Annotated in this window: 204 protein-coding genes and 1 pseudogene (2 of these 205 running past the window's edge); 97 read left to right on the forward strand and 108 right to left on the reverse strand. The window is 58.4% G+C overall.

Annotated features, from left to right (window positions below):
• Positions 1-983: the 3' portion of an acylase gene (locus CKW17_RS03710; RefSeq protein ID WP_256586188.1), read on the forward strand. 1,372 nt of this gene lie to the left of the window's left edge; only the last 983 of its 2,355 coding nucleotides appear in the window; its start codon lies beyond the left edge, outside the window; the stop codon is at positions 981-983.
• Between the two features lie 56 nt (positions 984-1,039).
• Here the strand turns inward: CKW17_RS03710 and CKW17_RS03715 are convergent, their stop codons facing one another.
• Positions 1,040-2,041 (reverse strand): FecR family protein, encoded by a 1,002-nt coding sequence (locus CKW17_RS03715; RefSeq protein WP_095118755.1) that lies wholly within the window; start codon positions 2,039-2,041, stop codon positions 1,040-1,042.
• Between the two features lie 152 nt (positions 2,042-2,193).
• On the opposite strand from CKW17_RS03715, the gene CKW17_RS03720 reads away from it, so the two are divergent.
• Complete coding sequence (locus tag CKW17_RS03720) at positions 2,194-2,463, forward strand: PepSY domain-containing protein (protein ID WP_095118756.1); 270 nt, start codon at positions 2,194-2,196, stop codon at positions 2,461-2,463.
• A 55-nt stretch (positions 2,464-2,518) separates the two neighbouring features.
• Here the strand turns inward: CKW17_RS03720 and CKW17_RS03725 are convergent, their stop codons facing one another.
• Positions 2,519-7,390, reverse strand: a complete 4,872-nt coding sequence (locus CKW17_RS03725) for a dermonecrotic toxin domain-containing protein (RefSeq protein ID WP_095118757.1) — start codon at positions 7,388-7,390, stop codon at positions 2,519-2,521.
• Positions 7,391-7,596: 206 nt separating this feature from the next.
• Between CKW17_RS03725 and CKW17_RS03730 the strand changes: the two genes are divergently transcribed.
• The gene (locus tag CKW17_RS03730) at positions 7,597-8,655 is read left to right on the forward strand and encodes an Ldh family oxidoreductase (RefSeq protein ID WP_095118758.1); all 1,059 of its coding nucleotides are present in this window, start codon (positions 7,597-7,599) and stop codon (positions 8,653-8,655) included.
• Between the two features lie 162 nt (positions 8,656-8,817).
• On the opposite strand, the gene CKW17_RS03735 is transcribed toward CKW17_RS03730, so the two are convergent.
• Entirely contained in the window at positions 8,818-9,135 is a 318-nt protein-coding gene (locus CKW17_RS03735) for a YqjD family protein (protein WP_016982860.1), read from the reverse strand.
• A gap of 154 nt (positions 9,136-9,289) precedes the next feature.
• On the opposite strand from CKW17_RS03735, the gene CKW17_RS03740 reads away from it, so the two are divergent.
• Complete coding sequence (locus CKW17_RS03740) at positions 9,290-9,544, forward strand: hypothetical protein (protein ID WP_007917411.1); 255 nt, start codon at positions 9,290-9,292, stop codon at positions 9,542-9,544.
• 4 nt (positions 9,545-9,548) lie between these two features.
• On the opposite strand, the gene CKW17_RS03745 is transcribed toward CKW17_RS03740, so the two are convergent.
• Positions 9,549-10,457 (reverse strand): LysR family transcriptional regulator, encoded by a 909-nt coding sequence (locus CKW17_RS03745; protein ID WP_095118759.1) that lies wholly within the window; start codon positions 10,455-10,457, stop codon positions 9,549-9,551.
• A gap of 84 nt (positions 10,458-10,541) precedes the next feature.
• Between CKW17_RS03745 and CKW17_RS03750 the strand changes: the two genes are divergently transcribed.
• A complete protein-coding gene (locus tag CKW17_RS03750) occupies positions 10,542-11,465 on the forward strand; it encodes a carbon-nitrogen hydrolase family protein (RefSeq protein ID WP_095118760.1) in 924 nt (307 codons plus the stop codon).
• A 136-nt stretch (positions 11,466-11,601) separates the two neighbouring features.
• Here CKW17_RS03750 and CKW17_RS03755 read toward each other — a convergent pair whose 3' ends face one another.
• The 4 genes from CKW17_RS03755 to CKW17_RS03770 all read right to left on the reverse strand — a co-directional run bounded on the left by CKW17_RS03755 (position 11,602) and on the right by CKW17_RS03770 (position 15,234).
• A complete protein-coding gene (locus tag CKW17_RS03755) occupies positions 11,602-12,147 on the reverse strand; it encodes a GNAT family N-acetyltransferase (protein WP_095118761.1) in 546 nt (181 codons plus the stop codon).
• Positions 12,148-12,200: 53 nt separating this feature from the next.
• Positions 12,201-12,674, reverse strand: coding sequence for an LEA type 2 family protein (locus CKW17_RS03760; RefSeq protein ID WP_095118762.1), 474 nt, complete (start codon positions 12,672-12,674; stop codon positions 12,201-12,203).
• 67 nt (positions 12,675-12,741) lie between these two features.
• A complete protein-coding gene (locus tag CKW17_RS03765) occupies positions 12,742-14,208 on the reverse strand; it encodes a nucleobase:cation symporter-2 family protein (RefSeq protein WP_095118763.1) in 1,467 nt (488 codons plus the stop codon).
• A 132-nt stretch (positions 14,209-14,340) separates the two neighbouring features.
• Positions 14,341-15,234, reverse strand: a complete 894-nt coding sequence (locus tag CKW17_RS03770) for a LysR family transcriptional regulator (protein ID WP_095118764.1) — start codon at positions 15,232-15,234, stop codon at positions 14,341-14,343.
• 99 nt (positions 15,235-15,333) lie between these two features.
• Between CKW17_RS03770 and CKW17_RS03775 the strand changes: the two genes are divergently transcribed.
• Together CKW17_RS03775 and speB are read left to right on the forward strand one after the other, a co-directional pair.
• On the forward strand, positions 15,334-16,425 hold the full coding sequence (locus CKW17_RS03775; protein WP_095119028.1) for a polyamine ABC transporter substrate-binding protein: 1,092 nt from the start codon (positions 15,334-15,336) through the stop codon (positions 16,423-16,425).
• A gap of 16 nt (positions 16,426-16,441) precedes the next feature.
• The gene (speB, locus tag CKW17_RS03780; protein ID WP_095118765.1) at positions 16,442-17,401 is read left to right on the forward strand and encodes an agmatinase; all 960 of its coding nucleotides are present in this window, start codon (positions 16,442-16,444) and stop codon (positions 17,399-17,401) included.
• Between the two features lie 110 nt (positions 17,402-17,511).
• Here the strand turns inward: speB and CKW17_RS03785 are convergent, their stop codons facing one another.
• On the reverse strand, positions 17,512-18,564 hold the full coding sequence (locus tag CKW17_RS03785) for an aldo/keto reductase (RefSeq protein ID WP_095118766.1): 1,053 nt from the start codon (positions 18,562-18,564) through the stop codon (positions 17,512-17,514).
• A 201-nt stretch (positions 18,565-18,765) separates the two neighbouring features.
• On the opposite strand from CKW17_RS03785, the gene CKW17_RS03790 reads away from it, so the two are divergent.
• The 5 genes from CKW17_RS03790 to CKW17_RS03810 all read left to right on the forward strand — a co-directional run bounded on the left by CKW17_RS03790 (position 18,766) and on the right by CKW17_RS03810 (position 22,228).
• On the forward strand, positions 18,766-19,482 hold the full coding sequence (locus CKW17_RS03790; RefSeq protein ID WP_095118767.1) for a YafY family protein: 717 nt from the start codon (positions 18,766-18,768) through the stop codon (positions 19,480-19,482).
• A gap of 52 nt (positions 19,483-19,534) precedes the next feature.
• Positions 19,535-19,876 carry a nuclear transport factor 2 family protein gene (locus tag CKW17_RS03795; RefSeq protein WP_016982850.1) on the forward strand — a complete coding sequence of 114 codons (342 nt, stop codon included), beginning with the start codon at positions 19,535-19,537 and terminating at the stop codon, positions 19,874-19,876.
• Between the two features lie 22 nt (positions 19,877-19,898).
• Positions 19,899-21,014, forward strand: a complete 1,116-nt coding sequence (gene zapE / locus CKW17_RS03800) for a cell division protein ZapE (RefSeq protein WP_095118768.1) — start codon at positions 19,899-19,901, stop codon at positions 21,012-21,014.
• Positions 21,015-21,031: 17 nt separating this feature from the next.
• Complete coding sequence (locus CKW17_RS03805; protein ID WP_095119029.1) at positions 21,032-21,613, forward strand: DinB family protein; 582 nt, start codon at positions 21,032-21,034, stop codon at positions 21,611-21,613.
• Positions 21,614-21,730: 117 nt separating this feature from the next.
• Positions 21,731-22,228: a GNAT family N-acetyltransferase gene (locus CKW17_RS03810; protein ID WP_095118769.1), complete on the forward strand. Its 498-nt coding sequence runs from the start codon at positions 21,731-21,733 to the stop codon at positions 22,226-22,228.
• 523 nt (positions 22,229-22,751) lie between these two features.
• On the opposite strand, the gene CKW17_RS03815 is transcribed toward CKW17_RS03810, so the two are convergent.
• The 9 genes from CKW17_RS03815 to CKW17_RS03855 all read right to left on the reverse strand — a co-directional run bounded on the left by CKW17_RS03815 (position 22,752) and on the right by CKW17_RS03855 (position 32,941).
• Positions 22,752-22,961 (reverse strand): hypothetical protein, encoded by a 210-nt coding sequence (locus CKW17_RS03815; RefSeq protein ID WP_016983771.1) that lies wholly within the window; start codon positions 22,959-22,961, stop codon positions 22,752-22,754.
• A 186-nt stretch (positions 22,962-23,147) separates the two neighbouring features.
• Positions 23,148-25,376 (reverse strand): TonB-dependent siderophore receptor, encoded by a 2,229-nt coding sequence (locus CKW17_RS03820; RefSeq protein WP_095118770.1) that lies wholly within the window; start codon positions 25,374-25,376, stop codon positions 23,148-23,150.
• A 223-nt stretch (positions 25,377-25,599) separates the two neighbouring features.
• Complete coding sequence (locus tag CKW17_RS03825) at positions 25,600-25,890, reverse strand: type II toxin-antitoxin system RelE/ParE family toxin (protein ID WP_095118771.1); 291 nt, start codon at positions 25,888-25,890, stop codon at positions 25,600-25,602.
• Positions 25,883-26,128 (reverse strand): type II toxin-antitoxin system ParD family antitoxin, encoded by a 246-nt coding sequence (locus CKW17_RS03830; RefSeq protein WP_095118772.1) that lies wholly within the window; start codon positions 26,126-26,128, stop codon positions 25,883-25,885. The genes CKW17_RS03825 and CKW17_RS03830 overlap by 8 nt, the downstream gene beginning before the upstream one ends.
• Positions 26,129-26,320: 192 nt before the next feature.
• On the reverse strand, positions 26,321-26,587 hold the full coding sequence (locus CKW17_RS03835; protein ID WP_095118773.1) for a short-chain dehydrogenase: 267 nt from the start codon (positions 26,585-26,587) through the stop codon (positions 26,321-26,323).
• Positions 26,584-26,868 (reverse strand): DUF3077 domain-containing protein, encoded by a 285-nt coding sequence (locus CKW17_RS03840; RefSeq protein ID WP_095118774.1) that lies wholly within the window; start codon positions 26,866-26,868, stop codon positions 26,584-26,586. The genes CKW17_RS03835 and CKW17_RS03840 overlap by 4 nt, the downstream gene beginning before the upstream one ends.
• A 540-nt stretch (positions 26,869-27,408) precedes the next feature.
• Positions 27,409-30,546 carry a hypothetical protein gene (locus CKW17_RS03845; protein ID WP_095118775.1) on the reverse strand — a complete coding sequence of 1,046 codons (3,138 nt, stop codon included), beginning with the start codon at positions 30,544-30,546 and terminating at the stop codon, positions 27,409-27,411.
• Between the two features lie 254 nt (positions 30,547-30,800).
• Positions 30,801-32,549 carry a phosphoethanolamine transferase CptA gene (locus CKW17_RS03850; RefSeq protein ID WP_095118776.1) on the reverse strand — a complete coding sequence of 583 codons (1,749 nt, stop codon included), beginning with the start codon at positions 32,547-32,549 and terminating at the stop codon, positions 30,801-30,803.
• Positions 32,550-32,758: 209 nt separating this feature from the next.
• Complete coding sequence (locus tag CKW17_RS03855) at positions 32,759-32,941, reverse strand: DUF6026 family protein (RefSeq protein ID WP_016983768.1); 183 nt, start codon at positions 32,939-32,941, stop codon at positions 32,759-32,761.
• A gap of 272 nt (positions 32,942-33,213) precedes the next feature.
• Between CKW17_RS03855 and gnd the strand changes: the two genes are divergently transcribed.
• The 3 genes from gnd to CKW17_RS03870 are packed head-to-tail and all read left to right on the forward strand — an operon-like array spanning position 33,214 to position 36,532.
• Entirely contained in the window at positions 33,214-34,194 is a 981-nt protein-coding gene (gene gnd, locus CKW17_RS03860; protein ID WP_095118777.1) for a phosphogluconate dehydrogenase (NAD(+)-dependent, decarboxylating), read from the forward strand.
• Positions 34,191-35,714 (forward strand): glucose-6-phosphate dehydrogenase, encoded by a 1,524-nt coding sequence (zwf, locus tag CKW17_RS03865; protein ID WP_095118778.1) that lies wholly within the window; start codon positions 34,191-34,193, stop codon positions 35,712-35,714. The genes gnd and zwf overlap by 4 nt, the downstream gene beginning before the upstream one ends.
• Positions 35,711-36,532 carry an HAD family hydrolase gene (locus CKW17_RS03870; RefSeq protein WP_095118779.1) on the forward strand — a complete coding sequence of 274 codons (822 nt, stop codon included), beginning with the start codon at positions 35,711-35,713 and terminating at the stop codon, positions 36,530-36,532. The genes zwf and CKW17_RS03870 overlap by 4 nt, the downstream gene beginning before the upstream one ends.
• A 124-nt stretch (positions 36,533-36,656) precedes the next feature.
• On the opposite strand, the gene nhaB is transcribed toward CKW17_RS03870, so the two are convergent.
• From nhaB to CKW17_RS03890, 4 genes are all read right to left on the reverse strand, one after another.
• Positions 36,657-38,159, reverse strand: a complete 1,503-nt coding sequence (nhaB, locus tag CKW17_RS03875) for a sodium/proton antiporter NhaB (RefSeq protein WP_095118780.1) — start codon at positions 38,157-38,159, stop codon at positions 36,657-36,659.
• Positions 38,160-38,338: 179 nt separating this feature from the next.
• Positions 38,339-39,274 carry a hypothetical protein gene (locus tag CKW17_RS03880; protein WP_095118781.1) on the reverse strand — a complete coding sequence of 312 codons (936 nt, stop codon included), beginning with the start codon at positions 39,272-39,274 and terminating at the stop codon, positions 38,339-38,341.
• A 143-nt stretch (positions 39,275-39,417) separates the two neighbouring features.
• The gene (locus CKW17_RS03885) at positions 39,418-40,719 is read right to left on the reverse strand and encodes a hypothetical protein (protein ID WP_095118782.1); all 1,302 of its coding nucleotides are present in this window, start codon (positions 40,717-40,719) and stop codon (positions 39,418-39,420) included.
• 278 nt (positions 40,720-40,997) lie between these two features.
• Positions 40,998-41,264, reverse strand: a complete 267-nt coding sequence (locus tag CKW17_RS03890; protein ID WP_095118783.1) for a hypothetical protein — start codon at positions 41,262-41,264, stop codon at positions 40,998-41,000.
• A 354-nt stretch (positions 41,265-41,618) separates the two neighbouring features.
• On the opposite strand from CKW17_RS03890, the gene CKW17_RS03895 reads away from it, so the two are divergent.
• Positions 41,619-42,944 (forward strand): sigma-54 dependent transcriptional regulator, encoded by a 1,326-nt coding sequence (locus CKW17_RS03895; protein WP_016983762.1) that lies wholly within the window; start codon positions 41,619-41,621, stop codon positions 42,942-42,944.
• Positions 42,945-43,043: 99 nt separating this feature from the next.
• Here CKW17_RS03895 and CKW17_RS03900 read toward each other — a convergent pair whose 3' ends face one another.
• The 9 genes from CKW17_RS03900 to CKW17_RS03940 all read right to left on the reverse strand — a co-directional run bounded on the left by CKW17_RS03900 (position 43,044) and on the right by CKW17_RS03940 (position 51,372).
• Entirely contained in the window at positions 43,044-44,348 is a 1,305-nt protein-coding gene (locus CKW17_RS03900) for a transporter (RefSeq protein ID WP_095118784.1), read from the reverse strand.
• A gap of 45 nt (positions 44,349-44,393) precedes the next feature.
• The gene (locus CKW17_RS03905) at positions 44,394-45,143 is read right to left on the reverse strand and encodes a hypothetical protein (RefSeq protein ID WP_095118785.1); all 750 of its coding nucleotides are present in this window, start codon (positions 45,141-45,143) and stop codon (positions 44,394-44,396) included.
• A gap of 44 nt (positions 45,144-45,187) precedes the next feature.
• The gene (locus CKW17_RS03910; RefSeq protein WP_095118786.1) at positions 45,188-45,868 is read right to left on the reverse strand and encodes a C39 family peptidase; all 681 of its coding nucleotides are present in this window, start codon (positions 45,866-45,868) and stop codon (positions 45,188-45,190) included.
• 63 nt (positions 45,869-45,931) lie between these two features.
• Entirely contained in the window at positions 45,932-46,936 is a 1,005-nt protein-coding gene (locus tag CKW17_RS03915; protein WP_095118787.1) for a heme utilization protein, read from the reverse strand.
• Between the two features lie 73 nt (positions 46,937-47,009).
• A complete protein-coding gene (locus CKW17_RS03920) occupies positions 47,010-47,585 on the reverse strand; it encodes an adhesin (protein ID WP_095118788.1) in 576 nt (191 codons plus the stop codon).
• Between the two features lies 1 nt (position 47,586).
• Positions 47,587-48,039 carry a hypothetical protein gene (locus tag CKW17_RS03925; protein WP_095118789.1) on the reverse strand — a complete coding sequence of 151 codons (453 nt, stop codon included), beginning with the start codon at positions 48,037-48,039 and terminating at the stop codon, positions 47,587-47,589.
• 357 nt (positions 48,040-48,396) lie between these two features.
• Entirely contained in the window at positions 48,397-48,921 is a 525-nt protein-coding gene (locus CKW17_RS03930) for an AAA family ATPase (protein WP_095118790.1), read from the reverse strand.
• Positions 48,918-49,481 (reverse strand): nicotinamide riboside transporter PnuC, encoded by a 564-nt coding sequence (gene pnuC / locus CKW17_RS03935; protein ID WP_095118791.1) that lies wholly within the window; start codon positions 49,479-49,481, stop codon positions 48,918-48,920. Before pnuC ends, CKW17_RS03930 begins: the two co-directional genes overlap by 4 nt.
• Positions 49,482-49,737: 256 nt before the next feature.
• Positions 49,738-51,372, reverse strand: coding sequence for a methyl-accepting chemotaxis protein (locus tag CKW17_RS03940; RefSeq protein ID WP_095118792.1), 1,635 nt, complete (start codon positions 51,370-51,372; stop codon positions 49,738-49,740).
• 304 nt (positions 51,373-51,676) lie between these two features.
• Between CKW17_RS03940 and CKW17_RS03945 the strand changes: the two genes are divergently transcribed.
• Together CKW17_RS03945 and CKW17_RS03950 are read left to right on the forward strand one after the other, a co-directional pair.
• Positions 51,677-52,507, forward strand: coding sequence for an undecaprenyl-diphosphate phosphatase (locus CKW17_RS03945; protein ID WP_095118793.1), 831 nt, complete (start codon positions 51,677-51,679; stop codon positions 52,505-52,507).
• Positions 52,504-52,935 (forward strand): DUF1294 domain-containing protein, encoded by a 432-nt coding sequence (locus CKW17_RS03950; protein ID WP_095118794.1) that lies wholly within the window; start codon positions 52,504-52,506, stop codon positions 52,933-52,935. The genes CKW17_RS03945 and CKW17_RS03950 overlap by 4 nt, the downstream gene beginning before the upstream one ends.
• A gap of 118 nt (positions 52,936-53,053) precedes the next feature.
• Here CKW17_RS03950 and CKW17_RS03955 read toward each other — a convergent pair whose 3' ends face one another.
• Complete coding sequence (locus CKW17_RS03955; protein WP_095118795.1) at positions 53,054-53,413, reverse strand: MmcQ/YjbR family DNA-binding protein; 360 nt, start codon at positions 53,411-53,413, stop codon at positions 53,054-53,056.
• Positions 53,410-54,318 carry a LysR substrate-binding domain-containing protein gene (locus CKW17_RS03960; RefSeq protein WP_095118796.1) on the reverse strand — a complete coding sequence of 303 codons (909 nt, stop codon included), beginning with the start codon at positions 54,316-54,318 and terminating at the stop codon, positions 53,410-53,412. The genes CKW17_RS03955 and CKW17_RS03960 overlap by 4 nt, the downstream gene beginning before the upstream one ends.
• Positions 54,319-54,445: 127 nt before the next feature.
• Here CKW17_RS03960 and CKW17_RS03965 point away from each other — a divergent pair, with 127 nt between their 5' ends.
• Together CKW17_RS03965 and CKW17_RS03970 are read left to right on the forward strand one after the other, a co-directional pair.
• Positions 54,446-55,057 (forward strand): FMN-dependent NADH-azoreductase, encoded by a 612-nt coding sequence (locus CKW17_RS03965; protein ID WP_095118797.1) that lies wholly within the window; start codon positions 54,446-54,448, stop codon positions 55,055-55,057.
• 236 nt (positions 55,058-55,293) lie between these two features.
• Complete coding sequence (locus CKW17_RS03970; protein ID WP_095118798.1) at positions 55,294-56,331, forward strand: dienelactone hydrolase; 1,038 nt, start codon at positions 55,294-55,296, stop codon at positions 56,329-56,331.
• A gap of 120 nt (positions 56,332-56,451) precedes the next feature.
• On the opposite strand, the gene CKW17_RS03975 is transcribed toward CKW17_RS03970, so the two are convergent.
• Both CKW17_RS03975 and CKW17_RS03980 read right to left on the reverse strand, forming a co-directional pair.
• On the reverse strand, positions 56,452-57,639 hold the full coding sequence (locus tag CKW17_RS03975; protein ID WP_095118799.1) for an MFS transporter: 1,188 nt from the start codon (positions 57,637-57,639) through the stop codon (positions 56,452-56,454).
• Positions 57,640-57,915: 276 nt separating this feature from the next.
• The gene (locus CKW17_RS03980) at positions 57,916-59,502 is read right to left on the reverse strand and encodes an ABC-F family ATPase (protein WP_077572769.1); all 1,587 of its coding nucleotides are present in this window, start codon (positions 59,500-59,502) and stop codon (positions 57,916-57,918) included.
• Between the two features lie 380 nt (positions 59,503-59,882).
• On the opposite strand from CKW17_RS03980, the gene lpxO reads away from it, so the two are divergent.
• Entirely contained in the window at positions 59,883-60,782 is a 900-nt protein-coding gene (lpxO, locus tag CKW17_RS03985) for a lipid A hydroxylase LpxO (protein ID WP_095118800.1), read from the forward strand.
• Positions 60,783-60,899: 117 nt separating this feature from the next.
• Here lpxO and CKW17_RS03990 read toward each other — a convergent pair whose 3' ends face one another.
• Positions 60,900-61,766, reverse strand: a complete 867-nt coding sequence (locus tag CKW17_RS03990) for a Ku protein (protein ID WP_095118801.1) — start codon at positions 61,764-61,766, stop codon at positions 60,900-60,902.
• 190 nt (positions 61,767-61,956) lie between these two features.
• Here CKW17_RS03990 and CKW17_RS03995 point away from each other — a divergent pair, with 190 nt between their 5' ends.
• Together CKW17_RS03995 and CKW17_RS04000 are read left to right on the forward strand one after the other, a co-directional pair.
• Positions 61,957-62,277: a hypothetical protein gene (locus CKW17_RS03995; RefSeq protein ID WP_095118802.1), complete on the forward strand. Its 321-nt coding sequence runs from the start codon at positions 61,957-61,959 to the stop codon at positions 62,275-62,277.
• A 52-nt stretch (positions 62,278-62,329) separates the two neighbouring features.
• Positions 62,330-63,484 carry a PQQ-dependent sugar dehydrogenase gene (locus tag CKW17_RS04000; protein WP_095118803.1) on the forward strand — a complete coding sequence of 385 codons (1,155 nt, stop codon included), beginning with the start codon at positions 62,330-62,332 and terminating at the stop codon, positions 63,482-63,484.
• 114 nt (positions 63,485-63,598) lie between these two features.
• Here the strand turns inward: CKW17_RS04000 and CKW17_RS04005 are convergent, their stop codons facing one another.
• A complete protein-coding gene (locus CKW17_RS04005) occupies positions 63,599-64,699 on the reverse strand; it encodes a peptidase C39 family protein (protein ID WP_095118804.1) in 1,101 nt (366 codons plus the stop codon).
• Positions 64,700-64,791: 92 nt separating this feature from the next.
• Here CKW17_RS04005 and CKW17_RS04010 point away from each other — a divergent pair, with 92 nt between their 5' ends.
• From CKW17_RS04010 to nudC, 4 genes are all read left to right on the forward strand, one after another.
• Entirely contained in the window at positions 64,792-66,366 is a 1,575-nt protein-coding gene (locus tag CKW17_RS04010; RefSeq protein ID WP_095118805.1) for a RimK family protein, read from the forward strand.
• A 7-nt stretch (positions 66,367-66,373) separates the two neighbouring features.
• The gene (locus CKW17_RS04015) at positions 66,374-67,297 is read left to right on the forward strand and encodes a magnesium transporter CorA family protein (protein WP_095118806.1); all 924 of its coding nucleotides are present in this window, start codon (positions 66,374-66,376) and stop codon (positions 67,295-67,297) included.
• A gap of 206 nt (positions 67,298-67,503) precedes the next feature.
• The gene (locus tag CKW17_RS04020; RefSeq protein WP_053120295.1) at positions 67,504-68,316 is read left to right on the forward strand and encodes a crotonase/enoyl-CoA hydratase family protein; all 813 of its coding nucleotides are present in this window, start codon (positions 67,504-67,506) and stop codon (positions 68,314-68,316) included.
• Between the two features lie 6 nt (positions 68,317-68,322).
• A complete protein-coding gene (nudC, locus tag CKW17_RS04025) occupies positions 68,323-69,153 on the forward strand; it encodes an NAD(+) diphosphatase (protein ID WP_095118807.1) in 831 nt (276 codons plus the stop codon).
• Here the strand turns inward: nudC and CKW17_RS04030 are convergent.
• Positions 69,121-69,900 carry a TSUP family transporter gene (locus tag CKW17_RS04030; protein WP_095118808.1) on the reverse strand — a complete coding sequence of 260 codons (780 nt, stop codon included), beginning with the start codon at positions 69,898-69,900 and terminating at the stop codon, positions 69,121-69,123. The genes nudC and CKW17_RS04030 overlap by 33 nt on opposite strands.
• Before the next feature lie 335 nt (positions 69,901-70,235).
• On the opposite strand from CKW17_RS04030, the gene sfnG reads away from it, so the two are divergent.
• A complete protein-coding gene (gene sfnG, locus CKW17_RS04035; protein WP_095118809.1) occupies positions 70,236-71,318 on the forward strand; it encodes a dimethylsulfone monooxygenase SfnG in 1,083 nt (360 codons plus the stop codon).
• Between the two features lie 122 nt (positions 71,319-71,440).
• On the opposite strand, the gene CKW17_RS04040 is transcribed toward sfnG, so the two are convergent.
• Together CKW17_RS04040 and CKW17_RS04045 are read right to left on the reverse strand one after the other, a co-directional pair.
• Positions 71,441-71,920 (reverse strand): nuclear transport factor 2 family protein, encoded by a 480-nt coding sequence (locus CKW17_RS04040; protein WP_038361256.1) that lies wholly within the window; start codon positions 71,918-71,920, stop codon positions 71,441-71,443.
• Positions 71,921-71,975: 55 nt separating this feature from the next.
• Positions 71,976-72,539, reverse strand: a complete 564-nt coding sequence (locus tag CKW17_RS04045) for a TetR/AcrR family transcriptional regulator (protein WP_007914737.1) — start codon at positions 72,537-72,539, stop codon at positions 71,976-71,978.
• A 204-nt stretch (positions 72,540-72,743) separates the two neighbouring features.
• On the opposite strand from CKW17_RS04045, the gene pssA reads away from it, so the two are divergent.
• Positions 72,744-74,087 (forward strand): CDP-diacylglycerol--serine O-phosphatidyltransferase, encoded by a 1,344-nt coding sequence (pssA, locus tag CKW17_RS04050; protein WP_095118810.1) that lies wholly within the window; start codon positions 72,744-72,746, stop codon positions 74,085-74,087.
• Positions 74,088-74,208: 121 nt separating this feature from the next.
• Here pssA and efeO (CKW17_RS04055) read toward each other — a convergent pair whose 3' ends face one another.
• From efeO (CKW17_RS04055) to efeU, 4 genes are read right to left on the reverse strand one after another with little or no spacing between them, the layout of a single operon-like run.
• On the reverse strand, positions 74,209-75,033 hold the full coding sequence (gene efeO, locus CKW17_RS04055; protein WP_095118811.1) for an iron uptake system protein EfeO: 825 nt from the start codon (positions 75,031-75,033) through the stop codon (positions 74,209-74,211).
• A 27-nt stretch (positions 75,034-75,060) separates the two neighbouring features.
• A complete protein-coding gene (gene efeB / locus CKW17_RS04060; RefSeq protein WP_095118812.1) occupies positions 75,061-76,359 on the reverse strand; it encodes an iron uptake transporter deferrochelatase/peroxidase subunit in 1,299 nt (432 codons plus the stop codon).
• Positions 76,360-76,377: 18 nt separating this feature from the next.
• Positions 76,378-77,577, reverse strand: coding sequence for an iron uptake system protein EfeO (gene efeO, locus CKW17_RS04065; RefSeq protein WP_095118813.1), 1,200 nt, complete (start codon positions 77,575-77,577; stop codon positions 76,378-76,380).
• Between the two features lie 8 nt (positions 77,578-77,585).
• On the reverse strand, positions 77,586-78,425 hold the full coding sequence (gene efeU / locus CKW17_RS04070; RefSeq protein ID WP_095118814.1) for an iron uptake transporter permease EfeU: 840 nt from the start codon (positions 78,423-78,425) through the stop codon (positions 77,586-77,588).
• A gap of 285 nt (positions 78,426-78,710) precedes the next feature.
• Between efeU and CKW17_RS04075 the strand changes: the two genes are divergently transcribed.
• The 6 genes from CKW17_RS04075 to CKW17_RS04100 all read left to right on the forward strand — a co-directional run bounded on the left by CKW17_RS04075 (position 78,711) and on the right by CKW17_RS04100 (position 85,665).
• The gene (locus CKW17_RS04075; RefSeq protein WP_095118815.1) at positions 78,711-79,727 is read left to right on the forward strand and encodes an AraC family transcriptional regulator; all 1,017 of its coding nucleotides are present in this window, start codon (positions 78,711-78,713) and stop codon (positions 79,725-79,727) included.
• 227 nt (positions 79,728-79,954) lie between these two features.
• Positions 79,955-81,619: an AMP-binding protein gene (locus CKW17_RS04080; RefSeq protein WP_095118816.1), complete on the forward strand. Its 1,665-nt coding sequence runs from the start codon at positions 79,955-79,957 to the stop codon at positions 81,617-81,619.
• Positions 81,620-81,637: 18 nt separating this feature from the next.
• Positions 81,638-82,399, forward strand: a complete 762-nt coding sequence (locus tag CKW17_RS04085) for an SDR family NAD(P)-dependent oxidoreductase (RefSeq protein ID WP_095118817.1) — start codon at positions 81,638-81,640, stop codon at positions 82,397-82,399.
• A gap of 12 nt (positions 82,400-82,411) precedes the next feature.
• On the forward strand, positions 82,412-83,605 hold the full coding sequence (locus tag CKW17_RS04090; protein WP_095118818.1) for an acetyl-CoA C-acyltransferase: 1,194 nt from the start codon (positions 82,412-82,414) through the stop codon (positions 83,603-83,605).
• A 142-nt stretch (positions 83,606-83,747) separates the two neighbouring features.
• Positions 83,748-84,875 carry an acyl-CoA dehydrogenase gene (locus CKW17_RS04095; RefSeq protein WP_095118819.1) on the forward strand — a complete coding sequence of 376 codons (1,128 nt, stop codon included), beginning with the start codon at positions 83,748-83,750 and terminating at the stop codon, positions 84,873-84,875.
• A gap of 16 nt (positions 84,876-84,891) precedes the next feature.
• Positions 84,892-85,665: an enoyl-CoA hydratase gene (locus tag CKW17_RS04100; protein ID WP_095118820.1), complete on the forward strand. Its 774-nt coding sequence runs from the start codon at positions 84,892-84,894 to the stop codon at positions 85,663-85,665.
• 211 nt (positions 85,666-85,876) lie between these two features.
• On the opposite strand, the gene CKW17_RS04105 is transcribed toward CKW17_RS04100, so the two are convergent.
• From CKW17_RS04105 to arnB, 13 genes and pseudogenes are all read right to left on the reverse strand, one after another.
• A complete protein-coding gene (locus CKW17_RS04105) occupies positions 85,877-87,028 on the reverse strand; it encodes an acyl-CoA dehydrogenase family protein (RefSeq protein WP_095118821.1) in 1,152 nt (383 codons plus the stop codon).
• Positions 87,029-87,031: 3 nt separating this feature from the next.
• Entirely contained in the window at positions 87,032-88,138 is a 1,107-nt protein-coding gene (locus CKW17_RS04110; RefSeq protein ID WP_095118822.1) for an enoyl-CoA hydratase/isomerase family protein, read from the reverse strand.
• A gap of 234 nt (positions 88,139-88,372) precedes the next feature.
• On the reverse strand, positions 88,373-89,059 hold the full coding sequence (locus CKW17_RS04115; RefSeq protein WP_095118823.1) for an HPP family protein: 687 nt from the start codon (positions 89,057-89,059) through the stop codon (positions 88,373-88,375).
• Positions 89,060-89,216: 157 nt separating this feature from the next.
• The gene (locus CKW17_RS04120) at positions 89,217-90,395 is read right to left on the reverse strand and encodes an MFS transporter (protein WP_095118824.1); all 1,179 of its coding nucleotides are present in this window, start codon (positions 90,393-90,395) and stop codon (positions 89,217-89,219) included.
• Positions 90,396-90,595: 200 nt separating this feature from the next.
• Positions 90,596-91,108, reverse strand: coding sequence for a GNAT family N-acetyltransferase (locus tag CKW17_RS04125; protein WP_095118825.1), 513 nt, complete (start codon positions 91,106-91,108; stop codon positions 90,596-90,598).
• Positions 91,109-91,187: 79 nt separating this feature from the next.
• Positions 91,188-92,602, reverse strand: a pseudogene (locus CKW17_RS04130) (UDP-glucose/GDP-mannose dehydrogenase family protein).
• Positions 92,599-93,003, reverse strand: coding sequence for a 4-amino-4-deoxy-L-arabinose-phosphoundecaprenol flippase subunit ArnF (arnF, locus tag CKW17_RS04135; RefSeq protein ID WP_095118827.1), 405 nt, complete (start codon positions 93,001-93,003; stop codon positions 92,599-92,601). Before arnF ends, CKW17_RS04130 begins: the two are co-directional and overlap by 4 nt.
• Entirely contained in the window at positions 93,000-93,344 is a 345-nt protein-coding gene (gene arnE, locus CKW17_RS04140) for a 4-amino-4-deoxy-L-arabinose-phosphoundecaprenol flippase subunit ArnE (RefSeq protein WP_095118828.1), read from the reverse strand. The genes arnF and arnE overlap by 4 nt, the downstream gene beginning before the upstream one ends.
• On the reverse strand, positions 93,341-94,993 hold the full coding sequence (gene arnT / locus CKW17_RS04145; RefSeq protein ID WP_095118829.1) for a lipid IV(A) 4-amino-4-deoxy-L-arabinosyltransferase: 1,653 nt from the start codon (positions 94,991-94,993) through the stop codon (positions 93,341-93,343). Before arnT ends, arnE begins: the two co-directional genes overlap by 4 nt.
• Positions 94,990-95,874 carry a 4-deoxy-4-formamido-L-arabinose-phosphoundecaprenol deformylase gene (arnD, locus tag CKW17_RS04150; protein WP_095118830.1) on the reverse strand — a complete coding sequence of 295 codons (885 nt, stop codon included), beginning with the start codon at positions 95,872-95,874 and terminating at the stop codon, positions 94,990-94,992. The genes arnT and arnD overlap by 4 nt, the downstream gene beginning before the upstream one ends.
• Positions 95,874-97,865 carry a bifunctional UDP-4-amino-4-deoxy-L-arabinose formyltransferase/UDP-glucuronic acid oxidase ArnA gene (gene arnA, locus CKW17_RS04155; RefSeq protein WP_095118831.1) on the reverse strand — a complete coding sequence of 664 codons (1,992 nt, stop codon included), beginning with the start codon at positions 97,863-97,865 and terminating at the stop codon, positions 95,874-95,876. The genes arnD and arnA overlap by 1 nt, the downstream gene beginning before the upstream one ends.
• Positions 97,862-98,878: an undecaprenyl-phosphate 4-deoxy-4-formamido-L-arabinose transferase gene (gene arnC / locus CKW17_RS04160; RefSeq protein WP_095118832.1), complete on the reverse strand. Its 1,017-nt coding sequence runs from the start codon at positions 98,876-98,878 to the stop codon at positions 97,862-97,864. Before arnC ends, arnA begins: the two co-directional genes overlap by 4 nt.
• Positions 98,875-100,023, reverse strand: coding sequence for a UDP-4-amino-4-deoxy-L-arabinose aminotransferase (gene arnB / locus CKW17_RS04165; RefSeq protein ID WP_095118833.1), 1,149 nt, complete (start codon positions 100,021-100,023; stop codon positions 98,875-98,877). The genes arnC and arnB overlap by 4 nt, the downstream gene beginning before the upstream one ends.
• 447 nt (positions 100,024-100,470) lie before the next feature.
• Between arnB and xerC the strand changes: the two genes are divergently transcribed.
• The gene (gene xerC, locus CKW17_RS04170) at positions 100,471-101,316 is read left to right on the forward strand and encodes a tyrosine recombinase XerC (protein WP_224793216.1); all 846 of its coding nucleotides are present in this window, start codon (positions 100,471-100,473) and stop codon (positions 101,314-101,316) included.
• A 6-nt stretch (positions 101,317-101,322) separates the two neighbouring features.
• Here xerC and CKW17_RS04175 read toward each other — a convergent pair whose 3' ends face one another.
• From CKW17_RS04175 to CKW17_RS04200, 5 genes are all read right to left on the reverse strand, one after another.
• A complete protein-coding gene (locus CKW17_RS04175; RefSeq protein WP_095118834.1) occupies positions 101,323-101,877 on the reverse strand; it encodes a membrane integrity-associated transporter subunit PqiC in 555 nt (184 codons plus the stop codon).
• Between the two features lie 16 nt (positions 101,878-101,893).
• The gene (locus CKW17_RS04180; protein WP_095118835.1) at positions 101,894-103,549 is read right to left on the reverse strand and encodes an intermembrane transport protein PqiB; all 1,656 of its coding nucleotides are present in this window, start codon (positions 103,547-103,549) and stop codon (positions 101,894-101,896) included.
• Positions 103,550-103,807: 258 nt separating this feature from the next.
• Positions 103,808-105,109, reverse strand: a complete 1,302-nt coding sequence (locus CKW17_RS04185) for an FAD-binding oxidoreductase (RefSeq protein WP_095118836.1) — start codon at positions 105,107-105,109, stop codon at positions 103,808-103,810.
• Positions 105,106-106,194 carry a polyamine ABC transporter substrate-binding protein gene (locus tag CKW17_RS04190; RefSeq protein WP_095118837.1) on the reverse strand — a complete coding sequence of 363 codons (1,089 nt, stop codon included), beginning with the start codon at positions 106,192-106,194 and terminating at the stop codon, positions 105,106-105,108. Before CKW17_RS04190 ends, CKW17_RS04185 begins: the two co-directional genes overlap by 4 nt.
• Positions 106,195-106,471: 277 nt before the next feature.
• Positions 106,472-107,830 (reverse strand): glutamine synthetase family protein, encoded by a 1,359-nt coding sequence (locus CKW17_RS04200; protein ID WP_095118839.1) that lies wholly within the window; start codon positions 107,828-107,830, stop codon positions 106,472-106,474.
• A gap of 162 nt (positions 107,831-107,992) precedes the next feature.
• Here CKW17_RS04200 and CKW17_RS04205 point away from each other — a divergent pair, with 162 nt between their 5' ends.
• From CKW17_RS04205 to CKW17_RS04220, 4 genes are all read left to right on the forward strand, one after another.
• Entirely contained in the window at positions 107,993-108,892 is a 900-nt protein-coding gene (locus CKW17_RS04205) for a helix-turn-helix domain-containing protein (protein ID WP_095118840.1), read from the forward strand.
• Positions 108,893-108,982: 90 nt separating this feature from the next.
• Positions 108,983-109,492, forward strand: a complete 510-nt coding sequence (locus tag CKW17_RS04210) for a sigma-70 family RNA polymerase sigma factor (RefSeq protein ID WP_095118841.1) — start codon at positions 108,983-108,985, stop codon at positions 109,490-109,492.
• Positions 109,489-110,439, forward strand: a complete 951-nt coding sequence (locus tag CKW17_RS04215) for a FecR domain-containing protein (RefSeq protein ID WP_176470028.1) — start codon at positions 109,489-109,491, stop codon at positions 110,437-110,439. The genes CKW17_RS04210 and CKW17_RS04215 overlap by 4 nt, the downstream gene beginning before the upstream one ends.
• Before the next feature lie 67 nt (positions 110,440-110,506).
• Positions 110,507-112,906 (forward strand): TonB-dependent siderophore receptor, encoded by a 2,400-nt coding sequence (locus CKW17_RS04220; RefSeq protein WP_095118843.1) that lies wholly within the window; start codon positions 110,507-110,509, stop codon positions 112,904-112,906.
• A gap of 55 nt (positions 112,907-112,961) precedes the next feature.
• Here CKW17_RS04220 and CKW17_RS04225 read toward each other — a convergent pair whose 3' ends face one another.
• The 6 genes from CKW17_RS04225 to CKW17_RS04250 form a co-directional block, all read right to left on the reverse strand.
• Positions 112,962-113,954: a LacI family DNA-binding transcriptional regulator gene (locus CKW17_RS04225; RefSeq protein WP_095118844.1), complete on the reverse strand. Its 993-nt coding sequence runs from the start codon at positions 113,952-113,954 to the stop codon at positions 112,962-112,964.
• 75 nt (positions 113,955-114,029) lie between these two features.
• Positions 114,030-115,499 carry a glycoside hydrolase family 32 protein gene (locus CKW17_RS04230; RefSeq protein WP_371850947.1) on the reverse strand — a complete coding sequence of 490 codons (1,470 nt, stop codon included), beginning with the start codon at positions 115,497-115,499 and terminating at the stop codon, positions 114,030-114,032.
• Between the two features lie 26 nt (positions 115,500-115,525).
• Positions 115,526-116,671 (reverse strand): ABC transporter ATP-binding protein, encoded by a 1,146-nt coding sequence (locus tag CKW17_RS04235; RefSeq protein ID WP_095118846.1) that lies wholly within the window; start codon positions 116,669-116,671, stop codon positions 115,526-115,528.
• A gap of 27 nt (positions 116,672-116,698) precedes the next feature.
• Positions 116,699-117,541 (reverse strand): carbohydrate ABC transporter permease, encoded by an 843-nt coding sequence (locus CKW17_RS04240; protein WP_095118847.1) that lies wholly within the window; start codon positions 117,539-117,541, stop codon positions 116,699-116,701.
• A complete protein-coding gene (locus CKW17_RS04245) occupies positions 117,538-118,500 on the reverse strand; it encodes a carbohydrate ABC transporter permease (RefSeq protein WP_077572821.1) in 963 nt (320 codons plus the stop codon). The genes CKW17_RS04240 and CKW17_RS04245 overlap by 4 nt, the downstream gene beginning before the upstream one ends.
• Positions 118,501-118,521: 21 nt before the next feature.
• Positions 118,522-119,796 (reverse strand): ABC transporter substrate-binding protein, encoded by a 1,275-nt coding sequence (locus CKW17_RS04250; RefSeq protein ID WP_095118848.1) that lies wholly within the window; start codon positions 119,794-119,796, stop codon positions 118,522-118,524.
• A gap of 165 nt (positions 119,797-119,961) precedes the next feature.
• Here CKW17_RS04250 and CKW17_RS04255 point away from each other — a divergent pair, with 165 nt between their 5' ends.
• The 6 genes from CKW17_RS04255 (at position 119,962) to CKW17_RS04280 (ending at position 126,074) form a co-directional block, all read left to right on the forward strand.
• Positions 119,962-121,527 carry a carbohydrate porin gene (locus tag CKW17_RS04255; protein ID WP_095118849.1) on the forward strand — a complete coding sequence of 522 codons (1,566 nt, stop codon included), beginning with the start codon at positions 119,962-119,964 and terminating at the stop codon, positions 121,525-121,527.
• A 93-nt stretch (positions 121,528-121,620) separates the two neighbouring features.
• On the forward strand, positions 121,621-122,370 hold the full coding sequence (locus CKW17_RS04260) for a hydroxypyruvate isomerase family protein (protein ID WP_095119031.1): 750 nt from the start codon (positions 121,621-121,623) through the stop codon (positions 122,368-122,370).
• Between the two features lie 128 nt (positions 122,371-122,498).
• Complete coding sequence (locus CKW17_RS04265) at positions 122,499-122,903, forward strand: thioesterase family protein (RefSeq protein ID WP_095119032.1); 405 nt, start codon at positions 122,499-122,501, stop codon at positions 122,901-122,903.
• Positions 122,904-123,208: 305 nt separating this feature from the next.
• Positions 123,209-123,817, forward strand: a complete 609-nt coding sequence (locus CKW17_RS04270; protein WP_095118850.1) for a ParA family protein — start codon at positions 123,209-123,211, stop codon at positions 123,815-123,817.
• On the forward strand, positions 123,814-124,209 hold the full coding sequence (locus tag CKW17_RS04275; protein WP_095118851.1) for a hypothetical protein: 396 nt from the start codon (positions 123,814-123,816) through the stop codon (positions 124,207-124,209). Before CKW17_RS04270 ends, CKW17_RS04275 begins: the two co-directional genes overlap by 4 nt.
• A 551-nt stretch (positions 124,210-124,760) precedes the next feature.
• Positions 124,761-126,074: a PD-(D/E)XK nuclease family protein gene (locus tag CKW17_RS04280; RefSeq protein WP_095119033.1), complete on the forward strand. Its 1,314-nt coding sequence runs from the start codon at positions 124,761-124,763 to the stop codon at positions 126,072-126,074.
• 723 nt (positions 126,075-126,797) lie between these two features.
• Here the strand turns inward: CKW17_RS04280 and CKW17_RS04285 are convergent.
• A complete protein-coding gene (locus CKW17_RS04285) occupies positions 126,798-127,226 on the reverse strand; it encodes a hypothetical protein (protein ID WP_095118852.1) in 429 nt (142 codons plus the stop codon).
• A 351-nt stretch (positions 127,227-127,577) separates the two neighbouring features.
• Between CKW17_RS04285 and CKW17_RS04290 the strand changes: the two genes are divergently transcribed.
• Positions 127,578-128,513 (forward strand): LysR family transcriptional regulator, encoded by a 936-nt coding sequence (locus tag CKW17_RS04290; protein WP_095118853.1) that lies wholly within the window; start codon positions 127,578-127,580, stop codon positions 128,511-128,513.
• Here CKW17_RS04290 and CKW17_RS04295 read toward each other — a convergent pair.
• From CKW17_RS04295 to CKW17_RS04310, 4 genes are all read right to left on the reverse strand, one after another.
• On the reverse strand, positions 128,498-128,944 hold the full coding sequence (locus tag CKW17_RS04295; protein WP_095118854.1) for a heme-binding protein: 447 nt from the start codon (positions 128,942-128,944) through the stop codon (positions 128,498-128,500). The two genes, CKW17_RS04290 and CKW17_RS04295, sit on opposite strands and share 16 nt — an antisense overlap.
• Positions 128,945-128,955: 11 nt before the next feature.
• Positions 128,956-130,305, reverse strand: a complete 1,350-nt coding sequence (locus tag CKW17_RS04300) for an amidohydrolase family protein (protein ID WP_095118855.1) — start codon at positions 130,303-130,305, stop codon at positions 128,956-128,958.
• A gap of 188 nt (positions 130,306-130,493) precedes the next feature.
• Positions 130,494-131,651: a S9 family peptidase gene (locus CKW17_RS04305; protein ID WP_095118856.1), complete on the reverse strand. Its 1,158-nt coding sequence runs from the start codon at positions 131,649-131,651 to the stop codon at positions 130,494-130,496.
• Between the two features lie 59 nt (positions 131,652-131,710).
• On the reverse strand, positions 131,711-132,673 hold the full coding sequence (locus tag CKW17_RS04310) for a LysR family transcriptional regulator (protein ID WP_007910238.1): 963 nt from the start codon (positions 132,671-132,673) through the stop codon (positions 131,711-131,713).
• Positions 132,674-132,930: 257 nt separating this feature from the next.
• On the opposite strand from CKW17_RS04310, the gene CKW17_RS04315 reads away from it, so the two are divergent.
• The 12 genes from CKW17_RS04315 (at position 132,931) to CKW17_RS04370 (ending at position 146,913) form a co-directional block, all read left to right on the forward strand.
• On the forward strand, positions 132,931-133,872 hold the full coding sequence (locus CKW17_RS04315) for a VOC family protein (protein ID WP_095118857.1): 942 nt from the start codon (positions 132,931-132,933) through the stop codon (positions 133,870-133,872).
• 14 nt (positions 133,873-133,886) lie between these two features.
• On the forward strand, positions 133,887-134,249 hold the full coding sequence (locus CKW17_RS04320; protein WP_095119034.1) for a Rieske (2Fe-2S) protein: 363 nt from the start codon (positions 133,887-133,889) through the stop codon (positions 134,247-134,249).
• Positions 134,250-134,383: 134 nt separating this feature from the next.
• Positions 134,384-135,520, forward strand: a complete 1,137-nt coding sequence (locus tag CKW17_RS04325) for an FAD-dependent oxidoreductase (protein WP_095118858.1) — start codon at positions 134,384-134,386, stop codon at positions 135,518-135,520.
• A 56-nt stretch (positions 135,521-135,576) separates the two neighbouring features.
• Positions 135,577-137,274: a DUF1302 domain-containing protein gene (locus CKW17_RS04330; protein WP_095118859.1), complete on the forward strand. Its 1,698-nt coding sequence runs from the start codon at positions 135,577-135,579 to the stop codon at positions 137,272-137,274.
• A 12-nt stretch (positions 137,275-137,286) separates the two neighbouring features.
• Positions 137,287-138,675, forward strand: a complete 1,389-nt coding sequence (locus tag CKW17_RS04335; RefSeq protein ID WP_095118860.1) for a DUF1329 domain-containing protein — start codon at positions 137,287-137,289, stop codon at positions 138,673-138,675.
• 60 nt (positions 138,676-138,735) lie between these two features.
• The gene (locus CKW17_RS04340; protein WP_095118861.1) at positions 138,736-139,839 is read left to right on the forward strand and encodes a YCF48-related protein; all 1,104 of its coding nucleotides are present in this window, start codon (positions 138,736-138,738) and stop codon (positions 139,837-139,839) included.
• A gap of 4 nt (positions 139,840-139,843) precedes the next feature.
• Entirely contained in the window at positions 139,844-142,318 is a 2,475-nt protein-coding gene (locus CKW17_RS04345; RefSeq protein WP_095118862.1) for an RND family transporter, read from the forward strand.
• Entirely contained in the window at positions 142,308-143,555 is a 1,248-nt protein-coding gene (locus tag CKW17_RS04350; protein WP_095118863.1) for an MFS transporter, read from the forward strand. Before CKW17_RS04345 ends, CKW17_RS04350 begins: the two co-directional genes overlap by 11 nt.
• Before the next feature lie 13 nt (positions 143,556-143,568).
• A complete protein-coding gene (locus CKW17_RS04355; RefSeq protein ID WP_095118864.1) occupies positions 143,569-144,150 on the forward strand; it encodes a cupin domain-containing protein in 582 nt (193 codons plus the stop codon).
• The gene (locus tag CKW17_RS04360; protein ID WP_095118865.1) at positions 144,147-145,130 is read left to right on the forward strand and encodes a fumarylacetoacetate hydrolase family protein; all 984 of its coding nucleotides are present in this window, start codon (positions 144,147-144,149) and stop codon (positions 145,128-145,130) included. The genes CKW17_RS04355 and CKW17_RS04360 overlap by 4 nt, the downstream gene beginning before the upstream one ends.
• Positions 145,131-145,139: 9 nt before the next feature.
• The gene (locus CKW17_RS04365) at positions 145,140-146,141 is read left to right on the forward strand and encodes an NAD-dependent epimerase/dehydratase family protein (RefSeq protein ID WP_095118866.1); all 1,002 of its coding nucleotides are present in this window, start codon (positions 145,140-145,142) and stop codon (positions 146,139-146,141) included.
• Positions 146,119-146,913, forward strand: coding sequence for a cyclase family protein (locus CKW17_RS04370; protein ID WP_095118867.1), 795 nt, complete (start codon positions 146,119-146,121; stop codon positions 146,911-146,913). The genes CKW17_RS04365 and CKW17_RS04370 overlap by 23 nt, the downstream gene beginning before the upstream one ends.
• A gap of 95 nt (positions 146,914-147,008) precedes the next feature.
• On the opposite strand, the gene CKW17_RS04375 is transcribed toward CKW17_RS04370, so the two are convergent.
• Positions 147,009-148,082 carry an aromatic ring-hydroxylating dioxygenase subunit alpha gene (locus tag CKW17_RS04375; protein ID WP_095118868.1) on the reverse strand — a complete coding sequence of 358 codons (1,074 nt, stop codon included), beginning with the start codon at positions 148,080-148,082 and terminating at the stop codon, positions 147,009-147,011.
• A gap of 36 nt (positions 148,083-148,118) precedes the next feature.
• Positions 148,119-149,072, reverse strand: coding sequence for a PDR/VanB family oxidoreductase (locus CKW17_RS04380; RefSeq protein WP_095118869.1), 954 nt, complete (start codon positions 149,070-149,072; stop codon positions 148,119-148,121).
• 292 nt (positions 149,073-149,364) lie between these two features.
• On the opposite strand from CKW17_RS04380, the gene CKW17_RS04385 reads away from it, so the two are divergent.
• Together CKW17_RS04385 and CKW17_RS04390 are read left to right on the forward strand one after the other, a co-directional pair.
• Entirely contained in the window at positions 149,365-149,835 is a 471-nt protein-coding gene (locus CKW17_RS04385) for a MarR family winged helix-turn-helix transcriptional regulator (protein ID WP_007910265.1), read from the forward strand.
• Between the two features lie 152 nt (positions 149,836-149,987).
• Complete coding sequence (locus tag CKW17_RS04390; RefSeq protein ID WP_095118870.1) at positions 149,988-150,728, forward strand: NAD(P)-dependent oxidoreductase; 741 nt, start codon at positions 149,988-149,990, stop codon at positions 150,726-150,728.
• Between the two features lie 53 nt (positions 150,729-150,781).
• On the opposite strand, the gene CKW17_RS04395 is transcribed toward CKW17_RS04390, so the two are convergent.
• Positions 150,782-151,174 (reverse strand): MerR family transcriptional regulator, encoded by a 393-nt coding sequence (locus CKW17_RS04395; RefSeq protein ID WP_095118871.1) that lies wholly within the window; start codon positions 151,172-151,174, stop codon positions 150,782-150,784.
• 74 nt (positions 151,175-151,248) lie between these two features.
• Between CKW17_RS04395 and CKW17_RS04400 the strand changes: the two genes are divergently transcribed.
• The 7 genes from CKW17_RS04400 (at position 151,249) to CKW17_RS04435 (ending at position 157,715) form a co-directional block, all read left to right on the forward strand.
• Entirely contained in the window at positions 151,249-152,328 is a 1,080-nt protein-coding gene (locus CKW17_RS04400; RefSeq protein ID WP_095118872.1) for an SDR family oxidoreductase, read from the forward strand.
• 128 nt (positions 152,329-152,456) lie between these two features.
• The gene (locus tag CKW17_RS04405) at positions 152,457-153,356 is read left to right on the forward strand and encodes a DMT family transporter (protein ID WP_095118873.1); all 900 of its coding nucleotides are present in this window, start codon (positions 152,457-152,459) and stop codon (positions 153,354-153,356) included.
• Positions 153,357-153,535: 179 nt separating this feature from the next.
• The gene (locus CKW17_RS04410) at positions 153,536-154,021 is read left to right on the forward strand and encodes an ATP-binding protein (RefSeq protein ID WP_095048959.1); all 486 of its coding nucleotides are present in this window, start codon (positions 153,536-153,538) and stop codon (positions 154,019-154,021) included.
• 81 nt (positions 154,022-154,102) lie between these two features.
• The gene (locus tag CKW17_RS04415) at positions 154,103-154,819 is read left to right on the forward strand and encodes an SDR family oxidoreductase (protein ID WP_095119035.1); all 717 of its coding nucleotides are present in this window, start codon (positions 154,103-154,105) and stop codon (positions 154,817-154,819) included.
• Between the two features lie 224 nt (positions 154,820-155,043).
• Positions 155,044-155,433, forward strand: coding sequence for a putative quinol monooxygenase (locus CKW17_RS04420; RefSeq protein ID WP_095118874.1), 390 nt, complete (start codon positions 155,044-155,046; stop codon positions 155,431-155,433).
• 133 nt (positions 155,434-155,566) lie between these two features.
• The gene (locus tag CKW17_RS04425; RefSeq protein ID WP_176470029.1) at positions 155,567-156,076 is read left to right on the forward strand and encodes a cupin domain-containing protein; all 510 of its coding nucleotides are present in this window, start codon (positions 155,567-155,569) and stop codon (positions 156,074-156,076) included.
• Positions 156,077-156,659: 583 nt separating this feature from the next.
• Positions 156,660-157,715, forward strand: coding sequence for a hypothetical protein (locus CKW17_RS04435; protein ID WP_095119036.1), 1,056 nt, complete (start codon positions 156,660-156,662; stop codon positions 157,713-157,715).
• Between the two features lie 382 nt (positions 157,716-158,097).
• Here the strand turns inward: CKW17_RS04435 and CKW17_RS04440 are convergent, their stop codons facing one another.
• Entirely contained in the window at positions 158,098-158,835 is a 738-nt protein-coding gene (locus CKW17_RS04440; RefSeq protein ID WP_095118877.1) for a hypothetical protein, read from the reverse strand.
• Between the two features lie 166 nt (positions 158,836-159,001).
• On the opposite strand from CKW17_RS04440, the gene CKW17_RS04445 reads away from it, so the two are divergent.
• A complete protein-coding gene (locus CKW17_RS04445) occupies positions 159,002-159,982 on the forward strand; it encodes a trypsin-like serine protease (protein WP_095118878.1) in 981 nt (326 codons plus the stop codon).
• The gene (locus tag CKW17_RS04450) at positions 159,970-161,979 is read left to right on the forward strand and encodes a S8 family serine peptidase (protein ID WP_095118879.1); all 2,010 of its coding nucleotides are present in this window, start codon (positions 159,970-159,972) and stop codon (positions 161,977-161,979) included. The genes CKW17_RS04445 and CKW17_RS04450 overlap by 13 nt, the downstream gene beginning before the upstream one ends.
• 103 nt (positions 161,980-162,082) lie before the next feature.
• Here the strand turns inward: CKW17_RS04450 and CKW17_RS04455 are convergent, their stop codons facing one another.
• Together CKW17_RS04455 and CKW17_RS04460 are read right to left on the reverse strand one after the other, a co-directional pair.
• On the reverse strand, positions 162,083-162,697 hold the full coding sequence (locus tag CKW17_RS04455) for a DUF5677 domain-containing protein (RefSeq protein WP_095118880.1): 615 nt from the start codon (positions 162,695-162,697) through the stop codon (positions 162,083-162,085).
• A gap of 313 nt (positions 162,698-163,010) precedes the next feature.
• Complete coding sequence (locus tag CKW17_RS04460) at positions 163,011-164,192, reverse strand: XylR family transcriptional regulator (RefSeq protein WP_095118881.1); 1,182 nt, start codon at positions 164,190-164,192, stop codon at positions 163,011-163,013.
• A gap of 176 nt (positions 164,193-164,368) precedes the next feature.
• Between CKW17_RS04460 and xylA the strand changes: the two genes are divergently transcribed.
• From xylA to CKW17_RS04480, 4 genes are all read left to right on the forward strand, one after another.
• Complete coding sequence (gene xylA, locus CKW17_RS04465) at positions 164,369-165,685, forward strand: xylose isomerase (protein ID WP_095118882.1); 1,317 nt, start codon at positions 164,369-164,371, stop codon at positions 165,683-165,685.
• Positions 165,686-165,834: 149 nt separating this feature from the next.
• Positions 165,835-166,836: a D-xylose ABC transporter substrate-binding protein gene (gene xylF, locus CKW17_RS04470; protein ID WP_095118883.1), complete on the forward strand. Its 1,002-nt coding sequence runs from the start codon at positions 165,835-165,837 to the stop codon at positions 166,834-166,836.
• Between the two features lie 154 nt (positions 166,837-166,990).
• The gene (gene xylG, locus CKW17_RS04475; RefSeq protein ID WP_095118884.1) at positions 166,991-168,547 is read left to right on the forward strand and encodes a D-xylose ABC transporter ATP-binding protein; all 1,557 of its coding nucleotides are present in this window, start codon (positions 166,991-166,993) and stop codon (positions 168,545-168,547) included.
• Complete coding sequence (locus CKW17_RS04480) at positions 168,548-169,684, forward strand: sugar ABC transporter permease (protein WP_095118885.1); 1,137 nt, start codon at positions 168,548-168,550, stop codon at positions 169,682-169,684.
• Between the two features lie 10 nt (positions 169,685-169,694).
• Here CKW17_RS04480 and CKW17_RS04485 read toward each other — a convergent pair whose 3' ends face one another.
• Together CKW17_RS04485 and CKW17_RS04490 are read right to left on the reverse strand one after the other, a co-directional pair.
• Positions 169,695-170,618: a LysR family transcriptional regulator gene (locus CKW17_RS04485; protein ID WP_095118886.1), complete on the reverse strand. Its 924-nt coding sequence runs from the start codon at positions 170,616-170,618 to the stop codon at positions 169,695-169,697.
• Between the two features lie 94 nt (positions 170,619-170,712).
• A complete protein-coding gene (locus CKW17_RS04490) occupies positions 170,713-171,912 on the reverse strand; it encodes an MFS transporter (protein ID WP_095118887.1) in 1,200 nt (399 codons plus the stop codon).
• A gap of 295 nt (positions 171,913-172,207) precedes the next feature.
• Here CKW17_RS04490 and CKW17_RS04495 point away from each other — a divergent pair, with 295 nt between their 5' ends.
• The 5 genes from CKW17_RS04495 (at position 172,208) to CKW17_RS04515 (ending at position 178,659) form a co-directional block, all read left to right on the forward strand.
• Positions 172,208-173,488 carry a c-type cytochrome gene (locus CKW17_RS04495; RefSeq protein ID WP_095118888.1) on the forward strand — a complete coding sequence of 427 codons (1,281 nt, stop codon included), beginning with the start codon at positions 172,208-172,210 and terminating at the stop codon, positions 173,486-173,488.
• Positions 173,485-173,958, forward strand: a complete 474-nt coding sequence (locus tag CKW17_RS04500; protein WP_095118889.1) for a (2Fe-2S)-binding protein — start codon at positions 173,485-173,487, stop codon at positions 173,956-173,958. The genes CKW17_RS04495 and CKW17_RS04500 overlap by 4 nt, the downstream gene beginning before the upstream one ends.
• Entirely contained in the window at positions 173,955-176,189 is a 2,235-nt protein-coding gene (locus CKW17_RS04505) for a molybdopterin cofactor-binding domain-containing protein (RefSeq protein WP_095118890.1), read from the forward strand. The genes CKW17_RS04500 and CKW17_RS04505 overlap by 4 nt, the downstream gene beginning before the upstream one ends.
• Positions 176,190-176,359: 170 nt before the next feature.
• Positions 176,360-177,472, forward strand: a complete 1,113-nt coding sequence (locus tag CKW17_RS04510; RefSeq protein WP_095118891.1) for an alkene reductase — start codon at positions 176,360-176,362, stop codon at positions 177,470-177,472.
• Between the two features lie 227 nt (positions 177,473-177,699).
• Positions 177,700-178,659: a DMT family transporter gene (locus tag CKW17_RS04515; RefSeq protein ID WP_095118892.1), complete on the forward strand. Its 960-nt coding sequence runs from the start codon at positions 177,700-177,702 to the stop codon at positions 178,657-178,659.
• 29 nt (positions 178,660-178,688) lie between these two features.
• Here the strand turns inward: CKW17_RS04515 and CKW17_RS04520 are convergent, their stop codons facing one another.
• The 9 genes from CKW17_RS04520 to CKW17_RS04560 form a co-directional block, all read right to left on the reverse strand.
• Entirely contained in the window at positions 178,689-179,618 is a 930-nt protein-coding gene (locus CKW17_RS04520; RefSeq protein ID WP_095118893.1) for a ZIP family metal transporter, read from the reverse strand.
• A gap of 63 nt (positions 179,619-179,681) precedes the next feature.
• Positions 179,682-179,930 carry a hypothetical protein gene (locus tag CKW17_RS04525; protein WP_176470030.1) on the reverse strand — a complete coding sequence of 83 codons (249 nt, stop codon included), beginning with the start codon at positions 179,928-179,930 and terminating at the stop codon, positions 179,682-179,684.
• 204 nt (positions 179,931-180,134) lie between these two features.
• Entirely contained in the window at positions 180,135-181,625 is a 1,491-nt protein-coding gene (locus tag CKW17_RS04530) for an aldehyde dehydrogenase (RefSeq protein WP_095118895.1), read from the reverse strand.
• 1 nt (position 181,626) lies between these two features.
• Positions 181,627-182,529, reverse strand: a complete 903-nt coding sequence (locus CKW17_RS04535) for a dihydrodipicolinate synthase family protein (protein ID WP_095118896.1) — start codon at positions 182,527-182,529, stop codon at positions 181,627-181,629.
• A gap of 132 nt (positions 182,530-182,661) precedes the next feature.
• Entirely contained in the window at positions 182,662-183,978 is a 1,317-nt protein-coding gene (locus CKW17_RS04540; RefSeq protein WP_095118897.1) for an FAD-binding oxidoreductase, read from the reverse strand.
• Between the two features lie 125 nt (positions 183,979-184,103).
• Positions 184,104-185,162 (reverse strand): GlxA family transcriptional regulator, encoded by a 1,059-nt coding sequence (locus CKW17_RS04545; protein ID WP_095118898.1) that lies wholly within the window; start codon positions 185,160-185,162, stop codon positions 184,104-184,106.
• 88 nt (positions 185,163-185,250) lie between these two features.
• The gene (proX, locus tag CKW17_RS04550) at positions 185,251-186,273 is read right to left on the reverse strand and encodes a glycine betaine/L-proline ABC transporter substrate-binding protein ProX (RefSeq protein ID WP_176470031.1); all 1,023 of its coding nucleotides are present in this window, start codon (positions 186,271-186,273) and stop codon (positions 185,251-185,253) included.
• 43 nt (positions 186,274-186,316) lie between these two features.
• Positions 186,317-187,270 (reverse strand): glycine betaine/L-proline ABC transporter permease ProW, encoded by a 954-nt coding sequence (gene proW, locus CKW17_RS04555; RefSeq protein ID WP_077572874.1) that lies wholly within the window; start codon positions 187,268-187,270, stop codon positions 186,317-186,319.
• A gap of 50 nt (positions 187,271-187,320) precedes the next feature.
• Complete coding sequence (locus CKW17_RS04560) at positions 187,321-188,355, reverse strand: glycine betaine/L-proline ABC transporter ATP-binding protein (RefSeq protein ID WP_095118899.1); 1,035 nt, start codon at positions 188,353-188,355, stop codon at positions 187,321-187,323.
• Between the two features lie 367 nt (positions 188,356-188,722).
• On the opposite strand from CKW17_RS04560, the gene CKW17_RS04565 reads away from it, so the two are divergent.
• The 4 genes from CKW17_RS04565 to CKW17_RS04580 all read left to right on the forward strand — a co-directional run bounded on the left by CKW17_RS04565 (position 188,723) and on the right by CKW17_RS04580 (position 193,794).
• Positions 188,723-189,682, forward strand: a complete 960-nt coding sequence (locus CKW17_RS04565) for a LysR family transcriptional regulator (protein WP_034154055.1) — start codon at positions 188,723-188,725, stop codon at positions 189,680-189,682.
• A gap of 141 nt (positions 189,683-189,823) precedes the next feature.
• Positions 189,824-191,170, forward strand: a complete 1,347-nt coding sequence (locus CKW17_RS04570; protein WP_095118900.1) for an MmgE/PrpD family protein — start codon at positions 189,824-189,826, stop codon at positions 191,168-191,170.
• 109 nt (positions 191,171-191,279) lie between these two features.
• On the forward strand, positions 191,280-192,515 hold the full coding sequence (locus CKW17_RS04575) for an aromatic ring-hydroxylating dioxygenase subunit alpha (protein ID WP_095118901.1): 1,236 nt from the start codon (positions 191,280-191,282) through the stop codon (positions 192,513-192,515).
• Between the two features lie 127 nt (positions 192,516-192,642).
• The gene (locus tag CKW17_RS04580) at positions 192,643-193,794 is read left to right on the forward strand and encodes an MFS transporter (protein ID WP_095118902.1); all 1,152 of its coding nucleotides are present in this window, start codon (positions 192,643-192,645) and stop codon (positions 193,792-193,794) included.
• Between the two features lie 8 nt (positions 193,795-193,802).
• Here the strand turns inward: CKW17_RS04580 and CKW17_RS04585 are convergent, their stop codons facing one another.
• From CKW17_RS04585 to yddG, 3 genes are all read right to left on the reverse strand, one after another.
• Entirely contained in the window at positions 193,803-194,366 is a 564-nt protein-coding gene (locus CKW17_RS04585) for a hypothetical protein (protein WP_095118903.1), read from the reverse strand.
• Between the two features lie 18 nt (positions 194,367-194,384).
• Positions 194,385-195,317 carry a hypothetical protein gene (locus tag CKW17_RS04590; protein WP_095118904.1) on the reverse strand — a complete coding sequence of 311 codons (933 nt, stop codon included), beginning with the start codon at positions 195,315-195,317 and terminating at the stop codon, positions 194,385-194,387.
• Positions 195,318-195,408: 91 nt separating this feature from the next.
• The gene (yddG, locus tag CKW17_RS04595) at positions 195,409-196,347 is read right to left on the reverse strand and encodes an aromatic amino acid DMT transporter YddG (RefSeq protein WP_095118905.1); all 939 of its coding nucleotides are present in this window, start codon (positions 196,345-196,347) and stop codon (positions 195,409-195,411) included.
• A gap of 282 nt (positions 196,348-196,629) precedes the next feature.
• On the opposite strand from yddG, the gene CKW17_RS04600 reads away from it, so the two are divergent.
• Complete coding sequence (locus CKW17_RS04600) at positions 196,630-197,973, forward strand: MFS transporter (protein WP_141234551.1); 1,344 nt, start codon at positions 196,630-196,632, stop codon at positions 197,971-197,973.
• A gap of 42 nt (positions 197,974-198,015) precedes the next feature.
• On the opposite strand, the gene CKW17_RS04605 is transcribed toward CKW17_RS04600, so the two are convergent.
• A complete protein-coding gene (locus tag CKW17_RS04605; RefSeq protein WP_095118907.1) occupies positions 198,016-199,131 on the reverse strand; it encodes an aromatic ring-hydroxylating dioxygenase subunit alpha in 1,116 nt (371 codons plus the stop codon).
• Positions 199,132-199,215: 84 nt separating this feature from the next.
• Entirely contained in the window at positions 199,216-199,827 is a 612-nt protein-coding gene (locus CKW17_RS04610) for a dTMP kinase (RefSeq protein ID WP_095118908.1), read from the reverse strand.
• 127 nt (positions 199,828-199,954) lie between these two features.
• On the opposite strand from CKW17_RS04610, the gene CKW17_RS04615 reads away from it, so the two are divergent.
• The gene (locus CKW17_RS04615; RefSeq protein WP_095118909.1) at positions 199,955-201,088 is read left to right on the forward strand and encodes an aminotransferase class V-fold PLP-dependent enzyme; all 1,134 of its coding nucleotides are present in this window, start codon (positions 199,955-199,957) and stop codon (positions 201,086-201,088) included.
• 101 nt (positions 201,089-201,189) lie between these two features.
• Here the strand turns inward: CKW17_RS04615 and CKW17_RS04620 are convergent, their stop codons facing one another.
• Positions 201,190-201,885 (reverse strand): B3/4 domain-containing protein, encoded by a 696-nt coding sequence (locus CKW17_RS04620; RefSeq protein ID WP_095118910.1) that lies wholly within the window; start codon positions 201,883-201,885, stop codon positions 201,190-201,192.
• A 158-nt stretch (positions 201,886-202,043) separates the two neighbouring features.
• On the opposite strand from CKW17_RS04620, the gene CKW17_RS04625 reads away from it, so the two are divergent.
• Entirely contained in the window at positions 202,044-202,646 is a 603-nt protein-coding gene (locus tag CKW17_RS04625) for an XRE family transcriptional regulator (RefSeq protein ID WP_095118911.1), read from the forward strand.
• Positions 202,647-202,684: 38 nt separating this feature from the next.
• Here CKW17_RS04625 and CKW17_RS04630 read toward each other — a convergent pair whose 3' ends face one another.
• Entirely contained in the window at positions 202,685-203,599 is a 915-nt protein-coding gene (locus CKW17_RS04630) for a LysR substrate-binding domain-containing protein (protein ID WP_016984524.1), read from the reverse strand.
• Positions 203,600-203,797: 198 nt separating this feature from the next.
• Between CKW17_RS04630 and CKW17_RS04635 the strand changes: the two genes are divergently transcribed.
• The 5 genes from CKW17_RS04635 to CKW17_RS04655 all read left to right on the forward strand — a co-directional run bounded on the left by CKW17_RS04635 (position 203,798) and on the right by CKW17_RS04655 (position 209,082).
• Entirely contained in the window at positions 203,798-204,547 is a 750-nt protein-coding gene (locus CKW17_RS04635; RefSeq protein WP_095118912.1) for an SDR family NAD(P)-dependent oxidoreductase, read from the forward strand.
• A gap of 100 nt (positions 204,548-204,647) precedes the next feature.
• The gene (locus tag CKW17_RS04640) at positions 204,648-205,946 is read left to right on the forward strand and encodes an MFS transporter (protein ID WP_095118913.1); all 1,299 of its coding nucleotides are present in this window, start codon (positions 204,648-204,650) and stop codon (positions 205,944-205,946) included.
• 17 nt (positions 205,947-205,963) lie between these two features.
• Complete coding sequence (locus CKW17_RS04645) at positions 205,964-206,812, forward strand: transketolase (protein ID WP_095118914.1); 849 nt, start codon at positions 205,964-205,966, stop codon at positions 206,810-206,812.
• Positions 206,809-207,837: a transketolase family protein gene (locus tag CKW17_RS04650; protein WP_095118915.1), complete on the forward strand. Its 1,029-nt coding sequence runs from the start codon at positions 206,809-206,811 to the stop codon at positions 207,835-207,837. Before CKW17_RS04645 ends, CKW17_RS04650 begins: the two co-directional genes overlap by 4 nt.
• 123 nt (positions 207,838-207,960) lie before the next feature.
• Positions 207,961-209,082, forward strand: a complete 1,122-nt coding sequence (locus CKW17_RS04655; protein ID WP_095118916.1) for an SMP-30/gluconolactonase/LRE family protein — start codon at positions 207,961-207,963, stop codon at positions 209,080-209,082.
• Between the two features lie 286 nt (positions 209,083-209,368).
• Here CKW17_RS04655 and CKW17_RS04660 read toward each other — a convergent pair whose 3' ends face one another.
• Positions 209,369-210,352 (reverse strand): fimbrial protein, encoded by a 984-nt coding sequence (locus CKW17_RS04660; RefSeq protein ID WP_371850948.1) that lies wholly within the window; start codon positions 210,350-210,352, stop codon positions 209,369-209,371.
• 291 nt (positions 210,353-210,643) lie between these two features.
• On the opposite strand from CKW17_RS04660, the gene CKW17_RS04665 reads away from it, so the two are divergent.
• Positions 210,644-211,225: a hypothetical protein gene (locus tag CKW17_RS04665; RefSeq protein WP_095118917.1), complete on the forward strand. Its 582-nt coding sequence runs from the start codon at positions 210,644-210,646 to the stop codon at positions 211,223-211,225.
• Positions 211,226-211,263: 38 nt separating this feature from the next.
• Here CKW17_RS04665 and CKW17_RS04670 read toward each other — a convergent pair whose 3' ends face one another.
• From CKW17_RS04670 to CKW17_RS04695, 6 genes are all read right to left on the reverse strand, one after another.
• Positions 211,264-212,892, reverse strand: a complete 1,629-nt coding sequence (locus CKW17_RS04670; protein ID WP_077572900.1) for a methyl-accepting chemotaxis protein — start codon at positions 212,890-212,892, stop codon at positions 211,264-211,266.
• Between the two features lie 114 nt (positions 212,893-213,006).
• Positions 213,007-213,468: a hypothetical protein gene (locus CKW17_RS04675; protein WP_095118918.1), complete on the reverse strand. Its 462-nt coding sequence runs from the start codon at positions 213,466-213,468 to the stop codon at positions 213,007-213,009.
• A gap of 309 nt (positions 213,469-213,777) precedes the next feature.
• Complete coding sequence (locus tag CKW17_RS04680; RefSeq protein WP_095118919.1) at positions 213,778-214,161, reverse strand: hypothetical protein; 384 nt, start codon at positions 214,159-214,161, stop codon at positions 213,778-213,780.
• Between the two features lie 104 nt (positions 214,162-214,265).
• Positions 214,266-217,898 carry a transporter substrate-binding domain-containing protein gene (locus CKW17_RS04685; protein ID WP_095118920.1) on the reverse strand — a complete coding sequence of 1,211 codons (3,633 nt, stop codon included), beginning with the start codon at positions 217,896-217,898 and terminating at the stop codon, positions 214,266-214,268.
• Between the two features lie 7 nt (positions 217,899-217,905).
• Entirely contained in the window at positions 217,906-218,613 is a 708-nt protein-coding gene (locus CKW17_RS04690) for a response regulator transcription factor (RefSeq protein WP_034154080.1), read from the reverse strand.
• Between the two features lie 174 nt (positions 218,614-218,787).
• Positions 218,788-220,008 carry an EAL domain-containing protein gene (locus CKW17_RS04695; RefSeq protein WP_034154081.1) on the reverse strand — a complete coding sequence of 407 codons (1,221 nt, stop codon included), beginning with the start codon at positions 220,006-220,008 and terminating at the stop codon, positions 218,788-218,790.
• Between the two features lie 319 nt (positions 220,009-220,327).
• On the opposite strand from CKW17_RS04695, the gene CKW17_RS04700 reads away from it, so the two are divergent.
• The 4 genes from CKW17_RS04700 (at position 220,328) to CKW17_RS04715 (ending at position 225,028) form a co-directional block, all read left to right on the forward strand.
• Positions 220,328-220,933, forward strand: coding sequence for a fimbrial protein (locus CKW17_RS04700; RefSeq protein ID WP_034154082.1), 606 nt, complete (start codon positions 220,328-220,330; stop codon positions 220,931-220,933).
• A gap of 68 nt (positions 220,934-221,001) precedes the next feature.
• On the forward strand, positions 221,002-221,751 hold the full coding sequence (locus CKW17_RS04705; RefSeq protein WP_095118921.1) for a molecular chaperone: 750 nt from the start codon (positions 221,002-221,004) through the stop codon (positions 221,749-221,751).
• 197 nt (positions 221,752-221,948) lie between these two features.
• Positions 221,949-224,417 carry a fimbria/pilus outer membrane usher protein gene (locus CKW17_RS04710; RefSeq protein ID WP_371850950.1) on the forward strand — a complete coding sequence of 823 codons (2,469 nt, stop codon included), beginning with the start codon at positions 221,949-221,951 and terminating at the stop codon, positions 224,415-224,417.
• 215 nt (positions 224,418-224,632) lie between these two features.
• Positions 224,633-225,028, forward strand: coding sequence for a hypothetical protein (locus tag CKW17_RS04715; protein ID WP_095118922.1), 396 nt, complete (start codon positions 224,633-224,635; stop codon positions 225,026-225,028).
• A gap of 97 nt (positions 225,029-225,125) precedes the next feature.
• On the opposite strand, the gene CKW17_RS30520 is transcribed toward CKW17_RS04715, so the two are convergent.
• The 3 genes from CKW17_RS30520 to CKW17_RS04730 all read right to left on the reverse strand — a co-directional run bounded on the left by CKW17_RS30520 (position 225,126) and on the right by CKW17_RS04730 (position 227,277).
• Complete coding sequence (locus CKW17_RS30520; protein ID WP_086936038.1) at positions 225,126-225,257, reverse strand: hypothetical protein; 132 nt, start codon at positions 225,255-225,257, stop codon at positions 225,126-225,128.
• A gap of 147 nt (positions 225,258-225,404) precedes the next feature.
• The gene (locus CKW17_RS04725; protein WP_095118923.1) at positions 225,405-225,914 is read right to left on the reverse strand and encodes a nucleoside deaminase; all 510 of its coding nucleotides are present in this window, start codon (positions 225,912-225,914) and stop codon (positions 225,405-225,407) included.
• Between the two features lie 31 nt (positions 225,915-225,945).
• Entirely contained in the window at positions 225,946-227,277 is a 1,332-nt protein-coding gene (locus CKW17_RS04730) for a nucleobase:cation symporter-2 family protein (protein ID WP_095118924.1), read from the reverse strand.
• A gap of 215 nt (positions 227,278-227,492) precedes the next feature.
• Here CKW17_RS04730 and CKW17_RS04735 point away from each other — a divergent pair, with 215 nt between their 5' ends.
• Complete coding sequence (locus tag CKW17_RS04735) at positions 227,493-228,407, forward strand: LysR family transcriptional regulator (RefSeq protein WP_095118925.1); 915 nt, start codon at positions 227,493-227,495, stop codon at positions 228,405-228,407.
• Between the two features lie 51 nt (positions 228,408-228,458).
• Here CKW17_RS04735 and CKW17_RS04740 read toward each other — a convergent pair whose 3' ends face one another.
• Positions 228,459-230,686, reverse strand: partial view of an efflux RND transporter permease subunit gene (locus CKW17_RS04740; RefSeq protein WP_095118926.1) — the 3' portion only. Its footprint extends 862 nt past the window's final position; 2,228 of the gene's 3,090 nt are visible here — the last part of the coding sequence; its start codon lies beyond the right edge, outside the window; it ends in the stop codon at positions 228,459-228,461.

Raw genomic sequence — 230,686 nt, forward strand, 5'->3', positions numbered from 1 at the left:
CCTGGGACGTCGACCCGCAAGCTGCACAGAAGGGCATTTATGCGTCCAGCCAACTGCCGCAACTGTTGCGCAAGGATTTTATCCAGCACTCCAACGATTCCGCGTGGCTGGTCAACCCGGCACAGCCGCTCACCGGCTTCTCGCCACTGATCAGTCAGGACGGTCAACCGTTGGGCATGCGTTCGCGGTTTGCGCTGGATCGCCTGGGCAACCTGAGTAAAAAAGGTCCGCTGGGAGTGAAGGACCTGCAGCAGATGGTCATGGACGATAAGGTGTATCTGGCGGCCCAGGTCGTACCGGATCTGCTGAAGTTCTGCGCCGCTGACCTTGGCGCCGATGCCAGGACTCTGAAACCGGTCTGCACCAGCCTCAAGGAATGGGACGGTCGCGCCAATCTGGACTCGGGCCTGGGTCTGGTGCATTTCCAGAACATCATGCAGGCAATGCAAAATTCAGCGGATATCTGGCGCGTCGCTTTCGATCCGAAAGACGCGCAACACACCCCGCGCGGTCTCGCGGTCGAGCAGCCGGCCGTGGCACAGTCGCTGCGAGAGGCGATGCTGGCTTCGGTCGCAGCGACGAACAAGATGGGCCTCAAACCGCAAACCCGCTGGGGCGATATCCAGGTGGTCAGCAGTGGCGGGCAACAGACACCGATTCATGGCGGGCCGGGTCAGCTGGGGATCTACAACGCCATCCAGAGCGTGCCCCGCGAGGACGGCAAGCTTGAGGTGGTCAGCGGTACCAGCTACCTGCAAGTGGTGACGTTCGATGAAAAAGGGCCGCACGCGCAGGGCCTGCTGGCGTTTTCGCTGTCGAGCGATCCGGCATCGAAGTATTCGCGGGATCAGACCGAGGCCTTTTCGAAGAAACAATGGAGTGTGTTGCCCTTCACCGAGCAGCAGATCAAGGCCGATCCGCAGTATCAGGTGCAGACCATTCGCGAGACGCTGGACAAGGCGGGGAAAGTAGCCGCGCAGTGAACTGCTGTGTGACCTGAGAACAAACTGAAGGCCGCATCCCGCAAGGGGCGCGGCCTTCAGCTTTTTGGCGGTTTTTGTGGCATCGGGTTGATCACTGGGTTGCCTTCCTTGTTGCGCGTCAGGTAGACGGGCAAGACTTTGGGCAGGGAGTTGGCCAGGTTGTTCAACTCTTTGATGTTGTAGATGCCGCCCACTCTGATCGAGCCTGTGCTGTTGTCGGCGAGCATCAACGGTCTGTCGAGGTAGCGGTTGATCAGGGGCAGGGCTTCATTGAGCGCCAGATTGTCCAGCACCAGTTTGCCGTTGCGCCAGGCCAGCGAGGTATCGTTGGGATAGGTCTGGCTGATCTGCGGCATGTAGTCGCCCGGTTTGTAACGCGCCTGCATGGACGGCCCCAGACGCAGGCCATCGCCTGGCAATGCGCGATTACTCGTCACCAGCACCGAACCTTCGATCAGGTTGACACGTACCTGGTCTTCATACAGCCATACGTTGAAGCGCGTACCGGTCACGCGAATGTTGCCTTCGCCCGCACGCACGACAAACGGGTGCGAGGCGTCGTGACTGACGTTGAAGAACACCTCGCCTTTTTTCAACGTGACTCGTCGTTCATCCTTGTAATTGCTGAAGGTCAAATCAGTGTTCAGATTCAACTCGATCTGACTGCCATCGCTCAGCGTGACCTGACGCACATTGTCGGTGGCACGCAAGTGCTCATAACTGTCGGGTACCCAGCCCAGATTCCATCCGGTGTAGGCCGCCAGCGGTAACGCGAGCGCGCAGACACCGGCCGCTATTGCGTACTGGCGCAACGAACGGGACGGCTGCTGAAGCGGCACGAGCGGTGCGGATTCCGGGCGTGGCAGATGTTCGGCGACGTCCCAGATTTCCAGCATGGCTTCATACTCGAACGCATGCAGCGGATGAGCATCGTGCCATTGTGTGAATGCGCGACGTTCTTCTTCCGTGCAATCCGCGGCGTGCAGACGCATGCACCAGTGCGCAGCGGCATCGGTGATCGCATCGTATTCGGCTTCCGAGAGAGTGTCTTGGGTCATTGAGTCGTCCTGATTTCGCACATTCTAACCTTTGCGGGAAGTTGCCGAGAACAACAGTCATGGCATTTACCCATCAAAGTGGAACTTATTTTTCGCTCAAGCACCCAAAAAGCAGGACGCCAATGACTACTATCCATAAATGGAGTGAAAAAATGATCAAAAACACTTTTGCTGCACTGATTGCCACTGCCAGTTTGCTGAGCGCCGGTGCTGCATTGGCTGACAGGCCCGGAGCTGGCTGGGTCACCATCGAGAAAGCCATCGATATCGTGAAAACCAAGGCCGGGTACGTCGAAGTCTACGAAATACAAGCCGACAACGACGGTTACTGGAAAGGTGAAGGGCGCAAGGCCGACGGCGTGGTTTACGAATTCCGCATCGACGGTGCATCGGGCAATGTACTGCGCGATCAGAAAGACTGATTCCCAGGGCCGCAGAAAAGGCGCAGGTCACGACCTGCGCCTTTTTTTGCGTTTGTCAGGGCGTAACTGCCGGATCGAGTTGCCGGCCCATCTCGCAGATCAGACGCGCGATCGAGTCGGCATTGTGCAGAATAACGTCGATACGTGCATTGGGCGAAAGCCGATCAAAAAACGCATTGCGTGCGTCATCAATGGTCGGGCTGCCGGTGAGTGCGAGCAATTTTTTGCTCATGTTCTCAGCCGCAGGAAATTTGTCCAGATCGACGTACGAGCCGCGTTTCTTGCTCCAGCGCGCGAACAACTGATCTTTGGGAGTACTGAGCGACAGCGCCTTGTTCTGAAAATCTTCCAGTACATCCCTCATATCCCGGCCATAGGCGGTGAGCGTGTTGATCAGATCAGAAAACGGCCGGCGCGCTTCCACAAAGGCGAAATCCTCGGTGGCGGAGAATTGATGGGACAACTCGTGGATCAGTGTTGCCGCCTGAGCGTGGCCATCGACATCGAAGGGTATCGTCAGGTTGTCCTTGTAAAAACCGAGTTTCTGATCGAAGAAGTGCTCGGTGAAGTGCACCATTTTGCGCCGGTCATTGACCAGCACGAACGCGATGGCGGAGGACATGGCGGTATTGGACCCCACCACAAAGCGTTCGGTATCCATCAGGTCGTCGCCGGGGTCGACCAGGGCGTTACAGATCGGCACGATGGCCTTGTGAAGCTTGGCCAGTAACGCTTTGTCGATGTGATAAACGCCGAAAAACAACCTGAGAAAACCGTCCAGACGCGTGCCCGGAACATTGGCTTTCAGCTGGGCCAGATTGTGCAGGCTGTTGAAGGCATAGAAACGGGCCATGTCGACCGCTTGCTGGATTTGCAAGGCTTTATCGGGATGGCGGCGGCGAATTTCGTTCATGCCAATGGCTTCGATTTCAAGCAAGGCTCGGCGGATGGGCTCCACGGCGTATCGCTGGTGCAGTTTCGATATCGCTTTGCCGTAGTGAACCGCGTAGCGGTCTGGCGCGAGCAAGAGCCGCGAGCCACTCAATCGTAATGACGGCCCGGGCTTCTCATCGCCGAAGATCTGCCAGACGGCACCCGGTTGGTCGACCTGATGAACCTTGCCGGCAATGGCCGTGTAAAGGCGTTTATTGATCGGATTTTCGTAGGTGCCGTTCTTCGCGTCACGCTTGAGGTCTTCAAGCGCCACGGCCGACGTTTCAAAAGGCTGCAACTCGGTGCGCGAGGGTGAGGTCATCCTGATCTGTGACCAGCTTGGCGCGACCAGCGCGGGCGAGCTTTCGACCGCGCTGGCGTCTTCGTCAGTGACTCGAGTGACTGGCGGTGTTTCAGTCGCGGTTTGTGCCGTTCTCGGGGGCGTGGCTTGCGTCGCGGCCGATGCCTCTGCCGTCAGGCGCCCCAGGCTTATCATTTGCACCGCACCGGCGATAAATGACTGCAGTGCTTGCGTCCAATGATGATCCTGCAGATTTTCTGCCGAATCCTTGAAGTCCTTGTAGGCCTGCCACAGAAATGTCACGTACGAAAGTTTACCGGGCAGCAGCCCCGAGATCAGACTGGAGCCTTTGCCGAACAGGTTTTTGGCTGCTTCCCAGTCGCTTTGAGCGCTGGCTGACGACTGGCCCTTCAGCAATTGCGGCAACAACTTGAGGTTGTCGCTGAAAAGCCTTTGCAACAGGTTGCCGGTGATGGTGTTACCCGCAAGTGTCATTTCGCTGACTTCGCCAGCGCTTGACTGCAACAGCCCTCGAAATACCGATTGCTGTGCCGGCGGCAATCGACGAATCAGCAAGTCCTGAAAACTGCCTGGCGTATTGATGGTCGCGATCACACTCGCTTCGTCGACAAACTCGCGAAACACGTCTTCTGCGTACGGGGCATATAGCACCAGCGGCCCCGGATGCCCGCTGCCCGGGCCGATCATATACAGGCCCAGTGCTTCGACCGCAGTCGAGCCCGCGGTTTTGATCAGCGACAACGGATACACGATGGCGTGGGCGCCTTCGACCGTCTTGCGTGCGATGCCATCCGGGATGTCCAGCACTTGGCATACGTAGTCGAATGCGCTGGCAGACAATTGTTGTTGCAGTTTCAAACCATGAGCGTGCTGCAGCAATTGCCAGGGCAGCTGTCGCAAGAAGCGCTGCTTGCGCTGCGTGGCCTCGGCATCGTCCGCAGAGAGGGCAGCGGTGATTTTTTGTGCAAATGTCGTCGGGATCTCCAGTGACAACAGCAGTTGTCTGACCGTCGCCGGATCCAGATTGGCCGGTAGCGGGGTAGTGGTCCTGGAGGCGACTTTGAAACCGGTGCCCTGAGCGATATTGATATGGTTGAGCGCAAACTCGGGCAGCGCGTGGGCAGGACCGGCCAGGGCGAGGTCAGGAATGATCTGGATGTCATTCGGATCGACCCGGCTGCCTGCAAATCGAGTGTCAAGCAGCGCCTTCAACCTCTGATGTACGTAGTCGGCCAGCGTAGGCAAACCGCTGAGATAGTCCTTATGGTCGACAACACTGCGACGCCATTGCTCAAGCAGTTCGAGGTGCAACTGTTGCTCCTCCACCGGTGCCATGCCCAGCCAGGCAGGAAGTGACTGTTGTTGGTCGATAGCGTTGGCCAGATGAATAGTGCGCAGCAGATTGGTATCGAAGGCCGTTTTTGTCAGGTAAGCAAGCGCCGAGGTCAATCCGGCCCGGCCTTTGAATCGCGCACGAACTTCTTCACAGCGTGCGATGAAGTGTTCAATGCCGGACTGCACGCGGTTCTCCAGAACACTGTCTTCAATCAAGCGCAAGGTGCCCAGCGTGTATTGCCGATGGTACTGGCGCTCCTGAGGCAAAAGATTTTCCAGCAATGACAGGCGTCCAATCCGGTCTTCGAGCCGCTGACCCAGTGCCAACCGGGCAGCGCGAATGCTCTCGAAGGCTTCCAGGCCCAGTGCCGGAGTCCAGACCATCACTCTGCCCGAGTGCAAGTCGTCGAGGCCGCCGCGTTCGGTCAGCAAGAAGCAGTGGGCCAGCGACAAAGGCGCTTTCGCCTCAGGGGTTTTCAGCGTGAGTGACCAGGCATCGGGTCGAAAGCCGTTGAGTGAGCGCCGATTGTCGCGTCTGGTGTGATCTGGATTGATCACGGTGTCGACGATCATCTGCTCGGCAGATTTCAACGAGCCACTGAGCACTCGCAATGCCGCTTCTGCGGTCACGCCGAGAAAGAGTGAGTGGGCCAACCGTGATTTCATGTTTTCCAGATAGTGGCGTTGCTCTTCGACGTGAGTAACAGGCTGAACTTTGAAGGAACTGGCGATCAAGGGCTCGATGTCCTGGCAGGTTTTCGCCACGGCGGCGGCTTTCTGCGCGCGAACCTGCGATGGCTGTTGAACACCGGTCAGCACCGGCCGCGTAGACCAGCGTGCCGCGGTTTCCATTTCCAGCAACCGCTGATGAAGCATGGCGCGGATATCCAGGGCTTTGTCGAACAGGGCATGGATATCCACGCTGCCATCGCTGTGACGGGACACCTGCAAAGCGTATTCGATGTTCTGCCGCTGCTTGGTGATAATGGCCTCGAACAACACGTTGAAGATCTCGCCGCCGACGCTTTCTCCAGTGACATGAGGCCGGTCAAAGCCGATAAAACGTTGGCGTTCTTCAAGGTTCAACAACCCGTACAGTTCGTCCTCGTGCCCGGCCGCATGGAACTTGCTCAATACGGTGTCCTTCAGATCCTGGTAATCCTTGAGTACCTGCAGACCCATGGTCGGGGTGTACAGGAAGGCGTTGGCGTGACTGATCATCAACGAACCTGCAAGCTCGACATAGTTGGGTTCGTACTCCCACAGACGCACGTTTTCGATGGTCGGGCGCCGGGTCGGATAGGCTGCCGGACGAATCATCTGATGCAGGGTGGCAAACTGGCTGGCGTCGATGATGTTGGTTTCGCGCTTGATCATCAGTTCGGCACGGGCCTGTTCCTCAAGCGCCTCAGCAAAGAATTTGCGCCTTGGCGCCCCCGCAGCAGAAGGCGCGTCCCAATAGCGCTCCATTTCGCGAAACAGCAGGACCCGCAATTTGTTTGCGGCCTGTTTGACGGCATCTTCCCAAACGCCCTGATCGTTATCGAACGGAGCACGCTGGGAATTGGCAAATTCATGCAACTGGCCCGCTGGCCAACCCTGGTTGCGGTAATACATCAGCACCGCTTCACTCAGGCTTACTGAATCGTGCCAGTGCCTGGCCGAGCTGGCCGCCGCCACGGGGGCGCTGCCGTCAACGGGCGCATGGGTGTAGAAGTTGACGCGGGTCAGCGCCTGATTGATGTTGGGTAAACGGACGCGCAACAGATCATCGAGGATTTTTTCCACCAGGGGTGTGAGCGCCGGCAGCCGCTTCAACTCATCAAGCATGGCCACGGCGTTTACTTGCTGGGCCGCGAGAATGTGGTTTTTCTGGCTTTCGAAGATGTCGTCTCTGATCGTTTCATACGTCAGCGTGCGGTGCGTCTGCTCGCTGACTTTGCGGCGTTGAGCGAGCGAAAGAAACGCCAGCAGCGGGTCCTCTTCCTCGGCCACCTGCAGGCGTTTCTCAAGCAGTGTCTTCAGGATCGCAAGGCTTTCGTATTTTTTGATGCCGTCGTACGGCGTGTACAGGATCGCACCTTTGTCGTCTGGGGTTTCGCTGAGGATAAAACTGCCGGCCAGCGGTATGGGCTTTGCCGCGCCGACTTCGATGTAAATGCTTTGCGCGAGCATCGGTGGGGATTGTTGATTACGTAGCGCGTGAGTGCTCAGCTTTACATGAGCCAGCCAGTCGAAGTCCTTGCTGTTGAGGCTGTGGGTTTTGCCCAGTTCTTTCCAGAGACCGGGGAAGTTCAGGGTTTCGGGGAACAGGAGCGGGGCAGCGGGCTCAGGCATTTTCGAGTCTCGGTAATAGCGCGATGGGCGCCAGAAATGAGGCTCAAGGCTAGGCGCAAGGGACGGCGCTCCGGTGGTAGATAGTTATCGCTCGCAGTTTTTTGCAGTCGGCCAAGGGTTGACAGAGAGCAGGGGGGACGTGGTTAATCGCTGGGCAATTTGTTCGTACGCTGGTGTTCCCTCCAATAATTACTCTGGAGCTTCAGATGTCTGCGCCACACGATCATGTCTCTGCCGCCGCTTCGTCGGTGTTATCACTTGAAGCATTGACGCAACTGCTTGAAACGATTTTTTTGCGCCACGGCACCTCTGTCGAGGTCGCTCGGGTGTTGGCCGCCAACTGCGCCGGAGCTGAGCGAGATGGCGCGCACAGTCACGGAGTGTTCCGTATCCCCGGTTATGTCTCGACTCTGAAAAGTGGTTGGGTCAACGGCCATGCCGTGCCGCAAGTCGAAGATGTCGCCAGTGGATTTGTGCGGGTGGACGCCGGCAACGGGTTTGCTCAGCCTGCACTGGCGGCTGCACGGTCGTTGCTGGTGGAAAAGGCCCGTGACGCCGGGATCGCCGTATTGGCGATTCGCAACTCCCATCATTTCGCCGCGCTGTGGCCGGATGTCGAGCCGTTTGCCGATGAGGGGCTGGTGGCGCTCAGCGTGGTCAACAGCATGACCTGCGTGGTGCCGCACGGCGCCGACCGGCCATTGTTCGGCACCAATCCGATTGCCTTTGCTGCGCCGCGGGCCGGGGCCGCGCCGATTGTCTTCGATTTGGCCACCAGCGCCATTGCCCATGGCGATGTGCAGATCGCCGCGCGCAAGGGCGAACGGCTAGCGGCCGGAATGGGTGTAGACAGCCTTGGGCAGCCGACCCAGGATCCGCAAGCGATTCTCGAAGGCGGTGCGTTGTTGCCGTTCGGTGGCCATAAAGGTTCGGCGTTGTCGATGATGGTCGAGTTGTTGGCGGCAGCGCTGACGGGGGGCAATTTTTCATTCGAGTTCGACTGGTCCAATCATCCCGGGGCGAAAACGCCATGGACCGGACAGTTGTTGATCGTCATCGACCCGAGCAAGGCTGCCGGGCAGAGTTTTGCCGAACGCAGTGGCGAACTGGTGCGGCAGATGCACGGCGTCGGGCTCAAGCGGTTGCCGGGCGATCGTCGGCATTGGCAGCGCAGCAAATCGTTGGCTGAGGGTATTGTGCTGGATGCGCAGACGTTGGCGCAGTTGCGTGAGTTGGCGGGGGAGATCGAAAGGCCCTCACCCTAGCCCTCTCCCAGAGGGAGAGGGGACTGACCGAGGTGAATGGGAGATGTGCGCCGACGTGAGAGATCGAGTCGAACTCAGGTTTTGAAAGCCCAAGGCCGTTAAAACCTTGCAGGCATAAAAAAGGCGAACCCCGCGGGTTCGCCTTTTTTGTGTGCGTTTGACTCAGCGACGGCCGAGCAGCAAACCGACCACCAGACCGAAACCGGCGGAGATCGCCACGGTCTGCCACGGATGGCCGCCGATATAGCTTTCGGTAGCATCGACTGCCGGTTTGGTGCGATCACGCACGCTCGACACCGAATCCAGCGCCTGCTGCAATTTCAGGGCGATTTGTCCGCGCAGCGTTTCTGCTTCTTCGCCGACCAGTGAGGCGCTGCTCTTGAGCAGTTTGTCCGACTCTTCGATCAGAGCCTGAAGTTCGCTGAAGGCCTGATCCTTGATTTGATCTTCGGCGGCTTGCACGGCGGATTTGCGGGCCATTGGGTGACTCCTTGCAGTTGAATGGACAGTGATCAATGGAGTGTGGCGCTTGCTGAAAAGTTGCACTGAATTTAGGTAAGAAACAAAAACCTGCGCGGGAGATTTCCGTCGAGCGTGTAAGATGTCGCCATTTTACGCAGCAGGATAATTCCCCATGAGTTTCAATCTGGCCGACAAATCCCTCGCAGAGCGCGCTGCGCTGGAAGACGAGAAATCCCGTCTGTTCGAACTCTGGCAAAACAATCTGGGCAAAGCCAAAGGCGAAGCCGCGCGTCTGTTCGGCGAGCGCGGCAAGCGCAAGGGCAAGTGGGCCGAGTGGGTCCGTGCCGAACTGGACGGCATGTCGCCGCCGGAGTTCGCCAACATGGTGCGCAGTGAAGTCAATCGCCTGATGGCCGCCAACAAGTAACACCTCAGGTGAACGTCGCGGCGATCGCCTCGCGCACTTTGACCACCACCGGATCGATCTGCGTGCTGGTGCGCCAGCCCAGTTCGATCGGGTAACGCGGCAGCTGCAGTGGGCAGGGCAATAGTGCCAGGCCACTGAGCGCGGCGATACTTTCGGCAGCATGCGTCGGAATTGTCGCCACCGCGCGACTGCCCTTGAGCAGGTACGGCAGCGCGGCGAAATGCGTGGTCGACGCGCACACCCGGCGACTCAGGCCCAACGCCGCCAAGCCCTCATCGGTGATTCCGATAAAACCGCCGGACGACACCAGAATGTGCTCGCGGGCGACGAACTCGTCGAGGTCGATCTGCTGCTGAGCGGGCGCAAGGCTCGCCGGATCGACCAGACACGCATAGCCACCTTCGCCCAACACCTGACGACTGAGCAAACGCTCGGCAAAGCCACCGGCAGTGATTGCCAGGTCGATGCTGCGCTCCATCAGCGCGCGGGCGACGATCTGGCTGTGGGTCTGACGAAAAATCAGCCGCAGCTTGGGTGCACTGCGGGCAATTTCCTCGATCAGGCGACGACCGTAGGCAATCTCGAAGTCGTCCGAGAGCCCCACGGTGACCGAACGGCCATCGTATTGATTGGCCGTCGGGTCGACCATTGCCAGGCTTTGCCGACACTTGTTCAGCGCTTCACTGACCACCGGTTTCAATTGATTGGCCTTGAGTGTCGGTGCCAACCCGCGCCCGGTACGCACGAACAATTGATCGTCATAGACATCGCGCAACCGACGCAGCGCCGCACTGACCGCCGATTGCGTGACGCCCAGACGCAGCGCTGCACGGCTGGCGCTGGATTCTTCATGCAGGGCTTCGAAGACTTTCAGCAGGTTGAGGTCGATGGTGGCGATATTCATTTGGCTCATATCATTCAGCAGTGAACGGGGCTTTATTCATGATCGCGTGGCGCCGCAGAATCAGCAACATCTGAACATGATGGAATTACCGCAATGGCCAAATCTATTGTTGCTGCGCTGCAAATCGGCGCTTTGCCCGAAGGCAAAGACGCCACCCTTGAACAGATTCTGAGTTGGGAAGGCGCGATCATTGAATCCGGCGCGGCATTGGTGGTGATGCCCGAAGCACTGCTGGGCGGCTATCCGAAAGGTGAGGGTTTCGGCACGCAATTGGGTTATCGCCTGCCTGAGGGGCGTGAAGCGTACGCCCGTTACTTCGCCAACGCGATCGATGTGCCGGGCGCCGAAACGGAAGCGCTGACGGCAATGTCGGCGCGAACCGGGGCAAACCTGGTAATCGGTGTGATCGAACGCGGTGGCAGCACGTTGTATTGCACCGCGCTGTATTTCGACCCGCAGGGCGGGCTTGTCGGCAAACACCGCAAACTGATGCCGACCGGCACCGAACGGCTGATCTGGGGCAAGGGTGATGGCTCGACGTTGCCGGTGTTTGACACCCAGGTCGGCAAGCTCGGCGCGGTGGTGTGCTGGGAAAACATGATGCCGCTGCTGCGCACGGCGATGTACGCCAAAGGCATTGAAGTCTGGTGCGCGCCGACTGTCGATGAGCGCGAGATGTGGCAGGTCAGCATGCGTCACATCGCTCATGAGGGCCGTTGCTTTGTGGTCAGTGCCTGTCAGGTGCAGGCTTCGCCTCAGGCGTTGGGCGTTGAAATCGCCAATTGGCCGGTGGAGCGTCCGTTGATTGCTGGCGGCAGCGTGATTGTCGGGCCGATGGGTGACGTGCTCGCGGGGCCGTTGCGCGGCGAGGCGGGGTTGCTCACCGCTGAAATCGACACCGATGAACTGGTGCGGGCGCGGTATGACTACGATGTGGTTGGCCACTATGCGCGGCCGGATGTGTTTGAGTTGAGTGTGGATGAGCGGGCAAAACCGGGCGTGCGCTTCAACACATAGGGTACTGCCTGAAACCGAACCCTGTAGGAGTGAGCCTGCTCGCGATAGCGGTCTGCCAGACACCATAATCGTTAACTGACAGATTGCTATCGCGAGCAGGCTCACTCCTACAATGGATCGGTGGTATGTCTGGGAGTCAGTGGCGCTGCTGCCATTCTTCCCGGGTGATTTCCCACAGCTCCCGCGGGAAACGCCCACCGACGAAATCGCCTTCATCGGTACGAATCAAGCGCATCCCCGCACGCTCCGAGAGTTTGCGCGAGCCTAGATTCGGCGCCGCTTTCGGCACGCGCATCACTGGGCGTTGCAGAACGTTGAACCAGTAATCGGTCACCACCGCACAGGCTTCGGTCATCAAACCCTGACCTTGCCACGCCGGCGCCAGCCAGAAACCCCGATGGTTGTCCGCCTGATCCATCAGGCTGATCTTGCCGATCAACAGTTCCGGTGCCGATTTCAGGCGAATCGTCCAAGGCCATTCCTTACCCGCCGCAACCGCCGGCAAGACAATATCGCGCAGGTAGGCGAAGGCACCGTCCTCCGGATACGGCCATGGCACTGCCGCGTTCAGATAACGCACCACGTCCCAATGCGGAAACTCGCGCTGCACCGCTTCGGCATCGGCCAGTTGCAATGGGCGCAGGATCAGTCGTTCGGTGTACAGCGTCGGTATGTCTTCCATAAACCTGCAGCCTCCCTGAATGTCTTTAATGAACGAAGCAGGCTAACGCATTTTTACCAGGTTGCGGCACTGGCCTTGGGCAAACTGAGCTTGCCGCTGTCGACAAAGCGCATGGTGCCGAACAGACCGCCGGCAAGCTTGCCGCGCAGCACATAGGGCAGGTTATCGAGGGTTTGCGTCTGACTCAGGCCCAGTGTCTGGCGCAGGACCGAGAACGCCGAGATGCTCACAGGGACCGTGACGATGCTTTCGGAAAAGCGTGGGATCGAGCCGCTCTGATCGCTGACACCGGAGGCCAGTGAATGGCCGTTGACTTCGAGATCCAGCGCAATGCCGTTGTAGTCGATGGCCGTCTCATTGGGGTTTTGCACGCGAATCTTGATGGCGAAGCGCACTTCCAGATCCTGGCTCGGCAATGGTTCGAGGCCGACCACGTTGATGTTCACCGGATCACGGTTGGGGAATAGCGCACAGGCGCTGAGGGACAGCAGCAGTAACGACAGAATGACGGCTTGGACGCGGCGCATAAACGGTCTCTCAACAAAAAAGGGCTGAACCGTTGCCGGCTCAACCCTTTCTGTTAAAGGTCAGACGTCAGCGGTTCAACTGTGCGACAGCCGCCGCTGGGGCAGGTTCACCTTTGGCCGGCATGTCCGGGTTTTCCATGACCTGAAGAATAGAAGCTTCCGGGTCGAAATCGTCTTCTTCCAGCTCGATGAATTCTTCGGGCAGGAAGACGTTCAGCACGATAGCGCACAACGCGCCGACGGTGATCGGCGATTCGAAGATGTTGCGCAGCGCTTGCGGCAGCTCGCGCAGGACTTCCGGCACCGCCGCGATGCCCAGGCCCATGCCCAGCGAAATCGCCACGATCAGCATGTTGCGCCGATGTAGACCGGCTTCGGCGAGGATCTTGATCCCGGCCACCGCCACAGTGCCGAACATCACCAGTTCGGCGCCGCCGAGGACCGGTTTCGGCATCAGTTGCAGCACCGCACCAATCATCGGAAACAGCCCCAGCAGCACCAGCAAACCGGCAATGAAGAAAGCCACGTAACGGCTGGCCACACCGGTCAGCTGAATCACGCCGTTGTTCTGCGCGAAGGTCACCATCGGCATGCTGTTGAACACAGCGGCCATGGCCGAATTGAGGCCGTCGGCGAGCAGGCCGGATTTGATCCGGCGGATGTACAGCGGGCCTTTGACCGGTTGCCGGGAAATCATCGAGTTGGCCGTCAAGTCACCCGCAGCCTCCAGCGGCGACACGAGGAAAATCACTGCGACCGGCACGAAAGCCACCCAGTCGAAGTTGAAGCCGTACTTGAACGGCACCGGCACGCTGACCAGCGGCACCTCCGGCATCGAAGCGAAATCCACGGTGCCCATCAGCCACGCGACCACGTAACCGAGGGTCAGACCGATGACGATTGCGCCCAGGCGCAGGAACGGTACGTCGACGCGATTCAGCACAACGATGGTGCCGATCACCAACGCTGCGAGGAAGATGTGGCTAGCCGCGCCCAGATCAGGCGCGCCGAAACCGCCGGCGATGTCGGTCATTGCCACTTTGATCAGTGACAGGCCCATCAACGTGATGATGGTGCCGGTGACCACGGGAGTGATCAGCATGCGCAGCTTGCCGATGAACTGGCTCAGCACCACTTCGATAAAGGCGGCGAAAAAGCACACGCCAAAGATCGTCGAGAGGATTTCATCGGTGCCGCCACCGCGCGCCTTGACCATGAACCCGGCGCTGAGAATCACGCTGATAAAGGAAAAACTGGTGCCTTGCAGGCACAACAAACCCGAACCGACCGGGCCGAAGCGCTTGGCCTGGACGAAAGTACCGAGGCCGGAGACGAACAGCGCCATGCTGATCAGGTAAGGGATTTCGCTGTGCAGGCCGAGGGCGCCGCCCATGATCAGGGTGGGAGTGATGATGCCGACGAAGCTCGCCAGCACGTGTTGCAGCGCAGCGAATACGGTTGCAGTCAGGTGTGGGCGGTCGTTGAGGCCGTAAATCAGGTCGTTGTTGCGCGGGGCTTTTTCAGAGGCGGTCATGGTGTTTTGCGCGCCGCAAGGCGGGGCCGGGTCAGAAAATGGAGGCGCAGGATGCCGGAAGAGGGCGGCGAGGGCAACGAGCAATAACTGCCTGAAAGGTCAGGTTTTTCGGGTGTTGCCCGCTAAATCGATTCATGCAAATGCGCTGAGCAGATCTTCTTCAAACGCCTTTTGCGCATCCCCCGGCACCTGCGCCCGATGCCGGGCCAGATGAAACGCCACCTCGAAACTCAACTCGCCCTCACGGATCGGCTTCAGTAGGCCCTTCGATTGCCAGCTCCGCGCATAGTGATCCGGCAGATAGCCGACATGTTTGCCGGACAGAATAAACGTCAGCGTACCCTCAACCTGCTCCGACCGCGCCGAGCAGACCTTGCCCTGAAAAGGCTCGTCACTGCGGAAAAAACGATAGGGGTGATCGACCCGGTCGCAGGCCTGCAAGGCGGCATCGCTGGGCTTCTCATCGGTAAACAAGGGATGGCCGGCAGCGCAGTACAAATGCTGGGTTTCGCTGAACAACTGCTGATAGTCGAAGGCGCTTTGCACTTGCGAGAAATAACCGATGGCCAGATCCAGCCGCTGTTGCAACAGCAGCCGTTCCATTTCGCCGGGCATGGCGCTGATCAGCTCGATGCGCACCGACTCATCGCGCTCGCGAAAACGCCGGATCGCCTCAGCCACCCGTTGCAATACCGATTGATCGACTGACTCGGAAATCCCCAGACGCACTTCACCGATCAAACGCCCGGCGACGCCGTTGGATTGATGGCGGAAGGTTTCGATCGATTCAAACAATGTACGCACCGCGATCAACAACTGTTCACCCTTGGGCGTAACGCTGAAGCCAGCCTTGCCACGGCTGCACAAACGGTAACCGAGGCGGGTTTCCAGTTTGGCCATTTGCTGGCTGATGCTCGACTGGCTCAGGCCCAGATCACCTTGGGCAGCGCTGAAGCCGCCACACTCAACCACGCGCACAAACAGGCGCAACAGTTGCAAATCGACATCGTGCAGCTGACCCAACATCACATTACTCCGGGATAAAGTCAGGATAATTATTCGGCTATTTTTCTAATGTATCTGACGGCGCATCCTGCAACCACTTTCCTCGGTCAGGTGTTCGTCATGGCTCCCGTGTTCAAGCTGTGTTTCTCCGCGCTGCTGTTGTCCGTGGCTGTTCAGGCTCAGGCCGAGGACAAAACCCTCAACCTCTACAGCTGGGCCGACTACGTGCCGCCGCAAACCTTGCAACGGTTCGAACAGGAAACCGGCATACATGTGCGTTACGACACTTTTGATACCTCCGAGGTGCTGGAGACCAAGTTGCTCACCGGCGGCAGCGGTTACGACGTGGTGGTGCCGTCGTCCAGCGTTCTGGCCCGTGGACTCGCGGCCGGCGCGTTGAAGGAAATCCCTCACAAGGGCCTCAAGGGCTACGCCAATCTTGATCCGGATTTGCTGGAGAAAATGGCTGCCGTCGACCCCGGCAATCGCTACGGTGTGCCGTACACCTGGGGCACACTGGGTTTGGGCATGAACGTCGAGGCAGTGAAGAAACGGTTGCCCGATGTGCCGCTGAACAGCCTGGATCTGCTGTTCAAACCCGAGAACGCCAGCAAGCTCAAGGACTGCGGCATCGCGATCCTCGATTCGCCGCAGGAGGTCATTGGTCTGGCCCTGCATTACCTGGGCAAGGATCCCTACAGCACCGACAAAAACGACCTGGCCGCCGCCGAGGCGTTGTTGAAGAAACTCCAGCCGTCGGTGCTGTACGTCGCCAGCGGTCGGCAGATCAATGATCTGGCCAGTGGCAACGTGTGCCTCGCGCTGACCTACAACGGCGACGCGAGCATGGCCGCTGATCAGGCACACAAGGCCAATAAACCGTACGAAGTGGCCTACCGCATTCCCAAGGAAGGCACGCTGGTGTGGCAGGACAATCTGGCCATCCCCAAAGACGCGCCGCACCCCGAAGCCGCGCGGGCGTTCATCGAATTCATGCTGCGCCCGGACTCGGTGGCCGAACTGACCAACACGTTGTTTTTTGCCACCGCCAACCAGGCTGCCACGCCATTGGTGGATGAAGCCGTGCGCAACGATCCCGACATCTACCCACCCAGCGAGGTGCGCGCGCGGCTCTATGCCGACCGCAGCATGAGCCTCAAGGACATGCGTCAGCGCACGCGTCTGTGGACCACTTTCCGTAGCCATCAATAACCACAGGAACACCACGATGGATGTGCCCATGCAAAACGATCAGGCCCTGACCCGCGACAGCCTCTACGGCACCGCTGCCGAAAGCACCTACGCCGGCATCACCAGTTTCATGCGCCGCCGCTACAGCCGTGATCTGCGCGGCGTTGATGTCGCGGTCAGTGGCGTGCCATTCGACACTGCCACCAGCAACCGCCCCGGCGCACGTTTCGGGCCTCGGGGGATTCGCGCGGCTTCCACCGGGATCGCCTGGGAGCGCCACTGGCCGTGGACGTTTGACCCGTTCGATCATCTGGCGGTCATCGATTATGGCGACTGCGACTTTGATTTCGGCGCGCCGCACAGCGTCCCGGAAAGCATCGAAGCTCACGCCGAGCGCATTCTCGACGCTGGCAGCGCGATGCTGACGTTTGGCGGCGACCACTTCATCAGCTACCCGCTGCTCAAGGCCCACGCGCGCAAACATGGCAGGCTGTCGCTGATTCACTTCGATGCGCACAGCGACACCTGGCCGGATGAAGAGGGCAAACGGATCGATCACGGCACCATGTTCTGGCACGCCGCTCGGGAAGGCTTGGTCGATCCGGCGCGTTCGGTGCAGATCGGTTTGCGCACCACCAATGACGATCACATGGGCTTTCAGGTACTCGATGCCCGACAGGTGCATCGGCGTGGCTGCGAAGCCATTGTCGAAGCGATCCGCGCTCGCGTTGGCGATAACCCGGTGTACCTGACGTTCGACATCGACTGCCTTGATCCGGCGTTTGCACCGGGTACCGGCACCCCGGTCTGCGGCGGCCTGAGCACCGTGCAAGCGCTGGAGATTCTTGGCGGGTTACGCGGCATCAATCTGGTCGGCATGGACGTGGTGGAAGTCGCTCCGGCCTACGACCACGCCGAGGTCACTTCATTGGCCGCCGCCACACTGGCCATGGAAATGCTCTGCCTCTACGCCGCCCGCCACAAAGTCGATATTTGACGCAACACTGCCTACCCCTGTGGGAGCGAGCCTGCTCGCGAAGGCGTCAGCTCAGCCAACCTCTTTGTCGACTGATCCGCCGCTTTCGCAAGCTAGCTCCCACAGCCGGGTCAGGCCACCGGGATGATCGGCAGGTCCAACGTCTGCGGGCCGGTAAAGCGAGGTGTGGCACTGGCAATCGTCTCGTGCGGAACACCGGCCGGCACGCTGCTGCTGTCTTCCAGCCGAGCCACTTGCTGTTCGCTCAGTTGCACCTCGAGCGCGCCGAGGGTGGCATCCAGTTGTTCGCGGGTGCGCGAGCCGAGGATCGGAATCAACGCGGTCGTCGAGCGCCGGGCTTTCTCGCGTAACCAGGCGATGGCGACGTGGGTCGGGCTGGCGCCGATTTCTGCAGCTACGGCCAGCAACGTATCGAGCAGGGCGGTTTCGCGGGCGCTTTTTTCCGCGTGCACCAGCATGCCGAGTTTGCTCGCACGGTTGTTGTCATCGCCGCCGCGATACTTGCCAGTGAGGAAACCGCCGGCCAGTGGCGACCACAGCGTCGCCGCCAGTCCCAGCGCTTCGGCCATCGGCAGCAATTCGCGCTCGGCAGTGCGCTCGGCGAGGCTGTACTCGACCTGAATCGCTGCAATTGGCGCGAAGCCGCGCAGTTCCGCCAGTACGTCGGCGCGGGAAATGCGCCATGCCGGGAAGTTGGATAGGCCGGCATAGTGAATCTTGCCGGCGCGCACCAGGTCATCGAAACCGCGGAGGATTTCTTCCATGGGCGTCACGCCATCGGTCACGTGCGCCCAGAACAGATCAATGTGATCGGTGTTCAGGCGTTTGAGACTTTCCTCAACCGCGCGAACCATGTTTTTCCGACCGTTGCCGGTTTGGGAAATACCGTCGGCCGGGGTTGTGCCCATGCTGTACTTGGTGGCGATTACCAGCCGATCACGTTCTGGCGCAATGAATTCGCTGAGCATCGACTCCGATTGCCCGCCCTGATAACCATTGGCGGTATCAATGAAATTGCCGCCAGCATCGAGAAAACCATCAAAGATACGCTTGGCTTCGTCACGTTCGGCGCCGTGACCCCAACCGGTGCCGAAATTGCCGGCGCCCAATGCCAGTTCAGAAACACGCAGACCAGTCTTGCGGCCAAAAACCTTGTAATGCATGGCAACGCCCTCGATGGAAATTCGCTTGATATAAAAAATTACGATCGAAATATTGCGCCAATATGATGTCGGTAATATTGGCTGTCAAGACGCTTGCCGCTCAACGGTCAGGACTGTCATTACCGTCGTTCGGCTCCTGCCATTTTCTGACACTAGCCTCTGCTAAGCTCCGTCATCTTTTTCGTCCAGAGTCTGCCGATCGTGTCACGTACCACTCGTCTTTTGACTTTGCTGCAAGTGCTGCGCGGCAAGAAGCGCCCGGTCACGGCGGCGACTCTGGCTGCCGAGCTGGAAGTGTCCGAGCGCACGCTCTATCGCGATATCGCTGAGCTGACCGCGCTCGGCGCGCCGATCCATGGCGAGGCGGGGATCGGTTATGTGCTGCGCAGCGGCCTGTTTCTGCCGCCACTGATGCTCAATGCCGACGAGACCGAAGCCATTGTTCTCGGTTTGCGCTACGTCGATCAGCGCGGTGACGAAGTCCTCGGCAAAGCGGCGGCGGATGCGCTGGCGAAAATTGCCGCTGTGCTCGATCCGCAGGCCCAGGAAGCGCTGCGCAATCCCACGGTGATGCCGGGCCCGCCGGGCTATGGTTTTCCGCAAAACGCCGTGCCGTTGAACGTGTTCCGCCATGCCATCCGCGACCAGGCCAAACTGCACATCGCGTACGCCGACGCGCAACAGGTGTCCAGTCAGCGACTGATCTGGCCCTTGGCGCTGGGCTTTCTCAATGAGGTGCGGATCATCGTCGCGTGGTGCGAATTGCGCGGCGCCTACCGCACGTTTCGCACCGACCGGATCAGCGCTGCCAGCCGCCAGGGCGAGGGTTATCCGGGACGGCGCAGCGACCTTTTGCGCACTTGGCGCGAGCAGATGCAACTGGATGAAAGCGGGCGGTTCACTCCTGACAAAAACTGACGCAACACTGTTTTAGGATGCTCGCAGAACCAAACAAAAAGGAGCTGCAACCATGTCCCATCCCGTCTCTGCGCTGGCCCCGGCGATCGCTGCGTATATCGATGCGGCCAACGCACGCGATACCTCCCGGGTCGCCAGTTTTTTTGCCGAGGATGCCAACGTGTTCGACGAGGGCCAGCATCAAGTCGGCCCGCGAGCCATTGCGCAATGGATGCACGACACCGGGCAACGTTATCAACCACGGGTCGAAGTGCTGGACGTGCAGCAGCGCACCGGCAAGGTGCTGGTGCACGGGCTGATTTCCGGAACCTTTCCCGGCAGCCCGGCGCAACTGCGCTACACGTTTCGGTTGAACGAGCAGGGGAAAATCGCCCGACTGGATATTTCCCTGTAATCGGCGTGGCATACTGCCGCGCATGAATTTCGACTCCCCCCTCAGCGCCTGGCAACACGCCGTGCAACACAAGGGTTTCATCCAGGATGAAGCCCAGGAACACGCGGTCTGGGCACTGCAAAAATGCCATGAAGCCCTGCACGCCGGTGCCCGTTCGGTCACCGGCGTTTATCTGTGGGGGCCGGTCGGACGCGGCAAGACCTGGCTGATGGATCAGTTCTACCAGAGCCTGCGGGTGCCGGCGCGACGTCAACACTTTCATCACTTCATGGGCTGGGTGCACCAGCGTTCGTTCCAGTTGACCGGAATTGCCGATCCATTGCGCGCGTTGGCCAGGGAGCTGGCGGCCGAGGTGCGGGTGCTGTGCTTCGATGAATTGTTCGTGAACGACATCGGTGACGCGATCATTCTCGGTCGGCTGTTTCAGGTGATGTTCGACGAAGGCGTGGTGATCGTGTGCACGTCCAATCTACCGCCGGACGATCTGTACGCCGATGGCTTCAACCGCGATCGCTTTGTCCCGGCGATTGCCGCGATCAAGGCGCATATGCAGGTGGTGGCGGTGAATGGCGCCGAGGATCATCGCTTGCATCCGGGGGCGGGCCTGCAACGTTATTTTGTGGCCACGTCTGCGGGCAGTGCACTGGATGAGGTCTTTCCGGCATTGACCGCCGGGCAAGCGGCCAGCAGCGAACCGGTGTCGGTCGGGCATCGCCAGTTGAACGTGGTGCAGGCCAGTGAAACGGTGGTGTGGTGCCGCTACGCGGATCTGTGCGAGCAACCTTTCGCCGCCATGGATTTCATTGCGCTGTGCGACCGCTACACGGCTATTCTGTTGAGCGAGGTGCCGAATCTGAGCGCTCAGAAACGTGAGGGGCGCATCGCGCGCGGCACTGAAGATGGCGCGCAACGGGTTGTGGCCGGTGACCGTGAGTTGCCGCAATTGTCGGTTCACGATGACGGTGTGCGGCGATTCATCGCGCTGGTCGACGAGTGCTACGACCGCAAGGTGCCGCTGTACATCGAGGCGCAAGTGCCGATGGACGCGCTGTACACCGAGGGTTATCTGGAATTCCCGTTCCGCCGCACGCTCAGTCGCTTGCAGGAGATGCAGCTGCAGCGTTTTGCCGAAGCTTGAGTGAAGAGGGCGCCGACATGAGCCAAGCGTTATCCCATCATCTGCTGACCATGGCTTATCAGAATGCCTGGGCCAATCATCGGCTGGCCAAGGCCTGGTCGCAGCTTAGTGCGACGGATCTGGCGGCGCCTCGGGTGAGCTTTTTTCCGAGCATTCGCCTGACTCTCAATCACATCCTCACCTGCGACTGGTTCTACGTCGATGCGCTGGAGCGCGAGCTGCGCGGGGCCGAGCCGCATCCTGACTGTTATGTGTTTTTCAACGTGGACGAGCCGTTTACCGAGGGCGCGCAGCTGCGTGCAGAGCAGGCTCACGTTGATCGGCGGCTGATTGCTTATTGCGAGCAACTGCGCGATGCCGATCTGACCAGGATCGTCACCATCGCCCGTGACACGCCGCAGCACGACAGTCGTCTGCGCATGCTGTCGCATTTGTTCGAGCATCAGATTCATCACCGTGGTCAGGTGCACGCGATGCTCAGCGATAGCGCGGTGAAGCCGCCGCAACTGGATGAGTTTTTCTGTGTCGGCGAAAGCAGTTTACGCGCCGAGGACTTTGCCGAACTGGGTTGGACTGAAGAACTGATCTGGGGCCACTGACGATCTTTTGATCTTTTGCATTTGCGGGTTGCCCGTCCGATCACCCCCGCGCTAAGGTCAGTCAGCCTTTCAGTACGCACTTTGCGCGCCGGGGCTTTTGTGTGTTCGGGGATGGAAATGGATTCCGCAGAGATTCTTGTACTTCAAGCCAGCTACAGCAATCCAACGCACGCCGAGGCCATCGGTTTCGTGCTCAATCATTACGCCGAAGACCCGATGGGCGGCGGTCATTCGCTTGACCCTGACCTGTTGCGTCGACTGCCCGAAGAACTGGCCCGTCGCCCGCATGCGTTCAGCGTGCTGGCCTTTGTCGGTGGCGAACCGGCGGGGCTGGTGAACTGCTTTGAAGGGTTTTCCACGTTTGCCTGCAAGCCATTGGTCAACGTCCATGACGTGGCGGTGGTGGGCAAGTTTCGTGGCCTCGGTCTGAGCCAGAAAATGCTGCAGAAAGTTGAGGAAATCTCTCGCCAGCGCGGTTGCTGCAAGATCACCCTTGAAGTGCTCGAAGGCAATGCCGTGGCGCAGGGTTCCTACCGCAAGTTCGGCTTCGCGCCGGGCATGTTCGACCCGGATCACGGGCGCATGCAGTTCTGGATCAAGAGTTTGCAGGCCTAGAAGCCCCTCACCCTAGCCCTCTCCCAAAGGGAGAGGGGACTGACCGAGGTGTTTGGGCAAGGTACGCCGACCTGAGATATTGAGCCGAACTCAGGTTTGAAAACCCACAATTAGCTCCCTCTCGCTCGGGAGAGGGGACTGACCGAGGTGTTTGGGCGAGGTACGCCGACCTGAGATATTGAGCCGAACTCAGGTTTGAAAACCCACAAATTAGCTCCCTCTCGCTCGGGAGGGGGACTGACCGAGGTGTTTGGGCGAGGTATGCCGACCTGAAACATCGAGCCGAACGTAGGTATTGAAAAGCATGAAAATCGGCTCCCTTTCCCCCTCGCCCCTTTGGGGAGAGGGCTGGGGTGAGGGGGTTGGATCTTGCTGACCCAACCCAATCTGCGAACTCGCGACAGCATAAGGTCGAACACCCCGCTCAATGCCCATAAAAAAAGGCGCCCCAATCAGGGCGCCAAACTGTCTTCTCCCAGGCCAGAGCGGAGCCACGGGAGGTCCATCGGTTGCTCGCTAAATCTCAGTCGCGATAGGACTCGGTCACTTGCGCGGTCTGGTCGGCGGGAACGCGAATTTCTTTCGCGTTGGCGTCGCTCTTCTGCTCGCTCTGGGCGTGCTGAACCGGGAAGTTGTCGTAGTAATAACGCATGCGCTCAGCGCCGCCTTCGGCGAAGACGCTGGCAGAACCCAGGGCAAACAGCCCGGCAAGGATTGCGGTAGTGATTTTCATGGTGCCTCCTACTGAACAAGTGGGAGCTGTTCGTCCATGAAGCAGATCTCGGAAGAGAGTCTGGATGGCATGAATTAACACGGGGTTAACGCCGGTTCAGTGTAGGTTTTGCAGCATGTTGCGGGGCAATTTCAGACAGACGCGGCGCACATCAAGCACAGGTGCGCCGCACTAGAGAGGCGGGGGTCAGAGCTTCCAGTCGAGACTCAGAGTGACGGTGCGCGGGTCACCCCAGTACACGCCGTTATAGAAGCCGACGTTGTCGTAATACTTCTTGTCGAACAGGTTGTTGACGTTCAGTGACGCCGACAGATGCCGGTCGAACTCGTAGCGCGACATCAGATTGACCACGGTATAGGCGCTCTGGGCGATTCGCGCTTGTTCGGTGTCGTCGCCGACCGGTCGGCTCGACGTGCCATACACATCGCTTTGCCAGTTCACCGCTCCGCCCACGGTCAGCGCCTGCCATTCGCCCGGCAGACGGTACGCCGTAGAGACGCGCAATAGGTTCATCGGCTGATTGGTATTGGTGCGCGCGCTTTCGCCGTTGACCGAGTGGGTGTAGGTGTAACCGGCGGTCATGTTCCAGCCCTGCAGGATTTCACCGGACACTTCGGCTTCAAATCCGTTGACCTTGTTGCCCTTGCCGCCGGATTTGTAGAACTGCTCACGGGTAACCGGATCCGCCGGTACCGAGTTATCGAGTTCGGCGACGTTATCCTGCTTGCTCCAGAACACCGCCGTGGACAGGTTCAGGCGCTCCTCAAGCAGACTGCCCTTGATGCCCACTTCATAGTTTTTGCCGACCACCGGGTCGATGTATTTGCGATTCTTGTCGCGGTTGCCCTGCGGCTTGAAGATGTCGGTGTAACTCACGTACGCCGTGTATTCCGGGGTCAGGTCGTACAGCAGCCCGGCGTATGGCGTCCAGACGTCGTTCTGTTTCTGGCTGGTGTAATCGACCTTGGTCAGCTGCCGATTGGCGTCGTAACTGTTGCTGGTACTGGACGCTTGCCAACTGCCATATCGGCTGCCGAGCACGGCGTGCAGATCATCGGTCAGGCTCAGGCGCGTGGCGATGTACCCGGCTTTCTGCCGGGTATCGTCCTTGGACCCGGTGAGGTCGGTGACGGTGTCGCTGAACTTGGCGATGTCGCCCATGTATTTCCAGTCGCGGATGGTCCCGTAGTCCTTGGGACGCGCACCGGCAATGGTGTACGGTGAATTCGAACGGCGCACGGCCTCACCGTAGCCGAACATCATTTCGTGCTCACGGCCCAGCAGCGAGTAGGGACCCGAGACATTGAAGTCATACGCCTGCATTTTCTGCGTGCCGATCATGTGCGAGGTGTAGGCGATCATGCCGCTGCGGTCCGCTGCGGGAAAACCGGCACCACCGTAATAGACCTTGCCGTCGGTATTGCTCTCGCGGTGGGTGTACGCGGCTTTCAGGCGCCAGCCGCCGGCCAGTTGCTGATCGAGGGTGGCGAATGCGGTTTTGTCTTGCAGCGGCCAGGAACTCCACGACGTCGCCATGTTGGTCGAACGGCCGAGACCGGCCTTGCTGCCATCGGCATTCCAGTAGGGCACGGTGCCCCAGGATGAACCTTGCACATGCTTGTTCTGATAATCGTAACCGACCGCCAGCACGGTGGAATCGGTCAGATCGGCTTCCAGCACGCCATAACCGACCTCCCGTTGCAGCGCGTATTTGTCCTTGATCGACTGGTTGTCGCGATACGCCAACACCGTGCGCCCACGCAAGCGCCCGTCGAACGCCAGCGGCCCGCCGACGTCGACGTAGCTGTAGTAATTGTCGTAGCTGCCGCCACTGACCCCGGCCAGCGCCTGCCACTGCGCGGTCGGACGCTTGCGCACCATGTTGATCGTCGCCGACGGATCACCCGCACCCGTGGTCAACCCGGTGGCACCACGCACCACCTCGATACGGTCGTAAATGATCGTGTCGGAATCGGACTTCATACGATCGAAGGTGTTGAGCATCCCGTCGATCTGGAAGTTGTTGATCGCATAACCACGCGATGAATAGCTGACTCGATCCGAATCCAGATGCTGCACCACCACACCGGGGGTCTGGCGCATGGCCTCGGACAATGTACCGAGCTTGAAATCATCCATCTGCTGGCGCGTGATCACCGACACCGATTGCGGGGTTTCCTTGATCGACAGGTTCAGCCGCGTCGCCGTGCTCATCGCGCCGGTGGTGTAGGACTCGGTGTTTTCGGTGGTGGTGCCCAGGCCTTGCGCGCTGACGTTGGTCGCGGCCAGTTCCAGCGCCGGATTGCCGGGCTGCGGCGATTTTTCAGCTTCGGTTTCAGCCAGCAGATCGGCGCTGAACGCAGCGCCGCACAGGCCGAGGGTGAGGGTCATGGAACGGGTAATGGGCGCGAACATCGCAGCCGACTCCTTGTCTTCGAGGGAAAAATTCCGTTTGTTCAAAGACGAAGGGTGCGGCTGGGATTTAGTATCAAACGAGAAATATTATTATTTGAAAGTGTTTCTGAGGTTTGACTCGACCTCGCTTGAAAAGCAAAAGATCGCAGCCTTCGCAACTCCTGTACCGATCGATGTAGGAGCTGCCGAAGGTTGCGATCTTTTGTTTCTGCTATTAGCAGACTTACAAGTTACGTTGCGCTTCCATCCGATCATGCAGGACTCTGATGATCGCGATTCCATACGCTGTGATTCGGAAGTAGATCATGTGGCGTTCCACACTGTAGCGCCGATAACCGGGACGGATTGCATCGCAGGCCGGAGCTGTTTCAGGGCGTTCGGCCAGCTGTTCAAAGGCTGTGGTAATGATGTCGATATAGCGATTGGCCTGATCCAGCCCCCATTGTTGAACGGTGTAACTCCAGATCAACTCAAGATCACCCTCAGCGGCGGGGGCTAGACGATATTCAGCCATGCGCGCTTAACATTCGCTTCTTGAATGCCTCGGGATCGAAAGGGCGAGGTTTTCCACTGGATTCACCTTCCCGAAGAGCAGCGCGGATGCTTTCCAGCTCGGCGTTTCGCTCCTGTTCACGGCGGATCAGGTCCCGGATGTATTCGCTATCGTTGGTGTAGTGACCGGCTTCGATCTGGGCTTTGATCCAGTGATCTTGCTGGTCAGTTACGGTGATGGTTTTTCGTACGGTTCCCATGGAGCGGGCCTCCGGCGGATGGTCGACTTTGCGCAAATTATCATACTATTGGTGCGCTAACGAGCTCTGGATTTGTCCACGCATCGGCTGGCCCTGCACTTTTAAAAGCAAAAGATCGCAGCCTTCGCCAGCGCCTACATTGATCGATATAGGCGCGCTGGCAAAGGCTGCGATCTTTTGACTTTGCGGGTATCAGACGCGCAAACGGATCTGCCGGCCCAACACATCCATCACATCACAGGCATCACGCAACAACATAGCAGCGGCGTGGGCCAGTTGCTGCACATCAGCACCCTTGGCAGACGAGATATCCAGACTGGCCAGACTTTCCATCATCTGCGTCACCGCCAGAAAGCGACTGGCCGCGCTGCTGTGCAGAACATCTAGCGGGGCTTCAGTCGAGATCAATAAAACCGGAATGTTGTCTTCGTTGTGGGTCATCGAAATGTGCGAACTCATGCTTCACCTCCGGCCTGTGCGGCATGCAAACCGGCGACGGAGGCCAGCACCAACGCGCGGGCGGTGCTGAGCATTTGCTGACTGGCCCAGTGCAGTGAACCGCTGTGTTCCGGGCGGGTGGCGGTGGGGGCTTGATGGGCGAGGGCTTCGGCGCAGTTGAGGTAGACGGAGGCGTGTTCGAGCGCGTCGAGAAGGGGGATGTCGGGTTGGACGGTGAAGAGGTGGTGAGCGACGTGGTCGCAGTGGGCGAAGGGTGTGGACATCGTGGTTGGATCGGTCATCGGTGTAGCCTCTTGGAAGTCGAAAACTGCCACTTCATCGCCGTCAAACGAATAGGTGGCAACTGTGTGCAGGTTGACGGACCGGTCCAAGACACCCGGCGCACCCGAAGATGCCCCGCACACAGTCACCATTGAGCAGTGCGTCGGACACAGGAGTGCACGCACACATTGGAGAGCAATGTGCGTCTTGGATTTTTCAGGCCGTCAAACCCGATCACGAATGAGTCGTGACAGGCGCGAGGATAGGGAGTGAGGGCAGGGCAGTCAACCGCTGCAATCTGCCGGAGTTTGGCGGGATTTTTTGTAGGGGCAAGGCTATGCGCTTTGACAATCTGCCAGTTTTTTTCAACATTGAAAGATCAGGAAACGTAGTCTGGTACGGTTGAATTCCTTTTGACGGCGAGCACTTTGGAAATGTTGGAGGAAGCCCTGAGTGATGAGGTGCGTCATCTAAGCAGAGCTTGGAGTAGATTTGTGGGGATTCTTCAGGGGCCGTCCTTGTTAGTCACCGTAGCCTCCTGAAAACATTTTCACTCACAGTCATCTTTTGATGGTTAAAAACTGCAATTTTTCCTCGGCTGAGACCACCCTATAACCCCATTGAGAAGGACCAGCAAACATGCACTGATTTTTGCCATTTGGGAAAGGTTCGATAGTTAAGTGGAACGATTCATTTTGACGTGCATTAAATTGGCTGAAGAAAACGTCCAAGAACTCGTTAGGAACGCGGCTTGTACCTCCCACTTGCTCAGCCCACGCCTTGAATTCCGCGAGGGTTCCAAGTCTTGGAGAGTATAAAAGCTTGTATTCGGTTGCGCTTACTGTTACTTCAAGCGTTTTAGTTGTGCCTGCTTCGTCTTGTAAGGTGATAACACAGCGACCGGGGCGAACTGAAACAATTTGTCCCCCCTTGGCAGTGGCGACATCTGCATCAGATGATGTGTACGTATACGGAGGAACCCCTCCCGAGGGTGGGCGATTGATCCACTTGTCCTGAAGTTTGCCTCTGTCCGTCCAATCAGGTTTTGCGCCTTCAACTGAAACGGTCTTTATCTCAAATGTGATTGGACGATTGTCCCATTCAAGTGCTGGTCCAGCCTTTATTTTATAAACCCGCTCCTTAAATGTCGTTGCAACGTTCTCGTCCGTACTCCCTCCTAGCCCTGTCTTAAACTCCATTGTCAAGTCGCTGCCGTTCCTCAAACTTTTCAAATCGGCGAGCGGGATTGTATGGGTCTGAAATCCTTGGCTGATCCACATACTGTTGGTTTTCGAACCCGGTGGCTGCCAGAAAGTTTTTGCATACTCGCTTCCGTTCGTATCGTTGAGGGTGCCTGTCACACGCAGCCAGACATATTGCTCCAGAGCAATGAAAGGGTAGCTGTTCACTCGCATCGTTGCGTTAGTGGTCAGCGCGCTGATATCGAACTCAGGGTCGTTACCGCTATTTGCAGCTTCGATGATCAATGGCAAACCTAGTCTTGGATCGCCATCGGTGATCGGCAGCACGCCAAGAAGCAATTCATCCGAGCCCTGCGGTACTGAATTGCGGATCACGGTGTAAGTCACGCTCACCTGTTTGCCCAAATTGAACGGAACCACTGACCTGGACAATGTAACTTCCTTGTCCACTTGCTCGGTGATATCGACGGGGTCCGTAGTTGCGCTGCCCTGACCGGGCGTGCCGCTCCAGGTCACAGTGACTTGGGTACCGATCATGTTTGAATAGGCCGGAATAACGGCCGTCAGAGTGTCTTGGGCCGCGAACGGATCGAGAATGTTGCGATTGGCTTCTTTGATGCGGGGCTCTTTCAGATCCAGCGCCACCCCAACATTAAACTCCAACGTATCCGAATAACTCGTACCACCCGCTGCGCGTTTGAGTTCGTACGAGGCCTTTACCGTTCCGCCCTCATTGCCCTTGATCAACTCGGCCTTGATGGTGAACGGCACAGGTTGGCCGGCAGTGAAATCATTGAGTTTCAGCGAGTCGCTGTGCATTCCGGTTTTTGAACCCTCCCAGTGATAAATCACCTCATCGCCCTTGACGGTCTTGAGGTAGCCCACAATCAGGTTGGTGCCGTTGGTATCGGGCGGCAGGGCGCCGTCGACCACGCCGTCCACTGTCGGCTCTGGCAACTCTTTGCGTGCTTCGCCGATTTGCAGGATATCGGCGTGTTTCGACTCGCGGATGGCGCGGGTCTGCTGGAACCGATCCATCTGGTTGAACACCAAATCTTCAATGAGCAACTGGTAATACAGCTCCAGTTTTCCGCCAATGATCGGTGTCAGGTGCTTATTGTCGACGATAATCAGCAGCGGCTCCTTGGCGTCGTAATCGCCTTGGGTAATCAGCCGCGGCGGCAGGGTAGGCAGGTAGGCTTCCAGGTCAGGGCGGGTGCCGAGCCAGAACAGGTTGATGACCTGACCGGCGGCGAACGAGGCGTCGAACGGAACTTCGATGCGCACTTGTGGCAGTAGCGGGTCCAGTGCACCTTGCTTCGCGTCCAGTGCGAGGGGCGCCTCCAGACGCTGCACCTCGCCGATGACGCTGATGAACTGGGTTTTGGCCGGTAGATCAGCAGAGCCGTCGGCCTTTTCCAGGCGATAGGACAGGGCGATCTGGCTTTTTGCCAATTGGCGCAGGATGCGATTGTCTATTTTGGTTTCATGGGTGGTAGGCACGCTGACCAAGGGGTCACCCGGCACTTCAATATCAACCGGCGGGCCTTCTTGTGGCGTTCCCCTGATTTTCAGGATGGGGATGTCGCCGACCTTGAACGAGGCGCCTGACACCCAGACCTGCGCTGTGCCGTCGGCGTCGCCCAGTTTGTCGACGTCGAGCACATTGTTCTGCGCCTCCTTGAGCAATGGCGCGACCAAGCGCGTTTTGTCCACCGCCACCAACACCCGTTGCTCGACACTCCAGTCCGAGGATCGATTGTCGACCAGATCGTAAACCTCGAAAACTACAGCCAGACCCGCGTCGTCGGAGTCGCCGGCATTGCGGATGGTGGCTGCGTCGATTTTCACGATGATTGACTCCGTGCCATCAGCTTGCGCCTGAGTCAACGGGGCGCTGAGTACAAACACGCCGCCCCAGCTAACCCGGATCACATCGCCGGCCGCGGCGAACGGGTAGGGTGGCTTGTCATCGGGTTTGCCGATTGTGATCGGTACGCCGCTGGCGACGTTATCCTCATCGATACCCCCCTTGAGAATCTCCTCAGGGATGGTCATGACCAGATCCGGATGCCCCGGCTCTTCGCTATGGTCCTCGCCACCAGGGCGGGTGAGCTTGACCAGCACCTGCGTCTCTAGCGAATCCTCGGCCACTCCGCCCAGCCGGGTAACGCTGTAGGACAAGGTGTATGTGCCTTCGGTGATATGGCGTGCCTCCACGAACATTTGCAGCTCGGTGTTGACCTCGCCGGTATTGACGATTTCGCGCAATATTTCCTGGGTCTTGTTCTTGTAGATCACCAGACTGTCGTGGGGATTCATGGGCGCCCAAGGGCCGGCCTGGCACAACAGACCCTGACGCGGAAAATTGTCCAGCGCCGCGGCGCGGTTGATGCCCCAGACCTTGGGCGTTTCGGACACTGGCCCGGTACGGCCGGGGATCTTGAGTTCATTGAGGATCAGTTGGTCGTTTTCAGGCTGGTTTTTAGCGGACATGGGAGGGAGCTCCGTGGCGGAAATTGACGGAGTAATTGAACGGCTAAAAGCCAAGTTGCGCACCTGTCAGATCTGACAGGTGCGGATTGAAATCCGACGTGCGGTAGGGTATTCGAGCAATGATCACCCTTCTCAACCCCCATTTTTCCGGAGCCTTTAACAAAAAAAGCCCTGCATCTTTCGATACAGAGCTTTTCAAGGGATCAGGCAAAGCGCTCTGCGGTTGCCATCACCTCGGTAGGTCCACAGCGGCTTTACTTTTGTGCGACATCCGCCGGTGCAGTGTCGAGTTTCTTCGGCTTCATCAAACTGAAGTCGATCAACGCACGCTGGTCGGTCTGGTACGGATCGCCGATCAGCAGTGGACGCACTTTGAAGCTGTCGCTGACCAGGCTCTTGCTGTGGTCGAGTTCATCGAAACTCAAACCGGCGAGGTCGGCCCAGGTGTGGATCAGGTGCGAGCTGCTGTACGGGCGATCGAGGTCGCCGGCGAAGTTCCAGTCGTGGTTGGCCTTCCACTTCGGCGACGCCCAGGCCATGAACGGAATGGTGTACATCGGCGCGGTCGGTTTGTTTTCGTTGCGGCCCAGGGTCTTGTGGCCCACCGAGTCGAACACGTCTTCACCGTGATCCGAAAGGTACAGCAGGAAGCCGTTCGGATCGGATTTGGCGTAATCCTTGATCAGGCTCGACACGACGAAGTCGTTGTACAGCACGGCGTTGTCGTAGCTGTTGTAGGTCGGTACCTGGTCGTCACGCACGCCGGGCGGCACGCCGTTGCGGTCCTGGAACTTGTCGAACGTCGGCGGATAGCGGTACTGGTAGCTCATGTGCGTGCCGAGCAAATGCACAACGATCAGTTTGCGCGGTGCGGCGTCAGCCAACGCCTTGTTGAACGGCTCGATCACGTCGCCATCGTATTGCGCGGCGTTCTGGTTGCGGTTGTTGTTCAGGTATACCTGCTCATCGGCCTGTTCGGAGAACGTGGTGAGCATGGTGTTGCGCTTGGTCATGGTCTGCTGGTTGGTGATCCAGAAGGTTTTGTAGCCTGCCTGCTTCATCATGCTGACCAGCGACGGCGTGGACAGGTACAGATCCGGGTTTTCCTCGTCGGCAAAGGTCAGGACCTGCTGCAGCGCCTCGATGGTGTACGGACGTGGAGTGACGACGTTGTCGAACACCGCCAGTTGATCCTTGAGCTTGTCCAGTTCCGGCGTGGTGTTGCGCTGATAGCCATAAAGGCTCATGCGCTGACGGTTGGTCGATTCGCCGATCACCAGCACCAGGGTTTTTGGCTGATCGGCCGAGGCGTCCTTGAGGTTTTTCAGCGGCGGGATTTTGCTCACGTTGTGCAGCATGCCCTGCATGTCGGCGAGGGTTTCCTGGTAACGGTGATAGGCCACGACCATCTGCCATGGCACCGCCGGCTCGATGCGGGTTTCGAATTTCTCGAAGCCTTGGGCGAAGGTGCCCATGCGCATCGTTTGTTTGACCAGCGGATAACCGATCACCGCAATCAGGATGGCCATCGCCGCGACGAATGCGCGGCCACGGGGCATGTACACCGGGCGCAGGCGAGTCCACAGGAAGTAAGCGAGCGCGGTGTGCGCGAGGAACGCCGGTACCATCCACCAGGCAAAGTACTGGGTCATGTACTCGCCGGCTTCGGACACGTTCGACTCGAACATGATGAAGATCACGCTCTGGGAGAATTCCTGCTCATAGATGAAGAAGTAGCCGAGGCTGGCCATCGAGCAGGCCCACAGCACCACGCCGATGATGGCGGCGAGCAGTTTGGTGCGTTTGGGGAACAGCAGCATCGGCGCCAGCCAGATCGCGCTCATGACGAACGCCTGACGGAACCCGGTGAAGCCGGAGGTACCGGTCAGCTGGATCAGCAGTTGGGTGATACCCGAGAAGTACCAGAAGAATACAAACAGCCAGAGAAAACCGGCCCAATCGAAACCTGTCGCAGTCGTTTTGCTGCGTTTGAACAATGCCATTCGGCGCTCCAGCTCACTCGTTACAACCACCGCCGGAACATCCATGAAGCCGACGAACGGAGGCCGTACACGCAGGTACGGCCAGAATGGGGCGGAGTATTACGAAGAGAATGTGAAAGTTTTGTTAAGCGGCGCTTTTGCCGTGGGGCATGCGGCCAGAGGGTAGCGTGTCGGGAACAGCCGCTGCCGTTCCCGAATCAGGCGGGGGATCAGGCGTGGGGATGACGCTGAACGACCGGCAAAGGTTGCGGTTGCGCACCCTGGGTCAACAGGCGCAGTTGCGCCAGCTCCTGCTTCAACTGGTCGCGTTCGTCTTTCAACTGACGCAATTCATCGCGACGAATCGTCACGTACAGGGTTTGTGGCGGCATTGCTGTGTGTACTGTGCCCATTGCTCACCTCGCAAATGGCGTGCATCAACTGTAGGTCGTCCCGACTTGCGGTACAGATCTACTATCGGCGCCGATTTTGATTTCTTTTGCCTGTGAATGGAACTTTTTTATTTTTCATGGTCGGTGTGTCTTCTGCATGATTCGGGGCGTTATCAGTCTGGATCGGGCACAATGCCCGGAAACTTCATCGCAACGCTCTGGACTAACCTCCATCAGTCGCGTTGGGCTATAACCAATGACACACATTTATTTGTAGTAAGGAGCATCAGCACATGCAACTCGGGATTATTGGACTGGGCCGCATGGGCGGCAATATTGCGCGACGTCTGATGCTCAACGGTCACACCACCGTTGTTTACGACCGCAATACCGCTTTCATCGATAACCTGGTCGCCGAGGGCTCCACTGGCGTCGCCGATTTGCCGGCACTGGTTGCCGGCCTGGCCAAACCGCGTGCGGTCTGGGTCATGCTGCCGGCCGGCGCACCCACCGAAGACACCATCAACACCCTGAGCACTTTGCTCGAAGCCGGCGACACCATCATCGACGGCGGCAACACCAACTATAAGGATGACATTCGCCGGGCCAAGACTCTGGCCGAAAAAGGCCTGCACTACATCGACGTCGGCACCTCCGGTGGCGTTTGGGGCCTGGAGCGCGGCTATTGCATGATGATCGGCGGCGACGCTGAAACCGTGCAGCGCCTCGACCCGCTGTTCGCCGCTCTGGCGCCGGGCATGGGTGATATCCCGCGCACCAAGGACCGCAAGTCCGAGGATCAGCGCGCCGAGCACGGCTACATCCACGCCGGTCCTGCCGGTGCCGGGCATTTTGTGAAGATGATTCACAACGGCATCGAGTACGGCATGATGGCCGCGTTCGCCGAGGGCTTCGACATCCTCAAGACCAAATCCAGCGAGCGCCTGCCGGAAGATCAGCGTTTTGATCTGAACGTCGCCGACATCGCGGAAGTGTGGCGCCGTGGCAGCGTGGTGTCGTCGTGGTTGCTCGATCTGACCGCCGATGCACTGGCCAGCGATCCGAAGCTCGACGGTTTCTCCGGCTCTGTTGCCGACAGCGGCGAAGGTCAATGGACCATCGAAGCGGCCATGGAACAAGCGGTGCCGGTACCGGTGCTGTCGAACTCGCTGTTCTCGCGTTACCGCTCGCGCGGTCAGGGCACGTTTGGCGACAAGATTCTTTCGGCCCAGCGCTTCGGCTTCGGCGGCCACGTGGAGACACCGAAGAAATGACCCATACGATCCGCAGAAAATCCAAGGCAGAACCCGCACCACCGACCACGCTGTTTCTGTTCGGTGCCCACGGCGACCTGGTCAAGCGCTTGCTGATGCCGGCGCTGTATAACCTCAGTCGCGACGGCTTGCTTGACGAAAATCTGCGGATCGTTGGCGTTGACCACAACGCCATTACCGATGAAGCCTTCGCGCAGAAGCTCGAAGACTTCATCCGCACCGAAGTGGCGGCGAAGGTCGGCAAGGGCGATCAGATGCTTGATCCGGCCTTGTGGGCCAAGCTCGCCAAAGGTATCAGCTACGTCCAGGGCGACTTCCTGGACGACAGCACTTATTCCGCGCTGGCGGCGAAAATCGCCGACAGCGGCACTGGCAATGCGGTGTTCTACCTGGCCACCGCGCCACGTTTTTTCAGCGAAGTGGTGCGCCGACTGGGTAGCGCCGGTTTGTTGGAAGAAACTCCGGAAGCGTTCAGAAGAGTGGTGATCGAGAAGCCGTTCGGCTCCGATCTGCAAACCGCCGAAGCGTTGAACGCCTGTTTGCTCAAGGTGATGTCCGAAAAGCAGATCTATCGGATCGACCATTATCTGGGCAAGGAAACCGTGCAGAACATTCTGGTCAGCCGGTTTTCCAACAGCCTGTTCGAAGCGTTCTGGAACAATCATTACATCGACCACGTGCAGATCACCGCCGCGGAAACCGTCGGCGTCGAAACCCGTGGCAGTTTTTACGAACACACCGGCGCCCTGCGTGACATGGTGCCCAATCACCTGTTCCAGTTGCTCGCCATGGTCGCCATGGAACCGCCGGCCGCGTTTGGCGCCGATGCGGTGCGCGGCGAGAAGGCCAAGGTGGTCGGCGCGATCCGCCCGTGGACCACTGAAGAGGCACGGGCCAATTCGGTTCGCGGCCAGTACAGCGCTGGCGAAGTCGACGGCAAAGCGCTGAACGGCTATCGCCAGGAAGCTAACGTTTCGCCTGACAGCAACACCGAAACCTACGTCGCGCTGAAAGTGATGATCGACAACTGGCGTTGGGTCGGCGTGCCGTTCTATCTGCGCACCGGCAAGCGTATGAGCGTGCGCGACACCGAGATCGTCATCTGCTTCAAACCGGCGCCGTATGCGCAATTCCGTGACACCGAAGTCGATGAATTGCAGCCGACTTACCTGCGCATCCAGATCCAGCCGAACGAAGGCATGTGGTTCGACCTGCTGGCCAAACGACCGGGGCCGGCGTTGAACATGGCCAACATCGAGCTGGGGTTTGCCTACAAGGATTTCTTCGAGATGCAGCCGTCGACCGGTTACGAAACCTTGATCTACGACTGCCTGACCGGCGATCAGACGCTGTTTCAGCGCGCCGACAATATCGAGAATGGCTGGCGTGCGGTGCAACCGTTCCTCGACGCCTGGCAGCAGGACGCGAGCGTGCAGACTTATGCCGCTGGTGAGGACGGCCCGCAAGCCGCCGAAGATCTGCTGACTCGCGATGGCCGCGTCTGGCATGGCCTCGGATGAGTGACTTGCCGAAACAACCTATCCGTTTTCTGCTCAGCGACATGGACGGCACGTTGCTGCTGCCGGATCACACGCTGAGTCAACGCACCATTGATGCTGTGCGTTCGCTGCGTGAGGCGGGCGTGTTGTTCAGCCTCGCCACGGGGCGACCGCCGAAAGCCATGCTGCAGCAGATCGAAGCCCTGGGCGTTGATCTGCCGACAGCGGCGTTTAACGGTGGAACCATCGTCAATCCGGATGGCAGTTTGTTGGTTGCGCATTATCTGCCGGCGACGACGGCGCTGATTGCGTTGGCCACGTTCGCCGATCAGCCGGATGTGGAAATCTGGGTGTTCAGCGGCGGTGACTGGCTGCTCAAGGATCCGCACGGGCCGATGGTGCCGCGCGAGCAGCACGGCCTCGGTTATCCGCCGGTGGTGGTTGAGAGTTTCGAGCCGTATCTGCAGCGCATCGACAAGATTGTCGCGACCAGTAACAACACTGAGCTGTTGATCGAACTGGAGGCGCGCCTGTTGACCAAGGTCAATGGCATGGCACAAGTGTCACGCTCGCAACCGGTGTATCTCGACGTCACGGCGCTGGAGGCCAACAAAGGCACGGCGCTGGCAACTCTGGCCGAACATCTCGGTGTTCCATTGGAGCAGACAGCGGCCATCGGCGATGGCGGCAATGATCCGGCGATGTTTCATTGCGCAGGGCTGTCGATTGCCATGGGTCAGGCGGAGGAGGCGGTAAAGCGCCAAGCCGATGTGGTCACCGCGCCAAACACCGAAGACGGCGTGGCCCAAGCGATCGAGAAATACATCCTGCCTCGCTGAAAACACGCAAAACCAAATGTGGGAGCGAGCCTGCTCGCGAAAGCGGTGTGTCATTCAACGAATCTGTTGTCTGACACACCCTCTTCGCGAGCAGGCTCGCTCCCACAGGTTTATGCAGTGTTTGTCAGAGCCAGTAGCTCACGGCATACCAGCCCAGCAGGCCCATGACGAAGGTGTACGGCAGCGCCATCCACACCATCCGCCCATACGACAGACGCACCAGCGGTGCAATCGCCGAAGTCAGCAGGAACAGGAACGCGGCCTGGCCATTCGGCGTCGCTACACTCGGCAAATTCGTACCTGTATTGATCGCGATCGCCAATGTCTCGAAGTGCTCGCGGCTCATGTGCCCGGCAAGGAACGCCTGTTTCACTTCGGTGATGTAAATCGTCGCGACAAACACATTGTCACTGATCGCCGACAGCAGGCCGTTGGCAATAAACAACATGCCCGGTTGTTGCTCGACCGGCAGGGCGAGCACCCATTGAATCAACGGCGCAAACAGCTGTTGATCGTGAATCACCGCCACCACGGCAAAAAACACCACCAGCAATGCCGTAAACGGCATGGCGTCCTTGAATGCACTGCCCAAACGATGCTCGTCGGTGATGCCGGTAAACGCGGTGATCAACACAATCACCATCAACCCGATCAGGCCGACTTCGGCGATGTGAAAAGCCAGGCAGCCGATCAGGATCAATGCCGCAGCGCCTTGCACCAGCAGTGCTGCGCGTTGGCGCGCCGTGCGTTCAGCATTGTCTTCAGCGGCGAAGTTAGCCAACACGGCGCGAACATTGTCCGGCAGCAGCGTGCCGTAGCCGAACCAGCGCAGCTTTTCCAGCAGCACGCAGGTGACCAGACCCGCTGCCAGCACTGGCATCGACACTGGAGCGACTTTCTGGAAGAACTCGCCGAAGTGCCAGCCCATTTCGTGGCCGATCAACAGGTTCTGCGGTTCACCGACCAGTGTGCACACGCCGCCCAACGCCGTACCGACAGCGCCGTGCATCAACAGACTGCGCAGGAAAGCGCGGAATTGTTCCAGGTCTTCGTGATGCAGTTTCGGCAGGTTCTCGTCGTCAGCAAACTCGCTGTCCTGGCGCGGATCGTTGCCGGACGCGACACGGTGATAAACGGAATAGAAACCGACCGCTGCACTGATGATCACGGCGGTCACCGTCAAGGCGTCGAGAAACGCCGACAAAAACGCCGAGAGGAAGCAGAACATCAAGGCCAACGCCGCTTTGGAGCGCACGCCCAACAACAGGCGCGAGAACAGAAATAGCAGCAGGTCTTTCATGAAATAGATGCCCGCCACCATGAACATCAGCAACAGGATCACCGGGAAGTTGTGCACCAGTTCATCGTAAAGTGCTTGCGGGGTGGTCATCTTCAACAGCAAGGCTTCGATCAACAGCAAGCCACCGGGCATCAGCGGATAACACTTGAGCGCCATGGCCAGAGTGAAGATGAATTCGATCACCAGCAACCAGCCGGCCGCGACCGGGCCAACGGTGAACAGCACCAGCGCATTGAGGATGAGGAAACCGACAATGGTCGCCTTGTACCAGCGTGGCGAGTGCCCGAGAAAATTATGCGCGAACGCCTGGGCCATTGAACCGGACATCGGCAGCTCCTTTTATTAAGAAGCGCGAAAGTTGCCGGATGTGTCGATGAAGATCAAGCAGCTCGTCGATTTAATCCCCGTCGTTGCCGTGGAAGCAGGTTTTTTTAGACGATTCGCGGGGTAAACAACAAGACCCGCCGAGTTATCGCTCGACGGGTCATGTTGACGATGAAACAGAACTACCGTTGCGGCAGTTTCTCAGACGCTACATGGATCATCCAAGGTTCCGAGTGGCGATCCGGTTCGGATTCAGATCGGCAGATGAACATATAACTATCGCCGGGGAGTAAGTCCTTAATAGGGGTAATGAAAACCCCGTATTCATTTGCTTCGAAGACAACCCCTTCATGGGCATCACTGAGGATCCGGCCAAATTCGTTCGGCTTGGCCGTGCCAATCAGAACTACTGCTGTCTGCGTTGTGGTTTCGCCATCTTTGATGGGCTGATAATTTCCCAGGCCGTATCCAAATTGAATACTCAACAATGCCGGTTTTTCGATCTCGACATGCCAAGGGGCTGATTCTTTGCCGTTTAACTCTCGAGCGACGAATTTATGCTTGCCTGGCTTAAGGCCTGTGAGGTGGGCGCTCCAGTGCCCGCTGTTATCGACATTGAGCAAGCGAAGCACAATACCGTTATCCACAAGTTCCACCACCTGGCCAGGTACGCCCTTGCCGATAAACCTCAGGTCGGTATGAGCTGTACTTGAACCGTTTCCGATGGGCTGGTCGTCCGGCCCTTTTATAGATTCGATTAATAGCTGATCTAGTGCAGCAATAGTAACCACCCAAGGCGATGATTCTTGTCCAGACTCGTCTAGCACGGTGTATACATGAGTACCCAGCGACTGGTTAAAAAGTTCTGTTGTAAAGTGGCCAGTCGCGTCTACAAGAACAGGGGCAATCGGGGTTCGGCTATCCAGAATGTCCGCCGGTCTCGCCGGAGTGGCCACGCCTTTGATAAAAAAGTCGCTAACCGTGACAACACTGTCGGGTTCGATGTAATTCCCATCCAGATCGGTGAGTTCGAGGATTCGTGGTTCGATCTTGCTAGCACGCGTGCTCGAGGCTTCAACTTGCGTCAGTTGTCCAGGTAGTTTCTGTTGATCAGTCATTCAAAAATTCCTTTTTCAGGTTCAACGCGCAGCCATCTGCGCGTGTCGCTATCTGAGCGCCGATCAATGGCAGCGTCTACTGTCAGAAATTACAGGTGCAGGGCTAAATCCGATGAATGGCAGCGCTGCGGCTCTTCGCTTGACTAGTGATTGAAATACCGCGCCACCATTGCCCGGTAGTTGCCATCGAGCGAATAACCGCCAACGAGGATGGCGCCATCCGCTTGCACGGCCAGCGAGTTGGCCGTATCCAGGCTGCGACCCAAGCGCGTGCGCAGCCAGCCTTTGCCATCGCCGAAGCTGTGATCCAGGCTGCCGTCACTCAGGTAGCGGGCAACAATAAAATCCGCTTCGATCCCGCCAATGGTTGCACCGACTGCGATGATGCGGCCGTCCGCCATGCGTTGGGCGGCGCTCCATTGACAGCCGCTGGGGCCGATTTCCAGCAGCTGTGGTTGCCCGCCATGGTTGTGCAGGTTCGGGCGGCCATTGGTGTGCACGCTGTAGGCCATGCAACGAATCGGGTCGCGACTGCTGCCGAAACAGTGCAGCGCGTCGGCGGACTCAAGGACCTGACCGACCAGAGCGCTTTTGCCGTGCGCCTTGAAGGCCATGAATCCATCCACGGCGAAACGCTCGTCGAGGTGGCCGTCGGGCAGGTAGCGCGCCAACAGACCTTCCTGCGGAAAATCGATGGAGCCAGCCACCACAATCCGCCCATCCTTCTGCAACAGCAGGCTGCTGAGCCAGGTGTTAAGCAACAAGTGGCGAATCATCACGAAGCCGCGGCCGTTGAAGGTTTCATCGAGGCTGCCGTCAGGCTTGAGGCGAATCAGCATGCCGGCATGGTCGGCGAGTTCGAAGTGGTGATTGGCGATGAGCAGGATATGGCCGTCGTCCTGGACGACAAAGTCGCAGGCTTCGGCGCCGGGTACGCCCGGCGGCAGCCAGGCATCTCGGCTGCCCATGGACAAGTCGCCGGGCAGGCGCACCACTTGACGGCCGTTGTCACCGAAGCTCAGGTCCGGCTTGCCCTGTGCATCGAACAAGGCCAGCGCCGGCAAGGTGCGATGCGTGTTTTCATAATGCAGGCCGGCGAGCAGGATGCGCCCGTCGCGCAGTACCTGGACTTTGCCGGCGGTGGCTTCGAAGCCTGGAGCAAAGGTATCGATCACGCTGCCTTGATCGCCAAAGGCCAGGTCGGCCGAGCCATCGGCGAGCATGCGGGCCAGGCCGAAACGGCTGCCAGCGGCGGTGCCGACTTTGGCGGCAACAAGGATCCGCCCCTGAGCATCGAGCGCGATATCTTCCGTCAGGCTGGACACGCTGCCCGCGAAATACACTTGGGCGACGCCGGTGGCGGCAAACGTTCTGTCGAGTTGACCGGCCTGATTCGACAACGTCGTCGGTAGTGCCGGCAGCGCAAAAGTGTTCAGGGTGGACATGCACGCATCTCCTTGCGAGTTGACCTTTACCGGAAACCGGAGGGGTAACTGCATGAGCGAAACATTCAATCCCTGAACCGGGAGAAGTACAACTGTAAGAACTAACAGGTGGAGGGTCGCACTGTGCCAGAACAGTGTCTTTTTGAACCAATAGCAAGCCGCCCAAGCAGTTAAGCCTGAGGAAGTTGCAAATAGTTGTACAAAAGTACGGAGAATTAAAAGATTAGAACTAACAGAGTAGGGCGGATGACCTGAATGTCATCCGCATCGCCCGGCTGTTAGTGTGGCATCGACCAGGATTGCAGGCTGTAGCCTTCTTCGCTGAGTTCAGCGCGAGCCTGCTGCAGCAGTTGCTCGAGTTGCGCTGGATCGGAGTAGGCGCTGCTCGGGATCTGTTTGCGACCGATGTGCGAATTGGTCCGGTCGATTACGGTCAGGCTGAGCTCGCCATTGCCGTCTTGTGGCGCCCAGGCCACGCACTGGAACGGTTTGAACGCATGGTTGGCAATCAAAACAGCTTCGTTGATACGGAGCGGGGCGGTCATGGGGTTTTCTCTCTGTCGTGCCCAATCAAGTGATGTGCCGTCGGTTGGGCTTACCGTTCGGCTGGTACTTGTACTGATGCACCGAACCCGTAGGCAGGTCACACAGGAAACAAAGAAATTTCAACTTTCTTTCATGAAGTTGCTTTGCAGACAGGTTTTTGAAAGCTCACTGAAAGGTTAAGACGGAAATTAGTCGATAGCTGACTAACAACTTCTGTTCTTATAACGCGTTTGCTCGTACGCCTATAAGCAATCGATACAAGGCCCTGTCAAAATCTTGCTAATGTTACAGTCGGGTCTGCCAAATGACTGTTTTTACAATCATTTCTAATAATTTGGCGCCAAGGAACAGTCATGAGCGAAGCGCCTGCGTTACGACGTTTATTGGTGGTCGATCCTTGCGACGACTGCCACCGCTTATTGCCCGGATTACGCGCCGTAGGTTGGGATGTTGATAGCTGTACCCTGGAAAACGCCGCGGACCGCAGTTGTGATGTCGGCCTGCTGCGATTACAGCCGTTTCACCTCGAACGTCCCGAAGCCGTCAAGGAACTGATCAGCCGTAGCGGCACCGAATGGATCGCCGTACTCAATCAGGAAGTCCTGCGTTTACAAAACGTCGGTGACTTCGTTTGTGAATGGTTTTTCGATTTCCATACCCTACCGTTCGACGTTTCGCGAGTGCAGGTCACCCTCGGGCGGGCATTCGGCATGGCGCGTTTGCGCGGGCAGGGCACGATTCACGTGGATCAGCCTGAGCATGAGCTGCTCGGCGACAGCAAACCGATCCGTGAACTGCGCAAACTACTCAGCAAACTGGCGCCCACCGAATCGCCGGTGTTGATTCGCGGCGAAAGCGGTACCGGCAAAGAACTCGTTGCGCGCACGCTGCACCGGCAATCCCAGCGCCACAGCAAACCGTTTGTGGCAATCAACTGCGGGGCGATTCCCGAGCATTTGATTCAATCCGAGCTGTTCGGTCACGAGAAGGGTGCGTTCACCGGCGCGCATCAGCGCAAGGTCGGGCGCATTGAGGCGGCCAATGGCGGCACGTTGTTCCTCGATGAAATCGGTGATCTGCCGCTGGAACTGCAAGCCAATCTGTTGCGCTTTCTGCAGGAAAAACACATCGAGCGCGTCGGCGGCAGTCAGCCGATTCCGGTGGATGTGCGTGTGCTGGCGGCGACCCACGTCGACCTTGAGGCGGCCATCGAGAAGAAGCGTTTTCGCGAAGACCTGTATTACCGGCTCAACGTACTGCAAGTCGTCACCGCGCCGTTGCGTGAACGCCATGGTGATCTCTCGATGTTGGCCAACCACTTTTCCCACTTCTACAGCCATGAAACCGGTCGCCGTCCACGCAGTTTCAGTGAGGACGCGCTTATCGCCATGGGCAAGCATGACTGGCCGGGCAACGTCCGGGAACTGGCCAACCGTGTAAGGCGCGGACTGGTGCTGGCCGAGGGCCGGCAGATCGAGGCCCGTGATCTCGGGCTGATCAGCCAGCACTCGATCGCCACGCCGATGGGCACGCTGGAAGATTACAAGACCCGCGCCGAACGCCAGGCGTTGTGCGATGTGTTGAATCGGCACAGCGATAATCTCAGTGTGGCGGCTAAAGTCCTCGGCGTATCACGGCCGACGTTTTATCGCCTGCTGCATAAACACCAGATTCGTTAGATACCTGAAGATCAAAAGATCGCAGCCTTCGGCAGCTCCTGAATCGGATTTGAGTAATCCCTGTAGGAGCTGCCGAAGGCTGCGATCTTTTGCTTTTGCTTAGAAGTAGTACGGGAATTTCAGGCTGAAGGAAAAGTCCGGGGCATCATCCGTCATGCCGATGGACAGGTTGGGCACAATGGTCAGGTTGTCGGTGGCCGCAATGGTCATGCCGACGTTGAAGTAACCGGCGTTGGCGTCGCTGGACACCACCGATTCCCAATCGCCGCCATCCTGTTTCAACTTGCTCTTGCGTTGCACCAGGTCAGACACCGAGAACGACATACTCATCTTCTCGTTCAGCGCAAACGCAATACCGGCGCCGATCTGGAAGCTGTCGCCGATCTTTACCTTGCCCGGGTTTTTCTGGTTGACCGTCGAGCTGATGTCGTCGAACGACTCCTCCAGGTTGTGGGTGTAGGACAAGCTGCCGAACAGCACCGCCGGGTCGAACGTCTTGACCAGCGAAATGCCCGGCGTGATCGACCAGACGCCGTTGCCGGTGGGCAGGGTGTCAGGCACAAACAGATTGGAGTTGGCATCGGTCTGGCGCAGTTTGATCCCGAACGGATCCTTGCCGGTTGGCGCCTTGACCCGCAGGGTGACGACCGCATCCGGTGTATTGACCGACTCGTCGAGGAACTTGTAAGCGATGCCGAAGTTGACGTCGCCAATGGTGGGATCCTTGGTGACGGTTTCTTCTGTAGTGACACCCGCCGCGCCCTCATTGCCGCCGCCCGACTGATAAGTCGATTCGCGATACACCACGGGCACGTTCAGGTCGAACTGCCAGCGGTTGTCGAAGTTGTAGCGGCCCGTCAGGTCGAGGGTCCAGGTGTCGGCCTTGATCCGGTCGAGGTTGATGTTGCCGAGAAAGATCGAGTCGAGCGCCAGGAAGCCATTGAGAATCAGCTGACGGGTGTCATAGCGCGAATAGGTGATGCCGGTTTCGACGCTGAACTTGCCGCCGCCGAAGAAGCCGCTGGCCTCGTCGTACAGGTTGGAAACGCTCTGCGCCGGTTGTGAATCGTCAGCCAGCGATTGCCCGTAAGAAGCGCCACTGCCCCCGGCGGCGCCTCCTGATGCGGCTGCCGCACCGGTGCCGGTGGCGACGCGGTTGCCTTTCATGTCCGACGGCGATTTTGCCAGCCGTTTTGGTTGTGGGGCGGCGGGTTGTTCTTCAACCTGGCGGACTCGTTGTTCGAGAACCGCCAGGGCCTTTTGTTGTACTTCGTATCGTTGTTTCAGCTCCAGAAGTTCCTGTTTCAGGGCCTCTACATCTGCATCCGGTGCTGCTTGCAGCATCGCCGCAGGGAGAAGAGTGCTCAAACACACTGCAACACGCAGTGATACTGATCGATACATGAATAAGCCGTCCCTTTAAGCCCAATGATCGAGACTCAGCGTAGTTCAATATCCAATACTGCGTAGGGCCCCGAGTTGAGTCAGGTTGCAATCCAGTGCGCCGGCGCTTCTGCCGTTATTATTGAGTACGACGTTAAGTTGAGTCAGGTTGTTGACCACATTGGCACTGCCGAGCAGGCGGGTGTTCTGCAGCAGACCGCTCGAAGCGACCTGTTGCAGTGCCGAGCCTTGATTGCCGCTGGCTTGTATCGCCATTTGCACGCCACCCGTACCGGTTGCCGACACCGCGACATTGCCGGCGGCATTGCTGCCGGAAATGGTCTGGCCGGCCATCAGGGCCTGGCCCTGTACGGGGGCGAGTGCTGGCGCCTGATTGGCTTCCTTGACGTTGATGGCGACGTTGTTGTTCGCCGTGTTGCCGTCACCCGCCGCGCGTACGCTCTGGGTCACGCCCGACGATGAGTTAAGGCCGGCACCGCCGATAATCGATCCGGTGCCCAGTTCCGGCGTATTGCCGTTGCCCATCTCCTTGATGGTCGAAACGTAGAATTCTGGTTTGATTGTGGCCTGTTGCACCTGCATGGATGCAGACGCCCCGATCAGATCTCCGCTGGCGTTGCGCCAGGTACTGCTCATGACAATGCCGAAGCTGATAATCCGCCCCGGCATGACATAACGACCACGCAGCTCGGCGAGCTCCTGGTCCTTGATTTCTATGGGTTTGAATCCTGCATTGGCATAGCCTGACGCGCTCGCTGCCAGGCAGGCGGCGGCCAGCCAGTATGAGGTTTTCATCTGCTGCTCCCGGGACATCCAGTCCCATTTTCTATAATCGGCGATTAAAAGAAGTCGCTCTGAATGAACCCGAAATCCATCAATTCAGCATCTTTGACCGGGTTGAAACCGTCGAGTGTGTTCTTGGCCGTCAAGGGCACCGGAGGGCTGCGCAAGGCGTTTGCCTTGTCATATCCGGGACCGACGATCGCGAAGACAATGCCGTTCCAACCTTTGACAAAGTCATCATGTTTGTAGCGTTTATGGCCGAGAACCGGGTCTCCGATGTAAACCCAATCCTTGTCCGAACGCTGCAACACGACGAAATGCTTGTAGCCGCGAATTTCCATCAGTACCACCACCGGGATGGTTACCGCTTCGAGCTTTTCCGGTGGAATCTTGTAACCCCTGGCGCGCATGCCGATGCTTTCTATGTAGCGCTTCATGTCCAGCATGGAAAAACCTTGAGTACGAACAAGGTCCTGGTCAGCGTTGACCAGCATGCCTTTGATGATGTGCTCTTCATCGACGTCGAGCCAATAGGCCTGGCGTAATACCGTTGCCAGTGCAGCAGCGCCGCAGCTGAAATCGGTTTTCTGTTCGACAATGTCGGCAAACTTGCGCTCACGGATGCTTTGCACGTTTTTGTAGACGAGCGTGCCACCCGGCAGGGCAGCGACGGGCATCTGACCGGCCTGAGTCAGGCCACAGACGAAAAGCAGAGCGAGGAGGGCCGTCTTACGCATGATCGATACGCCTTTGCGGACTGAGGAAAAGCCCCGTTTCCGGGGCTTTCGTTTCGATCGCGATTACAGGCAGGCTCTGCAGCCAGCAGCGATGGACAGCGAGTTGCTTTGTTGGTTGCCCACACCCGCCGAGACGTTGGCTCCGCCGTTGCCGGAGAAGTTGTTCATCGAGTTGGTCATGTTGGCATTGTTGACCACTGGGGTTTTCCAGCCGTCTTTGGTCATCACTTGCTGAGTGGTTACGCCAGCGAGGCCAAAGGTACCGACGGCTTCGAATTTGGCTTTCTGGTCATCGTTGCCACCGTGGCCGCCGCCACGATTGCCATAACCGCCGTGGTGGTCATCATCTTCGATGGTTGCAGTGCCTTTGGCTTTGAACACGCCAGCAGCGGCATAAGTGCCGGTGAGGGTGTCGGTTTTGTAGGCTTGCACGCCTTTGTTTTCTACAACCAGGCCAGTGGAAGACTGGTTGGCAGAAGCAGCAGCCTGAGCTACGCGGCCACCGGATACGGCGATCGCCAGGTTGTTTTTCTGCTGGTTGAAGTTGCCGGCAGTGACGTTGATGCCGATGTTGCCGGAACCATTGTTGCCTGCATTGCTGAGCGTGGCGTTATTGAAGGTGGACGAGTTTTTCACGTAGTTGTTGTTGTTGACTTGAGTTGCACTCGAGGCAGCAACAGCGGTGCCGAAGATGAAACTTTCGTCGGCAGTCGCCAGGGCGGCGGCGTTGTCTTGTTGGTTGCCGTCGCCGGCTGCAACGTTGGCGCCCATGTTGCCGTTGGAGCCATTGAGCGAGTCGCTGGCGTTGGCGTTGTTGAGGGTGCCCTGGTTTTTCACCACGTTGCCGTCACTGTTTTGTTCGTCGAGTACTGCAGCCCCGGCGCCGGCGGTGATTTGCAGAAGTTGTTCCAGGGAAGGGCCCTTAGGCTGGTTATTACCATGGCCGTTACCGTGCCCGTTGCCGTGGCCATTACCATGATCGTTATCACGACCGCCTGCCTGTGCTGCGATTGCCATCACTGCTGCAAGTGCGAAAACCAGTGGTTTGAGAGCCATTGTAGGTTTCATGGTGTTTCTCCATCGTGCTTATTAGTTGGTTAAGTGTTGGTACTTTCTAATTGCACTGCTTTTGTTGTTTGGGTCAGTCAGCGACCCGGATGCTCAGGGTGTTAGCCATTCGGTTCCCCACCCCGGCACTCTGGTTCACCTGGATTACCCCGCGGCTGCCGGTGAAGGCCTGATCACTTGTCGTGACCTGGCGACTGCCGGGTGAGGTACCAGTTGCTCCTGAGCTCGGTAAAAGCGCCACGTTCTGTTGCGAAAGGGCACTGTCGTCAACGCTCTGCGGGGCAGCACTGATGCTGACGCGCGTGACGTTGGCCATCTGGTTGTTGGCCCCGGCGCCCTGGTTCACACCGAGGATGCCGTTGCCATTACTGAAAGAGGTGCCGCCAATGGATGCACTGGCGTCGATGGAGCGCGAGGCCGGTGTGTCGATTTTCTGCATGACGCTGGTACTGGCGTGGGATTCGGTGCCGATTGCCACTGCCTTGACGTTGGTCTGTTGCATTTGATCGCCAGCTGCCTGGTTGACGTTGAAGTTGCCGCGGTACTGCACCCCGGAATCTTGAATGTTGGCCTTGTTCACTGAACCAGGATCAGCAGCCATGGCAGAGGTGCAACCGAGCAGGGCAAGCAGAAGGAGTGAACGATTCATTTCATTGGCCTCCGGCCATGCGGGTCAGAGGGGCAAGGCCGGAACTCATGGCGCGGTTGATCGTGCCGGAAATCGCACCGCCGGAGCCGCCGCCGTGTCCTGCGCTCATGCCGGGCATGCCGTTGGGATTGGTGACGGTATTGAGGCCTGGCAGATTGGCGCCGGCCTGGACATTGTTGACGGTGCGGAACGCGCTGCCGCTGGCGACACCGGCGAAGTCGCCGTCGCTCAATTCGGTGCTGTTCATGGTGGAGTTGATGCGTGCGGACGGGTTGGCATTGACGGTGGTCGGGTAGGGGTCTTTGCCACCGTTGCGACCGATCGGAATAGGCTGAACATCGCGGTTGAGGACGATGACACCATTACCTTCTGCGTGGACGTTCAAACTGAGCAATGTGCTGGCTGCTGATCCGATCAGCAGAAGGCAGGTCAAACCTTTTTGGATATTCCCCACGGCTGCAATTCCTTCTTCAGTGGGCTGGCCCTAGTCAGCGTTATGAAGGAGAGAGCGAAAGCTGTGCCGCTTTTTAAATGTTTTTGAATTTCAATGAGTTGGCAAATAAACACGCGCAGCTGAAACACAAGCTGTATCAGCGTTGAAACACCCACCGGCGCGCTGAGCTGTCTATTGGCTGAACAAAGCTCTGGAACAAGGGTTTGCGACAATGTGTTTCAACCGCGTAACAACTCGGATGACAAAGTCGTGAACAGTGCTGAAACAGGCACTCTGCACGTCAACGAGTGTTTCAGAATCGGACACTTTGTCCCCAGAACAGGGGAAAGTGCCGGGGAAGGTGACCCATTGATCGGGTCACTCGGCCAGTAATTGCTCGACAGCGGCGAAGGCCTGCAGTTGGCGTTCGGCCCAATTGCCTTGAATGATCAGAAAGCGCTGATGGTGGTTTTCCAGCCAGTTCTGCGTGGACTGGTAAAACGCCAGACGTTCGTCCAGATCCGGTTGGCAGCGCTGACCGTCATCGGTCCAGTCGACCTGCTCTGGCGAGAGTAAAAGGTGCAGGTCGTAATGCCGCGTCAATAACTCGGGCTCCAGCCACGCTGGACAGTCGCCGAACAGCGTCTTGCTCCAGAGAATATTGCTCAACAGATGCGTGTCGAGGATCAGCAGGGACGGCTGTTGCGCCCGCGCCTGATCTTCCCATTGCAGTTGACCGCGAGCGATATCAGGGATGTCGGCCAGACAGGTGTCACGGGGATTGAGTTCGATAAACCGACGCACGTACTCATCCACCCGCAAGCCGCCAAAGCGTTGTTGCAGGCCCGCCGCCAGCCAGCTCTTGCCGGTGGATTCAGGCCCGGTCAGGACCACGACCTTCATGTGCGCAACGCCGGATCGGCGCGCCATTCACGAAAGCCTTGAATTGCCAGCAGGGTGAACAGAGCGTACAGCGCAGCGGTCAGGTACAGCCCTTTGTAGATGAACAACCCGACAAAAATCACATCGAGCACAAACCACAGTGCCCAGCATTGCAGGCGCTTCTGCGCCATCCACAGTTGCGCCACCAGACTGAAACCGGTCAGCGCGGCATCGAGCCAAGGTTGCGCGGCATCGGTCCAGTGAGCCATGGCCGCGCCGAGCAGCAGGCTGCCGACCGCGCCAGCACCGAGGCCGATCAGGATAGAGCGTTGATCGAGGCGAGTGACCTCACGGCCGTCATGCATCGTCCCGGCGCGGGTCCATTGCCACCAGCCATAGACTTGCAGCGCGGCGTAGATCACTTGCAGCAACATGTCCGAGTACAGCTTCACTTCAAAGAAGATCCAGCTATAGAGCAGCACCATGACCAGGCCGATCGGCCAGCACCACGGATTCTGTTTGACCGTCAGCCAGACGGCGATCACACCGAGTGCGGCGGCAAACAGTTCGAGCCCGGACATGTAGGTTCCTTGGGGGAAATTGAGGAGGGGGCGGATTGTACTGCATTGGGCCAAACCCCTCACCCTAACCCTCTCCCAGAGGGAGAGGGGACTGACCGAGTTGGATGTTCGAGATACGCCGACCTGATCTTTCTGCGTTGAATCCATAATCGACTCGATTGTTCAGGTCGACGTATAGCTTGAGACACCTCGGTCAGCCCCCTCTCCCTCCGGGAGAGGGCTGGGGTGAGGGGTGAGCTCACCAGAGTTACACGGTTTAGACGCGGAACTGGCGCAGCAGGCCGTTGAGTTGTTCGCTCAATTGGCCGAGCCGTACGCTGGCCGCACTCGACTGCTCGGCCGCAATTGCCGTGCTGTGCGAGAGGCCGGCCGCTTGAGTGACGTTCTGATTGATGTCCTCGACCACATGCGCCTGTTGCAGCGTAGCGCTGGCAATCGACGCATTCAGGCCGTTGAGATTGCGCAACGCCTGGCCAATGGCATTCAGACTCGCCCCGGCCAGTCCCGCTTGCTCGATGGTCAATTGCGACGCTTTGCTGCTGTCGCCGATTACCTTAACGGCGGCTTCGGAATGGTTCTGCAAGCGTTCGATCATCGACTGAATTTCCGCAGTCGATTTCTGCGTGCGCTGCGCCAGCAAGCGCACTTCGTCCGCCACCACGGCAAAGCCGCGACCTTGCTCACCGGCCCGGGCTGCTTCGATCGCGGCGTTGAGCGCGAGCAGGTTGGTCTGCTCGGCAATCGAACGGATCACCTCCAGCACGCTACCGATCTGGGTGCTTTCGGCCGCCAGGGTGCGAATCACTTCAACCGCTTGATCGATGGTGCCGGACAGCTTGTCGATCTGCTGCAAGCTGCCGTCGATGTTGATCTGGCCCTGTTGCGCCTGCGCTTCGGCGTCGCGCATTTCCGCGGCAGCATGCTCGGCGTTCTTCGCCACGTCCTGCACGCCATAGGTCACTTCGTTGATCGCCGTGGCCACCAGTTCCATTTGCTGCGATTGCTGCTGGCTGCGTTGCTGGGCCTGCGAGGCATCGTTGCCCAGTTCGCTCGACGATTGGCCCAAGGCGCTGGCCGACACCTGCAAGTCCCCGATCACCCGCCGCAGTTTGGCGGTAAAGGCGTTGAAGTGATGCGCCAGCTCAGTGACTTCATCCTTGCCATGAGTATCGAGGCTGCGGGTCAGGTCGCTTTCGCCACTGGCGATGTTGGCCATGGCGTTCACGGTTTCCTGCAGCGGACGGACGATGCTGCGCGCGATGAGGATCACCAGCAACGCCATGATCACGGCAATCGCCAAGCCGATGACCGAAGCCTTGATCATCTGGCCCTGGAATTCGGCCTGGACGTCATCGACGTAAACCCCGGAGCCGAGCACCCAGCCCCACGGTTCGAACAGTTTGACGTAGGACGTCTTGGCTACCGGCTCACTGGCGCCCGGTTTTGGCCAACGATAGTCGACCATGCCGGCGCCTTTGGCCTTGGCGATGGCAACCATTTCGTTGAACACCGCAAAACCGTCCGGATCACGGATCGCCGAGAGGTTCTGGCCTTCGAGTTTCGGGTTGGTCGGGTGCATGACCATCACAGGTGTGAGGTCGTTGATCCAGAAGTAATCGCTCTGGTCGTAACGCAGACCACGAATGGCGGTGAGGGCCTGTTTCTGCGCGGCGTCTTTTGTCAGCGTGCCGGCGGTTTCGAGGTCGTGATAATAGGTCAGCAGGCCGCTGGCCGTCTGCACCACGTGCTGGGTTTTCTGAGCCTTGGCGTGATACAGGTCGTCGTGGATCTGCTTGAGCATCAACACGCCCAAGGTCAGCAACATGACCACCGCCACAATCAAGATGAGCCACAAGCGTCGGCTGATCGACACACTGCGCAAGCTGTTCATAACGCTGTCACTCCGGATTCTTTTTCTTGTAATAAACGACCGCCAGCATCCAACCACGATTTCGTGAGCGGGCATACGCGACCCAAGTCGTATAACGCGGCAGCGCTATTTAGGCTTGTCTGTTAGGATTTCGGCCCCGCGCGTGAAAACCTGAATCCAAATTGATATTTCACGGAATTTTGACCGTTTCGTGTGGATCCTGTGCGCGCGGAATCGGTACAGCCACAACCAGCTACGCTGATCGCAGTGAACGTAAAAAAATACTATCGGGGCATGCCGACGCGCATCGCTCTTTGGGGGATTGATGGATCTTTGGACGGCCTTGCAGGCACTGATACTAGGAGTTGTAGAAGGGCTGACGGAGTTTTTGCCCATTTCCAGTACCGGACACCAGATTATTGTTGCCGACTTGCTCGAATTCGGCGGCGAACGAGCCATGGCGTTCAATATCATCATCCAGCTCGGCGCGATCCTCGCGGTGGTCTGGGAGTTTCGACGCAAGATCTTCGATGTGGTCATCGGTTTGCCGACGCAGCCGAGCGCACGGCGTTTTACCGCTAACCTGCTGATCGCGTTTCTGCCCGCGGTGGTGCTGGGCGTGATCTTTGCCGACCTGATCCACGAATACCTGTTCAACCCGATTACCGTCGCGGCCGCGCTGGTGGTGGGCGGCATCATCATGTTGTGGGCGGAAAAGCGTCAGCATGAAGTGCACGCTGAGACGGTCGACGAAATCACCTGGAAAGATGCGCTGAAAGTCGGTTTTGCGCAGTGTCTGGCGATGATCCCCGGCACCTCGCGTTCCGGCTCGACGATCATTGGCGGCTTGCTGTTCGGCCTGTCGCGCAAGACCGCCACCGAGTTCTCGTTCTTCCTCGCGATGCCAACCATGGTCGGTGCAGCGGTTTACTCGGGCTACAAGTACCGCGACCTGTTTGTGCCGGCGGACTTCCCGGTGTTCGCCATCGGTTTCGTCACCGCATTCATCTTCGCCATGATCGCCGTGCGCGGTTTGCTCAAGTTTATTGCCAGCCACAGTTATGCGGCGTTCGCCTGGTATCGGATTGTGTTTGGTCTGGTGATTCTGGCGACGTGGCAGTTTGGCTGGATCGATTGGGCGGCGGCCAAACCATGAGTGATTCCCGCGCACGCCGCCCCGAAGGGCGACCTTCGGGCGGCAACCACATCCAGAACCTCAAGCTGAAACTGCTGGTTCTGCTGATCGTCTGCGCGCTGCCGCTGTTCGGCTCCGTTTCGATGTGGCTGCGCGGGATTTCGCTGGTGCCGCTGGCAGCCTATGGGGTTGTCAGCGTGCTGGCGTTCTTCATGTACTGGGCAGACAAGCGCAAGGCGCGCACCGATGCCTGGCGCACCCCGGAGAACGTTCTGCACGCCGTAGAACTGGCTGGCGGCTGGCCGGGCGCGTTGATCGCCCAGCAGGTATTCCGGCACAAGACGCGCAAGGTGTCGTTTCAGATTCTGTTCTGGGTGATTGTGCTACTGCACCAGGTGTTCTGGATCGACCAGTTGTTTCTCGGCTCGAATCTGCTGACGCTGTTCTGAATACACCGCAATTCCCTATGTAGGAGCTGCCGAAGGCTGCGATCTTTTGATCTTGCTTTTAAAAGATCAAAGTCAAAAGATCGCAGCCTTCGGCAGCTCCTACACAGGGGGATTGGGGTTACAGCAACAAACCGATTTGGGTTTTCTTCGGCAACTTGCTCACCACCAGTTGATGCGAGCGCTGCAACAACCCCTGCAATTCCTCGGCACCCAGCGGGTAGGGCGGGTGCATGATGATCCACTGCGCCCGCGCCAGATACGGCGCCGGGTGAATGCCGGGGCGGTCGCAATGGCCGAGAAACAGATCCTTATCAACCTTGAACGCCAGTGAGTCCCCGCGCAGCCCCTGCAAGGCAAACATCTTGTTGCCGGCAATCGAGAACACCCGCACGCCACCCCATTTGTAATCTTCCCGAGCGCCCGGCAATGCCAGGCAGAACGCCGCAACGTCGGCTTCGCTCATCTTTCCCTTGCTCATAACAACCGCTCCCCACAGGCATTGAACGACTCGACCAAATGATCGATCCACGCGCGCACCGCCGGCATCACCCCGCGTCGATGCGGATACACCGCTTGCAGCCAGCCGCCGGGCAGTGACCACTCCGGCAGCATCTGCACCAGCGTGCCGTTTCTCAGCTCCTCTTCGCAATACATCATCGGCAACAGCGTGAAGCCCTGACCCGCGAGGACACAGGCTTTGCGTACCACAAAATCATCAATGCCCAGCCGTGCTTCCATGTTCAGCTCGAAACTGTTGCCCTGCTGATCCAGCAGGCGCACATGAACCAGACGATCCGCCTCCAGAGCGCCGAGCACCGGCAGCGTTTTCAAGTCTTGCGGATGGTTGATCGTTCGACCCTGGATAAACGCCGGGCTGGCCACCACGACCATTTGCGCCTGACGCAGACGCCGGGTAACCAGCAACGGGTCCTCATCACCATGTTCACGCACGCGCAGCGCCACATCAAAGCCTTCGCCGACCAGATCGACGCGGCGATTGAGCAAGACGACTTCAAGTTGCACCTGCGGGAATTTACCGAGAAATTCGCTGATCACCCACGGCAGCATCTCATGCGCCAAACCGGTCGGGCATGACACCCGCAAACGTCCACGCGGCTCGCTGGACATGCTGGCGACCGCCTCATCGGCCATCTCCGCTTCCAGCAACATCGCCTGGCAGTGACGCAAATAACGCTCGCCCACCGCCGTAAGCTTCAGCTGCCGGGTGGTGCGTTGCAGCAAACGCGCGCCGAGGCGTTCTTCAAGTTCGGCAATGCGCCGCGACAGCCGTGACTTGGGAATGCCCAGCAAGCGCCCGGCCGCGGCAAAACCGCCGGCTTCGACGACTTTGGCGAAATAGTAGAGATCGTTGAGGTCTTGCATCGGGAAATCCAACTGTTCTATCAGTGGGACAAACTATCGCATTTCAGGCGGCTAATCATCCATTGGTTTCTTGCGTAGGATTGTCTCCATTCCGTCGCCACCGGCGATTCATTCCAGGAGATTCCACATGAAACTGCTGCATATCGATTCGAGCATTCTGGGCGACAACTCGGCTTCCCGTCAGTTGAGCGGCGAAGTCGTCAAAGCCTGGCAAGTTGCCGAGCCAAGCGCCGTGGTGACCTACCGCGACCTGGCCGCCGACGCCATCAGCCACTTCTCGTCGACCACCCTGGTCGCCGCTGGCACCACCGCTGAGCTGCGTAACGCCGCACAACAGCACGAAGCCGAACTGAGCGCTTCGACATTGGCCGAGTTCATCGCTGCCGACGCCGTGGTGATCGCCGCACCGATGTACAACTTCACCGTGCCGACCCAACTCAAGGCGTGGATCGACCGCGTAGCAGTCGCCGGTCAAACGTTCCGTTACACCGAAGCCGGCCCTGAAGGCCTGTGCGGCGGCAAGAAAGTGGTGATCGTTTCGACTTCCGGTGGCATTCATGCCGGTCAGGCCAGCGGCATCGCTCACGAAGAATACCTGAAGCTGGTTCTGGGCTTCCTCGGCATCACCGACATCGAAATCGTCCGCGCTGAAGGTCTGGCGTATGGCGAAGAAGTGCGCAACAACGCGATGACCGCTGCGCAAGCGAAGATCAGCGAGCAACTGTTCGCCGCTGCGTAAGGCTTGCGTAAAGAACAGCTGATGTTCAGGTAACACCCAAAAAACTCTGTATTCTGATTCCGCAAGGGGCGAATACGGAGTTTTTTGTTTCTGGCTGTTACATAATCTGGCCCGGGTTATGCAATCACACAATCTGCGTCTGAGTGCATTGTCGTACTGAAACACCGAATCCCCGGCGTTTCTGGCCCGCAACGCCACGGAACTTTCGATTGAGTAACAACAGGGTGGGGCATCCCATGATGCGTCTTTGTGCAGCGTTACTGATTTGCCTGCTTGGCAGCCTGAATTCAGTGCAGGCTGCGCCTGGGCGACACCCGGTGTGGAGCGTCGGTTATCACGAGATGACGTTCCTCGATCCGCTGGATCTGCAGCCGATGCGCGCGATTGCCTTCTATCCTTCCAGCGACCGTGAACACATGAGCCTGCTCGAAGGCTATTCAGTCGAGGCCGGCGCAGACACCAAGGTCGCCATCGGCCGTTTTCCGATGCTGATGCTCTCCCACGGCAACACCGGCACGCCGCTGGCGCTGCACGACCTCGCGACTTCGCTGGCGCGCAAAGGCTTTGTGGTGGTGGCGGTGATTCACCCCGGCGACAACTCCAAAGACCACAGCCGATTGGGCACCCTGAGCAATCTCTATGGCCGGCCGATTCAGATTTCCGAAGCGATTACCGCGACCCTTGGCGACCGCATGCTCGCGCCGTACGTCAACGCTGACCAGGTCGGGGTGATCGGTTATTCGGCGGGCGGCGAGACGGCGTTGATCCTGTCCGGGGCGCAACCGGATCTCGATCGCCTGCGGCGTTATTGCCAGGAACGTCCGGATGATCGTGATGCCTGCAATACGCAGGGTGAGTTGATCGTCGATCGCGATGATCTGCAACCGGTGGCCGATCCGCGTGTTCACGCGTTGCTGTTGATGGCGCCGCTGAGCTTGAAGTTCGGTCGCCACACCCTCGCCGATGTGCATGTGCCGGTGCTGCTTTACAGCGGCGATGGCGACAAACTGGTGGCTTTCGACAAGAACGCTGCAGCGCTGGCGCGCAAACTGCCGACGGCGCCGGACTTCAAATTACTGGCAGGGGCGGGGCACTTCGTCTTTATGGCGCCGTGCAATGAAGAGCAGATTCGCGCGATGCCGGCGTTGTGTACCGATGCTGATGGGGTGGATCGCGAGGATATCCACCGCAACCTCATTTCAGAGGCCGGGCGGTTCTTCTCCCATGCTTTGGGCAAACCGACCCGGGCGGGCATGCAAACCGCGGATCAATAACCCCGCAAATCCCCTGTAGGAGTGAGCCTGCTCGCGATAGCGGTGTGTCAGTCGACATTTCCTTTTCTGATACACCGCTATCGCGAGCAGGCTCACTCCTACAGGGGGCCGCGTCGGACTTCAGGTCGTTGCCCGACGCTGGAGCAGCAAAGTCAACCCCAGCCCGATCACCGACAACAGCGCCGCACTGAAGAATATCCACGAATACCCCAGATTTAGCGCCACCGCGCCCATCAACGGCCCGGCAATCGCCAGCGCCAGATCGAAGAACACCGCGTAGGCGCCGAGACCTGAGCCGCGACTGGAACTCGGCACCTGCTTGATCGCCTCGACACCCAGCGCCGGATACACCAGCGACAAGCCAAACCCCGCCAGTCCTGCGCCGATCAAAGCGAATGCGGTGGAGGGCGCCAGCCACAACATCACCAGGCCCACGGTTTCGATGGTCATGCAGGCGATCGCCGACTTGAAGCCACCAAAGCGACTTATCGCCGAGATAAACAGCAGCCGCGACAGGATGAAGCACACGCCAAACACCGTCAGGCAATACGCCGCTCCGGTCCAGCCACGGTTGAGGTAATAGAGGGTGATGAACGTCGTTAGCGTGCCGTAGCCTATTGAAGCCAGGGTCAGGCTGGCGCCATACGGGGCGATGCGCCCGAATACCGCCCAGAACGGCAGGCGCTCGCCACGGATCACCGGCACCGACGGTTTATTGCGGATCAACAGCAGTGCGCCGGCCGCCAGCACGGCCAGGGCGATGCCGAGGCTGGTAAAACCGTAATCGGCGACCATCACCACACCCAATGGCGCACCAATGGCAATCGCGCCATAGGAAGCGATGCCGTTCCAGCCGATGGATTTTGCGGTGTGTTCGACGCCGACCTGGCCCATGCACCAACTGATAGTCCCGACGCCGATCAAACCCTGCGCGATACCGAGCAGCAACCGCCCGATAATAAGAATGATCAGGCTGGCCAGCGGGAAGTCTTGCAGGAGCGTGGAAACCAGCGTCAGCAAACCGCTGAGGACAATCCCCCACAAGCCATAAATGATCGCCCGTTTAGTCCCGATCGTATCCGACATGCGCCCGGCCATTGGCCGGCTGAGCAGGGTGGCCAGATATTGCGAGCCAATCACCAGCCCGGCAATCACCGCGCTGAAACCCAGTTGCTCATGCACATAACCGGGCAACACCGCGATCGGCAGGCCGATGCAGAGAAACGCAATAAAGGTGTAGAACACGATGGAAACGATCTGCAGGGTGATCGCCATGGAGCTTTGCGGTGGCAGTTGCTGCGCAGACATGAGGACTCGTTCGCGGGCGGCGGTGGGAGAGTTCGCATCATGGCTTGGGTGTCAGATAAAAGAAAGCAGGCTAACTATCTTTCCAGACTGATCGTTCCCACGCTCTGCGTGGGAATGAATCCCGTGACGCTCCGCGTCACACGAGCGGGACGCGGAGCGTCCGTGGCGGCGTTACCACGCAGAGCGTGGGAACGATCAGCGTCCTGAATGCAAAAAGCCCTGTCACATGGACAGGGCTTTAGCTTGAAGCTAGCAGCTCAACACTTGAAGCTGCTTTTAGAACACCACACCCTGACTACGCAGGTAGTCATCGTAAGTGCCGCTGAAGTCGGTCACGCCATCCGGGCTCAGCTCGATGATGCGCGTGGCCAGGGACGATACGAACTCACGGTCGTGGCTGACGAAGATCAGCGTGCCCGGGTAGTTTTCCAGCGCCAGGTTCAGCGCCTCGATCGATTCCATGTCCAAGTGGTTGGTTGGTTCGTCCATGATCAGCACGTTCGGCTTTTGCAGGATCAGCTTGCCGAACAGCATGCGACCTTGCTCACCACCGGAAATCACTTTGACCGACTTTAGAATCTCGTCGTTGGAGAACAGCATGCGGCCCAAAGTGCCGCGAATCATCTGCTCGCCCTGAGTCCACTGACCCATCCAGTCGAACAGGGTAACGTCGTCTTCGAAGTCGTGCGCGTGGTCCTGAGCGTAGTAGCCCAGTTCCGCGGCGTCGGTCCACTTGATGGCGCCGGCGTCCGGGGTCAGCTCGTTGACCAGGGTACGCAGCAGGGTGGTTTTGCCGATACCGTTCGGGCCGATGATCGCCACGCGCTCGCCGGCTTCAACCTGGAAGCTGAAGTCTTTGAACAGGGGTTTGCCGTCGAAGCCTTTGGCCATTTTCTCGACGATGACCGCCTGACGGTGCAGCTTCTTGTTCTGATCGAAGCGAATGAACGGGCTCACGCGGCTCGAAGGCTTGACCTCGGCCAGCTGGATCTTGTCGATCGCCTTGGCACGGGAAGTAGCCTGTTTGGCTTTCGAGGCGTTGGCCGAGAAGCGGCTGACGAACGATTGCAGCTCGGAAATCTGTGCTTTCTTCTTGGCGTTGTCCGACAGCAGTTGCTCGCGGGACTGGGTCGCCACGGTCATGTACTCGTCGTAGTTGCCTGGGAACAGACGCAGCTCGCCGTAATCCAGGTCAGCCATGTGCGTGCACACGCTGTTCAGGAAGTGACGGTCGTGAGAGATGATGATCATCAGGCTGTTACGCTGGGTCAGCACGTTTTCCAGCCAGCGAATGGTGTTGATGTCCAGGTGGTTGGTCGGTTCGTCGAGCAACAGCACTTCCGGATCGGAGAACAGCGCCTGCGCCAGCAACACGCGCAGTTTCCAGCCCGGCGAAACTTCGCTCATCGGGCCGAAGTGCTGCTCGATGCCGATACCCAGGCCCAGCAACAGTTCACCGGCACGGGATTCGGCGGTGTAGCCATCCATTTCGGCGAATTCGGTTTCCAGCTCGGCCACGGCCATGCCGTCTTCTTCGCTCATTTCCGGCAGCGAGTAGATGCGGTCGCGCTCGGCCTTGACCTTCCACAGCTCTTCGTGACCCATGATCACGGTGTCGATCACGGTGAATTCTTCGTAGGCGAACTGGTCCTGGCGCAATTTACCCAGACGCACGTTCGGCTCGAGCATGACCTGACCGCCGGACGGATCGAGGTCGCCGCCGAGGATTTTCATGAAGGTCGACTTGCCGCAACCGTTGGCGCCGATCAGGCCGTAGCGGTTGCCCGCGCCGAATTTGACCGAAACGTTTTCGAAGAGCGGCTTGGCGCCGAACTGCATCGTGATGTTAGCTGTAGAAATCAAGAGTTTTTCCTGCGAAGCATTCTTAAAAAGCGAGGGTGCGGCTGCAGCGCTTGGCCCGAGTCAAAGTGCGCTGAAGCGGGAGAGTCCCGTCATCAACCAAGGGGGGCGCGTAAAGTTTGGCGGCGATTGTACTGGTCTGGCTCTTTAAACGATAGGGCGATCACGCCACGATCGCCGATTGGCATGATCGCGGGACAGTTTTTCACAGATGAAGGTTCACTATCGGTTACAAACTGTGGCTAAAATGCCACCTTTCACCGAGCGTCCGGTAACGGCGCAGGCCAAGGACGTGCCATGTGTATTCAGACCACTGCATAAGACGCTGGGCCTCAGGCCGCCGGGTGCGCAGTTTGTTCACTTTCTGACGTGTGACGATTTCCGTGAAACTCATCATTGCTGCTATTTATGTCATTTCCATTGCATACGTTCATTTGCGTGGGCGTGTGCGCCACAAGCTCGGTCGACAACTGAGTGACCATTCGACGTTTCTCGCGCCGATCAACTGCTTCCTTTATCTGTTCTCGAAAAAGCCGAACAAACCGTACCTGGACCCGAGCGAGTTTCCAGACTTGAGCCCGTTGCAGGCGCACTGGGAAGAAATCCGCGAAGAAGGCCAGAACCTGCTGCGTGCCGGTGAGATCAAGCGCTCTAACCAGTACGACGATGTCGGTTTCAACTCGTTCTTCAAAAGCGGCTGGAAGCGTTTCTATCTGAAGTGGTACGGCGAGAGCCATCCGTCGGCGATGAAGCTGTGCCCGCGCACTACCGAGCTGGTGCAGAGCATCGGTTCGATCAAGGCCGCGATGTTTGCCGAGCTGCCACCGGGTTCGAAACTGGTGCGTCACCGCGACCCGTATGCCGGTTCCTATCGCTATCACCTGGGCCTGGACACACCGAATGACGCTGGCTGCTATATCAACGTCGATGGTGAGAGCTACCACTGGCGGGACGGCGAAGCGGTGATGTTCGACGAAACCTTTATTCATTACGCCGAAAACACCACCGACAAGAACCGCATCATCCTGTTCTGCGACATTGAACGACCGATGAAGTACCGCTGGGCGGCGGCGTTCAACAGCTGGTTCAGCCGTACCGTGATGTCGGCGGCAGGTGCGCCGAATGATGCTGGCGACCGCACCGGTGGCATCAACCGGTTGTTTACCCGGATCTACAAGATCCGCCTGCGTGGTAAAGAGCTGAAAAAGCGTAATCGTAAGCGCTACTACATGGAAAAGTGGGCGATTTTTGGCGGTTTGCTGGCGATCTTCATTCTGATCTGAGTTCCAGGCAGACGCTGCTGACGCCATCGCGAGCAGGCTCACTCCTACATTTGAAATGCGTTCCCCTGTAGGAGTGAGCCTGCTCGCGATGACGGTCTCAAGGGCAACCAATCACTATCAGGAAGCCTTCTTGGTCTTCTTTGCCGGCGCAGATTTCGCCGTTTTCTCTGCTTTCGCTTTAGGCTTCGTCGCCGCTTTCCCGCCCAGACTGCGCTTCAGCAACTCGGTCAAATCGATAACATCGGCCGTCTTGCGCTCTTCCTCGCCACCCACCGACTCAACATCCTCGATCTTGCCTTCATGGGCCTTTTTCTCGACCAGGGCCATGATCTTGTCTTCAAATTCATCCTTGTAGTCTTCGGGCTTCCAATCCGCGCTCATGTCCTGCACCAGCCGTTTGGCCATGTCCAGCTCACCCTTGGCCAACTGCGGTTTGGTCACTTCGCTGCCCAGTTCCAGCTCGTCGAGGCCACGTACCTCCTGCGGCCAACGCAGTTTCACCAGCACCAGCGCAGACTCCAGCGGCATCAACGCAGCAAGGTACTGGCGTGTATGCAGCACAACGCGGGCGAGGGCAACTTTGTTGGTCTTGCTCAGGGTTTCGCGCAGCAATGCGTAAACCTTGCCGCCGCGCTTGTCTGGCGCCAGGTAGTAAGGGGTGTCGATGTTCTGCAGGGGAATCTGTTCGGCGTCGACAAAGGAAAAGATGTCGATGGTCTGCGTTGAAACCGGGTGCGCCGAGCGGATTTCCTCTTCGCTGAGCACCACATAGCGGCCCTTTTCATAGGCCACGCCTTTGACGATGTGCTCCTTGGTGACTTCCTTGCCGGTGACCTTGTTCACCCGTTTATAACCCACCGGGTCCATGCTGCGGCTGTCGAGCCAATCGAAATCGACGCCCTGCGACGACGTCGCCGAGACCAGTGCGACAGGGATGTGAACCAGTCCGAAACTGATCGCGCCTTTCCAGATTGCCCGAGCCATGGTGAGTTCTCCGAGTGATGATCGGATGACCTGCGGCTGTGACTGAAAGTTTCCCCGGAATGCACGGGGTTTCGGGGACTCGGTCAAGTCGTGTTACATGTTGTTTAAGGCTTGTGGGTTAACAAATCCGAACCCTCGGCGTAGCGTGGACTCGAAGGCTCTATCCCCGGCCCCATCGAGAGGCAGCGTCATGAACCGAATTCTGCTTGGCATCATCGTCCTGGCCCTCAGTGGCGGGCTGGTTCATGCCGACGTCCTGTTGGCGCAAAGCCCGACCGGCAACAGCAATAACCCCTACAACAGTCCGATTCGCCGGGCGAACCCCAACAGCATGCAGGGCACCCAGCCCAGTGCTCCACCCGCTCGGGGGCCGAACACTGTGCCGACGCCACGTCAGCCTACGGTCGAGAACCGGGGCATTGGCAACGGCCAGCCGATCCGCTCGGTGCCGAGCACACCACCGACGTTCATTCCCAATCCACCTTCGCGCAGCGGAGACAGCAACCGTTGAGCGGCAGGACTGAGCTTCTGTCGACCCTTGAAACGAACAAAAGGAATCGTGCATGTTGCGTAAAACCCTTCTAGCCACACTGTGTGCCGGCGCGCTGATCAGCGCTTCGGCATTTGCCGCGGCGCCCAAAGAGCTGCAAAGCGAACAGGGCACCCTCGAAGTCACGACCATTACCGCAGGCCTTGAACATCCGTGGGCGCTGGCGTTTCTGCCGGATCGCCAAGGCATGCTGGTGACCGAACGTCCGGGCAATCTGCGCGTGGTCGCGGCCGACGGCAAGCTGTCGGCGCCGATCTCCGGTGTACCGCAGGTCTGGGCCAAGGGGCAGGGCGGGTTGCTGGATGTCGTGCTGTCGCCGGACTTCAAACAGGATCGTCTGGTCTATCTGTCCTATGCCGAAGGCGGCGGTGCCGGCGACAAGGCCGGGACCGCTGTGGGGCGAGGGCGGCTCTCGGATGACTTGAAGACACTGAAGGATTTCAAAGTGATCTTCCGCCAGGAACCGAAGCTTTCGGTCGGCAACCATTTCGGCTCGCGGCTGGTGTTTGATCGTGACGGCTATCTGTTCATTACCCTGGGTGAAAACAACGACCGGCCGACCGCACAGGATCTCGACAAGCTGCAAGGCAAGGTCGTGCGCATCTACCCGGACGGCAAGGTCCCGGATGACAACCCCTTTGTCGGCCAGTCCGGCGTACGCCCCGAGATCTGGGCCTATGGCTTGCGCAACCCGCAAGGCGCGGCACTCAATCCATGGACCGGCACGCTGTGGGAGAACGAACACGGCCCGCGCGGTGGTGATGAGGTGAACATCATTGAACGCGGCAAGAACTACGGCTGGCCGCTGGCGACCCACGGCATCAATTATTCGATGCAGCCGATCCCGGAAGCCCAGGGTAAAACCGCCGAAGGCACCGTTGCACCGCACCATGTTTGGGAGAAGTCACCGGGCGTCACCGGCATGGCGTTTTACGATGCCGATCGCTTTAAACCGTGGCAACACAATGCGTTTGTCGGTGCCCTGGTGACTCAGGAACTGATTCGTTTGCAGTTCGATGGCGACAAGGTCGTGCATGAAGAGCGCTTGTTGGGCGAACTCAAGCAGCGGATTCGTGATGTGCGGCAAGGGCCGGATGGTTACTTGTACGTGCTGACGGATGAAGAGAAAGGTTCACTGTACAAAATCGGCCTGAAGCCCACACCTTGACGCGTATCCCCCTGTAGGAGCTGTCGAGTGCAACGAGGCTGCGATCTTTTGATCCTGTTTCTGAGAATCAAGATCAAAAGATCGCAGCCCTCGGCAGCTCCTACATGTGGACGCTTACGTTTCGCGGGAATACAGCACCACCGCCGCACGCAATTTACCCCGGCCAAACCGGCACATTTTCTCGAATTCGCCATGGCTGACCGGCACATGCTGGCAATCCATGGGCTGTCGATGCTGGCTGTGATCGACATCCGGGTCGTGCAGGTAAACGAAATCTTCGTCGCAGTCGGTCACGATCACCCAGTGCGGCGACTTGGATCGCGTCAGTCGATAGCTGCTGATCAACACCAGTGGCTGTCCACCGGCATCCAGCAGTCGCGGCAGATCCAGCAACGCACCGATCACACACTCGACATCGGTCTCCTGCAATTGCGCCGTGAACTCGTCGTGTACCAGGCGCATGACGTCTTTTTTATGCGCATCACGCACCCCGTCGAGGAACAACGGTCCGGCCAGGCTCAGTTGCAAACCCACCCTGTAACCCCGACGCCACGCCGCCAATGCCAATCCCTGAGGGCTGCACCCGCCATGGCCGGAGGTCATGAACACCGTGGTCGCTTCCCGCCAGATCTGCAGTTCTTCTCGACGCTCCAGTAAACGTTCCGATTGCAGAGCACCCATGGCCATCAGCAGGCACGCCGGGCCGCAGGTGAAATCGGTGGTTTGCCGGTAGTAGGGCACCTTGATGCTGCGCGAGTCGCGGTGCTGAAGAATGCGTTTCTCCAGGCGTAGCGCATCGGCGTGGTCTTCGTAGTAATCGTGAATCAGCGCAAAACGCCGGTAGCCACTACGTTCGTACAGTGCAATGGCTGCAGGGTTGTCGATGCGCACTTCCAGGCGCAGGTATGCGCAGTCGTGCTCCAGCGCCATCGCTTCAATGCGTTGCAGCAGCTGTTTGCTCAGGCCGGTGCCGCGCGCCTCGACGGCGAGTGCGATGGAATACAGTCGCGCGAGTGAAGTGCCGCGATGGAACAACACCAGCGCGTAACCCAGCAGTTGGCCGTCGCACTCGGCCACCAGCAACTGCCCGTGAGCACGAGTGATCATCCACTGAAAGCTGCGACTGGTGAGCCGGTCCGTGGTGAAACATTGCATTTCCAGTGCCAGCAGCGCCGGCAAGTCTTCAATTACCGCCAAACGAAAAACAGCCTTCATATGACCACCGTAAAAGTTGCGTAACGAAACGAGACTTTCAAAAAACTTCGTGCTTAATAGAAAAGGTCTTGTTCTCCAACGGATCAATCTCTATGTCAGCGGTACAGGGTCATTGGCGCGAAGTATCCGAGCAAAGTTTGCCGGCGGCAACTCTTTTAAGTTCAGCGATTAAAGCCTCCAGTCAAGTGTTGATTATTGTCGAGCGCAAGGAAGACTGGGCTTCATACTTCCCCAGCGAAGACATCCTGACGGCGCAGGAATACCTCGAGCACAGCTGCGACAGCGAGCCGGGCAAACGCGTGCAGGTGATCAATCTGTGCCGCAGCTACAAGTACCTGGGCCACGGCTACTACTGCTCGCTGCTCGCCGAAGCACGGGGGCACAAAGTGATTCCCTCGGTGCGCACCATCAGCGAACTGACGAAAAAATCACTGTATGGCCTGGCGCTGGATGACCTCGATAAAACCCTCGAGAAAGCCCTTAGTCATCATCTCTACAGTGACACTGAAGGTTTTACCCTGACCCTGTATTTCGGTCGGACCCATATCGAACCATTACAGGATCTGGCCCGACAATTGTTTGAAGTGTTTCCCTGCCCGATCCTGTTAGTTGAGTTTCGCCGAACTAACGGTTGGCACATCGAAGGGATAAAGTCTGGCGCTTTGCACAAGTTGCGCGATGATCAGGAAGATCAGTTCGCCAATGCGCTGGATGGTTTCAGCCGTAAAGTCTGGCGTGTACCGCGCTCGCCGCAAGTAGCGCGCTACGACCTGGCGATTCTGCATGATCCACAAGAAGCTTTGCCGCCATCCAACGCCAAGGCACTGGCGAATTTCGTCCGGGTCGGCAAAACCATGGGTATCGATGTTGAACTGATTGAACGCAAGGATTACGCACGACTCGCCGAGTACGACGGCTTGCTGATCCGCGAGACCACCAGCGTCGACAATCACACTTATCGCTTCGCCAAGAAGGCCGAAAGTGAAGGACTGGTGGTCATGGATGACCCAACGTCGATTCTGCGCTGCACCAACAAGGTCTACCTCACCGATCTGCTCAACAGCCATCAACTGGGCATGCCCGCCACCGAGATCCTTTACAAGGAGCGACCCGAAGACTTCGAACGGGTCGGCGAGCGGCTTGGCTTTCCGCTGGTGCTGAAGATTCCCGACGGCTGTTTTTCCCGTGGGGTGATCAAGGTCGAAAGCCAGCAGGCGCTGCTCGAAGCGACCGCCGAACTGTTCGAACACTCGGTGTTGCTGCTGGCTCAAGAGTTTTTCTACACCGAATACGACTGGCGCGTTGGCGTGCTCAATCGCAAACCGATCTTCGCCTGCCAATACTTCATGTCCAAGGGCCACTGGCAAATCTACAACCACAAGGCCAAAGGTCAGGACGTCAACGGCGAATGCCGAACGATGGCAATCCACGAGGCACCGCGGGCGGTGGTGGAACTGGCGGTGAAAACTGCCAACCTGATCGGCGACGGCCTCTACGGTGTCGATCTGAAGCAGGCCGGCGACAAGGTGGTGGTGATCGAAGTCAACGACAACCCCAACCTCGACGCCGGCATTGAAGACGCCTATTTGCACGACGATCTGTACTCACTGGTGCTGGAAGAGTTCGTGCGCCGCCTGGAACTCAAGCGTCGCGGCCAGGCGTGGTGAGGCGCCGATGATCAACAGCTTCGCACTGAGCCACGGCGCCCTGCAGCGTGTCGAGCGACTGGACGCAGAGGTGATGCTGTTCAGCAACCCCGATGCCGCCGAGCGCGACTTGCTGCACAGTCATTTCAAAGTCGACGAGCATGCACTGGCGTCAGCGCTGGACCCGGACGAGGTGTCGCGCATCGAGTTCCATCCCGACCATCTGTTCCTGATCTGGAAACGCCCGGAAAACTATTCCGGCGGTGGCAGTCTGGCATTTGAAGTGTCGTCCTGTGGACTGCTGTTCGCGCCGGGGCAACTGCTGGTCATCGCCACCGATGACACGCCGCTGCACGGCCTCGGCACTCGCCAGCCGTTGAACACGCCGCTGGATGTGTTGCTCGATTTGCTGTTCAACAACATCCATCACTACCTCGGGCACCTGAAGGTGATCAAACTGGTCGCCCGCGAACTGCAGCAGAAATTCAACGACTCGATGCAGAACCAGCATCTGGTGCAGATGTTCAATCTCAGCGAAAGCCTGATCTATTACATCAACGCGCTGCACAGCAACGGCGCGGTCCTGACGCGCCTGCGCAATCATGCCGAGAAGCAGCACTTCGGCAGCGAAGCGATCGGTCTGATCGACGACCTGATCATCGAAAACAACCAGTGCTACAAGCAGGCGGAGATCTACTCCACGGTGTTTTCCGGACTGATCGATGCGCGCGGCAATCTGATGAACAACAGCATGAACAACCTGCTGCGCAAACTGACGTTGATCAACGTGGTGTTTCTGCCATTGAACCTGATTGCCAGTATTGGTGGCATGTCGGAGTTCAGCATGATGACGGCGGGGACGCCGTGGTGGGTTTCCTATCCGCTGTTTTTGGCGGCGATGTTGTTGGGGGCGGGGGGGATGTTGTTTGGGTTGCGGCGTTTGGCCAGATGATTTGTAGTGCCTGATCGGACGTTTTCGCGAGCAGGCTCGCTCCCACAGGGGAAAATGCATTTCAACAGGGTGGGAGCGAGCCTGCTCGCGAAGGGGCCGGCACAGGCAAAGTAAAACTCAGGACAGTCCCGCATTTGGCCGAACCGCCACTGTGATGCCTTGTTATAGTTCGGGCCTCATTTTCAGCCCGGTAAAGGATCACTGCCATGACTCAATACTCCGCCTTCAGCGTCGAACTGGCCGACAACATCGCCCATGTGCAGATCAATCGCCCGGAAAAAATCAACTCGATGAACGCGGCGTTCTGGAGCGAGATCGTCGAGATCTTCCAGTGGATCGACGACACCGACGAAGTGCGCGTGGTGGTGCTCAGCGGCAACGGTAAACACTTTTCCTCGGGCATCGACCTGATGATGCTCGCCGGCGTCGCCAATGAACTGGGCAAGGACGTCGGCCGCAATGCGCGCCTGCTGCGCCGCAAGATCCTCACCCTGCAAGCCTCGTTCAACGCCGTCGACAACTGCCGCAAACCGGTACTCGCGGCCATTCAGGGTTACTGCCTGGGCGGCGCGATCGATCTGATCGCGGCCTGCGACATGCGCTACGCCGCCGAAGACGCGCAATTCTCGATCAAGGAAATCGATATCGGCATGGCCGCCGATGTTGGCACTTTGCAACGGTTGCCACGGATCATCGGTGACGGCATGCTGCGTGAGCTGGCTTACACCGGTCGCACTTTCGGCGCTGACGAGGCGCGCAGCATTGGCCTGGTCAATCGCGTCTACAGCGACAAGGACACGCTGCTCGAGGGCGTGCTGGACATCGCTCGCGAGATCGCTTCGAAGTCACCGATTGCGGTCACCGGCACCAAGGAAATGATCAGCTACATGCGCGACCATCGCATTGACGACGGCCTCGAATACGTTGCCACCTGGAACGCCGCCATGTTGCAATCCACCGACTTGCGCGTGGCCATGGCCGCCCATATGAGCAAACAGAAACCCGAATTTCTGGACTGAGAAACCATGACATCTCGCTGGACCACTGCAGTACTGGACACCGATCAACCCGGCGGCTGGGCCGTGGCGCGCAGCCCGGAAGGCTTTTTGTTCGACGACAACGGCGCGCTGTTCCCACGTGAATGGCTCAAGCGTCAGGACTTGTCGATCCTCGCCGAGCACGGCATCGGCCATCTCGATGGCGAGCCGGTGTACTTGCTGGAACTGCGCAGTGCCAGCGAAGTGTCGGGTTGCAACTGGAAAGGCCTGCGGGCGTTCATGCTCGACGGCGATCACACCATCTACAAAGTGCTTGGGTATGCCGCACAAATCGGCACCTGGGCCCGTGAGCACCGTTTTTGCGGCAATTGCGGTCAGGCGATGACCCAAGTGCCGCGCGAGCGGGCGATGTATTGTCAGCCGTGCGATCTGCGCAGTTATCCGCGGATTTCGCCGAGCATGATCGTGCTGATCACCCGTGGCGACGAGATTCTGCTGGCGCGTTCACCACGTTTCGTCACCGGGGTGTACAGCACGCTGGCCGGATTCGCCGAGCCGGGTGAGTCGGCCGAGGATTGCCTGATTCGGGAAGTGCGCGAAGAAGTGCAGATCGAGGTGAAGAACATTCAGTACATGGGCAGCCAGTGCTGGCCGTTCCCGCATTCGATGATGCTCGGCTTCCATGCCGAGTACGCCGGTGGCGAGATTGTCTGTCAGGAAGACGAGATCGAAGACGCCCAGTGGTTCAACGTGCACGACCTGCCGCCGTTGCCGGCGTCCAAGTCGATTGCCCGTTACCTGATCGACGTCTACGTGGCGCGGCGCTTAGGCCACGCTGAACCAGTGCTGCCAGGCTAGGCGCACGGTCAATCCCAGTACCACGGTGATGAACACCGGGCGAATGAACTTGGCGCCGCCGCTGATCGCGGTGCGCGCGCCAAAGAACGCGCCGACCATCACCGACAGGCCCATGCTCAGGCCGATGATCCAGTCCACCTGTCCGGAAAACACGAATACCGACAGCGCCGCAATGTTGCTGACGAAGTTCATGCTGCGCGCCACGCCGCTGGCCTTGACCAAGTCGATCGGGTAGAGCAACAGGCTGCTCACCGTCCAGAATGCGCCAGTGCCGGGACCGGCCACGCCATCGTAGAAACCGAGGCTGAAGCCTTGGGTCGACTGCCATTTCTTTTTGATCGGCGCATCGCTGTCGAGTGGCGCTTTTGGCGTGCCGCCGAACAATAGATACAGGCCGCAGGCGAAGACGATTACCGGGAGCATCTTGTTCAGCCATTCGGCCGGCAGGTAATGGGCGACGACGGCACCCGTCAGTGCACCGATCAAAGTGCCGACAATCGCATGCGTCCACTGTCGAGGGTGGAACAGCTTGCGTTTGTAGAAGGTGAAACTGGCGGTGGCCGAACCGAAGGTCGAGCTCAACTTGTTGGTGCCGAGTACCAGATGCGGTGGCAGGCCGGCCGTCAGCAGTGCAGGCGTGGTCAACAGACCGCCACCGCCGGCGATGGCATCGATGAAACCGGCAATGAAAGCGACAACGGCCAGGATGGCGAGGGTGGTGAGGTCAACGCTGAGTTCGAAAGGCATGGAATCGGCTTATTCGGCAGGGCGCAGATTTGGCTGCGGGGAGGGCGGTCATGTTACCTGTATCCAACTGTTGCGGCGACCCGTCTGACGCCTTCGCGAGCAGGCTCGCTCCCATATTTTGAAATGCATTCCACCCTGTGGGAGCGAGCCTGCTCGCGAAGGCATTCTTCATGCCGCCGCCAATCCAACTGTTGCCCACACAACAACCTGCCAACAAATCCGCCTTCCACAAAACATCAACTTCACCCCGATACCCAACAAAACCGGGCATTTCCAGGCTGGCACGCTTGCTGCTCTACCACTCCCATCTCCGCAAATGTCCCGAGGACACGCCAATGAGTCAGCAAGCCGTAAAATTTGCCTACTGGGTGCCGAACGTCAGCGGTGGGCTGGTGGTCAGCAAGATTGAACAACGCACCGATTGGGGCATCGACTACAACCGCAAACTGGCGCAGATCGCCGAAGCCGCAGGGTTCGAGTACGCGCTGACGCAGATTCGCTTCACCGCCGGTTACGGTGCCGAGTTCCAGCATGAGTCAGTCGCGTTCAGCCACGCGTTACTCGCGGCGACCAGCAAGCTCAAGGTGATCGCAGCGATCCTGCCCGGCCCGTGGCAACCAGCGTTGGCTGCAAAACAGCTGGCGACCATCGACCAACTCACCAACGGCCGCATCGCGGTGAACATCGTCAGTGGCTGGTTCAAAGGCGAGTTCCAGGCCATCGGCGAACATTGGCTGGAGCACGACGAGCGTTATCGCCGTTCCGAAGAGTTCATCCGCTCATTGCGCGGCGTGTGGAGTCAGGACAACTTCACCTTTCGCGGCGACTTCTACCGTTTCGACAATTACAGCCTGAAACCGAAACCGCTGGGTCGTCCTGAGATCTTCCAGGGTGGCAGTTCCCGTGCGGCGCGGGACATGGCCGCGCGGGTCTCGGACTGGTATTTCACCAATGGCAACAGCGTTGAAGGGATCAAGGCGCAGGTCGACGATATTCGTGCCAAAGCAGCGGCGAATAACCATTCGGTGAAGGTTGGCGTCAACGCGTTTGTCATTGCCCGTGATACCGAAGAAGAAGCGCGGGCGGTACTTGCACAGATCATTGATCAGGCCGATCCGGAAGCGGTGAACGCCTTTGGCGATGCGGCGAAGCAGGCGGGCCGGGCTTCACCGGAGGGCGAGGGCAACTGGGCGAAATCAACGTTTGAGGATCTGGTGCAGTACAACGAGGGCTTCAAGACCAATTTGATTGGCACGCCGTTGCAGATTGCCGAGCGGATTGTCGCGTTGAAAGCGGTGGGTGTGGATCTGGTGTTGGCGGGGTTTCTGCATTTTCAGGAAGAGGTCGAATATTTCGGGCGGCGGGTGTTACCGCTCGTTCGCGAACTCGAGGCCGAGAAGACCGCCGCTGTCGCCTGAACCCCACACATCCCCTGTAGGAGTGAGCCTGCTCGCGATGGCGTCTGAACATTCAACTTATATGTTGACTGACACACCGCTATCGCGAGCAGGCTCACTCCTACAATTGGATCTGTGTTGGCTTAGAGACCCAGGTCAGACAGGCTCGGATGATCATCCGGGCGCCGGCCCAGTGGCCAGTGGAACTTGCGTTCGCTTTCCTTGATCGGCATGTCGTTGATGCACGCATAGCGCTGGAACATCAGGCCCTGTTCATCGAACTCCCAGTTTTCATTGCCATAAGAGCGGAACCAGTTACCCGAGTCATCGTGCCATTCGTAGGCGTAGCGCACGGCGATGCGGGTATCCGAGTAAGCCCACAGTTCCTTGATCAAACGATAATCCAGCTCTTTTGCCCATTTACGGGTCAGAAAGGCCTTGGCTTCTTCGCGGTTGTTGGCGAACTCGGCGCGGTTACGCCACTTGGTATCAAGGGTGTAAGCCAGCGAAACCCGTTCCGGGTCGCGGGAGTTCCAGCCATCCTCGGCCAAACGAACTTTCTCGATGGCTGATTCACGGTTGAAGGGCGGTAATGGCGGACGTACCTGGGCTGCAGTAGACATGTTCAGTCTCCCGATCTAATTAATAATTGAACAACAAGTCCGGCTTATTAAGGCGTTACAGGTCCAATAACTTTCGCGCCATGCATTGCGCATTATCGGCGGCACTGTGATCACCCATCACAAGCGCTACGGTAATGGCACCGTCAATCAGGATCAGCAGCTGTTTGGCCAGCAGTTGCGGATCCTCGGCACCATGTTCGGTACACAGCTCGCACACATAGTCGAGCAGCTTCTGTTTGTGTTCTTTGGCGACCAGGCGCACCGGGTCTTGCGGGTCACCGGTCTCGCCGCTGGTGTTGATAAAGGCGCAGCCACGGAAACCTTCCGAGGCGAACCAGCTCTTGAGCACGGTAAACAGGTTGAGCAGGCGATCGGCTGGGGTTTCGGCTTGATCGACAGCGCTTCGGTACCAGTGCATCCAGCGCACGTCACGGCGTTGCAGGGCGGCGACGGTCAGTGCGTCCTTGTCGGCAAAGTAACGGTAGATGCTTTTTCTGGAGACGCCGGCGGTTTTCACCAGAAGATCCATGCTAGTGGCAGCGATGCCACTTTTGTAGATCAGCTTTTCGGTGACATCCAGAATGATGTCGCGTGTGTCGTTGCTAGTGATTTCGTTCATGTGGCGAACAGTAGAACGATTGTTCTCCTTTGGCAATGGTTTTTTAGGATCAAAAGATCGCAGCCTTCGGCAGCTCCTACATTGGCCCGTGTAGGAGCTGCCGAAGGCTGCGATCTTTTGATCTCTTTACGGACACTAACAAGACCCCAACGATGCGATGGTGTAAGCTCTCGGGTTCTTCGGATTCGACCCATTGCGAGCCCTATGCCGTTGCTTTTCAAACGCTCCTTGCTGCCCAAATTGCGCAGCTTCCCGCTGACCGCCGAGGCCGTGACCATTCTGTCCGGCGCCGCTGAATTTCGTCGTTGCCTGCTCGAGAAAATCGCCGCAGCGACCCAGCGCATCTACATCGTTGCGCTGTATCTGCAGCAAGACGAAGCCGGTCAGGAAATCCTTGATGCCTTGCACGCCGCCAAACTCAAGCGCCCGGAGCTGGAAATCGCCGTGGTGGTCGACTGGTTGCGCGCGCAGCGCGGGCTGATCGGCGCCGGCAAGCAGCCGGGCAATTCGGCGTGGTATCAGGAAATGACCCGCACGCACCAGAGCGAAGTGCCGGTGTACGGCGTGCCGGTGCAGACCCGCGAGCTGTTCGGCGTGCTGCATCTGAAGGGCTTCGTGATCGACGACTGTGTGGTCTACAGCGGCGCGAGCCTGAACAACGTTTATCTGCACAAGTTCGACAAGTACCGTTTCGACCGCTACCACGTGCTGCAAAGCCACGAACTTGCGGACTCGATGCATCATCTGGTCAAACACGGTCTGATGGAATCGAAAGCGGTGCATCGCCTCGATCTGCCCAACCTGCCGACCACGCGCAGCCTGCGCAACGACATCGGCGATCTGCGTAGTCGTCTGAAATATGCAACGTACGACACGGCGACTGGCAGTACGGCAAGAGAAGGCCTGTCAGTCACTCCGTTGCTGGGCGTCGGCAAGAACAACCCGTTGAACCGGGCGATTCTCGAGTTGATCGCCAGCGCGCAAAAACAGCTGACCATTTGCACGCCATACTTCAATCTGCCGCTGGGTGTGATCCGCGAGATCAACCGCGCGCTGGCCCGTGGCGTGAAAATCGACATCGTCGTCGGCGACAAGACTGCCAATGACTTCTACATTCCGCCGAGCGAGCCGTTCAAGGTGATCGCGGCGCTGCCGTATCTGTACGAGATCAGCCTGCGCCGCTTCGCCAAACGGCATCAGCGCAACATCGACAGCGGTCAGTTGAACCTGCATTTGTGGCGTGATGGTGACAACACCTATCACCTCAAGGGCATGTGGATCGATCAGCGCTATACGCTGCTGACCGGCAACAATCTCAATCCACGGGCGTTCCGCCTGGATCTTGAGAACGCCTTGTTGATTGATGACCCGAAGGGCGAGTGGCTGGCGCCACGGGCGAAGGAACTGGAAGAGATTTTCCGCCATACCACGCGGATCGACAGCTTTCAGAGCCTGGAGACGCTGCCGGAATACCCGGCCGGGGTGGCCAAGTTTCTCAAGCGCGTGAGCCGGGTGCGGATTGAGCGGTTGCTCTACCGAATTCTGTAAGGCTTAACATTTGTAGCGGTCATACAACCGCTATCGCGAGCGGGCTCACTCCTACAGGGGATGCATTCCTAATGTAGGAGTGAGCCTGCTCGCGATAGGGCCTCTAGAGGCGCTACAAAACTTAATTCAGACCCAACTTGCCACGCAACGTGGACAGATCTTCCGCCAGTGTATTCACCGGCCCAACCAGCGCTTTACGGTCGTTATCCTTCACCTTGTCATAAGTCTCGAAACCACCATCCTTGGTCTTGTACTTGGCCAGAATCTTGTCGACGGTGGCAAAGTTCTTGTCGACCTTCGCTGCAAACGCCTTGTCCTGCTGTTCGATCTGCGGACGGAACAGGTCGACGATTTTCTTCGCGCCGTCGATGTTGCCCTGGAAGTCATACAGGTCCGTGTGGCTATAGCGATCTTCTTCGCCGGAGATCTTGGTCGCGGCGACTTCTTCCAGCAGCGCGGCAGCACCACCGACGACTTTCTCCGGCGGGAAAGTCAGGCCAGCTACGCGAGTCTGCAGGTCTTTGACGTCGCTGTTGAGCTTGTCCGCCAGTTCGTTCAGGCCTTGGGTGCTTTTCTCCGAAAACAGTGAGTACTCGATGCGGTGGAAACCGGTGAAGTCTTCAGCCTTCACGCCTTTCTCGTGATCGTCGACACGGGAGTCGATGGACGCATCGAGGTCACTGAACAGCTCGGCAATCGGCTCGATCGACTCGTAGTAAACGCGGGTCGGTGCATAGAGTTTTTGCGCGGTGGCGAGGTCGCCTTTTTTCACGGCATCGGTGAACTGCTGGGTGTGGCTGCCCAGTTCGTCGAGTTTTTCGGTGACGTAGATCTTGTAGTCCGAAACCGGCCCCACCAGATCCAGCGGTGCGGTGGCAGCGAATGCCGACAGCGGGGTGTTGAGCAAACCAAGGGTCAGCAATAACGCGAGTGGCGTCTTTTTCATGGGGGCGGCTCCAGTGTCGAGATTGTTTTATGCGGCTGTTTTCGGTTGTGTGGCGTTGAGCAGCGAGCGACCGATAAAGTCCTTGTCGCCCGTGACACCCGGCAGGGTGAAGAAATAGCCGCCGCCGACCGGTTTGAGGTATTCCTCCAGCGGTTCGCCATTGAGGCGGGTCTGCACGGTGATGAAGCCTTTTTCCAGATCGGCCTGGTAACAAATGAACAGCAAACCCATGTCGAGCTGACCGTTCTTGTTTACGCCATTCGAATAGTTGAACGGCCGGCGCAGGATCAGGTTGGCCTGGGTTGCAGCCGTACGCGGATTAGCCAGACGAATGTGCGCGTCGAGTTTGGTCAGCTTGCCGGCCGGGTCTTTGCTGTAATCCGGGACTTCGCTTTCATGCTGGCCACCCATCGGTGCCCCGGTGGTTTTGACCCGGCCAAGGATGCTTTCCTGCTCCTGCAATGGTGTGCGGTCCCAGCGCTCGACGAAATTGCGGATGATCCGCACCGCTTGATAGCTGCCGTGCGCCGCCCAGGCCGGTTCGTCACTACCCGGTTGCACCCAGACCAAGCGATCCATGGACTTGCTGTCGTTAGAATCGGGGTTGGCCGAGCCGTCGCGGAAACCGAGGAAGTTGCGCGCCGACTGTGCCGGCACACCGGGTTTCGCCGGGGCTTGCGGCGGCACGCTGCCTTCCTGTTTCCAACGCACCAACAGCAAGTCGGGGAGGTTCTTGACGATGTCGCGCAGGGCGTGGATGTTGGTGTCGGCGGTATTCGAGCAGAACTGCAGGCTCAGGTCGCCGTGGCAGCAATCGGCATCCAGCGCATCGTTGGGGAAACCGACCATACGGATCAGCCTTTTGGGTTTGGCGTCGGCCAGACCGAAGCGCTCGTCGAACAGCGACTCGCCGACGGAAACGGTGATGGTCAGGTTGTCCGGGGTGACGTTCGGGCCGAGGATGCCGGAATCCGGCGGCGGCAGTTTCGGATCGATCTGCGCGACGGGGCCGCCCGTCATCAGAAACGCGATGCGCTCGTTGAGCGTACGGAACAGCCGCTCGAGGTCTTCGCGATCACTGGCCAATACGTCGAATGAAACCAGCATGCCCGAGGCCGGACGCGGGGTGACGATGCCGGTCTGGTGTACGCCGTGGAAATCGTGGCGGTCTTCGGTTTTGTCGCTGCTCGGTGCTTCAGCAACTTGCGCAGGTGCGGCGGCCATGGCCGGGCAGCTCAGGGCGGACCCGGCGAGGGCGACACCGGCGGCGCCCATGCCCATCAGGACACGGCGACGTTGCAGGTTGAGCGTTTCTAGATCTTTCATCGGGAATGGGTCTTCTGCTTACAGGCCGGAGAGGCCGAGGGCGGGATCGATGCCATCCAGTGCGTCGGCCAGAGCCTGGGCCTTGTCGGCGATCTGCTTGCGTTGTGCGCCACTGACGGAGTCGTAGCTGGCGTAGCCGTCCTTGATCTTGTAGGTGTCGAGTTCGCTGTCGAAATCCGCCAGTGCCTTATCGATTTTCGGCAGCAGGTCGGCAGCTGATTTGCTCAGCATCGGCCGCAGCAGATCGACGACTTTGCGCGCGGTTTGCGCATTGGCGGCGAAACCGTTGAGGTCGCTGTGGCTGTAGCGCTCCTCTTCACCGCTGGCGGCGCGGACGTCGGCCAAGGTGTTGAGGTTGCGCACGATGATGTTGACCAGCTGCTCCGGTGGCAGCGATTGCGCGAGCAATTGCTGTTTGAGCGTGGTGACATCGCTTAGCAGGCGCTGGGCGACCGGCGTCAGATCGTCGAGTTTGCGTTGTTGGAACAGGCCGAATTCGAGGCGATGGAAACCAACGAAGGCCGGATCCTGTTCGCGTTTTTCGAAATAGTCAGCGCGGGCGTTGATGCTGTTGTCCAGTTCGGCCAGGCGCTGCGCGGCTGGGGCCAGACGTTGATAAGCCGCTCGTGCCGGCAGGTACAGCGCCTGCGCCTGACTCAAGTCGCCGCTTTCGATGGCTTGATTAAGCGCCGTGACGGCTTTGATCAGCGCGCTGCCCTGGCTGGCCAGATACACGCGGAATTCCGACAGCGGCCCGACGAAGGCGACCATCGACGGTTTGGCCTTGGCGGCAGCATCAGAAGCGGCAGTAGGTGTCACATGCAGGGTGCCGCGCGGGTTGCTCAGCAAACCGCAAGTGATCGCGTAATCGCCCGGTTGCAGATTAGCGTTGATCACCTGACTCAGGCCCGGCGCAATGTTTTCGCGCTCTTCGACGACCAGTACGCCATCGAGGATTTCCCATTCCACGGCCCGGTCGGACCGGTTGACGATGCGGAAACTGGCGCGGCCAGCCGGCACAGTCAGCGCGTCCGGCTCGCAATTGCCCGGATGGATATTCACCACCACTTCATCGTGATTGTGCTGACGCTTGGCCGCGGCCATTTTCGAGGCGTAATAAAACAGACCACCGGCGGCGATCATCACCACCACCGAGCCTGCCACCGCCCAGCGCAAGGCGCGAGGAGGAGAGGCCTGAGGAGAGTTAGGCTTTGACATGAATACCCTTATTGGCTGGAAACGGAAGACGATTGCGCAGTGGGTTTGGCCGCCGGCAGGAAGAACATCACCAGTGCTACCAGCAGATAAATCAGGTAGGCCCCGAGGGTGCTGACGGTCGGCGCATCCTGGTAGCCGAACATGCCGGCCAGCACCGAACCCAGCGGGCCGTCCATCGGCAGCGTCGCGCTGAAGTCGAACAATACGGTTTGCAGGTGATTCCACAGCCCGGCTTCATGCAGCGCCTGCACCGAGTTGGCGAGAATCCCGGCGGCGACCACCAGAATGAACAGGCCGGTCCACTTGAAGAACGCGGAAAGATTGAGGCGCATGCTGCCGCTATAGATCAGGAAGCCGACGATAATCGCCAGAATCAGCCCGAGCAGGGCACCGATCGGCGCGCCTGGGCCTTCGCTTTGCTGGAACACCGCGAGCAGGAAGAACACGGTTTCCAGGCCCTCACGGGCCACGGCGAAGAAGACCATGGCGATCAGTGCGATCACCTGGTGTTTCGAGGACGTCAGCGCCTCATCCAGCGAGGCTTGCAGCGAATGCTTGATCGAACGCGCCACTTTGCGCATCCAGAACACCATCGAACTGAGAATGGTCACGGCGACCAGCCCGACGATGCCTTCAAACAGTTCCTGTTGCTTCTGCGGGAATTCGGCACTGACCAATTCCAGGCCTCCACCGACCAGCAGGGCGAGGGCCGCAGCGAGGAAAACCCCGATCCATACGGCAGGCATCCATTGGCCACGGCCGGTCTGTTGCAGGTAGCTGGCGATAATGCCAACGATCAGCGCGGCTTCAATGCCTTCGCGCAGCATGATCAGGAAGGGAACAAGCATTTGGTGTCCAAGAGGTCATTTCTAGAGGTTACAAGTTGTAACATAATGAAAGTCATTCTCACATGACATTGATTGACATAAACCTGAACACAAGCTGAACAAAGTAAAGAACAACCATTCTCATGCGGGTGACACCGGAACCCTGTAGGAGCTGCCGAAGGCTGCGATCTTTTGATCCTGATGTTTAGAATCAAAAGATCGCAGCCTTCGGCAGCTCCTACACGGGATTCGCGTTCGATGCGGTAAGATGCGGCCCATTCAAAAAAACAAGGTTCACCGCGTTCCATGTCGGAAAAAGACACCATCGCCGTTCAACTGGTGCGTGAAGCGCTGCTGCAAAGTTGTGCCCCGGGCGTGGCCACGGCAGAAGTCTTGAACAAGGTCGGGATTGATCCGGCGTTGCTGCAAACCGAGCACGGCCGGGTAGCGGCCTCGCAGTACGCCAGACTCTGGCGCCTGTTGGCCCGACGCGGTGATGACGAGTTTTTCGGCATGGACCCGCGCAAGCTCAAGTCCGGCAGCCTTGAGTTCTTGTGCCGCAGCGCGATGGCGCAACCGACGCTGGCAGCGGGGTTGAGCACGGGGTTGGGTTTTCTCTCACTGATGCTTGAGCGCATGCCGGCGCAACTGGTGCACCAGCAAAGTCTCGCGGAAATCGTGTTGATGGAAGATGACCCCGAACCACGCCGCGCCTTCAGCTATTTCACCTACTGGATGATCGTCCACGGTGTGGCCTGCTGGCTGGCCGGGCGGCGGATACCGATTCTGGCGATTGAATTGCGCTGTGCGGCGCCGGACTTCACCGATGACTACCGGGTGATGTTCTCGGAAAACCTGCGTTTCGAGCGGCCACGGACACGGATGATCTTCTCCGCCGATTGCCTCGACCTGCCGATCAAGCGCAGTGCCGAAGAACTGAAGCGCTTTCTCGCCCACGCCCCGGCCAACATTCTGGTCAAGTACCGCGACCCGGAAAGTCTGGCCAGCCGAATCAAACAGGACTTGCGCCAATTGCCTGCCGAACGATGGCCGGAAACCGAGGCGTTGGCCCAGCAACTGTGCATGTCCGCTTCGACGCTGCGCCGGCGCCTGGCCGAGGAAGGGCAGACTTATCAAGGCCTCAAGGACAGCGTGCGCAAAGAGCTGGCGATTATCTGGCTGGCGGAGCCGTCGATCAGTTTTGTCGAGATTGCCAGCCGATTGGGGTTTGCCGATGCGAGTTCCTTCTACAAGGCGTTTCGCAAGTGGTCGGGGTCGAATCCTGGGCATTACCGTACGCTGATTTTGAATGAGGTTGTCTGATCCGGCCTCTTCGCGAGCAGGCTCGCTCCCACAAGGGGAATGCATTTCAAACTGTGGGAGCGAGCCTGCTCGCGAAAGCTTCCGCCCAGGCAACACACCTCTAAAGGCATGGCCAAACCAGTCAGCCACATTGAAAGCTTTGACCATTGCCCCAGCCGCCCCACAGCGCGACTATCTTTCTGTTGTTTACGGTTCCCAACCTAATAAAAAACAGAGGGATTCTGGCAATGCGCGATTACTTGTCTGCCACCGCACAGTTCAACTATCAGCACACCGTGGATGCCGCGCTGAGCGGTACGCTTGAGGCGCTCAACGCCTGTGTCGAATGCTGCGACCGCCACGCCTTGCCGGGGCGCATCGCGCTGTTCTGGGAGGGCCGTGATGGCGCCAGTGCGACGTACACCTTCAGTGATCTGCAGGACAAAGCCGCGCGTTTTGCCAATTTCCTTCTCGCCCAGGGCGTGCAGAAGGGCGACAAGGTCGCCGGCCTGCTGCCGCGCAACATCGAATTGCTCATCACCGTGTTCGCCACCTGGCGCATCGGCGCGGTGTATCAGCCGCTGTTCACCGCTTTCGGTCCCAAAGCCCTCGAACATCGCCTGAACAGTTCCGGGGCCAAAGTCGTGGTCACTGACGCGGTCAATCGGCCGAAACTCGCTGAAGTCGCCGATTGCCCAACGCTCGTTACCGTCGGCGGCGCCAAAGGCCAGGGCATTGTCCGAGGTGATTTCAGCTTCTGGGCCGAACTGGCCAACTATTCCAACGTCTGCGAGCCGGTCATGCTGACCGGCGAAGACCCGTTCCTGTTGATGTTCACGTCCGGCACCACCGGCCCGTCGAAAGCCCTGTCAGTACCGCTAAAAGCCATCGTCGCCTTCCAGAGTTACACCCGCGACGCCGTCGATCTGCGCCCGGAAGATTCATTCTGGAACGTCGCCGATCCGGGCTGGGCCTACGGCATCTATTTCGGCGTCACCGGGCCGTTGTCGATGGGCCATCCGATCACCTTCTACGATGGCCCGTTCACCCTCGAAAGCACCTGCCGGGTGATCAACAAGTACGGCATCACCAACCTCACCGGTTCGCCCACGGCTTATCGTTTGCTGATTGCCGGCGGGGACGCGTTCGCCAAGTCGATCAAAGGCAAGCTGCGCATCGTCAGCAGCGCTGGCGAGCCACTGAATCCGGAAGTGATCCGCTGGTTCGCCGACAACCTCGACGTGGTCATCCACGACCATTACGGCCAGACCGAACTGGGCATGGTCCTGTGCAATCACCACGGCCTCGATCACGCGGTACACGTCGGCGCCGCCGGTTTCGCCTCGCCGGGCCATCGCATCGTCGTGCTCGACGATCAGTACAACGAACTCGGCGTCGGCCAGCCCGGCATTCTCGCCATCGACCGCCCGCAATCGCCGATGTGCTGGTTCGGCGGTTACGAAGGCGCGCCGACCAAGGCGTTCGTCGGCGATTACTACTTGAGCGGCGACACCGTGGAATGGAACCCGGACGGCAGCATCAGCTTCGTCGGCCGCAGCGATGACGTGATCACCACGTCCGGCTACCGCGTAGGCCCGTTCGATGTGGAAAGTGCGCTGATCGAACACCCGGCCGTGGTCGAAGCGGCGGTGGTCGGCAAACCCGATCCGGAGCGCACCGAACTGGTCAAAGCCTTCGTGGTGCTGAGTGCGCAATACCGTGCCGCGCCGGAATTAGCCGAAGAGCTGCGTCAACATGTGCGCAAGCGTCTGGCCGCGCACTCATACCCGCGTGAAATCGAATTTGTCAGCGAATTGCCCAAGACCCCAAGTGGCAAATTGCAGCGCTTTATCTTGCGCAACCAGGAAATCGCCAAGGCTCAAGAGGCCGCGGCGCATAACGTTTCAGCTTGAAGATCAGGAACTACAGTCATGCAGATCGAGAACAAGGTATTTATCGTCACCGGCGGCGCATCCGGCCTGGGTGCTGCCAGCGCTGAATTGCTGGTGAGTGCCGGCGCCAAAGTGATGCTGGTGGACATGAACGCCGAAGCGGTTGCCGCTCAGGCTCAGCGTTTGGGCGCGCAAAGCGTCATTGCCGACATCAGCAACGAAGCCGCTGCCGAAGCCGCCGTGCAGGCGACCGTCAAAGCCTTCGGCAGCCTCAACGGTCTGGTCAACTGCGCCGGTATCGTCCGTGGCGAGAAGATCCTCGGCAAGAACGGCCCACACGCGTTGAGCAGCTTCGCGCAAGTGATCAATGTCAACCTGATCGGCAGCTTCAACATGCTGCGTCTGGCCGCTGCGGCCATCGCTGAATCCGAGGCAAACGCTGATGGCGAACGCGGTGTGATCATCAACACTGCATCGGTCGCGGCGTTCGACGGCCAGATCGGCCAAGCGGCGTACTCTGCTTCGAAAGGCGCGATCGCCAGCCTGACCCTGCCGGCTGCCCGTGAACTGGCGCGCTTCGGCATTCGCGTAATGACCATCGCCCCAGGCATTTTCGAAACGCCGATGATGGCCGGCATGACCCCGGAAGTCCGCGATTCACTGGCCGCCGGCGTACCGTTCCCGCCACGTCTGGGCAAGCCTGCCGAGTACGCCGCGCTGGTTCGGCATATCATCGAAAACAGCATGCTCAACGGCGAGGTGATCCGTCTCGACGGCGCCTTGCGCATGGCCGCCAAGTAAGGAGGATTCGTCATGACCATTTCCAACGATCCGATTGTTATCGTCAGCGCTGTGCGCACGCCAATGGGCGGTTTTCAGGGCGAACTGAAGAGCCTCACCGCACCGCAACTCGGCGCTGCGGCGATCAAGGCTGCGGTTGAGCGCGCCGGTGTCGCCAGCGATGCAGTCGATGAAGTGTTGTTCGGTTGCGTATTGCCTGCGGGCCTCGGTCAGGCGCCCGCGCGTCAGGCCGCTTTGGGCGCCGGGCTGGATAAATCGACCCGTTGCACCACCGTCAACAAGATGTGCGGCTCGGGCATGGAAACCACCATTCTGGCCCACGACATGCTGATCGCTGGCAGCGCCGATGTGGTCATCGCGGGCGGCATGGAGAGCATGTCCAACTCGCCGTACTTGCTGGATCGTGCCCGCGCCGGTTACCGCATGGGCCATGGTCGCGTGCTTGACTCGATGTTCCTCGACGGCCTCGAAGATGCCTACGACAAGGGACGTCTGATGGGCACCTTCGCCGAGGATTGCGCCGAAACCAATGGCTTCAGCCGTGAGGCGCAAGACGCCTTTGCCATCGCCTCGACCACCCGCGCGCAGCAGGCGATCAAGGACGGTAGCTTCAAGGACGAAATCGTCCCGCTGACCGTGACCGTCGGCAAAGAACAGGTGCTGATCTGCAATGACGAGCAGCCTCCGAAAGCCAAACTCGACAAGATTGCTTCGCTGAAACCGGCGTTCCGCGAAGGCGGCACGGTGACGGCGGCGAACTCCAGTTCGATCTCGGACGGCGCGGCGGCACTGGTGCTGATGCGTCAGTCGCAGGCACAGAAACTCGGTCTGAAACCGTTGGCGGTGATCCATGGTCATGCCGCGTTTGCTGATACCCCGGGCCTGTTCCCGGTGGCGCCGATCGGTGCGATCAAGAAGCTGATCAAGAAAACCGGTTGGTCGCTGGGTGATGTCGATCTGTTCGAGGTCAACGAGGCGTTTGCCGTGGTTGGCATGGCGGCGATGACGCACCTGGAAATCCCTCATGACAAGTTGAATGTGCATGGCGGTGCCTGTGCGCTGGGCCACCCGATTGGCGCGTCTGGCGCGCGGATTCTGGTGACGTTGCTCTCGGCTTTGCGCCAGAGAAAGCAGAAACGCGGTATAGCGGCGATCTGCATCGGCGGCGGCGAAGCCACGGCCATGGCTGTGGAATGCCTTTACTGAGCCCAACACCAATCCCCTTGTAGGAGTGAGCCTGCTCGCGATGACGTCGTGTCAGTCACCACTGATTTATATGACCCACCGCTATCGCGAGCAGGCTCACTCCTACAGGGAAAACGGTGCGACTGATATTTAAGGATTCACCATGATTCCCAACGAAGACCAGACCCAGATCCGCGACATGGCCCGGCAGTTCGCCGAGGAACGCTTGAAACCGTTCGCCGCCGAGTGGGATCGCGAACACCGTTTCCCCAAGGAAGCCATCGGCCAAATGGCTGAGCTGGGCTTCTTCGGCATGCTCGTGCCGGAGCAGTGGGGCGGTTGCGACACCGGTTATCTGGCCTACGCCATGGCCCTGGAAGAAATCGCCGCCGGCGATGGTGCCTGCTCGACGATCATGAGCGTGCACAACTCGGTCGGCTGCGTGCCGATCCTCAAGTTCGGCAACGACGATCAGCGCGAACGTTTTCTCAAACCATTGGCCAGCGGCGCCATGCTCGGCGCCTTCGCATTGACCGAACCGCAGGCCGGTTCCGACGCCAGCAGCCTGAAAACCCGCGCACGGCTGGACGGCAATCACTACGTGCTGAACGGTTGCAAGCAGTTCATCACCTCCGGGCAGAATGCCGGGATCGTGATTGTGTTTGCGGTGACCGATCCGAGCGCTGGCAAGCGCGGCATCACGGCGTTTATCGTGCCGACCGATTCGCCGGGCTACAAAGTCGCTCGCGTCGAAGACAAGCTCGGCCAGCATGCTTCCGACACCTGCCAGATCCTCTTCGAAGACGTCAAAGTACCGGTGGCCAACCGTTTGGGTGAAGAGGGCGAAGGCTACAAAATCGCCCTGGCCAACCTTGAAGGTGGCCGCGTCGGTATCGCGTCGCAATCGGTAGGCATGGCCCGCGCCGCATTCGAAGCGGCGCGTGATTACGCCCGTGAGCGTGACACCTTCGGCAAACCGATCATCGAGCATCAGGCCGTGGCATTCCGTTTGGCCGACATGGCCACGCAAATCGCCGTCGCCCGGCAGATGGTGCATTACGCTGCAGCCCTGCGTGACAGCGGCCAACCGGCATTGGTCGAGGCATCAATGGCCAAGCTGTTCGCCTCGGAGATGGCCGAGAAGGTCTGTTCGATGGCGTTGCAAACCCTCGGCGGTTACGGTTACCTCAACGACTTCCCGCTGGAGCGCATCTACCGCGACGTGCGCGTCTGCCAGATCTACGAAGGCACCAGCGATATTCAGCGCATGGTCATTTCGCGCAATCTTTAAGAAGGAATTTTTATTCATGACGTACGAAACCATTCTGCTCGAAACCCACGGCCGCGTTGGCCTGATCACCCTCAACCGCCCGCAGGCGCTGAATGCCCTGAACGCGCAACTGGTCAGCGAAGTGAACCAGGCCCTCGATGCGTTGGAGGCGGATGCGAACATTGGTTGCATCGTGCTCACCGGTTCGAAAAAGGCTTTTGCCGCCGGTGCCGACATCAAGGAAATGGCCGAGCTTACTTACCCGCAGATCTACATGGACGATCTGTTCAGCGACAGTGACCGCGTGGCCAACCGGCGTAAACCGATCATTGCCGCCGTCAACGGTTTCGCCCTCGGCGGTGGTTGTGAGTTGGCGTTGATGTGCGACTTTATTCTGGCCGGTGATAACGCGAAGTTTGGCCAACCGGAAATCAACCTCGGGGTGTTGCCGGGCATGGGCGGCACCCAGCGTCTGACCCGCGCCGTGGGCAAGGCGAAAGCCATGGAAATGTGCCTGAGCGGGCGCTTGATCGATGCGGTTGAGGCCGAGCGTTGCGGCATCGTTGCGCGGATCGTGCCGAGTGATGAGTTGCTCGATGAAGCGTTGAAGGTTGCTGCCGTGATTGCCAGCAAGTCGCTGCCGATTGCGATGATGATCAAGGAGAGCGTGAATCGTGCCTTTGAAGTGAACCTGACGGAAGGCGTGCGTTTCGAGCGTCGGGTGTTTCATGCGGCGTTTGCCACGCAGGATCAGAAGGAAGGGATGGCGGCGTTTATTGCCAAGCGTGAGGCTGAGTTCAAAGGCAAGTAACGCGTCTAAAGCGAAAAGCCCCTCACCCTAACCCTCTCCCGGAGGGAGAGGGGACTGATTGGGGGATATTTCAGATTTACGCCGACCTGGAAGTGCTTTATTTGAATCCGTAATCGACTCGGTCTTTCAGGTCGATGCATAGCGCCAGACATCTCGGTCGGCCCCCTCTCCCTCTGGGAGAGGGCTGGGGTGAGGGAAGGGGCCAACACCATTACAACTGATAGTTCTTCAGCTCCCGCGCAATCACCATCCGCTGAATCTCGCTCGAGCCTTCATATATCTGGGTAATCCGCGCATCGCGGTAATACTTCTCGACCGGATAATCTTCCAGATACCCATACCCGCCATGAATCTGAATCGCCGACGAGCAAACCTTCTCGGCCATTTCCGACGCAAACAACTTGGCCTGCGAAGCCTCTGACAAGCAAGGTTTGCCCGCCGTACGCAGCCGCGCCGCATGCAGGATCATCAGTCGCGCCGCGTTGATCTGCATGTGCATGTCTGCCAGCAGGTTGGCGATGCTCTGGTGCTCATTGATCGGTTTGCCGAACTGGATACGATCACGCGAATACACCAGCGCCGCTTCAAACGCCGCACGGGCAATGCCCAGTGCCTGAGCGGCGATGCCGATACGTCCGCCTTCAAGGTTGGACAGTGCAATTGCCAGACCTTTACCACGCTCGCCGAGCAGATTGGCCTCGGGAATGCTGCAGTTGTTCAGTGTCACGGCACAGGTGTCGGAGGCGCGAATGCCCATCTTGTGCTCGGTGCGATCAACGATGAATCCTGGCGTATCGGTCGGTACCAGAAACGCCGAAATGCCTTTCTTGCCCAAATCCGGGTCGGTCACCGCAAACACGATCGCCAGCTTCGCCCGTTTGCCGTTGCTGACAAATTGCTTGGCGCCGTTGATCACCCACTGGCCGTCACGCAGTTCGGCGCGGGTACGCAGGTTGTGCGCTTCGGAACCGGCCTGCGGTTCGGTCAGGCAGAAGCAGCCGATGGTTTTCCCGCTGGCCAGATCCGCCAGCCAGGTCTGTTTCTGTGCTTCGCTGCCGTAGTTGAGCACCGGGCCGCAGCCGACCGAGTTGTGGATGCTCATGAACGCGCCGGTTGCGCCGTCACCGGCGGAAATCTCTTCCACGGCCAGTGCATAAGCGACGTAATCGACGTAGGTGCCACCCCATTCCTCAGGCACTACCATGCCAAGCAAACCGAGCTCACCCATTTTCGCGACGAGCGCGTCGTCGATCCACCCAGCCTTTTCCCAGGCCTGCGCGTGGGGCGCGATTTCGCCACGGGCGAAGTCCCGGGCCATGTCGCGGATCATCACTTGTTCTTCAGTCAGTTCGAGATCGTGCATGGCTCAGCTCCGGCGCTCATCAAAACCATGGAAGAAACTCGCGACATGGCCTGCGTCCAGCGCGGCGAGGGTCGGCGGGTTCCAGCGAGGTGTCTTGTCTTTATCGATCAGCAGGGCGCGTACGCCTTCGATCAGGTCGCCGCGGGCGAACCACTGGCGATCCAGATGCAATTCCAGCGCAAAGCAATGTTCCAGACTCAAGTGGCGGCCGCGACGCAGCATCTCCAGGGTAACGGCCATTGCCAGCGGCGAGCGGGTTTCCAGCAGATCAGCCGTGGTGGTCGCCCATTGGTGGCTGTCGGCGACGGTTACCGCGCGCAATTGCTCGACCATACTCGGCACATCCGGCAGGGCGAAGAAATGGTCGATAGCCGGACGCAAAGCCTCAAGTGGCGCATCGGGCAGGGTTTGTACGGCGTGTTTGGCCAACAGGTTTTGCAGCGCCTTGAGCGGCGTGTCCTGCCATTCCATCTGATCGAGTTTTTCGTCGAGCAGCGCCAGTTTGCTGCTGTCCAGGTACCAGTCGGCGAGGCCGCAATACAGCGCATCGGCCGCACGAATCTGCACGCCGCTGACCCCCAGATAAATCCCCAGTTCACCGGGAATGCGCGGCAGGAAGTAACTGCCACCGACATCCGGGAAATAACCGATGGCCACTTCCGGCATCGCCAGACGGCTCTTCTCGGTGACCACGCGCAGATCGGCGCCTTGCACCAGGCCCATGCCGCCGCCCAGGACGAAACCGTCCATCAGCGCCAGCACGGGTTTGCGGTAGTGATGAATCGTCAGGTCGAGGGCGTATTCCTCGACGAAGAAATCTTCGTGCAGCGTGTCGCCGCTTTTGAAACTGTCGTACAGCGAACGAATGTCGCCGCCGGCACAGAAGGCTTTTTCACCGGCACCGCGCAGGACCACGGCGTGAACATTGGCGTCAGTCGCCCAGGCATCGAGCTGCTGTTGCAGCAAACGCACCATGTCGAGGGTAATGGCGTTGAGACCGGCGGGGCGATTGAGGGTCAGGTGACCGATATGATTGCGAACCTCGGCCAGCACTTCGTGTTGCGTGGCATCCATGGACTGGGTCCGCGGGGATGAAGCCTGAGCTGTCATCAGTAACTCCCTGCTTTTATTGTCTTTATTCGAGAAGCTCGCGCGCGAGCGTTACCGGATCGTAACAGTGCAAATTTGCCCTGTACAACGGGGATAAGTGCAGGGCCTGTCTGCGTTTTTACCTTAGTCGAAAATGTACGCGGGCTCATGTAGGAGCTGCCGAAGGCTGCGATCTTTTGACCTTTAAGAACAAGATCAAAAGATCGCAGCCTGCGGCAGCTCCTACACAGGGATTCAGCGGAAGGTTTGGGTAATGCTGCGGCGCTTGGCGTGCAGTTCGCTGGCGTGGATCAACTGTTCCAGATCTTCGGGGGTGATGTCGATGAAGGCCTCCATGTCGGCCAGCGCCAGCTTGAGGTCTTCGGCGGTGATCGCCTGATTGTCGACCGGTGCAACCAGCGGCGCCGGTTCAGCCGGACGTTTCGGATAACGAATCCGTGTCAGGTTGTTGTAGGCGAGGGCACTGAGCAGCATGCACGCCGCACCGAGCATCACCGGTTCCATGGCTTTCCAGTTCATGGCGATGGTCGCAGGATCGGCCAGAACCAGTGTCAGTGCCAACGCCCCGGCCGGCGGATGCAGACAGCGCAGCCAGCACATCAGAATCAACGCCATGCCCGCCGCCAGACAGGCGCTGCCCAAAGTCCGGCCAAGCACATGGGCGACCAGCAACGCGACGACGCCGGCACACAAATAGCCACCGAGAATCGACCACGGCTGGGCGAGGGCGCCGGATGACACGGCAAACAGCAACACTGCCGATGCGCCCAGCGGCCCGATCAGGTGATAGGCGACGTCATGGCCAAATACCTGCGCGCACAACCACACACTGAACAACGTGCCCAAGGCCATGCCGATGGCAGCGCGGCTCCATTCGGTGGGGCGGGTATTGATGGCGGCGGGCAACCAGCGAGCGAGCATGTGAATCCGATCCTTGCAGCAAATTCGAGGCAAAAAAAAGGACTTGTCCGGCATATCCGGAAAGCCCTCGAAGCGTTCCAACATTGGGGGAGGAACGTGCACAGTTTGCCGATCAATCTCGATGCTGACAAATTCATATTAATGCAGCTTTAGTGCATTATTTTTGGATTGAAGCGACTCGACGGCCACTGACGAAGCACAAATAGCCACCCACGGCTGCCAGTGCGCTCAAGGCATAGAACATGCTCGGCGCCGGCGTATGCATCAGCAGAAACCCGCAAATGACGGGGCTCGCCGCACCGCCCAGAGCCGCCAGGTTCTGCGCGCCATAATAACTGCCGCGCAGTTCTTCAGGCGCCAGGGTGTCGACAAACAGGAAGTCTGCCGGATAGATGATCATCTCGCCCAAGGTGAAGATGAACATCGCCACGCACCAGCCAACCAGGTTGTCAGCCAGACTGAAGCCGATCAGGCCAATGATAAACAACGCGGTGCCGCCGGCAATCCAGTGGCGCAGGTGTTCGCGGGTCAGTAAACGACCGATCTGGTACTGCAACACAATCACCGTGATCGCGTTGCAGGCGAGCAGGGCGGCCATGGTGTCCAGCGTCTGTTGCTGGGTATGCGTGACCAGCAGGTATTGCGACAGGTACAGGGTGAAACGCCCGTGCACCAGCGTGCTGAGCAGACACCCCAGGGTAAACAGGATCATCGTGCGGTCGTTTTTCAGGATGATCAGGGTTTTCAGAAAGCTGGGGGGCGCAGCGATTGCCGAGACCGGATTAACTTCACGCGTGGCACCGATCAGCAGAAAGACGCTACCGATGGCAATCGCGCCCGCGACGATAAACGGCGCTGACTGCTGAACCCCGGCGATCACCACGCCGATCATCGGGCCGACGGCGTAACCGATGTTGGTCAGCGTGTAATTAAGGGAAAACGCCTTGACCCGTTGGCCCACCGGCAGGTTTTCACTGAGGATGGCTTTGGAGCAGATCAGGAACAGCGCCGACGCCGTTTCGCTGATGATCAGCACCAGCGTGACCAGATACAGATTCTGCGCGAAGGTCAGCAGGATCAGACCGATGCCGCTGGAGAGCATGGTCAGGATCAGCAATTGGCGCTTGTCGAGCCGATCGATGATGTAGCCGCCGTACAACGACAATAACGTGGCGCTGAACACCGCGATGCCCAACAGCAGACCGACGTCTTGCGGGTTGAGGCCGAGCTTGTTGCTGAGGAACAGCGTCAGCAGCGGGCTGATCAGGGCGCGGCTGATAACGACGGTCAGCGAACTGATCATCAACCGGCGGATGAGGCGCGAGTAGGTGGCCACGAAGGGTCAATGTCCTTATTTCAAATACTTGGCGGGCGTGCGTCATCCTTACCGGCCAGTCACCACCGGTCAAGCTGCCACACCACAAATCCTCTGTAGGAGTGAGCCTGCTCGCGATAGCGGAGTGTCAGTCAACATTGATTTCTCTGACCCAGCGCTATCGCGAGCAGGCTCACTCCTACAGGGGATTTGTAGTGATTTCAGGAAAGGGGCAGGGCCATGGCACAGCGGCGGTCAGCAGGAAAACCGTGGGTGATTTCGGCTTGGAGTGCTTCGCGCAGATGGTGAGCGGCTGCTGAAGGAATCAACTCGACAAACCCCATGCGCTGATAGAACGGCGCATTCCACGGCAGGTCACGAAACGTGGTCAATGTCACTGCGTTCAACCGCAACGCGCGCGCGTGTTCAATCGCCGCTGAAACCAACTGTCGACCGATGCCTTGCCCCTGAAAGGCCTGACTGACGGACAACTCCTCAATGTGCAGGTGCTGGTCGATTTCGACTGCGCGGAGAAATCCTGCCAGTTCGGTACTCTCGGCGACCCATACATACGCCTGCTTGATGGCCAACACATGTTGCGCCGCATCCAGAACCTCGGCATCCGCCAGCCAGGCCAAGGATGGATCGCCACGGAACAGCTCGGCAGCCGAGCGTTCGATGGCAGGGAGGGCCAACGCGTCAGCGGGCCTTGCAGGGCGAATGATCATATTCATGTAGGAGCTGCCGCCGGTTGCGATCTTTTGATCTGGATTTCAAGAAACAAGATCAAAAGATCGCAGCCTTCGGCAGCTCCTACAAGGGGGGCGGCGTACAGAGCGACTGCCTCATCAAGCGACGTCGGACGCGTTCGGCCACTGTTGCAGCGGGATTGGCAATTTGCGCGATTCGCCACGGCCCATCGGGAAGTAGTGGAAGCCGTTGCGCGCCAGACGCTCGGCGTCGTACAGATTGCGGCCGTCGAAGATCACCGGGGTGTTGAGGCGTTGTTTGATCAGGTCAAAATCCGGGGCTTTGAACTGCTGCCATTCGGTGCAGATGATCAACGCATCGGCGCCGGGCAGCACCGATTCCGGCGTGCCCATCAGCATCAGTTTCGGTTCGTCCGGGTAGAGGTTCTGGGTTTCCTGCATGGCTTCCGGGTCGAAGGCGCGCACACTGGCACCGGCGGCCCACAATTCTTCCAGCAGCACGCGGCTCGGCGCGTCACGCATGTCGTCGGTATTCGGTTTGAACGCCAAGCCCCACAAGGCGAATGTCTTGCCACGCAGGTCTCCGCGATAAAACGCGTTGATGCGCTCGAACAACTTGTGTTTCTGCCGCTCGTTGATCGCCTCGACCGCTTGCAGCAAATCACTGGAGCAGTGCGCCTCTTCGGCGCTGTGGATGAGCGCGCGCATGTCTTTCGGAAAGCACGAGCCGCCATAACCGCAGCCCGGGTAGATAAAGTGGTAACCGATGCGCGTGTCGGCACCGATGCCCTGACGCACCGATTCAATATCGGCGCCCAAGTGCTCGGCTAGCTCGGCGATCTGGTTGATGAAGCTGATCTTGGTCGCCAGCATGCAGTTGGCGGCGTACTTGGTCAGCTCGGCGCTGCGCAGGTCCATGAACATGATGCGGTCGTGGTTGCGGTTGAACGGCGAGTACAGATCACGCATCACGTCGCGCACTTCATCGCCTTCACAGCCGATGACGATGCGATCCGGGCGGCGGCAGTCGGCAACCGCCGAGCCTTCCTTGAGAAATTCTGGATTGGAGACGATATCGAATTGCAGCAGGCGGCCAACCTTGATCAAGGCTTTTTCGATGTGCGTGCGCAGGGTGTCGCCCGTGCCCACCGGCACCGTGGATTTCTCGACGATGATCAACGGCTGTTCACGATGGCGGGCAATCGCGTCGCCCACGGAAAGCACGTAGCGCAGATCGGCCGAACCGTCCTCACGCGACGGCGTACCCACGGCAATAAACGCCACCCGCGCGTGCTGCACGGCGAGTTTTTCATCGGTGGTGAATTGCAGGCGTTTCGAGTCCAGCCCTTCGCGCACCAGGCTGGCCAGCCCCGGTTCGAAAATGCTCACCTGACCCTGGCGCAACAGCTCGACTTTCTTCTGGTCGACGTCCATGCACACGACATCATGGCCGACTTCGGCCAACACAGCCGCTTGCACCAGACCGACGTAACCGCTGCCAAACACTGTGATTTTCATGGAGCACTCCTGAATTCGGGCGCACGAGCCGGACGAGTGTTGATGGTGATGACCCCGAGCATGACCAGCGCCACACCCAGTGATTGAGTGAAACTGAAGGATTCGTTGAACAGCGGCAGACTGGCCGCCAGCAGGTACACCAGCGCATAGCTGATGCTCAGCAGCGAGTAAGCACGGCCCAGCGGCAGATCGCGCAGGGCGGCGAGCCAGCAGAGCATCGACAGTGCGTAGGCAAAAATCGCCGCGATGACCACGGCCAGCGCGCGCCAATCGAGGCTGTCGATGTGCAGCCATTGTTCCGGCACGGGCAGACGCGTCATGCTCCAGCGCATGCCCAGTTGCGCAGCGCTGACGAGTAACACGCTGCCCAGCGCGAAAGTGATGCCGCGACGTTGATTCATGACTGTTGCCCCAGCAAAACCACGCCGCCGATCACCAACGCCACGCCGAGCCAATGCTGGCGGTCGATGGGCTCACGGAAGACGAAGCGCGCGATCAGAGTGATCAGCACGAAGTTGAGGCTGAGCATCGGATAGGCAATGCCGACTTCCAGACGCTGCAACACCAGCAGCCAGACCAACAGGCCCGAGCCGAGGGCGAGCAGGGCCAGCCATAACCACGGCGAGCGCAGTTTGCCGGTCAGCGAAGAGTCGACCCCGCGCCAACTCTCCACGGCGTACTTTTGCGCGACCTGTCCCAGACAGGTCAACAGGCACGCGGCCAACAGCAACAACAGGCTCATGACGCCTCCTTGGGCAGGATCATGATCACCAGGTTGCCCTGCTCATAACGGACGCCGTCCTTTGGCAATCTATCGATTTCGTCCAGTTCGTCCTGCCCCTTGACGCGCATCAACACGCCGACTGAACCGCTGCGGCGCGCCTCGCGCATCCACTGTTGTACGTGTTCGGGATCGACCCGCTGTTGAATGCCGTCAGGATAGGCAAGGCCATATTTCAATTCGCCTATCGTGTTGTACAACGCCACTTGCGGCGTTTTCAGGCGCCAGGCCAGCGCCGAAGCAGCGCCGAGGTCGTTGCTCAGCAGATGCGTGGTTTGCGAAAGTTCGGTGACGTGATGCTTGATGAACTGGTCCGGCATCTTGTTGGCGACCACCGACTTCGGCAGCGCCGCCGGGAGCACCGCGATCAGCAACAGGCTACCCAGCGCCGGAGCCGCCCAGCATTGCAGCGGCAGCAAGGCTTGCAGCAGGTTGGCGATAATCCAGCCGATCAGCGCGATAAACACCAGCACCAGGCTGTGCAGTTCGTGGTCATAGACGGGTTTGGTCAGTTGCAGGTACACCAAAGCGATCAACGTGACGATGCCCAGCAGCAGATTGAGCAACCCATTGATGCTCAGCGCGCGACCTTGCTCCAGGCGCAAACGATCGGCCAGCGCATTACCGAGCAACAACGCCAGCGGCAGCAGGCACGGCAGGATGTAAGTCGGCAATTTGCCGTTGCTCAGGCTGAAAAACAGCAGCGGCATCAGCAGCCACAGCAGCAGGAACACGACTTTGGGCTGAGCGCGGCTTTGCCAGGCTTGCTTGAACGCCGTCGGCAACAATCCCGCCCACGGCAAACTGAACGCCACCAGCAATGGCAGATAGAACCACCACGGCGCATCGTGTTGCGCGTCATCCCCGGCAAAGCGGCGAATGTGTTCGTGCCAGAAGAAGAACCGCCAGTAGTCCGGCTCCTGCGCATGCACCGACAGCACCCACGGCAGGCTGATGATGATCGCCACGGCAATCGCCACGGGGCCAAACATCAGCAGTTCACGCCAGCGTTTTTGCCAGAGCAGCCACGGCAGGGCGATCAACACCGGCAGCAGCCAGGCGAGAAATCCCTTGGTCATGAAGCCCATGCCGCAAGCCAGGCCCAACACGACCCAGGCGGCCATGCGCTTGCCGCTGGTGTGGCTGTCGAAGGCGAACCACAGCGCCAGCAGACTCAGGTTGACCCAAAAAGTGAACTGCGGATCGAGGTTGGCGTAGCCGGCCTGACCGGCGACGATGGTGAAACTCATGTAGAGCAGGGCGCAGACGAAGCTTTTGCGCGGCTCGTTCCATAAACGTCGGGCGAGCAGATAGCACAGCAGCACGCTCAGGCCGGTGCTCAGCGCCGACACAAAGCGCACACCGAACAGGTTCTGCCCGAACAGTTGCTGACCCAGCGCGATCATCCAGTAACCGGCAATCGGCTTCTCGAAGTAACGCAGACTCATAAAGTGCGGCGACACCCGGTTGCCGCTCAGCAGCATGTCCTGGCTGATCTGCGCGTAACGGGTTTCGTCGGGAATCCACAAGCCGTGCGTGCCCAGCGGCAGCAGATAGGCCAGCAGACAAATGCCCAGCAACAGCAGTGGCAGCGTCCAGCGTTTGATCATGCGCCTTGCACTCCCAGCCAGCCTTCACGGCCGTCGAAGGCGCCGCGCTGCACGCGACCCACGGGCAAGGTGTTGAAGAACTCGGGCAACAAGTCGCCCAGCGCTTTGAAATGAATGTTGCGCTGACGCGCGTCGGCGAGCAGTTGGCGAAAGTCCTCGGCCATGAGAATCCCTTCTACTTCGGCGTGAATGGTGTAGACGTTGAGCTGTTGCGGGCGGAAGTGGTCAAGGATGAAACCGTTGAAATCCCGCGCCGCGACGATCGGGCCAACGATTTCGTCGAAGGTCGGCAGGTCCACCGGAATCTGCGGCGTGCCCGGCGTACCGTCGGCCAGCAGCGGGCGAAACAGCCGCGTACCTCGGCAATCGCTGTTGTAGCGAAAGCCGAAGGCTTGCTTGGCCTCGATCACACGCTCGTCCGCACGCCAACCGGCGGCGGCGGAACACTCGACTTTCTCGCCGAGAATGTCGCTCAAGGTGTCGACGCCCTGCCGAATCTGCTCGATCAGTTGCGCGTTGCTCCAGCGCCCGGCATTGGCCTGCCAGCCGTGGTGATCCCACGCATGCAGGCCCACTTCATGACCGGCATCGCGGGCCTGACGCATCAGGTGCCCGAGATCGCGGCCAATCGGTTTGCCCGGCCACGCGGTGCCGGCCAGCAGAATGTCCCAGCCATACAGGCCGGCCGCGTTGGAGCGGAGCATCTTCCAGAGAAACTGCGGGCGGATCAGACGCCACAGATGCCGGCCCATGTTGTCGGGGCCGACACTGAAGAAAAACGTCGCCTTGATCTGCGCTTCATCGAGTATTTCCAGCAAGCGCGGCACACCTTCACGGGTGCCGCGAAAGGTATCGACGTCGATGCGTAGACCGGCCTGCATTACTTCTTGTCCGCGATTTCGAGCATCGCTTCGCGCAAGAAGAAATCCAGCGTATTGCCGATGGTCTCGCGCATTTCCACGGTTGGCGTCCAGTCGAGCAGGCGCTTGGCGTTGGCGATGCTTGGCTTGCGGTGCTCGACGTCCTGATAGCCAGCGCCATAGAACGCCTTGCTCTCGACGTCGCGGAAACCGGCGAACGGCGGGAAGTTGTTGCGCAGCGGATGCGCTTCGAACTGACGCAGCAACTCTTCGCCCAACTGACGAATACTGGCCTCGTTGTCCGGGTTGCCGATGTTGATGATCTGACCGTTGCAGACGTCGCCATCGTTATCGATGATCCGCGCCAAGGCTTCGACGCCGTCGGCGATGTCGGTGAAGCAGCGTTTCTGCTCGCCGCCGTCGAACAGACGAATCGGCGTGCCTTCGACCAGATTGAGGATCAACTGAGTGATGGCGCGGGAGCTGCCGATACGGGCCGAGTCCAGACGATCAAGGCGCGGGCCCATCCAGTTGAAAGGACGGAACAGGGTGAAATTCAAACCCTTGGCGCCGTAGGCCCAGATCACCCGATCCAGCAGTTGTTTGGACACCGAGTAGATCCAGCGCTGCTTGTTGATCGGGCCAACCACCAGGTTCGAGGTGTCTTCGTCGAAATGCTTGTCCTGAGACATGCCATAGACTTCCGAAGTCGACGGGAAGATCACGCGCTTGTTGTACTTGACGCAGTAGCGCACCAGTTTCAGGTTTTCTTCGAAGTCGAGTTCGAACACGCGCAGCGGGTTGCGGGTGTATTCGATCGGCGTGGCGATGGCCACCAGCGGCAGGACCACGTCGCACTTCTTGATGTGGTACTCGATCCACTCGGAGTGAATGCTGATGTCGCCTTCGACATAGTGGAAGTGCGGATGGCTGCGCAGACGGTCGATGGCGTCGGAACCGATGTCCAGGCCATAGACTTCGTAGCGCTCGTCACGTAGCAGGCGCTCGGACAAGTGATTGCCGATAAAACCGTTGACGCCGAGGATCAGCACGCGAGTGCGACGTGGCGTACGGCCGGACTCAGCGCCGCGCAGCAGCGAGCCGTCGACCAGACCGAGTTCACTGGCCAGTTGCGGGCCGCTGAGGAACAGACCGTTGTCGTTGCGTTGACCGGAGAGGATCACCAGCGAATCTTCGCCGCAGGCAATGCGCAGCGGATCGACGCTGATCACGCGGCCCGGCGACTGACCGTCGTTGCCTTTAACGACTTCGGCGCTCCAGACGATGAGTTTGTGCTCGCCCACGGCGCAGAAAGCGCCCGGGTACGGCTGGGTCACGGCGCGCACCAGATTGAACAGTTGCTCGGCAGGTTTCGCCCAGAGCAGTTTGCCGTCCGCGGGGGTGCGACGACCGAATACTGTGGCCTTCGATTCGTCCTGCGCGGTTTCGCTGATCTTGCCTTGCAGCATGGCTGGCAAAGTGTCGCGCAGCAGATCCGTCGCGGCGATGCGCAATTTTCCGTGCAGGCTCAGCGCGGTGTCGCCGCGTTCAATGGCCACACGCTGTTGGGCAACGATGGCGCCGGCATCGGCACGTTTGACCATGCGGTGCAATGTGATGCCGGTTTCGCTTTCGCCATTGACCAGCACCCAGTTCGCCGGGGCGCGGCCGCGGTAGCTCGGCAACAGAGAACCGTGCAGGTTGAACGCGCCTTTTTTCGCGGTGGCCAGCAACGATTCGCTCAGGAGGTGGCGGTAGTAGAACGAGAACACGTAGTCCGGATTGAGCTTGGCAATCCGCTCGATCCACAGCGGGTGGTTAACGTCTTCCGGGGCGTGCACCGGGATGCCTTTGTTGGCGCACAGTTGCGCAACCGACCCGTAGAAGGCGTTCTCTTTCGGGTCGTCGGCATGAGTGAATACCGCCGCAATCTCATAGCCGCTGTCGAGCAGGGTTTGAATGCCGGCGCAGCCGATATCGTGATAAGCGAAGACAACCGTTTTTGCGCTCATGAGAGAACCTGATCATTGGAGGAGGAGAGACCGTCGACGGTGATCGCCCGCGGTGGCATGGCGGGTTGGCCGCGCAAGACTTTTTCCACGAAGAAACGTGGGCGGGCGCGCACGTCGCTGTACATGCGCCCGAGGTATTCGCCGAGCAGGCCCATGCCGATGAACTGGCCACCGGTGAACACGAACAACACCGCGAACAGCACGAACATGCCGTCACCGGCCCAGCCGGCACCGAACACCAGACGCAACACGATCAGTGCGGCGGCAAACAGCACGCCGAGGCCAGCCATGGCGAAACCGACGATGCTCAGCAGGCGCAACGGCGTGGTGGTCATGCAGGTGATCAAGTCGAACATCAGGTTGATCAAACGCATCGGGCTGTACTTCGAATCGCCGTGTTCACGCTCGGCGTGGGCCACGACAATTTCGGTGGTGTGGCGGGCGAAGCTGTTGGCCAGAATCGGAATGAACGTGCTGCGCTCGCGGCAGGCGAGCATCGCGTCGATGATCGTCCGGCGGTAGGCGCGAAGCATGCAGCCGTAGTCGTTCATGGCGACGCCAGTGGAGCGCTGCACAGCGAGGTTGATCAGCTTCGACGGATAGCGGCGCAGCGCCGAATCCTGCCGATTGCCGCGCACGCTGCCGACGACGTCGTAACCCTTTTCCGCTTCGGCAACCAGCCGGGGGATTTCTTCCGGCGGGTTCTGCAGGTCGGCGTCGAGGGTGATCACCACATCGCCTTTGCACTGCTCGAAACCGGCCATGATTGCTGCGTGCTGGCCGTAGTTGCGGTTGAGGATGACCGCCACAAACGGACTGTCTTCACGGGTTGCGGCTTCTTCCAGCATATTCGCGGACTCGTCACGGCTGCCGTCGTCAACGAGGACGATTTCATAGTCGTGACGCAGCATGCGGCAGGCCGCTTCGGTACGGCGTAGCAGTTCCGGAAGGCTGTCCTGTTCGTTGTAGACCGGGATGACGATCGACACACAGCGGATCGGATAGGTTTTCACGGGCGTTTGTCCATAAGGGTGGCGATGGCGCCGACCACGCGATCAAGGTCTTGATCGCTCATGTCGGGGAACAGCGGAATCGAACACAGCCGCGCCGAGTTCCATTCGGTGTTGGGCAGGTAGAGGTCGGGGTCACGCTGGCGATACCAGGTGTGCAGGTGGGTGGCGATAAAGTGGATACCGGTGCCGATGCCCTGGTCCTGCAAGCCTTTCATGAAGGCTTCGCGGTCGATGCCGCAGCGCTCGCTGTCGATGCGCAGAATGAACAGGTGCCAGGCGTGGGTTTGTGCGTAGGCGGGCAGGGCCAGCGGTTGCACCGGCAGGCCTTCGAGTTTTTGCCGGTAGGCGGCGGCCAGTTCCGTGCGGCGGGCGTTGATTGCATCCAGACGCTCAAGCTGCACCAGCGCAATCGCGGCGTTGATGTCGGCGAGGTTGTATTTGAACCCCGGCTCCATCACTTGCGCCTGCGGCTTGCGGCCACCGGTCAGGCGATCGTAGGCGTCAACCCCCAGACCGTGGAACTTGAGCATGCGCACACGGCTGGCCAAGGCTTCGTCGTCGGTGACGAACATCGCGCCTTCGGCACAGGTTATGTTCTTGATCGCGTGGAAAGAAAAAATCGCTGTGCCCTGCGAGCCGACGTGGCGGCACTTGTAACGGGTGCCGGCGGCGTGGGCGGCGTCTTCGATGACGGCGATGCCGTGCTTGTCGGCCAACGCATAGAGCGGATCGAGATCGAACGCGGCGCCGGCGTAATGCACCGGGATGATTGCTTTGGTGCGTGGGGTGATTGCCGCTTCGATGCGCGCGGCGTCGGTCATCAGGGTGTCGCGATCAACATCGACGAATACCGGTGTGGCGCCGAGCAGCGAGATCATGTTGGCCGTCGACACCCAGGTCTGCGACGGGGTGATGACTTCGTCGCCCGGGCCGATGCCCAAAGCCAACAAGGTGATGTGCATGCCACCGGTGGCCGAGGAAAGTGCCACGGCGTGTTTGCAACCGACATAGTGTGCGAACTGTTCTTCCAGTGCCTGGTTTTTAGGGCCGGTAGTAATCCAGCCCGAACGTAATACTTGTTCGACGGCGGCTATTTCTTCTTCGCCGATACTCGGCCGGGAAAACGGCAGAAACGCTTGACTCATAAGAACCTCGGGGCGACAGCCATCCTTCAGCCGATTGTCTGAAAAACACGGAATTTCAAAGGGTTGAGTTACCGGTCGGGGAATACCTGATTGACTTTCCAGTCCGCGGCCGGCAGGGTTGCAGGCCTTTCGGGGCAACCTGTTGTAACTAAGGTTATGCGCGTTTTTGTCAAAGGAACATGAAAAAACGGTCGGCGATTCGTCTATCTGTAAGCCATACAGCCACCGTTCAGACTTCTTCCGTTCATCGGCTGTTTTAGTCGAAAAGTCTTACGAAAGAGTCGCTCTTTATATAAGTTTGTTTGCACTTTTAAGTTGTTTTGTTGAACTGTTTTCTATTCAAGGCCGTTTCGTTTGATTGACTTGTCGAGCACTGAATCCACACCGTCCACCACTAATCCGCTGACGCTTTATCTGGCACGCCTGGCGCCCTCCAGCCAACTGACCATGCGCTATGTCTTGCAGGATGCTGCTGACCGTCTCGGTTTCGAAGACGTGGATATCGAAGAAATCCCTTGGCACGGGCTGCAACCGGAAGACGTCGTGGCGCTGGTCGCCGCTTTGCGCGCCGACGGCTATGCGCCGAATACCTCGTCGCTGTATGTAAATGCCGTGCGCGGCGTTATGAATGAAGCCTGGCGCATGAGCCTGATCAGTCAGGACCATTTGCTGAAGATGCGCTCGGTAAAGGGCATTGCCGGCACGCGGTTATCTCAGGGGCGCAACTTGAAGCGCACCTTGATCCACGAATTGATGGAAGTCTGCGCCGCCGATCCACGCCCACAGGGCCTGCGCGACGCGGCAGTGATTGCGCTGTTGTACGGCACCGGCATGCGTAAATCGGAGTCGGTGGACCTGGACTTGAATCAGGTCGACTTCACTGAACGCAGCCTCACCGTTACCGGCAAAGGCAATAAGCAACTGATCAAGTACGCACCGGCGTGGGCGTTCGCCAAACTCGATGCATGGCTGGAGCTGCGACGTTCAGAGCTGAAGGAGGGTGAGAGCGACGATGCCTTTCTGTTCAATCGCATCCGGCGCGGCAGCCACATCACCCGCGAGCGCATCACCAAACACGCGATCTATTACATCGCCCGCCAGCGTGGCACCCAGGTCGGTGTGAAGATCATGCCTCACGATTTCCGCCGTTCGTTTATCACGCGGGTGATCGAAGAGCATGATTTGTCGATCGCGCAGAAACTGGCGCACCACAGCAACATCCAGACCACCGCCAACTACGATGTGCGTGATGACAACGAGCGGCGGCGTGCGGTCGATCGCTTCGATCTGTAGGCCCCGTCAGGACGGCGAAGGGCAGGTGCGCGCGTTGCCGGTTGCCGCCCGACTGATCTGCTCGGCCAGACGTTTGACGTTGTGCTGCTGGGCGCCCACCAGATCATCGATGGTCGGGCCGGCCGGTGTTTGCAGGGTCGAACGGCAGGTCAGCAAGCCATTGTCAGTGGCGCCGTCGGGACGCAAGCGCCATTTGGCGTCGATCAGGCCGTACTGACCGGGGATCGAGTCGAAGCGTTGCACTTCGATGCGCACCGAAACGTTGCCTTGGCCACTGGTATTGCTCAATTGATCGGCCAACGCACCGCGCAACTCATCCGCCAGTGTCGCCCCCCACCAATCGGTCTCCAGAATCGCCAGGCCGCTGTTGCCCTGGCGGATAACGATCTGCGCCCGGTCGACCTGCGGCGGCACGCTCAGCGCTTCAATCGGAATCTGCGTGCCGCTCCGTGTGTTGGCGACCTGCACCGGCGTCAGTGTGTGAAAACTGATCGGGTCGCTGCGACAGGCACCCAGCAGCATAAGCGCAGCGAGCACGGTGATTTTCAGCGGTACAGCCATGGTTCAGCTCCTGTGCTCAGTTGCGTGGCGGGCCTTTCAGGTCGATAGGCGCGGCGTTATCGGGGCGACCACGAATCAGCGATTCCGGATGCCGGCCCAAGTAATCCGACAGCTCACGCAGCGAACGCGACATGCGTCCGAGTTCGTCAAGGGTCTCGGTGAGTTTCTCGCGTTGCGGCGAGTCTTCGGCCAGGGTCGAGCTGGCGGACTGCAAGGTCTTGCTGACGTCGGCGAGGGTGCTTTGCACGCCCGGCAGGGTCTTGGCGTTGAACTGGGTCAGGCCTTTGCGCAACTCGATCAGATTGCTGTCGAGGTTGTTGGCGATGCGATCAACCGGCAGCTTGTTGAGCTTGTCGACCACGGCTTCGAGTTTTTCCTGCAACTGTTCGAGACTGCCCGGAACGGTCGGTAGAACGACCGGGCGAGCGGTCGGATCGAACGCGACTTTCTCCGCTTTCGGGAAGAAGTCCAGCGCCACGTACAACTGGCCGGTCAGCAGGTTGCCACTGCGCGCCTGGGCACGCAGGCCATTATCGACGAAGGTGCCCAGCAGGCGGATGCCGGCGGCTTCGTCGTTGGGGTCGTGCTTGAATTCGGTGAGCATCTTTTTGTAGGCCTGACCGAGACGCTGCGGGTAAATGACGATGCCGACGTTAAGCGGGAAGGTGCGTTTTTTTGCGTCGAAATCCAGGTTGATGCCCACGACCCGGCCGATCTCCATACCGAGGAACTCGACCGGCGCATCGACCTTGAGTCCGCGCAGTGACTGTTCGAAACGCAACACCATGTATTGCGCCTTGCCGTTCGGCGGGGCGAGGGCGCTCTGTTGGTCGGCGAACAGTTCGAAATCCTTGTCGTCGGCGGCGGCCACATCATTGGGACTGTAATCCGGAGCACGGAACGCAATACCGCCCACCAGCATGGTCGACAGCGATTCGGTCTTCACGGCAAAACCGTTGGCACCGACATTGATGTCGATGCCGCTGGCATTCCAGAAACGGGTGTTTTCGGTGACGAACGCGTCGTTCGGCGCGTGAATGAATACCTCGATATCGACCCCTTTGCCTTCGGGGTTGAGGGCGTAGGTGACGACCTGGCCGACCGGAATCTTGCGGTAGTAGACCGGTGAACCAATGTCCAGTGAACCGAGGTCCGGCGCGTGCAGCATGAAACGCTTGCCGGGTTCGCCGTAGGTGATCGGCGGCGGATTTTCCAGACCCTTGAAGTTCTTTGCGCGGCCATCGGACTGGCCGACGTCGGCGCCGATGTAGTCACCGGAAAGCAGGGTGTCGATGCCCGAGACGCCGCCGGCGCCAATGCGCGGGCGCACCACCCAGAACTGTGAATCTTCGCGCGTGAAGGTTTCCGCCTGTTTGGACAGTTTGATGGTGGCGTCGACGCTTTTCTGGTCGCCACTCAACTCGACGTCCGTCACCTGACCGATGACCACGTTGCGGTACTTGACCTCGGTCTTGTTCGCCGTCAGGCCACTGCCGGTCTTGAAGTTGACGATGATCGTCGGCCCTTCCTGCATCACGTTGTGCACCACCAGCGAGATGCCCACGAGCACCGCCACAATCGGCACAATCCAGACGAGTGAAATGCCGAAACGGCGGGTTTTGACTGGGGCTTGGCCTGGTGCTCGCGGCTCGTCGGTGGCTGACGACTTCATCCATGTCTCCTCGATTGAATGGGCACTGAGCGTCAGGAACGCAAAAGCACCTCATCAATATAGAAGTGCTTGGCGATAGAGCAAATGTGAATAGCTCACCTGCGCTTGATGATCGTTCCCACGCTCTGCGTGGGAATGCCTCATGGGACGCTCTGCGTCCAGTGACGCGGAGCGTCACGGGCTGCATTCCCACGCAGAGCGTGGGAACGATCAAGCGCAGCCGGGAACGATCGGATCGTGTCAGCGCGGTTTGTGCTGTCAGCCGAGCATTTCCCGCAGGCGATACCAGAACATGCCCAGTGCCAGCAGTGGCGAGCGCAAAGCCGGGCCGCCGGGGAAGGTCATGTGCGGCACGCCGCTGAACACGTCCATGCCCTGACTGTGACCGGCATGAATCGCCTCGCCGAGCAGTTTTGCGCACCAGTGCGTGACGTTCAGGCCATGGCCGGAATAGCCCTGCGCGTAGAACACGTTCGGGTGTTGCTTGAGCCGGCCGACCTGCGGGAAGCGGTTGGCGGTGATGCCAATCTTGCCGCCCCACTGGTAATCGATGCGCACGTCCGCCAGTTGCGGGAAGACCTTGAGCATCTTCGGCCGCATATAGGCAGCGATGTCCGAAGGATCGCGGCCGGAATAGTGGCAGGCACCGCCGAACAACAAGCGCCGGTCCGCCGAGAGCCGGTAGTAATCTAGGCCGACTTTCTGGTCGCACACCGCCAGATTGTGCGGAATCAGCTGCGCGGCGCGCGCCTCGGACAGCGGCTCAGTGGCGATGATGTAACTGCCGGCCGGCAGCACCTTGCCACTGAGCTGTTGTTCGAGCTCGTCCAGATGCGCATTACAGCCGAGCACCAGACTGCCAGCCCGCACCGTGCCGTTTGCACAACGCACCTGCACGGTCGCGCCGTGGATGATTTCCAGCACTTCGCTCTGCTCGAAAATCTTCACGCCGAGCGCCGCTGCCAATCGCGCTTCGCCTTGCACCAGATCGAGCGGGTGCAGGTGCCCGGAACCCATGTCCACCAGGCCGCCGGCATAGATGTCGGAATTCACCACTTGCTGGCGGATCTGCTCCGGGCCGATCAGACGGGTTTCGTGGGCGTAACCGAGTTCGGCGAGGTCGACCAATTCATCCTTGAAGGCAGCGAACTGCGCCGGGGTATTGGCCAGATCGCAGAAGCCCCAGCGCAGGTCACACTCGATGCCGTTGTCGCCGATGCGCTGACGCACCAGTTCCACCGAATCGATGCCGGCGCGCTGCAAATAGCGCACGCCTTCCTGACCGACATACTTGGCGAAGCCTTCAACCTCATGACCGATCCCGCGAATCAACTGACCGCCGTTGCGCCCGCTGGCGCCCCAGCCGATGCGCCGGGCTTCGATCAACACCACCGACAGCCCGCGCTGAGCCAGCTCGATGGCGGTGTTGACGCCGGTGAAGCCGCCACCGATCACGCAGACATCGGCAGTCAAGTCCCCGTCCAGCAGCGGAAAAGGTGTGCTCGCCCGGGCCGAAGCGGCGTAGTAAGAACGGGCGTGTTCCTGGGTGTACTGATTCATTTGTTCGACTTCACTTTGCTCCAGGAACGGGTCATCAGACGCATGATCGCCTGGGGCGGGGTAGAGGAGATGTAGAGCTTGTCGAGCACTGCCTGGGATGGGTAAACCTCAGGGTTGTTGACCAGCTCCTGATCCATGTATTGCTTGGCCGCCGGGTTCGGGTTGGCGTAACCCACCGAAGCGCTGACCTTGGCGATCACTTGCGGATCGAGCAGGTAATTGATGAAGGCGTGGGCTTCTTTGGTGTTACTGGCATCAGCCGGGATCGCCAACAGATCGAACCAGAGGTTGGCGCCTTCCTTCGGAATGGCGTAAGCGATGTTCACGCCGTTCTTGGCTTCCTTGGCGCGGTTGGCGGCCTGGAACACGTCGCCGGAGTAACCGAAGGCTACGCAAATATCGCCGTTGGCCAGATCCGACACGTACTTCGAAGAATGGAAATAGGTGATGTACGGGCGGATGCTCAGCAGTTTTGCTTCAGCCTTTTTATAGTCTTCCGGGTTTTCGCTGCGTGGGTCCATGCCCATGTAGTTGAGCACGGCGGGGAAGACTTCGTCGGCGGAGTCCATCATCGACACGCCGCACTGGCTGAGTTTTTTCAGGTTTTCGGGTTCGAACAGCACGGCCCAGGAATCGATGTGGTCAATGCCCAGCACTTGCTTGACCTTGTCGACGTTGTAGCCGATGCCGTTAGTGCCCCACAGGTACGGCACCGAGTGCTCGTTGCCCGGGTCGTTTTTCTCCAGCAGTTCGAGCAGTTTCGGGTCGAGGTTCTTGAAGTTCGGCAACTGCGAGCGATCAAGTTTGAGGAACGCGCCGGCCTTTACTTGACGCGCGAGGAAGTGGTTGGATGGTACGACCACGTCATACCCGGTGCGGCCCGCAAGGAGTTTGCCTTCGAGGGTTTCGTTGGAGTCGAAAACGTCGTAGATCACCTTGATCCCGCTTTGGCTCTGGAAATCGGCGAGGGTGGTTTCACCGATGTAGTCGGTCCAGTTGTAGACGCTGACCTGGGGTTGGGCTTGGGCTACCGCGCTGAACAGCACGCTCAGGGCGACCGGGAGTACGGATTTCAACAGACGCATTTCGACACCTCTTCTTATAATGATCGTTCCCACGCTCTGCGTGGGAATGCCTCAACGGACGCTCCGCGTTCGGCTTTGGATGGGACGCGGAGCGTCCCGGGCTGCATTCCCACGCAGAGCGTGGGAACGATCGATTGTTGGATTTTTCAGGTGGTTCGCTAATCCCTTGTGGGAGCGAGCCTGCTCGCGAAAGCGGTGGGTCAGGCAACATCAATGGTGACTGTGCTGACGCCTTCGCGAGCAGGCTCGCTCCCACAGGGATTTGTGCAGATTTGGGTTAGACGCTCAGCATCAGGAACTCACGCTCCCACGAGCTGATCACGCGCTTGAAGTTTTCATGCTCGGCACGCTTCACCGCGACATAGCCACGGACGAACTTGTCGCCAAGGTATTGCGCCACGGTTTCGCATTCTTCCATCTGCGTCAGCGCTTCTTCGATGGTGATCGGCAGGCGCAGGTTGCGGCGTTCGTAAGCGCGGCCCTGGACCGCAGCGCTCGGCGCGATGGCTTCGACCATGCCGATGTAACCGCAGAGCAAACTCGCGGCAATCGCCAGGTACGGGTTGGCATCAGCGCCCGGCAGGCGGTTTTCCACGCGCATGGCTTCCGGGCTGGAAGTCGGCACACGCAAACCCACGGTGCGGTTTTCTTCGCCCCATTCGACGTTGACCGGTGCCGAGGTGTCCGGCAGGAAGCGGCGGAACGAGTTGACGTTGGGCGCGAACATCGGCAGCACTTTCGGAATGTATTTCTGCAAACCGCCGATGTAATGCAGGAACAGCTCGCTCATCTGCCCGTCTTCATTGGCGAAAATCGGTTTGCCAGTGGCGATGTCCACCACACTCTGGTGAATGTGCATGGCGCTGCCCGGCTCATCACCGATCGGCTTGGCCATGAAGGTTGCGGCGACGTTGTGCTTGAGTGCGGCCTCACGCATGGTGCGCTTGAACACGGTGATCTGGTCGGCCAGATCGAGGGCGTCGCCGTGACGGAAGTTGATTTCCATCTGCGCCGGGCCGTCTTCGTGGATCAGCGTGTCCAGATCCAGACCTTGCAGTTCGCACCAGTCGTAAACGTCTTCGAACAGCGGATCGAATTCGTTGGCGGCATCGATGGAGAACGACTGCCGGCCACTTTCCGCGCGGCCCGAACGGCCCAGCGGTGCTTTCAGCGGCAAGTCCGGGTCTTCGCAGCGCTGAGTCAGGTAGAACTCCATTTCCGGCGCAACGATCGGCTTCCAGCCTTTGTCGGTGTAGAGCTGCAAGACTTTCTTCAGCACGTTGCGCGGCGACAGTTCGATCGGGTTGCCGAACTTGTCGAAGGTGTCGTGGATGACGATGGCGGTCGGCTCGATCGCCCATGGAATCACGTAGACCGCGTCAGCCACAGGCTTGCAGACCATGTCGATGTCGGCAGGATCGAGCAGGTCGTAGTAGATGTCATCGTCGACAAAATCCCCGGTTACCGTTTGCAGCAGCACACTTTCCGGCAGGCGCATGCCTCGCTCATGCAGGAACTTGTTGGTCGGTGCGATCTTGCCGCGGGCAATGCCGGTCAGGTCGCTGACCACACATTCGACTTCGGTAATCTTGTGATCTTTCAGCCATGTGAACAGCTGATCGAAAGGGGCATTCATAAAGACCTCGTTATTGGTTTTATAGACGCCGGGGAGGGCGGGTTTCATCTTCCGCCCCTTCCCCTGTGGCGCGTTGACGACTATCTTGGGCGAGCCTTGCAGTTCCATCTATCCACTTTAAGCAGCACCAAAGCGCACCAAAAGAGTGCGCAAGGTCACCCCATGACAACGTGCAATCCGCTACAAGTCCAAGCGTTCAACACCGCCGATGTCGCCGAACAAGTCCGCGCCACACCGGGCTGGGTCCAGCATTACCAACAGATGTCGCCGGGTCACTTCGCCGGGCAGATCCGCTATCTGGATCTGCAAGGTGTCGAGGTCTATGAAGAGCAGATGAACACCCGCGTCGAGCAGAATTTCAGCGCGCCATCGGGTGCTCTGGCGTTCTGTTTTGATCGCAGCGACAACGCGCTGTACCTGCTCAATGAAGACAGCCGCAACATCTGGATCACCCCGGAGAACTACCAGGAAATCGCCGTGGTGTTCGGTCCGGAGTTTGTCCGTCAGCACGGTCTGAATGTGGCGAAACTTGAAGGCTTGTTCATGACGCAACTCAATTGCGGGCAGAATGCCTTGTTCAGTAAATGGTTAAGCTCAACTCTCACGAAGTTGTCGCAAGCTGTTGATCCGCTTGACAAAGATGCGCTGACCCAGCAGCTGCTGGAAGACTGTCTGTTCATCCTCGACAACGCTCATACCAGCCTTGATCGCGGCGGCTTACAGCGTCGTACTGAAGAGCGGATGATCATGAAGCGTGTAGGGGAATGGGCGGCGGATTCGCCGGAAGACACCGTCAATCTGCTGGAGCTTTCCCAAGTGGCCGGGGTGCCGTTGCGGCAATTGCAACAGGCGTTCAAGGCCTACACCGGGATGACCCCGAGTCACTGGCTGCGCCTGCGCCGGTTGAACAGTGCACACCGTGAATTGCTCAAGCGCCGGCCGACGGAAACTACGGTGGCCGAGGTCGCGATGCAGTGGTCGTTCTGGCATTTGGGAAGGTTTTCCAGCAGTTACCGGGCGTTGTTCAAGGAGTTGCCGAGCGAGACCTTGAAGCGCTCATGAGTTCCGTCGTGGATAAAAAGGCTTTGTGTCGGCGCTGAAGTTAAATAGAATCACTCTCATTTGAAACTGACTTCGCGCAGGACTCTTGAGATGACTGAAGCAGCGACGCCATCGCCGCAGCACCTGCACGAACTGTATCGCGACCATCGAGGCTGGCTGGAAACCTGGCTGCGGCGGCGCATGGGCAATGCCTGGGATGCGGCGGACCTGAGCCAGGATACCTTTTTGCGCGTGCTGTGCAGCGCTCAACCGATTGCCGACATGCGTGAGCCGCGCGCTTATCTGCTGACCGTGGGCAAACGCCTGCTGAGCAATTTCTACACCCGCCGCAGTCTGGAAAAGGCCTATCTCGAAGCCCTCGCGCAATTGCCCGAAGAATGCGTGCCGTCGCCCGAGCAACGTTGGCTGCTGCTGGAAACCTTGCAAGCGCTGGACGAGGTACTCGATGGTTTGCCGCGAGCGGTGCGTCGGGCCTTTCTCCTGAGTCAGATCGAAGGCCTCGGTTACCGTGAAATTGCCGAACGTTTGCAGGTTTCCGAGCGCAGTATAAAACGTTACATGGCAATGGCTTACGAGCATTGTTTGATGTTGGATCTATGATGCGCGTCGCACCCAACACGGAAGCGCGTGAAGTGGCGCGTGCCGCCGCACAGTGGTTGGCATTGCTCGAATCCGGCGAGGCCAGTGAAGCCGATCACGTGCGACTGAAGCACTGGCGCGACAGCGATAGCCGCCATGAAAACGCCTGGCAGAAGATTCAATTGCTGCGCCAGCGCTTTGCCAGTCTGCCGACAGAATTGGCCATGGCCACACTCGATCGCCCGGATCTGGCGCGGCGGGCAGCATTGAAAAGGGCGCTGGGGCTGGCGGCCTTGGTGCCGACGGCGTGGCTGATCAGTCGCCAGTTGCCGCTCGACGTCTGGCGCGCGGATTTGCAGACTTCCACCGGAGAGCACACGCGTACACGGCTGACCGACGGCAGCACCTTGCAACTGAACACCGCCAGTGCGGTGAACGTCGATCTGGCCAGCCGTCAGTTGACGTTGGTGCGCGGCGAAATGGCGCTCAACGTTCCGGGTAGCACGGCATTGACGGTCAACGCGTCGTACGGTCGGATCATTGTCAGCCGCAGCGAAGTCTGCGTGCGCCTCAACGAGCGTGACTGCAACGTGTCGGTGGTCAGCGGCTCGGTGCAATTGCAGCCGTTGCACGGGCCGGTGCTGCAGTTGAACGCCGGGCAACAGGTCAATTTGCAGGCCTCCGGCGCCGGACCGATCGCGCTGTTCGACGCCAAAATGCCGGGCTGGCGTGACGGTGTGTTGATGGCGCAAAACCAGCCGTTGGGGGATTTCCTGCGCGAGTTGAGCCGTTATCGCTCGGGACTGCTGCGCTGGGAGCCGGCACTGGAAGGTCTGCGTGTCACCGGCAGTTTCCGTCTCGACGACACCGATAAAGTCCTGGCCCTGCTGGCGGCGAGCCTGCCGTTGGAGGTGCATTCGCGCACGCGTTTCTGGGTAACGCTGACGCCGCGAAAAAATATCGTCTGAAGCCTGTCCCTTTTTTTCGCCTCACCGGTCATTGCAGGTAAGTGAACAAAATCGAGAGCTTCTTCCAATGCCCGCAGTATTCCCAAGTCGTTTGCGTCCGTTGTTGCAGTTGAGCCTCCTGCTGAGCCTGAGTGCCAGCCCTGTGTTGATCCAGTCCAGTTGGGCCGAAGACGTCGCTCGGCGCAGTTACCAGGTGCCAGCCGGTAGTTTGAGTGCAGCACTGACCCGATTTGCCGGGTTGGCAGGGGTCAATCTGTCGGTCGATCCGGCACTGGTGAGTGGCCGCAACAGCAACGGTTTGTCCGGCGAATTCGCTGTGGAGGAGGGGTTCGCTCGCTTGTTGCTGGGTTCCGGTCTGCAACTGCAACCGCTGGGCGAGCAGGCCTACACACTGATTCCAGCCGCCGAGGGCAGCAGCCTGCAACTGGCGCCGACGTCGATTCTGGGTGCCACCGGCTCCAGCGACGATGTGTTTGCCGGTGGCCAGGTTGCGCGACGCGGCTCACAGGGTTTGCTGGGGGCGAAAGACTTCATGGAAACCCCGTTCAGCATGACCACCTACACCAGCGAAGCGGTGAAGAATCAGCAGGCGCGCACCTTGGGCGATCTGATTTCCAGCGACCCGTCGGTGCGCGCGACCAACCCGGCCGGTGGTCGCTACGAGCAGTTCACCATCCGTGGTTTCAGTCTGTTCAACAGCGACGTCGCCTATAACGGCCTCTACGGTGTTTTGCCGACTTACACGATCGACATGGAAATGGCCGATCGCGTCGATATTCTCAAAGGCCCGAGCCAGCTCATTAACGGCATCTCGCCACGGGGTAGCGTAGGCGGGGGGATCAACGTGGTGCCCAAGCGAGCAACCGACAAACCGATCACCTCGCTGACGGCCAATTATGCGTCGAACAATCAGGTCGGCGGCGCGGTGGATGTCGGCCGGCGGTTCGGTGAAGACAATCAGTTCGGCCTGCGTTTCAACGGCGTGAAGCAATCCGGTGACACGGAATGGGATCACCAGAGCGTCGACCGTGACATGGCTGTGCTCGGCCTGGATTTTCGCGGTGAGCGACTACGGCTTTCGACCGATATCGGCCACACCGAACGCGACACCGATGCGCCACAGGAGCGCGTGCAGGTCGCGGCCAATGCCAAGGTTCCGAGCGCGAACAAGGTGCATCGCAACTACGCGCAACCGTGGACTCAGGCGAAAACCGAGGACACCTTCGGCACGCTCAACGCTGAGTTCGACGTCAATGATTCGGTGATGCTGTACGGCGGCGTCGGCGCGCGCAAAAGTAATCATGACTTCTTGCGCCACGCCGTTTCCGTCACCAACGATGCCGGTGATTTCAGCGTACTGCCGCGCGACTTCACCCGCGACGAGAATGTCCGTACCGCCACGGCAGGCGTGCGCAACTGGTTCCATACCGGGCCGGTGAGCCATGAGGTCAACCTCGCGGCCAGCTACTTCTACATGGACTTCGAGAACGGCGGCGCGCGTTACGCGGCAGGACGCAGCAACCTGTATGACCCGGTTGAAACAGCAAAACCCGGCACGCCGACACGCAATGACGCCAAGGTCTACACGGAAAACCGCTTCAGCGGCGTAGCGCTGTCCGACACCCTGGGCTTTTTCGACGATCGATTGCTGCTGACCCTCGGCGCTCGCTGGCAGCGGGTGAAAGTCGATGACTGGAGCGATGACGTCAAAGGTGACACCGCATACGACGAAGAAAAGGTTTCGCCTTCGGGTGGGATTCTGTTCAAGGCGACTGACAAACTGTCGCTGTACGCCAACTACATGGAAGGTCTGAGCCAGGGCAAGATCGCGCCGTCGACTTCCATCAACGAAGACGAAATCTTCCCGCCATTTATTAGCCGCCAGGTTGAAGTCGGTGCCAAGTACGATGCCGGCGCCTACGCGTTGACCGCTGCGGTGTTTCGCATCAAGCAACCGGCGTACGAAACCAACGCCACCACGCGAGTCTTCGGGCCCAATGGCAAGCGCGAGAACAATGGCGTGGAGCTGAGCGTGTTCGGCGAACCGCTCAAAGGCTTCCGTTTGCTTGGCGGCGTGATGTACATCGACAGCGAATTGACCAAGACCACCAATGGCACCTTCGACGGCAATCGCGCGCCGGCGACGCCGAAATACAACGTCAACCTCGGCGCCGAGTGGGACGTGCCGACGGTGCAGGGGCTGACGCTGACAACGCGGGGCATCTATTCGAGTTCGCAGTATCTGGATCAGTCCAACGACAAGGAAATCGATTCCTGGGAGCGCTTCGATGTCGGCACTCGGTACGCGTTTGAAGTCGATGAGAAAACCATCACCCTGCGCGCCAATGTCGAGAACGTGCTGGATAAGCGTTATTGGAGTTCGGCAGGCGCTTCGGATGACAGTGAACCGGGGTTGACGTTGTCGACACCGAGAACCTACCTGCTTTCAGCGACGGTGGACTTCTGATTCCACTCGGCAAATCCAAAGCAATCGGGAGTGCTATCAGCGAACTGACCCACTCTCAGAGTGATGTCCTGACCACCAATGGACAGTCAACTCGCTGAGTTCCCGATAGCTCCAGGGTCTCGATCAGATGCCGTGCAGCCTGGCGACCGATCTCGTAGTACGGCAGTTGCACGGTGGTCAGCGGCGGGATGAACAACTCGGCAATGCCGATCATGTTGTCGTAGCCGAGCACGGCGACATCGTCGGGAATTTTCAGGCCTCGCCCTAACAACAGTTGATAGGCACAAAAGGCGATACGGTCGTTGCCACAGATCAGAATATCGAATTGGGGGCGACCATCAATCACATGCCGGTCGAGGATAGCGGCTGTTTCACTGTAGGCATCATGATCGGAAAGGTCGTATTGCAGGAGCGTGTCAGGCGCCAGTCCGAATGCCTGACAGGCACTTTGCAGACCCTTTTGTCGTAGCCCCCATGCCAGACTCTGTTTCGGCAGATTGATACACAGAGGACGCTTGTAGCCGAGGCTCAACGCGTGGTGTACGGCGCGATACTGGCCCATTTCGTCGTCGGGCACATAACTGACGAGGCTGCTGTCATCTGCCAGACAATTGGCGAGCACCAGCGGCTTGCTCTTCAAGCGCTCGGGAATGCTGACCTGGCGAAACCCCATGGCGCTGAAGATCAGACCGTCCGGACGGTGCGACAGCATCAGGTCGATGTTCTGGTCGGTGGGCGGGTTGCTCAGCAGGTTGAGGATAAAGACATTCCAGCCGGCCTGCTGCGCGGTCTGCTCAATGGACAGCAGCAGCTCGACCGCGAAGGGCGTGGTCGCGGTGTCCAGCGCGAACACGCCGATGGTGCGCGACTGGAGGTTGTCACCGCGCATCTTGCGCGCTGACAGGCTGGGTACGAATTGCAGTTCATCAATGGCACGACGCACCCGTAGAAGGGTTTCGGGGCTCAGTTTTTCCGGAGTATTGAGCGCTCGAGACACCGTCATCAGGGACACGCCGGCCAGTTGTGCAACGTCTTTCACTGAAGTCATGCGAAGTGCGGCCGGTCAGGTTGACGCAGAATCATGACACAGGGCCAGGGCTTCTCGCGACCCGAATGACGCCGTTCATGACCATGCAGAACCGAGCGGCCATGCCTTGGCAATCGAGACGCGGCCGCCACTCCCGCTTGCCACCAGCTTCACGCCCAGACTGTCGGAGCGCGGATAGAGGCGACTGCTGAGGCTGAAGCGGCCGTTTTCGTCGAACACCTCGATGGATGAGCGATCGAGGAACACGCGCAGCTCAAGTCGCTCTTGCGCCGGGTCTATCGAGACGCTGCGCTGGCCGGTGACTTGCGCACCCGAGCGGCTGCGGTCAAGCACCAGGCGCTGCAGTGACGCATCGTAATAGAGCAGGGTTTCTTCACGGCCATCGTCGCTGCAACGCAAAGCGACTCCCAGGTGGCCGTCAGTGCAGCCGAGCAGATCCAAATGCACATGGAGTTCGAGCATGTCGCCGTTTACCTCCGGCACCCGGCGGGTTCCCGACGCTTCCCACCACGGCGTCCCCGGCAATTGCGTCATACGTAGCGCGCTGAGCTCCCGTGCCGGATACACGCAAAGGCGATCGGCGCACAGCTCAAGTTCGCGTGGCAATCCGAGCATGCCGCACCAGTGATGGGCCTGGCTCGGCATCGGGCTTTCCCACATGTCCAGCCATGCCCAGACGAGGCGCCGACCATCGGCGGCCAACAGCGTCTGCGCCGCATAGAAATCGTGGCCGTTATCCAGCTCGATAAAAGGCCCGCCCGTGAACTGCCACTGGTTGTCGAGTTGGCCCACTCGATAACCGGTCTGGTACTTGTTGAGCCGGTCGTAACCGTCGGCTTGCATGCCTTGCGGAGAGTACAGCAGCACATCGCGTCCATTCAGCCGAAACAGGTCCGGGCATTCCCACATATAGCCATCGCCCTCGCTGCCGGCTGACACATAGTCAAGGAATTCCCAGGCGTGCAGATCCGTGGAGCGGTACAACGGCAGCAGCGGTCTGTCGCCCAGACGTGCGCCGGCAATCAGGTACCAATAGCCATCCGCCTGCCAGACCTTGGGGTCACGGAAGTGCATGATGGTGTCTTGCGGCGCGCTGTCGATCACCGCGCCGTGTTTGACGAAGTGGATGCCGTCGTTGCTGGTTGCCAGGCACTGGACCTGTCGGATCAAGCGTTCATCACCCACTTCGCCCAGCCAGGTGTGCCCGGTGTAGATCAGGGCCAGGGTATCGCCACAGACCACGGCGCTACCGGAGAAACAGCCGTCGCGGTCGCAGTCATCGCCGGGTGCCAGCGCAATGGGCAGGTGCTGCCAGTGCACCAGATCGGCACTCTTGGCGTGGCCCCAATACATCGGCCCCCATTTCGCGTCGAAGGGGTGATGCTGATAGAAAACGTGATATTCACCGCGGAAGTACACGACGCCGTTCGGGTCGTTCATCCAGCCTGCCGGCGGGGCAATATGATAACCGGGTCGATAATCCTCGATGACGCGAGACTGGCTGTCAGCCAGTGCGCGCTGCGCAAGGTCAAGGGGCGAAGACATGGGATCGCTCTGGGTATTCAAAAAGGTCATAGGGCGTGTGCTCGGACTGAGCGCAAAGAGAGGCCATCCTGCGCGGATTCAATGGCGTGCGGGTGGCGCTTCAATGCCGTGCCGTCGCTGTCGAACAGGTGGATCTTGTCGATGTCCAGTTGCAGCTCGACCCGATCGCCTGTCTGCCAACCGGCGTTGACTTCACAACGACAGATCAATGGCTCGTCCTGCCCGGTATCCAGGTGCACATAGGTTTCACTGCCCAAGTATTCGACCCCGGTCACGACGACGCCAGCGCTTCCCGGCGCCGCTTTGAGCGACAGGTGTTCCGGGCGAACACCCAGGCTCAGCGCGGTGTCTGCCGCCAGGTTCGAGCTGTCGAAGGGCAGGGTGGTCATCCCCAAAACGGCAGCATCGACCAGGCTGGTTTCGCCCGGCGCCTGTAGGCGTGCCGGCAGGAAATTCATTTTCGGCGAACCGAGAAAACCGGCGACAAAGCGGCTGGCCGGGTGCTCGTAGAGTTCGCGCGGTGAGCCGACCTGCTCTATATGGCCGCCATTGAGCACGACAATTTTGTCGGCCAGGGTCATCGCTTCCACCTGATCGTGAGTGACGTAGATCATGGTTGAGCGCAATCGGGCATGCAGTCGGGCGATTTCGTTGCGCATCTGCACCCGCAATGAAGCATCCAGGTTGGACAGCGGCTCATCGAACAACAGAATGTCCGGCTCCCGCGCCATGGCTCTACCCATGGCTACTCGCTGACGCTGCCCGCCAGACAGTTCTTTTGGTTTGCGTTGCAGCAGTTTGTCCAATTGCAGGATTTGCGCAGTTTTCAGCACCCGCTCGCGCAGGCTGCTCTTTTCAGTTTTGGCCAGTTTGAGACCGAAACTGATGTTGTCGTAGACGCTCATGTGCGGGTACAGCGCATAGGACTGAAAGACCATGCCGACGCCACGTTCGCGCGGTTCGAGGTCGTTGACTCGCCGCCCGTCGATCAGCAAATCACCGGCGCAGATCGAATCCAGTCCGGCGATCAGGCGCAGCAGCGTCGACTTTCCGCAGCCCGAAGGGCCGACGAACACGACGAATTCACCCGCCGCAATCTCCAGGTTGATGTCGCGAAGAATCCGCGCGCCGCCCAATTGTTTGTTGACGTTGTCCAGTTTCAATTTGATCACGATGCTTTTCCTTGTCTTTATTGGGCATCAACCCTTTAACGCGCCGGCAGTGAGACCGGAAACGATTCGGCGCTGGAAGATCAGCACCAGAATCACCAGTGGGACGGTGACCAGCACCGAGGCAGCCATCAACAAGCCCCAAGGCAACTCATGGGGGCTGCCGCCGGAAATCAAGGCGATGGCGACCGGCACCGTGCGTTGGCTGTCGGTGAGGGTGAACGTCAGGGCAAACAGAAACTCGTTCCACGCCGCGATGAAGGCCAACAAACCGGTGGTGACCAGGGCGGGCCAGAGTAGCGGCAACAGCACGCGGGTCAGCGTCACCCACGGGGACGCACCATCCATGATTGCCGCTTCCTCCAGTTCATGGGGGAGTTGCCCCATGAAGGTGGTCAGCACCCAGACGGTGAAGGGCAGGGTGAAAATCGTGTAGCTGAGGATCAACGCCCACGAGGTGTTGTACAGACCCAAGGCGCGGATCACTTCGAACAGTCCCGACAGCACCGCGACCTGAGGAAACATCGACACGCCAAGCACCATCATCAACACCGTGCCACGCCCACGGAATTTCACTCGGCCCAAGGCATAGGCAGCGGTCAGGCTGAGGAACAGCGCCAATGTGACCACGCACAGCGCAACCACCAGCGAATTACCAATTGCCCGCAGGAATGAGGCCTGGTGGAGGATCGCCGCGTAATTGGAGAAGTCGGGATTTTCGATCCAGTAACTCACCTCGAACAAGGCACTGGAGGGCTTCAGCGACGTCACGATGGCGTAGTAGAACGGGAAAACCGCATACAGCAGCAACACCCCGATCAGGCACCAGAATCCGAGGCGCAACAGCGCTTTTTTCAGCAGGCGCGGGCTCATGCGCGGACCTCCAGTTGACGGCGTCCGAGGTAGAGATAAAGCATGGCGATCACCGCGACCACCAGAAACAACAGCGTCGACGCCGCGCTGCCGTAACCGACGTCCTGAAACTCCACCAGGTGCTGGCGGGCATACACCGACATGCTCATGGTGCTCGACGAGTTCGAGGTCAGCACATAGATGACGTCGAATACCCGCAGCGAATCGAGGATGCGGAAGATCGCCGCCACCAGCAGCGCAGGCATCAACAGTGGCAGCGTGACACGCCAGAACACGTTCAGCGGATGAATGCCATCGACCCTGGCCGCTTCGTAGCAATCGCTCGGCAACATCTGCAAGGCCGCCAGCATCAGCAACGTGACGAAGGGTACGGTTTTCCAAACGTCAACAATGATCACCGCCCACATCGACAGGTCGGCATCTGCCGTCCAGGCCAGAGGCGCGTCAATCAGGCCGAGGCTGAGCATCAGGTGATTGATGATGCCGAACTGGTCGTTAAGCATCCATGACCAGATCTTCGCCGAGACGATCGTCGGAATCGCCCACGGAATCAGAATCAACGCCCGCACCAGCGAACGGCCGGTGAACTTGATGTTCAGCAGCAACGCCACCAACAGCCCCAGGACGACTTCCAGTCCCACCGAGACCACCGTGAAATACAACGTGTTGCGCACCGCATTCCACCACTGTGGATCGACGAGGATGCCCGACCAGCCGGCATCGCTGAACAGCAGATAATTGCTCAGGCCAATGAAGGTTGCGCCACCGGTGTCCGCCAGGCTGGCGTCGGTCAGGCTGAACCAGAATGTGCGCAGCAGCGGCCACGCAGCCACCAAGGCCAGGCAGACCAGCATCGGCGTCAGAAACAGCCAGGCAGCGCGCACTCGGCGACGTTGTACAGGCGTCTCCCTCGTGAGCAGAAGCTCGTCAAAAGGGGCATGGGTCGTAGAGACAGACATGGTGATTTCCTTCCTTGTGGCTTACCAGTTCCGGCGTTTGATGCGCGTGAGTTCGCTTTCCAGTTCGGCCAGCGCCTGATCGACGGGCAACTCGCCCGCCAGCACGCCATGCACCCGATCGAAGAACGCATTGGAGACCCGTGGATAGCGATCGGCAGTGATGGCGGCGGGGCGCATGACCCCAGCGTTGAGAATGCTGTGCAGCTGAGCGTAATAAGGCATGGCCGCGAGCAACTCGGGATCTTGATACAGCGACTCGATCACCGGGTTATAGCCGCCTTTCAGCGCTCGACGTTTTTGCTCTTGGGCACTGCTCAGGTAGCTCACCAACTCGGCGGCAAGTTTCGGATGAGCGCTGTAACGCGAGACCGCCAGGCCCCAGCCACCGAGGGTGGAGGCATGCTCGCCGGTTTCGCCGCCGCGGGGCAGGGGAGCGACGCCGACCTTGTCTTTTACGGCGCTGTCCTGGCTTTGCACCAGGGCCCAGACATAAGGCCAGTTACGCATGAACAGCGCATTGCCCGACTGGAATACACCACGTCCTTCTTCCTCGGTGTAATTGAGCACGCCCCGCGGGGAGATATCTCCGACCCAGCTTTTCGCCAAGGTCAACGCCGCTCTCGAGGCCTGACTGTTGACCACGATGTCGCCGCGTTGATTGATCAGTCCGCCTTGCGGCTGGCTGCTGATCCACTCCAGCGCATTACACGTCAGCCCCTCGTAGGCACGTCCCTGAAAGATGTAACCCCAGGCATTGGCGTTGCCGGCGTTGCGCTCAGCCTGTTGCACATCCCTGGCGGTAGCGGTCATTTCCTCCCACGTCTGGGGAATCGGCTTGTTGTATTTCTCAAGCAAGTCTTTGCGGTAATACAGCAGCCCCGAGTCGGTGAACCACGGCATCGTCACCAGCCGCCCGTTGACCGTGGCGTTATCGACCTGGGCCTGGAAGTAGCCTTGGGTCGCGTTGGCGGGAAGCGCTTCACGCAGATCCATCAGGTGTTTGGCCAGCATCCCCGGCCACACCATATCGATTTGAATGATGTCGATGTCGGTGGACTGCGCACTGAGGATCTGCTGGTAGAACGACAACCTCTCGGTTGCCGAGTTAGGCGTGGAGACCACCTCGACGTTGTTGCCAGTCTGTTTCGACCATGTCTCGACGGCCTCCTTGCACAGCTGCAACTCCGCACCCACCGCACCGCAGGAGATCGTCAGATCGGTTGCGCTCGAGACGGATGGCAGTGCGGCAGACAGGGTGATCAATGCTACGGGCAGGAGCGATTTCAGGTGTTTCATCGAGCGTCCTTTATTTTTGTTTTTAGAAAAGTTAACGTTAACATCGCCAAATGTAGCAGCGTATTTGCGATGAGGCATCCTTTTTTTGTCGTTTGTGACAACTCGCGACTCACGAAAAAAAGGCAACTGCGGCAACCAAAAATAAAAACAAAACAGGGAATCAACATGCAGATAGGATCAAGCTGGCTACTGGTCGGCGTGCTCGGCACATCGGCGGCGGCTTCTCAGGCCGCGACGCTGGAAGAGCGCATGGCCGCACTTGAAGCGCGTGCCAGCGCAGCGGAAAAGCGTGCAGCCACAGCCGAACAGCAGACCCAGGCAATTGCCCGGGAATTGCAGCAGATCAAATTCGCGACGCCTCCCTCGCAGTCCGTCGCGGCTAACGCAACAGCCATTTCCGCACCGGCTCTGGATACCCGACTGGCAAAACTCGAAGCCCGTCAGCAAAGCCTGGAGAAGGAGGGCAGTACCGGACATCTCACCGATGGGTTCAGCTTCAACGGCTATGCGCGCTCCGGATTGCTGGTCGACGAGGGGCTGGGTGGCGGGCGTGGCGGCCCTTACACAACGCCGGCAGGCTCGGTGGGTGGTGCAGTCGGGCGACTCGGTAACGAGGACGACACCTACATGCGTATCGACTTGTCGAAAGAGCTCTATGCGCAAAACGGCACCCGTTCAAAATTCACGGTCTCCATCGCCGACGGCCTGGAAAGCTCCAATGATTGGACGGCCGACGAAAGCAACCTCAACGTGCGCCAGGTGTTCGCCACGCTCGACCATGTCGCTGCGTTCAAAGGCAATTCAGTCTTCGAGAACGCTACGCTGTGGGCGGGCAAGCGCTTCGATAGAGATAATTTCGATATTCACTGGCTGGACTCCGACGTCGTTTACCTGGCCGGCACTGGCGGTGGAATTTACGATGTGCAGATGAACAAGCATTGGCGCTCGAATTACTCGTTGATTGGGCGTAGTTACGGGGATTTCAGTCAAGGCGGGATTAATGCCGATGTGGAAAGCTACGTCCTGACCTCCAACCAGTTCTTCGAGGATGGCCAGTGGCAGTGGATGTACAACGCCATCGGCGCCAAGAAAAACGATTTCAGCACCCACACCAACAAAGCCGGTTTGACGCCTGCGGATAGTGGTTTGCACAGCATGCTGGCCAATCACCAGAAGACCTTTTTCGGCAGGGAAGGCTTCTTCAAAACGGCGTTGCTCTATGGGCAGGGTCTGGGGGCAGAGGTCAAGAACATTGGCTCGGACGGTGAGTTGATCGACGACGCCCGCGCGCTGCGTCTGGCGCTTTACGGTGAGACCCCGCTGACCTCTGACTGGCGCATCGGGCCTAGCTTGCTGGCCGAACAGAGCAAGGATCGATACGTCAAAGGTGACGACTACCGCTGGCTGACCTTGAACGTGCGCTTGGCCAACACAATCAACAGCAACTTCGAAATGGCCTACGAAATGAGCTGGCAAACCATGAACCTCGACCCCAAAGGCTATCTACAACGCAATGCGGTCGATGGTAACTTCTGGAAATTCACGGTCGCCCCGACATTCAAGCTTGACGTTGGTGATCTTCTCACGCGACCCGAGTTGCGAGTGTTCGCCAGCTACATGAACTGGTCTTCGGATCTGGACAGGTTCAGTACCACAGACGCCTTTGGCATGTCCGACTTCCAGGCGGGAGGGGTGTGGCAATACGGCATCCAGATGGAAACCTGGTTTTAATTGTTGAACACACTTGCGATAGTGCAGTGCTGGAGCGGCAAAGGATGCTCCAGGCTAATGATGTCGTTTCTTCCCAGGATGGATGATTACCCAATGCTCAAGTTCAATGCTCATCTCGGCTTCCAATTCAATGAATTGCCTTTTCTACAACGCATCGAAGCCGCCGCAGCCGCCGGTTTCCGGGCAGTGGAGTTCCCGTCACCGTACGAATTCGACGCCAGTCTGCTTGCCGACCATCTAGCCCAATACAGTTTGCCGTTGATTCAGTTCGCCGCCCCGGCTGGCGTGACCAAAGGCATCGCCGCGTTACAGGGCAGGGGGGAGGAGTTTCGTGACGGGTTGCTCCAGGCCGCCCGCTACGCAAAGACCTTGGCGTGTGCGGATGTCCACATCATGTCGGGCGTTACCACGCAGAATGACGCTGAGCGAACCTACGCGGGCAACCTGGAATATGCGGTCAAGTACTTGGAAGACCAGGGGCTGCGGCCGCTTATCGAAGTGATCAGCGCGGAGGCGATGCCGGGCTATTACATGTCTGACTTCAGCAAGGCGCAGCAGGTACTGGAGACCTTCCCGAGTGTCGGACTGATTCTTGATCTTTACCATGCCCAGCTTTTGACCGGAGACGCAGCCGATGTGTTGGCCCGGTTTTATGACAGAACCGTGCACGTGCAAATTGCCGATTGCCCGGGGCGTCACGAGCCGGGAACGGGGAGTATCGACTTTGCCGCGTTGTTCGCGGCGCTGGAGCAGCGCGGGTACGCGGGATGGATCGGGTGTGAATATCGTCCTTCTGGGTCTACCGTTGAGAGTCTTGACTGGTTCAAGCAGATGAGTGCTTAGGCCCCAGGTGAAAATCTTTGAGTCGCTGATGTGGGGACAATCGCCGCCATCAAAGGCAGAAGCCCTTGATGGCCGAGCGAGAAGAACTCATCGATATCGGCCTGACGCTGGCGAGTAGGGGGGATTTAATGCCTGATGCGGTTTTTGTAAGTCGAACTATTTTGTTCGGAGATTGTGATCCGGCAGGGGTGGTCTACACCCCGCGATTCTCATATTTTGCTGTAGAGGCCATTGGTGTAGCACTCGACAGATGGGTAGGGGGGCCGGGGCTTAGAGTGGTGATGAGTTTTAATATATTGCCGCCGGTGCGTGCGATGTCGATCGAGTTGCTGGCTCCGCTGACGTGGGATGACGAATTGACTATTAAAGTCAGCGTGGCCAGGTTGGGCGAGCACTCTTTCACTTTTTTGGTTGAGGGGTTTATAGGCGAAGGCGTGCTGGCATTTACAGCGAATGTCACACACGTTTGTGTATCACCGGAAAGTAAGGAAGTTGTACCCATTCCAGCTCCGTTGCGAGCGCTTCTTTCGTAGATGATCAGACGGACTCAAAACGTTTGGGGGGCGGTCAAGTGGCCGGTTGTGGTCAAAATCTACCGTTCCTCACCGGCAGCTATGGGACGATTGCAGCGTTGGTGACCGGCAGCAATCGGCCAGAAGCAGACTATCGGCCTCATCTTATCCTTTAAGTGCTCTTCCTCAGCAGGCCGTAAAAATGTCAGTAATCGGCCGCTAGTAAGTTAAATCGCCCGATTCGACTTAGAGCCTATACCGTTGTACATTACTTTCATTCACAGCTGACTCATAGATCAACGCGACTAACAAACTCTGGGGTTCTCATGCGAGCAGTAATTGCCCAACATAAGGGCGGCGTAGGTAAGACCACATTAGCAGTTCACATTGCTGGGCTAATCAGCTCCCGATTCAAACGCACCTTGTTAATCGACTGTGATAGCCAAGGAGATGCCTTCCATTTTTTCACAAAAAAATTTCCAAGCGAAGAACTAACTGTAGAAACAGGAATGGATCATGTCGACGTGACCTGGAACCCAAATAGAAAACAGTTCTCAAACAAGGGAGCCTTTTCCGAGTACGCGAACATCGTGGTTGACGTTGATACTCGCGTCACAAACGCATTGCAAGTAATAGTTGAAGCTGAACCCACGCTAATATTGATACCTATTGACAATCAGCAACTTTCGCACGTGCATGGACTTCAAGTTTTGAAGATGATCGAAAGTTTAGAAAGTAAATTTTCAGTACCATCAAGAAAAGTTTTTGTAGCTATGGGAGTTAATCGGAACGATCTTTCGCTAGATGGGCATACGCAATTCAATATCCCTTATCACAACGAATTTGACCGCTGCCTAAATGAGTCCCAATACATTTGGGATATAAGTGCAGACCTTAAGTATATTACAGGGTGCTTCAGGGAGATTTTGGCATGAGCAATGTAGATGATAAAGGCTATCTAGGCGCTCTCAAAAACCTCGATACAATTAAAAGACCAGATGCCTTCCCAGCGATCCGGCTGTGCGAGAACTCGGCAAAAAAACTAGAATGCATTATGAGACTGATGGAGTGGGATTTAACAACGGCAATAAACTCATCCATCGTATATGCTTTCAAAAGATCAGAAGATGATCTTCTTAAGCCAATTAAGTTTTGCAGAAAATTTGAAGGAGAAAAAATCCAACTAGAGTTAAGCCTAAAAAATATTAATCGAATCAAGGCTCTAGAAACCCCCAACCGCATTACGAACACTAAGTTGTATACCATTTGCGTGGTAAATAGCATAAGCATACTATTTAATTTTCTGGAAGCAGCTAAAATTGAATAGAAATACCTTTTTCATCATAAGTGCAATACTACAGTGCTCAAATGCAGGGAAGCAGGTATTAGGGCAGCGCATGGCATTATATCTTGGACTGATTCCCGGCCCGAGAGGTAGCGATGACGGGATAGATGGGGAATTAGTTTATCAACGAAAAAAAATACATTTTCAATCGAAATTAAGAAGCACGCAACTGGATCGAGAAGATGCTAGATCTTACTATTCGGATATAGCCTTTCACAACGCGAATATCAGTATAATTTTGTCTGGCATTGGATTCAAAGATACATTCAGAGAAAGACTATTTGGGCATGATGGCATTGACAGGATTTCCATTCATCTATTATGTTTAGAGGATGTCATAGAGCAATCCGATAATTTTTGTGCAGCGTGCAAGCAACTCCCTACTCTTCTCTCGCTAACTGAGCTTGTAAGAAATGGAGTGCCTGATCAGCAAACATAGAATCTATCAAATTAATTTAACTACTTTATCAATCACTGTACTGAAATCAGATAAAATCTTCGAAGTCAAAGTTGCACCTATTAAGGTACGATCAATGAAATCTGACGAACTCTATAGCTTCTTAAGTGATCCAAAATTACTGGAGCTAATCGAGCTTAACAAGATAGCCGATAACGTATTCGATGTTATAAATTTAAATGAGAACCAAAATTCGAGTATATTGGCTTGGTGCATGAACCCCAACGAAGGGCATGCTCAAGGCGACGCCGTTATCAAAGATTTTTTGGAGGCTGCATGTGAGGCAAGTGATAACTGCAAGTTTGACAATAAAAAATTCTTTGAGAAGTGGACGTTAGGCAGGATACGCACAACCAGTTTCGGCGCTGCATTTGTAACGCGAGAATTTAAAATAAAGATCAATGATGGCTCTAGCAATGGCAGGCTGGATCTTTTTTTATTAGATCCAAGGAACAGAATACTTATAGCAATTGAAAACAAAATAAAAGCTGCGTTAGATGCTGGGCAGCTAGAGAGATATGTAAAATCAGTAAAATCAGAATTAGCCGCTCGTATGGTTTTTTCAGGGTACGACGTCGCATTTGTAGTCATTGATAAAGATCTTGAGTCGTACTCTGAAGCCCATTTATCCTCCCTTGGCAATCGCTGGTGCTTGCTTGATTATCAGTGGCTTGAACCTTCAGCAAATCGGGCCCGACACAGCTTGAATCGAGGAAACCAATCGGCGCAACTTTTAGCCACCTACTGCCAAAGTGTAACCAATTGGAAAAGCCCAGCGAGCAAGGCGCAGTCAGATTTGATGGCCGACATTGCGCTTTCTTATCCAATAGTTATCGAAAGCATGCGTGAGCTTAAGCGCGTTCCAATGGAGACTTGGGAACCCTCCATTCTCCAAGGGACGGTCGGAGAACTGATGATATTTTTCTCTCAGCACAAACCGGTCTGTGAGAAGCTAATCAAGATTAGAGGAGTAACAAGCCTAGCGCAGAAGCTTGCCAAAGCTAAGCCTAGTTTAGCAGCGGAGTTTATCCAAGAAGGGAGTTATTGGGTCGCTCTGACTTCTTCCAAAATCGGAAGCTTCCAGCGTGATGAGGGCTGGCCAATGTACCTCGACGTATATCGAGTCGCTAGAGTATCAACTCCATCAGCTCCAAAGTTTACGATAAAATTGGTGTGGCTGAAGAATGAATTCAACCCTCTTACGTGCGACGAGGCGGAATTGCGTGCTAGTTTTGAAACATTCTTCAGTGGCCTTAGTAAGCGACAGACCTCTGACCGAAGAAGAATTCTCATCGCTGAGCACGTTACGCCAACTGAAGCGATTGATATTGCGGTCCAAACAATTGCTAAAATTGATAAAATTCTAAATAAATTCTTGAGTAATAGGTAGTTTCCAATCCCAAGCACCTCGAAGCTGATAGGAGTTTCTAACCGGTTGGTTTAGTGATGCCATTGGAGGCCGTCCGACAGCTAGCTCAACACATGAAGGACAATCGATGGCCGCAGCATTTCGCCTACCCCTGCGAACTCTACTTATGGAACGTAGATCGTGAAGTGCAGCTATGGGTCGAAAGCCATCATTGGGTAAACCCGATCACCTGGATAGGATTCTAACTCCTTCCTGTTTGCTCGGAGGCCGCTTTCGGTCTGTAAACTCAAACCCGCCCACAAGTCGCAGCAGAACTGAAAGTCCGGCCTGACGCGGACCAGTCTACGTCCGATATTAGACTTCACGGACCGGATTCGCCCAAATTTCGCCTTAAAAACTCTAGCGCTCGTTCATCCCGATCCGGCGCTGAATTGGCGACCAAAACTAAATTTTCAATGCGTGACCAGCTAGCTTTTTGACATCGCAAAAAGATATTTTTATGCCATCTACCACCTTTGAGTCAGCAATCCAGGCAACCCGCCCGAGCTTTTGGGTCAAGGCGCTGCCAGGGAATCTAACAATTTGGAGCTATACCCCTCTGACAGGCAGCAATCGTCCAAAAGCAGCCGCTCGGGAGTGGCGTGTTTTGACCGGGCGCTGCCGCACCCGAACGGTTGCATGGGCTGATAGAGAACATCTGCTTTACGCCTCCACTCTCAGCAAACGGCCGACACCCTGATGAACTCATTCACTGAGCATGTCGCCAGTTTGACGTCTTTTTCTCACACAACTGATCGTCATAAGAACGCCGGCTGCAATGCCTTGTGTACCGCACATAAGCCAGATTAGGCCTATGTGAAAAAGGACCCAGGCACTCAAACCTAAAATCAGTGTTAACAATACCCCAAGTACAAGTAGTGGCAGGTGTTGCACAGAGGGGCTGTCCTCCAGCGAGTCGGAAAAAATGCTCCAGCATGCCCATTGCGAGAACAGCGACAGCAGAAGCCACAACATGATCACCCCCCAACCTGAAAAGGATTGTGAGGTGAACAGGTTGATCGTCGAGGTGATGGTGAACCAAAGAGTGAAGACGAATGTAGTGCTTGAAGGTACGGTATAGGCTGGAAGGGCAATGGCTATCTGAATCAACTTGAGTGTTTGCAAACGAGTCATTCATACGCTCCCTGCGAGTTGAATTTTACCGCGCCCTATGGACTCTTCAGTGACTATAGATCAGGAGTTCTTTGAGGGGAGTATGCTGACGGTCAGCTTTTGGCCGATTACCGTCATCCACGAGCATCGATTTTCGAGCAACCTATGAGTTGCTCTCCATCAAAAGTGGTCGCAGGGCTTTTGCTTACCTGCTATAGCGCGCATTGGCGCTTGGTATCTTCGTTAGCGATACCTCCCAACGACGCATGCGATTGGCGCATTGCTACACAGCTCGCTAAGGTCATGATTCGTTTTTGATCCTGCCCGCAAACCGGGCGCAAAAACGTCACCATCACCTTCAGCGGAACCCACATGCGATATCGACGCCTCGACCTTAATCTCTTGGTTGCGCTGGACGCTTTACTGAGCGAATGCAGCGTCAGCAGGGCGGCCGAGCGTCTGTGCCTGGGGCAGTCAGCTGCCAGTTCGACACTGGGCCGCTTGCGTGAACATTTCAACGACCCGTTACTGGTGCAAGTGGGGCGCCGCCTGGAACCCACGGCGCTGGGCCTGGAGTTGCTGCCAAAAGTGCGTGCAGCGTTGGCGCTGACACGGGAAGTCGTCGACGCGCCGTTGAATTTTGATCCGGCGAACTGCGACCGACATATCACTCTGGTAGCCTCCGACTATGTCGCCGACGTGCTGCTTCCAGCGGTCAGCCGTGTATTGGCGCGTATCGCTCCGAATATTCGCTTGAGCCTGCGCGACATGCCGGTGCCACGCGACGGTGATGTCGTCAGCGAAGCGCTCGATTATCGGCGCAGTGATTGCGTGATCGTGCCGCAGCGACGGTTGAACCCGGCCTATCCCCATGTGTCGCTCATGACTGACCAGCTCTGTTGTATCGTCTGCGCGCAACAACCACAGTTTGCCGAGCATCTGAGCATGGCCGACTATCGCGCCGCGGCGCATGTGGTGCGCGAGTTTGCCGACGGGCACAACCTGGCGTTGGACGCCATGCACCTGCATGAGCTCGGGATTGAGCGGCAAGTGGCCGTGACCATTGAAAGCTTTGTGCTGATGCCGCAGTTCATTGTCGGCACCGCGCGCATTGCCACGGTGTTTCAACGACAGGCGCAGCGCTTCGCCCAGCGTTATCCGTTGCGCATTCATCCGGCACCGCTGGCGTTCCCCGAAGCCGTTCAAGTCTTGCAATGGCATCCCTATCAAGAACATGACCCAGCGATGCAATGGTTTCGCGACCTGCTTCTGGAACAGGCCGCGTTGCTTGATCAACCCTCTGTCTGATCGCCGCTGTCGGCGACCAATCCAGCCTTGGCTATGGCCAGCAATGCGCAGCGCTCGTCGTTGTCCGAGGTATCGCCACTGATGCCGATAGCCCCGAGCACCACGCCCTCGGCATTACGGATCAGCACACCACCCGCCACGGGAATCACCTCGCCGCCGGTCAAACTGTTGATCGCATCGAAAAACGCCGGCATGGCCTGCGCGCGCCGCGCCAGTTCACGTCCGCCAAAACCCATGCCCAGACAACCGCGTGCCTTGCCGGTGGCGATTTGCGTGCGCAGGAAAGTGGCGTGTTCGTCGCGCAATATCGCCAAGGGATGGGCGGCGGCATCCAGTACGGCAACGCCCAGCGGTTTGATCCCGGTTTCCCGAGCAATGCGAATGGCATCGCTTGCCATGTTCGTGGCGGTCAGCAAGTCGAGTCGTTGCATGAGCTCAGTCCTCATACGGCCCACTTGCCCAGTTGGGCCACGCGGTCGCGGGTGTAAAGATCGGTCCACTTCAGCGAGTTGAAATCGGACACCTGCTTGGGGTTGTAGGGGCTGCGATCCATGCGCACCGGTTGGCCAGCCTTGTAAACGGCCTTCAGGCGCGAACGATCCTGAAGGAGGCGGATGTCGTCCAGTGGTGAACCGTCGAGTACGAGGAAGTCTGCCTGCTTGCCCACTTGCAGCGAGCCGAGGGTTTCACCGCGCGGCATACAGCGCGCACCGACAGCGGTCGCGGCGTATAACGCTTCGGCCGGGGTAAATCCGAGCCGGGTCACCAGCAGTTCCAGTTCACGGGCGTGCCATTCGCCGTAAGGCGTTACCGCGAACCCGCTATCACTGCCGCAGGCGAACGGTACGCCGGCCGCTTTGGCGCGTTTGAGTACCGCCGAACCGACCTCCAATGTGCGAGCACAATAACCGGCATAACCGGTGCTGATAGCCGGATCATGGGGCTGGCAGAAGTCCACGGTGTTCTGCGGGAACGTCATGGTAGGGGCAAGGATGCTGCCGGCCTCGAGCAACGCTTCGATGCACGCGTCGTCCATGTAAAAGGCATGGAAAACCAGATCAACGCCTGCACGCGCCGCGTACATCACGGCTTCGCGACCGTAGGCATGGGTGGCGACCTTGCAGCCCAGACGATGCGCTTCCTCAACCATTTCGAAGGTTTCGTCGGCGGTGAAGGCCGCGATGATTTCGCCGTTGGGGCGGCGGTGCGTGCCGTCCATGGCGATCTTGATCAGGTCGACGCCGTCCTTGGCCTGCTTGCGTATTTCTGCGAGCGCATCGCTACGGCTGGTGACCAACTGCGCGGTGAAGTATTCAGGAGCACCCACCCGGCTCGGGAACCAGTCATTCAGACTCTGTCGATTGGTGATGACGCGGCTGCTCGCCGCGATGCGCGGACCTTCAAATAAACCAGCGGTCACCGCATTGCGCACGGCGATGCTGAGCTGGCCGCTGTCGCCGGGGCAAACCATGCTGGTGACGCCGGCAGCCAGCACGTGTTGCGCGAAGAACATCCCGCGCAACGCGCGAAATTCGTCGCTGGTCCACAGATCAATGTCTTCTTCGCTTTGCGCGTTGCCGAAGGCCAGGTGCGTGTGCACATCCACCAGCCCCGGCATCACGAAATTATCCCCCGCATCCACCTGTGTATCGCCTGGCTGGGGAGAGGGGGCCAGCGCGGTAGCGCCGACGTAACTGAGCAGGCCGTTTTCGACGATCAATGTCTGTTGTTGGCGGGTTTGCAGTCCGGTGCCGTCAAACAGGGTCTGGCATTTCAGGTGCAGGGCAGTCATGGCGTCTTCGCTATGTGATTGTTCTGCAAAGAGAGGCTAGAGAGCAGGCGAGGGGACGACCAGCAGATTGCATCGATGGCTGAGTATTGACGGCATCAATAGCTGCGCCAGCGCTTGAATCCGTTAATGCAAAACGCCGGACAATCGAAAGATTGTCCGGCGTTTTTTATGGCGTGTTTTTCAGTGGATCAAGCGGTGCGACCGCCAAGGGTTTCAGCAACCCAGTCAGCAATGTATTGCCCGGCATTGATGCTGTTGTCGAAGCTCGAATGCTGCACGCCGCCTTCACGTTCGGTGAAGATTTTCAGTTCACATTTTGGACTGTTGACCAGTTGTTCGTAGGTGCGATGCGCCCACTTCAACGGAATCTGTGAATCCTGCTCACCATGGGTCACGAGGAACGGCACTTTGATGCGGTCGAGCACGCCATCGAGGTGGACGTTTTCGGCGATGGTCATGAACTCTTCGACGTCCTTGGCCCCCCAGACCCAGCAGACATGCGCCCAGTAATGCGGTACCGGGAAGCTGCCTTCTTTTTCCAGTCGACGCTTTTGCACATCACGCCAGTCGTGGTTGGCGCCCCACACGACGCCGCAGGCGAAGCGTGGTTCGAATGCAACCGCTCGCGGGCAGTAATAGCCGCCCAACGAGACACCTTCGAGCCCAATGCGAGTGGCATCGACATCGCCTCGGGTTTCCAGCCAGTCAACCACGCGACTGGCCCAGTGCTCACTGTCGAATCGTGCGGTCAGGCCATGCAGGCGCAGCGCTTCGCCGGTGCCGGGCTGGTCGATGATCAGCGAAGAGATGCCGCGTTTCGCCAGCCACGCTGGCAGACCCACGCGGTATTTCATTTCCTTGGTCGAGTCCAGACCGTTGACCTGCACCAGTATCGGCGCCGGCCCCTCGACGCCTTCGGCGCGCACCAGCAAGCCGGAAAGATGTTTGCCCTCGTAAGGAATTTCCACCCGTTCACAGTTTTCACGCGACAGTTCGACGCCGCGCTTGAAGGTCTGGAGAAAACGCTGATAAAGCTCGGTACGTCCCGGAGCGCCGTGGGCTTGCAAACGCTCGCAGGTCAAATAGTAAGTGGCGGCGCGGTTGTATTTTTCGCCAGCCGAGAGCATCCGGCCATTGCCTTCGTCTTCCTCGGCCAGACCGCAGAGCTTGTCGGCCATTTTCGCCCAGGTTTCGCGAAAGGCTCGAGTGCCGGCGGCGTCCGGCTGCTTGGCCGCCTCTTGCAGCGGGGCGCACATCTCTTCGATTTCGCCCATGCGCGCGCCCATTTCAATGGCCAGGTCGACAGAGAGATTCCAAACGTAGTTGGTCGGGAAATAGCGAAACATGATTATTGTTGTCCTTATGGTTGCCTTGGCATTCCCAAGGCACGTTAAGGATCACCCGACTAATTGGCCAATCGTGACGGCGGATACGAGGTATCGCGAGATACGATGGGCACGTGTTGCAGATGCTGGATGGATTCGCTGATGCGTTCGCGCAGCCAGCGGTGCATCGGGTCGCCATCAACGCTGCGGTGCCACAACATGTACTCGCGCATGACCGGAATCTTCACCGGCGGCGGCAGGATGCGCAGCGGCAGATAGTGCGCGTAGAGGTTCGCCAGACGTTGGTGCATCGTGGCGATGCGCTGCGTGCCGACAATCAGTTGCGGCAGGGTATTGAAGTCGCTGGTGATCACTTCAATGCGCCGATTGAAGCCGTATTGATTCATGAACCACTCTTCGATGCTCATGTGTCGGGTACGGCCAAAGCCCACCGAGACATGGCCCATCTCCATGTACTGCTCAAGGGTCAGGGTGTCGCCGACTTGCGTATTGCCTTGCCACACCACGCACACGTGTTCTTCCTCGAACAGCAGGCGCGAAGGGTGGCCTTCAATGATGTAGCGCTCGGGAACAATCATCAGGTCGACCTCGCCGCGTACCAGCAACTCGCCGGAATTGTCGCTGGGCCCAAGCATTTCGAAAGTGATGTTGGGCGCTTGCTGATGAATGTTCTGGATCACTTGGGCGAACAGCACGCTGATCAGATAGTCCGAGGTCACCAAGCGAAAATGACGCTTGCTGGTGGCCGGGTCGAACACCGGTTTAGCGGTGATTGAAGACTGGATCGTCAGCAGGACTTCACGTACCGGTTTGGCCAGTTCCGTGGCATAGGGCGTGGGCTGCATCTTGCGTCCGACCTGGACCAGCAGCTCATCCTCAAAGTAGGTGCGCAATCGCGCGAGCACGCCGCTGGTGGCGGATTGGGTCATGTGCAGGCGTTCGGCAGCGCGGGTGATGTTCTGCTCTTCGAGCAATACATCGAGCGCGACCAGCAGGTTCAGGTCCAGATGGTTGAAACGCATGGGCAGGTCCGTTCTTGTATTTATTTTCGCAATACATTCGAACGAATCCATCGACACGTCAACCTTCGTCGCAGGTATCGCGTTTGCCGATAGGTCGCATCCCGACTCGCGATTAGTCAGCTGTCAGCCCTTGCGCCAATCTTCGCCGCAGTCGGCCCTGCTGCCGACACCACCACCGGTTTCCAGTCAGGCCCGGCGCGCTGCAAGGCGTCCATGGCGACAGTCACCGGATCATAATTTCAATGGAGTGGTAAGCCATGAACATCATTGGCCTTGATGCCCTGATTTTTGGCGTCGATGACATTCAAGCCTGCACCGATTGCCTGCGCGACTACGGCCTTGCGCCGGTCGGCGTTGACAGCAACGGCGGGCGTTTCGAAGCGCTGGACGGCACCGCCGTGATTATTCGTCGAGCCGACGATCCTGATTTGCCGGCGGCAATCGGCCCGGCGCCGTCGATTCGCGAGACGGTCTACGGGGTCGCTGCGCTCAGCGATCTGGATGCCATCGAAGATGAGCTGGCCCGTGACCGCCCCGTCAGTCGCGATCAAAACGGCGTGCTGCACAGCGTTGACGACATGGGTTTCGCCATCGCTTTTCAGGTCACTGTACGCAAGCCTTACAGCGCACCGGATGACCTGACCAACGCCGCCGGCCATGCGCCACAGCGGCCGCTTAACCAGCCGGGCATTACCCTCGATATGGGCGCTGTCCCGCGCACTTTGTCGCACGTGGTGTATTTCGTGCCCGATGCGGCGAAAGCTGAAGCTTTTTACGCCGAGCGCCTGGGTTTTCGCACCACCGACACCTTCATTGGCGCCGGGCCGTTCATGCGCCCGGCAGGCTCCGATGATCACCATTGCCTGTTCATGATCCAGACCCCGCCGCACATGAAAGGCTGCGAACACTTCACCTTCCACATGGGCAGTGGCACCGAAGTGCTGCTGGCCGGGACGCGTTTCGAGCAAAAAGGCTGGACCAGTTTCTGGGGCCCGGGCCGTCACCTGTTTGGCTCCAACTGGTTCTGGTACTTCAACAGTCCACTGGGCTGCCACATTGAATACGACGCTGACATGGACAAGCACGATGACGCCTGGGAGGCCCGTCGCGCACCGTTGTCGGCGGATAACTCGCAGCTGTTCCTGTTCAGCGCGAAAGAAAAATGGGCCCCGGGCGGACCGCCGCCGAAACTCGGTTGAGGCCGGCGCTGATCATGAGCGCTATTGCGCAGCCATTGTGTCGGCTGGACGAACTGGAGGAGGGCCGGGCGCGCGGATTCGATCCGTTGGCGCAGGGCCGCGACAGCGTGTTTGCCCTGCGTCATGACCATCAGGTGCGGGTCTATCGCAACCGTTGTCCGCATCTGGACGTGCGCCTGGAGTATCGCAAGGACCGTTTCTTGTCCGCCGATGGCCAACTGATCGTCTGCTACGCCCACGGCGCGCAATTTCTGCCGGCGACCGGCGAGTGCATCTACGGCCCATGCCTGGGCCAGACGCTGGAGGCGCTGCCGACCTACGAGAAGGACGGCTGGCTGCTGGTGCGAATGCCTGAAGGGTTGCCGCAGCCGGGATAAATCGAGGTATCGCGTACGGCGATACATCGCATCCTTACTCGCGATTAGTCAAATCCCTGCTTTGCCGGGAAGCTTCATCCAACGATGCCGTGCCCGACGCAGCATCGATCACAAGAATAAAAAGAGAGAACACCATGAGTGCAGTGAACAACGTTCTGATCGTGGGCGGTGGTATCGGCGGTTTGTGTGCGGCCATCGCCTTGCGGCGTAAAGGTATCGAGGTCGACCTGATCGAGCTCAAGTCCGAATGGACAGTCTATGGCGTCGGGATTATTCAGCAGAGCAACGTCGTCCGTGAAATGGCCAAGCTCGGCGTTCTCGACGGCTATCTCGATGCCGCTTATGCCTTCGAAGACGTCGCTATCTACGGCCCCGGCGGGCAGCAACTGGCGCGCATTCCGGGTCAGCGACTGGCCGGCCCGCAGTATCCCGCCAACGTCGGTATTTCCCGCCTGGCGCTGCACAAAGTCCTCAGCGAAACCGCCCTGCAACTCGGTGCCAACGTGCGTTTGGGCCTGAGTGTGGAAGCGCTGGACGACAACGGCACAGAGGTCGATGTGTTGTTTACCGACGGCAATCGCGGCCACTACGACCTGGTGGTCGGTGCCGACGGACTGTTCTCGAAAGTGCGCAGCCTGGTCTTCGGCGATGCCTACACCCCGCGTTTCACGGGCCAATCGGTGTGGCGCTACAACTTTCCCCGCGCACCACAGATCGATCATCTGGCCAACTATCAAAGCGCCGACGGCAACGCCGGGCTGGTGCCGCTGGCCGGTAACTTGATGTACCTGTTTCTGACGTCCCACGAACCGTCCAATCCGTGGATGGATCCTGCCGATCTGGCCGCGCAGATGCGCCAGCGCCTGCAAGGCTTTACCGGGCTGATCGGCGAACTGCGCGAGCAAATCACCGACAACAGCCAGGTCGTCTACAAGCCGATGGAAGTGGTGTTCGTCGATGAGCCGTGGCATCGCGGACGCGTCCTGCTGATCGGCGATGCGGCCCACGCGACCACGCCGCACCTCGGTCAAGGCGCCGGCATGGCCATCGAAGACGCGATCGTGCTCAGCGAAGAACTCACTCGCGAGCAGTCCGCCTCCACCAGCGTCGAGCAGCAGTTGCAGCGCTTCATGGCGCGGCGCTTCGAGCGTTGCAAATACATCAGCGAAAGCTCGGTGCTGGCCGGCGACAAGGAGATGCAACACGACCGCGCCTTCGATCGCATTGGCCTGGTCAAGCAAATGCTCGCGCGCACTGCCGAGCCAATCTAAGCCCACCTGCAACGCATCCACAGCAGTTACCACTATAAAAACAAGAGGTTAACGCGATGGTTAGTTCTACGACTGCGGCGCTCGCGCGTCGCCCGGTCTGCTCGTCTGCACCCTTTGGTTTGAGCGTTGCTGCGCTGCTGGTGCTGTGCAGCCAGGCCGCTCACGCTTTCGACATCGATACCGGCAACCCGGATTTCAAGCTGCGTTGGGACAACACGGTCAAGTACAGCGCTGCCTGGCGCACGCAGAATCCGAGCAGCAAGTTGACCGAGGGTCAGGTGGCGCTCAACCAGGACGATGGCGATCGTGCGTTCAAAAAAGGCCTGATTTCCAATCGCACCGACATCCTCTCGGAGCTGGATCTGTCGTTTCAGGATTTCGGCGCACGTTTGAGCGGTGCAGCGTGGTACGACAGCGAGTACCAGGGCAACAACGACAATAACGATCCGTCCCGCGCCAACGCGCGCTCCGTTGGCTACGACGAGTTCACCGACGACACCCGTCATCTGCACGGTGGTGACGGCGAAATCCTCGACGCCTTCGTTTATTGGAACGGTGAAGTGGCCGATCGCGCAACGTCGGTGCGCGCCGGTCGTCATGGTCTGATCTGGGGCGAGAGCCTGTTCTTCGGCGCCAACGGCATTGCCGGTGGCATGGCCCCGGTTGACGTGGTCAAGGCGCAGTCGGTGCCTAACACGCAGTTCAAGGAAATCACCCGTCCGGTCAATCAACTGTCAGGCACCTTCCAGCTGACTGACGACGTCTCGCTCGGCGCCTACTACCAACTCGAATGGGAAGAAACCCGCCTGCCCGCCGCTGGCAGTTATTTCTCCACCAGCGACACCATTGGCGAAGGCAATGAGAGTCTGATCGTCGGTGCGCCGTTTCCTGCATTCCTTGGCGGTAACCCGGCCAGTCCCGCGGCGTTTTTCCACGGTAATGACAAGGAAGCGCGCAGTTCGGGGCAGGGCGGTCTGCAACTGAAATACAGCGCTGAGACCGTCGAGTACGGCCTCTACGCCATCCAGTACCACGACAAGACGCCGAAGCTGTATCTGAAACCGTCGACGGCGGCGCCGAACTTCAGCACCGGCCAGATCGGCGAGTACTACTGGGTTTACCCCGAAGATATTCGCGCGCTGGGCGCGAGTTTTTCCACCACCGTGGACGAGTACAGCTTCGCCGGTGAAGCGTCGATGCGCTGGAACATGCCGCTGGTTTCGAACGGTCAGACCGTGCTGCCCGGCGTCATTGCCGACAACGATGACGACGCGCTCTACGCCGTGGGTCGCACCGCTCACGTCAACCTGAACGTGTTGGCGTCCTTTGGCCCGAACTTTATCGCCCGCGAGTCCGGACTGGTTGGCGAAGTGGCGTGGAACCGCCTGCTCAGCGTCACTAAAAATCGCACCGCGCTGGACCCGAACGCCACCGATGATGGCCTGGGTTTCAAAGTCGTCTATACGCCGACCTATCGCCAGTTCTCTTCCGGCATCGATATCAGCATTCCGGTTGGCGTCAGTTATTTCCCGCTGGGCAAATCAGCGGTGGTCAGCTCGTTCGGCCCGGACAAGGGTGGCGACATCAACATCGGCATTACCGCCACTTACCTCGATCGCGTCACGGCCGGCCTGACCTACACGCATTACTACGGCGCCGAGGACACCAACCTCAACGGCCTCAGCCAGTTCAATTACAAGCAATCGCTGAAGGATCGGGATTACCTCGCCTTCTCCGTCAAGACCACGTTTTAAGAGGACTTGCGCATGACTTCTCACCACCACAATCGCTTCCCACGGCTGAAGGCTCTGTGCTTTGCCTTGCTCGGAACGCTGACCGTCCTGAGCCAGGTTGCAACTGCGGCCACCGCAGAAGAGGCGGCCAAACTGTCGAGCAGTCTCACGCCAATGGGTGCCGAGCGCGCAGGCAATGCCGACGGCAGCATTCCGGCCTGGCAGGGCGGTTACACCAAGGTCGACCCCGCGTACAAACCGGGCGGCAAACGTAGCGATCCGTTTGCGGCTGACAAGCCGCTGTTCAGCATCACCTCAAAGAATCTGGCGCAATACGCCGCCAAGCTCAGCGATGGCACCAAGGAGATGTTCAAGCGTTTTCCTGACACCTATCGCATTGACGTCTATCCGACCCGTCGCTCGGCCGCCGCACCGCAATGGGTGTATGACAACACCCTGAAAAATGCCACCAGCGCCAAGCTGGTCGACAGCAGCGCTGGCCCGGTGCCCGAAGGCGCGTTTGGCGGTATTCCATTCCCGATTCCGCACAACGGCGCCGAAGCCATGTGGAACCACATCCTCAACTGGCGCGGCACGTCACTGGCCATGCACTTTCGCCATTACCTGATGACCGCAGATGGCAAACAGGTGATGACCACCGACGGCCAGGCGATTCAGGACATGCCGTATTACTACCAGGACGGCACGCCGGAAAGCTTCGCCGGTGATTACTGGCTGTTCCGTCTGCTTAACGTCGGCCCGCCGTTGCGTGCCGGTGAGCAAATCATGGGCCGGACCAATATCAACGGCGACAAGTCCCAGGCTCACGTTTATCTGACCGGCCAGCGCCGCGTGCGCAAATTACCGAATGCCTGCTGCGACACACCGACGCCGGCCACCGCCGGGGTGATGTCGTTCGATGAGTTGAGCGTGTTCCAGGGACGCATCGATCGCTTCGACTGGAAACTGGTCGGCAAGCAGGAAGTGTATATCCCTTACAACACCAACAAGGTCCTGACGGCCGGCAAACCGGAAGACCTGTTTCTGGCCCACCACATGAATCCTGATTACGTGCGCTGGGAATTGCATCGCGTGTGGGTGGTAGACGCCGAACTCGCGCCGGGCAAGCGTCACCAACTGCCGAAGGGCCGCTACTACCTCGACGAAGATACCTGGCAAGCGATGCTCGGCGATCGCTGGGACGCCAACGGTCAACTCGCCAAAACCTTGTGGTCGCTACCGGCCGTGCTGCCGGATCTACCAGCGCAAGCGCAGCTGTCTTCGGGTTTCTACGACCTGACCTCCGGCGCCTGGTTTATCCAGAACGTCTACACCGGTCTGCCTGAACAATACGGCGTGGTCGATCGCTACAAGGCGTCTGAATTCTCGCCGGCGGCGATGGCGGGTGCCGGGGTTCGTTGAATCGGGCCGGATCGCGACACGCTGTGGCGATCCGGTTTCACAGGTGGTTTCGAGGTCGGTATGAACAGAATCTGTCAGGTGCTCGGGCGGTTGTTAGCGTTACTGGCGCTGCCTTGCGTATTACCCGTGAGCCAGGCTCAGGCTGCTGCCGTTGAGGATGTATTGCACACCCCGGCGATGCGCGCGCCGCAGGCCCGGCAAGCGGTCTTGCTTGATCTGGCGCGGGCAGGTGCGCGGTTGGTGGCGGTCGGCGAACGCGGCATCGTCTTGCTCTCCGATGACAACGGCATCAATTGGCGGCAGGCGCAGGTGCCGGTCTCCGTCAGCCTTACGGCGGTGCAGTTTGTCGATGCCAATACCGGCTGGGCGGTCGGCCATGCCGGTGCGGTGCTGGTCACCCACGACGGTGGCGAAAACTGGGTTTTGCAACTGGACGGCAACCGCGCTGCGCAACTGGAGTTGCACGCCGCACGCGAGCAACTGCCAACCGCCAGTGACCCCGACGCAGCGGCGGCACGCGTGCAAACCGCCGAACGGATGGTCAGCGAAGGCGCGGACAAACCGTTTCTGAGCCTCAAGTTCACCGATGCGCGTCACGGCCTGATCGTCGGCGCCTACGGCCTCGCGTTTACCACCGAGGACGGCGGCGTGAGCTGGCAGTCGCTGATGGGCCAGATCGACAATCCGATGGGCGCGCATCTGTATTCCATCGCACAACACGGCGAGCGGTGGTTCATCGCCGGCGAGCAAGGCTATGTGGCCCGTTCCGAGGACGGCGGACAATCTTTCGTCGCGCTCGACAGCCCGTACAGCGGCAGCTTCTTCGCCCTGCAAGTACGCGATGACGGCACGCTGCTGGCGGCAGGACTGAAAGGCAACGCGTTCATTTCCACCGACGACGGCAACAGCTTCGTGCCCGCGCCCGTACCGATGCCGGTGTCCTTCAGTGAAGCGATTCGCAGCGCTGACGGCCAGCTGTTGTTGGTCAATCAGGCGGGCGCAATGTTTCGCACCACGGGCGACGCACCCACCCTGCAGCCTTTCGGCAAACCGCTGGGCAAACCGATTTCCAGTGTCGTGCAGGCCGCCGATGGCAGCCTGGTGCTGGCCGGTTTCACCGGGGTGACGCGCCTGGCGTCGCCCACTGCAACAGCTTCGGAGTGAGGTTATGAAACCATTCGACAACGCCACGGCCAGCCTGGCGAGTTTCGACCCGCGCTCCGGCTCGGTCGTGGAACGCACTTTGTTCAATCACCGGTTGTGGGTGTTGCTGGTGTGCCTGGTGACCACGCTTTTCCTGGGCTATCAGGCCACGCGCGTCGAGCTGAACGCCAGTTTCGAAAAGATGATTCCCACGCAACAACCTTACATCGCCAATTATCTGCAACATCAAAAGCAGCTCAGCGGTCTGGGCAACTCCTTGCGCATTGTCGTCGCCAATCGCCAGGGCGATATCTACGACGCTGACTATCTGAAAACCCTGCAGGCGTTGAGCGACAAGCTTTACCTGCTGCCCGGCGTCGACCGTGCCTACATGAAGTCGCTGTGGACCCCGGCAACTCGCTGGGTCGCAGTGACTGAAGACGGACTGGATGGCGGCCCGGTGATTCCGGACGATTACGCTGGCACCCCGGCCAGTCTCGAGGCCTTGCGCCGCAACGTGCAGCGCTCTAACGAACTCGGCCAACTGGTAGCGTTCGATCAAACCTCGAGCATCATTTACGTGCCGTTGCTGGCGACGACGGCCGACGGCCAGGCGCTGAATTACTCGGTGCTGTCGGAGCAACTGGAAGCGTTGCGCAGCGAGTACCAGAACGACAGGATCGACATTCACATCACCGGTTTCGCGAAAAAGGTCGGCGACCTGATTGCCGGGCTCAAGCAGATCCTGTTGTTCTTCGCCGTCGCGATCCTGATCACCACCGCCGTGTTGTTCTGGTACACACGCTGCCTGCGCAGCACGGTGCTAGTGGTGTTCTGCTCATTGGTGGCGGTGGTCTGGCAACTGGGCCTGTTGCCGTTGCTCGACTATCAACTGGATCCGTATTCGGTGCTGGTGCCGTTTCTGGTGTTCGCCATCGGCATGAGTCACGGTGCGCAGAAGATGAACGGCATCATGCAGGACATCGGTCGCGGCATGCCTCGGGTCGTTGCCGCGCGCTTCACCTTTCGCCGACTGTTCCTGGCCGGGCTGACGGCATTGCTCTGCGACGCTGTGGGTTTCGCCGTGCTGATGCTGATCAAGATCCAGGTGATTCAGGATCTGGCCGTGATCGCCAGCATCGGCGTGGCGGTGCTGATTTTCACCAACCTGATTCTGCTGCCGGTGTTGCTGTCCTATGTCGGCGTAACGCCGCGCGCGGCGCAATTGAGCCTGAAGAGCGAGCAGAACGATCAGGCCGGCGCGCGGCGTCATGGCTTCTGGCGTTTTCTCGATCTGTTTACCCGACGTCGCTGGGCCAGCCTGTGCATTGCCATCAGCCTGGCGTTGGCGGCATTGGGCTTTGTGGTCAGCCTGCAATTGAAGATCGGTGATCTGGATGCCGGCGCGCCGGAGCTGCGGGCCGACTCACGCTACAACCAGGACGATGCTTTTCTGACCCTGCACTACGGCGCCAGCAGTGATTTGTTCGCAGTGATGGTCAAGACTCCGGCCGGGCAGTGTGCGCGTTACGACATCCTTGCCAAAGTCGATGCGCTGGACTGGCAACTGCGTGCATTGCCGGGGGTGGATTCGACCAACTCGCTGGCCTTGCTCAACCGGCGCATGCTGGTTGGCCTCAGCGAAGGCAGCGCGAAGTGGTACGAGCTGCAGAACAATCAGGCGATGCTCAATATGATCACCGCCAGTGCGCCACGCGGTTTGTACAACGAGGATTGCAGCCTGTTGACGCTGTACGCCTACCTCACCGATCACAAGGCTGAAACGCTGACGCGGCTGGTCGAGCACGTCGAGCAATTCGCCGCCGCCAATAACAACGATGATGTGCAGTTCCTCCTGGCAGCGGGCAATGCCGGCATCGAAGCGGCGACCAATATCGTGGTCAAGCAGGCCAATCGCGAGATGCTCTTCTGGGTCTACGGCGCAGTGATCGTGCTGTGCCTGATCACCTTCCGTTCGTGGCGCGCCACGTTGTGCGCGGTGATTCCACTGATGGTCACCTCGATCCTCTGTGAAGCATTGATGGTCTGGCTGAACATCGGCGTGAAGGTCGCGACGTTGCCGGTCATCGCGTTGGGTGTCGGCATTGGCGTCGACTATGCGTTGTACGTGATGAGCATCCTGCTCGGCCATCTGCGCCAGGGCGCGAGCCTGTCCGAGGCTTATTACCGCGCTCTGGTGTCCACCGGCAAAGTGGTGATGCTCACCGGCATCACGCTCGCCATTGGCGTGGCCACGTGGATCTTCTCGCCAATCAAATTCCAGGCTGACATGGGCGTGCTGCTGGCGTTCATGTTCGTCTGGAACATGGTCGGCGCGCTGCTGCTGTTGCCAGCGCTGGCGTACTTTCTGCTGCCTGCACGGCGGACGAACACCGACGCAGAAACGCCGACTGAAGCAATCAATCGGGCCCTGCCGTCGCGAGCCGTGGCGGTAGATATTCACCAAGCGCGCCACCGGGAGACCTGTCATGGCCGTTGAGTCTTCATTTGAAAACAGCTGCCGCCACGCCGGTTTGACGCAGTCGTTGCTGTTGCTGCTCGGCAGCTGTCTGCCGGTGCTCGGCGCGGTATTGCTCGCACCGGTATTGCCGCGCATGCAGGCCCATTTTGCCGAGGTCGCGGGCAGCACCGTGCTGGTGCCGATCGTGCTGACCTTGCCGGCATTGATGATTGCATTACTGGCACCGTTTGCCGGGGTCATCGCCGATCGGCTCGGACGCAAACCGCTGTTGTTGGCGAGCATGGCCCTGTACACGCTCTGCGGTGTGTTGCCGCTGTGGCTCGATTCGCTGCCGGCGATTGTCGCCAGCCGCGCCGGGATCGGTCTGGCGGAGGCGGGGATCATGACCTGCTGCACGACGCTGATGGGCGACTACTACAGCGGCGCCCGACGCGAGCGCTTGTTCGCGTTGCAGATGGTCGCGACCTCACTGTCCGCTGCGGTGTTTATCGCGCTGGGTGGCTTTCTCGGCCAGGACGACTGGCGTACACCGTTTGCGCTGTACGCGGTCGGGCTGATTTTCCTGCCGCTGATGGCGTGGAAACTCTGGGAACCGCAACCCCGCGTGCAACCGGCAGCAACATTGCCGGTGCCAGTCCCGCGCCTGTTTCCGTGGCGCGCACTGACGCCCCTGTATGCGTTGTCGCTGCTCGCGGGCCTGAGCCTGTTCATCGTGCCGGTGCAGGCCGGCTACTTGCTCAACTTGTTGCACGTGGATGCGCCGCAGCAGATCGGCATGACCATGGGCGCCAATCAACTCGGCGTGCTCGTCGGCGCCTTGAGTTTCCGTTTGTTGAGCGGTCTGCGCAGCCAGCATCTGTTGCTGATTGCCTATGGCCTGGCCGGTATTGGCGGCTTGTTGATGGCCGCCGCCGGCAGTCACGCGCAAGTGGTGGTGGCTGTTCTGGTCAACGGTCTTGGCATCGGCCTGATGTTGCCGACGTTGATCACCTGGATCATGGCGCAAGTCGGTTTTGCTCAGCGTGGCCGAGCGGCGGGGTGTTTCACCGCAGCGATTTTTGCCGGCGAGTTCATCAGCCCGCTGGTGGTACTCGCCATCACTTCCGGGGCTTCCACGGCGTTGCCTCAAGCACTGGCCATGATCGGTTGGCTGCAACTGGTTGTGGCGCTGTTTTGTCTGTCCGTGCCGAGGCTCGGTGGACTGTTGACCCGCTCCCATGTCGGCGGTCGCGACTCCATCAGCAACGGCCATTGAACGAGGATTTTCCATGCAAGCGCTTCCCCCATTCAAACGCGTGGTCACCGGGCATGATGCCCAAGGCCGCGCGGTCGTCGCCAGTCACGCAGCAACTGCCAACGTCTTCGCACTGCAATCGGTGCCGGGCACGGTGTTTCATGAAATATGGAATAGCGGCGGCAGTCCGGCACTGCTCGACAATGCCGATGATCCAACCAGCAAACCCTTACAGCTGAGCCCCGGCCCGCAGGGCAGTGTGATTCGCGTCGTCGACATTCCGCCGGACAGCGTGCAGAACCAGGTCAGCGCTGCCGATGCTGCGGCCGCGTTTGCCGAGATTGGCCAGGCGCATGCCGGCACCGGCCAAGCGAACTCGCGGCACAAACTGATGCACCGCACCGAAACCCTCGATTACGGCATCGTCACCGAAGGCGAAGTCTGGCTGGTGCTCGACGATGAAGAGGTCCACCTCAAACGCGGCGACGTGGTGGTTCAACGTGGCACCAATCACGCGTGGAGCAACCACGCCGAGGCCATGGCGCGCATGGTGTTTATTCTGCTGGACGGGCGCTTTGCCGCTGAACTGCAAGACTGCCCGGGAGAAACGGCATGAAGCTCGCAACCTTGAAAAACGGCAGCCGTGACGGCCAATTGGTGGTGGTTTCGCGCGACATGGCCCGGGCGCTGGACGCCCGTTCGGTAGCGCCGACCTTGCAGCAAGCCATCGAAAACTGGGCTGAAGCCGAACCGTGTTTGCAAGCCCTGGCGCGTGAACTTGAAAACCAAGATTGCCGCGAGGCCTTTGCCTTCGACCCCGCGCAGGCGATGGCGCCGTTGCCGCGTGCTTATCAATGGTGCGATGGCTCGGCGTTTCTCAGTCACGGTGCACTGATGCAGAAGGCGTTCAACCTCGACCCGATCGAAGGCGCTGATCGCACGCCGTTGATGTACCAGGGCGCCGGTGATGACTTCATCGGTGCTCACGATGACATCGAACTGCCGAGTGAAAGCCAGGGCATCGATTTCGAAGGCGAATTTGTCGTGCTGGTCGATGATGTGCCGATGGGCTGTTCAGCCGAAAACGCGTTGCAGCACATCAAACTGATCCTGCAGATCAACGATGTCAGCCTGCGTGCGCTGGCACCGCGGGAAATGCGCACCGGGTTCGGTTTTCTGCAAGCCAAACCGTCCTCCAGTTTTGCCCCACTGGCGATTACCCCGGATGAACTCGGCGAAGCCTGGCGAGACGGCCGCGTCAATTTGCCCCTGCAAGTGCAGTGGAACGGCGAGTGGTTTGGCCAGCCGCACGGCGCGCAGATGAACTTTCATTTTGGCCAACTGATCGCCCACGCGGCCTTAACCCGGCGCTTGCGCGCCGGCACCCTGATCGGTTCCGGCACGGTGTCGAACGCCGAGCGCAACGTCGGCTCGGCGTGCATCGCCGAACGTCGGGCCATCGAGATGATCGAGCAGGGCGCGCCGGTGACAGGCTTCATGCGTTTCGGCGATCGCGTGCGCATGGACGTCACCGGCAGCGATGCTCAGTCACTGTTTGGCGCGATCGATCAACGCGTCGTCAAGGCCCACGGCTAAGGAACGCCCATGCGTGTACTGATTACCGGAGCCAATGGCTTTGTCGGCCGCGAACTGCTGCGTTGTCTGCTCGCGCGCGGCAGTTTGCGCGGGCAAGTCATTCGTTCGTTGCTGGTGCTGGACACCGATGTCCAAGGCCTGCCAGACGATCCGCGCCTGCGTCGGCACAGCGGCAGCGTGACGGATGCGGCGTTGATGCGCCGTGTCCTGGCCGATGGCATCGACGTGGTGTTTCACTTGGTCAGCATCCCCGGCGGAGCAGCGGAGGCGCATTACGAACTGGGTTATCAGGTCAACCTGCTCGCCAGCCTCGAGCTGCTTGATCAACTGCGCAACAAGGCGCGACCTCCGGTGTTGGTGTATGCCAGCAGCGTCGCGGTGTACGGCGCTGATCTGCCGGCAAAGATGAACGAGCAGGCTGAACTGCACCCGCAACTGTCGTACGGCACTCACAAGGTGATGGTCGAGCGCGCACTGATCGATCTGGGTCGGCGCGGTGAAGTCGACAGTCGCGCGGTGCGCCTGCCGGGCATTGTCGCGCGCCCACGCGAACCCAACGGTTTGCGCTCGGCCTTCATGAGCGACTTGATGCGTGCCTTTGCCGAGGGCGCTGAGTATTGCTGCCCGGTGTCACCGCAAGCAACAGCGTGGTGGATGTCGGCGCGCTGTTGCGTGAACAACCTGATCCACGCCGCCGAACTGGATGACGCCACCGCGCAACAGCGGGTCTGGCAACTGCCGGTGCTGCATTTGTCCATCGCCCAGGTCATTGACGCACTGGCGGCAACTTACGGCGAGCAACGCCGTGCGCTGATCAGTTTCGCCGCTGACCTTGACCTCGAAACCCTGTTCGGGCGCATGCCGCCCTTGAAAACCCCGCAGGCGCGCGCTGCTGGCTTCAGCCATGACGGCAGCGTCGCCACGCTTATTCGCAACGCCCTCAACCCAGCCCCTTATCGGCCTCTGCCGTTGAACGGAGATACGCCTCATGTCACAGCCCATCCAGCGTAAACGTCGTCTGGTCGACCTTTCGGTGACCCTCGATAACAACCCGTACACAGACCCGCCACCGCTGTTGCCGAAGATCGATTACATGGATCACCAGCAAGGCTGGCCGGAAATGGCCGCGATGTTCCCGGGCTTGCAGCTTGAGCAGATGCCCGGCAATGAGTCGTGGGCCGCCGAGCGTTTGCAGATCACCACCCACAGCGGCACCCACATGGATGCGCCCTGGCATTACGCCTCGACCACCGATGGTGGTGAGCCGGCGTTTGGCATTGATGAGTTGCCGCTCGACTGGTGCTTGCAGCCGGGGGTCAAACTGGATTTTCGCCATTTGCCCGACGGTCACGTGGTCACGGCAGAAGAGGTCGAAGCGGAACTCGCGCGTATCTCGTATGTGCTGCAACCACTTGATATCGTGCTGATCAACACACGTGCCGGTGCGCTGTTCGGTCAGCCGGGTTACCTCGATGCTGGCATCGGCATGGGGCGCGAAGCCACGATGTATCTGCTGGAACGCGGCGTGCGCGTGGTCGGCACTGACGCCTGGAGCTGGGACGCGCCGTTCAAATACACCCGTGAGCGTTTTTCTGCCAGCGGCGATGCCTCCATCATCTGGGAAGGGCACAAGGCCGGGCGCGATATCGGCTACGGGCAAATGGAAAAACTGGCCAACCTCGACTCCTTGCCCGCGAGCGGCTTCACGGTGTCGTGCTTTCCCTACAAGATCCGGCATGCGTCGGCAGGTTTTGTGCGCGCAGTGGCTATTTTCGAAGAGTGATCGGGCTGTTTGAGGCATTCCTTTAACGACAGTAAGAGAACGGCAGGCTTTGAACACAGTGGACGGCGTTTGCCGCCGCCACTGTTCTGAAGCAATCAACCCGTTGGATTGCGCAGTCGCTCGATTATTCTACGAGCACGATTGGCCCCGACGTCGACATGAATATCAATCATCGGACGTGTACCGAAGCGGCAGATGTTCTGGTACTGCGCTTCGATCACCACTTTGTCTTCGTCGAACGTCAATCGCGTCTGATGCAGAACTTTGGCTGTGACGGCTTCGGGATCATGTTCAGGGTTGGTGGCCATGGTCCAGAAATAGTGGCTTGAAGTGTCTGTTTCCGGCGTTACGCCGTGAAAACCGCGCATATGAAAACCGCCTCGATCCGGGTTGTTCAGGTCGTCCGTGCCTGCATTGATCGCGCCGGTCCAGATGCGCAGGTGATTGAAGTGAAATTCGATCTCCTGCCAGCGGTCGATGTTGCCTTTGAACGGGTAGGCCGCGGTGTAGGTCGGCGGCGGAACGGAATCGGGCATGTGGCGAACCACGCGAACCATCGAGTCATCCCCGTCCACGCTCATCTGCGCGTTCATGTGGATGCTGGCGTTACCACCGATGGTGTGCAGATGGACATAGCCCAGGTGACTGAGATCCATGAGGTTGTCGTGGATGAGTTGATAAGGCGCGTCGTAGTGATAGACATCACCGTCGAACAGGTATTTGCCGCTGCTGTGCACGTCATAGACCGGTGGCGCGAATGTCGGCTCAGGATGCTCGGCGCTGCCAAACCAGATCCAGATGATCTGATCCTGCTCCCGGACGGGGTAGGCAGGGACTTTGGCTTTGCTCGGGATCTTGTCCTGGCCCGGAATTTCGATGCATTTCCCGCCTTCATTGAACAGCAGACCGTGATAACCGCAGCGCAAACCGCGTTCCTCCACTGTGCCGCCGGACAAGGGCAATGCGCGATGGCAGCAGCGGTCTTCCAGCGCGGCGACCTGGTTATCTGCCGCGCGAAAAAGCACCACCGGTTTGTTCAGCAACGTACGGCCAAGGGGTTGGTCTTTCAGTTCCCGGCTCAAGGCCGCGACATACCATTGATCGAGGGGAAAGCTCGGCGCAGTGGCCGGGGCAATTTCATGTGCGAGGGGTTGGGCAGCGGTAGTCATGATGTTCTCCGGCGAGCGGTCGATGCTCGGTTCAGGTCAAAGATCCAATACCAGGCGGGGTGATTTGGCACGTGAGCAGCACGGGGTGAAACGGTCATTGGCAGCGTGTTCTGCAGCCGTCATGAACTGATCACGATGATCGGCAATGCCTTCGAGCAAGCCCGTGATACAGGTGCCGCAGACGCCTTGCTCGCACGATGATTCGATGGCAATCCCGGCCTCATCGAGCACCTCGAAAACAGTGCGATCGGCGGGGATGTAAAAAATCTGTCCTGTGCTTGCCAGTTGAACTTCGAAAGGCGAATCAGCGCTTGCATCGACAGGTGCGGCGGCGAAGAACTCTCTGTGCACGCGATCTTCGGGCCAGCCAGCGATCTGCGCGGTGTCGAGGATGAAATTCATGAAACCGGCGGGGCCGCACACGTAAAGGTGAGTCGTGGTATCTGGCGCGGCGAGGAGGGCGGTTGCGTCGAGTTTCTGTTCGGGCGATCCGCTGTCGTCATGCAAATGCACGTGGCTGGCGAACGGCGCTTGTCGCAGGTATTGGATAAACGCGGCACGCTCGCTGGATCGAAAGCTGTAATGCAGCTCGAAATCCGCGCCTTGATGATGAAGCTCATGCGCCATTGCCAGCATCGGCGTAATGCCAATACCGCCGCCAAACAGCAGTTGGCGCTTGGCTGAGTCCGCGAGTGGGAAGAGGTTGCGTGGTTCGCTGATGCTGAGTGTCTGGCCTTGGCTGATGGTGTCGTGCATCGCAGTGGAGCCACCCCGAGAGGCGGGATCCTTCAGCACACTGATCACGTAGCGATGACGCTCTCTGGAGTCATTGCACAGCGAGTACTGCCGGGTGAGGCCGCCGGCAATGTGGATGTCGATATGTGCACCGGCGTTGAAAGGTGGTAACGGCTGATCGTCCGCTGCGCACAGCTCGAAACTGCAAATACCCTCGGCCTCGACGACTTTGCGGGTGACGTTGACTTGAAGCATGACTTCTCCCTCCACATTGAAGTGGCTGCTGAAAAACGAACGGCAAAAAAGGGTGCGAGCGGGTGACGAATCAGCCGGGCGCGAAGAAGTAGAAACGGTGGGAAATCATGGGCGCCACGGAAGGGCACGGTTGGCGAGGGTTCATAAGCAAGACCTGTTAATTATTTTTTTGAGGTTGTGCTACGGCGTATCATGCGGCGCATCGTCCGCAATGTCAGGCTGAGTGAATCCTCAGATAATTTAGTTGCGGTGTCAACCAAATTGCAGGATCTTCGATCTACGGTGTTTCTTGATGCCTACCGATACACAACTGAACCTGTCGCGTTATGTACCTGGCCTGGTGACTTTCCTGGCGAACAAACTCGCCACGGGAGCCTCGCAGTGCTACCGCAAACACTTCGGAATCGGCGTGGTTGAATGGCGGATGCTTTCAATGCTGGCGGTTGAATCCGACATCACTGCCAATCGAATCTGCCAGGCGATCGGTCTCGACAAGAGCGCGGTCAGTCGTTCATTGCAGACATTGGAAGCGGCGGGGCGCATCACCAGTCAGCTGGATCCCAAGGACGCGCGGCGTTACACCGTGCGATTGACGGCCAGCGGTAAAGAACTGCATGACCGTGTGCTTAAAGTCGCACTGGAGCGCGAGTCGCGTCTGCTCAGCGGATTGACCCCGGCCGAGGTCGATACGTTGATTGACTTGCTTGGGCGCCTGCATCTGCAAGTGCCCAATGTGAACAGTTACGACCCGAGTGAGGAGTAAGTCGCGGCAGACTGCAGCGTGAAATTGGCGTTGAGGGTTACTGCCCGACGCGAGTTGGCGGGCTGCTGATATTGGGTGCATTGGATCAGAGATTGTGGACCGTCCAAAAGGCTGGGAGGCTAGCGTGACATTTACCATAAGGACATGCCGGAATGAGCTCAGGAAAAATCCTCGTCACAGGTGCGGCAGGAAAGATCGGCAATGCGTTTTGGGAAGAGCGCGACGATAAATCTGATTTGCGTTTAGCTGATTTAGACGTAACACGACTTCCTGACTCGGCACAGCGTTTCGCTCTGGATGTCACGGATCAAGCCAGTTGCCTTCGAGCTTGCGAAGGTATCCATACCGTCATCCATCTTGCTGCTGACCCTGACCCAGACGCCGATTTCATGACATCCCTGCTTCCAGTGAACATCGTGGGCACTTACAACATGCTGTTCGCCGCAAAGGCACAAGGCTGCAAGCGCTTCATATTTGCGAGCAGTGCCCAAGTGATCGAAGGATATCCAACGGATGTTCAGATACAGGAATGCATGGCACCTAAACCAGGCAATCTTTACGGCGTCAGCAAGGCATTTGGAGAAGCTTTGGCTTCGATGTATGCAAACGATGGACAAATGACAACTATCGCTGTCCGTATTGCCAACGTAGCCAAATTTCAACAAGGGGAGACCCACAGTCCCAGAGACGTCGCGGCCTTCATCAGTTTTAGAGATGTTGTCGCGCTACTCAATAGTTGCGTTGAAGCCGAGCTAAAGGGATTCCACGTTATCCATGGGGTCTCAGATAACCGCTATAAGCGCCTCTCTATTGATCAGAGTAGAAAAGTTGTCGGATATGCTCCCATTGATGATGGGTTTGAGATTCTGGAAGGAGGCGCTCAATCTGATTGAACGCAAACTTCCTCTGAGAAGGTCACCGTGATGCGCCGGGAAAACGGGCTGGTTTAATGATTGGCAGAGTTGCTCAGTTGCTGAAGCTCAAGTTGCCTGGCGGCACTGGCTTCCAGGGTCGCACGCTCTTCATCCAGATACCGATAAACGCTTTGGAGGTTGGCGATTTTCTGTTTGATGTCGGCCATCTTCTTTTCAATCAGCTTCGCGCCTTCAGCACAATCGATCAGCCTGTTGCGCTGCGCATCCAGAATCTCGCCGATTTCCCCCAGAGAAAACCCCATGCTTTGCGCGCGCTGGATAAAGTCCAGATCCAGCAGAGTTTGCTCGTTGTAAACGCGATAGTTGTTGGTTTGCCGCAGCGATGAGATCAGGCCGATTTGCTCGTAGTAACGCAACGTATGGCGGCTGGCGCCGCTGCGCGCTTCGAGTTCGCCGATTTTCATGGAAACACCGCTTGACTGTAGAGTGGGGTCGATACTTTACGCTTGATTTCTGACCTTCAACAAGGAACATGGAAATGAGCGTGGAGTGCTTTGTCACAGGCGGGACTGGTTTCGTCGGTCAACATTTAGTGGCGAACCTGAGTGCAAAAGGTCACACCGTTCGGGTGTTGATGCGTCGCCCTGAGCGACTGGCGGCCTTGCGCGAGCAAGTCGATAATCTGGGCGGGTGCGCATCCCGGGTATTCGCCGTAGCTGGCGATCTGGAGCAAGCCAACCTCGGGCTGAGTGTTGCTGACCGAGAAGTGCTGAGGCGCGCCAGCGTCATGTTCCACTTGGGCGCGCACTTCGCATGGGGGCTTTCAGTGGAGCACTCTCGTGCGGTGAACGTAGAAGGGGCGAAGCGCGTGGCGCTGTTGGCGGCTGAGCAAAAAAGCCGTTTAGTGATGATCGGCGGCTACATGCTGAAAAATCATGAACATCTACAACGCATCGGAATTGACCCTCGCTATCCGGAACGGACGAATTGGCCTGCCGTCTACCGGCGTGTCGGTGGTTACGAGGGAAGCAAGCTGGAGGCGCATTTTGCGACCCTGGAGGTCATGGCAGCCAAGGGCGGGCAGATTACAGTTGTCCACCCTGCGACGGTCTGTGGCCACAGCCGCACGGGGCATATCCTTGACGGTCAGCCGCTGGTGGAGCTGATACGCAACCTTGTTCAGGGCAAGTTGACTGCGGTGCCTGGCACCGCCAGGCACTGGCTGCCACTGGTGACCGTGGATTACCTGGCTGAACTGGTGGCAGTTTGTGCGTTTGATCCTGCCATGGTGGGTCAGGAACTGCTGGCGCTTGATGACCAGACGCCAAACCTGCGAGAACTCCTGATACAGGTTGCACAACCTTTGGGATTAAAGTCTCCCAAGCATCACATTTCACTTCGATTGCTGAAGCTGCTACTGAGTATTCCTCCCGTCGCGCGGTTCTTGAATACAAAACCCGAAGCCCTGGATTTTATCCAGACCACTCGTTTTAATACGGCGGCGGTTGAGCAATTTGCCAACAGGCACGGAATAGCCAAACCGGATATACGCCAGTCTTTGCAGCACACCGCAATGTTCGTCAATTCGCACTGCATAGCCAAGGGCCAGACCCTCTGACCCTTGGCGACACGAAGGCAAATAGCACTCTATCGGGATTAGTCGGCTGCTCGGGTGCTCAAACTTTGCGCCGTCGATACAGGGCGGCTTTCTATCGAACGACCATTCAGCGACAGGGATCGTCATCCATGCAATCGACTTTCAGGAAAGGCGTCATATTTGCACTCTCCGCTGCGGCACTGAACGCAACGATCGGTGTACTCAGCAAAATACTCATGAGTAATGGTTTCACCTCTACCAGTGTTGCTGTCATCAAGACCGTACTGGGTTGCGTGCTTCTCTCGATTCTGTTGTTTTTCCTCAAGCGCCCGGCGACATCGACCAAATGGACGCAGGCGGCTGTCTGCGCGTTTCTTGGCATCTTTGTGCTGTTCCATTTCGAAACGTCCGCCTATCGACACTACGCTGCGGCAGGTGTGGTGGTGGTGCTGATGGCCAGCGCCTCAATTTCCTCGATCATTCTGGGGCGCATTTTCCTCAAGGACGCGATCACCGCGAACGCTACTGTTGGCGCCACACTGGCTATCGCCGGAATCTCGGTAATCTTCGGCGGCGACCTGCAGCAGGGCTTTACACTGCAAGGTGCTGCGCTCGCCGCCGTGGCCGGTTCCGGCTATGGAGCCTTTTCGGTGGCCATGAAGCGTATGGGGGTGTCGGGAGGACTGCACTTCACCCGCCAATTGTTGTTCTTTGGCAGCCTGTACTTGCTGATGCCGGCTGCCGCCGATGGTTTTGTAATAGGCGAGTTGTCGCCGATGGCGATCGCCGCGCTGCTGGCGTTGGCCACGCTGCCGACAATCCTGGGCTTCTTCTGCACGACCAAGGCCATCGAGTATCTCAAGCCATCCCAAGTACAAGCGCTGGAATTGACCGAGCCACTGTTTGCCGCGCTGCTGGCGTTTGTGGCGCTCAATGAAGTACCGCGCGAAAGCCTCTACGCGGGAGCGGTGCTGATCATAGTCGGCCTGTGTTTCTCCAATGAACTCATACGCTTGGGCAGCAAAGCTTCCGTCCCTTCGACCGAGTGAGGCTATTCGGATCCTGATTACGCACGGTCCAAGAAGGATACGATGAAGAGAAAGGCAAGAAAGGCTGAAGTTCTGGCTGGAAAAACCGGGGCCCAGTCCAAAGCTGACAGTGGTGGGTATGCGGTTGCTTCGATGCTTTTCAATGAAGATCATCAGAACTCGACAAGGAGACGTCCCCCATGACCAAACCAATGCTTCATTTGATGTCAGGCAAGATTGCATCCGGTAAATCGACGTTGGCCAAGGCCTTGGCGTCTGAACGGTCGGCTATTTTGATGAGTGAGGATTATTGGCTCTCAAGGCTTTACCCTGATCAGATCCAATCAGTGGCCGATTACGTGAGGCTTGCGCGTCAGATTCGGGCACTGGTGGGCCCGCTTGTCATCGATGTGCTGAAGGCTGGCGTGACTGTGGTTCTGGATTTCCCGGCCAACACGCCAGAGGATCGGCTGTGGTTACGCGGTCTGGCTGACGCTGCCGAAATTCCCCACTGTTTCCACTACATCGAAGTGGATGATGAGACCTGTCGGGGCAGGCTACATCGGCGCAATGGCCGCGCCGAGCATGAGTTTACAGCAAGCGACGCTGAGTTTGATTTGATAACGAGCTACTTTCGTGCTCCAGATACGAATGAGGGGATACGGATTGAAATTCACCGATACTGAAGGGCGGGCATATTGCTTGGAGTGAGTTATCTGGAACGCCTGCTTCTGGCGTCGCAGGTGATCGTTGATGAGAGGGTAACCATGGACAACAGCCGAACTGCACTGGTCACTGGTGCAACCAAAGGAATCGGTTTCGCACTCAGTGCCCAGTTGAATCAGGCAGGCTGGAATGTGGTCGGCATTGCCAGGCATCCGGTTGATGATTTTCCCGGGAAGCTGCTGCTCTGTGATTTAAGCGATGCTCAGCAAACGAGGGAAATGCTTGAGAAACTCCTGGAACGGACCTCTATTGATGCCGTCGTCAACAACGCAGGTGTTGCGTCTCCACAAAGCCTGGAAACGCTGGAACTTGAAACACTCCAAAAAGTTTTTGACCTGAATGTCAGAGCCTCGGTACAAATCGCCCAGGCTTGCCTGCCGTCTCTCAAGCGATCTTCTGCAGGACGCATCGTGAATGTCTGCAGCCGTGCCATTTTTGGAGCCCGGGACAGAACCGCTTACGCTGCCGCAAAAAGCGCATTGGTGGGTGTCACTCGTACGTGGGCACTTGAGTTGGCGCCCATTGGCATTACCGTCAATGCAGTCGCACCGGGCCCTATAGACACCGAGCTTTTCCGAAAAAACCGACCCGTGGGAAGCGAGGGCGAGCGTCAGATACTGTCCACGATTCCGATGCAAAGACTGGGAACGCCATCAGAAGTGGCCTCGCTGATTAACTTCCTGCTGAGCGAGGCGGCATCCTTCGTAACGGGCCAAGTGATCAGCGTCGATGGGGGAGGGAGCCTCGGTGGGAAATAGCGATATGAAGCGGATTTTCAGCCTGCGTTGTTAATCTGTCAGTCTGCAGTCTCGAAGCGCTCGACAGACGAAATCGGCCAGAAGCGGTCGGTGGACAGAGACCTTCACAGGGAAAAAGCGTCGCCCTTTACCAAGAGGCTGCCCCATGGATGTTATTGCCGCTTACTCAAAACACCATCGACCTTGCGCGGGCGTATGCGCTGCCGCAGTGAAGGAGGGGGAACATGATAGGTAAACGTTTATTAGGTATGGTCGCATTGGCAGGATTACTAGCAGGACGAGCCCTGGCCGACGAGGAAAATGGCTTGGTGGTGCGCATCGCGCAACTCGAAATAGATCCTGCACAGGTTGCGGCCTATCAAGCCGCAGTCAAAGAAGAGATCTCAGAATCGACTCGAACAGAGCCGGGCGTTATATCAATCTATGCTGTCGCCGAAGTCGACCGCCCGAACTGGTTTCATTTCTTCGAAATCTACGCCGGCGATTCGGCATACCGAAGCCATATCGAATCGCCGCACTTCAAAAAGTACGCTGCCACTACCAAGTCGATGATTGTGTCAAAGCGCTTGATTGAAACCACGCCAATCGAGATAAGCCCCCGGCCTGGACCGTAATTCAAAAGCAGTGGCGCGAGCGTGGCCCTATATTTACTAGAAAGCTTGCGGCTCACGTTTAACTACACTAAATGGTCGTTTAGTCGAGTTAACGTAAAATGGCATCATATTCGACGGAGAAGAGACCGTGATCATGCGTGAAGCCAAAGCTAGAGACGTTATCAAAACGTTGGATCTGCAGCCTCACCTCGAAGGTGGCTATTTCCGTAGAACCTATCAGGCCGATCATCGCGACCCACTCGAAACCCCCAGCGGCCCACGGTATCTGATGACCTCGATTTACTATCTGCTGGATCAGCAATCACCGGTGGGCCAGTTTCATTTCAATCGATCCGACATCCTGCATTATTTCCACCTGGGCGACGCCATTGAGTACAGCCTGATTCATGCTGACGGCTCGTTGCAGACATTGGTGATGGGCGCCGACATTCTGGCAGGACAGCTTTTGCAATTACACGTACCGGGTGGACTATGGAAAGCTTCGCGGTTGCTCGAAGGCGAAAACGGATTTGGGCTGATCAGCGAAGCCGTTTCTCCAGGATTTGATTTTGCCGATATGGAAATGGGTGATCGGAAGAAACTCACGCAGCAATTCCCACAGCATCGAACGCTGATTGAAAAGCTGACGCGTGATGAGGGTTGAGCGTCGTCGAATTCAAGGAAAAGCTGTGGATCGGATTCAGGTCGATTCTGCAGGTTGAAATCAACTGTGCGACCGGGCTGGTCTCGCAACATCTTGTTACGTGTAATGTATATTATGTTAAATCATGTCAATTGATCCATACAACGACAGATTCGACAATCCCGCTTCTGGCGTCCACTCTCTCAACGCGTGTTCATAGCGAGTCCTTGAATGAGGTGACTGAGGATGAAGCTGATTCAGTGCCGTTTCTCTTCAGGTCAGCGTGTACCGCTGCTCGTGCAAGCTGGTTACGCAGCGCCGTTACCCATACTCATAGTGATGTTCAGCAAGCAGTTCGTGCTTGAACGCTGCTTTAAATATCCGCGCAGTCCCCTCACTGCTTTATTGTCGTGTGCCGACGACATCTAGCAGTCACGCGCCGTAAGATCCAGACTACCTATATATGATCATGAACTGGTGAGTCCGGTCTGACCCGTCTATGGTTTTGGACGTGGACCAAGGGGGCAGTGTGCTCGCCTCGGCCCTTGATTTCCTCCTCGGTAATACGCTTCAGGCCACTTTCAGCTCTCACAAGGATGTCCATATGACACGCGCCCTCCACTACCCATCAATCGAATTTCAAGACACGGAGGCACTGAAACGATCGCTGCTGGTGTGGGATGGTATCCATCGCATCGTCCCGACAGGGTACGCACCATACGATGACGTCGAAGTTTGTGAGGCGGTACAAGCAGGCGTTGTCGTCGACCTCGCTGTTACGCCGATGGAAAAGCATAGGGCTGCACATCGTTTTCTGGATTTTTATAACCTTCGAATCCGCTCAACGAGTCCGTTCGTTTGGCCCGCAGGATGCTCGTCTGAATCATTCACACGAATCAATCCCGAGAAAATTGAAGCCAAGCTTTTGCCGCTGTTCGAGGGGCTGGCCCAGCGTATGAACTCGGATGGTTTTTTAGAGGTGCCTGCAGAACTGGCCGGCAGCTATATGTTCTACCTAGCAACGTCTGTGGCGGAACAGCGGTCGCTGCAGCTTACAACTGATTCCTCAGACTGCTGGGCCGTCGGTACCTACTTCGCAAACGAAGGATGTTTTACTGAGGCGGTCTATGATGATGACGCCAATGCTTACCTGGCTAATATGGCTATCAACGACCTGCTGCCTTGTAGCATGGCTCATGTAAAAATCGACGCGCTTTTAAGGTTTCGCGAGGAACACACCGAGGTGAGGGCTCAGTTCCAGAAAGAGCTGAAGCTGTTGAAGGCTGAGATCTCAGCTTGTAATAATAAAGGCCATGCCCAGTACATCGTTGGCGACTTTGTTAAGCGTTTTGAACGGGCAAAATCTGACTATAGGGATTCGATTCGGTTCTTTCGAACGGATGACGTCTGCAGCGTTTTCTCTGTCGGAATCCCCGTGGCAGCCACAATGATTGCCATGCCGACCTTCGCCTCAGGAGACCCTTACGAGCCTTGGAGAGTTTGCGCGGGGCTGTTGATCGGTGCTGTCTCTGCTTTAGCCTCCCGCGAGCTGGAGCGAAAGCCCAAAAGTATTGCCTCTTATTTGGTAGGGAGTGAGCGAATCTCCAAATATCCAGGGCATACGCTTCACCGAAAATTTGAAGAGTTCATCAACGACTGATGAGGTGAGCACTACCGGGAAATCGTTCGCCAGAGCATCGTACAAAGGCTTTATCGCGTCTTTCGACTGGGAGGCCACGCCACGCGACCACGGGAAAAAGAGGTGATACCTGTGTTACACCTCGGCTTTGACGAGCGCTGTTTTATCGGTTGTTTCGGTGACTCGACTGATTGCCATCTGCGTTCTCCTTAACGAGTTCAAAGGCGCAGTTTCTCCGTTACGCATCGCCTGGGCCATGCTCCGCGCCTCATGTGTGCCAGCTAAGAGTCTGGCTTTAGGTCTTCGTCTGTTTACAGGAAAGGTTCTATTGCAGGAGTTGCTCAAAGATCCAAGTAGTTTCTTGCAACAGACGAATTATTCGGAATAGCCATATTTGAAATTATTATAACGTGCAGCCCTGTAGCGCCGCCGTCAACGAAACAGTCGTTTCGCCGGCAGCATCAAATCTCTCCTGATCAGGACTGACCTCTGCCACACCAACTTCAGTACCTGCTCGATACTTCACAACTAATGCCATCATCTCCTCTCTAGAAGCTATAACGGGCGCCAAACCTAACAATGAATTGGTATATTCAGCGCGAATGTAGTCCACACTCGCCACGACTTTTTCTACAAAGTGAGCTGCTGCATCCCTTGCAACAGAATCTCTTGAATGGCTGGCCAACTCAATCGTTATATCGTCTATAGCATTCACTTTACCCGTAATGCAGGAAAGCTTTTTCAGAGCAGCTACATAAATTTGAGTCTGTTCAGTAAATCGATACCGGTTCGAATTCGTAAGTCCAAGCGCCGCCAAGCCAGCTCCGGAGTTCATAAGACCTGTCTGATCTGCCAAAGCACCGACAACAGCCGCCAACCCGCCGTAGGTAGTCGCACCGCTTGACTCCCAGTTGAGCTTGTTGCGCGTCAATGCCCGTTCATAAATCCTGTCGCGATAGACCACAAGCTCTCGCTGCAAATCGAATATACCTCGATCGCTCGTTTTCTTGGCCGCCGCCCATTGATCATTGAAGGACATGAGCTCTTCTGCCGTGGGAAAAGGCGCCCAACTCTCTTTTACACTTGCACAACCGCTTAATGCTAGTAGAACCCCAGAGGACAGCAATAGAAAATTTCGCATAAAACTGCTCCTTTGCCGGAAAAATAGAATGTGCAATTTGCCATCACTGAGATATTAGTAGCTATGATGAAATACACCCAACGAATAATGGGGCAAGTGAAGTCACCTGTACCGAGAATTTCGGCATCAGTTAATTCAGGCGCGATTGAACCGCAAAGGAGCAGTCATGAATACTTTTGGCTTTAAAGGCTGGCAAGCGATCGCCGGAACAATTGTAATGATCGTAGCGGCTGAAAGTGCGCAAAGTGAAACAGACCGTACAAGCTCACATCCCGCTCTGGAATTTCAACTAGCAACGGAAGTGTTGGGTAGCGACCAGATTCAGTTGACAAACGGCATCTTGGTTTTACCTGGGGAATGGCCAGCCCTGATCATGGCGAGATTTTCACAACAAACGACGATGGGACTACGCTACTTCAGCTGTACTGCATCTTTGATCGGTCCTAACGTGGTACTGACAGCAGCTCACTGTGTCGATCCTCAAAGCAAGGACGGTAAAGCGCTGCAGGCATCTCTAAAAATCGGAAACAAGATTTTGCCAATGCACTGTGACATGCATCCCGGCTACATGAGCAAACCACTATTGGGGCTTTCACCACGAAGCAGCGACGATTTCGCACTCTGCATTCTGGACGATGGCGGCGAGCGCCCACAACAACTGAAGGACATGAAGTTCGAAGTGGTGGATTCAGAGGCGACACTTGTACGTGGAAGTGCAGTCGTCATGACCGGTTATGGTTGTAAAGAACTGAAAGTCGTGAACGGAGTACCCTCCGCAGGCAAGGCAGATAATCTTCTGCGAATAGGTGATGGCGTAATTGACAAACCGGCCGGGTCGGAAAAAACACGACCTTCCTATGTCACCATACGGTCAATCCCCAAAATTGAACCCGCATTATGTCCTGGTGACTCCGGAGGCCCGCTGCTTTCAGGCATAACGGCGCAAAATCAGGATCAGAACCGCCGAATTCGGGGTGTCAATTCCAGCATTGCCGTAGAGGGTGATTATTTCGTATCTCGCATTTCCGCGACCGGCACTCCTTCATTTCGCACATGGGCGAAGGAGTGGCTGGCTCAAAAGGGAAGTTTTAAACCAGAAGCGTGCGGATTGAATCTATCGGCAGGAGAAAGGCAATGCAGATTTTAGCCGGCTATGTGTCCTTGGGAATGCTGATTGCGCATGGTTCAACAATCATTTATGCCGACGAAAATGAGCGAGTATTGGCAATACGCGCAGTGAGTGAGCCTTCTCCGCAAATCGCGCGGCTGATTGATAAAATAGCGGAACCGATCATCGTTAAGCCTGATCAAGGCGCTACATTGAGGCAAACTATCACCCAACATTGTGGAAGCATTTCACCAGCATATATTGATCTATTGCAGGAAACTTCAGACCCCATCCCTCTCGATCAACCACTCGATCAGGGCGAAATCAAATTACCCGCTTGCCTGTATTACTCTTCCAGCAAAGCTCCGGAAATAACCGTGCGTAAAGGCGACAATGCCTTTGACTTGTATCGTATGCGAACTGGTGGCGGGGGAACGGAAAAGGAAATCGCAGAGTACTTCCAGTCCCCGGTTGACTCGCTCCGGAATTTGCAAATCGGCAAGAAGCTCCCCGCCCCCTCTATCACACTTCCCGTAACTTTATTAGCGCGACCTGGCAGTGAGGCGTTGCTCACGGAGTTACGTCAACTAGACCCACAGGGTACGGCGTTTAGGGAGCCACCTGTTGTACAAGGGGAAATTGTGATGGGAGTACCAACAAGTGAAATAGCGGCCCGCGGTGACTGTGATAGCCCATCCGAACCTCTTAACGGCGAAGCTATTTATCAGGCTTATGTTTTCTCTAAAAACCTTGCACGAAGCGATGAGATCAACGTTGAGGGAGGCCGAGCAAATTTAGCTATTGTTGATAACGGCTTTTTTGGTGCCCTACCCGTTTATCCTATTTCCAAAGCATTCGAAGGCAGCCCTTTCAAAAGCCGATATTTTAAATCTGACTCGGTGAACACTATTGCAGCAACTTTTACACTTGGAGGAATGCAGCCCATTAACTACACTTATGAAGTAAAACCAACGCCAGATAGTGGACATGGTACCCATGTAACCGGCATTGCCCTTGGGGGGCCACAGCTAAAACCTTACCTTGAAAAACTGGATGACGATCCTTGGGTCTCGGTAACAACTTTGAATATTGGTCGCGGGGAAAAAACCTTAGTCAAAGGTGCTTATGAATTAATGATTTCAAACCTGCTGCGTGAAGAATATCAAATTGTTAATCTTTCAATCACGCACGACGGCACCACTAATACGAATATAAAAGACATTTACAACAATCTGTTCAGAACGGCAAAAAGCACTTTGTTTGTTGTGGCCGCGGGCAACAACTGGGGCGCGGACGTCGCCAACAAAGGAATACTTCCTGCTGCGCTGGGCGGAACTAAAAACCCAAACGTAATTACGGTAGCAGCTATAGATGGAAAACATAAGCTCACAAATTTCAGCAACATCGGAGTCAACTCTGTTGACATGGCAGCGCCCGGATGCCAGATCAGCTCCTGGATTGCCAACACTAATGAAATCACCGTAATTAGTGGCACATCGCAGGCGACTCCCGCTATTACAAACGGGACAGCTCTACAACTTTCGCTGGCCGTTAAAGCCAGTCCTGAAACATTAAAAAATCGTGCTATATCCAGCGGCGACCTTCTGCCAGAAAGTGAGCGAGGTAAAACGGTTTATGAGGTTTCGTCCAACCCCGCACGCTCATTGTTAATGTTTCAGGACTATCTCGACGTGGAGGATGGTGCCTTACATCGGACGTTACTCGGTTCAATTCAGAACATGACGCCCATAACGTGCCCGGCCCACAGCAGTAAGGATCGAAAAAATATCAAGGACATGTTTTCACTCAAGCGTACTGAGGGTATCAGTTATTTTTTTGGGGGAATGCTCGCTGGCAGCATAGATCGCCCGTGCGTTATTGCAGATGACTCCAAAGCAGTTGTAAATTTTTCTGCGACGCATGAAATTTCATCAGATGGGAGGATACTGAAACTGCCTGCGGTACTTGAAAAATCATGGCTTTTAAGAGACGTTACCAATCTTGTTGTCCGCACACCAGTTAATGAACTTCTCTAAGCGTAGGCAGCCTCACGACGAGTACAAAGTCGCCGCAGTAAATACCAGGGTAATGGGGCGCATGGACCGGTTTTGTCATATTACGCCCCCCCATGGACGCAGATTACTGTCGCTTCTGCATGTAATCATCTAGCAGGGCCGCTGGGAATTGAAGCAGGTTCATAACACTTTCTTTCAACTTCTCGGCTTCCTCTAGCGAGTCTGATTGAATGATGGAAACCAGAGTCGAGTGAGCTGCGCCTAGGGAAATAGTCCGATATTCCACATAGAAGCAACTCAGTCCACACTCAGCTAGCAGGTTGAACGTATTCTGTGCTTTTTCTTCGTCTTCTTTGACGGTGAGCCTACCTCGCAAACCAGCAAGGGCACTTTTGTTGTCATCCGTCAAAACAGGGGATTTCTCTTCACTCTCACTCAATAGGCGCGCTTGCTTTGCAATATCTGCCACAGCTTTCTTCTGAAGCTGCTCCAAGGTGCACACACCTTTAAGCAATGCGGCAAGATTCGCTAAATGCTCGATAGAGATACGGTGAATGGCGGATGCTTGCACATTTAAATCGTGTTTAAGCAGCAGAATAACAGCTTCGGAGTTTTCCAGAATCTTTTCCCAGAACTTCAAAGCCGTTGCGAGTTCAGGATTACTTGAAGGGTTGGTGGCGGACAATAGTGCGAACTTGGAGTTCTTGATAGCGTCAATTAATGTTTGCGTAACAGTCATGATGTTCCGTCATCTCTAGTGGGTTGGAAAGAAGGTTTATTGTGTAAAATTGCATGGAGAATCTTGGGGCGAGTTCATACGGTTTGCAGAGCTGATAAAGCCTGAACTTCATCCGGATAAATCGGGTAGAGTCCGAATCCACATATGGCACGAGCACACGGGATTATGAGTAAAACCTCCTGGGCTGGCAATCCAAAGGATACATCGAGGAGCGCCAAATTCTGACAAAGGGCGAGCAATAAAGACCAGAATCATATTTTCGACCCTGAACCGAGACATTGATGACCACTCAAACCTCATTGCCAGCGCTCTCTTAGCGCGTCTCTGCGCCTTGCTGATACTCCCGCGGCGTACAACCCAACTCCCGGCGAAACACCGTGTGCAGATACTGCGCAGATTTAAACCCACAACTGCGCGCAACGTCGGCAATCACCGAGTCGGTACTTGTCAGGCCCTTGGTCGCCGCTGCCAGTTTGAAACGCAAAATCTCGTCATGCACGCTACAACCACGCTCAGCACGAAAATGCGCTTCAAGTGATGAACGCGACACACCGACATAAGCCGCCACCTGCGCTGTTTTAATGCCTTGGCAAGCATATTGGCGAATAAACAGCAGCGCCTGCATGACGTACGGATTGCCCAACGGCTGGTGCAAACTCGACACCTGCACGTTGACCGCATCGGGAGGAATCAGGATTTGTGTACCGGTGGATGGCATGCCATGGAGCATCTGATGGAGTAATTGCGCGGCGGTTCGGCCCATGGTTTCCGTGCCCTGGATGACCGAACTCAGCGGCACCCGGGTCAGGCTGCGGGTCAGCGGATCGTTGTCGATGCCAATCAATGCCACCTGCTCCGGCACGGCAATCCCGGCAGTCAGGCAGGCTTGTAGCAACTGGCGCGCGCGGGCGTCGCTGACGGCGATGATGCCGATGGGTTTGGGCAGGCTTTGCAGCCAGGCGATCAGTTGTTCGACGGCGCTGTCCCACAGCGGTGCGCTGGTGCCCATGCCGCGATAGATTTCGCCGTGCAGGCCGTCGCGTTTCATCAGTTTACGAAAGGCTTTTTCGCGCTCCTGCGCCCAGCGATTGGCCTGCGCTTCAGGCAGGCTGAAGCAGGCGAAACGCTGCAGTCCCGCCTCGATCAAGTGCGTGTAGGCCAGCGTTATCAGTGCGTTGTTATCGGTGGCGACGTAGGGAATCGCTTTCGGATAGGCCCGCTTGTCCTCGTACGAGCCCCCTACCGCTACCACCGGCATCTGGATATCGGCCAGCGCCTCGCCAATCAGCGGATCGTCGAAATCGGCAATGATCCCGTCGCCCTGCCAGCGCTCGATGCCTTTCAAACGACAGAGAAAGTCCTCCTCGAGAAACAGGTCCCAGGAGGCGCGGGTGCTGCTCAGGTAGTTGCCGATGCCGCTGATGATGCCACGGTCGTAGATCTTGCTGCCGTTGAACAACAGGGCGATGCGGTGAACAGGCGGTACGGTTTTCATTGTTTTTATGCTTGTTCGAGGCCCCCTTCTCAAGGAGACGGTTTGCACAGACTAGGCGCGTGGGCGACGAAGCTCAATACGCAAAATCGCACTCGGTGTTGATGTTTTTCATAATCAGCGGGTACAGGGCCGTTGCTAGTATCGAGACACCGCCAAGAACAACAAGGACAAGGTCCATGCAGTATTTCCCCGATGTCGATGCGATTCGCTACGAAGGTCCGGATAGCGATTCCCCCCTCTCCTTTCGTTACTACGACGCCGACAAACTGATCCTCGGCAAACCCATGCGTGAACACCTGCGCATGGCCGCCTGTTACTGGCACACGTTCGTCTGGCCGGGTTCCGATGTGTTCGGTGCGGGGACGTTCAAGCGCCCTTGGCAACACGCCGGCGATCCCATGGAATTGGCGATCGGCAAAGCAGCCGCGGCCTTCGAATTCTTTTCCAAACTGGGTATCGACTATTACTGCTTCCATGACACCGATGTCGCCCCGGAAGGCCAGTCACTGAGGGAATACCGCAACCACTTCGCGCAAATGGTTGATCACCTCGAGCAACACCAGGAAGCCAGCGGCATCAAGCTGCTGTGGGGCACCGCCAATTGCTTCAGCAACCCGCGTTTCGCTGCCGGCGCCGCGAGCAACCCGGACCCGGAAGTGTTCGCCTGCGCCGCTGCTCAGGTGTTCAGCGCCATGAACGCGACCCATCGCCTGAAAGGCGCCAACTACGTGTTGTGGGGCGGTCGCGAAGGTTACGAAACCCTGCTCAACACGGACTTGAAACGCGAGCGTGAACAACTCGGCCGCTTTATGCGCATGGTGGTCGAACACAAGCACAAGATCGGTTTCACCGGCGACCTGCTGATCGAGCCCAAGCCGCAGGAGCCGACCAAGCACCAATACGATTACGACAGCGCCACCGTGTTCGGCTTTCTTCAGCAGTTCGGGCTGGAACACGAAATCAAGGTCAACATCGAGGCTAACCACGCGACCCTGGCTGGGCATAGTTTCCATCATGAGATCGCGACGGCGGTCTCGCTGGGGATTTTCGGCAGCATCGACGCCAACCGGGGTGATCCGCAGAACGGCTGGGACACCGATCAATTCCCCAACAGCGTCGAAGAAATGACCCTAGCCACCTATGAAATTCTCAAGGCTGGCGGGTTCAAGAACGGCGGGTTCAACTTCGACTCCAAGGTTCGCCGCCAGAGCCTCGATCAGATCGATCTGTTCCATGGCCACGTCGGCGCCATGGACGTTCTCGCGCTGTCTCTGGAACGCGCAGCGGCCATGGTGCAGAACGACGAACTGCAACGGCTCAAGGATCAACGCTACGCCGGTTGGCAGCAGCCGTTCGGGCAAGCGGTGATGGCCGGCGACTTCAACCTTGAATCGCTGGCCGAGCACGCGTTCACCAACGAGTTGAACCCGCAAGCCGTCAGCGGCCGCCAGGAAAGGCTCGAGAACATCGTCAATCGGTTCATCTATCGCTGATCACAGAGGAAGTCTGCGGGCGCATCCACACGGTGACATTTCTACGACAAATCTGTGCCTGCGGCGCCTGCGGATTCTCTACAGTTTTACCAGCCCGATACTCATCGTCAGGCCGTGTCTTTCCAACAACAATAAAAGGACGCCCCACTATGAAGAACGTAAAACGCACGCTATTGGCCACTGCCCTGGCGCTGCTGTCACTGCCGGTGATGGCTGACGCTGCCCACCCGAAAATCGGTTTCTCCATTGATGACCTGCGCCTGGAACGCTGGTCGCGTGACCGTGATTACTTCGTCGCGGCGGCCGAACAAATGGATGCCAAGGTCTTCGTGCAGTCGGCCGATGCCAACGAACAGAAGCAGATTTCCCAGATCGAAAACCTGATTTCCCGGGGTGTCGATGTCATCGTCATCGTGCCGTTCAACGCCACGGTGCTGACCAACGCGGTGGCCGAAGCGAAGAAAGCCGGGATCAAAGTCGTCTCCTACGATCGGCTGATCCTCAACGCCGATGTCGACGCCTACATTTCCTTCGATAACGAAAAGGTCGGTGAGATGCAGGCCAGCGGCGTACTGAATGCCGCGCCCAAGGGCAATTACTTCCTGCTCGGTGGTGCGCCCACCGACAACAACGCCAAGATCCTGCGTGAAGGCCAGATGAAAGTGCTGCAACCGGCCATCGACAAGGGCGATATCAAGATTGTCGGCCAACAGTGGGTGAAGGAATGGAACCCGACCGAGGCGCTGAGCATTGTTGAAAACGCCCTGACCCGTAACGACAACAAAATCGACGGCATCGTTGCCTCCAACGACGCCACCGCCGGTGGCGCCATTCAGGCACTGGCGGCACAGCAACTGGCCGGCAAGGTGCCGATTTCCGGGCAAGACGCCGACCTTGCCGCAGTCAAACGAGTGATCGCCGGCACGCAAACCATGACCGTGTACAAACCGCTGAAACTCATCGCCACGGAAGCGGCCAAGCTCTCGGTGCAACTGGCGCGCAACGAAAAACCCGCCTTCAGCTCGCAGTACGACAACGGCAGCAAAAAGGTCGACACCATCCTGCTCACGCCAACCCCACTGACCAAGGACAACATCGACCTGCTCGAACAGGACGGCTTCTACACCAAGGCGCAAATTGCCGGGAAGTGATCTCCGGTAATGCGAAAAACCCTTGTGGGAGCGAGCTTGCTCGCGAAGACGGCAGCACATTCAGTATCGATGCCAGCTGAACCACCGCTTTCGCGAGCAAGCTCACTCTCACAGGTTTCGTGGTGTGTGAGTCTTTGATATACGAGCCCTGTCCATGTCCGACTATCTGCTGCAAATGAACGGCATCGTCAAAACCTTCGGCGGTGTCAAAGCGCTCAACGGCATCGACATCAAAGTCAGACCCGGCGAGTGCGTTGGCCTGTGCGGCGAGAATGGCGCTGGCAAATCCACGCTGATGAAGATCCTTTCCGCGGTTTATCCCCACGGCACTTGGGACGGTGAAATCCTCTGGGACGGACAACCACTCAGAGCCCAATCGATCAGCGAAACAGAAGCCGCCGGCATCGTCATCATTCACCAGGAACTGACGCTGGTGCCCGACCTGTCGGTGGCCGAAAACATCTTCATGGGCCATGAACTGACGCTGCCCGGCGGACGCATGAATTACCCGGCGATGATCCACCGCGCCGAAGCGTTGATGCGCGAACTGAAAGTCCCCGACATGAACGTCTCGCTGCCGGTTTCGCAGTACGGCGGCGGCTATCAGCAACTGGTGGAGATCGCCAAAGCCCTGAACAAAAAGGCCCGCCTGCTGATCCTCGACGAGCCTTCATCAGCCTTGAGCCGTTCGGAAATCGAGGTGTTGCTGGACATCATCCGCGATCTCAAAGCCAAAGGCGTAGCCTGCGTCTACATCTCGCACAAGCTCGATGAAGTGGCCGCCGTGTGCGACACCATTTCGGTGATCCGCGACGGCAAACACATCGCCACCACCGCCATGGCCGACATGGACATTGCGCAGATCATCACGCAGATGGTCGGCCGCGAAATGAGCAACCTCTACCCCAGCGAGCCACACGATATTGGCGAGGTGATTTTCGAGGCCCGGCACATCACCTGCTACGACGTCGACAACCCCAAGCGCAAACGGGTCGACGACATTTCCTTCGTGCTCAAGCGAGGCGAAATCCTCGGCATCGCCGGGCTGGTCGGTGCCGGCCGTACCGAACTGGTGACCGCGCTGTTCGGCGCTTATCCCGGTCGCCACGAGGGCGAAGTCTGGCTCGATGGCCAACCCATCGACACGCGCACGCCGCTCAAATCAATCCGTGCCGGCCTGTGCCTGGTGCCAGAGGACCGCAAACGCCAAGGCATCATTCCTGACCTGGGCGTCGGCCAGAACATCACCCTCGCCGTGCTGGACAACTACTCAAAACTGACCCGCATCGATGCCGAAGCCGAACTGGGCAGCATCGATCGAGAAATCTCGCGCCTGCACCTGAAGACCGCCAGCCCGTTCCTGCCGATCACCAGCCTCTCGGGGGGCAATCAGCAAAAAGCCGTGCTGGCGAAGATGCTGTTGGCCAAACCCCGGGTACTGATTCTCGATGAGCCGACCCGAGGCGTGGACGTCGGCGCCAAATACGAAATCTACAAATTGATGGGCGCGCTGGCCGCCGCCGGCGTGTCGATCATCATGGTCTCGTCGGAGCTGGCCGAAGTGCTCGGCGTTTCCGACCGCGTGCTGGTGATAGGCGAAGGCCAGTTGCGTGGTGACTTCATCAACCATGAATTGACGCAGGAACAAGTGCTCGCCGCCGCCCTTAGCCAGTCTGGCAGGCATAACAATAATGATCGGAAATCCGCGTAAATGAATCAGGTCAAACAACTGTTCACCCGCTACAAAATGCTCGCATTGGTGTTTGCCGTGGTGCTGATCTGGCTGTTTTTCAGCTGGCAGACCGAGGGCGGATTTCTCACTCCGCGCAACCTTTCCAATCTGCTTCGACAAATGTCGATTACCGGCATTCTTGCCTGCGGCATGGTGCTGGTGATCATCAGCGGCGAGATCGATTTGTCGGTCGGTTCATTGCTCGGCCTGCTCGGCGGCCTCGCGGCGATTCTCGATGTGGTCTACCACATTCCGCTGCTGGCGAACCTGAGCCTGGTCGCCCTCTGCGGGCTGATGATCGGCCTCGCCAACGGCTACATGGCGGCTTATCTGCGCATCCCCTCGTTCATTGTCGGCCTGGGCGGCATGCTGGCTTTTCGCGGGATTCTGCTGGGGATTACCGGCGGCACGACCATCGCGCCGGTATCGCCGGAGCTGGTCTACATTGGCCAGGGTTACTTGCCCCACGCGATCGGCACTGGTCTTGGCGTTCTGCTGTTTGCGCTGACGGTATTCCTGACCTGGAAACAACGGCGCAATCGCGCCCTGCACGGCCTCGCGGCGCATTCATTGGTGCGCGATGTCATCCGTGTGTTGGTGATCGGCGCTGTGCTCGCCGGTTTCGTGCAGACGCTCAACAGCTACGACGGCATTCCAGTGCCGGTCCTGTTGCTGCTGATTTTGCTGGGCGTGTTCAGCTACGTCACCAGTCAGACCGTGTTCGGTCGTCGCGTCTATGCGGTGGGCAGCAATATGGAAGCGACGCGCCTGTCCGGCATCAATGTGCAGGCGGTGAAGCTGTGGATCTTCGGGATCATGGGCGTGATGTGCGCCCTCGCCGGCGTGGTCAACACCGCACGCCTGGCCGCCGGTTCGCCTTCGGCCGGGAGCATGGGCGAACTTGATGCCATCGCCGCCTGCTTCATCGGCGGCACCTCCATGCGCGGCGGCTCCGGCACGGTGTACGGCGCCCTCCTCGGCGCGCTGGTCATTACCAGTCTGGATAACGGCATGTCCATGCACGACGTCGACAGTTACTGGCAGATGATCGTCAAGGGCAGCATTCTGGTGTTGGCGGTTTGGGTGGATGTCAGTACGCGGACCGGGCGCCGTTGAGCCGCAGGCATCACGCGCCGGGCGTGGTCGCCGCCGTCGGGCTGAGAATTTCCATCAGGAAATCGATAAACACATTGATCCGGCTGGAGCCTCGGTGATTGGGTAAATACAAGGCGTTGATGCAGGTGCTGGCACTGCCGGGATTGACCTCGTAGTGCTCAAGCAAGCGGGTCAGCCGGCCGGCTGCGACGTCGTCGCGGACCAGCCAGTCGGCCAGCAGCGTCACCCCGCCGCCGCCGATGGCTGCTTCGCGCAGGATGTCGGCGTTGTTGCTTTGCAGGCGCCCATGGACGTTGAGCTGAATGGGCGCGTCTTCATTCTGAAAGGTCCAGTGCTGGTGGGTGCCGCCGTAATCGAAACGCAGGCATTGATGCTCCAGCAAATCCCGTGGATGACTGAGCGCCGCGCTACTCGCCAGATAATCCGGGCTGGCCACCACCCAGCGTTCGAACTGCCCCACGCGTTTGCTGACGATGTCTTCACTGACCACCGACGATCCGAGTCGTACCGAAACATCGATCTGCTCGCTGAGCAGGTCGCTGACCTGATCGCTCAGCGACAGACTGATCTCCAGACCCGGATGCCGCTCGAGCAAGCGGCTCAGGTGCGGCGCGATCAGGCGTCGGCCGAACTCCACCGGCACGCTGATGCGCAGACGGCCTTGCGCTTCGGCGCCACGATCGGCGACGACAGCATCGGCTTCGTCGATCGCGTCGAGAATCGCCACGGCTTTTTCGAAATAGGTCTGCCCGGCAACGGTCACGCTGGTGTTGCGCGTGGTGCGATTGAGCAGGCTCGCGCCCAGTTCGTGTTCCAGCCCGGCCACTTGCCGTGTCACTGACGACGTGGATATCCCGAGTTTGCGCGCTGCCGAGGAATAACCCCCGCAGCGCACGGTTTCCACAAACATCTTCAGTGCCAGCAACTTGTCCATAAGCGGGGTCCGGTCGAAAGGGAACGCGGATGATTGTGCATCACTGTTCCCCCGACGTCTTGTACCGCCGTGCTTGAACACACTTGCCGGCTGTTCAGTCATCGGCCTTGCGACTCAGGAACAACCCGAGCGCGAGCGCTGGCAGCAGCGCCACCGCGACGGCGGACAGGTTCCAGCCGAAGTGCTCGTACAGCGGACTGGCGACAAGCGACCCCACCGCGCCGCCGACGAAAATGCTGGTCATGTACACGGCGTTCAGGCGCGCACGGCTGTGGGGATCAAGGGCGTACACCTCACGCTGGCCGAGCACCATGTTCAATTGCACGGCAAAATCCAGCAGCACCGCACACACCACCAGCCAGACATAGCCGCTGCCTGGGAGTGCGGCGATCAACAGCGAAACCGGCGCCAACAGCAACGCGACCAGCGTCCCGCGCCGAGCATACCCGGCATCGGCCAGACGTCCGGCAATCGGCGCTGCAATGGCACCCACCGCACCGACCAGCGCGAAGATCGCCACGTGGGCCTGAGTGAAGCCGTGGTGACGCATCAGTTCAATCGGCGCGAGGGTCCAGAACAGACTGAAACTGGCAAACAACAGTCCTTGATACAGCGAGCGCTGACGCAACAGCGGATAGCGCCGGGCCAAGGCAAACACCGAACCAATCAGCGCAGCATAAGAGGCCTTATGCGTCGGCAGTCGACGCGGCAGTGCCACAGCGGTAATCAGAGCGATGACGGCCATCAGGGCTGATGCGCTGTAAAACACCCCGCGCCAGCCGAACACTTCAACCAACAGGCTCGACAGTGGCCGTGACAACAGAATGCCCAGCAACAGACCGCTCATGATATTGCCGACGACGCGGCCACGGCTGGCCTCGGGCGCCAGGTGCGCCGCCAGCGGCACGAGGATCTGCACGGCCACCGAGGTCAGACCGATCAGCAAAGACAACAGCAGGAACATCGACGGTGAATGGGTCAGCCCGGCGCACAGCAATGTGACGCTCGCCGCCAGGGTGAAGCCGACCACCAACCGACGGTTTTCCATCAGGTCGGCCAGTGGCACCAGCAGTAACAGGCCCAGCGCGTAGCCAAACTGCGTCAGCGAAACGATCAGGCTGGCATTGGCGCTGGACAGACCGATCTGCGGTGCAATCAGTTCGACGATCGGCTGTGCGTAATAAAGATTGGCCACGACCGCGCCACAGCAAAATGCCAGGAACGCGACCATCAGGCCGGAAAGTGAAGTTGGCTGTTCGGCATTCGCCGCAACGGCCGGGTTGCCCGTGAGCATGATGACACCTCATTGAGTTCAGGAAAGTGCTGCCAAGGCTACGGCCCTGTGGCGATGCGCAGAATCCACGCGGCGGGCAACGCAGTGATGCGTCCGGCGCAACGGCGCAGGTGTTGCTTCTCGCGCAACGCGCTGTTGCGTGCGCCGCTGATTCTCCGACGCTGGTGGTTTCTCTACGCTTTGGCCTCTGGCGCTGTCGTCCCCATCGGCGCCCTTCCCCGGCTGTTACAAGGAGCGTTGTCATGACCCGTATCCCATCCGTTCTGCCATTGCCTGCCGCGTTTTTTCCTGTGTCATGAACAGCTCATTTCTGAAGTCCAGAACGCTATGGATCAGCGTGGCCGTCGTCGCCGTGCTCGGCCTGATCGGCGCCATTTGGCTGATGTGGCGCCCGGCAATTACACCGATCGAGCGCCCGACGATGTTCGATACTGCGCAGTTGCAACGCGGGGCGCGGGTGGTCGAGGCCGGCGATTGTGCGGTCTGTCATTCCCGCCCCGGTGGTGAATATCTGGCCGGCGGGCTGCCGCTGGTAACGCCGTTCGGCACTCTGTACAGCACCAACATCACCCCGGACGTAGAGACCGGTATCGGCCAATGGTCGCTGCCGGCCTTCGAGCGGGCGATGCGTCAGGGCATTGCTCGCGATGGTCACTTGCTCTATCCGGCGTTCCCCTACGTGCACTACCGGCGCATGAGCGCAGCAGACATCGCCGACGCTTATGCCTACTTGATGAGCGGCCCTGCCGTACACGCGCCGGCCGAGCAGAACCAGATGAACTTTCCGATGAACATTCGTCCGTTGGTGGCGTTCTGGAACCTGCTGTTCCTGCACGGTGAGCCACTGACGCCGCTGGCGGGGCGCAGCGAAGCGTGGAATCGAGGGCGTTATCTGGTCGACGGTCCGGGCCATTGCGCTGGCTGCCATTCGCCGCTGAACCTGATCGGCGCGGAAAAATCCTCGGAATACCTACAGGGCGGCAGCGTCGATGGCTGGCAAGCGCCCGCACTGGTCGGCATGGGCCAGCGCGGCAACCCGTGGCGTCGTGAGCAACTGGTGCGCTATCTGCGCGCCGAGATCGTTGATGGCCACGGCACACCCGCCGGGCCGATGCGTCCGGTCAGCTTGAGTCTGGCCCGCTTGCCTGCCAGTGAAGCCGAGGCGATCGCCGAGTATTTGCTCAGTCTGGAAAACCCGCGTTCGGTGACAGAGACAACGCCGAAGACGCCTGCCAGTGAAGCGGCAGACCACTCGACCGGCGCCCTGCTCTTCAGCAGCGCTTGCGCCGGCTGCCATGGCCCGGCGGCACCGATGCGCACCATCGATGGTCGCCCGGGCCTGGAAAACACCTCGGCGCTGCAAGCGGCCAGTTCGCGCAACTTCCTCAAAACCGTACTTGAAGGCTTGCCCGCCGCAACCGGATCGCCCGGCCCGCTGATGCCTGCGTTCGCCGCCAGCCTGGACAACGCGCAACTCGGCGCACTGGCCGCGTATCTGCGTCAGCAAGCCAGCCCCGATCAGCCGTGGGCCGACCTCTCTTCCACTAATGAAGCGTTACGTCAGGAGACGAAATGAGCCAGATCACTCTCAACGTCAACGGAGCCGCGCAACCGCTTGAGCTGGAGCCGGACATGCCGCTGCTTTATGCGCTGCGCAATCATTTGAACCTCAACGGCGCCAAATACGGCTGCGGTCTCGGCCAATGCGGTGCCTGCACGGTGATCGTCGATGATCGACCGGTGTTCGCCTGCCTGACGCCCTGCGCCGGTCTCGAAGGCAAAAAAATCCGCACCGTGGAAAGCCTCGGCAGCGCGGAACAACCCGGCCCTCTGCAAGCCGCGTTCATCGAGAAACAGGCCGCGCAATGCGGCTACTGTATCGCCGGCATGCTGATGCGCGCGCAGGCGTTGCTTGAGCGTAATCGCCACCCGGATGAGGCGACCATTCTCGAGCATATGGCCGGCAACCTGTGCCGCTGCGGTACGCACTTGCGGATCATCGAGGCGATCAAACAGGTGGCCGGGCACAACGGGAGCCTGACATGAGTGAGTCGAATGAACTGAATCCGAGCCGACGCGCGTTCTTGCGCGGTGGCGCGTTGCTGGTGGCATTCACCCTGCTGCCGGTGGCGCGACGTGTGTTGGCGGATACCGAAGTCGATACGCTCGGCACGGTGGTCCTCGCGCACGACCTGCCCGGCAGCCTGCGCACCAACCCGTTTCTCGACGCCTGGATCCGCATCGGCGCCGACGGCATTACCGTTTACACCGGCAAGGTCGAATTGGGCACTGGAGTGAAAACCGCGCTGCTGCAAATCGCCGCCGAACGTTTGCAGGTGCCGGCGACCGCTATCAACCTGCTCACCGCCGACACCGCGCTGACACCCAACGAAGGCTACACCGCCGGCAGCCACAGCATTTTCGACAGCGGTACCGCGTTATATAACGCCGCCGCCCAGGTACGCGAAATGCTCGTCGAGGCCGCCGCGCGCAGTTGGCAGGTTGATGCAGCACTGCTGAGCACCCGCGACGGTGTGATCGAAGGCCCGGCCGCTCAGCGGATGAGTTACGCCGAAGCGGTCAAGCATGTCGATGTGCATCAATATGCCAAGGCTCAGTCACCGGCGATGGCTGCCGTTGATTTCAAACTCATCGGCCATTCGTTACCGCGCCTCGACATCCCGGCGAAGGTCAGCGGTGGCGCAGCCTTCGTCCAGGACATGCGCCTGCCGGGCATGCTGCATGCGCGGGTGATCCGCCCGCCCCGTCCCGGCTGCACGCTGCAAGCATTCGATGCGGCGTTCATTGAGGCGTTGGCTGGGGTGGTCAAGGTGATCCGCGACGGCAACTATCTGGCGGTACTCGCCCATGATGAGTGGCAAGCGATCAAAGCCATGCGCCGTGCCAACGAGGTGGCGCAATGGAGCGAGGGCGAAGCAATCCCCGAGGCGGCCGAGATTCATGGCCTGCTCAAACGCCTGCCCTCACGGCGCTATCCGATCAGCCACAACGGCACGCCGAGCGGCGCGGCCGACACGCGTTTTCAGGCGCGGGTCACCAAGCAATATCTGATGCACGGCTCGATCGGCCCGTCTTGCGCGGTGGCCTGGTTCAAGGACGGCAATCTCACGGTCTGGACCCACACCCAAGGCGTTTACCCGCTGCGCGCCGGCATTGCCGAAATGCTCGGTCTGCCACCTGAGCGGGTGCGCTGTATTCATACCGAAGGCTCAGGGTGCTACGGGCATAACGGCGCCGATGATGCCGCCGCCGATGCGGCATTGATCGCGCTGCGCGTGCCCGGTACGCCGGTGCGCGTGCAATGGATGCGCGAACAGGAAAATCTTTGGGAGCCGTATAGCTCGGCGATGGTCACCGAAGTCGACGCCGGCCTCAGCCACGGCCGCCTGCAGGACTGGGCCTACGAACTCTGGACCACGCCGCACAACGAACGCATCGTCAACGCTGGGCGTCTGCTGCCGGCACGCTTGCTCGCGCGGCCCTTCGCCTCGGCGCCATCCGTGCCGATCGCCCAGCCCGAAGGCGATGGTGATCGCAATGCGGTGCCGCTGTACGAGTTGAACTCGACGCGCATCAACATGACCTTCGTCACCGAAATGCCCTTTCGCACCTCGGCCATGCGTTCGCTGGGTGCGCACATCAACATCTTCGCCATCGAGGCGAGTATCGACGAGCTGGCGATCAGGGCCGGCATCGACGCGGTCGCCTTGCGTCTGGACCATCTCAGCGACCCGCGTGCTCGCGCGGTCGTAGAGCGTGTGCGTGATGAGATCGGTTGGCCGCAAAAAAGCAACGAGCCCGGCGCCGGTATCGGTTTCGCCTTTGCCCGCTACAAAAACATCATGGGTTACTGCGCCATCGCCGTGAAGCTGCGGGTGCATTCGCAGACCGGCGAGATTCGCATCGATCACGTGGTGACGGCGGTTGACGTTGGCCAGATCGTCAGCCCCGACGGCCTGCGCAATCAGGTCGAGGGCGGCATCGTGCAGTCCGCGAGCTGGACCCTGTACGAAAAAGTCGCCTACGACGCGGGGGGCATTCGCAGCTACGACTGGAGCGGTTATCCGATTCTGCGTTTCACACAGCTGCCGAAAAAAGTCGATGTGCATTTGCTCGACCAACCGGGAGAACCGTTCCTCGGTGCCGCTGAAATCGTCCAGGGGCCGATGGCCGCCGCCCTTGGTAACGCCGTGGCCAACACCACCGGCCGTCGCTGGCTGAACCTGCCACTCACGCGCTCAAACCAACCCGCCTGAGCCACGCCCGTGTTCATCGCTAATGAGCACGGGCGTCGTTGCGCCCTGCGCAAAACAGCGTAGCGCCGGTCACCGATTATCAGCCCCGCTGAGCGCGGTTAAGTTAGCGGCACTGGTTCGCGGCCCCGCTGCCGCGCTTGAATTCCTTCTATTGAAATATGGAGCTACCCATGACCCGTCGTCTGTTCCAACCCCTCGCACTCGGTCCTTACACCCTCGCCCATCGCGTGGCGATGGCGCCGTTAACGCGCTCACGCGCCGGCCAACCGGGCGATGTGCCGACGCCGATGAACGCCGAGTACTACCGCCAGCGGGCCAGTGCCGCGCTGATCATCACCGAAGCCACGCAAATCTCCCGGCAAGCTCAGGGTTACGCCTGGACGCCGGGCATCTACAGCCCTGAGCAAGTTGAGGCGTGGCGTGACGTCAGCGCGGCGGTGCATGAGGCCGGCGGGTTGATCTTCATGCAGCTGTGGCACGTCGGTCGGGTGTCCCACCCCAGCTTTCAACCTGATGCCGGCCTGCCGGTTGCACCCAGCGCGCTGCCGGTGCCGGGCAAGACGTTTATCGTCGATGAAAACGGTAACGGCGTCTGGGGTGATGTGCCGGTGCCGCGCGCGCTGGAAACCGCGGAAATCGCCGGCATCGTCGAGGACTACCGCGTGGCCGCGCGCAACGCATTGCAGGCGGGCATGGACGGTGTGGAAATCCATGCCGGCAACGGTTACCTGCTCGATCAGTTTCTTAACAGCAACAGCAATCAGCGTGACGATGCCTATGGCGGCAGCGTGGAGAATCGCGCGCGGTTTCTGCTGGAAGTGGTCGCAGCCGTCGCCGAGGAAGTCGGCGCCGAACGGGTCGGCGTGCGCCTGACGCCGATGGGGCGTTTCATGGGCATGGGCGATGACACTCCAGAGGCCACCTTCGGCCACCTCGTCGAAGCGCTCAACCAATGGAACCTGGCCTACCTGCACCTGGTCGAGCCGGCGATGGTCGGCACAGTCAAGGACGAGAGTTTCGACCCGCGCTGGGACGCGATCATTGCCCAGTTGCGCAAAACCTGGAACGGCGTGCTGATTCTGGCGGGCGGCTACGATGCGCAATCTGCCGAAAAGGCGCTGATTGCCGATCGTGCCGACATCATCGCGTTTGGCCGCCCGTTCCTGGCCAACCCGGACTTGCCGCGTCGGCTGCACGATGGCTTGGTGCTCAACGCGCCGGATCCGAGCAGCTTTTTCGGTGGGGATCAGCGGGGATACATCGATTATCCATTTCATGCCTGAACAAATGCAGACCTATGGGAGGGGCGGACTCGCCCCTTTTTTATTAGGTCATACGATCTCTTCGCCTAATCCAAGGCGTGGGAAATCCACCGAAACGTCAAACATATGCGTAGCTGTGCGCTTTCAGGTCTATTGCCCGACGTCGCCGAATGCGATAAAACGGGTTGGTTGTACGACAACTAATAAAAACCAAGTCGTTCGAACGGCTAACAATCCTGAGATCTGCCATGCCTCGCCCTACCGCTACGCAAACCGTACCGCCGCCCTACCCCTGTTACCTGGCCGTGATCATTCTGTTGTGCATGGGCTGTGCGTTTGCCGGCAATCATGTGGCGGCGCGAGTCGCCTTTGATGATGGTGCGGGTGTGCTGCTGGCGATTTTGATGCGTTCCGGGGGGACCTTGCTGGTGCTCGCCATCCTGGTGCTGTGGCAAAGACAAAGTCCGCGCTTGCCGACGGGTGCCTGGCGCTGGCAACTGTTGTTGGGGTTGCTGATCACTGCGCAGAGTCTGTGTCTGTATTCCGCCGTCGCACGGGTGCCGGTGGCGCTGGCCCTGCTGGTGGCGAACGTGTTCCCCATTCTGCTGGCATTGCTCACCTGGGCGTTGGGTGGCCCGCGACCGAGCGCACGCACCGCGACATTGATGGGTCTGATTCTCTTGGGCCTGGTGTTTGTGCTGGATGTCCCCGGGCGGCTCTCGACCACGACAGACGTCAGTGCGCAATGGCTGACGGGCGTTGCGCTCGCATTCTGCGCCGCCAGCGTGTTCGCCTGCGCGCTGTGGATCACCGACCACAAACTGTCTCAGGTACGTGGCTCGGTGCGCAGTCTGCTGACCATTTTCATCGTGTTCAGCAGCGTCAACCTGGCTGGGCTGACGGGCGCCATTCCCAGTGGATTGAACCTGCCCGCCACCTCGACCGGATGGCTGGCCCTCGCCACTCTGGTGGTGCTGTACGGCACAGGTTTTATCGTCCTGTTCATTTCGGTACCTCGCCTCGACATGCCGCGCAATGCGCCGGTCATGAACATCGAGCCATTGGCAACGCTGCTGATGGGCTGGATTGTGCTGGATCAGATGCTCAGTACAGGACAGATTCTCGGCGGGGTGATCGTGGTCACGGGCATCGTTTTGCTGACCTATCGTAAATCAGTGGTCAAGGCTGAGGTTAAAGCCAATGCGTGAGGGTTTCTCTCCAGTGGTCAGGTTCGTGATTAACCCAAAGCAGTATCGAGAAACATCATCACCCCAAAGCCGAGCATCAGTCCCAACGTGGCCGGGGTCTCATGCCCGTTGCGATGAGTCTCGGGAATGACCTCATGGGACACCACAAAAATCATCGCCCCGGCTGCCAAACCGAGCGCAATGGGATATCCCAACGCAAAGCTGCTGGAAATACCCAAGCCGACGATGGCGCCAATGGGCTCCATCAACCCCGAACCCACCGCAATCAGTGCTGCGCGCAGTGCGGAGATGCCGGTTACGCGTAATGCCAGGGCGACTGCCAGACCTTCGGGAATGTCTTGAATGGCGATGGCAGTCGTCAGCGGCAGTCCCACCTTCATATCGCCATTGGCGAAGCTCACGCCAATGGCCATGCCTTCCGGCAGGTTATGCAGTGTGATTGCCAGGACGAACAACCAGACACGATTGATGCGCTGCGCATCTGGCCCCCGGCGTCCGCTTTTCTCGTGTTCGTGAGGCACGAAACGATCAAGACCGACCATCAGCGCTACGCCCAATCCCAAACCTGCGACGACGACGCAGGCTGCGAGCAGTTGGTTATCGCAAAGCGCCTGAGCCGCTTCTATGCCCGGCAGAATCAGCGAAAACGAACTGGCGGCCAGCATCATCCCGGCGGCAAAGCCGAGCATGATGTCTTGGGTTCGGGCGGCGATGTCTCGCAATGCAATCGCTACGACAGCACCGATTGCCGTGGCAGCGAAGCCGGTCATGCCACCGATAAAGGCGAAGTACAGATTCTGTTTGTTGGCCCCGACGAAGGCGCCATACCCGCTAATCAGCAGGAAGATTGTCACCCCGATCAAAATTGACCAGAAGACGCGCCCGCCCCACCCGGATCCTGAGAAACGGGCGAACCAGGAACGAGGTGGCGCGCCTGATGAGGACAACGGCTCGGGCATGGAAACCTCCTGTTTTGTTGATTCGATCTTTTCAGCGGATGCGGATAACCAACGTACATGACCTCAATGGTAATCGTCTCCGGCGACTGCGCGCAGGTACGCGATGTCAGCTTCTCTTCGCAGGTCGCGCCATTCATCCCAACTGAGCAGGCCCAAGCGATCCATTTCATCTGACTGGCGCAGCAGTTCGTCGTGATAGGCGTCTGGACAGTCCCTTCGCAGTTCAAGGTTTTCCAGTGCACGTTGCCAGGCCGCCAACGCGAGTAATTTGGTTTCTTGTGCGAATGTCAGTTGGTTCTTGAACGCGTTCATTTCGCCCACCCCGAACATTTCCCGGTTGAGCGACCGATTTCGGGTTAGGTTCAAAATGTCTGACGAAAAGCGGATGACTGAAAGCTTTCTGCTGACGTGGCCACCAACCAATCCCAGCTCATGGATGGGGTAACGGTATGGGGCAATCGCCCCGCCACTCAATTCAGTGGTCGGGACGATGCGGTTTCCTGCGTCAAGGCGCTATCAGGAAGCATCAATCCAGATGGTTTTGATCTCAGTGTATTGGTCGTGCGCCCAGATCGACTTGTCGCGTCCGCCAAACCCCGACTCTTTGTAGCCGCCGAATGGCGTAGAGGCGTCGCCCTCACCGAAGCAGTTCACCGTGACAATCCCGGCGCGAATCCCGCGCGAGAGTTTCAGGGCATGGCGCAGGTTGCCGGTGTAAGCCGATGCTGCCAGGCCGTAGGCCGTGTCGTTGGCCAGCTCAATGGCTTCGTCAACGGTCTGGAACGTGGTGACGCTCAGCACCGGGCCGAAGATTTCTTCCTGGAACAGACGGCTATCGCGACTCACACCGTCAACGATGGTGGGTTCGACGAAGATGTCGTCGCGGGTGTTTCCGCCCACCAACACGCTGAGGTTCTCGTCGCGGGCCACATCAAGGTAGGAGCGCACCTTGTCGAAATGCGCCTTGCTGATCATCGAGCCCAAGCGATTTTCAGGATCCAGTGGATCACCCATTTTCCAGTCACCCAAATGAACCTGCACACGCTGCAACAGTTCATCCTTGACGTCGGCGTGGACGATCAGCCGCGATGAGGCCGAGCAGTTTTCACCCATGTTCCAGAACGCACCGTTCACCACGTGCTGAGCGACGAGGTCGATGTCTTCGACATCATTCATCACCACGGCAGGGTTCTTGCCGCCACATTCCAGCACGATGCGTTTCAGGTTCGATTCGCTGGAATACTTGAGGAACAGTCGCCCGGTGTCAGTTGAACCGGTGAAGCTGACCATGGCCACATCCGGGTGACGGCCCAGTGGCTCGCCCGCCTCTTTCCCGCCCCCAGGCACGACGTTGAACACGCCGGCGGGAATCCCCGCCTGATGCGCCAGTTCGGCGACGCGCAGAGTGCTTAGGGTAGTTTCCTTGGCCGGTTTGACCACGATTGAACAGCCGGCGGCCAGCGACGGACCGATTTTCCAGGCGAGCATCAGCAGCGGGAAGTTCCAGGGCAACACCAGGCCGACAACGCCGATCGGTTCGCGCACCACCATGGTCACCGCACCAGAGCCGACCGGCGCCGTAGCGTCGTAGATCTTGTCGATCAGCTCGGCATGCCAACGCAACGTATGAATCGTCTCCGGCACGTCGATGTTCTGGCATTCACGAATCGGTTTGCCACTGTCCAGGCTTTCCAGCACCGCCAGCTCATGGGCGTTGTCTTCCAGCAACTGGGCAAAGCGCAGCAATACCGATTTGCGTGCGGACGGCGCCAGTGAATGCCAGCGTGCGTCATCGAAGGCTTCCTTGGCAGCGGCGACGGCGGCATCGACGTCGTCGGCATCGCACGCGGCGATCTCGGTCAATACCTGTTCGGTAGCCGGGTTGGTCGTGGTGAATGTCTTGCCCGATCTGGAGGCGCAGAACTGGCCGTTGATGAACGCTTGGTTGCGAAATTCGAGTTTCGCAGCCAGCTCGAGGTATTGCTCTTTACTCAGCAGATCTGCCATTTCAAGCCTCCTCGACGATACGCGCGACGTTTTTCTGCAGGGTTTTGATCACGCTTTCCAGCGCTTGCTTCTCGGCAGGCTCCAGCGCTTGCAGTGGCGCACGGACCCCGCCGGCACGCAGCCCACTGAGTTCGCTGCCATGTTTGATCGACTGCACGAACTTGCCGTTCTCGAGGAAATCCATCAACGGCAACATCGCCGACATGATCCGCCGGCCCTTATCGAAATTTTTCTCGAGGACACAGGCTTCGTAGAGCGCGATGTGTTCGCGCGGGATGAAGTTCGAGCCGGCGCAAACCCAGCTGCGCGCGCCCCAGGCGAAAAACTCCAGCGCCTGATCATCCCAGCCACAGGACAACTGGATCGACGGATGAGCGTGAGCCAGACGGTGCAGGCGGCTCATCTCGCCCGAGCTTTCCTTGATCGCGGCGATGTTCTTGCAGCCAGCGATGGCTTCGAAAAATTCGTCGCCCATCGCCACGCCCATCCGCGACGGATAGTTGTAAAGCATGATCGGCAGCCCGGCGGCCTTATCCACGGCGAGCACATGGGCGGCAATTTCCTTTTGCGTCGGCAAGGCATACGGTGGCGAACCGACCAGGATGGCGTCTGCTTTTAGGGACTTGGCCTTTTCGGCGAAGTACACCGAGTCTTCGGTACGAATGCCGCCGGTGCCGATGACCAGCGGCAAGCGTCCGCGGATCACCTCTTTGGCCCGCTCGGCGACGGCCACGCGCTCCTCGGCGGTGTGCGCGTAATACTCGCCGGTGGAGCCGCCAATAACGATGCCGTGAACCTTGGACTCGATCAGGTATTCGAGCACGTCGGAGAACGCCGAATAGTCGATCTGGCCATCAGCGGACAACGGGGTAATGGCAGGGGTAAAAATTCCGTCAAAGTTCATAGCGTTTTCTCCAGTGGTTCAATGTTCAATCCGTGCGCCCGACGGCATGCCGGGCTGATCGTGGTTATTGGCGGCGCAAGCCTTCAGGACGGCAGCAGAGCGACGAGGCTTCAGCGACCGGTCAACGCAGACTCAGCTTTCTCTCCCGGCGCGGTACTGCCCCCACTTGAGGTTCATGTTCACCCCAAGCGAAAGGAACGGTTCTGGCGGGTTGCTGTTGGGGCCTGGCGCCTGCAACAGGAAATCAATCAGTGGCTCACGCTGCCCTGCCAGCCAGTCAGCGAGCAACTTGCCGGTGACGGTTCCGCGCGTGACACCCAGACCGTTGCATCCCAGCGCGCCATAAACATTGGGCGCCAGTTCACCGAAGAAGCCGTTGTGGTTGCGCGACATGGCCAAGGCGCCGCCCCACGTGTAGTCGAACGTCACGCCTGGCAACATCGGGAACCGCTGATCGAATGAAGCCTTATGCCGACGCACGAAACGCTCGTTGTATTTGCTGTTGCTACGACCATCCGGGTTGAAGGTGAAACTGTTGCGGATCAGCAGGCGGTTATCCGGGGTGCGGCGCACCGTGGTGCCGAACGGATCCGCCGGAATGGCGCCCCAGAACGGTTTGCCACCGAGGCGCGCCTGTTCTTCTTCGGTCAGCGGCCGCGTGATGCTCGCGTAGGTGTAGATCGGCAACATGCGCCCTTGCAGGAAACCGAAGCGCATGCCGAACGAGTTGTTCGCCAGAATCAGCTTGTCGGCAGTGATGCTGCCGTGGGCGTGTTTGAGCAGTGTCTTGGCGCCGTACTCCACTTCCAGAATCGGCGTGCGCTCGTACAGCGTGACGTTCGATGGCAGATGGTCGGCGAGACCTTTCACCAGTCCGGACGGTTGCAGTAGCACCGCACCCGGGGTGAACAATGCCTGGCGGTAAAACCGCGTGCCCAGGTGTTCGGGCAATTCGTCGGCATCAATCATTTGAAAGGGCTGATCGAGTTTTTCCAGGCCCCGGCGATAGGCATCGAGTACGGCGATACCGCGATTCTCTACCGCCGCCTGATATTTGCCGCAGGCTTTCATCTGGCAGTCAATGCGGTATTGATCGACCAGCTCGCGAAGTATCGATTGGCCGGCCAGATTGAGTTTCAAACTGGTCCGGGCAAGCGCGATGTCACCGATGTAATCCTCAGCACCAATGTCATGGGGAAGATCAATGGCAAAACCGGCGTTACGTCCCGATGGCCCCAGTCCGACTTCCTGCGCTTCGATCAGCACCACTTCGTCGTCGGGAAAATTCAACGCCAGCTGCCGCGTGCACGCCAGTCCCGTGAAGCCGGCACCGATGATCACCCAGCGGGCTGAACGGTGGCCGCGGTGAGCCGGCTCGGGACTGCGTGGCTTGCTCAAATGAAACCAGCCACAACTATCATCATCGGCGGGTAATGAACTGACTTTCATAGTGTTAAACCGTTAATCGTGAAGTTGCAAAACGCACGCGGCACAAAGCAAACGCACGCAGTGGCGTTGATCCGGAAACTTGTAAAACTGGCACTTGCGCAAACAGTGACGATTGGCTGTTTGTTTTAAAAATTCGCCGCCACGGCATAACGGCCGCTACTGGCATAGTCGTTGGCGTAGTAATAATCCCTGAAGGTCATGGGCGGTAAGCCGAACAGGTCCTTGAAGCGTTTATAAAAGTGCGGATAACTGACAAACCCGGTGGCCAGAGCGACATCTGTCAACGAGCGATCACTTTGCACAATCAATTGCCGAGCCCGGGTCAAACGCAGTTCCAGGTAGTAGCGATTCGGTGCCGCATTCAGATAGCGGGCAAACCTTCTTTCCAGTTGCCGGCGTGACACGCCGACCTGGCTGGCGATTGCGTCAATTTCCAACGGTTCCTCAATGTTTTTTTCCATCAAGTCGAGCGCGATGTTCAAAGGCTTGGGAATCGCTGAACAGCGCAGACTGTCGGCAGTCTTCGGTTGAAGATGTCCAGACTGGTGAACCCTTTTTATTTCATCAACCAATGGCGCATCGTTGTGCGCACCCAGTTCCTGCATGATCGCCAAGGTCATATCCAGCGCTGAATGAGCGTTGGCGCAAGTGGCCCGGCGCTGTGTGCAAATAAACTCGCGAGTCGATACCTTCAACTGCGGGAAATATTCATGGAGCAGACCGCAGCTGTCGCTGTGACAAGCAAAGTCTCCAGTCTCGAGCAAACCGGCATCGGCCAGATAAAACGCGGCATTCCAGCAACCGGCAACGATCCCTTTGCCCGAGGACTTCTTCAGCACTCGGCGCAGCACTGGCTGCGTGGCAAGCCTCACACGCTGGCCTCCGACGACAATCACTGCATCATGAATGAAGCCTTCCGCCACCAGTCTTTGCGAGGCCAGCGACACGCCGATATCACTTTCAACCAGCCCGCCCTGCAGTGAGTAGGTCGACACCTGGTAAATCGTTTCGCCATTGATCAGGTTTCCAGTGGCCAGGGCATCCATCGCCGTTGAAAGGGTCGTCAACGAAAAATGATCGAGCAGGATAAACGCCACCCGCACCACACGTTCATGGCCCGACATCACGGTGGATGGGCGAAAGCCGATGTTCTGTTGTTTCAACGGACTCTGGAACGTTTCCATCTTGCGTCACCCGCTCACCTTCACTTGAAACGACAACCTTGTGGCTTGGCGACTGGCACCGCCCGCCGCCAAACCGTGGTCGAACCGATTACTTCGCTGCCGCCCGGGCGTCACTCAACCAGCCGTCATAGGCTTGCTGATTGGCCTTGATCCATTCCGCGGCATGACGCTTGATGTCGGCCAACGACTTCTCACCGTTTTGCATGCGCAGGTTTTGCGCACTTTCAGCGGCCGTCGGGATGCTGACTTCAGAGAGGAATTTGCGCGCCACCGGGTTCTTCTCGGCGAACTCTTTGCTCATGACGGCATTGATCGTGTCCACCGGGAAACCGAGGTTCTTGCCGTCATGGAAGGTGTCCTTGCTTTCCTTGCCATCCGGCAGCGAAGTGAAAGGCACCGGCAACCAGACCACGTCACGCCCTTCTACCAGAACACTGGCGATCCACTGCGGAACCCAGGTGAAGAACAGCACGGGTTTGCCTTGCTGGAAACGCGCAATGGTGTCTGCCATCAACGCGAAGTACGAACCGCGGTTGTCGACCACGGTTGGGCCCAAGCCATAGGCTTTCATGTGGTGTTCGACCATGATCTCGCAGCCCCAACCCGGGTTGCAGCCTGTCAGGTCAGCCTTGCCGTCACCGTTGCTGTCAAAGAGTTTGGCGATTTCGGGTTTCTTCAAGTCCGACAGATCCTTGATCTGATAAGCCTCGGCCGTCTTCTTGTCGATCATGTAGCCCTGCAGCACGCCCTTCATGATTTGCCCGACCTTGACCATCACGTCATCGCCGCCGGCCTTCTCATAAAACGCTTGGTGCAGGTGTTCCCATTCATGCACGGTGAAGTCCGCATCGCCGTAAGACAGCGCGAGGAACATCGCCGGGTAGTCGACTTCTTTCGGCTGTTTGACGTCGTAGCCCAGCTCTTTCAGACCGGCGATCACCACTTCACCACGGAAGCGCTCTTCGGCGATGGTCGGGAAGATCGGCGTAATCGAAACACCGGCACCGGGTTTGTTGGCGTCGGCCGCGTAGGCCGCCGAGCACAACAAGGTGCCAAACACTGAAGCTACCATGCTCGCAACCACGCTTTTCTTGAGATTTGTCAGTTTCATGTTTCACCACGCTTGGAATTTTTAATGGGGTGAGCAGGCCAACTCAATTCGTCACTGGACGTGCAACGTTCTTCTTTTTCTTCAGTTTCATGACCAGCCCCACCGGGCCGCTTTCATACCAGCGCTGACCGGTGGCCAGATCGCTGCTGCGCTCACCCATTGCCTGGGTCAGTCGGTCAAGGAATACCGCGAGCAGCACCAGCCCGGCGCCGCCGACGCTGGCCAGGCCCATGTCGAGGCGGCCGATGCCGCTCAACACCATCAAACCCAGACCGCCCACCGAGATCATCGAGGCGACGACCACCATCGACAGCGACAGCATCAGTGTCTGGTTGAGACCGGCCATCATCGTCGGCGCCGCCAACGGCAACTGCACCTTCATCAGCATTTGCGTGGCCGTGCAGCCGAACGCTCGGGCGGCTTCGACCTTGTCCGCAGGGACTTGGCGAATACCAAGGTTGGTCAGCCGCACCAGCGGCGCGACGGAAAAGATGATGGTGACGATTACACCCGGCACGTTGCCGATACCAAAGAGCATCACCACCGGCACCAGGTAGACGAACGCCGGCAGTGTCTGCATCGCATCCAGCACCGGGCGGATGATCATTTCCGTGCGATCACTGCGTGCACACAGGATGCCCAGCGGTATGCCGATCACTGCGCAGAACAACAGCGACGTCAGCACCAGGGCCAGTGTGACCATCGCATCGCTCCACACACCGATCAGTCCAAGCCCGGTGAGGGTAGCGACGCTGAAAATGGCGATGCGCTTGCCGCCAATCTGCCAACTGATCAGTCCGGCAATGATGATGAATACCGTGGGCGGAACCGACAGCAGTCCCCACTGCACACCGTCCAGAACTTGATCGACCGGCCAACGGATCGAGCGAAACACTTCCCTGAAGTTGTGCACCAGATATTTAAGGGCGGTCTCTACCCACGAACCCAAGGGAATATTTAAACTTTGGAAAGGATCTAGAAAGTTGAAGTCTGACATGGTGCTACCTCGCCCTCAGAAGCGGTAAATCAATTCTGATTATTCGCAGTTCAGCTATTACACAGACAGCTCAGAAGATGGCCTTGCGAAATCGAACCTTTATAAAGTCCAACTTCATCCACCACCGGCATGGGAGTTGACGAGGCCGCAACCAAATGAAAGATGTCGCGAAGAGACGCTTCGGCTTTAATCGGTATTTGCCCGCCCGGTATATACGCGACATTGCAATCCTGTTGCGCGATATCACCCGCTTTCAGAATGCGACTGGTGTCGAAGCCATTAAAGAAATCGCGAACATATTTATTCACCGGGTTGCACAGCAGTTCACGCGGCGTGCCGATTTGCACCACGCGCCCGCCTTCCATGATCGCAATGCGGTGCCCGATGCGAACCGCTTCTTCAATATCGTGGGAGATAAAAATGATGGTGCGATCCTGCTCGGCCTGAAGCTTGATCAGCTCGCCCTGCATCTCGCTGCGAATCATCGGATCGAGTGCCGAAAAGGCTTCGTCCATCAGCAGAATGGCGGGATCGTTGGCCAGCGCGCGGGCCAGGCCGACACGTTGTTGCATGCCGCCGGAGAGTTGGTGAGGAAAGCTCAGCTCCTGCCCCGAGAGCCCGACCTGCTCCAGTGCGCCCATCGCGCGGCAATAGCGCTCTTTCTCGCTGACACCGCTGATTTCCAGGCCGAAGCTGACGTTGTCGATGACGCTCATGTGCGGCATCAAAGCAAAGGACTGGAAGACCATGCCCATGTCTTTGCGGCGAACCTGCAACAAGTCCTTGTCGCCCAGGCCAGTGATTTCCTTGCCATTGAGAAAGATCTGGCCGGAGGTCGGTTCGATCAGCCGGTTGAACAATCGGACCATGGTCGATTTGCCCGAGCCGGACAAACCCATGATGACGAAAATCTCACCGCGGCGAACAGAGAAGTTGGCATCAAAAACACCAATCGCCTGACCGGTCTTTTTAAACACTTCAGCTTTTGACGCGCCTTCTTTAACCATTTTCATGGCAAGTGCTGGCTGCGTACCGAAGACTTTGAAAACATTCTTTACGCAGATGATCTCGTCGGAACTTGTCATACCTTGCCTCCTTCGCATCGTGCATCTTTCGCGTTAAGCGACAGGCAAACGAGCAAAAATAATGTTAAGCGGCAGCGGTAATGAATAGATGTCTTCACGACGGGCTTCCTTTTATTATTTTTGAGGTCCCAGGAAAAAGGGATGTTTCAAATCTATTAGCATCACCCCGCTTAATCCAACTACATTTACAGGCACAATTCGATAACGTCGGGTTATCGGTTGCGACGACAGCCATTGCCGAGTGCCGCGTCAGCACCATGAGCGACCGGGTCTATCCCCACAGCGACGCTCGCGTAGCCCTCCCCGCACGGTTCCGTTACCCTCCTCGCGCTTCGTTGGGGAGCTGTATCGTTAGGAGAGTGTACGAATGAGCAAGCATGTCGACCCTGACACCATCCTGCTGAAAATGCCGTCCTTGAGGGCTGTGAAGGCATTTGTCGCCGCGGCCAAATACGAAAGCTTTACCCGCGCGGCGGAGGCGTTGTGCGTTTCCCAAGCCGCCATCAGCCGGCAGATTCGTGAACTGGAAAGTTATCTGGGCGCGCAACTGTTTACCCGCGTCGGCCGGGCGGTGGAGCTGACGGCGGCCGGCGCGGTGTTCTTCGATGCCGCGCAACTGTCGTTCGTCAACATCGCCCAGGCCGCCGAACGCATCCGCAGCAGCCAGTCGACCAAGAAGGTCCTCACCGTCTGTTGCTCGCCGGCCTTTTCCGCGCTGTGGCTGTCGAATCATCTGCAGGAGTTCTTCGCCCAGTGCCCGGACATCGAGCTCAACCTGATCACCACGCAGAACTTTCTGACCATGGAGCCCGGTGTACAGCCGGACATCTTCATCACCAAGATTTCGCGCATCCGTGATGGTTATAGAAGCTATCCGTTGTGCCACGACGTAATTTACCCGGTGTGCACCCCGCAGTATCTGGAGAAACACCCGGAGATTGCGACGATCGAAGGCGTGCGCGATTCGGCCCTGCTCAACCTGAGTCCCTATGGCCGCTCGCAAGTCGCCGAGCATGTCGACTGGGGTGTGTGGCTGGCGTTTCAGGCCATCGATATCGATGACCGCCCGCCGAACAGTCCGCAGATCTTCAATGCCAACGACTACAACCTGCTGATCAGCATGGTCCTGACCCATCAGGGCATTGCGCTGGGCTGGAATCACTTGGTCACGGGATTGGTGCAGCAAGGCCTGTTGGTGCGACCGATCGAGCAACAGGTGCAACTGCGCAACAGCTGGCACTACCTGAGCTGTCGCGAAAGCTCCGAAAACGAAGACGAGTTGCGGCGTTTTCGTGAATGGATTCTGGCGAAGTTTCCCCGCCGTTAATCCAGTCCGCACAGGCGTCGGCTGATTTGGTTATCAATAGCCCGCCGAAAATGTTGCTAGAGCGGCACCCTTCCCTTGGCTCATTGTTGAGCTGCGCCGGCCATGATCGGCCCGGCGCAACTCACAGGAAGGGATTGTTGAATGTCACTCTTCGAATTCTGTCGCGATTTTGATTTCCTCGATGCCCCGCTCAAGACTCGTGCAATCGTGCAGGACAGTCTGCTGGATATCGTCGGCGTCATGGCCGGTGCGGCCAGCAATGACACCAGCAGCGCAATGCGACGTTTTGCCGAACGGCATTACCCGGCGGGCGCCTATAGCAGTCGCCTGATCTTTGCCGGGCAGCGTGTCAACGTGCTCGGCGCAGCGTGGGCCGGCGGGTTCAGCGCTGACAGCCTCGACGCCCACGAAGGCCACTTCAAATCCAAGGGGCACGCCGGAGCGACTGTTGTTCCCGCCGTGCTTGCCCTCGCCGATGCGCTGCATCATCAAGGCCAGTCGATCAGCGGCCATGAACTGCTCACCGCCCTGTGCATCGGTTATGAAACGGCGCTGCGGGCCGGCTCCGCATTGATGGCGACCTCGCCGACGTATCACGCATCCGGCGGTTTTTCCGCGCTGGGCGTGGTGTGTGCCGGGGCGCGCTTGCTGGGCTTCGATGAACCGACGTTTCGCCATGCCTTGGGCATCGCCGAGTACTTCAGCGCACGCTGCCCGATGATGCGCGTGGTACAAGCACCGACGATGCTGCGCGATGCCCACGGCGCAGGCGCATTTGCGGGTTTGAACGCGCTGCTCATGGCCCGGGAAGGCATCACCGGTGCACCGGCAGAAACGGTTGAAGACGTCACCGTCGCCGAATACTGGAGCGACATCGGTACCCGCTGGGAGATCGACAGTCAGTACTTCAAACCCTGGCCGGTCTGCCGTTGGGCGCAACCGGCACTCACCGCCATGCTCGAACTGCAGCGGGAAAATCCTCAGCTCGATGCCGACTCGATTGAAACCGTTCGCGTGGAAACGTTTTACGAGTCGATGTGTTTGCAGGGGCATACGCCGAGTGACGCCGACCAGGCGCAGTACGCCCTGGCCTTTCCGCTGGCCGCACTGATTGTCCGGGGCAAGGTCGGCCCGGAGGAAGTCACCGGGGCGGCGATTTTTGCTGAAGATATTCTGGCGTTGAGCCGCCGTATCGAAATCGTCGAAGCCGCCGATATCTCGGCCCGCTTTCCCGACGAAATTCTCTCCAGATTAACCATTACCCTGAAGAACGGCGGCGTGCTGGTGAGTCCGATCACTGCCGCGCGGGGCGACCCCGAAACGCCCCTCAGCGCTGAAGAGCTGAGTCAGAAATTTGATCTGTTCGCCAGCGGTCTCGGTGTAGAGCGCAGTGCCGAGGTGAAAACAGCGATCAAACACATCGCTCAATCCAGCTGCGCCATTACTGCCCTGGAAGGGATTTTTCACGCCGTTCCGCCACTCCAGTGAGGCCCTCATCGATAACGTCAACGCATGAATTGCCCACAGCAAATGTCGTTTGTGACGTCTGTCTTCGGCCATATAGGCTGAGAACCATGTCGCCTATGGGAGGATAACAATGAACAATAAAGAAAGCGTTTTTGACCTGATCGCACAGCGTAAAGCCTGGCACTCGCTGCCTGGCGCTCTTTACAGCAATGAAAGCGTTTACCGCCAGGACCTTGAGCAGATCTGGCACAAGGACTGGATCTTCGCCGGCCACACCTTTGAAATCACCAAGCCGGGGCAGTATTTCACTCTACAGATCGGTGACTATCCCGTCGCAGTGGTACGCGGCAAAGACGGCGAAGTTCGGGCGTTCCATAACGCCTGCCGTCACCGTGGCGCAAAAATCTGCGAGGCCGATCACGGCAAAGTGGCGAAGATGGTTTGCCCGTATCACAAATGGACGTATGAGCTGGATGGCAACCTGTTGTTCGCCGGCAACATGGGCCAGGATTTCGACAAGTCCCAATACAGTCTGAAAAACGTTCACTGCGAGATCGTCGATACCTACATTTATGTCTGCGTCGCCGCCAAGGCCCCGGACTTCGAGGGTTTCCGCAAAGCCGTTAGCCCTTTCATCGCGCCGCACTATCTTGAAAACTGCAAAGTGGCGTTCGAGTCGAACATCATCGAGAAAGGCAACTGGAAACTGGTCTTCGAAAACAATCGCGAGTGCTATCACTGCGACGGCTCACACCCGGAGCTGCTGCATTCGTTCGTCGATAACCTTTCGGTGGGTGGTGTTAGTGGCGAAGATGATCCAGAGCTATCGGCCTACTGGTCCAAGTGCGAGAGCGCCGGGCTGCCAAGCCGTCTGGTGATGGATATCAACGGCCAGTTCCGCATGACCCGTATTCCGCTGTCATCCGGTGCCGTCAGCTACACCATGGATGGCAAACCGGCCGTTGCCGGCCGTCTGGACAAGACAACTGAAGCGGACATCGGCGCGCTGCTGTACTTCCACTACCCCTCCACCTGGAATCACTTCCTCGGTGACCATGCGCTGAGCTTCCGTGTGCTGCCGATCAGCGCCACCGAAACCTTGGTCACCACCAAATGGCTGGTACCCGACAGCGCAGTGGAAGGCGTTGATTACGATCTCGAGCGCCTGACCAAAGTCTGGATTGCCACCAACGATCAGGACCGCACGCTGGTCGAGGGCACCCAGCGCGGCGTGACCTCGCCTTCGTACGAGCCTGGACCTTATTCGGAAACCGCCGAGACCGGCGTTTGCCAGTTCGATGACTGGTATTGCGCGACCATGATGGATCGGCTCAAAGGCCCCATCCCTTTGAAGTCTGTTGGCTGATCTGCGTTAACCCTGCTCCCTGCCAGCATCCCGACGGATGCTGGCAGGGACTCTTTCGTCTCGAAAAGCTGTTGTTCCGGTTCGTCGCCAAAAAAGCCGGGAGACACCGATAAGGATGTCCGCCTCAATGAACACCTCGACGTCATCTTTGGCAGCTTATGCAAACCACGGCGAACGCGTGTCCACGCGCATCGTATTTTTGATCACCGGCATTGTGATGTCGGCCTGGGCGCCGCTCGTTCCGTTGGTGAAAGCGCGTACCGGACTGGACGACGGCGGACTGGGCCTGTTGTTGCTGGGATTTGGTATCGGCTCGATCGTCGCCATGCCGTTTGCCGGTTACCTGACCGCGCGTTTTGGCTGCAAACCGGTGATCATCTGCTCGACTGTCGCGTTGTGTTCAGTGCTGCCGATGCTCAGCCATCTGACATGGCTGCCGGGGATGGCACTTGCCGCACTGGGGTTCGGCGCGAGCATGGGCATGCTCGATTGCGCGATCAATATCCAGTCGATCATTGTTGAAAAGAACAGCGGCGAAACCCTGCAGTCCGGTTTCCACGGGCTCTACAGTGTCGGCGGTATCGCCGGTGCCGGGGCCATGACGGCGATGCTCAGCCTGGGCCTGGATCCGCTGTTGTCTGTGCTATGTCTGGTAGCGATCATCCTCGCCGCACTGTACAAGGCTGCGCCGAGTTTGTTGCCCTATGGCACGGAGAGAGACGGCCCGTTGTTGGCGCTGCCAAGGGGGATCGTGCTGCTGTTGGGCTGTCTGTGTTTCATTGTTTTCCTGACGGAAGGCGCCATGCTCGACTGGAGCGCGGTTTTCCTCGCCTCGCAACGCGCAATGGAACCTAGCTACGCAGGCTTGGGTTATGCGAGCTTCGCGGCGGCGATGACGCTCGGACGCCTGACCGGAGACGCCATCGTCAGCCGACTGGGTGGCGTTCGCGTGGTAGCGCTGGGCGGGGTCTGCGCGGCGGCGGGCATGCTGGTTTCGCTAGTATTCGATAGTTGGCAGGCGTCCTTGCTGGGTTATGCCTTGGTCGGTATCGGATGCTCGAACATAGTCCCGGTGCTGTTTACGGCGGCAGGTCGGCAACAGCGCATGCCGCAGCGCACCGCGATTCCGGCGATCATTTCCATGGGCTACGCTGGCATTCTCATGGGCCCGGCGTTTATCGGCATGGTTGCGCATCTCAGTACGCTGGTGGTCGCGTTGGGTGGCTTGGTTTTTCTGTTGTTGTTTGTCAGTTACGCCGCGAGATTTTTGAAAGCCTGATGCGCTGGTCACAAGCCTTTGGAACATTGATCTGCTTGAAGGAAATCTTTTAGCGAAGCCTGATAAAGGGTCAGTGGTCGATTGTCGGGCTGCGACAGTGCAAATGGAATCACCACGAGATGTGAAACCGTTGTGGCGTTTACTGAATAGGTTTTTTGCCTGCAAACGCCGTTATCTTTATTCAGAATGAAATCAAACTTGAACAGGTCTGGCCTCGTACACCAACTCGGAATCAAACCGAAACTCAACCCCGTCAAATACTCTTGTGTGCAAGCGCCACCCAATGAAAATTCCGAGACTTTGATTTCCAATGCAGGGAGGCTTGAGGCGGTAGGTCTGGAGCTGAGATCCTGTGCATTTGGAATCATGTTCTTTGTCAGCGCATAGGCGTCTTTGCCAAGGCGACTGTTTTTCCAGGGAGAGTCTATTTCGTAACTGAAGCTGGAGATGATTTCCTGTGTTGCGGTACCAGCGTGTTCGTTGATTGTCGGCACGGTCGCATAGGAGGTACATCCTGAACACAGCATCGCAACACTGACGACAACACATCCATGAGCTATTAAGCGGCGCATTTTAAATTTCAGTCCCCACTATTGATCAGCCATTGCACTGGCGTTTTTCTGGCCTGCTTCGGCCAGCTTCTTTTGCACATAAAAAAGCATCAGCACCGAGTTTCTCTGAGCCTGCCGAGACTGTTGTTCGAACAACGCCACAAGCTCTTCTTCACGCTTGCACCCAGCATTGACATTGCCCTTTGCAAATTCGCAGGTACCGTATTGGCCCCAGCCTTTACGGGCTTCATCGGTGTCTCGTGCGGGGTAAACCCAATACGCTTTCCATGCACCGTCGACGACAGGTTTGCCGGCTGCGTCTATCTGCTCTATCGCCTGCAAGGTCGCTGTGGCGGCGGCGTCCAGAAAACGTTGAGGGGTGGCGTCGGCTTCACCCGCCTTATCACGAAGCGCCTGACACTGCGCGTCAGACAAGTCGAACACTGGCAGCGCTTCAATGCTCTCGAACTCATCAAACGGATCGGCATGATTGCCCGGCAACTTGGCGTGGTAAGCCGGCACGACATGGCCGGGTACGCTCATGTCCTGTATGTAATGCAAGACCCTTCCTGCTTGCTCGTAGACCGCAACCGGGTCGGCATCAGGTTTCACCAGCAGCTCGTTCAGCTTCTTGATGCGTTTGTTGAAAATCGCGTCCAGATTGCGCTGGACCAACCAGAGTGGCTCAAGCTTTTCGTTGCGGTTGTAGAAATGCCAGTGGGTGGCGCGCTGAAGGATCGTCAGCGGGCTTGAGTCTTCTGCATCCGTTCCTTTAGCCAACGCCTCGCCCAACTGCACAGGTAGCTTTACTCCGGGGCAGCGCTGAAACGCCTGCGCTGCTTTTAGCGCGTAGGCCGAATGCAGCTCGGGGGTAAAGGCCATGGCCGGGGTTGAGGGGTTGAACAGCAGTGACAAGCCCAGTACTGCCCAGTAACGGATCGGGGCTGAACGGTCTACCGGGGTGGCTTCCATGCTGTTGCTCTCCATAAACCCGCGTGATTGCGGGAGACTTGCGTTGCGACGCTAATTTAGCATCCGTTAAGGCAGGCCGCTAAGGCCTCTTTCAGTGAGGGTTTTCGCCCACGCTGACCTTGATCGGAGTTGCCTGGGAAACCTTATGCTGCCGGGTCGCCTGCCAACACAGTAGCGAGCCCACCGTCACCAGCACAGCGCCCTGCCAGAACTGCATCTGCAAACTCACGCCCAGCCACAGCGCGGCGAACGCCGACGACAGCACGGGCGCGGAGTAGGACGCGGTCGCCAGCAAGGTCAGGTTTCCGCGCAGAATGCCGATGTTCCACAGCGCGTAACCGCCAGCCATGGCGATTCCGGCTGCCAGCAGCTCCAGGGAGTTTTCCCAAGTGAATGGCGGAATCTGTTCCTGGCTGACGTACCACTTCACCCACAGCACCACGGACGTCAATACGAAAAACAGCACCACCAGATTCTGCCCACCTGCATAGCGACGCGTGACATTGCAATACAGCGCAAAGGTGATCGCACAGGTCAATGCAAGGCTGTAGCTCAACGGGTTGGACTGAACATTGCGCACAATCCCCGGCAACGATAATCCCTCGCCACTGACCACCCACAAGATGCCGAAAATCGCCAGCGCGGAGCCTGGGATGATGAACCAGCGGGTCTTCTGTCCATTCATGACAATCGCCAGCACCACGGTCAGGCACGGCCACAGATAATTGACCACGCCAAGTTCAATGGCTTGATGGCGATCACTGGCGAAACCCAGCGCCAACGACAGGCACACCTCATAAGCAACGAACAATGCGCTGCCGAGCAGCAGATAGAGCCTGGATGTCGAACGAATCCGCGGGCGGCCGAGAAATACCAGCAAGAGCATGGCGCCCAGCGAATAGATCAGCGCAGCGCCCCCCAACGGGCCGAAATGTTCGCTGACGCCCCTGATCAATCCGGCAGCGGTACTCCACAAAACGATCGCCACCAAACCACACGCCGTGGCGGCCCGCTCACCTTTGATCAGCATCATGACTCCTGGCACAAAATGGCAAACCGACCGCACAGGCTAACCAGCGCAAGAGGATCAATAAAGGAACATTTTTGCCCTGCAAAGGATGAGCTGTCGTTATGACTCAGCCTTGACTGACCTGCGTCCAACTGTCGCAGCAAACAGCCATTGGAAAATTCCGCACAAGCCTTAGAATCCGCGCGCTCTTGCAGTCGCCGGATCTGGCGACCGAAACGTCTCCAACCGCCCTGCCCATCTGGCGGGCACTTGCACCCCAACACACTTCGGCTTGGCAATCGCATGCGCAGCGGCGCACGTTGCGCTGTTCGATCTTTAGAGGTTTTTATGTCTCCGCGTTTGCTGGCCATGGCGCTGGCGCCCCTGCTCGGGCTGTTCATTGTTGCGCTGGGCAACGGTTTCATGTCGTCGCTGACCACCCTTCGACTGGACGCTGCCGGTGCGTCGACCACGATGATCGGCATCGTTTCATCGGCCTACTTCATCGGCCTGACTTTGGGTGCCGTGTTCAATGACCGTTTGATTCTGCGCATCGGCCATATCCGCGCCTACGGCAGTTTTGCCTCGCTGATCGCCGTGACCATCCTGCTGCAAGGGTTGTTCTATGATACTTGGGGCTGGTTTGCCCTGCGCCTGATCAACGGCTGGGCCACGGTCGGTGTGTTTCTGGTGATCGAAAGCTGGCTGCTGCTGGCCGGCGACGCGAAGATTCGTGGGCGCTTGCTCGCGTTGTACATGATCGTCCTGTACGGCGCTGGTGTGCTGGGTCAGGCAACGTTGGGCAAGATCACCGGGCTCAGCGACAGCGCACCGTTCATGGTCGCCGGCATGCTCGCTTCGTTGTCGGTGTTGCCGATCGTGATCCTGCCGCGCGTGTCGCCGCTGCTTGATCAGGTCGAGCCGCTCAAACCACGGCAACTGCTGGGCGTGACCCCGACCGGGCTGGTCGGCTGTTTCGGTTCGGGTGTGACCATCGCGGCGATCTACACCTTGCTGCCGTTGTATCTGCAACGCAGCGGTCTGAATGTCGGTGAAGTCGGCAGCATGATGGCCTGGACGATCCTCGGTGCGATGCTCCTGCAATACCCGGTGGGACGCTGGTCTGATCGCAAGGATCGCTTACAGGTGCTGACCATTCTGACGGTGGCGTGCACGGTATTGTCGCTTGTGATCGTCCTGCTGCCGTTGTCCTCAACAATGCTCGCGGTGATGTTGTTTCTGCTCGGTGGCGGTGTGTTTGCGCTGTACCCGGTTGCCGTCAGCCACGCCGCCGACCGCGCCCCTGCCGAAGCGTTGGTGCCGATGATTCAGGGCCTGCTGCTGATCAACTCTCTGGGCTCGGCGATCAGCCCGATGATGATCTCGCCGGTGATGAATTCGTTCGGTGCCAATGGTTTGTTCTGGGTGTTTGCACTGGTCAATCTGTGCATGGTCACCTTCTTCCTGTGGCGCCGTGGCAAACGCCCGGTTCCGGCCAATCCCGCGCCGTTTGCAGCGGCAGCCACCTTCTCGCCGACAGGTGCGGAGCTGCGGGTGACCGAAGACTTGCGTCAAGCGGTGCAGGAGCATCCGCCGATGGTCGATGCATTGAGCGGTGAGCCTTCGCCTCAGTGCGAGACGCGCTAAGAGTTGCGCCAGTCTGCGTCAAGCGCAGTCTGGCTCGCACCACTATTCGGATTCGTGGGTGATGTCCACGAGCGGGATCGGCTCAATGGCCCACGCGCGAATCTGACGACGTTCGGGGCTGGGTATTGCGCAGGCCTTGCGTCCGGTGAAGGTTCGCGCAAGACGCTCTTCATCGATGCGCCAGCCGCGCTGTTCCAGTGCCTGTACGTCTCGGCGAAAGGCAATCTGCAGCGCGTCGGATTTCAGCGAAACCTCCTGCTGAAAAGAGTCCGGCACACGTTCGGGCCTGACGTTTTTCAGCACGGCATGATCTTGTTCGAAGATACGGATATTGCTCGCAATGAACCTGCGATCGAGCAATCGGGAGCGCAGAAACGTTCTGCCCATCATCCACCAGGTGCGCGTGCGATTGGCGTCAATCGGGACATGCGCCGAGACGATGTAGATCCGCCAGCCATTCGGTAATTCAAGTTCCAGCGTTGTGCATGGGCCGGACAAATGGAAACCTGGAACGGTGACCACGCTGACAAACTCAGTGGAGGATTTACGCCGCAGCAGCCCTTTGCGTGCCGGCCTGCGCATGAGCATTCGGGCGCTGCCGCTCCATGCATCGCTTTCAACCTCGAACGATTCAATCTCGGGATGATCCGGATCGCCAAAGGTTGAACCATGGACAAACGGCGCGTGCGCGAAGTCCAGACCGTTTTCAATAATCCGGTCCCAACTGGCCTGCCAGTCAAAGTGGCCCGAGACCACGCGGATGGCGGGATCGTCGACCCAGTCGAGCGTGGGCAAGGGTGGACGTTCGGACTCAGGCAGATCACCTAAAAATGCCCAGATCCAACCGTATCGCTCCAGCGTCGGGTACGCATCGACGCGGGCCTTGGCGGGAATGCGCAGGTCGGGCTGCGCCGGTATCTGCGTGCAGACGCCATCAGCGCCAAACCGCCAGCCGTGATAGGGACACTGCACGTTGTTGCCGACCTTGCTGCCGGCGGACAGTGAGCCGCCGCGATGCACGCAAATATCCGACAGCACGTGAGCGACACCCGCGTCATCGCGGAACGCCACAAAAGGTTGTCCGAGCAATTGAACCGGCATCAGTCCATCAGTCAACTGCGACGATGGGAGAACGACATACCAGAGGTTTGTGAGCATGGGGGGCGTGTGATCCGTCAGTACAGTTAGCTCAGATCAGAGAAACCTGAAATTCAAATTAAACCAGCGCCTGCACATCGACAATCAGCCAAGCACTTTATAGATCTCTGCAACTACCTGAGTCGTTGCGGCTTCGATGGTTCCTTCGTTACGGCACAACACCCAGCCGTTATCGACAACCGCCTGCTCGAACATCTCGCTACACACGACGTGCTCTGCGTGCTTCTGAATCACCGTGCCGCCCAGTCCTCTTGATCGGGCCGTTGCCCGCGCCCATGAAATATCCGGTGCGGTAACAACGCCGACATGCAGATCCGGCACGCGCACGCCTCGCTCGATGTTCAACTGCAGAATCTCGGCAAACGGCACGCTATGGCGAAATGCGGCATCCGACGGATACCAGCGATCGATCAGGATGATGCTGTTCAATGGCTGTTTGGGCAGCACTTCTTGGGAAATCCAGCGACGGCTATCCGCAAGGCGCTGACACACCGCCCACTCCAGCTCCCGCGAGGGATGTCTGGCGAGTTGATTGACCAAGGCCATGGTTTCGCCGCGGTATGGATCACTTTTTCTCTCGCACAGCCGAATGACTTTGTGCTTGTCCGCCCGCAGTGCGGCGGTAACGGCCTCCAGCAATGTGGTTTTGCCGGTGCCCTTGGGCCCGTCCAGAGAAATAAACAGCGGCAGCTTCATGGTTCACGCAACGATTGAGACAGTGCTGAGCACTCTAACCTCATTTGCGCAAATCAATGAGCTGATCCCTGCCCTTTGCCTACACTTGCTTGCCAATGATGTTTACCCCTCTGCCAAAGGAGTCACCATGTCCAAGCTCTATCCGAGCATCGATCCCGAGGGATTGGTCGAGTATTCCGTGGTCTACACCGACCGCTCGCTGAACCACATGTCGCAGTCCTTTCAAGGCGTGATGAGGAACATTTCCACGACCCTGAAACAGGTCTACAACGCCGAAGCGGTGGCGGTGGTCCCGGGCAGCGGCACCTTCGGCATGGAAGCGGTGGCGCGGCAGTTCGCTACCGACCAGCAATGTCTGGTGATACGCAACGGCTGGTTCAGTTATCGCTGGAGCCAGATTCTGGAGATGGGCAACATCCCGGCGGCCACTACGGTGCTCAAAGCCCGGCCGATCGAGACGGGGCGCCAGGCAGCCTACGCCCCGCCGCCGTTGGACGAGGTGCTGGCCGCCATCGCGGCGCAGAAACCGGAAGTCGTCTTCGCGCCCCATGTTGAAACTTCATCCGGGATCCTCCTGCCCGACGACTATATGCGGGCGGTCGGTGACGCTGTGCATGCAGTGGGTGGTCTGTTTGTGCTGGACTGCATCGCCTCCGGCACCATTTGGGTGGATATGCACAAATGCGCCGTCGACCTGCTGATCAGCGCCCCCCAGAAAGGCTGGAGCGCCTCCCCTTGCTGCGCCCTGGTGATGTTCAGTGCTGCGGCGCTTGAGCGAATCGAACAGACGCAAAGCAGCAGCTTCGCCTGCGACCTGAAAAAGTGGCTGCAGATCATGCAGGCCTACGAACAGGGTGGACATGCCTATCACGCGACGATGCCAAGCGATTCCCTCGCGCGCTTTAACGAGGTCATGAAAGAGACGCAAGCTTACGGTTTCGACAAGGTTCGCGATGAACAACAGGCTTTGGGTGACCAGGTGCGCGCCCTGTTGACCGGCAAAGGCTTCAAAAGCGTCGCCGCAGTCGGCTTTCAGGCGCCTGGCGTGGTGGTGAGCTACACCGATGATGCCGACATCAAGAACGGCAAGAAATTTGCCCAGCACGGCCTGCAGATCGCTGCCGGCGTGCCGTTGCAATGCGATGAGCCGGCCGACTTCCAGACCTTCCGCCTCGGGTTGTTCGGGCTGGAGAAGCTGCAGAATATCGAGCGCACGGTCAGCCTGCTTGAGCAGGCACTAAATGAGGTGATGGTTGACTGATACCCAATGGTGCCCGCAGCAGATTCCGAACGTTTGAACTCGAGAAGGGCATCACGGCGAGCGCCCTTCTTTCATCGAGGCTCTTTTCAGTGGTCTGTCGGCTAGTTGGCACCGGGGCCAATCAGCGAGCTTTCAATCTGCACGCCGGGCATCATTTGCTGCAAACCTGCGATCAGCTTGTCCCCGGCTTCAGTCAAGGCTTCAAGCGGCATCGCTGGCAAACTCTCCAGAATGAACCACATGCACTTCGCATCGGCACCGAGGCGGGTTCTGACACCTTGCCGCCAATTCCAGCGGCGGCAGGTCACGCCTTTGTCATCACGCCAGACCACTTCGCCGGCATCCGGATACTCGACAGCAGGAACGCCCTCTTTCATCGTGTCAAACGGCTCGGTGCCATCGGCGACGACAAGACGCGGAGAGCCGGCATAGGCGTCTATGTTTTCCCCGCCCACCGGAATGGCGTACTCGATACTGATGGCGTTGTAGAGATCGACGATGGGATCGAGGCTCGGCAAGGTCCCGTCACGTAAAACCCTTTTACGCAACGCTTCGGCTGAACAAGGCGTGCGCTGTGGCTTGGCCCCGAACTTTCTGAAGGCGTCGGCCCAGGCGGCAAGGTGAGCTTCGCCCCAGCTTGGCCCACCCGCCTGCACAGCCTTGCACGCATGATCCAGAGCAGCCCGAGCAACTTCAGGACGGGTGAGTGGTGCAGCTTCCACCACAATGCTCAGGGCCCGGAACTCCGGCGCCAGTTCTGCAACGGCTGGATCAATCAACGGCAGTACGGACAGCATCAAAAACCTCCAGGATTCAAATGGTGTTTCATGCTATCTATCGATGACTGATTTAGTCAATATAATGACCGCCATGATCCGATTCACTGGGTGAGTCGATTGACGCCACGATCGTTAAGGGCCGAAAATTCCAGCACTTTTTTTCATGAACCTGATCAATGACCATGAATACCAGCTTGTCGACTACTCCGGGTGCTGATGCTCAAGCCGTCAGCCTGGCCGTCGCACGCACACTCAAACAAGCCCGCAAGGCACAGAAAATCACGCTGGACGAGCTTTCTCGGCGCTCAGGCGTGAGCAAAGGAATGGTCGTCGAAATAGAAAAATGCACCGCGAACCCCAGTATCGGCATTCTTTGCAAAATCGCCGCCGCGCTGGGCCTTTCGGTTGCCGACATCGTTAATGTGACCGAAGCACCCTCTGCCCATATCATCGAAAGCCAGGATATCCCCACGCTCTGGACCGGTGACCTTGGCGGGACCGCGCGACTTCTTGCAGGAACGTCCGGCCCCAACATGATCGAGTTATGGCGCTGGGAAATGCATCCAGGTGAATCGTTCGCTTCATCGGGGCACCCTCAAGGCACGCTTGAACTGTTCCATGTAGAGAAAGGCACGTTGAAATGCATGATCGGGGAAACAGAGCTGATCATTCCTGCCGGGAGTTCGGCAGTGGCGAAAACCGATGTGCCTCACTCCTATTCCAACGCGGGCAGATCCAGATTGGTGTTCACCATGTCCGTGACCGAGATACATCAGTAGATACCCGACATTCGGGCACAGGCTTCCCGACATAACCGTCAGTAGTTGAAGTCGTGCCCCAGTTCATTCTGCATCCACTCCAGAAATCGCCTGACCCGCGGAAAACCGGCGTGCGCTCTCGGGAACACCAGGTGGTGTGCGGTGATCGGGGCACTCAACCCTGGCGTCACTTCGACTAACGCGCCGCGCGCCAGATAATCCTGCGCAAGCAGCGTGCTTTCCAACGCAAACCCAAGACCGTGGCTGGCCGCCTCCAATGTCATGTAGGAGCGGTCAAAGCTGAGTGAATAAGGTTTTTCAGGGCGCGACAGGCCATGTTGAGCAAACAGCTGCGGCCACTTGATCAGCGTCGCTTCCGACAGGATCAGATTGCAGTCGAGCAGATCCGCGACTGTGCGGATCGGGCGCTGCTGCAGCAGTTTCGGTGACGCCAGAACCGCGATCTTTTCATTGCGCACCGTACGGACTTCGAAACTTGGCCAATTGGGCATGCCGTGACGGATGTCGACATCGATCTTGTCGCGACTGAAATGCAGTGATTCGTAAGAACACGACAGATTGAGCTGGATGTCGGGATGACTCTGGCGAAACTGTTCCAGCCGCGGCATCAGCCACAGCAGCCCGAAGCTGGGCGACGAGTGCAACCGCAGGCAATCGAGGCTGACATCGCTGGCGGCACGCTCTGTCGCCACCGCGAGGCTGTGCAGAATGCCGGACACTTCGGTCAGGTATTGCTCGCCCACCGGCGTCAATGTCACGCCCCTGGCTGTTCTGAGAAATAACTGCCGTCCGATCATTGCTTCCAGTTTGGCCAATTGGTGACTGACCGCCGACGGGGTCAAATCCAGCAACTCGGCGGCGCGGGCAACGTTGCCGAAGCGCGCGGTTTGCTCAAAGGCCTGAATGGCTTTCAGGGGTGGCAGGGTCGCAGGTGCATCGCCAGATGAACTCATGATGATTGTTTTTCCGCTGCAAGTGGCTTGGGCCGGGCTTATGGCTATTCAAGCATTGGCAGACAGCGCTGGCGAGTGCTGAATTTTTTTCAGCACCCAGTGAGGTTTGCGTTATTGCTCAGGGCCGGTCTGGAGGACAAGCTGAGTCATCGGTTCTTTGCGGACCGAACCCATAAAAACAATTAGAGGAACACCTCCATGCTTCTCCAAGGCAAAGTCGCAATCATCACCGGTGCCGCATCTGCCCGTGGCATCGGCCGCGCTACAGCGACGACGTTCGCACAACAAGGCGCTCGTGTCGTGATCCTTGATCTGGATGCATCCGCCGCGCGCGACGCTACTGCGTCGCTGGGCGAAGGTCACCTGGGACTGGCGGCTAACGTCGCGGACGAGGCGCAGGTTCAGCAAGCCGTCGCCACCATCATCGAGCACTTCGGGCGCATTGATATCCTCGTCAACAACGCCGGCATTACCCAGCCACTCAAGACCCTCGACATTCGTCCTTCGGACTATGACAAGGTGCTGGACGTCAGCCTGCGTGGCACCCTGCTCATGTCCCAAGCGGTGATTCCGCTTATGCGTCAGCAGGCCAGCGGCAGCATCGTCTGCATGTCGTCGGTGTCTGCGCAACGCGGTGGCGGCATTTTCGGAGGCCCGCATTACAGCGCGGCCAAGGCCGGTGTGCTGGGTCTGGGCAAAGCCATGGCACGGGAGCTGGGCCCCGACAACATTCGCGTCAACTCCATCGCGCCGGGCCTGATCCACACCGACATCACCGGCGGCCTGATGCAGGACGAGCGCCGTCACGCCATCATCGACGGCATTCCGCTGGGTCGCCTGGGTGAGGCGCAGGACGTCGCCAACGCTGCGCTGTTTCTCGCCAGCGACTTATCCTCTTATCTGACTGGCATCACCTTGGATGTGAACGGCGGCATGCTGATTCACTGAGTATTTCTGGGCGGGCCTGTGCGGCCCGTGCGGTTCTGGATCGATGATGCAGCCGGGCCTGATGGCCTGGCGGTCAATAAAAACAAGAGATCAGACCATCATGACTACCCTGTCGCTCGACGCGGTTTCGACCGTGCGCTCCTCTGCCTATCGCAAAACGGCCTGGCGCCTGATGCCTTTCTTGATGCTGTGCTATTTGTGCGCCTATCTGGATCGGGTCAACGTCGGCTTCGCCAAGCTGCAAATGATGAACGATCTGGCCCTCAGCGAAACGGTCTACGGGCTGGGCGCCGGCGTGTTCTTCATCGGCTATTTCCTCTGCGAAGTGCCGAGCAACATCATCCTGCACAAGGTCGGTGCGCGCGTGTGGATCGCACGGATCATGATCACCTGGGGCATCGTTTCGGCGCTGTTCGCCTTCGTCGAAACCGCGTGGCAATTCTATGCGTTGCGCTTTCTGCTGGGGATTGCCGAAGCCGGTCTGGCGCCGGGCCTTTTGCTCTACCTCACCTACTGGTTTCCGTCCTACCGTCGGGCACGCATGACGGTGTTGTGGTTCATCGCCATTCCGCTGTCAGGCATGGTCGGTGGCCCGCTGTCCGGCTGGATCATGAACCACTTTGCCGGCGTACACGGCTGGGCTGGCTGGCAGTGGATGTTCGTTCTGGAGGCGGTACCCACTGTGGTCGTCGGGCTGCTGGTACTGAGCTATCTGAAAGACGGCGTGCATCAGGCCACTTGGCTGAATGACGAAGAAAAAGCCCTGATCACTCGCGAACTGGCCGAAGACGACCAGCAAAAAGTCACCCACGCCTCGGTTGGCGAATTCATTCGCGATCGCCGTCTGTGGCTGCTGGCGGCCATCTACTTCTGCGTGGTCATGGGCCAGTACGCAATCACCTTCTGGCTGCCCACGCTGGTACGCAATGCAGGGGTTTCCGACCCGCTGCACATCGGTTTCATGACCAGCCTTCCCTACCTGTGCGCCATCGTCGCGATGTTGTTGGTGGGCCGCAGTGGTGACAAACATCGCGAGCGCCGCTGGCATCTCATCGTGCCGATGATTGCCGGTGCGATCGGCTTGAGCCTGGCGGCGATGATGGGCGGCAACTCAACGCTGTCGATCCTCAGTCTGTGCCTGGCCGCTTCCGGCATTTTGTCCGCAACGTCGCTGTTCTGGATGCTGCCCACCACGCTGCTCGGCGGGGTGTCTGCCGCCGCTGGCATCGCCGCAGTCAACAGCTTCGCCAATCTCGCCGGGTTCTGCTCGCCTTATCTGATCGGCTGGATCACCACCCTGACCGGCTCCAGCGCCATCGGCATGTACCTGATTACTGGCGTGCTGTTCCTCGGCGCCAGTCTGGTCCTGCGCATTCCCGCCGCCCTGGTCAATCGTTGAGTTAACGGAGTTTCATCATGACGACTAATCTTTCACACGCTGCATCCCTGAGCCTGACGGAGCGCGCGCACAACATTCGCCGCCATGCGTTGCGCATGGGCCAGGTCCAGGGTCAGGGCTACGTCGGCCAGGCCCTCGGCGCTGCCGATCTGCTGGCGGTGTCTTACTTTCATGCGATGAATCATCGTCCCGCTGACCCTGAATGGGAGCAGCGTGATCGCTTCTACCTCTCCATCGGTCACTACGCCATTGCGCTGTACGCAGCGCTGATCGAAGCCGAGATCATCCCGCTCGAAGAGCTGGAAACCTACGGCTCGGACGACAGTCGCCTGCCGATGTCGGGCATGGCCGCCTACACCCCGGGCATGGAAATCACCGGCGGCTCGCTGGGCCAGGGCTTGGGCATCGCGGTCGGCGCCTGCCTGGGACTCAAGCGCAAAAGTTCGCCCTCCTTCGTCTACAACCTGCTGTCCGATGGCGAGTTGAACGAAGGCTCGACCTGGGAAGCGGTCATGTCGGCTTCGCACTGGAAGCTCGACAACCTGATCGCCATCGTCGACGTCAACAACCAGCAAGCTGACGGTCACTCCAGTGAAATCCTCTCGTTCGAACCCATCGTCGATCGCTGGCAGGCGTTTGGCTGGTTCACCCAGCGCGTCGACGGCAATGATCTGGAGGCGCTGGTCAGCGCGTTCGATGCTGCGCGCAATCATTCTGGCAGCCAACCAAGAGTGATCATCTGCGACACCAAAATGGGCAAAGGCGTGCCCTTCCTGGAAACCCGCGAGAAAACCCACTTCATCCGTGTGGAAGAGCACGAATGGGACCTGGCGCTGCGCAATCTTGAAGAAGGAAAAAACCAATGAACAACGCCGTCAAAACACCCATGCCGACTGCCGAGCCGAGCAAGAAACGCCTGACCACGTCGGCGATGATCGCGTCCATCGCTTCGGAGGACCAAGCCACCAAAGCCGCGCCTTTCGGTCATGCGCTGGCGGCGCTGGCTGACCAGCGCCGGGACATCGTCGGCCTGTCCGCCGACCTGTCCAAATACACCGACCTGCACATCTTCGCCAAGGCCCACCCGGACCGGTTCTATCAAATGGGCATGGCCGAACAACTGCTGATGAGTGCAGCCGCGGGCATGGCCCGTGAAGGCTTCGTCCCCTTTGCCACGACCTATGCGGTGTTTGCTTCGCGGCGTGCCTATGACTTCATCTGCATGGCCATCGCCGAGGAAAACCTCAACGTCAAAATCGTCTGCGGCCTGCCCGGTCTCACCACCGGATACGGCCCCAGCCACCAGGCCACCGATGACCTGGCCATCTTCCGTGCCATGCCCAACCTGATGATTGTCGACCCCTGCGATGCGCTGGAAATCGAACAGGCCGTACCCGCGATCGCCGCGCATCAAGGGCCTGTGTACATGCGTTTGCTGCGCGGTAATGTACCGCTGGTGCTCGACGAGTACGGCTATCAGTTCGAGATCGGCAAAGCCAAAAACCTGCGCACCGGTAACGATGTGCTGATCATCTCCACCGGCCTGATGACCATGCGTGCACTGGAAGCCGCCAAGGAACTGCAAGCCGATGGCGTGGATGTCGCCGTACTGCACGTACCGACGATAAAGCCGCTGGATGAGCAAGCCATTCTTGCCGAAGCACGCAAATCAGGTCGTTTGGTGGTCACCGCAGAAAACAGCTCGATTATTGGTGGTCTCGGTGAGGCCGTCGCTGGTGTGCTGCTGCGTAACGGGGTCACGCCAGCGTTCAGGCAGATCGCCTTGCCGGACGCGTTTCTGGACGCGGGTGCTTTGCCGACACTGCATGATCGTTACGGCATTTCTACCCAGGCCGTCTGCGCGCAGATCAAGCTCTGGCTTGACCGCTGACCTGTCAGGGCGCTTATGGACAAGCGCCCTACAACTTGAGCACTACGCGCTACTTGTACGATGTCCTATCACAAGGTATTACTACGTCTCCCACAAAAAAAATAAAACCACGGAGATCGCTACATGGACTCATCCCTGTCCGCTCGACCTGAAAGCCCTGACCGAGCGCAAGGCAATACCCGCCGCAGCTTCCTGAAAAAGTCCTTGGCTGTTTCCGCTACGCTCGCCACCGTCGGCAGCACCGCACTGACGCGGATCGCCGAGGCCGCCGAACCCTTGAGTCAGCGCTATCCAGATCCGCTGATTCATATCCTCGACGACAGCTTCCTCGAACTACGTGTTTTCAACGCCAGTGTTGAAAAACTTGCCACCGGCATGCGCTGGGCCGAAGGACCGGTCTGGGTCGGTGATGGCCGCTATTTGCTGGTCAGCGACATCCCAAATAATCGCATCATGCGCTGGGATGAAATAACCGACACCTTCAGCGTGTACCGCGAACACTCGAACTTTTCCAACGGCATGTGCCGGGATCGCCAAGGACGTCTGATCGTCTGCGAAGGCTCCACCACCACCAGCGAAGGACGGTGCATCACGCGCACCGAAGCCAATGGCACGATCACCGTGCTGGCCGACAGCTTCGACGGCAAACCCTTCAACTCGCCCAACGACATCGTCTGCAAAAGTGACGGATCGATCTGGTTTACCGATCCGCCATTCCAGACCAGCAACAACTACGAGGGTCACAAAATCACCCCGAGCCAACCCCACGCCGTGTACCGCATCGACGGCGAGAGCAAAAAAGTCACTCGGGTCATCGATGATCTCAACGGTCCAAACGGCCTGTGCTTCTCGCCCGATGAAAAGACCCTTTACGTCGTCGAAGGACGCGCCAAGCCCAATCGCCTGATCTGGGCGATTGCCGTAAAAGACGACGGCACACTGGGCGAACGCCGCAAGCACATCGAAGGTCTGGACTATGCCGCGATCGACGGCATCAAATGCGACGAAGCCGGCAACCTGTGGTGCGGCTGGGGCGGCAATGGTGACCCCAAGGCCGACCTGGAAAAACTCGACGGCGTGCGCGTGTTCAATCCGCAGGGCAAGGCGATCGGGCACATTTCGTTGCCAGAGCGCTGCCCGAATTTGTGCTTCGGCGGGCGTGAAGGCAATCGGTTGTTCATGGCCAGTAGTCACTCGATCTATTCGCTGTTCGTGAATACTCGGGGGACTACGTTTGCGTTGTAAAAGCGAGGTTCGTCTCGCGATAGTTTCGTGAGTGTTGAAACGATAGTCTGCCGCGCATCCGAGGATGCGCGGTATTCAATCGCTGTTACTGTCTCCGCCTTGCCGGACCCTGTGAAACGCCCTAGCGTCAGACACCCCAAGATTGTGTTCGGAATTGAGAAAAGTCTTTCCCTGATCCTGTCGCCAACCTGCTTCTCATGCCTTACTTTGAAAGTTTGACGTGGTGCTGCCCAAGCCTTTCGACATTGCGATGATTGTGGCTGAGGTGAAGAAGCTGTTGGCCTCCTCATAGATACTCAACGACAAAGGCAATTTCGGCATTGGCATTGCCCGCTCGCATTTGCGCATTGGAAGGCTCGATGCGCACGAAGCGCGCTTGCAAGTCTACAGATGCATTCCCGCCTTCCGATGTAGGCGCTTTTGTTATGTAGTTCTGATTCAGCTTGAGTGGCTTCCCGTCTCTGAAGCGCATCTGCAATGCCAAACCTTTGGCAGTGGAGCTACTGTTCAGATTTACCATGCCAGTATTAGCGTCCCACGCAGGGCTGCCCGCAGTGGGCGAAAAGGAGTAGCGGAAGTTGTTTATTCCGGCAGGACAGTTTTTCATACTGAGAAAAAAGTATTGCTCCTTGGCATAGGCACCGTTCTTCGGGAAATCGCTCAAGTTATAGCTACCCATATCAACTTTTACATCGGGTGTTTCGCAAGACTGTGAGACCACCCGCGTGCCACTTGTATTCAATGCAAGAGGCTCGATTTCAGCAGCGACAAATTTCCCCAATTGGCCTGAGGGTATCGTCGCACTACCGGAAATCTCACCCGTCTTTACAAGCCGCAAGATGTGCTCAGTGCCATTCCACCCCCAACCGCCAGCGACGTCGGAGTCACCCGGAAAGCCTTTCCATACTTTGCCCGATGGCGGTCGAACCCATTGCCAGCCGATGCCGGTATTTCCAATGGGAAAAGTCTGCGCGCCCGCCTGGGTGGTGCCCACAGAATTGCGCACACCTTCATTGTGTACCGCAGAGCACCTGAACGAACTGGGAATGGCTCCCAGGGTCACGATTGGGCTTTCATAGATAACCGTGCCGGTCGGCGTGTCCCGCGGCACCGAGATCGTGGCCGGAAGGACAACTCGGAGGTTGCCCATGGAATTGTCGGGATAAAATTCGCATACCGCCGCCGTTGCGTTTGACGACAGCATGTACAAGAGCCCGACAATTGATATATGGCATAACTTCATAACACTCCCTCTGACTCTGCGCTGCATGCAAAAAACTGAATGATTGACGATGGTGCGAATATTTAACCGGCAGCAAAATCACCATAAACGGAGCGAAAAGATAATGAATAAATAACACTTGAGCAAAAGTTTTATTTATTCAACAACCAGACAATTCTCATAGACTTATAGCCACTAGCTAAATTCGGAATATCTATAAAAGGCCAAGTTGAACACCTTTACCAGCGCAAATAACCAACAACCAATTTAAGACTCGTCTTAAAGGCACAACGAAACTCTGCCATTACACTGACTTCTCTTGATAGGAGAAACGATTCCGTGAGAGCCCTCGATACCCTCAATAGCGCAAAACCCCAGAGCAACGCCGCCATCTACTGCCTGACGATTCTGGCACTGGCGCTGATCGCCATGACTGTGGTCGCCGGTTACCAGCTCAATGAACTGTTTCCACTGAAGGATGTGGTGCAACAACAGGAGGTCCAACTCACCCACCGCGCCGATGCTATCCAGTCAATGAGCGCAGAACTCAAGCGCCTGGCAGAACAGAAGCAAGCCCTGGAAACCGATCTGCTTAACGCGAAGGAACAAGTGAAGGCCGCCGAGACGGCAAAGACCGAGCTGGAAAACACTCAACGCGCGACGCAAACCAGCACCGCGCTAGAGGATGAAGACTCCCTGTGCGCGATCATCGAGCAAAATATCCGCCTCGTAGCGGATCAGCTCAGTCGCGACGACTTCTTTCGCTTGCGTGATGAGCGCGAAGCTGAAGCCGAAGCAGTGCTTGAAAGCTATGAAAAACAACTCGCCACCTGCATTGAACAACTGACGGCACAAACCGCATCGCCAGCTCAGAATTCTGCACCCGATGTGCAAGACTTCACTTCACCGATCAAGCACTGATAAACAAAGCCCTGGCAACCAGGGCTTTACGCTCACAGTCAGAGCTTGAATTCCTTGGTCAATTTGTTCAGCGACGCCGCTAACTGCGAGAGCTCCGCCGATGCAACCGCCGTCTGTTTCGATCCTTCTGCGGTTTCACAGGACAAGTCGCGAATGCTGATCAGGCTGCGATCCACTTCACGCGCAACCTGAGCCTGCTCTTCGGCAGCGGTCGCCATCAGCAGGTTTCGTTCATTGATAAGATTCAGAGAGCCAGTGATGTCGGTCAGCACTTCGCCGGCGATATTGGCCATCTCAAGTGTTCTTTCCGCCTGAGAGCGGGTGTGGCTCATGGAAGAAACCGCCCTGCTGGTGCCCGACTGAATGGAGCTGACCATGGACTCGATGTCCTCGGTAGATTTCTGAGTACGCTGCGCCAGCCCTCTCACCTCATCTGCAACCACGGCAAAGCCACGGCCCGCCTCCCCCGCCCGCGCCGCTTCGATGGCCGCGTTCAAAGCGAGCAGATTGGTTTGTTCGGCGACTTCTCGGATCACGTCCAGCACGCTGCTGATATCGCTCGCCATCGTAGAAAGCGCCTGCACTTCAGCCGAGGTGCTATGCACGCTGGAAACCATCAGATTGATTGCCGCGACCGTTTCGCTGACCTGGGCTTTACCGGCAACAGCTGCTGCGCTTGATTCCGACGTCAGTTGCGAGGTCGATGCGGCGTTGTCCGCGACCTGCTCCACCGCCGCACTCATTTCAGTCACGGCGGTGGCGGCCATTTCGATTTCATGACTCTGACGCTGAGTGATACGCGAAATATCTTCGGTGACGCCGTGCATGACTTCCGAGGTTTCGGCCAACTGCGTGGACGAGTCACGGATCATGATCAGCGCATCACGCAAACTGGCCTGCATCGCGGCCAACGAAGACAGCATCTGCGCCGCCTCATCGGAACCATCCAGCGCAATGGTTTCGCTCAAATCGTTGGCAGCGATGCATTCCGCTACCCTCAGCGAGCCTGCAATCGGCACCGTCAGGCTGCGCGTGTACAACACCGCCAGGGCCAAGGAAGCACCGATGGCAATGACAATGAACACACTGACGATCAACAGCGTGTGTTCGTAGACATTGTCGGCCTGCTTGCCCGCTTCATATGCTTCGATCTCGTTGAGAGCAATCAGCTTTTTGAGCGCGACCTGCACGCCGTCCGAGGCGGCACGCATCTGATTCTTTGACAGCGCAATGGCCGCTTCAAGCTGCCCTTTCGCCACGGTTTCAAGGTATTGGTCCTGCGCCTGATCATTGACCGCTTGTGCTTTGGCGAACTCCTCGAACGCTTTACGCCCAGCGTCAGTAGTCAGCAGATCAATGAGCGCTCGTTGATGATTTTTGATGAGCTGACGCGATTGCTGAATGTCCATCAGGGCCTGAGCCTTGCGCTCAGGGGTTTCGATAGGGTTACGCAAACGGGCGTTATTGCCCTTGATTTCGATGAACTCACGATCCAGTTGGCCGAGCAGCTTGATGCTTGGCACGATGGTCGTCTCAACGTACGTTTCTGCTTTGTTGAGTAAATCGACTTGCTGCAAGGCGATCAGTCCGATCGCGATAATCATGAGACAGAACAAGCCAAAACACAGCGCCGAACGCGGCGCGAGATTGAGTTTACGAAGCAGCATGATGCTTACCTTAGAGTGTATTCAAGACAATGGGGCAAACGGGTTGGCAGCAAAGCAGGCGCTGTGCAATAGCACCTCAAAGCACAAGCGGATTAACGCGGGAAGGCGCAACAGCTAGCGGTTTGCACCTGAAGGAAGCGTGGAATCGGATGAGGCCGGCTCCGCCAGCTCCTTGAGCGTCGGGTCGGCCAGCATCAGAAAATCCGCCAATCGCGGCAGATCGATTTTCGAGACCAGACGCATCCAGCGTTGCGGATGCGGGTTGAAGAAGGTCTTCGACCACTGATGATCGTCACTGGGGTTGAAAATCAGCAGGTGACGAATCAGCGGGTTTTCCCCAAAAAAATCGAGCGGATCCATCGCCATCTCGTTGAGCAACTCGGCATTGACGACGACCAGGCTGAGCCGCTGGGGGCAGTAATACGTCAGTATTCTCAGGTCACGATAAGTGCATACGTTCACGACGCTGAGACAGCCCAGCTTGTTGAACTGCTGTTCAATCGACAGGCCTCTACGCACGTCGTTATCGGCGATCAGGATCCGCAAGGATCGACTTCGGTTATTTTCAAGAAACATCGGACACCTTTGGCAGCTCCATTCTTCCTTTCAAGAAAATAACCAAGGGCCAGCCCGTCCGATATGAGACTTGTCTCAAAATGACCGCGGGGGTCGCTGAACGAAAACCACACTTTGCTGACAAGCCCGCGCTAGCGGGGCCCGGCATGGTTCAAAGTCTTTGGAGGGAGGGATTTTGCAACAGTGGAGAGCGGCGCAATGCCAGAAGCGCGGGACGGTTGTGTACGAACCAGACAATTCTCATTATTAACGCCCCTTGTTGTCAGTAACCTTGAAACAAGGGGCGCAAACTCATTCTTTTTCAGTCCATCAAGGTAGCGTCAGCGTCACGACGTAATTGCCAGTCGTTATCTGATGGCCCTTGTTGTCCGTGAGCAGCAAACGCTGGTCGTAATATTTTTCCTGCTCGTGGGAATCGGCAATCATCTTCACGAATACTTGCTGGCGCGGCTCACCCCGCCCAGCCGCACTGACGTTGGTCACCGAGAACATCTGACCAGTGCTCGCCTGCGGACAATCAAGCAGCTCGAAAGAAGCAGAAGCACGGCTGGCGCCACTCGCCATGCAACTTGCCTCGACAATCTGTCCGCTGAAGCGAATCACTCCGCTGACGGGCGCAGACTGGGCCGCGCTGACGGTGTCAAAACCAAGCAGGCAGAGACTGGCAATCAATAAAGGACGTCGAATGATCATCGCGAAACTCCATGGTTATTAACCAAGGTATCGCCCGTTGCAAAATGATCTTTAACGTCCCCCTTCATTACAAGGCCAGTCAGCAGGGCCCTGCGCCAATACGGTTACAGCTCGACCCGTTTGATTTTCTTGATCAGATCAGCCTGTGCATGCTCAAGCTTCAACGCGCTGCGATTGATATCCAGTGGATCGATGACCGGCGCTTCGCACTCGGCCTCAAGGTCGTTACACGCCTCGATGACCTGATGCTCGGCGACGATGCGCGCCGCGCCCTTGATCCGATGTGCCAGGTCAGCCAACAAACCGGGATCGCTTTCGGGTATCAGCGAATGCAACTCCTCCAGATCCTTCTCGCAACTAGACAGCGCCTCGCGCAGCAGTTCTTTCATCATGTCGAGATCGCCTCCGGTGAGTTCGGTCAGACGCTCGCGAATCGACCCCAGCTCCTTGATACTCGCCGCTGGCGGGCTTTGAACCGGCTCGGTTTCGACATTCTTTTCCCAGCCGGCAAGCATGGTCGACAAGGTGCTGAGGCTGATCGGTTTGAACAGACAGTCATCCATCCCCGCCTCTCGGCATTTCACTTTTTCTTCCGGCTGCGCGTTGGCTGTGAAGCCCAAGACGATACACGGCGCGCCACCACTGTCGCGTTCGTCCTGGCGGATGGTGCGGGCCAGTTCATAGCCGTTCATGACCGGCATGTTGCAGTCCGTGATGACAATGTCGAACGGCTCAGAGCGCCACAACGCCAATGCCTGCGCTCCATCGGCAGCGTCACGCACCGCCTGGCCAAGAAAGCTGAGCTGCTGCGTCAGCAGCAGACGATTGGCGCTCTGGTCATCCACTACCAGAATCCGCAGCGTCGGCACTGGCTTGTCCTGGACGACCGAAACAGGCAGCACCTTGCCGCCGAGCGGACTGAGGATATTGAAGAACAGCGATACTTCCAGGCAGGTGCCTTTGCCCAGCGTACTGGTGATGTTCAGCCGCCCGCCCATCAACTCGCACAGCGAACGTGAAATCGCTAACCCCAGACCGGTGCCGCCCCGGTTCGAGGGGCCGTGATTGGCTTGCGAAAACGGCTGGAACAGGTTCTGCAAATCAGCGCTGGAAATGCCGATGCCGGTGTCCTCGACTTTCAAGTCGACCTGCAAACGTTCGTCAGCAAGGCGTTGGCCACGAATCGAGACGCTGACATGCCCGGTATCGGTAAACTTGATGGCATTGCCGACCAGGTTCGAGAGCACCTGCTGGAAGCGCATCGGATCAACCAGTACGTCACAGCCGACGGTGGCGTCGATATCGAGCTTCAACACCAGACTCTTCTGCCTGGCCAGGCCGTCGAAGACCCGCGCTACGGATTCGACCAGTTCGCGCAGGTTGGCACGTTTCGGCGAAAGACTGACATGCCCAGACTCGATGCGAACCACATCGAGAATGTCGCCGATCAGCTCCAGCAGGCCTTTGGCCGAGTCGTAGGCCACTTCAATCGCCGGTCGATCGAAGTGGCCCTGCTCGGCGCGCTTGAGTGTGAGTTCAAGCATGCCGATCACGGCGCTCATCGGCGTACGGATTTCGTGGCTCATCGTCGCCAGGAATGTGGTTTTGGCGCGGCTCGACTCATCGGCCAGCTCTTTCGCCGAACGCAACTCTTCGATCAGTTCGCGGCGCTCGCTGATGTCGATCCAGCCGCAGATCACGCCTCTGACTTCGCCCGTTGTGTCGTGATAAGGCTGAATCCAGTGATAAATGATCAGCCGCGTATCACCAACATGCAGCGTGCGATCCACCTCGTAAGGTTCGTCCCGCTCGATGACGCGCAGATAGTCATCGTGAAATTGCAACGCCTCCTGGCGATTGCGCTTGCCGCTTTCGAGCACGGTCTTGCCAATCACGTCCTTTTCCAACAGGCCAAACGTCTGCAGATAATTGTTATTGCAGGTGACAAGCCGACCTTCCCGATCGCGAACGTAAATGGGATGCGGCGTGCCGTTGATCAGCGCCCCCATGAACTTCAGTTGATCGCCGAGCAAGCGCTCTGCCCGACTGCGCTCGCGGATCTGCCGGCGAATATAGAAATTCCACGCCAGCGATCCGAGGATGATCAGGAATGCGCCAGCGCTGATCTGGTAGATCAACGTCTTGTAATCGCGCCACGACAAACCCGAGAACGCAGCAATGGGACGCCAACGGTTGAGAATCACGTCCAGCTCATCGGGTGGAATGCTCAACAGAGCCTTGTTCAGAATGCTGACCAGTTCGGTATCGGCGCGTCGGGCGGCGAAGGCGAGGAAACCCTTGTTCATGCCGACGATGTTGGAGATGCGCAAACTGTCGCTGTAGATGTGAGCGATGTAGTAACGCGCACTGTGCAACGTGGTAATCATCGCGTCTGCTCGCCCATCCTTCACGTCAGCCAGAGCGCCCAGCACTGTTTCGCTGTCGACAATCTCGATGTCGGGGTAATCCTTGAGCAGCTCACGCTCCGCCGAACTCTCGGGGACGGCGACACGCTTGCCGCGTAGCTCCTGCAGGCTTGACGGCGCGCCTGCGTCCTTGGCGGTGACGATCACAAAGGGACTGGCGAGGAACGGGTGGGTGAAACGCATACCGACTTCACGGGAGACGGTTGGCGTCAGCAACGAGATATCGGCACTGCCATCCAGCAGGCGTGTGCTCAAGCTGGAAAAACTGTCGGTGCGCTCTACATCGATCTGCAAACCAGTGCGCCGCTGAATCAGCTCCAGCAGATCGGCGCCGATCCCGCCAAAATTGCCATCGCCATCAAAGAACGCAAATGGCGCCTGATCGTCATTGATCACGAACCGCGCGACCGGGTGCAGTTCAAGCCAGCGTGCTTCACCGGGTGTCAGATCGATGCGTTTGGGTGTCAGTGCCCCGCCGCCACCGGACCAGCGCTTGGAAATTTCGGCTATCTTGCCCTCACCCATCGACTCGATGACCGAGTCGATCAGACGCAGCAGTTGATCATTACCTCGGCGCAAGGCAAAGCTGAAACCGCTGGTTTGCGTTTGGACGAAAGAGTGCAGGCGCACATAGTTGAAGTAGTTGAGATTGATAAGATAATTGCTGGACACCGTGTCGCCCAGAAACAAATCGACTTTGCCAAACGCCAGCGCGGCCAGTGCCAACTCGTTCGATGGGAAAAGTACGAACTCGGCGTTGGGGTACAAGCCATGCAACTGACTGGATGGCAGGTAATCGTCGGCAACCGCAATACGCAGACCGGCCAGATTGGCCGGCATCGGTCGCCGATCATCGCCGCGCATGAACATCGCCGGCACGTCTTCGACATAAGGTTTGCTGAGCGTGACGAGGCCATCGATCAACTCGAAACTGTTGGAGCTGCCCAACATGTCGATGTCGCCGCGTTCAAGCGCCGCCATGGCCTCGCGACGGTCAGGATAAGCCTTGACGGTAACTTCGACATGCAAGGCCTGGCCGATAATGCAGGCAATGTCGGCGGCAATCCCCTCATAACGCGTACCGCTTGCGGTCATGACATAGGGCGGAAAATCCGGAAGCGCCGATCCCAATACGAGGCTGCGTTTCTGCCGTAGCCAACTCCAGTCTTCATTGCCCAGATCGACTTGCACCTCCTTGCAGTCCGATCGACCGAACACCTGCAGAGTGCGCGGCTCTGCTGCCCACAACGACCCGCTACCGAACACGAAAAGCACACTGACTAGCAAAACACCGCGCAACAGATGAAACATAAGCGAGTTATCCCTGGTTGTCGGCTGTCAGGCTGTGCTGCAACTTGAACAGCTCTGCATCACCACGAATGCCAAGCTTTTTGAAAGCGGCCTGTTTTTGCCCACTGATGGTTTTGCGACTGCGCGAGAACTTCAAAGCGATCTGCGTCACCCCCATACCCTCGAGGCAGCAGCGCAAGACTTCTTTCTCTTTCGGCGACAGCAGAGGATTGCTCAGAAAATCGTCGCTGTGCGCCGCGCCGTCATCATTGCTACCAGCAGGCTCATCGACTGACACAGGCAGCACATCAAGTTCGAAGGCCATTGCCTGCGACAGGTACAACTGGCCGGACGCTGCGCAGCGGATGCCGGTGATCAGGTCATCGACTGGCTGGGACTTGCCGAAGAATCCGCTGACGCCCGCTCCGATCGCCATGTTCACTACTGCCGGGCGCTCTTCGGAGGATGAGACGAGGATGCGCATGCCCGGATATTGCTTGCGCAGCAGGCGAATCAGATTAAGCCCGTCCAGCTCGCCATCGTGCAGCTTGTAGTCGAGTATCAGCAGGTCGATTTCGGTCTCGCGCAATCCAGCGAGCAACTGCGCACTGCTCGCGTACACGCCCACGACACTGAACTCGGCTTCGCGCGTCAGCCGCGATTTCATCGCCAGACGTATGAGCGAGTGATCATCAAGGATGGCAACGCGTAACGGATTCACGACTGACCAATGCATGAACAGCTCCATGATGAGGAGGGTTGAAGGATCATCAGCACTTGGCAGCCGCAGCCGATCCCGGGCATCACCGAAGCATTCAGGTGCATCTGATTGATTTCTCGTCACATGATGATTGTTTTGAAGACGTGACGAAATAGGGCTTTGTCCCAAAAGTCAGACCGCGCGTGCGGATCAAAGGTCGGACGTGCCTATTGCCCGGCGCCAGGACGATTTTTGACCCTCGAAACGCCAATCGACCAGGTGCGCCCAATTCATGGGCCGGGCATAGAAGAAACCCTGCCCCCACTGGCAACCGAGTCGAGCCAGGTGATGAACCTGATCTGCGGTTTCAATGCCTTCTGCGACCACTCGCATGTCCAGCTCGCGCGCCAAGGCCAGTGCACCGTGGATAACCGCACTGTAGCGAGCCTGCTGGAAATTCTGCACAAAACCGGCGTCGAGTTTGATTTCGTTGAACGGCATCTGACACAGTCGTTCCAGCGAAGAATAGCCGACACCGAAATCATCGATCGCCAGGCTGAAGCCGAGCATGCGCAGACGCACCATGTTTTCCATGCTGATCTCGGGCATCTGCAGCAGACCGGTTTCCGTCAGCTCGAATATGAGCCCGGCTGGCGAGGCGCCGTGAATGCGCAACAGCGCCTTGATCCGGTCGACGAGATTCGGGTTGGCCATCTGCGTGACGTCGAGATTGAAGGCGAGCTTGAACGGCTTGCCGTGGGACTGCACAAAACGCTGCAGACTCAGTCCTTGCGTGAGCAGGCTGAAAAACATTTCGTCGAGCAGTCCGCAACGCTCGATCGTTGGCAGAAACATACCCGGTGAAAGCAACCCGCGACTAGGGCTTTGCCAGCGCACCAGCACCTCGGCGCCATCCACCTCACCACTGCGCAGATGAAACTTGGGCTGGAAGTACGCGCGAAATTCCTGCCGGCGTATCGCTTCGAGTACTTCGTTCTCCGTAGGCTGATCGAGATGACTTTCCGCGAGTTTGGCATCGACCTGGCTGTTCGGCCGATAGCGAGCCAGCAATGGCGCCAGCACATCGACCATCAAGGGCTTGCCGACACTGCCAAGCAATTCCAGGCCCTGCAACGTGACAATTCGATCGACCGTGCGTAACAAGTCTTCAGGCAGTGAACTGCAGATGATCACTGCGCGAATCAATCCGGCCTCTCTCGCCAGGCGCAGAAAGGTCAAACCATCCATCCCGGCCATGCTCAAGTCACACAACGCAACGTCCACACCTCCTGCCTGGGAGATCAAAGCCAGCGCATCCTTTCCGTCAGCCGCCTGAAAGATATTTTTGTAACCCAGACTGTTAAGCGCGCTGACCGCAGCCGTGCGCTGGAAGGCGTGATCTTCCAATACCAATATACGAAGCGTGTTCACAAACCGGGAACCTCTTTCTATCAGCCATTAATAGCGAAAAGCTTGAATCATCTTCCAACAGAAAGATTGCTCACAAACTTTGCATTGACTGAGAATTTCTGCGTCCGCGAATACTAATCAGGTAGAGCTCGCGCGACTTTGAGAATTGTCTCATTTAGTCCACTGCACTTTACTGAGAATATAAATACGCACTTCCGATATTGCCGCCTTGTTCGCACTTGCCACGCTTTAAGACAAATCTCAAAGACCCATCGCTATCACCGACCTAACATGGCCTGGCATTTCAATGCAGCACTTCACAATAACTTCGGATATAAACATGAAAAAGTTCGCTTTCGCAGTACTCACTCTTTCCGTACTGGCTGCCTCCACTGGCGCACTGGCTGAAGAAGAAGCCGCTAAAGCCGTCAAGGGCGGCAGCGGTCAAATCAGTTTCACCGGCGTCATCAACAACGACGCTTGCTCGGTAGATGGCGCTTCGGGTAACGACAAGATGATCGCTGTGGACATGGGCAGCGTGTCGATCAAAGACATGGGCACCGATTCTGCCCCGGGTGCTGGTCGCGTGGCTGCCAACGATTTCAACCTGAAAGTGAACTGCAACGCCGGCACCAAAGTGTCGATGCTGTTCAAACCAACCGTCAACGGTGGTTCGGGCCTGGTTGATGGCAAGAAAGTTCTCAAGCTGCAAGGTACTGATGCAGCCAAAGGCGTAGGTATCGCGCTGCTGGACAGCAACGGCCAGTTGATCGACCTGAGCTCTGAAGCCACTGCCAAAGTACAGACCAGTCTGACCGGCGACGGCACCACTGGCGGCGACGGCACCCTGTCGTTCGCAGCCGCTTACGTCACCACCGGCGACAAGACCACCGCTACTGCAGGTACCGGTAACGCCACTCTGCCGTTCGTTCTCGAATACGAATAAGCAGCGCGCAATACCTGGACGGGGCCGCTGTGCCTCGTCCTTCCCCACCAGATCAATCGGTGAAAACTATGTTAAGTCGCTATTTTCCGCTCTGCCTGGGGCTTGCCGGGTTGTTGATGACGCACTCGGCATTCGCCAGCATCTCCTTGAGTTCCACCCGGATCATTTTCGATGGCGCGCACAAAGAGGCAAACGTCACCGTGCGCAACGGCGGGCACACCATCCTGGCGCAATCGTGGCTGGATGCCGGCGACGCGGCTGGCAGCGCGCCGCCGTTCGCGGTGACTCCACCGCTGGCCCGACTCGAACCCAATCAACAGCAACTGTTGAGGATTCTTTATGAAGGCCGCGGCATGCCTGCGGACAAAGAGTCGGTGGTGTGGCTGAACGTGCAGGAAATCCCTCAGGCCAGTGCTGCCGATGTCAATACGCTGCAACTGGCGGTACGTCAGCGCATCAAGGTTTTCTTCCGTCCGGACGGACTCACCGGAGCCGCCGCGCAAGCGCCGGTGCAACTTGTATGGCAACTGGTCACGCAAGCTGGCAAGTCGGTACTGAAAGTAAAAAATCAAAGCAATTACCACGTATCGCTGGCCGACCTGAAAGTCGCTGCTGGAAATAAAGCGGAACTGGTGATTGATTCGACAATGATCGCTCCGGGCGAAGTTCGCTCGTTCAACTTGAAAGAGTTGCCACCCGGTTCTCCACGCCTGACTTTTTCAGCCATTAATGATTACGGCGCACAACAACGATTCGATGCACCACTCAGCGCTATCGAAAGTCATGCCGAGCGCGTGAAAGATGCATCCGCCCAGTAACTTCCTCGCCCCGCCCCGCCAATTCACAAGCTATTTACGAGTTCCGGACTCCGGTTGAAGCAACACGGACTGATAAGGCAAATTGCATGTTTTCCTCCCAACACCACACATCTTCAAGTTGTGTAAAGCATCACGTTGCGCGCCATAAAAACAAAACGGCGTTGGGCTGCCTGCATCCATTGTGCTTTGCCATCAACATGGCCATTTGTGGCTTCGCCATGGGTGCCGAAGGCCCCGCCGCGGTAGCGGGTGAAGCGTTCAATACCTTGTTTCTGGAAGGTTCATCGGCGGTCGATCTGCAGCCTTTGTTGAATGCCAACAGCGTTCTGCCTGGCCGATATCGCGTTGACGTTTTCAGCAACGGCACGCTGGTCGGTCGTCGCGACGTTGATTTCGCGGCCAACCCGCTCAACGGCAAAGTCGAGCCACGTATCACCCTGGAATTGTTACAGCAGCTGGGTGTGGACATGCGCAAACTGCGTGAGCAAGGTCTGGTTGATGAGCAACGGCCTGCCGATCACTACGATCTTGCGTCGATGATCGAGCAAGCCAGTATCAGTTTTGACGCCAACCGCCTGCGCCTCAATATCAGCGTGCCGCAGGTTGCTATGGCACGCGGCATGCGCGGCTATGTTGACCCAGAGCTTTGGGACGATGGCGTGGCCGCCGGATTCATCAACTATCAGTTGAGCAGCACCCGCAGCAAAACCGATTACTCGACGCAGATCTCCAATAATCTGGGGCTGCGCAACGGCATCAACTTCGGTGCCTGGCGTTTGCGTAACGAGTCCAATCTGAGCAGTGCCACCGGCCGGCCCAATCGGTTTGTCAGCAACCGCACTTTCATCCAGCGCGACCTCACGGCGATCAAGGGGCAACTGAGCGCGGGTGAAATCTTTTCCGACTCAGACCTGTTCGACAGCGTGCGCTATCAAGGCGTCAAGGTAGCCTCTGATGAGGGCATGCGCGCAGACAGCGAGCGCGGCTATGCGCCAATCATTCGTGGCGTGGCTGAAACCAATGCGAAGATCGAGGTCCGCCAGGATAACTACATTCTTTACACCACCAACGTGCCGCCGGGGCCGTTCGAGATCAGTGATATCTATCCATCGGGTTCCAATGGCGATCTGGAGATCACCATTGTCGAGGCGGATGGTCGGCGCAAGGTCACCCGGCAGGCGTTCTCCGCCCTGCCGACGATGGTGCGTGAGGGACAGTTGAAGTACAGCCTGTCGAGCGGCAAATTCAACAACAACAGCGAAGGCTATGACAAGCCGGCCTTCCTGGGCGGCACTTTCGCCTACGGTCTGACCAGCAACCTGACAGGCATTGCCGGCATTCAGGCCAGCAATGGTTTCAAGGCGCTTTCCGTCGGTGCGGCGAAGAACACTTCGATTGGCGCGATGTCGCTGGACGTGACGCAATCGTCCAGCAAGGCATTTGGCAAAACGACCCAGGGCAGCAGCGTACGCGCGCTCTATGCAAAGACCTTCACCGGCACCGATACCAGCTTCACCCTCGCCGCCTATCGTTATTCGACCGAGGGTTACCGCACGCTGACCGACCACGTTCAAGACACCAGCACCGGCGCTACACGGCGCGCAGGTAACGCCAAAACCCGTACCGACCTCACGGTCAACCAGACCCTGGGCGAAGCGCGCCAGTACGGCTCGCTGTACTTGAATGCCAGTGATCAGCGCTATTGGGATCGCGGCGGCTCGCGCAGCTTCTCCGCCGGTTACAACAACAATTGGCGCGACCTGAACTACAACATCAGCTTGAGTAAAACCGAGGAATTCGGCACACGCGGCGACACCACTCACGACACCCAATTGAGCGTTTCGATCTCATTCCCGCTCGGATCGACACCTCGCGCACCTCGCGCCTACATTTCCAGCAATCATCAGAATACCGGCACCAGTACACAAGCCGGGATCAATGGTTATCTGACTGAAGACAGTGACACCTACTATTCCGTACAGACCGGGCGCAGTGTGCAAGGTGATCGCTCCGGCTCACTCAGCCTGAGTACCCGTACAGCGATGGGCGATCTGGGATTGGGCTACAGCCGAGGCAGCGGTTATGAATCACAGAACCTGAGCGCGGCCGGATCGATCGTGGCTCACGCGGGGGGAATCAACATGGGCCAGACCGTCGGCGAAACATTCGCAATGGTGGAAGTGCCTGGCATGTCAGGGGTAGAAGTCAGCAGCTACTCCGGCGTGAAAACCGGCCTCAACGGCTATGCCGTCCTTCCAAACGCACAGCCCTATCGCGTGAATTGGGTGACACTGGACACACGAAATCTCGGCGGTGACATAGAGCTGGACAACGCCACTCAACAACTCGTACCGAGACGAGGTTCAGTAGTGCTCGCGCGCTTCGAGGGCAGCAAAGGTCGACGGATCCAGTTCGAACTCTACGATGCCGAGGGCAACCCCCTCCCATTCGGAGCGGTATTGATGGATGCCGATGGTAAACAACTGGCACTTTCCGACCCCACCGGCAAGGCGTTAGCGCTTGTTACCAAAGATCAAGGGATTATTACAATCAAGTGGCAGGGTAAAAGTTGCCCCGCCCCTTACAAGCTTCCAGAACGACTGAAGGATTTGAACTATGAGCATTACCGGCTTTCTTGCTCAACCAGCGTAGACACATCGAAATAACACGTTCAATTCTTCAATCTTCAATATCAAGGCTCTGATTTATTCAGAGCCTTGTCGTTTCTGCGCGTCTAGCCATGGCGCATAAAAACAAGACAATTCCTATATCCACATGCAGAAGACTCATTACCATAAAAGGCGTAGTGAGCACTCACGCGCAACCGTGTGAGATCAATAGCCCCAACGCCCTATAGCCGAGAAAGCCAAGAGAATTAGCCATGCCAAAAATCAGTGCAATGAGCGTAACCATCTATAAGAAAAAACCAGAGAACAACCAACACATAAAATCAGATTCGCAAAATCATCTATCACTTACGAAGAAAACCACTAGCGACGACAAGATTAGAATTGATTCCAGAGAAGAAGATGTTAATACGGTCAAACAGCCTATTAGTGCAGTCGAGCTCATAAAAAAACAAATTGCCGAGATGCAGCAACAACTTGCCACTCGCAGAGCAGAGCTGGCTAAAATCGAAAGAATGAATATGCCAGAAGAAGAGAAGTCTCAAAGAACAATCGAGATTCAAAATCAGATTTCTGTATGTGCTGGCAACCTCCACGCGCTGCAGGCAACATTGATCCAAATGACACTCAGCGTTGACACACACGCTTGAAATCCCCGCCGATGGCCGCACTGGCGCAGGCCAACGCCTCATGGCGCGTCGCAAAGCGACGCGCCGAAGGTACGTGGCCCGAGCCAGTGCCTACCCATCAGCAGCTGCCGGGCGGGATGCCTTCCTTGTTAAAATCTTTGAGGCGCTTTTGCTCTTCCTCTGTGGAATGCGCCGGCGTCGATTGATCAGGTACTTCTTCCTCTGGAAATTGTGCTGTTTCTTCAGTCATTGCTTTGCCCTCGTTCTGGTTACTCATTCGGCATCGGCCGAGGGCTGGCAGTTCCAAAACTTCGCACCTTCTCCCTCTCGGCGAGCAAGTACTCTTAAGTCTCTGGATAGCGCAACCTCACACCACGCGCGCTTCGTTTCAAAGCGGTTACAACCAGAAGCCCTTGTGCGGTGCAGCCGCCTCCCCCTCCAGCATCGGCCCCAGCACACTGACCTTGCGCTGCCCCTTGGCGAACACCTCGCGGCACGGAAGCGAGAACGTCGGGTTCTCCGGATGGTCGCCCGTCAACCCCAGCAACGCATGCTCCGACAAGGCATAAACCACCCGCCCGATCCCCGTCCAATACACCGCGCCGGCGCACATGCAGCAAGGTTCGGCGCTGGTGTACAGCGTGCACAGTTCCAGCTCTTGCGGCGACAGCAATTTTGCCGCTGCGGCGGCTGCTACCAACTCCGCGTGCTGCGTCGGATCGCCTTCGGGCGGCATCGAGTTGTTCCCCGCTTCGACAATCACCTTGCCGTTGCGGTCGGCCACCAATGCCGCGAACGGATGGCGACCGCGTTGTTTCGATGCCTCGGACAAGGCGATGGTCTGGCGCAACAACGCCAGATCCAGATCGCTGACGCCGGCCGGGATGAGCTGAGTGAATTGATTCATGGGTAACTCCTGGGCAGTGGAAAACAAAAGGTCAGTCGGCCAGTTCAGCGCCGAGGGTTTCGGTCGATTTTTTTTCGTTGTTGAGCAGGATGTTGAGGGCGATGGCGGTGATCGCTCCGAGGAAAATCCCGCTGTCGAGCACCAGTTTCAACGTCGGACCGACGTGTTCGAACAGCGCCGGAAAGGACATCGGCAGCACCCCGACACTTACCGAAACCGCAACGATAATTCCGTTGCGCGTTCCCTCGAATTGCACCCGCGACAGTTCTTGAATGCCCGCCACCGTGGTCATGCCGAACATGACGATCGCGCAGCCGCCGAGCACAGGCGTCGGTACCGCGGCGATCAAAGCACCAAGTTTCGGGAACAAACCCATCAGCACCATGATTGCCCCGGCCGCGGCCACGACGTAGCGGCTTTTCACGTTGGAAAGCGCAATCAAACCGGTGTTCTGGGTGAAGGCGTTGTAAGGAAAGCTGTTGAACAAGCCGCCGAGCATGGTCGACAAGCCATCGGCGCGAAACGCGTTGCCGAGTGTTTGCTGAGTGGTCGGTTTGCCGGTCAATTTGCCGATCGCCAGGCAGTTGCCGGTGGTCTCGGCCATGATCACCAGCATCGCCAGGGTCATGATCAGAATCGGCACCGGCGCGAATTCCGGGGCGCCGAAGGCCATCGGCGCACTCAGCTCAAACCACGCCGCTTCGCTGACCCGATTGAAGTGAGTCATGCCGCAAACCGCTGCGATCAGGCTACCGACGAACAGGCCAATGAGCACGCTGAGGTTGCCGAGGAAGCCCTTGCATTTGGCGTAGATCACCAACGTCACGCTGACCGTGGCCAAACCCAGCAACAAGTTCGCCGGATTGCCGAAATCCGCCGAGTCGGGATTGCCGCCGCCCAGCCAGATCGCCGCCGCCGGCATCAGCGAGATGCCGATAATGGTGATCAGACTGCCAATCACCACCGGCGGAAAAAACCGCAACAAGCGGCTGAACACTGGCGCCAACGCAATAGTGATGAAGCCTGCGGCAATCACCGCCCCGAAGATCTGACTGAGGCCGAACTCTTTACCGATCATGATCATCGGCGCCAGGGCAATGAACGAGCAGCCCTGAATCAGCGGCAGCCGCGCGCCGAATTTCCAAAAGCCGAGGGTTTGAATCAGCGTCGCCACACCCGAGGTCAACAGGTTGGCGTTGATCAGCAGCACCACCTGCGCCGAGGTCAGTCCCATCGCGCTGCCAAGAATCAGCGGCACCGCCACCGCTCCCGCGTACATCACCAGCACATGCTGCAAGCCAAACGTGAACAACTGTCGCAGTGGCAAAACCTCGTCCACCGGATGAATGCGTTGTGTGGTCATTTCACACGCTCCTGAAGGTGCGGCATCTGTTGAGATCGCGGGCATGCTCAGGGGCGTTTGAAAGTCAGATCGGCCCCGGAGATCGTTTGACGCGGGGCCATGGTTGAACGTTTATTGCGATGAACCAAATTAGCAACCATCGCTTTTTTCGATGGCACGAATCTGGCATTCGTAATCTGCTTTAAACCCCCATCCTCGACCCGGGAGTTCACCGCTTGCGCTTCTCACTCGATCAACTGTTGATGTTTATCCAAGTGGTCAAAAGCGGATCGTTCTCCGCCGCCGGGCGCCAACTGGGCAAGACCCAATCGACCATCAGCGCGGCGATTGCCAACCTCGAAACCGACCTCGGCGTCGACCTGTTCGACCGCAGCAACCGCAGCCCAGCCCTCACCGCCAGCGGCCACAAATTGCTGGTGCAGGCCGAAGCCGTGCTCGAACGCTGCATGACCTTCGAAGCCCACGCCGATTGCCTTTCGGACAACGTCGAAACCAGCCTGACACTGGCGATTGAAACGCCGTACGGGCCGATCATGCCGGTGCTCAAAGCCTTCGAAGCCGCGTTCCCCTTTGTCGACCTGATCATCCGCCATCCGGTTTACGGCGACGTTAGCGAACTGGTCAGCAGCGGCGAAGCGGTACTCGGTGTGGCGTTCTCACAGCCCGGCTATCCCAAGGAGCTGGCGTTCCAGCAGTTGGGCAAACTGATCATGCTGCACGTCTGCCACCCCGACCATCCGTTGGCGCAACTCGACAACGTCACCTTCGACGACCTGCACGTGCATCGGCGCCTGGCCTTCAGCGCCCACGCGAGCAAACTGCCGAGCAGCGAATACCTGCGCTCGACCCAGTTGTGGCAAGCGGAAAGCTATCTGGCGTTATTGGAAATGGTCCGCGCCGGACTCGGCTGGGCCACCATGCCCCGCCAGCTCATTCAGCGTGAATTGGCCAAGGGTGAACTGGTGGAACTGCAGCTCTCGGCGTATCCGCATACCGACTGGCAGATTGGTGTGGATTTGCTGTGGGCGCGGCAGCGGCCGCTGGGTAAAGCCGAACGTTGGTTGAAGGAGAAATTGCAGGGCAACAAGGTGTATGAGTTGGATCGCAACGGGCAGATCACCACGCTTTGATTTGGGGACAAAGAGGCCCGCGAAAGCGGGCCTCGATTGCAGGCGTTGTCACTACGCCAGTTTGACTGTTTCAGTCTGAGCGTTGTGCTCAGGGCGGATCTTGAACCAGATGGAGTACATCGCCGGCAGGAACACCAGCGTCATGATGGTACCGACGAACGTGCCGCCAATCAGGGTGTAGGCCAGCGTGCCCCAGAACACCGAGTGTGTCAGGGGAATAAACGCCAGGATGGCCGCCAGCGCCGTCAGCAGTACCGGCCGCGCACGTTGCACCGTGGCTTCGACCACAGCGTGGAACGGGTCCAGCCCTTCCAGCGTGTTGTGGTGGATCTGCCCGATCAGAATCAGCGTATTGCGCATCAGGATCCCCGACAGCGCAATCAGCCCGACCAGCGCATTGATGCCAAACGGCTGATTGAAGATAAGCAGCGTCGGCACCACACCAATCAAGCCTAATGGCGAGGTGAGGAAGACCATGATCATCGCCGCGATCGAACGCACCTGCACCATGATGATCAGCAACGTCATGGCGATCATGATCGGCAGCAAAGGCAGGATCGCCTTGCCCGCTTTGCCGGACTCCTCGATGGCACCCGCCTGCTCGATTCGGTAACCCGAAGGCAGTTTTTCAATGATCGGCTGCAATTGCTTGAGGATCTCACCCGACACATCCGGAGGCTGCAAACCTTCGGCAATGTCGCCCCGCACGGTGATGGTCGGCGTGCGATCACGGCGCCGCAGAATCGGATCTTCCATGCGCACGTCGACCTCGCCGATCTGCGACAACGGGATGCGTTGCCCCGCTGCGCCGACCAGGGTGAAGCCTTTGATTTGCGCCGGGTCGAGCCTGATATTGCCCGCCGCACGCCCGACGACCTGCACAGAACGAATATCCTCGCGCACCGCGGTGATCGGCACTCCGCTCAGCAGGAACTGCAGTTGCTGGGCAACCGCATTGGAGGTCAACCCCACTGCTTGCAGACGGTCCTGATCGAGACTGAAATGCAAGGTCGGGGTCAGCGATCCCCAGTCAGTGTTCACGGTTCTCATCATCGGGCTGTCTTGCATCACGCCGCGGACCTGCTCGGCGATGTCGCGCAACTTCGCCGGATCAGGCCCCATCACCCGGTAGGCAACCGGGAACGGCGAATAAGGACCAAAGACAATTTGCGTGGCCCTGACACGGGCCTCCGGCGCGAGTCCTTCAGCCACCGCTTTGCGCAGCCGGAACTTGAGGGTTTCGCGGGCCTCCTGACTGTCCGTCAGCACCACGATTTTGGCAAAAGAAGGATCGGGTAATTCTGGCGCCATCGCCAGGAAGAAACGTGGCGCACCTTGGCCGATATAGGCCGTGACGATTTTGGCCTCATCCTGCTTTTGCAACCAGGCTTCGACCTTGGCGGCCGCGTCACTGGTCTGCTCGATCGAAGTGCCGTAGGGCATCTGCACCTCGATCATCACCTCGGGGCGGTCGGAGGTCGGGAAGAACTGCTTCTTCACCAGCCCCATGCCTGGCACGGCGACGAAAAACAGCGTGACCACCGTACCTGCCACCAGCCACTTGCGAGCAATCACCGCGGTCAGCAACCGGCGGAAGCGGTTGTAATTCGGTGTGTTGTAGATCGCCACGTGGCCACCTTCGACCTTCTTGATGTCCGGCAACAACTTCACGCCCAGATACGGGGTGAACGCCACCGCAACGACCCAGGACGCGATCAACGCGATGCCGACAATCCAGAACATGTTGCTGGTGTACTCGCCGGCAGTCGACTGCGCAAAACCGTTCGGCAAAAAGCCGATTGCGGTCACCAGCGTACCGGACAGCATCGGCGCCGCCGTATGGCTCCAGGCATACGCGGACGCTTTGATGCGGTCGTAGCCCTCCTCCATTTTCACCACCATCATTTCAATGGCGATGATCGCGTCATCGACCAACAGCCCCAGCGCGAGGATCAATGAGCCGAGGGTGATGCGATCAAAGTTCTTGCCGGTAGCAGCCATCACCACGAACACGATCGCCAGGGTCAACGGCACAGCCGCGGCGACCACTACCCCTACCCGCCAGCCCATGCTGAGAAAGCACACGAGCATGACCACCAGCAGCGCGACAAAAAACTTGACCATGAACTCGCCGACCGCCGAGTCGATATTGACCGCCTGGTCGGTGACTTTGGCGAGGGTCATGCCCAATGGCATTTCCGCATTGATCCGCGCGGTCTCCGCATCCAGCGCCTTGCCCAGATCCAGACCGTTCCAGCCCTCGCGCATCACCACGCCCA

Source organism: Pseudomonas sp. Irchel s3f10 (assembly GCF_900187515.1).
GTDB classification, from domain to species: Bacteria; Pseudomonadota; Gammaproteobacteria; order Pseudomonadales; family Pseudomonadaceae; genus Aquipseudomonas; species Aquipseudomonas tensinigenes.

What these genes read in the sequence shown, in the direction of transcription:
- CKW17_RS04410 (WP_095048959.1), top strand. Translation starts at nt 153,536, where the DNA reads ATGACCAAACCAATGCTTCATTTGATGTCAGGCAAGATTGCATCCGGT.
- CKW17_RS04660 (WP_371850948.1), bottom strand. Translation starts at nt 210,352, where the DNA reads ATGCAGCGCAGAGTCAGAGGGAGTGTTATGAAGTTATGCCATATATCA.
- CKW17_RS03965 (WP_095118797.1), top strand. Translation starts at nt 54,446, where the DNA reads ATGAAACTGCTGCATATCGATTCGAGCATTCTGGGCGACAACTCGGCT.
- CKW17_RS03775 (WP_095119028.1), top strand. Translation starts at nt 15,334, where the DNA reads ATGGCTCCCGTGTTCAAGCTGTGTTTCTCCGCGCTGCTGTTGTCCGTG.
- CKW17_RS04560 (WP_095118899.1), bottom strand. Translation starts at nt 188,355, where the DNA reads ATGACAAGTTCCGACGAGATCATCTGCGTAAAGAATGTTTTCAAAGTC.
- CKW17_RS04310 (WP_007910238.1), bottom strand. Translation starts at nt 132,673, where the DNA reads ATGCGTTTCAACCATCTGGACCTGAACCTGCTGGTCGCGCTCGATGTA.
- CKW17_RS04605 (WP_095118907.1), bottom strand. Translation starts at nt 199,131, where the DNA reads ATGCTCACAAACCTCTGGTATGTCGTTCTCCCATCGTCGCAGTTGACT.
- CKW17_RS04030 (WP_095118808.1), bottom strand. Translation starts at nt 69,900, where the DNA reads ATGCCTTTCGAACTCAGCGTTGACCTCACCACCCTCGCCATCCTGGCC.
- CKW17_RS04300 (WP_095118855.1), bottom strand. Translation starts at nt 130,305, where the DNA reads ATGACTGCCCTGCACCTGAAATGCCAGACCCTGTTTGACGGCACCGGA.
- CKW17_RS04320 (WP_095119034.1), top strand. Translation starts at nt 133,887, where the DNA reads ATGAGCGCTATTGCGCAGCCATTGTGTCGGCTGGACGAACTGGAGGAG.
- CKW17_RS04265 (WP_095119032.1), top strand. Translation starts at nt 122,499, where the DNA reads ATGCCTGATGCGGTTTTTGTAAGTCGAACTATTTTGTTCGGAGATTGT.
- CKW17_RS04345 (WP_095118862.1), top strand. Translation starts at nt 139,844, where the DNA reads ATGAAACCATTCGACAACGCCACGGCCAGCCTGGCGAGTTTCGACCCG.
- CKW17_RS04415 (WP_095119035.1), top strand. Translation starts at nt 154,103, where the DNA reads ATGGACAACAGCCGAACTGCACTGGTCACTGGTGCAACCAAAGGAATC.
- CKW17_RS04075 (WP_095118815.1), top strand. Translation starts at nt 78,711, where the DNA reads ATGTCGGAAAAAGACACCATCGCCGTTCAACTGGTGCGTGAAGCGCTG.
- CKW17_RS04095 (WP_095118819.1), top strand. Translation starts at nt 83,748, where the DNA reads ATGATTCCCAACGAAGACCAGACCCAGATCCGCGACATGGCCCGGCAG.
- CKW17_RS04425 (WP_176470029.1), top strand. Translation starts at nt 155,567, where the DNA reads ATGCGTGAAGCCAAAGCTAGAGACGTTATCAAAACGTTGGATCTGCAG.
- efeO (WP_095118813.1), bottom strand. Translation starts at nt 77,577, where the DNA reads ATGTCAAAGCCTAACTCTCCTCAGGCCTCTCCTCCTCGCGCCTTGCGC.
- CKW17_RS04375 (WP_095118868.1), bottom strand. Translation starts at nt 148,082, where the DNA reads ATGACTACCGCTGCCCAACCCCTCGCACATGAAATTGCCCCGGCCACT.
- CKW17_RS03730 (WP_095118758.1), top strand. Translation starts at nt 7,597, where the DNA reads ATGTCTGCGCCACACGATCATGTCTCTGCCGCCGCTTCGTCGGTGTTA.
- CKW17_RS04535 (WP_095118896.1), bottom strand. Translation starts at nt 182,529, where the DNA reads ATGAACTTTGACGGAATTTTTACCCCTGCCATTACCCCGTTGTCCGCT.
- CKW17_RS04275 (WP_095118851.1), top strand. Translation starts at nt 123,814, where the DNA reads ATGAGCAATGTAGATGATAAAGGCTATCTAGGCGCTCTCAAAAACCTC.
- CKW17_RS04630 (WP_016984524.1), bottom strand. Translation starts at nt 203,599, where the DNA reads ATGAGTTCATCTGGCGATGCACCTGCGACCCTGCCACCCCTGAAAGCC.
- CKW17_RS04105 (WP_095118821.1), bottom strand. Translation starts at nt 87,028, where the DNA reads ATGCACGATCTCGAACTGACTGAAGAACAAGTGATGATCCGCGACATG.
- CKW17_RS03880 (WP_095118781.1), bottom strand. Translation starts at nt 39,274, where the DNA reads ATGACTGATCAACAGAAACTACCTGGACAACTGACGCAAGTTGAAGCC.
- CKW17_RS04005 (WP_095118804.1), bottom strand. Translation starts at nt 64,699, where the DNA reads ATGAAGGCTGTTTTTCGTTTGGCGGTAATTGAAGACTTGCCGGCGCTG.
- CKW17_RS04685 (WP_095118920.1), bottom strand. Translation starts at nt 217,898, where the DNA reads ATGTTTCATCTGTTGCGCGGTGTTTTGCTAGTCAGTGTGCTTTTCGTG.
- CKW17_RS03970 (WP_095118798.1), top strand. Translation starts at nt 55,294, where the DNA reads ATGATGCGTCTTTGTGCAGCGTTACTGATTTGCCTGCTTGGCAGCCTG.
- CKW17_RS03760 (WP_095118762.1), bottom strand. Translation starts at nt 12,674, where the DNA reads ATGCGCCGCGTCCAAGCCGTCATTCTGTCGTTACTGCTGCTGTCCCTC.
- nhaB (WP_095118780.1), bottom strand. Translation starts at nt 38,159, where the DNA reads ATGTCCGGTTCAATGGCCCAGGCGTTCGCGCATAATTTTCTCGGGCAC.
- CKW17_RS04230 (WP_371850947.1), bottom strand. Translation starts at nt 115,499, where the DNA reads ATGTCTTCGCCCCTTGACCTTGCGCAGCGCGCACTGGCTGACAGCCAG.
- CKW17_RS03975 (WP_095118799.1), bottom strand. Translation starts at nt 57,639, where the DNA reads ATGTCTGCGCAGCAACTGCCACCGCAAAGCTCCATGGCGATCACCCTG.
- CKW17_RS04360 (WP_095118865.1), top strand. Translation starts at nt 144,147, where the DNA reads ATGAAGCTCGCAACCTTGAAAAACGGCAGCCGTGACGGCCAATTGGTG.
- CKW17_RS04725 (WP_095118923.1), bottom strand. Translation starts at nt 225,914, where the DNA reads ATGAATCAATTCACTCAGCTCATCCCGGCCGGCGTCAGCGATCTGGAT.
- CKW17_RS03750 (WP_095118760.1), top strand. Translation starts at nt 10,542, where the DNA reads ATGGCCAAATCTATTGTTGCTGCGCTGCAAATCGGCGCTTTGCCCGAA.
- sfnG (WP_095118809.1), top strand. Translation starts at nt 70,236, where the DNA reads ATGAGTCAGCAAGCCGTAAAATTTGCCTACTGGGTGCCGAACGTCAGC.
- CKW17_RS03910 (WP_095118786.1), bottom strand. Translation starts at nt 45,868, where the DNA reads ATGCGTAAGACGGCCCTCCTCGCTCTGCTTTTCGTCTGTGGCCTGACT.
- CKW17_RS04015 (WP_095118806.1), top strand. Translation starts at nt 66,374, where the DNA reads ATGATCAACAGCTTCGCACTGAGCCACGGCGCCCTGCAGCGTGTCGAG.
- CKW17_RS04085 (WP_095118817.1), top strand. Translation starts at nt 81,638, where the DNA reads ATGCAGATCGAGAACAAGGTATTTATCGTCACCGGCGGCGCATCCGGC.
- xylA (WP_095118882.1), top strand. Translation starts at nt 164,369, where the DNA reads ATGCAGTATTTCCCCGATGTCGATGCGATTCGCTACGAAGGTCCGGAT.
- CKW17_RS04330 (WP_095118859.1), top strand. Translation starts at nt 135,577, where the DNA reads ATGGTTAGTTCTACGACTGCGGCGCTCGCGCGTCGCCCGGTCTGCTCG.
- CKW17_RS03825 (WP_095118771.1), bottom strand. Translation starts at nt 25,890, where the DNA reads ATGGCTGAATATCGTCTAGCCCCCGCCGCTGAGGGTGATCTTGAGTTG.
- CKW17_RS03745 (WP_095118759.1), bottom strand. Translation starts at nt 10,457, where the DNA reads ATGAGCCAAATGAATATCGCCACCATCGACCTCAACCTGCTGAAAGTC.
- gnd (WP_095118777.1), top strand. Translation starts at nt 33,214, where the DNA reads ATGCAACTCGGGATTATTGGACTGGGCCGCATGGGCGGCAATATTGCG.
- CKW17_RS04290 (WP_095118853.1), top strand. Translation starts at nt 127,578, where the DNA reads ATGCGATATCGACGCCTCGACCTTAATCTCTTGGTTGCGCTGGACGCT.
- zwf (WP_095118778.1), top strand. Translation starts at nt 34,191, where the DNA reads ATGACCCATACGATCCGCAGAAAATCCAAGGCAGAACCCGCACCACCG.
- CKW17_RS04000 (WP_095118803.1), top strand. Translation starts at nt 62,330, where the DNA reads ATGTTGCGTAAAACCCTTCTAGCCACACTGTGTGCCGGCGCGCTGATC.
- CKW17_RS04545 (WP_095118898.1), bottom strand. Translation starts at nt 185,162, where the DNA reads ATGGAAACGTTCCAGAGTCCGTTGAAACAACAGAACATCGGCTTTCGC.
- CKW17_RS04420 (WP_095118874.1), top strand. Translation starts at nt 155,044, where the DNA reads ATGATAGGTAAACGTTTATTAGGTATGGTCGCATTGGCAGGATTACTA.
- CKW17_RS04245 (WP_077572821.1), bottom strand. Translation starts at nt 118,500, where the DNA reads ATGTCTGTCTCTACGACCCATGCCCCTTTTGACGAGCTTCTGCTCACG.
- CKW17_RS04530 (WP_095118895.1), bottom strand. Translation starts at nt 181,625, where the DNA reads ATGGCAGATCTGCTGAGTAAAGAGCAATACCTCGAGCTGGCTGCGAAA.
- CKW17_RS04215 (WP_176470028.1), top strand. Translation starts at nt 109,489, where the DNA reads ATGATGCGCGTCGCACCCAACACGGAAGCGCGTGAAGTGGCGCGTGCC.
- CKW17_RS03845 (WP_095118775.1), bottom strand. Translation starts at nt 30,546, where the DNA reads ATGTCCGCTAAAAACCAGCCTGAAAACGACCAACTGATCCTCAATGAA.
- nudC (WP_095118807.1), top strand. Translation starts at nt 68,323, where the DNA reads ATGACATCTCGCTGGACCACTGCAGTACTGGACACCGATCAACCCGGC.
- CKW17_RS04200 (WP_095118839.1), bottom strand. Translation starts at nt 107,830, where the DNA reads ATGAATGCCCCTTTCGATCAGCTGTTCACATGGCTGAAAGATCACAAG.
- CKW17_RS03850 (WP_095118776.1), bottom strand. Translation starts at nt 32,549, where the DNA reads ATGGCATTGTTCAAACGCAGCAAAACGACTGCGACAGGTTTCGATTGG.
- CKW17_RS04515 (WP_095118892.1), top strand. Translation starts at nt 177,700, where the DNA reads ATGCCTCGCCCTACCGCTACGCAAACCGTACCGCCGCCCTACCCCTGT.
- CKW17_RS04315 (WP_095118857.1), top strand. Translation starts at nt 132,931, where the DNA reads ATGAACATCATTGGCCTTGATGCCCTGATTTTTGGCGTCGATGACATT.
- CKW17_RS30520 (WP_086936038.1), bottom strand. Translation starts at nt 225,257, where the DNA reads ATGACTGAAGAAACAGCACAATTTCCAGAGGAAGAAGTACCTGATCAA.
- CKW17_RS04600 (WP_141234551.1), top strand. Translation starts at nt 196,630, where the DNA reads ATGCGCAGCGGCGCACGTTGCGCTGTTCGATCTTTAGAGGTTTTTATG.
- CKW17_RS03960 (WP_095118796.1), bottom strand. Translation starts at nt 54,318, where the DNA reads ATGCAAGACCTCAACGATCTCTACTATTTCGCCAAAGTCGTCGAAGCC.
- CKW17_RS04580 (WP_095118902.1), top strand. Translation starts at nt 192,643, where the DNA reads ATGAACACCTCGACGTCATCTTTGGCAGCTTATGCAAACCACGGCGAA.
- CKW17_RS04250 (WP_095118848.1), bottom strand. Translation starts at nt 119,796, where the DNA reads ATGAAACACCTGAAATCGCTCCTGCCCGTAGCATTGATCACCCTGTCT.
- CKW17_RS03725 (WP_095118757.1), bottom strand. Translation starts at nt 7,390, where the DNA reads ATGCCTGAGCCCGCTGCCCCGCTCCTGTTCCCCGAAACCCTGAACTTC.
- CKW17_RS04205 (WP_095118840.1), top strand. Translation starts at nt 107,993, where the DNA reads ATGACAACGTGCAATCCGCTACAAGTCCAAGCGTTCAACACCGCCGAT.
- CKW17_RS04520 (WP_095118893.1), bottom strand. Translation starts at nt 179,618, where the DNA reads ATGCCCGAGCCGTTGTCCTCATCAGGCGCGCCACCTCGTTCCTGGTTC.
- CKW17_RS04350 (WP_095118863.1), top strand. Translation starts at nt 142,308, where the DNA reads ATGGCCGTTGAGTCTTCATTTGAAAACAGCTGCCGCCACGCCGGTTTG.
- CKW17_RS03815 (WP_016983771.1), bottom strand. Translation starts at nt 22,961, where the DNA reads ATGAAAATCACTACCGCAATCCTTGCCGGGCTGTTTGCCCTGGGTTCT.
- CKW17_RS03930 (WP_095118790.1), bottom strand. Translation starts at nt 48,921, where the DNA reads ATGAAGGTCGTGGTCCTGACCGGGCCTGAATCCACCGGCAAGAGCTGG.
- CKW17_RS04710 (WP_371850950.1), top strand. Translation starts at nt 221,949, where the DNA reads ATGGCCATTTGTGGCTTCGCCATGGGTGCCGAAGGCCCCGCCGCGGTA.
- CKW17_RS04610 (WP_095118908.1), bottom strand. Translation starts at nt 199,827, where the DNA reads ATGAAGCTGCCGCTGTTTATTTCTCTGGACGGGCCCAAGGGCACCGGC.
- CKW17_RS03950 (WP_095118794.1), top strand. Translation starts at nt 52,504, where the DNA reads ATGAGTGATTCCCGCGCACGCCGCCCCGAAGGGCGACCTTCGGGCGGC.
- CKW17_RS04270 (WP_095118850.1), top strand. Translation starts at nt 123,209, where the DNA reads ATGCGAGCAGTAATTGCCCAACATAAGGGCGGCGTAGGTAAGACCACA.
- CKW17_RS03805 (WP_095119029.1), top strand. Translation starts at nt 21,032, where the DNA reads ATGAGCCAAGCGTTATCCCATCATCTGCTGACCATGGCTTATCAGAAT.
- CKW17_RS04675 (WP_095118918.1), bottom strand. Translation starts at nt 213,468, where the DNA reads ATGTTTCTTGAAAATAACCGAAGTCGATCCTTGCGGATCCTGATCGCC.
- CKW17_RS04445 (WP_095118878.1), top strand. Translation starts at nt 159,002, where the DNA reads ATGAATACTTTTGGCTTTAAAGGCTGGCAAGCGATCGCCGGAACAATT.
- CKW17_RS04370 (WP_095118867.1), top strand. Translation starts at nt 146,119, where the DNA reads ATGTCACAGCCCATCCAGCGTAAACGTCGTCTGGTCGACCTTTCGGTG.
- CKW17_RS04435 (WP_095119036.1), top strand. Translation starts at nt 156,660, where the DNA reads ATGACACGCGCCCTCCACTACCCATCAATCGAATTTCAAGACACGGAG.
- CKW17_RS04670 (WP_077572900.1), bottom strand. Translation starts at nt 212,892, where the DNA reads ATGCTGCTTCGTAAACTCAATCTCGCGCCGCGTTCGGCGCTGTGTTTT.
- CKW17_RS03810 (WP_095118769.1), top strand. Translation starts at nt 21,731, where the DNA reads ATGGATTCCGCAGAGATTCTTGTACTTCAAGCCAGCTACAGCAATCCA.
- speB (WP_095118765.1), top strand. Translation starts at nt 16,442, where the DNA reads ATGGATGTGCCCATGCAAAACGATCAGGCCCTGACCCGCGACAGCCTC.
- CKW17_RS03715 (WP_095118755.1), bottom strand. Translation starts at nt 2,041, where the DNA reads ATGACCCAAGACACTCTCTCGGAAGCCGAATACGATGCGATCACCGAT.
- CKW17_RS04450 (WP_095118879.1), top strand. Translation starts at nt 159,970, where the DNA reads ATGCAGATTTTAGCCGGCTATGTGTCCTTGGGAATGCTGATTGCGCAT.
- CKW17_RS04380 (WP_095118869.1), bottom strand. Translation starts at nt 149,072, where the DNA reads ATGCTTCAAGTCAACGTCACCCGCAAAGTCGTCGAGGCCGAGGGTATT.
- CKW17_RS03940 (WP_095118792.1), bottom strand. Translation starts at nt 51,372, where the DNA reads ATGAACAGCTTGCGCAGTGTGTCGATCAGCCGACGCTTGTGGCTCATC.
- CKW17_RS04185 (WP_095118836.1), bottom strand. Translation starts at nt 105,109, where the DNA reads ATGAATCAGTACACCCAGGAACACGCCCGTTCTTACTACGCCGCTTCG.
- CKW17_RS04260 (WP_095119031.1), top strand. Translation starts at nt 121,621, where the DNA reads ATGCTCAAGTTCAATGCTCATCTCGGCTTCCAATTCAATGAATTGCCT.
- CKW17_RS04495 (WP_095118888.1), top strand. Translation starts at nt 172,208, where the DNA reads ATGAACAGCTCATTTCTGAAGTCCAGAACGCTATGGATCAGCGTGGCC.
- CKW17_RS04225 (WP_095118844.1), bottom strand. Translation starts at nt 113,954, where the DNA reads ATGACTTCAGTGAAAGACGTTGCACAACTGGCCGGCGTGTCCCTGATG.
- yddG (WP_095118905.1), bottom strand. Translation starts at nt 196,347, where the DNA reads ATGCTGATCAAAGGTGAGCGGGCCGCCACGGCGTGTGGTTTGGTGGCG.
- pssA (WP_095118810.1), top strand. Translation starts at nt 72,744, where the DNA reads ATGCCGTTGCTTTTCAAACGCTCCTTGCTGCCCAAATTGCGCAGCTTC.
- zapE (WP_095118768.1), top strand. Translation starts at nt 19,899, where the DNA reads ATGAATTTCGACTCCCCCCTCAGCGCCTGGCAACACGCCGTGCAACAC.
- CKW17_RS04625 (WP_095118911.1), top strand. Translation starts at nt 202,044, where the DNA reads ATGACCATGAATACCAGCTTGTCGACTACTCCGGGTGCTGATGCTCAA.
- CKW17_RS03920 (WP_095118788.1), bottom strand. Translation starts at nt 47,585, where the DNA reads ATGAATCGTTCACTCCTTCTGCTTGCCCTGCTCGGTTGCACCTCTGCC.
- CKW17_RS03905 (WP_095118785.1), bottom strand. Translation starts at nt 45,143, where the DNA reads ATGAAAACCTCATACTGGCTGGCCGCCGCCTGCCTGGCAGCGAGCGCG.
- CKW17_RS03765 (WP_095118763.1), bottom strand. Translation starts at nt 14,208, where the DNA reads ATGACCGCCTCTGAAAAAGCCCCGCGCAACAACGACCTGATTTACGGC.
- CKW17_RS04440 (WP_095118877.1), bottom strand. Translation starts at nt 158,835, where the DNA reads ATGCGAAATTTTCTATTGCTGTCCTCTGGGGTTCTACTAGCATTAAGC.
- CKW17_RS04045 (WP_007914737.1), bottom strand. Translation starts at nt 72,539, where the DNA reads ATGAACGAAATCACTAGCAACGACACACGCGACATCATTCTGGATGTC.
- CKW17_RS04110 (WP_095118822.1), bottom strand. Translation starts at nt 88,138, where the DNA reads ATGACAGCTCAGGCTTCATCCCCGCGGACCCAGTCCATGGATGCCACG.
- CKW17_RS03770 (WP_095118764.1), bottom strand. Translation starts at nt 15,234, where the DNA reads ATGTTGGGTCAGCTGCACGATGTCGATTTGCAACTGTTGCGCCTGTTT.
- xylG (WP_095118884.1), top strand. Translation starts at nt 166,991, where the DNA reads ATGTCCGACTATCTGCTGCAAATGAACGGCATCGTCAAAACCTTCGGC.
- CKW17_RS04490 (WP_095118887.1), bottom strand. Translation starts at nt 171,912, where the DNA reads ATGCTCACGGGCAACCCGGCCGTTGCGGCGAATGCCGAACAGCCAACT.
- CKW17_RS04620 (WP_095118910.1), bottom strand. Translation starts at nt 201,885, where the DNA reads ATGCTGTCCGTACTGCCGTTGATTGATCCAGCCGTTGCAGAACTGGCG.
- CKW17_RS04460 (WP_095118881.1), bottom strand. Translation starts at nt 164,192, where the DNA reads ATGAAAACCGTACCGCCTGTTCACCGCATCGCCCTGTTGTTCAACGGC.
- CKW17_RS03735 (WP_016982860.1), bottom strand. Translation starts at nt 9,135, where the DNA reads ATGGCCCGCAAATCCGCCGTGCAAGCCGCCGAAGATCAAATCAAGGAT.
- CKW17_RS04280 (WP_095119033.1), top strand. Translation starts at nt 124,761, where the DNA reads ATGAAATCTGACGAACTCTATAGCTTCTTAAGTGATCCAAAATTACTG.
- CKW17_RS03895 (WP_016983762.1), top strand. Translation starts at nt 41,619, where the DNA reads ATGAGCGAAGCGCCTGCGTTACGACGTTTATTGGTGGTCGATCCTTGC.
- CKW17_RS04125 (WP_095118825.1), bottom strand. Translation starts at nt 91,108, where the DNA reads ATGAATATGATCATTCGCCCTGCAAGGCCCGCTGACGCGTTGGCCCTC.
- pnuC (WP_095118791.1), bottom strand. Translation starts at nt 49,481, where the DNA reads ATGTCCGGGCTCGAACTGTTTGCCGCCGCACTCGGTGTGATCGCCGTC.
- CKW17_RS03830 (WP_095118772.1), bottom strand. Translation starts at nt 26,128, where the DNA reads ATGGGAACCGTACGAAAAACCATCACCGTAACTGACCAGCAAGATCAC.
- CKW17_RS04220 (WP_095118843.1), top strand. Translation starts at nt 110,507, where the DNA reads ATGCCCGCAGTATTCCCAAGTCGTTTGCGTCCGTTGTTGCAGTTGAGC.
- CKW17_RS04365 (WP_095118866.1), top strand. Translation starts at nt 145,140, where the DNA reads ATGCGTGTACTGATTACCGGAGCCAATGGCTTTGTCGGCCGCGAACTG.
- CKW17_RS03870 (WP_095118779.1), top strand. Translation starts at nt 35,711, where the DNA reads ATGAGTGACTTGCCGAAACAACCTATCCGTTTTCTGCTCAGCGACATG.
- CKW17_RS04570 (WP_095118900.1), top strand. Translation starts at nt 189,824, where the DNA reads ATGTCACTCTTCGAATTCTGTCGCGATTTTGATTTCCTCGATGCCCCG.
- CKW17_RS04655 (WP_095118916.1), top strand. Translation starts at nt 207,961, where the DNA reads ATGGACTCATCCCTGTCCGCTCGACCTGAAAGCCCTGACCGAGCGCAA.
- CKW17_RS04080 (WP_095118816.1), top strand. Translation starts at nt 79,955, where the DNA reads ATGCGCGATTACTTGTCTGCCACCGCACAGTTCAACTATCAGCACACC.
- CKW17_RS03795 (WP_016982850.1), top strand. Translation starts at nt 19,535, where the DNA reads ATGTCCCATCCCGTCTCTGCGCTGGCCCCGGCGATCGCTGCGTATATC.
- CKW17_RS04585 (WP_095118903.1), bottom strand. Translation starts at nt 194,366, where the DNA reads ATGCGCCGCTTAATAGCTCATGGATGTGTTGTCGTCAGTGTTGCGATG.
- xerC (WP_224793216.1), top strand. Translation starts at nt 100,471, where the DNA reads ATGCGCTATGTCTTGCAGGATGCTGCTGACCGTCTCGGTTTCGAAGAC.
- CKW17_RS04540 (WP_095118897.1), bottom strand. Translation starts at nt 183,978, where the DNA reads ATGAAAGTCAGTTCATTACCCGCCGATGATGATAGTTGTGGCTGGTTT.
- CKW17_RS04485 (WP_095118886.1), bottom strand. Translation starts at nt 170,618, where the DNA reads ATGGACAAGTTGCTGGCACTGAAGATGTTTGTGGAAACCGTGCGCTGC.
- CKW17_RS04040 (WP_038361256.1), bottom strand. Translation starts at nt 71,920, where the DNA reads ATGTCTACTGCAGCCCAGGTACGTCCGCCATTACCGCCCTTCAACCGT.
- CKW17_RS03915 (WP_095118787.1), bottom strand. Translation starts at nt 46,936, where the DNA reads ATGAAACCTACAATGGCTCTCAAACCACTGGTTTTCGCACTTGCAGCA.
- CKW17_RS04400 (WP_095118872.1), top strand. Translation starts at nt 151,249, where the DNA reads ATGAGCGTGGAGTGCTTTGTCACAGGCGGGACTGGTTTCGTCGGTCAA.
- CKW17_RS03820 (WP_095118770.1), bottom strand. Translation starts at nt 25,376, where the DNA reads ATGTTCGCGCCCATTACCCGTTCCATGACCCTCACCCTCGGCCTGTGC.
- arnE (WP_095118828.1), bottom strand. Translation starts at nt 93,344, where the DNA reads ATGAGCCTGTTGTTGCTGTTGGCCGCGTGCCTGTTGACCTGTCTGGGA.
- arnF (WP_095118827.1), bottom strand. Translation starts at nt 93,003, where the DNA reads ATGAATCAACGTCGCGGCATCACTTTCGCGCTGGGCAGCGTGTTACTC.
- proX (WP_176470031.1), bottom strand. Translation starts at nt 186,273, where the DNA reads ATGAAACTGACAAATCTCAAGAAAAGCGTGGTTGCGAGCATGGTAGCT.
- CKW17_RS04090 (WP_095118818.1), top strand. Translation starts at nt 82,412, where the DNA reads ATGACCATTTCCAACGATCCGATTGTTATCGTCAGCGCTGTGCGCACG.
- CKW17_RS03740 (WP_007917411.1), top strand. Translation starts at nt 9,290, where the DNA reads ATGAGTTTCAATCTGGCCGACAAATCCCTCGCAGAGCGCGCTGCGCTG.
- CKW17_RS04295 (WP_095118854.1), bottom strand. Translation starts at nt 128,944, where the DNA reads ATGCAACGACTCGACTTGCTGACCGCCACGAACATGGCAAGCGATGCC.
- arnD (WP_095118830.1), bottom strand. Translation starts at nt 95,874, where the DNA reads ATGCAGGCCGGTCTACGCATCGACGTCGATACCTTTCGCGGCACCCGT.
- CKW17_RS04565 (WP_034154055.1), top strand. Translation starts at nt 188,723, where the DNA reads ATGAGCAAGCATGTCGACCCTGACACCATCCTGCTGAAAATGCCGTCC.
- CKW17_RS04190 (WP_095118837.1), bottom strand. Translation starts at nt 106,194, where the DNA reads ATGCGTCTGTTGAAATCCGTACTCCCGGTCGCCCTGAGCGTGCTGTTC.
- CKW17_RS04500 (WP_095118889.1), top strand. Translation starts at nt 173,485, where the DNA reads ATGAGCCAGATCACTCTCAACGTCAACGGAGCCGCGCAACCGCTTGAG.
- CKW17_RS03885 (WP_095118782.1), bottom strand. Translation starts at nt 40,719, where the DNA reads ATGTCCACCCTGAACACTTTTGCGCTGCCGGCACTACCGACGACGTTG.
- CKW17_RS04340 (WP_095118861.1), top strand. Translation starts at nt 138,736, where the DNA reads ATGAACAGAATCTGTCAGGTGCTCGGGCGGTTGTTAGCGTTACTGGCG.
- CKW17_RS04455 (WP_095118880.1), bottom strand. Translation starts at nt 162,697, where the DNA reads ATGACTGTTACGCAAACATTAATTGACGCTATCAAGAACTCCAAGTTC.
- CKW17_RS04010 (WP_095118805.1), top strand. Translation starts at nt 64,792, where the DNA reads ATGTCAGCGGTACAGGGTCATTGGCGCGAAGTATCCGAGCAAAGTTTG.
- CKW17_RS03720 (WP_095118756.1), top strand. Translation starts at nt 2,194, where the DNA reads ATGATCAAAAACACTTTTGCTGCACTGATTGCCACTGCCAGTTTGCTG.
- CKW17_RS04590 (WP_095118904.1), bottom strand. Translation starts at nt 195,317, where the DNA reads ATGGAAGCCACCCCGGTAGACCGTTCAGCCCCGATCCGTTACTGGGCA.
- efeO (WP_095118811.1), bottom strand. Translation starts at nt 75,033, where the DNA reads ATGAAAAAGACGCCACTCGCGTTATTGCTGACCCTTGGTTTGCTCAAC.
- CKW17_RS04325 (WP_095118858.1), top strand. Translation starts at nt 134,384, where the DNA reads ATGAGTGCAGTGAACAACGTTCTGATCGTGGGCGGTGGTATCGGCGGT.
- arnT (WP_095118829.1), bottom strand. Translation starts at nt 94,993, where the DNA reads ATGATCAAACGCTGGACGCTGCCACTGCTGTTGCTGGGCATTTGTCTG.
- CKW17_RS04210 (WP_095118841.1), top strand. Translation starts at nt 108,983, where the DNA reads ATGACTGAAGCAGCGACGCCATCGCCGCAGCACCTGCACGAACTGTAT.
- CKW17_RS04640 (WP_095118913.1), top strand. Translation starts at nt 204,648, where the DNA reads ATGACTACCCTGTCGCTCGACGCGGTTTCGACCGTGCGCTCCTCTGCC.
- efeU (WP_095118814.1), bottom strand. Translation starts at nt 78,425, where the DNA reads ATGCTTGTTCCCTTCCTGATCATGCTGCGCGAAGGCATTGAAGCCGCG.
- CKW17_RS04255 (WP_095118849.1), top strand. Translation starts at nt 119,962, where the DNA reads ATGCAGATAGGATCAAGCTGGCTACTGGTCGGCGTGCTCGGCACATCG.
- CKW17_RS04690 (WP_034154080.1), bottom strand. Translation starts at nt 218,613, where the DNA reads ATGCATTGGTCAGTCGTGAATCCGTTACGCGTTGCCATCCTTGATGAT.
- CKW17_RS04575 (WP_095118901.1), top strand. Translation starts at nt 191,280, where the DNA reads ATGAACAATAAAGAAAGCGTTTTTGACCTGATCGCACAGCGTAAAGCC.
- CKW17_RS04705 (WP_095118921.1), top strand. Translation starts at nt 221,002, where the DNA reads ATGTTAAGTCGCTATTTTCCGCTCTGCCTGGGGCTTGCCGGGTTGTTG.
- CKW17_RS04650 (WP_095118915.1), top strand. Translation starts at nt 206,809, where the DNA reads ATGAACAACGCCGTCAAAACACCCATGCCGACTGCCGAGCCGAGCAAG.
- CKW17_RS04635 (WP_095118912.1), top strand. Translation starts at nt 203,798, where the DNA reads ATGCTTCTCCAAGGCAAAGTCGCAATCATCACCGGTGCCGCATCTGCC.
- CKW17_RS03855 (WP_016983768.1), bottom strand. Translation starts at nt 32,941, where the DNA reads ATGGGCACAGTACACACAGCAATGCCGCCACAAACCCTGTACGTGACG.
- CKW17_RS04285 (WP_095118852.1), bottom strand. Translation starts at nt 127,226, where the DNA reads ATGACTCGTTTGCAAACACTCAAGTTGATTCAGATAGCCATTGCCCTT.
- CKW17_RS04355 (WP_095118864.1), top strand. Translation starts at nt 143,569, where the DNA reads ATGCAAGCGCTTCCCCCATTCAAACGCGTGGTCACCGGGCATGATGCC.
- CKW17_RS04645 (WP_095118914.1), top strand. Translation starts at nt 205,964, where the DNA reads ATGACGACTAATCTTTCACACGCTGCATCCCTGAGCCTGACGGAGCGC.
- CKW17_RS04730 (WP_095118924.1), bottom strand. Translation starts at nt 227,277, where the DNA reads ATGACCACACAACGCATTCATCCGGTGGACGAGGTTTTGCCACTGCGA.
- arnB (WP_095118833.1), bottom strand. Translation starts at nt 100,023, where the DNA reads ATGAGTCAAGCGTTTCTGCCGTTTTCCCGGCCGAGTATCGGCGAAGAA.
- CKW17_RS03890 (WP_095118783.1), bottom strand. Translation starts at nt 41,264, where the DNA reads ATGACCGCCCCGCTCCGTATCAACGAAGCTGTTTTGATTGCCAACCAT.
- CKW17_RS04525 (WP_176470030.1), bottom strand. Translation starts at nt 179,930, where the DNA reads ATGAACGCGTTCAAGAACCAACTGACATTCGCACAAGAAACCAAATTA.
- CKW17_RS03785 (WP_095118766.1), bottom strand. Translation starts at nt 18,564, where the DNA reads ATGCATTACAAGGTTTTTGGCCGCAAGACTGGTCTGCGTGTTTCTGAA.
- CKW17_RS04100 (WP_095118820.1), top strand. Translation starts at nt 84,892, where the DNA reads ATGACGTACGAAACCATTCTGCTCGAAACCCACGGCCGCGTTGGCCTG.
- CKW17_RS04680 (WP_095118919.1), bottom strand. Translation starts at nt 214,161, where the DNA reads ATGATCATTCGACGTCCTTTATTGATTGCCAGTCTCTGCCTGCTTGGT.
- CKW17_RS03995 (WP_095118802.1), top strand. Translation starts at nt 61,957, where the DNA reads ATGAACCGAATTCTGCTTGGCATCATCGTCCTGGCCCTCAGTGGCGGG.
- CKW17_RS04405 (WP_095118873.1), top strand. Translation starts at nt 152,457, where the DNA reads ATGCAATCGACTTTCAGGAAAGGCGTCATATTTGCACTCTCCGCTGCG.
- CKW17_RS04615 (WP_095118909.1), top strand. Translation starts at nt 199,955, where the DNA reads ATGTCCAAGCTCTATCCGAGCATCGATCCCGAGGGATTGGTCGAGTAT.
- CKW17_RS03755 (WP_095118761.1), bottom strand. Translation starts at nt 12,147, where the DNA reads ATGGAAGACATACCGACGCTGTACACCGAACGACTGATCCTGCGCCCA.
- CKW17_RS04505 (WP_095118890.1), top strand. Translation starts at nt 173,955, where the DNA reads ATGAGTGAGTCGAATGAACTGAATCCGAGCCGACGCGCGTTCTTGCGC.
- CKW17_RS04390 (WP_095118870.1), top strand. Translation starts at nt 149,988, where the DNA reads ATGAGCTCAGGAAAAATCCTCGTCACAGGTGCGGCAGGAAAGATCGGC.
- CKW17_RS03990 (WP_095118801.1), bottom strand. Translation starts at nt 61,766, where the DNA reads ATGGCTCGGGCAATCTGGAAAGGCGCGATCAGTTTCGGACTGGTTCAC.
- CKW17_RS04385 (WP_007910265.1), top strand. Translation starts at nt 149,365, where the DNA reads ATGCCTACCGATACACAACTGAACCTGTCGCGTTATGTACCTGGCCTG.
- CKW17_RS04115 (WP_095118823.1), bottom strand. Translation starts at nt 89,059, where the DNA reads ATGCTCGCTCGCTGGTTGCCCGCCGCCATCAATACCCGCCCCACCGAA.
- CKW17_RS03945 (WP_095118793.1), top strand. Translation starts at nt 51,677, where the DNA reads ATGGATCTTTGGACGGCCTTGCAGGCACTGATACTAGGAGTTGTAGAA.
- CKW17_RS04175 (WP_095118834.1), bottom strand. Translation starts at nt 101,877, where the DNA reads ATGGCTGTACCGCTGAAAATCACCGTGCTCGCTGCGCTTATGCTGCTG.
- CKW17_RS04180 (WP_095118835.1), bottom strand. Translation starts at nt 103,549, where the DNA reads ATGAAGTCGTCAGCCACCGACGAGCCGCGAGCACCAGGCCAAGCCCCA.
- CKW17_RS04395 (WP_095118871.1), bottom strand. Translation starts at nt 151,174, where the DNA reads ATGAAAATCGGCGAACTCGAAGCGCGCAGCGGCGCCAGCCGCCATACG.
- proW (WP_077572874.1), bottom strand. Translation starts at nt 187,270, where the DNA reads ATGTCAGACTTCAACTTTCTAGATCCTTTCCAAAGTTTAAATATTCCC.
- CKW17_RS04700 (WP_034154082.1), top strand. Translation starts at nt 220,328, where the DNA reads ATGAAAAAGTTCGCTTTCGCAGTACTCACTCTTTCCGTACTGGCTGCC.
- xylF (WP_095118883.1), top strand. Translation starts at nt 165,835, where the DNA reads ATGAAGAACGTAAAACGCACGCTATTGGCCACTGCCCTGGCGCTGCTG.
- CKW17_RS04510 (WP_095118891.1), top strand. Translation starts at nt 176,360, where the DNA reads ATGACCCGTCGTCTGTTCCAACCCCTCGCACTCGGTCCTTACACCCTC.
- CKW17_RS04715 (WP_095118922.1), top strand. Translation starts at nt 224,633, where the DNA reads ATGCCAAAAATCAGTGCAATGAGCGTAACCATCTATAAGAAAAAACCA.
- CKW17_RS04335 (WP_095118860.1), top strand. Translation starts at nt 137,287, where the DNA reads ATGACTTCTCACCACCACAATCGCTTCCCACGGCTGAAGGCTCTGTGC.
- CKW17_RS04480 (WP_095118885.1), top strand. Translation starts at nt 168,548, where the DNA reads ATGAATCAGGTCAAACAACTGTTCACCCGCTACAAAATGCTCGCATTG.
- CKW17_RS03840 (WP_095118774.1), bottom strand. Translation starts at nt 26,868, where the DNA reads ATGACCGATCCAACCACGATGTCCACACCCTTCGCCCACTGCGACCAC.
- CKW17_RS03900 (WP_095118784.1), bottom strand. Translation starts at nt 44,348, where the DNA reads ATGTATCGATCAGTATCACTGCGTGTTGCAGTGTGTTTGAGCACTCTT.
- CKW17_RS03835 (WP_095118773.1), bottom strand. Translation starts at nt 26,587, where the DNA reads ATGAGTTCGCACATTTCGATGACCCACAACGAAGACAACATTCCGGTT.
- CKW17_RS04240 (WP_095118847.1), bottom strand. Translation starts at nt 117,541, where the DNA reads ATGAGCCCGCGCCTGCTGAAAAAAGCGCTGTTGCGCCTCGGATTCTGG.
- CKW17_RS04020 (WP_053120295.1), top strand. Translation starts at nt 67,504, where the DNA reads ATGACTCAATACTCCGCCTTCAGCGTCGAACTGGCCGACAACATCGCC.
- CKW17_RS04305 (WP_095118856.1), bottom strand. Translation starts at nt 131,651, where the DNA reads ATGTTTCGCTATTTCCCGACCAACTACGTTTGGAATCTCTCTGTCGAC.
- arnA (WP_095118831.1), bottom strand. Translation starts at nt 97,865, where the DNA reads ATGAGCGCAAAAACGGTTGTCTTCGCTTATCACGATATCGGCTGCGCC.
- efeB (WP_095118812.1), bottom strand. Translation starts at nt 76,359, where the DNA reads ATGAAAGATCTAGAAACGCTCAACCTGCAACGTCGCCGTGTCCTGATG.
- CKW17_RS03955 (WP_095118795.1), bottom strand. Translation starts at nt 53,413, where the DNA reads ATGAGCAAGGGAAAGATGAGCGAAGCCGACGTTGCGGCGTTCTGCCTG.